Genomic DNA, 228,028 nt, shown 5'->3' with positions numbered 1-228,028 from the left:
TCCAATGTCCAGGCGCTCGGCACGGTGGCCCGGTACGACGCCGAGAGCCGGGAGTTCGTCATCACCACCGGCGCGGACCAGGCGCGCAAGGACTACATCGGCAACGCGGCCCGGCACGCCGAGCTGGCGGTCGTCTTCGCCCAGCTGGAGGTGGCCGGAGAGCACCAGGGCGTCCACGCGTTCGTCGTACCGATCCGCGTGAACGGCGAGGTGGCCCCCGGCGTCCGGATCGAGGACGACGGCCGCAAGATGGGCCTCAACGGCGTGGACAACGGCCGCATCTGGTTCGACGGCGTACGCGTGCCGCGCGAGGCGCTGCTCAACCAGTTCGCCGACGTCACACCCGAGGGCGTCTACCAGAGCCCGATCGACAACCCCGACCGCCGCTTCTTCACCATGCTCGGCACGCTGGTGCAGGGGCGGGTCAGCGTGGGCGGCGGCGCCATCAACGCCAGCAAGGTCGCCCTGGCGATCGCCACCAAGTACGCCGTGCGCCGACGCCAGTTCCAGGCGGCCTCGGACACCGAGGAGCAGGTGCTCCTCGACTACGGCATGCACCAGCGCAGGCTGCTCCCGCTCATCGCGCGCACCTACGCACTGCATTTCGCCCAGGACGTCGTGCGCACGCAGTTGCACGAGGTCTTCTCGGGGATCAATGACGACGAACTCGCACGACGTGAGCTGGAGGCGCGGGCCGCGGGCACCAAGGCGCTCGGTACCTGGCACGCCACCCGCACGATTCAGGAGTGCCGCGAGGCGTGCGGGGGCGCCGGTTATCTTGCCGTCAACCGGTTCGCCGCCCTGAAGGCCGACAGTGACGTCTTCGCCACGTTCGAGGGCGACAACCACGTGCTGCTTCAGCTGGTGGCGAAGGGCTTGCTGACTCACTACGCGAGCGAGTTCGAGAACCTGGACCAGCTCGGCATGGTCCGGTACGTCACCAACCTCGCCGTCGAGACGGTCATCGAGAAGACCTCGGCCCACAAACTCCTTGAGCGGGTACGTGACTTGCTGCCCGGCGGCGACGAGTGGGATCAGGAAGCGGGCCTGTTCGATTCGGAGTACCAGCTCGCCATGCTCCGCTTCCGCGAGGAGCACATGCTCGCCGGTGTGGCGCGGCGGCTCAAGCGCGGGATGGACCAGAAGACCCACCCCGGTGTCGTCTTCTCGCAGGTGCAGGACCATGTCATCGCGGTGGCCCACGCACACGTCGAGCGGCTGGTGCTCGAAGCGTTCGTCGACAAGACGCGCCGTCTGCCCGACGGCGACAACAAGGTCGCGCTGGGGCTGCTGTGCGACCTCTTCGCCCTTTCCACGATCGAGGCGGATCGCGCCTGGTTCATGGAACACGGCCGTCTGACGACGCAGCGTTCCAAGGCGATCCGCCGGGAGGTGAACGACCTGTGCCGCAGGATCCGGCCGCTCGCCACCGACCTAGTCGACGCCTGGGGCATCCCGCCGCAGATGCTGCGCTCGCCTGATCTGGTGGGGTGACCAGAGGGCGCCGGGGGGTCCAGTGGCGGCGTACTGAACGGCGTCCTCGCCTGTCAGCGGCACCACTCACCATCAGGGCATTCATGCGTGTCATCGCCGTCGGGGCGTCCCGCGCGGAGGGGTAGTCACTCAGCCCACGGCATGCGGGCGAAGGACCATGAGTGAGTCCTCCAGGGTCGCCACCATGGCGAAGGGGAAGCGGTCGAGCTCGAGACAGAGCGCGACGTCATCAGGGTGGACTCCTTGACGCACCCCCTCCCTCAACTCGGCGGCGGCACGGGACTCCCCGGCGCGGCGGAGGAAATCGGCTGCGTCCGCCCCGGTGTCGGTGGTCCTCCGAGCGATGTACTGGGCGCACGCCAGGTCTTCGTCGGCGTGCCCCTCTTCGCCGGTGACCACGAATGTGACGCTGTCGCACCCGCGCGTGCGCAAGGTCTGAGCCGTTGCCTCGGCGACCACGAAGCCGGCACACAGCACCAGCGAAGCCTCCTTGACCGCGAGGGCGCCGACCGTGCCCGCCGTGGTCTTCTGCACGACGGTCCGGCCGCCGAGGTCGGTGGACCGCAGCAGGCCCGGCGAGTTGACCGCGTCGAACCCGGGTGCGGGCGGACCGTCCTTGAGTGCCAGCCAACCCGGGTGACGGGCCTTGAGCGACAGGGCTTCGTCCAGCGACTCGGCAAGGACGATCTTTTCCGCCCCTCGGGCAAAACCCCAGGCAGCCACCGTGAAAGCACGCATGACGTCGACCACGACCGCCACGGACGGAGCTTCGACGAGATCACCGATGCCAAGGAAACGACTCTCCATCGGATCATGATCGCGCATGGGCGACCCGAAGCACCCGGCCCGTGGTGGGCGTCACATCAACAGTCCTGAGGTTCAGTGATCAGGCTGCCGCAGGTTCCCTTCCCTTGCTCACCTGTTCACCGTGACGCGCCGGAACCGACCGTCGGCAGGAAGCGCGGTGCGCGCCAGGCCTTCAGCCGGTGCTCCACCGCGGCTCCCAGCGAGAGGAGCTTGGTGTCCTGGCGGTCACCGGCCATCAGGAGCACACCGACGGGCAGTTCGTTCACGGACCCGGCAGGTACCGAGAGGGACGGATACCCGGCGACGGCCGCGGGGGTGGAGGACGGGATGACGTCGTTGTCGCCGCGGGCGCAGTCGGTCGTCCAGGCGGGCGGGTTGGTGGGCGCTGCAATGGCGTCCAGGTGATGGGAGGCCATGGTCTCGTCGATGGAACGCCGGGAGAGGTCCTTCAACTCGGCACGCATCGCCCGGTACTCGGGGTCGGTGGTGGGCGGGGCGGCGAGGGCCTGCTCGAACAGCTCCTGGCCGGCGAAGCAGCTCTGTTCCTCCGGGTGGGTGCGGTTGAACTCGATCAGCTCGGCGAGGTTGCGGGGGCCCTCGCGAGTGCCGAGGTAGGCGTCGATGTCCCGGTGGAACTCGCTGAGCAGCGCCGGGAATTCGAGTTCGGCGAGCCGTGCCTGGTACGGGGGTGTCACCTCGACGACCACGGCTCCGGCCGTGCGCAGCTTCTTCGCCGTGCGGGTCATCACCGCGTCCACGTCGGATCCGAGCGAAGGCAGGCGCCACAGGCCGATCCGCTTGCCGCGGAGGTCGGCGCTCCCGCCCTCACCGCGCGCGGCCTTGCGTTCGCTCAGCACCGAGAGGGTGAGCGCGGTGTCGGTCACGTTGCGTGCCATCGGCCCGGCCGTGTCCTGCTCGGCGGAGATCGGCACCACGCCCGACTGACTGACCAGGCCGAGGCTGGGCTTGTGGCCGACGACGCCGTTCATCCCTGCCGGGCACACGATGGACCCGTCCGTCTCGGTGCCGATCGCCACTTGCGACAACGACGCGGCGAGTGCCGCGCCGGAACCGGCCGACGAACCGCAAGGATTCCGGTCGAGGACGTAGGGGTTGTTGGTCTGCCCGCCCACTGCCGACCACCCCGATGTCGGCTTCGCACCACGGAAATTGGCCCATTCGGACAGGTTGGTCTTGCCGAGGATCACCGCCCCCGCCTTCCGCAGCCGGGTCACCAGCGCGGCATCGGTGTGGGGCGGGCTCCCGGCGAGCGCGAGCGACCCGGCGGTCGTCGGCATGTCACGGGTGTTCACGTTGTCCTTGAGCAGAACGGGGATGCCGTCCAGCGGCCCAAGGGTCTTACCGTGTCTGTGCCTTGCGTCGCTGGCGGCGGCCTGGCGCAGAGCCGTCGGGCTGGTGCGCAGCACCGCGTGAATCTTGGGATCGACGTTCTCGATGCGCCGCAGGTAGGCCCTCGTCAGCATCGTGGGAGTCAGCGAACGCTTCGCCATGCGTGCCTGTAATTCGGGGATCGTCACGGTGTCCAGGTCGACCCCGAGGCTGTGCGACGACCCGTTCGTCGGCGACGAGTTGCCGGTGCCGTGCCCGGCGGCTTGCGCACCGGCATTCGGTACGCCGGTCAGAAGGGACCCCGCGACAAGGGCGACGGTCATTGCGGCAATGCTCCTGTTCCTCATGCGGATCAGCCGACTACACGGACCGCGCCCGGCGCAAGGGTGGGCGCGGGGTTTCCGGGGCACTCCCGGTCGCCACGGCGGCATGCAGGGAGCCTTGGCTTTGTCAGGCAGCCGCAACGGCATGGCCGGGGCGCGGTGGGAGTGCGTAGGATCCGTCGGTCCGGCCGCTCCTGATCAATGAGCGAAGAGAGGCCAATTCTTTTGCGTGGCTTCAGCTCCCTGTCCCTTCGTGGGCGCCGGGCCGTCCTCGGCGGTGGCGTCGCCCTCGCGGCGATCGCCGGATTCACCGTCGGCAACTCGACCGCCGGTGGTGGGGATCAGCCGCTGAACGTCGACTTCGTGCTCGGTGGCGGGGGCGACATCTTCGGGGAGGGCGGCACGTTGGCGATCGATGGGCGCCGGTGGCTCGGGACGGCTCCGTCTACCTCGCGGCGGACGACCTCTGGAAGGTCAGCGCGGCGGAGAAGGCAACAAAGGTCATCAACGGCAGGTGCAAGAGCCCCGACCCGCGCGTCACGGCCGCGGACAGCTTCAACTCCGGTTGGCTCGCCGCCGGCAAGGACGGTCTCTACTGGAGGACCGGGCAAGGGATCGTCCGGATCAACGGCGACGGCACGCTGAGCCCGTTCGTCTCGGCCCCCGCACCCAAGAAGATCACCCCGGCGAACGGACCCTTCGAGAGTGTGGGCAAAGCGGTCGCCGCGATCGTCCCACGCCCCGCCTCCGGCGGCACACGCGGCGACCTTACGCTCGTGCCGGGGCGCGACGAGCTCTGCTTCTCCGATGCGGGAAGCAGCCTCAAGCCGAGCCTGGACGGCGCCTAGGGCTGGCGCGGCGCTTCATCCGCCCCGCAGAAGAAGCTCATCGAGGAGTCGTCGGGCGGGAAACTCGTCCACCGGGTGGCCGACGGGGAACTCTTCCCCGTGATCGCGGGGGCGCAGGCCATAGCGGGCTCGCCCGACGCGCTGTACGCCGCGGTGGAGGCCGAGCCCGCGCATGAGGACAGGAGCCCGGAGGAATGGACCACGGCGGTGGTCCGGGTGGAACTCCCCGACTGAGCAAGAGCGCGCGGGCCTGGTCGAACCGTCATGAGCGGCGCCGTGCGACTCAGACCTCCGGGAGTGAGGGATCGGGTGTCCAGGGGTCCGTCGCGGTGATGGACCAGCGTTCGTGGTCCCGCCAGTCCCCGTCGATGTAGAGGTAGGCGGGCGAGACGCCTTCGTAGCGGAAACCCAGCCGTTGGACCAGGGCCAGGGACGCTGTGTTCCCCGGCTGGATGCTGGCCTCCAGCCGGTGGAGCCGCAGGTCGGTGAAGGCGTGCCGCAGGGTGGCGGCGAGTCCTTCGGTCATGTACCCGTACCCCGCGGACGGGGCGAAGGCCGCATAGCCGAGGGACGCGCCCTGGTAGCGGCCCCGGATGATCGAGTTGATGTTGACCATTCCGGCGGCTGCGCCGGTCTCCCGGACGCGGACGAGAAAGCCCAGGTTGGTGCCGTCGTCGAAGCGGCACATCCAGGCCTGGAACTCCGCGGCGGTCGCGGGCAGTTGCATCCAGGGCCGGTGCAAATCGGAGCTGGCCTGCGCGAGCGTGCAGAACTCGTCCTGGTCGGAGAGGGTGAGCGGGCGAAGTTCGACCCGTGGCGGCAAGTTGGGCATGGACCAACGTTAGGTGACTATTCGGCGGCGACCGCGGCATCCACCTGGCGGGTGAAGTCCTTGGGGCTGACCGCCTTGCCGTTCTCGCCGATGACGGTGAGCTTCTTGCCGTCGGCCTTCACGGTCGGTGTGCCGGTGACGTCGCTGTCGTAGAAGACGTCGGCGACCTTGTCCGCCCATGGCGCGTACGTCTTCTCCTTGACCGCCTTGTTGAAGGAGGGTGTACGCAACCCCGGTACCCTGTCCGCGAGTTCGAGAAGGTTCGCGGTGCTGCCGAAGTCGTCGTCCGTCTCCTTCGCGGGCTGGTTGGCGAAGAGCACACTGTGGAAGGACCTGAATTTGTCCGGGCTCTCGTTCAGGGCCGCTCCGAGCGCGGCGAGCGAGGTCTTCGACCCCTGGCCGCCGAGGCTCTTGTCGAGGAAGGCGGCCAGGTGGAATTCGACCCTGACCTTGCCGGAGTCCACCATGTCCTTGAGGGTCGGGCCGAGCTTCCGCTCGAATTCGCCGCAGTACGGGCAGCGCAGGTCCTCGTACACCTTGATGGTGGTCCCTGCCTTGCTGTCGCCGTAGGCGATCAACGTGCCGTCAGCTCCTGAGGAGTTGGCGGGAACCTTCAGCGGGCGGTCCGCCTCCTCCGCCGAGCTGGTGCCGGTACCGGTTCCGGTGGCGATACCGACACCGGCCGCGAAAGCCACGGCGATGGCGGCGCAGCCGCCGATGAGGGCGCGCCTACGGAAGCTCGCCTGCTTCGTGTTGCTCGGTGCGTTGCTCGGCTCGTCGCTCTTCTTGTAGCTCTTCTTATTGCTCATCGGCGGGTTCCTGTCGTGTGAACGGCTCGGTCTCGGGTGCCACGCGACGCGCCGCGGCCAGCCCACTGCTGATGCAGGACGCGACCCCGACGCCCTGGTACGTCGCACCGCACACGTCGAGTCCCGGCAGAGAGGCGAGTTCGTCCCTGACCAGGTCCACGCGTGCGCCATGGCCGACGTGGTACTGCGGCAGGCCGCGCTCCCAGCGGGTGACGCGGCTCGCCAGTGGCTCGCCCAGGGGGCCCAGAGCCGCCGTCAGGTCCGACAGGGCGGCGTCCGCCAGCGTCCTGTCCGGGGCGCCGAGTGGTGAGTCGGCCCCGGCCCGCCCCAGTGATGCGCGGACGATGAAGACGTCGGGGGCGTCCTGCGCGTACCAAGACCATTTCGCGGACAGGAAGGTGGCGCCCTTGACGGCGCGTCCGTCGACGGGCGGCACGAGAAATCCGTTGCGGCCGGCGAAGGCCTCCCGGGCCCCGCCGCCCGCGGGGAACGCGAGGGTGACCACCGCGGAGCTCGCGTGCTCGACCTCCGCGAGGGCTTTGGCGGCGCGCGGCGCGTGCGGGCCCAGCAACCGTGCGGCGACATCGGAGGGTACGGCGAGGATCACGGCGTCCGCGTCCAGGGCGAGCGGCCCGTCGTCGGTGTCGGCATGGACGCGCCAAGCACCGTACGCTTCCGCTTCCGCCTTCGCCCCCGTCTCCGCCTCGTGGCACACGGCGCGGGCCGTCGTGCCGGTCAGCACAGTCGCTCCGGACGACTCCGCGACCGCCTCCGCGAGACGTCCCATGCCGCCGCGAACACCGCGTACCGGCGAGGTCCGCGGCGCACCCGCGCGGGCCGACTCGCGGCGCCGCAGGGCGGTCATGAGGGGTTCGCCGGACTCGGTGATGCCGGTCAGGAAGGGCAGGGCCGAGGCGAGTGAGAGGCGGTAGGCGTCGCCTCCATAGATACCGCCGAGCACCGGGGCCACGAGGCGGTCCACCGCCTCCCTGCCGATCAGGGGCTCCAGATAGCCGCCGACGGTCACGTCCGTGGTCGGCGGAAGCGGCTCGACGTCCTCGCCGACGTGCAGACGGTTCAGGCCTTCCCCCGACAACAGGCCTGATTGCGCGAGGAGTTCGGGGCGCGAGGGGATGCCCATCAGGTGCCCTGGCGGCATGGGACGCAGGGCGTCGCGCGTCCATATCGTGACCGGTGCGGCGGCGGGCTCACACAGCGCGTCGCCCAGACCGACGGCCTCCGCGAGCCGGACGGCGTCGGGCCCCATCGTCACCATGGACTCCGCACCCAGGTCCACCGGGACACCGGCGACACGACCGGTACGGATCTTGCCGCCCACCCGGGGCGCGCTGTCGAGCACGGTGACACGGGCCGTGTCGCGCAGGGCCCACGCGGCGGTGAGGCCACTGATGCCAGCGCCGATGACGATTACCGATCGCATGAGGATCCACTTCGGGAGGAGGCCGGTGCGAGGACTGCCCGCAGCTCGGCCTGGTGGGGGAAGGTACCCGGTCGATACGCGCAGTACGGGTCCTCGGCGAACATGTCGCCGGTGACCGCGTGGGCGCGGGACCGCGAGCCGCCGCACACCTGGCTGAACTCGCAGTCCGCGCACTTCCCGCGCAGTCGGGCCGGATCCCGCAGCGAGACGAACAGGTCGGAGGTGCGGTAGATGTCCGGCAGCGATCCGTGCTTGACGTTGCCCGCGGAGATGGGCAGGAAGCCGCTCGGGTGCACCTCGCCGGTGTGCGCGACGAAGACGAAGCCGCGCGCCGACGACACGTCCATGGGCGGGCGGCGTCGGGTGCGTAGGCTTCCATCGAACAGTCCCAACTCGGCTGCTCGTCGTGTGAGTTCACCGTGCAGCGGGCCGAACGCTGGGCGGGTGCCGCGTTCGGCGTGGATCGCGCGCTGCACCGCCACGCGCCGGAAGTGATGCCCCTCCGTGGTTTTGGTGGCGATCACCGCGCCGCAGTCGTAGAGGAAGTGCATCGCGTCCTCGACCTCCTGGGGCGTCAGGCCGTCCAGCTGCGTCCCCCGACCGGTGGGCACCAGGAGGAAACCCGACCAGAGCATGGCTCCCTCGCGGCGCACCAGCGCGGCGATGTCGGCGAGATCGGGCAGGCTGTGCCGGGTGAGGGTCGTGTTGATCTGCACCTTGAGGCCGAGGTCGCGTGCCGTGCGCCAGCCGTCGATGGTCCACTCGAAGACACCGTCGACCCCACGAAAGGCGTCGTGCCGCTCGGCCGTCGATCCGTCCAGTGAGAGGGACAGGGCGACGGCGCCGGCATCGCGTACCGCCGTCAGGTTGGTGCGGTTCAGCGTGGGTGTACCCGACGGTGATACGGCGATGCGCAGACCCAGTGACGTGCCGTACGCGACGAGGTCGTTGAGGTCTCGGCGCTGGAAAGGGTCACCGCCGGTGATCACGAACAGCGGCGACGGCCGCCCGAACTCCGCCGTCTGACGCATCAGGTCCCGCGCGTCGGATCCGCTCAGTTCACCGGGATCACGGTCGGGTTGTGCGGTGGCACGGCAGTGCAGGCAGGCGAGCGGGCAGGCTCTGGTGGATTCCCAGATCACGATGAACGGTCGCTCCGCGACGGCGTGGCGCGGACTGCGCACGCTCGGGTTCGCCTTCACTTCACGCGCTCCCAGCCGCGCCTGGGTGCGCGCTGCGCGGGCTGCTGCTGCGGATCGCGGCGCCGGTAGACGACGAACGGGCGGAAGAGGTAGCGCACCGGCGCGCTGAACATGTGGACCAGTCGCGAGTACGGGATGAGGGTGATGAGCGCGAAGCCGAAGAGGATGTGCAGCTTGAAGGCCAGGGGTGTGCCCGACATCAGCGCGTAGTCCGGCTTGAGCATGAACAGCGACCGGAACCAGACCGAGATGCCTTCGCGGTAGTTGTAATCCCCGCTCATTCCGGCGGAGTTGAGGAGCGTCGCGGCGAGACCCAGGAGCATCGCACCGATCAGCACGGTGTACATGAGGTGGTCGCTGCGCAGCGTCGCCCGGCGCACGCCGGGCACGGTGAAGCGGCGGTACACGAGGATGCCGATGCCGGTCACGGCGGCGATGCCCGCCAGGGCGCCGGTCGAGACAGCGATCAGGTGGTACAGGTGGTCGTCCACCCCGACGGCGTCCGTCCAGCCCTGCGGGATCAGCAGGCCCACCACATGGCCGATCATCACGAACGCCATGCCGAAATGGAACAGCGGGGAGCCGATGCGCAGCAGCCGTGACTCGTGGAGCTGCGAGGAGTGGGTCGTCAGGCCGAAGCGGTCGTGACGGGACCGCCACACCAGGCCCGAGACGAGCAGGACGAGGACGACGTAGGGCAGGACGCCCCACAGCAGCAGGTCCATCACGCCGGGGTCCTTTCGGGCAGGGTCGGCCAGGGCAGTTCGATGCCGGGGCCGAGCGGTTCGAGGCCGACGCTCTCGCGTGGCGGGCCCTGGCGGGCAAGCGCCTTGGCCTCCTCGCGGGTGGCGGGCGAGGGGCCGGGAAGAGTGGCGCAGACGGCCTGGAGGAGGTGCGCATAGGGGGTGCCGTGCTCGGTGAGCGCGAGGCGCAGGAGTTCGAGTCCGGCGCGGTGCCCCTGGAGCAGTTCGGTGCCCGCCGCGGGTTCGAGGGCAGCGAACTCCAGCATCACGGGCAGGTAGTCGGGCAGTTCCTCGCCGCCGAACTCCAGGCCGTGCTCGCGGTAGACCTGCTTCACACGGACGAGCGAGAGGCCGCGATTTCGGGTGTCGCCGTCGGTCCACCAGGTCAGGTACGGGCAGCGGCGGTTGCGCGTGTCGAACACGGCGGTGTGGTGCGCCGCCAGATCGAGAGGGCGCTCCCGGTCGACGTGGGCCAGGAAGGCCGCGAGGTGCCCGTCCGGCCTGCCGTCGAGCGCATCGCACAACTCCCTTACGAGCGGGAGCTGCTGATACATGCGCTCGTCGGGATGGACCAGCAGGCGTGCTGCCGCCAGGCGCAGGGTGGCGTCCGGTGTCATGCGGACCTCCGGAGAGTGGGGAGGTTGAGCAGCACGGGCTCGTTCGGCACCGAACCGACCGGGCACTCGGCGTCCAGTGGATCCAGCGGATGGGAATCGGCCAGTGCGTCCGCGTCGGCGCGGGCCGCGCTCGGGATCACGTACCGGTCCTCGTACTTGGCGATGGCGAGCAGCCGGAACATGTCCTCCAGCTCCTGCCCGGTCAGCCGTACGGACGCGGCGACCGCCGGGTCGGGCTCCTCACCGAGGTTGCGGCTGCGCATGTGGGCGCGCATCGCGGCCATCCGCCGCAGCACGGCGTCCACGGGATAGGTGTCGCCCGCGGTGAGCAGTTCGGCCAGGTACTCGACGGGGATGCGCATGCTGTCGATGGCGCCGAAGAGATTACCGGCGTCCTCGCCGTCGTGGCCGCTGGCGGCCACCGCTTCGACCACCGGGGAGAGCGGCGGAACGTACCAGACCATCGGCATGGTGCGGTATTCGGGGCGCAGCGGGAGGGCCACCTGGTAGGTGCGGATCAGGTCGTAGACCGGGGAGCGGCGTGCCGCGTCCATCCAGTCGTCGCTGATGCCGCTCGCCCGCGCCGCCTCGATGACCGCCGGGTCGCGCGGATCGAGGAAGCACTCCAACTGAGCCGGGTACAGATCATGTTCATCCTCGACGGCCGCCGCCTGGGTCACCTTGTCGGCGTCGTAGAGCATCACACCGAGGTAGCGCATGCGGCCCACGCACGTCTCGGAGCAGATGGTCGGCATGCCGATCTCGACGCGCGGGAAGCAGAACGTGCACTTCTCCGCCTTGCCGGTGGAGTGGTTGAAGTAGACCTTCTTGTACGGGCAGGAGCTGACGCACATCCGCCAGCCGCGGCAGTCGTCCTGGTCCACGAGCACGATGCCGTCCTCGGCACGCTTGTACATGGCACCCGAGGGGCAGGCCGACACGCAGGCCGGGTTGAGGCAGTGCTCGCAGACCCGCGGCAGATAGAACATGAAGCTCTGCTCGAACTCGAAGCGGATGCGCTCGCCGACCTCCTCCCTGATGCGCTCGACGATCGGGTCCTTGGAGCCGTGCTCGGGAGCGCCGCCGAGGTTGTCGTCCCAGTTCGGGCCCCACTGGATCGTGTCGATCGGCTCACCGGTGGTCTGCGAGTACGGACGCGCGACCGGCATGTCGTCGCCCGCGGGGGCCTCGGTGAGGTTCTTGTACTCGTAGGTCCACGGCTCGTAGTAGTCGTCGACCGTCGGCAGATCAGGGTTGGCGAAGATCGAGCCGAGCCGCTTCGCCCGGCCGCCGGCCCGCAGACGCAGCCGGCCTGAGCGGGTGCGCTGCCAGCCGCCCTTCCAGCGGTCCTGGTCCTGCCAGCGGCGCGGATAGCCCTGGCCGGGGAGGGTCTCGACGTTGTTGAACCACACGTACTCGGTGCCGCGCCGGTTCGTCCACGCCTGCTTGCAGGTGACGGAACAGGTGTGACAGCCGATGCACTTGTCGAGGTTCATCACCATCGCCACTTGTGCCATGACACGCATGTCAGTACTCCACCTTCTGCGACCTGCGGCGGATGACCGTGACCTCGTCACGTTGGTTGCCGGTGGGGCCCAGGTAGTTGAAGGCCCACGTCAACTGGGCGTATCCGCCGACGAGATGGGTGGGCTTGAGCATGATCCGGGTGAGCGAGTTGTGGATGCCGCCGCGCTTGCCGTTCCGCTGCGTCTTGGGGACGCCGACGGTGCGTTCCTGGGCGTGGTTCATGTAGACGGTGCCGGGCGGCATCTTGTGCGAGACGATCGCGCGGGCCGTGACGACGCCGTTGCGGTTGACGGCCTCCACCCACTCGTTGTCGCGTACGCCGATGGCGTCGGCGTCCTGCGGCGACATCCACACGGTCTGACCGCCGCGGCCGAGCGTCATCATGTAGAGGTTGTCCTGGTACTGGGAGTGGATGGCCCACTTGTTGTGCGGGGTGAGGAACCGCACGGACACCTCGCGTTCGTCGCTGACGGTGCCGAGCTCCGGTTCTCCGTAGAGCCGGTGCATGTTCAGGGGCGGCTTGTAGACGGGGAGCGCCTCGCCGACCTCGTGCATCCAGTCGTGGTCGATGAAGAAGTGCTGACGTCCCGTCAAGGTGTGCCAGGGCTTGAGGTGTTCGGTGTTGACGGTGAACGCGGTGTAGCGCCTGCCGCCGGACTCGCTGCCCGACCACTCCGGTGAGGTGATCACCGGTACGGGCGCCGCCTGGGTGTCCGCGAACGTGATGTGCTTGCCCTCGTGCTCGGCGGCGAGGTGCGCCATCTCCTGGCCCGTCCTTGCCTCCAGGGTGCGGAAGCCCTGCGTGGCGAGGCGGCCGTTCGATGTGCCGGACAGGCTGAGGATCGCCTCGCAGGCCCGCTGCGCGGTGTCCAGCCGGGGCCTTCCGTGGGCCACTCCCCCGCGCACCGTGCCGTTCTTCTCCGCCAGATACGCGACTTCCTCGCCCACCTCGAAGGTGACCGCCTTGGTCGTCACGCCGATGGTGTCGACGAGCGGGCCGAGCGCGGCGAACTTCTCGCCGATCGCACCGTAGTCGCGCTCCACGACGGTCAGGTTGTACATGGTGCGCCCGGGTATCGGCTCGCACTCCCCCTTCGACCAGTCCAGGGCGACGCCGCCCGGCTGCGCCATCTCGCCGCCCGCCGTGTCGTGCTGGAGGGCCGAGGCCACCAGGTCCTTGCGTACGCCGAGGTGTGGGTCCGCGAGGTCGCTGAAGCGGCGGGCCAGCGCGAGGAAGATGTCGTAGTCGGAGCGGGCCTGCCAGGGCGGGTCGATCGCGGGAGTGAAGGCGTGCAGGAAGGGGTGCATGTCCGTCGACGAGAGGTCGTGCTTCTCGTACCAGGTAGCCGCGGGCAGCACGACATCGGAGAGCAGCGTCGTCGAGGTCATGCGGAAGTCGAGCGAGAGCAGGAGATCGAGCTTGCCCTCGACGTCGTCCTCGCGCCATGTCACGTCCCGCGGGGTGCAGCGCGGTCCGTCGTCCGGCAGGTTGGAGTGCGTACCGAGGAGGTGCTTGAGGAAGTACTCGTTGCCCTTGGAGCTGGAGCCGAGGAGATTGGCCCGCCACACGGTCATCACGCGCGGCCAGTTCTCCGGCGCGTCGGGGTCCTCGGTCGCGAACTTCAGCTTCCCGGACTTGAGTTGGTCCACCGTCTCCGCGACGGGATCCTCGGCCTCCCCCAGGTCCAGGGAGTTGCGGTCGAACGTCGGGTACGAGGGCATCCAGCCCATGCGGGCCGAGGCCGCCAGGCAGTCCGCGCCCGTCATGCCGCTGAAGCGGCCGTCGCCGAGCGGTGACGCCAGTGCCTCGGCGGGCAGCGTGTCGTAGCGCCACTGGTCGGTGTGGAGGTAGAACCAGCCCGCGCCGATCATCTGGCGCGGCGGCCGCGACCAGTCCGACGCCGCCGCGAGGGTGGCCCAGCCGGTGACCGGGCGGCACTTCTCCTGGCCGACGTAGTGCCCCCAGCCGCCGCCGTTGCGGCCCTGGCAGCCGGTCAGGGTGAGCAGCGCAAGGAACGCGCGGTAGATCGTCTCGGAGTGGAACCAGTGGTTGGTCCCGGCGCCCATGAGAATCATGCAGCGGCCCTGTGACCGCTCGGCGGTGTCGGCGAACTCCCTTGCCACACGCACTGCTTGGGCGGCCGGGACCGAGGTCAGCGTCTCCTGCCAGCCCGGTGTACCGGGCGTGTCCGCGTCCTCGTACGACGTCGGCCACCGGCCGGGAAGACCCGGGCGGCCGACCGCGTACTGGGCGAGCATCAGGTCGAACACGGTCGTCACGAGCCTTCCGCCGACGCGCCGCACGGGAACACCGCGGCGCTCGGTGTCGGGAGCGCCCTCCTCGAAGCGGGGAAGGGTCACCTCGGCGCTCTCGCAGCCGCTCGCGTACAGGCTCAGGCGGGGGACGACGTCACCGAGATCGAGGTTCCACTCGGGCTTCTCGCCGCTGCCCCAGCGGTGGCCGAGGGTGCCGTTCGGCACGGTCGGTTCGCCGGTGGCGTCGTCGAGCAGGACCGGCTTCCACTCGGCGTTCTCGACGTCCTGGCCCAGGTCGGAGGCGTTGAGGAACTTGTGCGGGACGAGCCCGGCGTCCGTCTCCTTCAGGGTGATCAAGAACGGCAGATCGGTGAACTTGCCTATGTAGTCGGTGAAGAACGGCGTCTGCCGGTCGACGAAGAACTCCTTGAGGATCACGTGCCCCATGGCGAGGGCGAGCGCGCCGTCCGTGCCGGGGTGCGGATGCATCCACTCGTCGGCGAACTTCGTGTTGTCCGCGTAGTCCGGCGACACGGCGACGACCTTCTGGCCCCGGTAGCGGGCCTCGGTCATCCAGTGCGCGTCGGGGGTCCTGGTGACGGGGACGTTCGAGCCCCACATCATCAGATACGCGGCGTCCCACCAGTCCCCCGATTCGGGTACGTCGGTCTGGTCGCCGAACACCTGCGGCGAAGCGACCGGCAGGTCCGCGTACCAGTCGTAGAACGACAGCATGGGAGCGCCGATCAGCGAGTGGAAGCGTGCGCCCGCCGCGTGCGACGCCATCGACATCGCGGGGATCGGAGAGAATCCGGCGACGCGGTCGGGGCCGTGCGTCTTGATGGTGTGCACATGCGCGGCGGCCACGATCTCCAGGGCCTCTTCCCAAGTGGCCCGCACCAGCCCGCCCTTGCCGCGCGCCCGCTGATAACCGCGGCGCCGCTCGGGGTCGTTCTGGATGTCGGCCCAGGCGAGCACCGGATCCTTGAGCCGGGACTTCGCCTCCCGGTACATCTCGATCAGGGCGCCGCGGACGTACGGGTAGCGCACCCTCGTCGGCGAGTAGGTGTACCAGGAGAAGGAGGCACCGCGCGGGCAGCCGCGCGGCTCGTACTCCGGCCGGTCGGGGCCGACGCTGGGATAGTCCGTGGCCTGCGTCTCCCACGTGATGATGCCGTCCTTGACGTACACCTTCCACCGGCAGGAACCGGTGCAGTTCACGCCGTGCGTCGAATGCACGACCTTGTCGTGGCTCCACCGGTCCCGGTAGAACGACTCCGCGTCGCGGCCCCCGGTACGGGTCACCGTCCGCAGATCGTCGGAGACCGTATCCCGGCTGAAGAAACGGCCGGCCCTGATCAGGAGGTCGGCGGGGTCGCCGCCCTGCTTCTGCTGCACCCGGACTCCTCATGGACATCGACGGATCGGGCGCGCCACGGCGCCCGATATGGCGCGAGCACCGCTACGAACATCGGTACGCAATGACACTATGTGGGCGGTCTTCGGTCATTTCACGGCATAGGTCCCATGAGGGCGGGACCAAGGCCCGTACTTGTCCGTGCCGCCCACCCAGGCGGCCTCCGTCGGCGGCAAGTTGGCCGGGAGAGCCTGGTGCTGGGGACCTATGCCTGCCGGGGACGGGACCAACGACTGCAACCGCGGGGCGAGTCGGCTGCCAGGCTGGGCAGCAGTCCAGGAAGCAAAGATTCCGAGAAGCCTTGAGCCCGCCGAGCCGGGAATCCTCGGAGTCGGGAAGGGGGTGTCATGGCATCGCGTGCCGTCCGACGCTGGCTGCCCAATCAGCACGGGGCCTGGGCGATGCTCGTCGTACCGTTCCTCACCGGGATGTTCCTCGGTACGCCCACCCCCTGGCACGCCGTCCTGCTGCTCGCCTGGCTGCTGGGCTATCTCGCCTCCTTCCACACCCAGCAGTGGCTGCGGCTGCGGCGGCACTCCCGCAACCCCCGGGCCGCCCGGCGGCACGCGCTCCCTGCCCGGGTCTTCGGCCTCGCCCTCCTGCCGCTCGCCGCGGTACTGGTCGTCCACGCGCCGTGGCTGCTGTCGGCCGGAGCCTGCGCGGTGCCGTTCGTCGCCGTCAATTGCGCGTACGCGTGGCGCAACCGCGAGCGGGCTCTGCCGAATGGGATCGCCGCGGTGGTCCCCGCCTGCGGCATGCTCCCGGTCGCGCTTCTCCTGGGCGGCGGTCTGGGCGACGCGTGGCGCCCGGCGCTCGCCTGCCTGCTCTACTTCGCCGGCACGGTCCTCTATGTCAAGACGATGATCCGGGAGCGGGGCAGCTCCCGGTACCGCTGGGCATCCGCCCTCTGGCACGGCGGCGCGGTGGCAGCGGCGTACGGCCTGCACCTGCCCGTGCCGACAGTGGCCTTCTTCGGCGTCTGCTTCCTGCGGGCCGTGTGGATGCCGACGCGCGGCGCTGTACGGGCCCCGGTGATCGGAGCCGTGGAGGTGGTCCTGTCGCTCACCCTGCTCGGGACGCTCGTCGCGGCCTAGCGTGGGTGACCGCGAAGCAGGCCGGTGTGGCCCGCCTCACCCGGCAAGCGGAGAGAAGGCCGGAACAAAGCAGGAGGGCCCGCCGTTCTTCTCTATGTGGCTGCGGAGGGGACAGTGTCCCCGGGCCCACACATAGCCCATGGGGACGATCGTTCGGCTGAAGCCCCATGGAGCCACTCGCCGAGAGGCGACCGCCCTCCGCGTGCCACCACCGTCTGCCCCGGCTGGTCTCCCCCGTCCAGCCGGGGCTTTCGTCTGCCCGGACCGTACGGCTCAGCCCGATCCGGAAGCTCTTCCGAACCCGAAGGACAGCTTCAGGGGCACACCTGCGCCACGAGGGCGCTCAGCGCGTCCCCGAGCGGTAGCCCGACACGCTGGGTGGCCCAGCGGTCACCTCGGGTCGCGCCCTGGTTGACGATCAGGACCGGTGTGCCCGCCTGCGCCGCCTGGCGCACGAAACGCAGCCCGGACATGACGGTGAGGGAGGAGCCGAGCACGAGCAGGGCCTCGGCCTCCTCCACGAGGCGCCGGCACGCCGCGACCCGCTCGGGGGGCACGTTCTCGCCGAAGAAGACGACGTCCGGCTTGAGCATCCCGTTGCCGCAGGCCGAGCAGGACACCACCCGGAACTCGCGGACCGCCTCGTCGGGCAGTTCCACGTCACCGTCCGGATTGACCCGCGCCGCACGGTAGCGCTCGGCGGCGGCCTCAAACCCGGGGTTGATCTCCCGCAGCCTTCGGTCGAGCTCCGCGCGGGTGATGCCGTTCCCACAGTCCAGGCAGACCACCCGGCTCAGGGCCCCGTGGAGCTCGATGACGTCCGGGGCCCCGGCGGCCTGCTGCAGCCCGTCGACGTTCTGTGTGATCACGCCGGTGACGAGGCCTGCTTCGGCCAGCGCGGTCACGGCCCGATGGCCGGCGTTGGGGCGAGCCGTCGTCATGGCCCGCCACCCCAGCTGGCTGCGGGCCCAGTACCGCTGCCGTGCCTGCTCCGCGCCGACAAACTCCTGGTACGTCATGGGAGTGTGCCGCCGCAGGGAGCCGTGCTCCCCTCGGTAGTCCGGGATGCCTGACTCGGTGGACAGCCCGGCGCCGCTGAGCACCGCGACCCCGCCCGCCCGCACCGCCTCGACGACCGGTGTGAGGTCGGTCGAGGCCGGGAGCGAGCCGCCGGTGGGCTCCCAGGTCAAGGTGGGTCGCGTCCGCATGCCCGCAAGCTTACGTTTCCGGCGCGCGAGACCACCCTGGTGCTTCTGCTGAGCTGTGCCTCAGCGGAAAGCGGCGATGTTGCGGTCGACCCAGTCCTTGAAGGGGTGCGGGGCGCGGCCGAGTACTCGTTCCACGTCCGGGCTGATCCGCAGTTCGGCCGGGTTCGGGCCGGAGATGATGTCCAGGGTGTCGTCGGCGAGTTCCGCCGGCACGAAGCGGGTCATCGCGGCCTTGGCCTCGTCGCGGGTGAGTTCGTGGAACCGTACGGACGAGCCGAGCGCGGCGGCGATCGCCTCCGCCTGCTGACGCGGCGTGATCACCTCCGGCCCGGTCAGCTCGTACACCCCGCCGTTGTGCCGGTCGTCCAGCAGGCAGGCCGCCGCGACCTCTGCGATGTCCGCCGGGTCGATGACCGGCACGCCCAAGTCGCCGAAGGGCGCGGCGACCGCGCCTTGCGTGCGGACGGCCTCCGCCCAGCCCAAGGCGTTGGACGCGAAGCCGCCCGGTCGCAGGACGGCCCAGTCCAGGCCTGACTCGCGCAACGCGTCCTCGACCGCGCGCATCGCGACCCGCGATGGGCCGAGCGGCCTGGTCGTCACGCCCTGCGAGGACAGCAGGACGACTCGGCGGACCCCGCGGGCCGCGGCCAGGCCGATGAGGTCGGCAGGAGTGGCTCCGGGGGCGTGCAGGTCGCCGGACAGCAAGAGGAACAGTCCTTTCGCCCCGTCCAACGCGGTGGTAACGCTTCCCACTTCGGTCAGGTCGGCCGCCACATGCCGGACTCCGTCCGGCACAGCCGCCGCGTGCCGCGACACCGCCGTCACCTGCTCGCCCGCCTCGACCAAGGCCTGCGTCAGGGGACGGCCCACGTTTCCGGTAGCTCCGGTAACCACGATCATGTTCAGCTCCTAGTCCGTTGTGCACTGCGGAAGTTGACGCTAGGAGCCGGGCTTACTTTCCGTAAGGGCATACCTATGGGTAAGCTCCGGACATGGATGAAGGTGTGCAGCTGACGCAGGCCGAGGCGAGCACTCGGTATGAGGTGTTTCACACCGACTGCCCCGCGCGTGACGTGGTCGACCACGTGACCAGCAAGTGGGGCATCTGGGTGCTGATCTCCTTGCGGAGCAACGACCTTCGGTTCTACGAGCTGCGTGACGGCATCCGGGGCATCAGCGAGAAGATGCTCGCCCAGACCCTGCGCGCGCTGGTCCTGGACGGCATGGTCTGGCGCGAGGTGGAGCCGACGACACCACCCCAGGTCACCTATGGTCTGACCGAGTTCGGCCAGTACGTCAGCGAGCCACTGACGAACTTGTTCGACCGCATCACGGAACGGCTACCGACGCGGAACGCGGGGTAGTTCGAGGCCCGCGACAAGACGCCCATCAGGCATCGGCACCACTTCGCCGCCGTTCATGGCTGGCGGCGAAGCGGCTGGGTGCGTGGCCCTGGAATCAGGTGCCGCAGTTGCCTGATGTGGGTTCGCCCGCGAAGCGGCGGCCGAGCCATTCAAGTGCTGGGCCGTTGCCCTGAATTGCCGTCCCCACATGCGACTGCCCGGCGAAGGACCGCCACTCCACGGCGGTTCCCCTGGCGCACCAGTCGGCCCGCAGCTTCTGGCCGACCGCGTAGGGGATCGTCTCGTCCGCGTCGCCGTGGTACAGGAACGTCGGCGCCGACGGGCGCTTGGTGCCGATCAGTTGCTTGGCGATGGCCTTCTGCCAGTTCGGCCGGTCCAGCGGGTTGGACGTGGTGACGTCCTCGATCGCCTTGCCCCGCCCTGCCTCCAGGACCGTACCGACGCACTCGGTCCGCACCACCTCGGCGAGCTTGCGGCCCTCCTTGTTGAGGTACTTGTTGAGCGCCAGGTTCGGCTGGGCTGCGTTCTGACCGACGGCGGACATCAGCAGATAGCCGGCGCTGTCCCCGCCCTCCAATGATTCGGCGACCTTGTCGAGATCGGCCGGGACGCCGCCGCTCGCCGTTCCCTTGACCTTCAGCTCGGGAGCGTAGGTCGCGGCCATCTCGGCGGCCTTCGCGCTGGCTCCGCCGCCCTGCGAGTAGCCCATGATCCCGACGGGTGCCTTCGCGGAGACGCCGTACTTCGCCGCCTCCGGATGCCGCTGGGCCGCGCGCGCCGCGTCGAGGACAGCGCTTCCCTGCGCCTTGGCGACCATGTAGGTGTGGTCGCCCGGGGTGCCGAGGCCCTCGTAGTCGGTGACGACGACGGCGTATCCCCGTACCAACGCGGCATTGACGAGGGGCGCCTCCGCCGTCGTACCGCCCGGGAATCCGGCGGACGGCGCGCACTTGTCACCGAGGCCGACCGTGCCGACGGCGTAGGTGATCAGTGGACGTGGGGTGGTCCTGCCGTCGTCGGGAACGATCACAGTTCCGGAGACCGCGTTGCGCCGTCCGTCGGCGGAGGTCGACCGGTAGGTGATCTTCCAAGCCTTGGTGGGAGTCGGAACGCCCGGCGTGTACTGGAAGGAGGAGGGCTTCGAGGTGAGGATCGCGCCGGGGCCGGTCTTCTTCCCCGGCTTCTTCTTTCCCTGCTTCTTGTCCCTGCCGTGCTGCGCGGCGCTGGGGGCGTTTCCGGTGGACTGCGCCGCGGGCCGGGTCGTGGGGGTCGCGTCCCGGGCACTGTCCGGGACGCCGGTGCTCTGCGCGGCGGCGGACCCGGGAAGCCCGAGCACCGCCACCGCGAGAACGGCACCCGCGGCCACCGGCCGTCTGCGTAAAGATGACATCATGCAGCTCTCCCAACTCTCCTGTGGGCAAAGGGGGTTGGCCAGCACCGTACTGACGCGTCAGTAATACGGCCATAGATGCGCGGGAGTCCATCGTGACGTCACCGACCACAGGGCCGACGGCTAGGGACTGGGGACCCGCGCGTCGGGCCTAGGGTGGAGGCCATGGGTGATCAGGGGATGGGCATGGCACACGGGGTATGCACCGGCTGCGGGGGCAGCGAAGTGTATGAAGGGCAGGCCTACTTCGGACAGGCCAACCCGAACGTACGGCTGAAGTTCGGGGCGCTCCGCGGAAAGACCGTGCCGGTGTCGGCGCTGGTCTGCGCGGACTGCGGACGCCTGGAGTGGCGCCTCTCCCTCGACACGGACGCCAGGGACGGCGTACGGCGGCACTTCACCCACGTACCGCCGAGGTAGCCGGCGACCACTCAAGGGGGCCCTGCGGCCTCGTCACAACCGGGGGGGGCGGCAGCGTCAGCACTCTCCGCTCTCCCCCGTCACGCGCTGGCGCGGCGCCGCTCATCGACGTCCGGAGACGTGGCGCGGCCGACTTCGTCCCGCGCCAACAGGGAGAGGAGCGAGGCCACGGCCAGGCCGGACTCCGCCGGGTGGCGCAGCACCTCACCGGGCTCGATCCGGTAGGTGTTGCCGCGCCCTTCCCGGACGTGGGAGAGGTAACCGCCCTGCTCAAGGTCAGCAATGATCTTCTGAACGGCACGTTCGGTCAGCCGGCAGTGCGCGGCGATATCCCGGATCCGGGCGTTGCGGTTGTCGGCGATGGCCGCCAGGACCCGCGCGTGGTTGGTGAGGAACGTCCATCCGGTGTGGGGCTCGGGCACTTCATCCATGCGACAACTCTAGCGACCGAACGTACACGTTTTCAAAAACACGTACTCCTTTTCATGTATTAGTTGACGTGCTTGTGCTGGGAAGTGCAGCCTAGGGAGCGGCGCTAGGCAACACGAGAGGGAGAGGCCATGCCGGAGCCTGCACACTCAGAAGAGCCCCTCGCCGGGAAGGGCGCCGAGCACCCACGGGGCCCGCACCCGTCGCTGCCCCGGCTCCCGCTGCCGGCCACGGTCGACACCGTGCCGGACGGCACGCGGGTGAGCGTCATCGTGCGCGGAGAACTCGACCTCGAAACCGGCGAACGGCTCCGGCCCGACCTGCTCCACGCCCTGAGCGGATCGGCCGAGGGCATCGACCTGTATCTGAGTGAAGTGACGTTCTGCGATTGCTCGGGGACGAACCTGCTGCTCGACCTGCGCCGACTGGCGCTGCGGGACGGCAAGACCGTGGCAGTGCTCTCGACCAGTACCGCGGTTGAGCGGATGTTCGACCTGACTGCCACCCATGACCTGTTCGTGCCGCCCGAGTTGTCCGGGCCTCCCGCCTCCGACGGCGAGAAGGAGATCGGGCCTGCCGACAGCGAAACAGAGTCCGCCAAGGATTCCGAGGAGAGCCTGCGGACCGTCATCTCCCAGTTGCGACGGGCCATGCAGACCCGTCCGACCATCGACCTGGCCCGCGGCATCCTAATGTCCGTCTTCGGCCTGAGCCCCGAAGCGTCCTGGGAAGTACTCGTCACGGCCTCGCAGAACACCAACACAAAGCTCCACCACCTGGCCGAGAACTTGGTGGGAACCGTGCAGGGAACCGACCTGCCCGAGGCCGTGCAGAAGCAACTCGCGGCCGCCGTAGCCAAAGCGAACAAGGCGAACAAAGTTGATGGCGAGGACGAGGCGAGCAATGCTCCGCAGCCGGGTCCTCCTAACGCCACCTCGCTGCTGCCGAACTTCCCGCCAACGCCGGACCATGCCTCCGAGTTCACGCCAGAGTTCCCACCAGAAGGGCAGGTTCAGGCTCCTCCGGGTGCCACATGAACCGTCCATAGCGGCGTATCCATGTCCAACCGCGCCTATTCTTCAGCCCGGTTGAAGTGCTTCCGCAGGCAATGCCAAAATCCTGGCCGCACAGTCGAGTTGAAGTACACCCGCCGAGCGAGTGCGGACGAGAGCGGACGAGAGCGGAAATGCACGCACGGGAACTGACCGCCCCCTCCGGGCCCCGAAGGTGCACGCATCGCAGGCACGCGCTGCCCATCGAAGTCGATATGCCCCTTATCGGCAGCTCAGCGAACTTCGCACCATGTCCATCTTGCCCAGTAAAAACCCCTTCCCGCATTATTAATGACGCATCGAGCCCACTGTCCGCATTGCGCGATTCTTATGTGAAATAGCGCGATCCGATACGCCCCCGATCCGCACTGCGACCTGCGCCTCTGTCAGTGGAATGGGTCACATCGGCAGTTGTGGGGCCTCAAGAGACGTCGAGCGCACTTCCGCTCCACGCAAAGAAAGTTGGGGCTTTTCGATCAAAGAATGTGATGGGTTCCGGGCGTCGGATAATGGCCTCACCCATTCCCTCTGCAAATTCGGCTCTTGTTCCGTTCGGGCTTTCTCGCCTAACGTCACCGTCAATCCGGATGGAACGCCGAATCCTGCCGCTGTCCGGAAACCCTTCCCATCACTCACTTTCGCTCGGCAGGAGCGGGGGACCCAGGTAAGCCGCCGATCCGGATTCCGGAACGGCTCGGGGTGAAGTCGCATGCGCAGTGCGACCGGACATCTCCCGTCCGAACCCGACAGCTCACCTCGTAGGCGACGGAGAGGAATTCGTCATGCCTGCAAAGGGAAAGCACCGCCGCCCCAAGTCCAGCTCACTCAGCCGGGGGCTCGCCGTCGCGGGAACCGGCGGGGCCGTGCTCGTTCTCCCGGTGCTCGGCGCCACCGCCGCCACCGCGGCGCCGGCCGGGACGGCCGCCAAGCCCGCCGCGGCCCCGAAGACGTACGTCGTCGCCGCGGGCGACTCCCTCGCCAAGATCGCCCGGGAGCACTCCGTGAGCGGCGGCTGGAAGAAGCTGTACGAGGACAACCGCAGCGCCCTCGGCAACGACCCGAAGCTGATCCACCCCGGCGTCAAGCTCACCCTCGGCTCCCCGGCCGCGTCCGCCGAGCGAGCGGACCGCTCCGAGCGCGATGACACGCTCACCGCCAAGCCCGCCGTGGCCCCGGCGGCGAAGTCCTACACCGACGACCTCGACGGCTGGATCAAGGAATCGCTGGACATCATGGCCCAGCGCGGCATCCCCGGTACCTACGAGGGCATCCACCGCAACGTCATACGCGAGTCCTCCGGCAACCCGCTGGCCATAAACAACTGGGACTCCAACGCCGTCGCCGGAACCCCGTCGAAGGGGCTCCTGCAGGTCATCGCCCCCACGTTCGACGCGTACCACGTCCCCGGCACGTCGTCGGACAGCTTCGACCCGGTCGCCAACATCACTGCCGCCTGCAACTACGCGGCAGACCGGTACGGCTCGATCGACAACGTCAACGGCCCGTACTGAGCCGTACTGGACCGCATCCGGTCCCGTCCGCCCTGAGCCCCGGCACCCCAGGTGTCCGGGGCTCAGGCCCGTTCGAATCCACCACCGGTCCCTGCATCACCGGCTCTTGCACCGCCGGCTCTCGGAAACCCGGCTCCTGACCGGCCGTCATGCGCCCGCCGTCCACGTGCGCGCATCCGCGTCAGGTGCCGTCGTCGCCGAGCACCCGTCGCACCGCCTGCTGTGCCTCGTAGAAGTCGGCGTCGGACACTCCCGGGTCGTCCTCGACCTGGTCGAGCCACTCCGAGATCTCCTCGGCCGTCCACAGGTCGAAGCCCTTCGGAATGTCCAGGGTCGAGGTGTTCGCGCGCAGCTGCTCGGCGGCAGCCGCTTCCTTGACGCTACGTGTGCTCACTTCGATCATCGCGTCTCTCCCTTCCGCATGGGGCACCGGACGGGCGACCCTGCCAGACGCCTCCCGGGAATGTCCAACCCGTCGCTCGGGCGTTCGCCTCCCGGAGTCGTGGCCGCCTTCTCCGGCCCGGGTTCCCAGAGGGACACCGCCGTGTCACACGCCGGTGTCCCTCTGCCGCGGGGGCGCGGTGGGGCGGATCCGTCGCAGCGCCGGGCGCGGCGGGTCGCCGCCCTCTGCGAACTCCACGGCCGGGACGTTCAGCAGCTCGGACATGCCGGGGAAGAGGCCCGGGAGGGTGCTGTCGTCGGCGTGGACCGGGCCGCCGTCGCGGCTTCGGTGCGCGGTGGCGTGGGCGGCCCCCAGCTCCATCACGTACTTACCCGGCTCCCGGCCCGCCGCCGCCTGGCGGGCGCGGTCGCCCGTCACGACCTGCTCGGCGTACGTGTTCATGGCCGCCGCCCTGCGGTGGTGCTTGTCCTGCAACGGGCCGCGGAGCCGCGCCGGCCTGCCGTCGATGCCCCGGACGCGGACACGGCGGGTGCGGGCGGCCTCCAGAAAGGCCGACAGGCCGGGGTTCAGATCCCTGATGCTGTCGTATCTCTCGGTGAACTGGCCCAGCGCCGCGGACATCTCCCCCGTGCTCAGGTACTTGTCGACGTCCGCCTGGTGGGAGTCGTCCCGCAGCGTCTCCAGGTACACGGTCGTCACTCCCTTCGCCTTGAGCCCGGCCAGGTTGGTGATCAGGAAGCTCCAGACCGGGTTGCGGTTGTGCTCGCCGCCCACGATGACCCCGTCGTGCTCCGCGAGCAGACCCTCCACCCCCTCGATCATGCTCTCGACGGCAGCGAGCTTGGTGTCGACCCGGCCGGCGAAGCCCGGATCGCTGCCGTCCGCTTCGTGGGCCCGGCCCAACGCGGCCGCATCGGCGGACAGTTGGCGGTCCCGGTCCTCCTGCCCGCGCCACTAGCGAGCCGTCTGCCCGTCCCTGTGCCCCATGCTCTCCAGGATCTCGTTGTGCTGCACCTGACCGGGCTGCCCGTACTGTTCGTGCAGCCCGGCCGCGGACAGGGCGTTACGGAGTTCGGGGTTCTGCTCGTTGAGGGCTCTGCGGATCTTCGAGGATCGACAGGCGCTGCTTCTTTCGGTCGCGCTCGAAGACCGGGTGGCCCTCCGCCTCTTTCTCGATCAGGTCCCAGTCCTCCTTCTCGGTGACCTGGTTGGGTGTCCGTTCCTTCTTCTTCGAGTCGCGGGGCCCTCGGACGAGCAGTGCCGGTCCGGCGGGGTGGCGGTGCAGTTCCTCCTGAGTGATGCGCTGCACCGGCCACGCCCTGCTCGTCATCCGCTGCACCGCCGTGCGGCGGGCCTACGCGGGGCGCGGCGCGTCGTCCGCGTGCCCCGCGGGCTTCTCCTCGTTACTGCGCATGACGACTCCGTCGGTGGTCCGGTCACTCGGTCTCCACCGTGATTCGGCGCTTCGGTCCGCGAAAGAGCGGTACGGGCGGCGGCGGAGGCAGACCCCGGGGCGTAAAGGGCACATCGCCGGGCGGGATGCGTCCCCGCCACCCGGATCGCGACTCGTCCCGAGGGGCGCGGACGTTCCAGCCCCCCGTTCCAGGCGCCCTACGTTTCCGCAGGTCAGGGGTTGTTCCAGCGTTCCATCGTCCCGAAGTGTCCGCATTTCCTGGCCATGTGGACGTATCGCCCCACACGCTTCAATCGTGCTCGTCCGGGAGATCCACGCACGCCCCGCAGTGGCAGTTGTACGGCACTCGAACGCAGTGGTGCACGGCAGGGCGCCCGCTTGGCGAGCACGGCTCAGAAGCAACAACATGAGGAGTTCGCACATGCTTCACAAGCGCTCACGTCTGATCGCCGCGCCGATCGCGGCTGTCGCCCTGACCCTGACTGTCGCGGGCTACCAGGCCAGTGCGGCCGGGTCGTCCGCTTCCGGCGGCGCGGGACGGTCCGGCGAGTCCGCCAACGCGGCGGCCCCATGTCTGGCCGACGCCACGACCCTGGTCGGCGACCTCGACGGCGACGGCAACCGGGACAGGATCGCGAACCCCGGGCACACCGGCACCAAGATGACGGTCCAGTGGGGGAAGGCTGACGGCTCGTTCGGCCAGAAGCAGACCGTCGCCAAGCTCCTGGGCGCGAGGACCGGTGAGGTCGCCACCGCCGCGGTCGCCGACTTCCAGAACGACGGCACCCTGGACATCGTCGTCAACGTCGTCAAGCCGTCCGGCGTGGACGACCCCGCGACGGCCCGCATCGCGGAGTTCCGCCCCGGCCCGCTCAAGCGGGCGAACCTGGGCTCCGCCCAGGCCCGGCACTCCGACATCGGCGACGCCCGTGAGGGCAAGCAGCTGCGGATCGCCAACTACGGGGACGACGCGTACCCCGACCTCGCGATCCTCAGCAACGCCGGTGACGGGGTGTGGGAGCGCGGCGTACGCCTGTCCGTGCCGGGCAAGGGCTCGGGTGCGTACGACAGCGACCAGCAGCAGAAGTACGGCGAGACCGGGACCCCGGCCGAGCCGCCGGCCATGCCCAGCGACGGCTGGAAGCACTTTTACAAGAACTGCTCCTGACCCCCACCGGGCGCCGCCCGTCCTGGACGGCGCCCGGTTTCTCCGCGAGAGCGGCGCCCGGCACTGCGCGAGACACGCAACACCGGGTCCCAGAAGTCACCCGGTCCCAGAAGTAAGGAAACGCGCTTGTCCAGCCCGCCCCCGGCCTCCTCGGCCTTAGCGATCTCCGTACCGAAGCCGAACCGGGTACGAGTCGCCGTCACCGCCCCCGACCCGATCAGCCGCGAGGGAGTCCTCAGCCAGCTGCGCCGCCATCCGGAGGTCGACCTGAACCTGGAGTCGGGCCCCGCCACGGTCGCCCTGCTCGTCGAGGACACCCTCGACGAAGCGGCGCTCACCCGGCTGCGACGAGCCGTGCGCAGCGACAGCACGCGAGCGGTACTCGTCGCGGGGACGATCCGGGAACACGAGCTCCTGGATGTCATCGAGTGCGGTGTCGGAGCCATCGTCTGGCGCCGCGAGGCAACCGCGAGGCGTCTGGTGCAGGCGGTCCTGACGACCGCCGAGGGCGGGGGCGACCTGCCCGCGGACCTGTTGGGCCAGCTCATCGGCCAGGTGGGGCGCCTCAACCGGGGAAGCACCGATCTGCCGGGAGGCTTCCTCAGCTTCACCAAGCGCGAGGTGGACGTCGTACGGCTGGTGGCCGAGGGGTTCGACACCGCGGAGATCGCCCTGAAGCTGTCGTACTCCGAACGTACCGTCAAGAACGTGATGCACGGCCTGACCACACGACTGCACCTGCGCAACCGGGCGCACGTGGTGGCGCACGCCCTGCGCGAGGGCTACATCTGACCGGACGGGCTCCGCGGTCGGCCCCTTGAGGCACACAGCGCTGCCCCGTCGTCATCCCTGTCGTGCCTGCGTTCCGGTCGGCGCGGGGCGCACGATCGATGCCAGGGCCGCGACCGGGCGGCACGGAAGGGATCGGCACGTGGGAGCCTGCGAGTGATCCATGAGGTGGACGAGGTCCTCAAGAAGCTCATCAGCGGCGGGGCACTGGCCGGATCCGGTATCGACGTGTCCTTCGACGTGCCCACCCGGGACTGGGCGGCCCGACGCAACGCACCTGTGGTCAACGCTCACGCCATGACGCTGGGAGAGCCCGCGCGGTCCGTCAGGAGGCGGCAGGGCAGAGGCGGTTGCCCGGAGGGGCTGGCGGTGGTGTCCGCCGGAACGCTCTCACCGCTGTGACCGCTCCGGGCGACGCGTACGCCCGTGGCGCCCTCACGCGCCAAAGCCGTCCGGGCCCCGCAGTGCGTGTGGGATCCGGACGGCCGGGTTGGGGCAGTACCGTCGAAGGCGTCAGTTCCAGGGATCGGTGAACGACCGGCCGGGCACCGGCTTGGCGATGAGCGCCACGGCGATGAAGAAGTTGACCTGGCCGATCGCGAACATGAGCGTGGCAAGCGCCTGGGGCTCATAGACCTCGGCCGCCTGGGCGTACAGCTCGTCGGACACCCGCTCCCCGTCCGCGGACGGCGTGAGCACGGCCTCCACGAGCGCCAGCGCGGCCCGCTCGGCAACGGTGAAGTACGGCGAGTCCTGCCAGGACGCCACCGACGTGATGCGCTCCTCCGACTCCCCCGCCTTGCGCAGGAAGCCCGTGTGCAGAACGGTCAGATAGGTGCTGCCGACGATCTGCCCGGCGCGCAGCTGGATCAGGCTGATCGTGGAGCGCGGTATCGAGCCGTTTCCGGTGACCTTGAACAGCGCCGCCGAAACCGCCGCAAGCTCGGGGACGAGCTCGGCGGGGTCGTCGGCCATCCGCGGGGCCATCGGAACCTCGGCCGTGATCAAACGTGCTTCCATCACTGTCTCCTCAGCGCAAGTGTGTATCGCTTTCACTGCCCTGACGGATGGCGACGAAGGAATGTGACCGCTGGACGCCAAGAGGCGGCGCGATGTCCGCGCGCTTCTACAGCCCCATGTCGAGGGCCAGGCACGAGTAGTACTTCCATGAGCCCTCGGGGTTGTACGAACCGTTGTCCCCGCCGCTCCGCCCGGCCTTCACCTCTTCGGTCATGTCGTCGAAGACGATGCGCTCGGGAAGTCGGCCGTAGCGCTCGTGCCGCGCCGCCGTGGCGGCATCACCGGTGAGTTCCTTCTTCATGGCCGATCTCCACTTCGTCGATCGTGCGCGTGGACGGCGAACCTCATCGAACCCCGCCGCCACTCGTAGCGGCTCTCAGCCTGCACCCAGAGCCCGTCACCCGTCAAGGCGGTGACGACGCCTCTCACGGCCACCGATGGAGGTCTCCTGCGCCGGGACCAGCCCGACGGGTGGGCGAACGCTGCTCCCGCACCTCATGCACCTGGTGTCACGCCAGATGCCCGAACTGAGTCCCGGACAAGCGACCGATGTCGTCGTCCACATCCTGCTGCACGGTCTCGGTGGGTCCTGACACGATCCCGACAGGCGTCGATTCCTCCGCTGGGGGCACTGGGTGTTAATGATTAAAGGAACGGCAGCGGCACGTGGGCGCGGTCAGGCGAGACGCGCGGCGAACAGTACGGCGGTCGCGGCGGGAGCCCGTGCGGGCTTCGTCGCCCGCGGGATCATCTACATCCTGATCGGCGCTCTCTCGCTACGGATCGCCTTCTCGGACGGCGGCGGCAAGCAGGCGGACAGGGGCGGAGCCGTCGCCGAGATAGCCGGCAAGCCCTTCGGGGAGGCTCTGCTCTGGCTGCTCGGCGTAGCCCTGGTGGGCATGGCCCTGTGGCGGCTGTCCGAGGCGGCGTTCGGTCAGGCCGGGCCCGACGGCCGAAAGGCGAACAAGCGGGCGATGGCCGCGGGCCGTTCCGTCTTCTACGGCTTCGTCGCGTACTCCGTGCTGTCCTACGCCGCCGGAGACAAGGGCAGCGGCAGCGGCAGCTCGGACAAGAGTTCCCGGGACGTCACGGCGAAGGTCCTGGACTGGCCGACAGGCCAGTGGATCGTCGCCATCGCCGGTGCCGTGGTGGCCGGGGCCGGTGTGTATATCGCCGTCAGGGCCATCCGCCGCAAGTTCAAGAAGCACCTGAAGATGTCCCAGATGTCAGCGCGGACCCGTCAGGTGGTCACCTTCCTCGGGGTGTTCGGCGGTGTGGCCCGTGGCGTCGTCTTCGCCGTCGCGGGAGGCTTCGCCGTCACGGCGGCCGTCCAGCACAAGCCCGGCAAGGCCAAGGGCATGGACGACACGCTGCGCTCCTTCACCGAGACTCCTGTCGGCCCGTGGCTGCTGGTGCTCATCGCGGTCGGCCTCGTGGCCTTCGGGGTGTTCTCCTGGGCCAACGCCCGCTGGCGCAAGGTCTGACACCTCAGTACAGCTGTCTGACACCTCAGTGCAGCCACTGGTCCTGGTCCGCGGGACGGTACAGCGTGACCGCCTTCGGGAGCTTGTCGAGGACCAGGTGGCGGTGCGCGGCGTCGGTCACCTCTCCGTCGTAGGCGAAGTGCGGTTCGCCCTCCAGGATCTGCAGGTCGAGACGGCGTGCCTGAGCGGTCCTCAGGACGCGGGAGTTGTGCAGGGTCCCGGTCAGCACGGCGAGCAGGAGTCTCGTACGGGCCAGGGGGGTGCCGGCCTCCACGACGCGGATGTCGAGGAAGCCGTCGTCGAGCTGGGTGCGGTACGTCGGGGCGAAACCGGCCGGGTGGTAGATGCCGTTGCCCGCGAAGAGCAGCCAGATGCTGCGGGCCCGGCCGTTGATTATCACGGAGAGCGGGCTGCCGGTGGCCAGGATCTTGGCCAGGCCGACGGCCAGCGCGGGCCACTTGCCGATGCGCTTCTCCAGGCGCTCCCGGGCGTGGACGAGTTCGGAGTACACCCCGATGCTGAAGGTGTTGACGAAGAGCTGCTGGTCACCCCCGGTCGCGACACCGGCCGTCGCTCCGCCCGGCCAGCCGCCCGGGGTGCCCGCATCGGTCTGGGCGTCGCGCCTCGCGGGGGACGACGCCCGGCCCACGTCGGCGGTGACCGCGTCGCCGGACTGGATCGCGCGGGCGACATCCTCCATGGTCTGGTTGCCCAGATCCACGGCGAAGTGGTTGAACGTCCCGCCGGGGAAGACCGCGAGGGGCACCCGGTGGCGGGCGGCCGTCGCCGTCCCAGCGTTGACCGTGCCGTCGCCGCCGCACACGCCCAGTGCCCCGCCGTCCGCGACGGCTCGCAGGGCTGCCCCGTCGAGTAGCGCCAACAGGTCGTCGCCCGGCTCGAATGCGGTGATCGTGGCCTCGGGGAGCAATGTCCGCAGGGTTTCGACGGTGTCCTTGGTCCAGCCGATGCCGGACGACGGATTGACCACCAGGTGCAGGCCGTTGCCGTCCTTGAGGGCGGGTGCCGGTCGGCGCGGAGGAGCCGCGGCGGCAGCGGCCTCCGGCTTCACCGGCCACCAGCGGCAGGTGAGCAGCGCCGCGCCCATCCCCACCATCACCCCGGCCGCCACGCGACCCCGATGGTCCATCCCCTCACGGCCGCGCACGTAGGCCAGACCTGCGGCGAACGGCAGCACGGCAAGGCCGGAGCGGGGTGACTCCAGGACGACTCCGGTGACGAAGGCGGCAGCCGACGCCAGCGAACTCGACGGCAGGGACGCCGTGTTCGGGCGGGGAAAGACTCGGGGGAACGCGTCCCGCACAGGGCGCGCGCTGCGGGCGGCCGGCTTGGCGAGGGCGTGATTCACCGCCGCGACGATCGCGACGGAACCCGCTCCACGCAGCGCGGCTCTGCGGGCGCTCCTGTCACCCGACATCGCAAGGACCGCCGCGGTACCCAGCCACACCCCGTCGTGCCCGGCGGCCTTGCGCAGCAGGTGCGCGACGGAACTCCCCCGCACGGAAAGCGGCATGGCGAGGGACGCGGCAAGCCGGTTCCCCAGTCTCGGCATCGCCCACAGCCGTTCAGGTCGCCTCATACGCTCGCCACACCCCTGCACCTAGTGAGCCCCTGCGCGCGACCGAGCCGGACCACAGCGCTGCCTCACCTTACCGGCGCGAGCAGGTACCGATCCGGGCCCGGGGCGGCGAAAGACCGCCGCATGGACACCGCCTTCGTGGGCGCGCCGCGACGTTCAAGATCACTCGGGGCTCAGCGCCACGGTGGTGGTGATCCGCGTGAGGCTCGGTGTCTTCGGCGCCGAGCCGAACCCGAAGCGGACGGGTGGTGTGACGGGCGCGATCGGGCCGAGGTCCGCCCCGTCGAAGGAGGCGGAGACGGTGCGCAAAGGATGCAGGTCCAACGCTCCGTACCATTCCGTGCGGCCCCCACCCGCGCTGCCGCGGGTCTGCACTCCGCTCATCAGCACGCGGGCCGGCCAGTCCGTCAGAGCACTCCACGCCGGCCGGCGGGCGATCCCGTCGGGGACGGCCCGGAGGGCCAGGCCCAGCCACCCTCTCCGCCCGACGGTGAAGCGCAGGCTGAGCGGGTCAGCCGTGGCGGTCCAGGTGTCGTCGCGTACGTCCACTTCGACCGGGACGACTCGTACGGTGTCGAAGGTGTAGGTGCCGCTGATGAAGTCCGCTGTTTCCCGCGAGGGGGCAAGCAACAGCCGTTCCCCGTCCGCGTCTTCCACCATCACGTCGCTGAACGGTCCGAAGGGGGACCGCTGCCAGTGGCCGAGGACGATGCGTGTCCCGCCGGCGGTCCCCATGCCCGCGATCCAGCCGTCGAACCGCATCCGGGGCCGTCGCGGGGTGCGGCTGTGGGGCCGGTTCATCTGCCCGCTCCTGTTCGTCGGTCGTGCGGTCTCCTGCCAAGAGTGGACCAGGCGCCCCGCGGCGGAGGCCCTCGCGCCACGCCGGTCGCGCGGGAAGCACCTGTTACGCTGCAAGAGACCTGGACCGCAGTGATCGAGGAGTCGCAGACGTGGTGGGTGAAGACGACATCTCCGGATGAGATCCGGATGTGACCGGCCATCGGCCGGCGCCGCAAGGGCGCTGCTGCCGTGGCCCTCTTCGTCGTACCCCCTCTCCCCCGCTGCTCAGGGCAGAGCTCTGTCTGCCCTCACTTCTTCGAGGTCACCTCCATGTCCGACGCCGCCATTCTCTGCACGAACCTCTCCTTCGCCTGGCCGGACGACACCCCGGTCTTCCATGACCTGTCCTTCACAGTGGCCCCCGGCCGTACCGGTCTGGTCGCGCCCAACGGCTCCGGCAAGAGCACCCTTCTCAAGCTGATCGCCGGCGAACTCACGCCCGCCACCGGCTCGGTGTCGGTCAGCGGCACGCTCGGCTACCTCCCGCAGAGCCTTCCCCTGACCGGCGATCTCTCGGTCGCCGAGGTGCTCGGCGTCGCCGGGGTGATCCGCGCGCTCGACGCCGTCGAGTCCGGTGACGTGAGCGAGGAGCACTTCGCCACCATCGGCGACGACTGGGACATCGAGGAGCGAACCCGCGCCCAGCTCGACCGTCTCGGCCTGTCCGGCCTTGCCCTGGACCGCAGCCTGGACACGCTCAGCGGCGGCCAGGTCGTCTCCCTCGGGCTCGCCGCGCAGTTGCTCGGGCGCCCCGACGTGCTGCTGCTCGACGAGCCGACCAACAACCTCGACGTGGAGGCCCGGCACCAGCTCTACGACGTGCTCTCGGACTTCAACGGCTGTCTGCTGCTGGTCAGCCACGACCGCGCGCTGCTCGACCGCATGGACCGCATCGCCGAACTCGGCAGCGACGAACTGCGTTCCTACGGCGGCAACTTCAGCGAGTACGAGGAAGCCGTGCACGCCGAGCAGGAGGTCGCCGAGAAGAACGTCCGCAACGCCGAGCAGGAACTGAAGCGCGAGAAGCGCGAGTTGCAGCAGGCCCGCGAACGCGCCGAACGCCGGCAGAGCAATGCCGCCCGCAACCTCAAAAGCGCCGGTCTCCCCCGCATCTTCGCCGGCAACATGAAGCGCGGCGCCCAGGAATCAGCGGGCAGGTCGGGCCAGCTGCACGCGACCCGGGTCAGCGACGCCAAGGCCCGGCTCGACGAGGCGGGACGCGCGCTGCGCGAGGAACAGCGCATCACCCTTGAGCTGCCCGACACACAGGTGCCCGCCGGGCGCAACCTCTTCCTCGGCGAGGGGATGCAGGTCCGTCACACCGGCCGGCCCGTGTTCGCCGACGGCGGCGTCGACCTGACCGTCCGCGGACCCGAGCGCATCGCCCTGACCGGGCCCAACGGCGCGGGCAAGACCACCCTGCTGCGTCTGATCACCGGCGACCTCGCTCCGGACGAGGGGGAGATCAAGCGCAACGACGGCCGGATCGCCTATCTCTCGCAGCGCCTCGACCTGCTGGACCTGGAGCGCACCGTGGCGGAGAACTTCGCCGTGTTCGCCCCCGAGCGGCCCGAGGCGGAGCGGATGAACCTGCTCGCCCGCTTCCTCTTCCGAGGCCCGCGCGCACATCTGCCCGTGGGGGTGCTCTCCGGCGGCGAGAGGCTGCGCGCCACCCTGGCCTGCGTACTGTGCGCCGAACCGGCCCCCCACCTGCTCCTGCTCGACGAGCCGACCAACAACCTCGACCTGGTCAGCGCGGGCCAGCTGGAGAGCGCGCTCAACTCCTACCAGGGCGCCTTCGTGGTGATCAGTCACGACGAGCGCTTCCTCGCAGACATCGGAGTGAACCGCTGGCTGCGGCTGGCCGAGGGGACGCTCAAGGAGACCGGAGCGCCCGAGGTGTGAGCCGCCGGTGTGTGAAGTGGCCCGCGCCGAGGCCATGCGCCCGGCGGGCCGACCACCGACCGCATCGGACGGATTCCTGTGCCCCAGCTCCACCCCCAGCACCAACTTCGACCCCACAGCCATGCCCGACCGGCTCTGCTCGCCCATGACCTCGTACGCAACCTCGGCGGCCGACGTGTCCTGGACGGCGTCTCCCTGACCGCCTCCCCCGGCCACCGCATCGGTCTGATCGGGGAGAACGGCGTCGGCAAGTCCACCCTGCTGCGGGTCCTTGCCGGTGTGGACGAACCCGACGCGGGAAGCGTCTCGCGCCCGGGTGACCTCGGCTTTCTGCACCAGGAGATGCCCTACGACACCGGTTCGACCATCGCCGCTGTCCTCGACGAGGCGCTGCGCGAGGCCCGTGAAGACCTCGCGGAGCTCGAAAGGCTCAGCGAGGAACTCGCCCGCGTCCCCGAGGACGCCCCTGACCACCAGGACGCTCTCGACGCCTACGGCAGGCGCCTCGAACTGGCCCAGGACCGTGAGTCCTGGGACGCCGACCGCCGTGCGGCACTTGTCCTCGGCGGCCTCGGCCTGGGCGCGCTCGGGCACGACCGTACGCTCGGCTCGCTGTCCGGCGGGCAGCGCGGCCGGCTCGCCCTGGCCGCGCTGCTCGTCCGGCGGCCGTCGGCACTCCTCCTCGACGAGCCCACCAACCACCTCGACGACGACGCTGCCGCCTTCCTCGAACAGCAGCTCCGCGATCTGCCGGGAACCGTGGTGGCCGCGAGCCACGACCGGGCGTTCCTCGACGCCGTCTGCACCGACCTCGTCGACCTCGACCCGGCGGTGGAAGGACCGGTCCGGCACGGAGGCAACTACAGCGCCTACCTGAGCCAGAAGCGCGCCGAGCGGGAGCGCTGGGAGCGGCGGTACGCAGAGGAGCAGGAGGAGCTGGCGGAACTGCGCCGCTCGGCGGGCGTGACCGCGCACCGGGTCGCGCCGGACCGGGGACCGCGCGACAACGAGAAGATGGGCTACGGCCACCGGGCGGGCCGGGTGCAGAGCCAGATCTCCCGCCGGGTCCGCAACGCCACGCGACGCCTCGAAGAGCTGGAGCGCGGCCAGGTCGCACAGCCGCCGCGCCCCCTGCGGTTCGCGGCGGGAGCGCTGGCCGCCGAGGCGGAGGAAGGCCCGCAGCCCCTGGTCGCGCTGCGCGACGTACGGGTGCCGGGGCGGCTCGCGCTGGATCACCTGGAGGTGTCGACGACGGACCGGCTGCTGGTCACGGGCGGCAACGGAACGGGCAAGTCGACGATGCTCGCCGTGCTCACCGGCCGTCTCACCGCCGAGGGCGAGGTACGCAGACGGCGCGGCCTGACGGTGGGGCTGCTCGCCCAGGACACCGTGTTCGACCGGCCCGACCGCACGGCCCAGGACACCTACGAGATGACGCTGGGCCCGGAGGGAGCCGATGAGGTGCCGCTGAGCTCGCTCGGCCTGCTGCACGCGGGGGACCTGGAGAAGCCCGTCGGCAGACTTTCGGTCGGGCAGCGTCGGCGGCTCGCGCTGGCCCTGCTGCTGGCCCGGCCACCCCACCTGCTGCTGCTCGACGAGCCCACCAACCATCTCTCCCCGCGCCTGTGCGACGAACTGGAGGAGGCGCTGGGGGCCGGTCCCGGCGCGATCGTCGTCGCGAGCCACGACCGCTGGCTCCGCCGACGGTGGCAGGGCCGGGAGATCCGGCTCGAGTAACCCGGGCGCCTGCGCACGGGCGGGCGGGCGGGCGGTGACGATGATTGCGTTCCGTAATAGTCACCTGCCAGGATGGTGATGTGAATCTCGACCATGTATTCGTCTGCGGACACCCGGCCCTCGACTTCGCGGCCACGCTGCGTGCGCGTCGCTCGTCCCGCTTCGAGGTGCTGGTGACGCCGGAGCGGCTGACTGCCTGGTATCTGGAGTCCGGCCTCGTGGACGCGATCACCCCCGGTGACGAGGAGGACGTCCGGGAGGCCAGGACCGTGCGTGAGGCCGTCTACCGGCTCCTCACCAACCGCCGTCTCGGCGAAGAGCTCGACGGAGAGGCACTCGCCGTGCTCAACGGCGCGGCGCGCGGGACTCCCGTGACGCCACAGCTCACCGCGGCCGGGCGGCACAACGAGGCGACCCCGGGCCAGGCCCTGGCGACTGTCGCCCGCCAGGCCGTCGAGCTGCTCAGCGGCCCCGACGTGCCCCTGCTGAAGGAGTGCGGCAACCCGGAGTGCACGCGGGTCTACATCGACCGCTCCCGCGGCATGCGGCGCCAGTGGTGCGGCATGGAGTCCTGCGGCAACAAGCTCAAGGCCGCCGCCTACCGGGCGCGGAAGAAGACCGCCCCCGCCGTGACCGCGTAACCCCGTCCGAAGTCGGCCGCCGACGGCGGCTGAGTTTCCGCGAGGCCACACGGTCACACCATTGCCCCCCCGCTTTGCCCTCAGGGCCGTCCGGTTCACCGGACGGCCCTGACTCATGTCGCGCGCGTCGCGGCGCGAAGTGCCCTTGAAGGCAGTGACGTTGCCCGGTGACCGGCATCCGAGGACGTTTCGGCGACGAGATGCGCCAGCCAGGGTGAAGAGGTCCCGGCCACGGTCACCAAGAAGGACGGCACGACCGCCACCCGGGAGATCACCCTGGACCCGGCAACGGGCGCCCGGCGACGGTCCTTCCGGGTCGGCGAGGTCACCCGGGTCCGCTTCACCATCGAATCGGCCCACGCCGCGTCCGCGCGCAAACAGGTCGCCGTCGCCGAGATCGAGCTCTTCGGCCGCTCCGACAGCAGCCGCATCTGAACGAGCGGTGACCGACCGACGTGGAAGTGGCGCGGTCAGTCGTCGATGCCCGACCGCTCCACCCCCGCCACGATCCACCGCTGGAAGAACAGGAACACCACGAGCAGCGGCACGATCGACACGGCTGCCGCGATGAAGAGCTCGTGCAGCCTGATCACCTGTGACGTGGTGAACGACGACAGGGCCACCTGCACCGTCCACGCGTTCCGGTCCTGGCCGATGACCAGCGGCCACAGGAACGAGTTCCACGCGCCGATGAAGACGATCGTGCCCACTGCCGCGAAGACCGGCCGGGAGTTGGGCACGACCACCCGCCAGTACGTACGCCAGTAGCCGAGCCCGTCGACCCGCGCCGCGTCCTCCAACTCCCTTGGAAAGCCCAGGAAGTACTGCCGGAAGATGAAACACGCGAAGGCGGAGAACAAGGTCGGCACGATCAGACCCCGCAGCGTCGACACCCAGCCCAGCGACGAGACCAGGACGAAGCTGGGCACGAAGGTGACCGAGGCCGGGACCATCAGCGTGCCGAGGATCGCGTAGAACACCTTGTTCGCGTGGCGGTACGGGATGCGGGCCAGGCCGTAGCCGGCCAGCGAGGCAAGCAGCAGCGTGCCCAGTGTCGTCGCGACCGCGATGAGCGAGGAGTTGAGCAGGGAACGCGCGAACGGCACCGATGTGTCGTCGAAGAGTTCCTTGACGTTCCCCCAGCGCAGCGAGGAGGGGAAGAAGGTCCACTCGGGCGAGGTGATGTCGCTCTCGGCCGAGAGCCCGTTGCGTACGAGGAGGTAGAAGGGGATCAGGAACAGGAGCGCGAGGGCGATCAGGAGCGAGAGCCGCAGCGCGCGGCCCGCCCTGACCACGGCGTCGCCCCGCCCGGCCGTCGGACGCTCTCTCATTCCGCCTCCTTCCTGCCGAGCCCGAACCACTTCGCCTGCCCCACCGTCACCACCGCGATGATCAGGGCGAGCAGGACGGCGCCCGCGCTGCCCAGACCCAGGTTCTGCCCCTGGCCCAGCGCCGTGTGGTAGAGGTAGACGAGCGGGGGCCTGGCGTAGGGCGGATAGCCTCGGGAGTCCGAGAGCAGGTTGTAGAACTCGTCGAACGCCTGGAACGCGTTGATGACGAGCAGCAGCACCACCGCCACGGACGTGGCGCGCAACTGCGGGAACGTGATGTGCCGGAAGACCTGCCAGCCGGGCCGCGCCCCGTCGACCGCCGCCGCCTCGTAGAGGGTGGGGCTGATGCGCTGGAGTCCGGCGAGGAAGAGCACCATGTAGAAGCCCGCCTGGAGCCAGAGCCGCACGGTGACGATGACGGCCCAGTACCAGGGCGGGTCGGTGGTCGAGAGCCAGGCGATCTGGTCGCCGCCGAACCAGCCGAGGACGGTGTTGGCGAGCCCGAACCGCACTCCGTTGAAGATCGACATCTTCCAGATGAGCGCGGCCACGACGTAGGAGCAGGCCGCGGGCAGGAAGAAGACCGAGCGGAAGAACGCCTGGGCGCGACGCTGCCGGTGGACCATGAGGGCGAGCGCGAGGGAGAGCGCGTACGTCGCGGGGACGATGAAGAGCGAGAACACGAAGAAGGTCCACAGGCTGTCGGTGAACGCCTCGTTCCGCAGCATCGCCCTGTAGTTGCCGAAGCCGACGAAGTCGTCCGGGGTGACGGTGTTGTGGGCGTCGAAGAAGCTGAGGTAGACGCTCCAGCCGAGCGGGATGTACGTGAAGACGCCCAGGCCGAGCAGGAAGGGCCCGACGAACACCCAGAACCAGAGGGTGCGGTTCTGGTTCCCCCACACCTTCCCGCGCCGCGTGCCCTGTTGTTCGCGAGGGGCTGTCGTGGTCACGACTTCTACTTCACCCGGTCGAGCTCGGCTGACACCTTCCGCACGACTTTCTTGAGCTCCTCGTCGGGGCTCGCGCCGTCCTTGATGATGCGGCTCAGGGCGTCCTGGTAAGCACTCCTGCTGGCCGGGGTCCAGAGGAGGGGTTCGGCGCGGCCGTGGTCGGTGGTGTAGCGGACCGCGTCGGCCGCGGCGCCCTTCCTGAGCTTCTCCGCCTTCTTCGCCAGGGACATGCGGGCCGGGATGTGGAATCCGTACCCGAGGGCGAAGTCCTCCTGGCGGTCGGTGCTGTCGATCCACAGCCACTTGAGGAAGTCCTTGCCGGCCTTCTGGTGCTTGCTGCGGGTACTGACGGCGGCGGCGTACGCGCCGACCGGCACCGCGGGCTTGCCCTCGGCCCCGTCCTTCGGGAACGGCAGAACGCCGAAGTCGTCGCCGAGTTCCTTCTGCACCGTGGGCAGCGCCCACAGGCCCGACCACTGCATGGCGGTCAGCCCCTGGACGAATGCCGATGGATCGGACCAGTCGGCGGGCGCACCCAGGAGCAGCGACTTGTCGGCGTACAACTGGTGGATCTTGCCCAGGGCACGGGCGGCGGCGGGGTCGTCGAAGCCGACCTTGCCGTCGGCGGTGACGAGTTCGAGGCCGGCCGCGTACAAGGGCATGCCGCCCAGGACGCCGGCGCCTCCGTCGTTGCCCAGGAACAGGCCCTTCGTCCTCTTCGAGGTGAGCTTCTTCGCGGCGTCCACGAGCTCGTCCAGCGTCTGCGGCGGCCGCACACCGGCATCGGAGAGCAGGCTCTTGCGGTAGTAGAGCATCTGCATGTCGACGACCTGAGGGATGCCCCAGATCCTGCCGTCGTACGTCTTCGGGGCGAGGACGGCCGGATTGAAGTCATCCTTGACGCCGTCGAACAGCTCGGTGAGGTCGGCGACCTGCTTGCCCTGGATCTGGTCGAGGCTCGGCCCGTTGACCTCGAAGACATCGGGTCCTGAGGCGGTGAGGAGCGCGGCAGCGGTCTGCTCATCGTAATTGCCGGGTCGCCACTGGACGCTGACGTTCGCCTTCTTGTAGGCGGCGGCGTACTTCTTCACGGCCTGCTCGGTGCCCTGCTCGCCGTACTGGTGGTACCACTGCGACAACTTCGGCCCATCGCCTGAACCACCGTCGTCGCGGCCGGTGTTGGAGCCACATGCGCTCAGCAGCCCCACCGCCGCGCCCGCCCCGAGCAGCCCCCTGCGGCTGATGGTCATTGGTCATCCCCCTGTTCGGTCTACGCCTGCTTCCCACGGCCCAACGATCAACCATGCAGGCGGATTACGACAGGGGGACTACGGCCGTGTGTCGGCTGATCCGGGCGGCGGCAAGGCTCAGGGCGAAGGGAAGTCTGCGGGTACGCCTCCCTTCAGAGGTCCAGGATCAGGCGGGGGGATCGTGCGCGGGATACGCAGGCGTACATGCGGGCCTCGGGTGCGCCGATGCCGTCCCGATGGTCGGGTTCGCCGGACAGGACGGTGACTTCGCAGCTGCCGCAGACGCCTTCGCGGCATCCGGAGGGAAGGGCGTGCCCTGCTTGGGCCAGGGCGTCCAGAAGCGACTCGTCGGCCGGCACGGTGACGGTGCTCCCAGAGCGCGCACAGACCGCCTCGAACGGCGTGTCGGGCCCGAAGGTGCGAGCCACCGGCTGGAACCGCTCGGCGTGCAGCCGCTCGGCGGGGAACGCCGCCTCGGCACCCGCCAGCATGGCCGCGGGACCACAGCAGTAGACCAGGGTGCCCGCCTCCAGCACGGCCGCGAGAGCGTCGAGATCCGGCCTCCCCTGCCGCTCGGTCTCCACGATCCGCACCCGGTCCCCGTAGGAGCGGCGCAGTTCGTCGGCGAAGGGCATGCCGTCCAGTGACGGCCCCACGTACAGCAGGGTCGCGGGGAGTCCGGCGGCCACCGCCGAGCGCAGCATCGGCAGCAGCGGCGTGATCCCGATCCCGCCCGCGAGGAACAGATACCCCGGTGCGGGGACGAGCGGGAAGTGGTTGCGGGGCAGGGAGACATCGAGGGCGCGCCCCGGCCGCAGGAACCGGTGCACGTACTCCGAGCCGCCCCGGCTCAGCGGGTCGTACCGGACTGCTATGCGGTAGGCATCCAGGTCCGCGGGGTCCCCGCACAACGAGTACTGCCGGGTCAGCCAATTGGGCAGCGACAGGTCGATGTGCGCGCCCGGTTCCCAGGGGGCCAGCGCCCCGGCCGTGCTGCGCAGGGTGAGGGCGGCGACGTCCTCGGCGACCCGGTCGATGTGCTCGACAACGGTTTGTTGCATCAGTGGTTCCTCTGTCGGCCGGAGCGCGGCCTGGATGCTCCTATGCTTGTCAAGCTGCAGGAGCGAGGTCGGTTTGAGTGATTCGTTCCGTTGGTGTGGCGGTCAGAGCGCGGTAGACCTCGCGGGCGACGAACCGCTTGAGGCAGCGCATGATGTCCTTTTTGTTTAGCCCTTCCTTGGTGCGGCGTTCGACGTAGGCGCGGGTACGTTCGTCGAAGCGCATGCGGACCAGCACGATGGTGTGCAGGGCGTTGTTCGCCGCCCGGTCGCCGCCGCGGTTGAGCCGGTGGCGGTGGGTGCGGCCGGACGAGGCCGGGATCGGGGCGACTCCGGCGAGGTGCGCGAATGCCGCCTCGGAGCGCATGCGTTGGGGGTTGTCGCCGGCTGAGGCCAGCAGCTGCCCGGCGGTCTCGGGGCCGACGCCGAACAGTTCCAGCAGTGCTGGGGCGGCCTGCTTCACCAGCGGTCCGATCTCGCAGTCCAGCTCGGTGATCTCCTCGTCCAGCGCCAGGTGACGGCGGGCCAGTCGCCGCAGCGATGCCCGGGTCGCCGCGAGCGGGCGGGACAGGTCGTCGCCGGGCCGCAGGCGGGCGAGCGTGCGTATCAGCACGGCCCGGTCCAGCCCTGCGACCTGCTCGCGCAGCATCGCGGGCGCGGAGACAAGCAGGCCGCGGATCTGGTTCATCGCCTGGGTGCGGGCCTTGACCGCGCTGCGGCGGGCCATCCGCAGGACCCGCACCGCCTCGACCACGCCGTCCCGACTCTTGGGAACGCCGGTCGCCCGGCCGGACAGTACCGCCGTCGCGGCGGCGTAGGCGTCGATCGGGTCGGATTTTCCCTTCATCCGGCGGGTCTTGCGGTCGGGGCGGTCCACGTCGATGACGGTGACCCCGGCCGCGGTGAGAACCCGGGCAAGTTCGGCCCCGTAGGCGCCGGTGCCCTCCACTCCGACCGCTGCCAACTCGCCGCGGGAACGCATCCAGTCCAGCAGGTCGCGGTAGCCACGGATGCTGGCGGGGAACTCCCGGTCGGCCAGGTGCCGGCCGATCTGGTCGATTACCGCGGCATGGTGCGTCAGGCCGTGGGTGTCGACTCCGCCGGTGATCTCCCGGGCTTCGTGCGTCATGCTGGTCGTGTCCGTCCTTGCGAGTCCGTTCCGAGGGCGGCACGCGCCGGTCGGGCGGGTGGACAAGACAGTGACGGGGCTTCTGGACCAAGCTCCTATGAGGTCACAAGCGCCCGTCCGGCCGCGTGCATGGCGGACCCGCCGATGAACCGACAAATCCCAAACAGGACAGTCGCTGACGTCAGTCAGTAGGCGAGTCAGGCTCACCAGCGGAACCACCAATCACATCTTCACTGTCAGTAGAGCTTGCGGTAGCCGTCTTCCAGAGCCTGTTCGAGCACCTGTGGGTCCACGTCGACACCGAACTGCGCGACCGCGATCTCACCCAGCGACGGCATGTCCTCGGCCAGCGCCTGGCTCGCGGGGTCCCACAACCGGGAGCGGATCAGGGCCCGTCCGCAGTGGAAGTACGCCTCGGCCACCTCGACGACGATCGCCAGCTCCGGCTGCTTCGCCTCGGTGCGCATGCGGACCAGCACGTCGGGTTCGTCCGTGACATAGGCGCTGCCGTTGACGCGGAGCACCTCCCGCATGCCGGGCACCAGGAAGCACAGCCCGATGCCGTCGTTCTCGGCGAGGTTGCGGAACGAGTCGGCGATCTTGTTGCCGGGGCGGTCGGGAAGGGCGAGGGTCCGCTCGTCGAGGACCTTCACGAAGCCCGGGTAGTCACCGCGGGGCGAGCAGTCGGCGCGTCCCGCCGCGTCCGCCGTGGCCATCGTCAGGAACGGCGAATGCGCGATGAAGTGGCGGAAGTAGTAGTCGATACGGTCCTTCACCTTCGATTTGACCATCGCGTCGGGCTGCCCGAGCCGTGCCAGCACGTCCTCCGGGGAGACACGTCGGGGGCGCGTGGGTGCGTACGTCGTCATGGCACCTTCCTTACCTGGGCGCGGGCATCCGGCTGCGGGCGCTCGGCACCGCATCGCCGCAGTTCATGGCACTATTGTGAGCAATTACTCAGGTCGTGCGCTACTCGCTTTCACGGCCCCCCGCAGGAGGTGCCATGACGTCCGACCGCCGCGGACTTCAGCCACGTAAACAGCCCCGTCAGGTCCGGGCGGAACTCACCCGGACGCGCATCCTCGACGCCGCTGCTCACGTTTTCGCCGAGTACGGGTACGCGGCGGGGACCACGAATCGCATCGCGGAACAGGCCCGGGTCTCCATCGGCTCGCTGTACCAGTACTACCCGAACAAGGACGCGATCCTGGTCGAGCTGCTGACCCGGCACCTCGACGCCGGAATGGCAGCGGCCCCGCTCGACCGGGACGAACTGCTGTCGGAGCCGATCGAGGACGTCATGCGCTTCTACGTGCGCAGCGCGCTCGAGAACCACCGTGAGGACCCGCAGTTGCTCCGGGTGATGATGGAACAGGGGCCCCGCGCACCGGAGTTGCTGGAGCGGCTCGCACACCACGAGATGCGCCGTATCGCCACCACCCGCAAGCTGCTGCGTAATCATCCGGAGGTGCGGGTCGCGGACGTCGACGTCGCCGCCCGGCTCGTCGTCTCCACCGTGGAGATGGTGGTGCACAGGGTGATGGCCGGACCCGGCCGGATCGACGTCGCCGGCTTCGAGGACGAACTCGTCACGATGCTCACCCGCTATCTGGCGGGCGGTCCGGATCTGGCGGACGGTCCGGCCACGACGCCCGGGGGCTGACAGATCCGGTTGCGGGCGCCTCACGGCACCAGAGAGCGATGAGTTTCGTGCACGGGCGCGGTCCAAGGGTCTGTACGCGCACACCGCGAGCCGGAGGCACTCATGGAGCCCAAAGCACTACCGCCCGTTGTCGACGCCGAGACCTGGCAGCGTCAGCTCGACGACCTGCGCGTTCGGGAGAAGGCGACGACCCGGGAACTCGACGCGATCGCCGCCCAGCGCCGTCGTATGCCGATGGTCGAGATGCCCGACTACACCCTTGAGGGCGCGGAAGGCCCGGTGCGGCTGGCCGACGTCTTCGACGGCACGTCGCAACTGATCGTCTACAACCACATGTGGTTCCCCGGCGAGAAGTGGCAGTGCCCCGGCTGCACGGGGTTCACTTCGCAGTTCACGCGGCTGGAGTTCCTGGAGGGTTACGACGCCAGGTTCGTCATCGTCACGCAGGGCCCGATCGACGAGGCCCTCGCGTACAAGGAGCGGGTCGGGAACAAGATGACCTGGTACTCCACCGCGAACAGCACGTTCGGCAGCGACGTGGGCGCACCGCCCGGCGGTGGGTTCGCGGTCAACGTCTTCCTGCGTGACGGCGACACGGTCTACCGCACCTGGCACACGACCGGCCGGGGCACCGAGCAGCTCAGCCACAGCTTCGCGCTGATCGACCTGTTGCCGTACGGGCGGCAGGAGGAGTGGCAGGACTCCCCCGAGGGCTGGCCGCAGTCCCCCACCTACAGCCGGTGGGTGGGCTCGGAGGACATCGCCGCGCGCTACGGTCCGGGGGCGTCGTAGGCGTACGCCCTAGTCGTACGAGCACACCGACATGTACTCGTAGTCCTTCGTGCCCGGGGCTAGATCGAGGCTATTGCCCGCCGGCGGCAGGCCCGGCGGGCATGCGCCTCCGGTCGCGGAACGCCTTGCAGAACTCCAGGGACACCCAGATGCCCATGGCGCCGACGGTGGCGAGGACGGTGAGGCCGACGAGGAGCGGGATGATCATGCGGTCAGCGTAGCCTGCGGCCAGCTGCCCGTTCGCGACCGCCCAGGCTCCCGAGCGACGCCTCCGCCCGGATGCTCTCGTAGGCACCCAGCGCATCACACCTGTCGCGCGTGCCCGGCACCGGGAACAGCCATGCCCAGCGCTGCAGCATGGGAGCCATCGTGATCGCTACGCACAGGCCGATCACCAGCGCATACGCCCGGTCACGAAAGCCTGGCCCGGTCGGCGGCACCCCGCACGGCACACCCCACCAGCCGCTCAGGTGCTCGTGCGGGCCTTCTTCTCGCCGGCCCTGCGGGCCGTTCGGAAGTCCAGGTACGCGAGGCCGATCACCAGCACCGGGGCGAAGACCCAGAGCAGCACGACGCGAAGCGGCCCGTCCGTCAGACCGGCGATCACGGCGAGCACCGCCGCGCCGATCATGAACCCGATGAACTGCTGCCAGGTGTCGAAGCCTCCGGCCGCGACCCTCGCCGGGTACATGTCGGGGTGATCGTCGTCCCCCACCTCGTTCAGCGCGGCGCGCGCAGGACGTCTTCGTCCTTCCGACCGGGCCTGGCGCCAGGCGAAGAACCACCGCCCCAGCAGATAGAGGGCCAGGCCCCCGAGGAGGATCCACCACTCGGTGGGGCTGTCGGGAAGAGATCTTGCGAGAGTCATGGCCTCCGTGTGCCCCTGCCACACGGGAGTAGCCGATTCCGTATCGGGGGTGCGTCCTCCTGGGCGGGGGCGGCGGCGCGTGTCGGCACGGCTGTGGCGCTGACCTGAGGGAGTTGCCCGCGGGCCGCCGCGGCAGGCGTCATGATCCGGCGGTCGAGCGTCCGATTGCACCTTGCGAGCCGACAGCCGTGAGCACCGCGTCGGCCAGTTCCTCAGGAGACCGATCGCTGTCGGCTTCGATGCGGTCCAGGCCCCGCCTGTCGACGGCACCTTGCATGAGCGCTTGGTAGCGCACCGTGCGGGCCAGGAACTTCTCGATCAGGTGCTGTTCCTCGGCGGCGGCTTCCTTGTAGCGGCTGCCCTCATACATCCGGGCGCGGACGACAGAGTCCTCCGCGGTCAGCCACACGGCAGCTGTGTGAGGGGCCGTCAGTCCTGCGACGCGGTCGGGCCAGAGCGCCGCCCCCTCCAGGACCAGACCCGCTCCGGCACGTTGCCCGGCCGCGTACTCCGTGATCAGTTCCTGAATGCGGGGCCACAACCGCTCATGATGTTCCAGCACCGACGCGATCAGTTCGTCCACCGTGAGGGTTCTGTAGTGCTCCGCGACGTGCGCGGGAACTCCCCAGTCGGGCGTTCGCCAGGGGCGCCCCGGGTGCCGGGCGAGTCTGTCCGTCGACCGGTACTCGAATCCCGCTCTGTCCGCCACGACTTGGCCGACTGTCGACTTCCCGACGTGCGACGTTCCCCCGATCAGCACCACCCGCACACCAAGCATGGCTGCGACTCTACCGATGACCACTGCCCGCCACTGCCGACGCTGCCCGTCGCCCATGGGCGCCGGCGCATTCCCGCCGCGTCGGCGCCCATGGTCGGGCTGCACCGGCCGTGGAGGGGAGCTCGTCGCGGACGGTACGCCCTAACCTCCACCGTCCTCCTTTGACAGAGTCGAAAGCAGGCCGACCCTGCGCATTTCCTCTACGCCACAAGGCTCTTGCCGGCCTCGGGTGGTGCTCGCAGGTGGCCGTAACCGCGGTGGTCCCGGTGAACGCCCATCGGTTCGAGCACCCCGGGCCGGCCGACCACACCGTCACCGCGGCCACCGCGTCGCCCTGATCGTCGTACGCGACGAGACACCGGGCATCGGCGTACGGCAATCCGGCAGCCATCGCGCGGCCAGCGCTCGTCCGTGAATGCGGTCGAGTCGAACGACGCCCGATGTACGGCGGTCCGCACATGTGCCTGCTCGGGCCCGATCGCCTCGATCCGAACTCCTGGGTCCTGCACGGGATCCGTGAGGTCGCGGCGCAACGGCGTCCACGCTTCGTCGGTGTTCCAGCCCTCCTCGAACAGCAGGTCCTGGACGAGGGCGTCCATCGGCGCCTCGATGCTGGCCTTCCCCTCGGGCAGCACTCCGCGCTCCGGCTCGGTCACGTCCTGCACCAACTGCCGCGCCAGCCCCTCGTCCCGCCGCGCGTCCGGCGCGATCGTCAGCCGCAACAGACTGGGACCGTCCAGCAGCCCGACGGCGAGCGTCCGCCCGTCCCGGCTCCACATCCGGACCGCCGCGGCCGTCGCGTGGGCACCGGCGCTCCAGAACCAGCCCGGGCCCCCCGGATGCAGTTGCATCGGCGCTTCCTCGCACTGCCACTCCCAGCACGCCCACAGCCTTGCTCAGCCCGTCAACTCCCGGCTCGCTCAACACAATCACCATGCCCTGGTCAGACATCACCGCACGGCCTGTACGCACCCGGTTTACGACCGAAGGGGAGCAGGCCTCAGTCGGCGTGAAGGATCCGAAAGCGATCGGGGTCCGCCGGGTCTCGATCGACGACTTGAATCGGCGTCCGCGCCCACTGCCGGACGCTGATGCCCGGCATGCGGGAGAACCGGATACGGCCACGGGTGCCTTCGACTGCGACGCACGACCAGGATTCGGCGATGCGTGCCCGGTCCGCCCGGTCCGCGCCATGGGAACGCAGGGCTTCGGCGAGGACGGCGATCGTGTCGTACCCCTCGAAGGCGACGAAGGAAGGCACTGCGCCCAGCCGCTCACGCAGGGCCGTCCCGACTCGCGTACCGAGGGGACTGAGGCGCTCGGGCAGGTAGCGCAGGAACGGGATCGCGGCGCCGTCGCCGCCCAGCAGCGCGGCCCATTCGGCGAGCTCCGGTTGTCCGGCCGGAGCACCGATCAGGATCTCGCCGAGGCGCTGGTCGTGGCGTACGGACTTGACGATCGGCACGGCCGGGTCCGGGTGTCCGACCAGCAACAGGAGGGCTGTCGCGCCCTGCTCGACGAGTTCGTCGCACACCGTCGTGGGGGTGAGCACGCTCATGTCGAGTTCGAGGACGGTACCGCCGCGTGGAACGAGGTGGTCGCGCAGGATGCGGGTCCCGGACGCCCAGTAGACGCTCGGCTGCGTTGCCACCGCGATGCGGCTGTGGCCCGCGCCGAGAAGGAAGTCCGCGTAAACCTGCCAGCCTCGGGACTGTGGCGGGGAGAGGCGCGCGACCCATTCCGTCGGCTGTTCGGTGAGCGCGTCGAGAACCGCCGACGAGCAGAGGAACGGCAGACCGACGGCGTCTGCCCTGCCGGCAGCGGCGCGAGCGACGACGCTGTGATACTCCCCCACCGCGGCAGCCACCCCCAGAGCGGCCAATTCGTCCACGGCCGCCACTGCTCTCCGCGGATCAGCCGCGGTGTCCCGGACCACCAGCTCAAGTGGTCTTCCGGCGATCCCGCCGGCGTCATTGACTTCGCGAACTCCCAGCTCCAGTCCGGCGAGCAGGTGTTGGCCCGCTCCTACCCAGCCGGGCCGAGTGAGCGGAACGAGAGCGCCGATCCGGATGGACGCCCCGTCAGTCCTCTCCGCTCCAGCTCCTGTTCCTGGTCCCGTTCCTGGTCCCGTTCCTGCTCGCTCTCCGGGTGGCGATGGCGGCGTACTCATGAGGTGGCGTCTCCCGGGCTGCGATGGGTCATGCCGGATATTGCATCCACCGCCCTCGCCACCAGGCAACCGATTTCCTCGATCCCCTGAACGGTCAGAGAGGAAGGCGCGTCGTGCTCCGCGCTCGGCAGAAGCCGACAGTAAAGCTAAACCTGAGGGTTAAGGTCGCAACGAAACGCTCGTGGCGGATCACTCGATGTGACCGTCACTCCCGCCTCTGTGCCCAGACCGGACAGCCACGGAAGGCCCGGGCACAGCCCGGCAAGGACAGCGGCGGGCGCGGCACGGAGCACTCATCCCGCACGCTATAGTTGATCTTGAGCTCGCAGCCGGGAACTTCCGGCAGCGGGCCCCGCGTTGGTCGTCCAAGGAAAGACGCCCCGCTTCCTGCGGGGAAATGCAGGTGCAAGGCCTGCCCAGCGCTCAACGCGAAGCCCCGGACCAGATCGAATCCGTCCGGGGCTTTCTGCTGTCCCCTCCCCCGAGAAATTCGTTCGTCCTTTAACCGTGTAACCGTGCGGACCCGCGTCACACGAGCCACCATGGAGGCATGGAGCGGACAACCCTCGGCGACGTCAGCACACCGGGGCGCGTCGCCGCCGCCGGCGAGGGCATCAGCGAGGAAGAGCTGGCCCTCGCGGCACGCAATCACGGCCTGCCGCTGGAAGCCATGCATCACGACGTCACACCACCCGGCCTCCACTACGTGCTGGTCCACTACGACATCCCCATGGCCGAGGAGAGCGCGTGGCGGCTCTCCGTGAGCGGCCTGGTCCGCACGCCCCTGGAACTTGGCCTCCCGGAGCTGCGGGCGCTGCCCGCCGTCACCCACCGCGTCACGATGGAGTGCGCGGGCAACGGCCGGGCCCGGCTGCACCCGCGGCCGGTCAGCCAGCCCTGGCTGGTGGAGGCGGTGGGAACCGCCGACTGGACCGGGGTGCCACTGCGGACCGTGCTCGCGGCGGCGGGGGTGGAAAAGGGCGCGGTCGAGGCCGTGTTCACCGGCGCGGATCACGGCGTCGAGCGCGGTGTCGAACAGGACTACCGGCGCAGCCTGCCGCTTCCCGTGGACGCGGACACGGACGTACTGCTCGCGTACGAGATGAACGGCGGCCCGCTCCCGCCCCAGCACGGCTATCCGCTGCGGCTCGTGGTCCCCGGCTGGTACGGCATGGCCAGCGTCAAATGGCTGCGCGGGATCGAACTGATCGGCTCCCCGTTCACGGGCTTCCAGCAAGCCGTCGCGTATCGCTACCGGCAGACCCCCGAGGACGCCGGTGAACCCGTCACGCGCATCGCCCCGCGCGCCCTGCTGATACCCCCGGGTTTCCCGGACTTCATGTCGCGCGTCCGGGTCGTGCGCCCCGGTCCTGTGGAGCTGCAGGGGCGTGCCTGGTCCGGATACGGGCCGGTCACCCGGGTCGAGGTCAGCGCCGACGACGGCCGCACCTGGATCGACGCCAAGGTCGCTCCCCGCGGCCGGCACCGCTGGAGCTGGCAGCCCTGGCACACCACCTGGAACGCGGTCACCGGCCACCACACCCTGACCGTCCGCGCATCCGACGCCGACGGCCACACCCAGCCCCTGGAACAGCCCTGGAACCGGGGCGGCTTCGGGAACAACACCACGCAACGGGTCCCGGTGCTGTGCCACCGCCCCGACGCATGACCTGGCCGGTTGGGCCGGGTGGGGATACGTGGAAGGGGCTCGCGGAAGAGATCTCGCGGCGTGCATCCGCGGCGTTACGCCGCCGTCAGCACGTCCGCCAGCTCCTCCAGGCCCTCCACCTGCCAGTCGAAGGAGTCGCCGCTCCTCGGCGGATCCCCAACCGGGCGCTGAACATAGGCCGTTCGCATCCCCACCGCCTGCGCTCCCCGCAGATCCCACGCATGCGCGGCGACCATGAGCACCCGCTCGGCCGGGCAGCCCGCCGCCTCGATCGCGAGCCGGTAGACCCCCGGCGCGGGCTTGTAGGCCCGTACGTCCTCGCCGGACAACGCTTGGTGCCAGCGCAGACCCGCGTACGCGTTCAGCCGCAGGAGTGTCCCGCGGCTGGCATGGGACAGCCCCAGCACAGGGAACCGCCCGGCCATGCGCGCAAGCCCGGCAGCGGAATCGCCCCACGGCCTCAGCCGCTGCGACGCGCCGGCCAGCCGGCCGATGGCCAGCGGATCGCTCAGCCCGGCACGCTCGGCCACGCGCTCCGCCGCCTCCCGGTCGACGACCTCGCTGTTGGCGTACGCCCGGCGGCCCTCCTCGATACGCCGCTGCTCGCGTTCGACGTGCTCCCGCCAGACCGTGAGCAGCTGCCCCACAGACACCCCTCCCGGCGCCCCTCCGGACGGCCCGTCGACTGATGCCCCACCGGACGTGGACACCGCCTCGCTCAGGGCCGCCCGTAGTCCTCCGGTCTCATCCACCATCGTCCCCAGCACGTCGAAAACGACTGCCTGGATCTCGATGTCGACGTCGTCCGTCCCACGCATCCGGCTTCCTCTTCCTCTTCCACTTCTCGGCAACTGCAGAGCAGCTGAGCGCGACAAGGACCAGACCCGCAGCGTCACCGGTTCCACAGGTGACGAGTCTCGCTCGTTCACGCGTCACCGGTCAAGACGGTGATGCATACGGAGTCGGGCGTCGAGCCGGACGCCGAGGTGGGCAGAGTGGTCGTACTACCCTTCGAGCGTGATGAACCACATCGAGCCCCCGGGCCCGCAGTCGGCCGCCCAGGGCTCGGCCGCCGTGCGAGGCAGCGCGGCCGGCGCGGTCCGTCCGGCCAACCAGGGGCGGCGGGTCGCGGCCCGCAATCGCGCCGCCCTCATCGCCGCCGCGCGCGAAGTGTTCGCCGAGCAAGGCCTGGACGCACCACTGTCGGCAGTCGCGCGCCGCGCCGGGGTGGGGCAGGGCAGCCTCTACCGGCACTTCGCCGACCGGATCGCGCTGGCCTCCGCCGTCCTGGACGAGAACGTCCAGCAGATCGAACAGGCCGCGGACGAACCCGATGCGGACCTGTCGAGCGTCCTGGGCGTGGTCACCTGGCATCTGACCCGCTCGACGGCATTCGTCGACCTACTGCGCATACGCGGCGCTCGGGGTGACAGCGAGCAGGCCCTGGCGCTTGCCGGACGCGTCCACAGCGTCCTGTCCCGGTGCCTGCCCGCAGGCCATCGGCTGTCCGCCGACGACGCCATGCTCGCTGTCGCGATGGTCTCCGGGGCCGTCAACGGCCCCACACCGGACGAGCGGGAGGGCCGCGCGCTGGCGGCCTGGCGCCTGCTCGGCGTCGACGTGGGGCCGTTGCGGCCCGTCGAGACCGCCGCGGAAGGGTGACCGTCAGCCGCCGTTGGACTGACGGATGCCTTCGGCGAGCGCGGTGAAGCGGTAGACGTACCCGCCGTCGGGACCGCTCACGGTCATGTAGGCCTTCGTGCCGCCCTGTGTGATGGCGACGTTGGTCGCCGACTCCAGCCCCTTGGCCGCTCTGGCGGGAATTTCGACAGTGGCGAGCCGTTCGCCGTCGGGGCTGTAGACGGCCATGGCCGGTCGGCCGTGCAGTGCCTGGTAAAGGTTGCCGTCGGCGTCCACGGCTATGGAGTCGGTCTGGGCCACGCCGCCGCCGACGTGAATGGCCTCGTGCTGAGAGGTCACGGCGGTCTTGTCGGCGTCGAGCAGCAGGTACGAGATGGTGTTCTCGGCGAGTTCGCTGATCCACAAGCCGCGCAGGTCAGGGTCGAACATGACCCCGTTGGGGTGGGCGAGGCCGTCGGCCAGGACCGTGGTCTTCCCACCTTCGCGGTCGATGCGCACGATGCGCCCCTCGGCCTTGCCCGGCTTCATGCCGTGCAGGTCGCTGACGTACAGGTTGCCCTCGTCGTCGAAGGCGATGTCGTCGAGGTTCATCGTGGAGCCGTCGACCTCACCCGAGAAGAATGTGCGCGGGTCCGAGCCGTCCGGCTCGGTGCTGACGACGGATCCGGTGTAGTCGGTGAGATAGAGGCGGCCGTCGTACGGGCTGATCTGCGCGGAGGTGTAGGCGCCCGCCTTGTCGGTGTAGATGCCTTGGTGCTTTCCGGTGGCCAGGTCCACGGAAATGACTTTGGGTTCGCCAGGGGGCGCGGTGACGTCCACGACGTACAGGTCGCCGTTGTCGTCCAGGACCGGGCCCTCCAGCAGGGTCCTACCGGTGGCCTCGTGCGGGTCCGTCACGTGTGCGACCTGCGTGGCGCGGATGGTTCTTCCCTCGCCCGACTGTGCGGGGCGCGAGGCCGGGGCGGCCGAGGTCTGGGTGCCGCAGCCGGTCAGGGCCAGCAGGCCGCCGGCGGCCAGAACCGCCAGGGCGGCGCGGGGACGGCGGCGGGGCGTGCAACGAGCGTTCATGCGGTGGGGTGCTCCTTCCTGCACGTCCGAACGGCTCGGACGTGGTGATGTGCAGGAGACGTAGTGAGGTACGGGTGCGGTCGCGGCCGCCCATGAGGCCGGGGCAGCCGGACATGGGTCAGGGTCAGGCGGCCGACCAGCCGCCGTCGGAGGGCAGGATGGCTCCGTTGATGTTCACCGCGTCCTTGCTGAGCAGGAACGTGATCGAGGCGGCCAGTTCCTCCGCCATGGCAAGGCGCGGGATTGCCACGCGCATCTTCGCCGTGCGGGACGAGCCGTACGGGGCGGCCACAGGCATCGCGATGCCTGTGGCGACCGCGCCGGGCGCAACCGCGTTGATCTGTACGCCCGTTCCTGAATACTGATAGGCCGACGACATCGTCAGGCCGACCAGCGCGTGCTTCGAGGTCGTGTACGCGGCTCCGGCCGCCGAGCCGCGCAGGGCCGCCTCGGAGACGACATTGACGATCCGGCCGCATCCCGCGGCGAGCATGCCGGGCACGACGGCGCGCATCAGGCGCATCGGGCCGTCGACGTTGATGCGCAGGACACGTTCCCAGGTGATGTCGTCGACTTCGTGCACGGCGGCGTCGTCGTCCATCACCCCCGCGACGTTCGCCAGGGCGTCCACGCGGCCGGCCGCGGCGGCCAGGACCGCGTCGGCGGACGCCGGTTCGGTGATGTCCGCGGTGACGGGCACGAGCGCCTCACCCAGGTCGGCGGCCAGGGACGCGAGGCCGCCCGCGGAGATGTCGACGGCGACCACGATGCCGCCCTCGCGCACGATGCGGGAGGCGACGGCCCTGCCTATGCCGGAGGCGGCTCCGGTGACGACGACCTTCTGACCGCCGAAGCGGCCGGGCGTGACCTGCTCGGTCCACGGCTCGGGGGCGCCGATCTCGACGCCCGGGTCGGGCTCCACGGACGCGGCGGCACCGGTCGGCGCGACCGGCAGGTTGTCGGGGATCCGCCCGGTCTCGGCGGCGGTGACCAGTACGTCCACGAGTTCCGCGGGGAACTTCCCCCCGGACATCTGCACGAGCTGCTCCAGCGGCAGGCCAAGGGCAGGGGCAAGGGCTTCTTCGCTCTGCCCCTGGGAGACCAGCAGGCCACGCAGAACCTGTCCGGCGGTGGGTTCCGCCAGCCAGTCGCGCAGCGAGGAGGCAGGGGTGATGTTCGGCATCGCAGGCCTTTCATGTCGTGGCGTCATGTCGGTCGTGGCGTCATGTCTCGGCGTCATGTCGTGGCGTCTTCGCGTGGCAGGGCTTCATCGCGTGTCGTGGCGTTCGGGCGGTTCGCGGGGAGGCATCGAACCCAACCGGACAACACTGTCCGGTTCCTGGGTTACGGTACCTCTGACCGCTCGGGGCGCCCCGGCGAGGGCGCTGATCACGCCCGCGCGGCGCCCGACGCTCTTCCCCCCACCCCACGAGAGGACCTCGCCCCATGTCCCTGCCGCAGTGCGCCACTCAGCCCACCCCGCAGGAGATCGTCGCCCTGCGCGAGCGCTACCGCCTCGAGCGGGAACGCCGCGTACGCCCCGAGGGCACGGGCCAGTACCGGCCCGCGGAGGCGGAGTTCGGCTACTTCGCCACCGACCCGTACAGCGGCGACGCGACCGAGCGCGAGCCTCTGCACGACACGGTGGACGTCGCGGTCGTCGGTGGCGGGTTCGGCGGGATCCTGGCGGGCGCGCGGCTACGCCGACAGGGCGTGGCGAAGGTGCGCGTCGTCGAGAAAGGCGGCGACTTCGGCGGCACGTGGTACTGGAACCGCTACCCCGGCATCCACTGCGACATCGAGTCCCACGTCTACCTGCCGCTGCTGGACGAGACCGGCCACGTGCCCGAGTGGAAGTACGCCCCGGGTGAGGAGATCCGCCGTCACGCCGTCCGTATCGCCGAGCAGTTCGAGCTGTACGAGCACGCCCTGTTCTCCACCGCCGTCACGTCTCTGACCTGGGACGAGACGGCTGAGCAGTGGGTGGTCACCACCGATCGGGGCGATGAGTTCCGGGCCACCTACGTCATCACCGCGACCGGCACGCTGTCGGAGCCCAAGCTCCCCGGCATACCCGGGATCGAGGACTACCGGGGCCACACCTTCCACACCTCACGCTGGGATTACGCGTACACCGGCGGCAGTCCCGAGGGTGGCATGACGGGCCTCGCGGGCAAGAGAGTCGGCGTCGTCGGCACGGGTGCCACCGGTGTGCAGGTCATCCCGATGCTGGCCGCGGACGCCGGTCACCTCTACGTCTTCCAACGCACCCCCTCCGCCGTGGACGTGCGCGGCCAGCAGCCCATGACGCCGCGCCAGGTCGGCGCGGACCGCCCGGGCTGGGCCGGTGAGCGCCGGGAGAACTTCCTGCGCATCTGCTCGGGGGAAGAGGCCGAGCAGGACCTGGTGGCCGACCGCTGGACGGAGTCCGCGGGGCTGCTCGAAAAGCTCCTGCCCAGTTTCCGCCGCCATGGTGAGCCGGACTTCGAGGCCGCCTACGAGGTCGCCGACCACGCGACGATGAACCAGATACGCGCACGCGTGGCCGCCGAAGTCACCGATGCCGCGACCGCCGCGGCTCTCACGCCCTGGTACCGGTACGCGTGCAAGCGCCCCACGTTCTCCGACACGTACCTGCCCGCGTTCAACCGCGCCAACGTCACCCTGGTGGACACGGCCGGCACCCACGGCATCGAGCGCATGAGCGAACGCGGTGTCGTCGTGGGCGGAGTGGAGTACGAGGTCGACTGCCTGGTGTTCGCCACCGGGTTCTCCGTGGGTCTGTCCGGCGTCACCTCCGGGAAGCTGCCGGTGACCGGCCGCGACGGCATCCAGCTCCTGAGCGCGCTGAAGCAGCGGGGCCCGCGCACTCTGCACGGTTTCACCAGCAACGGGTTCCCGAACCTGATCCGGATGGGCTCACTGCAGAACGCCAGCAGCGTGAACTTCACGCACATCCTCGACGAGCAGGCCGTGCACGCCGCCGCCCTGGTCGCCGCCGCGGAGGAGAAGGGCGCCGTCGTGGAGCCCGCCCCCAAGGCCGAGGACGCCTGGATCGACGTCTGCGCGCAGGGTGCCCCCGACCACGCGTGGTTCCACGCCGAATGCACCCCCGGTTACTACAACGGCGAGGGCCGCGGCCGCCCGAACGGCCCCACGGCGTACCCGCACGGTGCCGTCGCTTTCCATGAACTTCTGCGCCGCTGGCGAGAGGAGAGCATGGGCGAGATTCTCCGGGCCAGGGCAGGCGGACAATTTGCCGGTCGCCCTTGATCAGCCTAATTTTGCGGCGACACAGCTTTTTCTCAGGCAAGAGGAGAAAAGCTTCATGGTGAAAGGTGTTCCGCACAGAAATCCCCGGCGGCCCCGGGGGCCTGAGACGGAATCGACGCGCACGTCACGGTCGGCGACCGACCGTATGGCGCGCACGCTGCTGCGCCGCCGCAAGAAGGCGCTCAGCGCCGAGGACGTGATGGTCTCGGACCGCCCGAAGGTGCGGCGCGCGGTGACGGCTGCCGCGCTCGGCAACACCATGGAGTGGTTCGACTTCGGCGTCTACGCCTATTTGGCGGGCACGATCGGAAAGGTCTTCTTTCCGTCCAGTTCGCCGGGGGCGCAGGTCGTCGCCACGTTTGCCACATTCGCCGCTGCCTTTCTCGTCCGCCCGCTGGGTGGCCTCGTATTCGGGCCTCTCGGCGACCGCATCGGTCGGCAGAAGGTACTCGCGGCCACCATGATCATGATGGCCGCGAGCACGTTCGCCGTCGGTCTGCTGCCCACGTACGCCTCGATCGGGTTCGCCGCCCCCCTCCTGCTGCTCGTGTGCCGACTGGTCCAAGGGTTCTCCACGGGCGGCGAGTACGCCGGTGCCACCACCTACATCGCCGAGTACGCCCCCGACCAGCGGCGCGGCTTCCTCGGCAGCTGGCTCGACTTCGGGACCTTCGTGGGCTACTCGTTGGGCTCGGGTCTGGTGACGGTGCTGACGCTGACCCTCGGGTCGGACGGTCTGGAGAGCTGGGGCTGGCGCATCCCCTTCTTCATCGCCGGACCGCTCGGGCTCATCGGGCTGTACATGCGGCTGAAGCTGGAGGAGACGCCCGCCTTCCAGCAGGAGGCGGCCTCCGCCGCGGCGGAGCGAGAGGCGGGTCCCGAGCGCGGCGAGGAGGATCCCGTCGAGCAGGCCCGACAGTCCGGCAAGGGACGGCTCAAGGAGATCTTCACCCGTCACTGGCAGGCCGTGCTGATCTGTATGGGTCTCGTGCTGCTCTACAACGTCACGAACTACATGGTGACGTCGTATCTCCCCACATTCATGACGGTGACGTTGGGCGAGAGCGACACGACGGCCCAGTTGCTGGTGCTCGGCACGATGCTGCTCGTCGCTCTCGCCATCACCACGGTGGGCCGCAGCTCCGACCGGTGGGGCAGACGCCCGATGTTCATGGGCGGCAGCATCGCCCTGATCGCGCTCGCCATTCCGGCGTTCCTGCTGATCCGGAAGGGCGGCATCCTGCTGCCCGCGTTCGGCTGTGCCATCCTCGGCCTGCTTCTGGTGTGCTTCGCCGGTACGGCCGCCGCGACACTGCCGGCCTTGTTCCCGACGCGTCTGCGGTACGGCGCGCTGTCCATCGCGTACAACATCTCCGTCTCCCTCTTCGGCGGCACCACCCCGCTGCTCGCCTCCTTTCTGGTGGAGAAGACCGGCAACACGCTGGTACCGGCCTTCTACTTGATGGTGGCGGGAGCGATCGGTCTGATCTCGACGTTCTTCCTGCACGAGACGGCAGGCAGGCCGCTGCGCGGCTCCGGCCCCATGGTCGAGACGCACGACGAGGCCCGCGAGATGGTGGCGCGCAGCCGCACGGAGGCGGGGCGTCACGCACGCGACGTGTGGCTGCGGTTGTGGCACCCCCGCGGGGGCCGGAGCGAATCGGCGAAGGCCCGTAAGCGCAAGGACTGATCGCAGAGACTGATCAGCAGGGGACTGACGCATGGCGCCGGAGTTCGTCCCGCCGTGGAGCTAGGACGTCTCGCCCTCGGTCGTCACCTCGAAGGAGTTGAGGAAGCCGCAGATGAGCTGGTAGTAGCCCACGGTCATGACGAGGTCCGCCAGCTGGTTCACCGTCAGGAACCGCAACAGCTCGTCTCGTGCGGCTCCATCGAGGGTGTGCCGGTCGAGCAGCCGATCCGTGGCGGTCAGGACCGCGGCCTCCGGGCCGGAGAGCGTCCCGGCCGAACCGGTCTCGGCGGCGGCGAGCGCGTCCTCCCCCAGGCCGACGAGACGGGCGATTCTCTCGTGATGGTGCACTTCGTAGGCCGCTCCATAGGCATGACCGACCCGCACGATGGCCAGTTCGCGCAAGGTGTCCGGAAGTGAGTTGCGCTGCAGGACCGCGTCGCCCAGCGTCAGTACGCCGGGCGCCAGGTTCGGCGAGTGCATCAGCATCCGGAAGACGTTGAGCGAGCCGTACGCGGTCACGACCTCCTGAAGTTCCACGGGCAGTGCGGAGAGATCCGGATACTCCATGTGTCGGCTCCGTTCGAGAGGGGCGACGGTCTGCGCCGGACGGCACCCCATCTTGGTCGATGAGGTCGCCGCTCGCCCGCTGTTCTCCGGTACGCCGGCGCTCGGCGGTCCGAGCCAGGAGTAGACCCGGGTCAATAACTTGCTTTTTAGATGCAACATTTATAGCGTGCGATCATGCGGCTGACACGGTTCACGGATCTGGCTCTGCGCGTACTGATGCGCCTCGCCGTCGAGGAGGGGGAACTCCCCACCACGCGCGAGGTCGCCGCCGCCATGGACGTGCCGTACACGCACACGGCGAAGGCCGTCGCCAAGCTGCAGCACATGGGACTGGTCGAGGCCCGGCGCGGCCGGGGCGGCGGGCTCGCCCTCACCGCTTCAGGGCGCGACGCCTCGGTCGGCGGGATCGTGCGGGAGCTCGAAGGGCCAGGGGACGTCGTGGACTGCGACGGAACGACCCCGTGCCCGCTGCGTTCGGCGTGCCGCCTGCGCGGAGCGCTGCGCCAGGCGCAGGAGGCCTTCTTCGCCTCGCTCGATCCGCTGTCGCTCACCGACCTCACCAAGTCACCCACCGGCCCGCTGCTCGTCTCACTCTCCCCCACCCCCCGAGCGGACTGACCGCACCATCACCGGCGACCCCATGTCACCGCACACCTATAAATACGAGTCTAAGATGCATATTAAGGAGTCCGTTGATGCTCACCGGGTATTCCGCCGCCGTCGTCCGCAGCACGCTCCCCGCGGTCGGCGCCGCCATCGAGGACATCACCGAGCTCTTCTACGGGAAGCTGTTCGCGGCCCGTCCGGAGTTGCTCCGCGACCTGTTCAACCGCGGCAACCAGGCCGCCGGCACCCAACGCCAGGCGCTCGCGGGGTCCATCGCGGCCTTCGCCACCTACCTGGTGGAGCACCCGGACGACCGGCCCGACGTGATGCTGCGCCGGATAGCGCACAAGCACGCCTCGCTCGGTGTGCGGGCCGACCAGTACCCGGTCGTGCACCAGCACCTGTTCGAAGCCATCGCCGAGGTTCTCGGTGACGCGGTGACGCCTGAGGTCGCCGCCGCGTGGGACGAGGTGTACTGGCTGATGGCGAACGCCCTGACAGCGATCGAGAGTCAGCTGTACGCGGAGCAGGGGGTGGTCGACGCGGACGTATGGCGACCGTGGGAGGTGGTGGACCGCACGGAGGAGACACCCGCCGTCGCGTCGTTCCTGCTGCGCCCGGCCGACGGCGGCCCGGCGCCCGCGTTCCGGGCCGGGCAGTACGTCTCCGTGCAGGTTCAACTGCCCGACGGCGCACGGCAGGTACGCCAGTACAGCCTCATCGGCGCACCGTCCGCCACGACCCGCGCGATCGCGGTCAAGAAGGTCACCGGCGCCAGTGGCGACCCCGACGGGGAGGTCTCGCACCACCTGCACGCGCACGTCCGGCAGGGCGACTTGCTGCACCTCTCGCCGCCCTACGGCGACCTCGTCCTGGCGCCGGGCGACGCACCCCTGCTGCTCGCCTCGGCGGGCATCGGCTGCACGCCCATGCTGGCCATGCTCGAAGAGCTCGCGTCCGCCGGACATCCGGGGCCCGTGACGGTCGTGCACGCCGACCGCTCCCCCGGAAGCCACGCGCTGCGCGCCCATCACGAGGCACTGGCGGCCAAACTCCCCGCCGGCACGGCGCACTTCTGGTACGAGGACCCCGACTCCGGACACCACACCGGCCACGTCGACCTCAGCGGCGTACCCCTGGCGCCCGGTACCCGCGCCTACCTCTGCGGGCCGCTGCCGTTCATGCGCGCGGTGCGGGGGCAGCTCCTCGGCAAGGGCGTGGCCGCCGCCGATGTCCACTACGAGGTGTTCGGCCCCGACCTGTGGCTCGCAAGGCGGTAGCGACGGGCGCCGGGTGACGAGGCATCAAGGGCCGTTGTCAGTGCCTCCTTATAGAGTGAAATCACTCGGGAAGCAGCTCGGGAGTGCCTCGAAGAAGGAGCAGAAGCATGTCCGCCAACAGGATTCAGCACAAGGTGAATCACGTCGCTCTGGTAGTGGACTGTTCGGGTTCCATGCGTCCGCACGAGAGCCAACTCATCCGCGTTGTGGACGAGTTCGTGGCGGGGTTGAAAGCCGAGTCCGACAGCCTCGGCCACGAGACCCGCATAAGCCTCTACTCCTTCGACCACAGGGTGGAGAATCTCGTCTGGGACATGGACGTGAAGCATCTGCCGTCCATGCGTGGGCTTTACCAGGTGAACAATGGAGCCACGGCCCTCATCGAGGCATCGCTGAAATCCCTGGACGACCTGGGACACATCTGGGAGGAATACGGCGAGCACAGCTTCCTGCAGATCGTCGTGACGGACGGTGAGGAGAATGCCTCCGGCGGCGACAGGCGACACGACGGCGACATGAAGATCCTCGGCCCCTGGCTCGGCAGGATCGCGGCGAAGATGGGCGGGCTTCCCGACCACTGGACGTCCGCCATCCTGGTGCCGAACTCCCTGGCCAAGCGGACGGCGCAGAACTACGGCTTCCCCGCCGGGAACATAGCCATCTGGGACGCGGACTCCCAGGAGGGCGTCGAGGAGGCCATCGGTACCGTGCGCGCCGCCGCCACCAGCTTCCTCCGGGCCCGCGAGAAGGGCGTGCGCGGCACGAAGAACCTGTTCACCGTCGGTCAGGACATATCGATCGACGAAGTACGGGCAAACCTCGAACCGATTCCGGCCGACAGGTACCGACTGCTCAAGGTCGACAAGGAAGTCGAGATCCGCCCCTTCGTCGATTCGCATCCGGGCGTGGCCTACGAACGCGGTTCCTGTTACTACCAGTTGGGCGCCCGGGCCCAGGTACAGCCCAACAAGGAAGTAATCGTGGTCGAGAAGAGCACCGATCGCGCTTATACGGGAGATGCGGCGCGGAGCCTTCTGTTCGGGAACGGAATCCAAGGAACCGTCTCGGTGAAGGCAGGGAACAATCCCGAACTGGAGGTCTACGTACAGAGTCGTTCGGTGAACAGGAAGCTCAAGCCGAAAACTCGTCTGCTCATCATGCTCTGAACGCCCCGAATGTTCTGAACGCTCCGCCATGAATACGCCGAAAGGGCGGCGCGCGCCGACGCGGTGTCGGAGTACGCCGCCCTTGAGCGAGGCGAGGTGCGGGAGTTGGCCCGCGTTGTCATGGCGGTTACTTCGGGTCGCGGTTGAAGACCTTCTTCGACCAGTGGTAGCCGAGGGCGGAGAGTCCGAGGCACCAGGCGAGGGTGATCCAGCCGTTGTTGCCGATGTCGGTGCCGAGGAGGAGGCCGCGGAGGGTTTCGATGGCGGGGGTGAAGGGCTGGTATTCGGCGATGGGCTGGAACCAGGTGGGCATGGAGTCGACGGGGACGAAGGCGCTGGAGAAGAGCGGCAGCAGGATCATGGGCAGGGCGTTGTTGCTGGCGGCCTCGGCGTTGGGGCTGACCAGGCCCATGCCGACGGCGATCCAGGTCAGGGCGGTGGCGAAGAGGACCAGGAGGGCGAAGGCGGCGAGCCATTCCAGGACGGTGGCGTCGGTGGAGCGGAAGCCGATGGCCACGCCGACGGCGCCGACGAGGACGACGCTGGCCACTGATTGCAGGACGCTGCCGATGACGTGTCCGATGATGACCGAGCCGCGGTGGATGTTCATGGTGCGGAAGCGGGCGATGATGCCTTCGGCCATGTCGGTGGAGACGGAGACGGCGGTGCCCACGACGGTGCCGCCGATGGTCATGAGCAGGATGCCGGGGACGATGTAGGCGATGTACTGGGCGCGGTCGGCGCCGCCGCCGCCGATGCCCGCGCTCATCACGTCGCCGAAGAGGTAGACGAAGAGCAGCAGCAGCATGATCGGTGTGAGCAGCAGGTTCAGGGTCAGCGAGGGGTAGCGGCGGGCGTGCAGGAGGTTGCGGCGCAGCATCGTGGACGAGTCGCGCACGGTGAGGGAGAGGGAGCTCATCGGACGTTCTCCTTGGGCTGGTTGGGGACGGCGGCCGGGCCGGTGAGGGCGAAGAAGACGTCGTCGAGGTCGGGGGTGTGCACGGTCAGTTCGTCGGCTTCGATGCCTGCGGAGTCCAGCCAGTCGAGGAGGGAGCGCAGTTCGCGCTGGGTGCCGTCGCTGGGGATCTGCAGGGCCAGTGCTTCGTCGTCGCGGGTGACTTCGCGCAGGGTGGTGGCGGCGGACTGGTAGGCGGTCGGGTCGTCGAAGCGCAGGCGTACGTGGCCGCCGGGGATGAGCCGTTTGAGTTCCTCGGCGGTGCCTTCGGCGGCGATCTTTCCGTCGTTGAGTACGGCGATGTGGTCGGCGAGTTCGTCGGCCTCTTCAAGGTACTGGGTGGTGAGGAAGACGGTGACGCCGTCCGTGACGAGCTCGCGGATGATGGTCCACATGTTGTGCCGGGAGCGCGGGTCCAGGCCGGTGGTGGGCTCGTCGAGGAAGATGATGCGCGGGCTGCCGACCAGCGTCATGGCGATGTCCAGGCGGCGCTTCATGCCGCCGGAGTAGGTCGAGGCGGGCTTCTTCGCCGCTTCCACCAGGTCGAAGCGCTCCAGGAGCTCGGCGGCGACCCGGCGGCCCTCCTGCTTGGGCAGGTGGTGCAGGTCGGCCATGAGGAGCATGTTCTCCTCGCCGGTGATCAGGCCGTCGACAGCGGAGAACTGCCCGGTGACACCGATCGCGGCGCGCACCTTCTGGGGGTCCGTGGTGAGGTCGTGGCCCGCCACCTGGGCCTGTCCGCCATCGGCGGTGATGAGCGTCGAGAGGATCTTGACGGCGGTGGTCTTGCCCGCACCGTTCGGGCCGAGCAGCGCGAACACCGTTCCTTCGGGGACGGCCAGGTCGATGCCGTCGAGCACGACCTTGTCGCCGTAGGACTTGCGCAGCCCGTTCGCCGCGATGGCCAGGTTCGTCATGATGAGTGCTCCTCAGAGGCTGCGGGTTCGAGACTGCGGGTCAGAGGCTGCGGGCGGTGATGTCGCCGTAGGCGGTGGTGGCATGGATGTTCAGACCGGCGGCGGCGCCTTCGGTGTTCTGGAGCGTGTTGTGGATCCGGCCGTAGGCGACGCCTGCATCCAGCGAGGCGGAGACTCCGCGGGCGGCGGCGACCGAGATCTCACCGTGCTCGGTGCGCAGCGTGACCGTGCCGTGCGCGGCCTCGGCGATCCGCAGGTCGCCCTTCTGGGTGCTGATCTCCGCCGAGCCATCCAAGCGGCCGACCGAGATGTCACCGGCCTGGAGGGTGAGGCGAGCACTCGCGGTCTCGTCGAGCTTCACCGAACCGTGCGCGGCCTCGAAAACGACGTCACCGAGCCGTCCGACTCCCCGGAACTCGGTGCTGGCGGCCTTCGCCTCGATGTGGGAGCCGGCGGGCAGTTGGACCGTCACCTCGATGAATCCGAAGCTCCCGAGGATCTGATTCTTCGCCTGTGCGGCCTCGATCCGCAGGACGCCGTCGGCGTACTCGACCGTGGTCTGCTCCGCCGCCTTGATGTCGCGACCCTTCGAGGCGTCGGCGGGCAGGATCTCGACCGTGGTGTCGGTCCGGTCGGCGGCGATGAACCGGATGTTTCCCGCGGGGATGTCGAGGACGGTGGAGATCGGGGCGGAGGTGTCGAACTTCTGCATGGTGTGCTCCCTGTTCTGTGTTGTTCTACGTTTCGGGCCCTGCGGCCCGTCGTTTCTGATGATGGAAAGCTATGTTGCGTTCACGCTTCTGACAACAGCCACGTTGCATAGATTCGGCATATACGCAGGTGAGAGCAACTAATTCGTTGCAGTGGTGTGCAATCTAACGCAACGACCTCTACGCGTTCGTTGCAATGAGATAGAAGCGAACGCTATACTGGGGGACACCACGCACCACGAAGGAGACCGCGATGCCGGGAGGCAGACTCACCCAGCAGGAACGTCAGGAGATCGCGGTGGGCCTCGCCGACGGGCTCGCCTACGCGGAGATCGCCAGGCGCCTCGAACGCCCGACGTCGACGATCACGCGCGAGGTGATGCGCAACGGCGGCCCCACCGCCTACCGTGCCGACCTCGCCCACCGGGCCACCGAGCACCGCGCCCACCGCCGTCGGCAGGCGGCGCCCCGAGACCCGAAGAGAGCCCCGGAGGCCCACGGACGCGACGCCGAGGCCGTCCGTGAGTACGAGGAGTTGTTCACCACGGTCCTCATAGGGTCGGGCATGCCCAAGATGATGTCCCGGGTGATGGCCTGTCTCACCCTCACCGACTCCGGCAGCCTCACCGCGTCCGAACTCGTCGAGCGCCTCCAGGTCAGCCCCCCGTCCATCTCCAAGGCGATCGCGTACCTCGAGAGCCAGGGCTTCGTCCGCCGGGAACGCGACGAACGCCGCCGCGACCGCTACATCGTCGACGACGACATCTGGTACCAGTCGATGATGGCCAGCGCCCGCTCGACCGCCCACGTCGTCGAGATCGCGCGGCAGGGCGTCGGCGTCCTCGGCCCCCACACCGCGGCCGCCGCCCGCCTCGAGAACGTCGCCCGCTTCCTCGACTTCGTGAACGAGAGCCTCGTACGCGCGGCGAACCAAGCCCGCGACGTGCTGTACACGAAGGCCGGAACGACTCCGGACAACAGCGGCCCGGTGAGCACTGGGTGAGCGCCGATTGACCGAACAGGGCCCGCGCACGCCGCAGGGCCGGGCGAGTCGGCCGCGTCAGATCACTGGGCGGAGACCTTGTGAACGGTGGTGTCGGCGGGCGCCAGCGGGCGCCCGTCCGCGGACAGCACCTCCAGTGGACGGAGGTCTTGCCCCTGCCGGCGGTCGACCAGCTGCGAGTGCGGTTCGCCGGGGGCGAAGAAGTTTTGTTCGCCCCACTGCCGCAGCGCCACGATGACGGGGAAGAGCGCCTCCCCCTTCGGCGTCAGCACATACTCGCGATAGGCACTTCCGTCCGAGGCCGGGACGGATTCCAGGACACCGCCCGCGACCAGCGCACGCAGACGTGCGGTGAGGATGTTCTTCGCCACGCCGAGGCTGCGCTGGAACTCCCCGAAGCGTCGGCTTCCGTCGAAGGCGTCCCGCACGATCAGCAGGGACCACCAGTCGCCGATCGCGTCCACCGACCGGGCGACAGGGCATTCGCTGTCGTCGAAGCGCGTCCTGGTCACCATCGTGTCCACGTCCCTCACTAGCCCTCATGGTGGTTGCAACATGCTACCAAAAGGCGCTACCTTCGCCGTCATCATTGGTAGCAAGTTGAAACCAGAATACGGAGGGGTGCCGATGCCCTGCGACAGCGAGGATCTGACACGACGGACCGAGGTTCGCGGCAGAGAAGACCCCTCCTTCGGCCTGACCCGCGGCGTCGTCATGCTGTTCGCCGTCGCCTGCGGCGCCTCGGTGGCCAACGTCTACTTCTCCCAGCCGCTCCTGGTGACCATCGGCCACGACCTGGCCATGAGCCCGGCCCTGGTCGGCAGTGTCGTCACCCTCACGCACGTCGGCTACGGACTCGGGCTCTTCTTCCTGGTGCCACTGGGCGACGTGGTCGACCGCAGACGCCTCGTCGTGTCCCAACTGCTGCTTCTGGTACTGGCGTTGGCCGTAGTGGCCGCCGCCCCCACGGCGGCTGTCCTGCTCACGGGCCTGGCCGCGACGGGGCTTCTCGCGGTCGTCACGCAGACGCTGGTGGCCTTCGCGGCATCACTGGCACCGGCCGCCCGGCGCGGACGCGTGGTGGGTATGGTCACCAGCGGCGTGGTCATCGGAATCCTGCTCGCCCGCACCGCGTCCGGACTCATGGCCGACCTCGCGGGCTGGCGCTCCGTCTACCTCGCCTCGGCATCGCTCACCGCACTGCTCGCCCTGACCTTGTACCGAGTGCTGCCACGCCACAGTGCCGCTCCACCGACGAACCTTCGCTACGGACAGCTCCTGCGCTCCACCGTCAACCTGTTCGCACGGGAAAGACTGTTGCGGATCCGCGCCCTGTTCGGTCTGCTGGTCTTCGCCGCCTTCAGCACTCTGTGGAGCAGCGTCGCGCTGCCGCTCAGCGAGGCCCCGTACTTCTTGTCCCACAGTGCGATCGGGGCGTTGGGTCTCGTCGGCGTCGTCGGCGCCCTGGCCGCGGCCGTGGCGGGCCGCCTGAACGACCGTGGCCTCTCCCGGCGGACCACCGGCATCGCCCTGGCGCTGCTCGCCGCCTCGTGGGTGCCCCTGGCCTTCACCCGCAGCTCACTGTGGGCCCTGATCGCCGGGGTGATCCTTCTCGACCTCGCCGTGCAGGCGGTCCATGTCACCAACCAGACCCTGATCTACGCGCTGCACCCGGAGGCGGGCAGCAGACTGATCGGCGGATACATGGTCTTCTACTCGATCGGGAGCGCCACCGGCGCCATCGCCGCGACCTCCCTCTACACGGTGGCCGGCTGGGGTGCCGTATGCGTACTGGGCGCCGCGTTCAGCTGCTTCGGGCTCGCGCTGTGGGCGTTCACCCGTCACGACACCCAGGGCCCCGTCACCGTATGAACCAACTGGCCATCTGTGTAGGCTCAGTTGAGCCTATTCCGCACCGCGTCCTTGACTCCGTAGACCGCACCGATCACTGAGCCCCGGGCCTGGTGCACGACGGTTCTGAGGGACCCGCTCGCGCCGTGCCGCCGTGTCAGTTGTGCGCAGGTATCGGCAAAACGGCCCGCGATGAGCGCCGGTTCGTATCGCGCCGATGCGGTCTGCGCCGCCTCGGCCATCCGCTGACGGAGGTCGTCACTGTTGATGAGCTCCAGGAGGTGTCGAGCGAGGGCCTTCTCATCCCCCATCGGTACGAGCCGCCCGTCGACTCCATCGGAGATGATCTCTCTCGGCCCCAAGGGGCAGTCGGTGGAGACCACGGGCACCCCGCACCGCATCGCCTCGACGATGGTCATCCCGAAGGACTCGTGGTCCGAAGCGCTCGCGGCCAGCCCCGCTTTGAGCCACTCGCTTTCCAGGGGCGATACCGCGCCCAGCAGAGACGCGTGTTTTTCCAGGCCCAATTCCTCGATGAGCCGCTGGAGTTTCACTCCGTGGCCGCTCGCGATCCCTGGGCCGAAGATGCGGAGAACCCAGTCAGGACGCTCGGCTCGGACTCTGTCGAAGGCCCGGATGAGGAGGTCGTACCGTTTCGTCGGAACGAGTCTCCCCGCAGCGACAACCGCCTTGTCCCTGCTGCCGGTCGGGACATTCGACGGCGCCGGAACAGGATTGGGGTATGCCTCGATGCGCACTCCCGGAAGTGTCATCTGCTTGCGATAGATTTCCGCGTCTGCCGAGGTCGTGGTCGTCAGCATGTCCAGCCGCGGATAGAGCCGCCGCAATGTGAGCCGCAGGGGCCGCGAGTGATTCCGGAACGTCAGGTGCTCCTGCCCGACACGCAGCGGTCCCCGCTTTGCCTGCAAACAGATATGTGCGTTCAGGCCCGGTCGCGTACCCACGATGACATCGCTCGTCAGGGAACTCAGGTGATCGGCGATCCGCTGATCGGTCAGTCGGCTGTAGTGCGGGTACTGCGTCTCGCTTCTGGGGAAGACGGCAGCGGGTCTCCGGGCCTCGGGCAGGTCGCCCTCATATCCCGGGGTCCCCTTCCGCAGGTCCACCAGGTGTCGAATCCGGATGCGCGGGTCCACGGGGAACACGGGTGCATCCCGGTGCCGGTAGACCGACACGATCTCCACATCATGCTGCTCGACCAACTCGTTGGCGAGGTTGATGGTGGTGCGGATCGTGCCGCCGAACCCGAAGGAATTGTGGATGAGAAATGAGATGTGCAAGGTGCCGTAGCTCCTGTAGCCACACTCCATACGGAGTTGCCAAGGCCCTGGCGCGACAGAAATCGCGAGAAAGGGGCCACTCGCCATCCCAACGACAGGACCGACCCAAGGTTGCGAGCCGCATAACGTCTGCGAACCCTCGGATGAGTGAAATTATCCGGCAATATGGAGGGGCTCGTGCGCATGTACCGCATTGGCTGCTCGCGCGGTGTTGTCGTCCTTCATCAGTTCTCTGTCGCGAGGTCGCCGGCTCTCTGTCGCGAGGTCGCCGTCGCGACGTCGGTGATGAGAGGTCGGCCCCACGCATGCGCAGCAGTAACCGGCAGTACCTCGTGTCCGTGGATCACCTGCGTGCCTACGCCGCCCTGCTGGTGCTCCTCTGCCACGGCACGTACATGATCTCTCCGTACCTCAGAGAGACCCCGAACAGTGACCCCCACGGCTGGCTCTATTCGGAGAACCCGCTTGCCACGCTGGTACTGGAAGGCCATTCCGGGGTGGCCCTCTTCATGGTGCTCTCCGGATTCATCTTCACCATCGGCACCCTGGGCAAAGACGTCCACTACGGCCGGTTCATGGGCAACCGCGTGCTGCGGATCTTCCCGCTCTACATCGCGTTGATCATCCTGGGCATCGGCGCGCACAAGCAGGGCGTGAACCTGCTGGCGGTGCTCCAGTCCTTGGTCGGTCTGGGCAACCTGCCCGGGTCCCTGAGCCTGGGCGCCGTGTCGAGCATGTGGTGGGCCATCGCGGTCGAGTTGCAGTTCTATCTGCTGTTCCCGCTGTTCAGCAGGCTCCTCACCAGGCGCGGACCCCTGGCTCTCCTCAAGCTCCTGGCCGGTGTCACCGTGATCCGGGCCCTGGTGTGGGCCTCGGCCACCGGCAGCATCAGCGTGAACTCGATGCTCTACTACAGCCTCGCCGGCCGCATCGACCAGTTCCTCCTCGGCATGGTGGCCGCCTGGTTCTTCGTGCACCACCGGGAACGCTTCCAGGGAGTCCTGAAGGTCGCCGTAGCGACAACACTGGCCACGGGAGCGATCTGGGCGTTCAACCAGACCCACGCCTTCCACGAGCGGCACGCCACACGGCTGCTCTGGGTCGACATGGAGGGAACGGTGTGGGCCCTGGTGGTGCTGACCTATGTGGCCACCATCTCCTCGACGGGGATCGTGTCGAGGGGCATCGCCAAGGTCGGCGAGATGAGCTTCTCCGTCTACCTGCTCCACTACATGGTCGTCACCGCGATCATCTCCCGCCGCTGGTGGTTCGAGCTGACGGAACGGCCCGTGGTGGATGCCTTCCTCACCGCGGTCGCGGCGGTTCTCCCGATCACCCTGGTCGCGGCCGCGGTCACGTTCAACGGCATCGAACGGCCCTTCCTGCGCTGGCGCCGCGCCTACCTCGTCACGGACCCGCCCGCGCCCACCGCACACCCGCCTGCTCCCACCGCACCCGGTGTTCCCACTGCTCCCCCGGCCGCAGTCGTGTCGCCCAGGTAGCCAGACGCCCCGTCAGAGAGTGGAGAACACCCGCCGGAACAGGTCCAAGGCCTCATCGGCCCAGCCCAAGGCGCCCAGGGCCGAGCCCAGATTCCCCGGCGGGCGGTTGACCAGTGTGTCGTGGCGGATCAGCCGGTCGAAGTCGACGAGCACCGGGTCCTGGCGGAGGGTGCTCGCGTCGGGACGGAAGAACCGGACTCCCGCCAGCCGCATCACGTTGATCACCTCTTGCGCGAGAATTCCGTACCCGACCGTCGTCGGGTGCACGCCATCCAGCGAGAACAGCCCGCCGTCCGTGCGCCGTTCGCCCTCACCGGCCAGGAAGTGGGAGTTCGGCGGCGGCGACAGCGCCTGCAGGGACGACGGCAACGGATACGGCTGCCACCAGCTCGGACGCGCCAGCGGGTCCTCGGCATACCGGCGCGACGCCAGGCGGTCCATCAGGCCGCAGGTCTCCAGCAGGTACCAGTCCTTCCCCTTGGTCCGGGCGGCCCGGACCGTCTCGGTGATCGCGTCGTTGTACTCGTCGATCGCGTCGTCGACCTGCTGCGCCTGCTCCGCGGTGATGCTGGGGTCCTTGCCCGCGTCGAAGTCCCGGTCCTTGATCCAGGGGCGGGTGTAGTACGGGAAGTAGCGCGAGCCGGGCTGGATCTTGGCAGCGACACCGCGTGCCATCGGCGCGATCGTGACGTGCGGAACCGTGCACCAGATGACGTGCCGCGCCTTGATGTCGAAGACTTCGGCGGCCACTTTGCGCAGTTCGGACCTGAAGTGTTTCGGCCGCCAGACCGTGAAACGCCGCTTGGCGTCCAGGTCGTCGAAGCCGGAGTCCTCGCTCCACACCACGCGGAGATCGGTCACCGCCCGCAGGGCGTTGTTCGCGCCCAGGAAGACGACCAGAGTCTCGATGCCGTGCTTGGCCCCTGTGCCGTCGATGTCCTTGCCCAGCTCGGCCGCCGCGCTCAACTGGGTCAGCGCCCCCGCCGCCTGAGGCTGGGTGGGCAGCACGCGCAGGGCGGCACGCTCACCGGCGTTCTGCACGACCTGATTCACCAGGTCGTCCTTCGGTGTGTCGATCCGCTTGCGGCACTCGTCCGCCGACTTGGACAGCGCATCACGCAGGTCCCACCCGAACACCGCGAGGTTGTGCATGATCGCCGTCGTCGACGGCACGGTCCGGCCGGCTCCGCGCTCCCAGTAGTCCTCCACCCGGTCCATCACGTTGCGGGCCCGGAACAGCGCCAGCGGCGCCTCCCACCAGTCCAGGTTCCGCCCGTATCGGGACTCCAGGTCGCGCAGGAAGAGCTCCAGGTTGAACGGCAGCCCGCCGAAGCCCCCGTACTGGGGAAAGCGGAACTGCGGGAAGCAGCCCAGCTCGTGCGCGACGATCGCCGGATACGACAGGGACGTGTTGAAGACCGCAGCGCTCTGGAAGCCCTGCGTCAGCGAATCCCCTATCGCGACCAGGCGGTGCCGGGGATCGCCCGTCCACCGCGTACTGACATCGACCCCCACCTTGGGATCGAACTCGGGCACCCGCGGACCCTGACGACGTACGGAGTCGGCCATGATTCCCCCCTTGGCACACCGCGGCGCACCGGCTGCGCCCTCGCGCGAGGCCTCTTCCTGCGTAGCAGAGCCCGGCCGGGGCGGCACCGTCCCCGACGAGAAATACGCGGGACTCGGTGCACAGCGGGAGCCGTTGCAAGGACCGAGGACCAGGGTCGCCCCCTTCACGTCACGGGTATGAACGCGGGCAGGGTGAGGGCCGAGTGGGCCGGTCGTCCCTCCGAGGAGGGCATGGCGCTGAGATGGCGCAGCATGTCGTTGCGCTGCTCCAGGGCCCGGGCGGTGGTCGGGAAGAGCGCGGCGTCGCCCTCGCCGACCTGGTCCTGGTTCACGGTCACGAACGCACGGGTGTCGTGTTCGTAGGCGGCGAAGCCGGCGGCGTGGTCCCGGTCGGCCAGGGAACCGGCGAGCATGTACGCGCCGACGAGGGCGAGGCTTGACCCCTGCCCGGTGAGGAACGACGGCGCGTACGCGGCGTCGCCCACCAGCGCGACCCTGCCGCTGGACCAGCGCGGCATGCGGATCTGGCTGACGGCGTCGAAGAACAGGTCGTCCGCGTCGCGCAGGGCGGCGAGCATGCCAGGGACCTCCCATCCCGCGTCGGCGAAGACCGTGGCGACCAGGTCCCGTTGGGCCTCCGGGTTGCGGAACGCGTCGAACGGCGGCTCCGGGCGGGCGAAGTTGAGGAAGGCGTGCACGTCGTCGTTGTCCCCCACGGCGTAGAGTGCCGCGGCCCTGCCCGGGGTGTTCCACATCATGAGCTCGTGGGAGAGCCCGAAGGTGTTGCGCATGGTGAACCCGGCGAAGCAGTAGCCGAGGTAGCGGTGGAACTGTTCCTCGGGGCCGAAGACGAACTCGCGGGTACGTGAATGCAGGCCGTCCGCCCCGATCACCATGTCGAACGTACGCCTGCCGCCCCCGCGAAAGGTGACGTCGACCCCGTGGCCGGTCTGGTCGAGGGTGGCGATGGAGTCGTCGAACAGGAACTCCACGTCGTCGCGGACCGCCGCGTAGAGAGCGCCGGTCAGGTCCCCGCGCCGCACCTCCAGGTCCTGTCCCGCGACACCGCCGGTGACGCTGTGCGGCTTGACCGAGGTCACCTCGCCGCCGTCCTCGTCGAGGAAGGTGAGGCGGCGCAGATCGATGTGCGCGTCCCGCAGCCGAGGCAGGATTCCCATCCTCCGGACGACCTCAAGTGCGGTGCCGCGCACGTCGATGGGGTATCCACCGCCTCGAAGCGCGCCTGCTTTCTCGACCACCGTGACCGCGAATCCGTGGCGGTTCAGCCAGAACGCGAGGGCGGGCCCCGCGATGCTGGCCCCGGATATCAGGACCTTGCGCCTCGGCGTGGTGCGGCTGTCCCTCGGCTGATCAGTGCGGGTCATTCCTTGACTCCTTTGCTCATGGTGCGGGCGACGAACAGGGACAGCGCCGTGACGGCGCCTGCTATGAGGAAGCCGGTGACGAAGGCCGATTCGGCCGGGACGTCGGACCCGGAAGGGGTCGCGGCGGTGAGGAGCGCACCGCTGACCTGCACACCCACGGCGAAGCCGATCACCCGGGTCACGAGGACCAGGCTGGTGGCGATGCCGGTGTCACCTTGGTCGACGGAGGTGGCGGTGCTGGTCACCATCGCCGTGACGCACAGGCCGTTGGCGAGCGCGATCATCATCTTGCCGATGACGAGGTGCCAGACCTCGGTGTGTATCGCCGCCAGGGCGATCAGGGCGGCGACCATGATGACGATCCCGGCGGTGACCACGGCACGCGAGCCCAGACGCCGCGCCCCGATCCCACCGATCGGCCCGGCGAGTGACGCTGCCACGGCGCCGGGCAGCAGGAAGAAGCCGATCTCGGTGGCGCTGGCGCCGAATCCGTACGCGTCCTCGGACACCGCGAAAAGCTGCGGGACGAGATAGACCGGCACCGAGGTGCCGACGCAGATCACGAATGTCAGCACGCACGACTTCCATACCGCAGGCCGTGCCAGCATGCGCAGATCGACCATCGGAGAGGGCACGCGGCGCTCGACGGCCACCCATCCGGTCACGAAGGCGGCCAGAACCGCGATGAGGGCGCCGAGCACGAGTGGCTGTGAGGCGATGTCCGGTGCGAGGGCGAGCACGAGCATGAGCGTGACCAGCGTCCCGCTCATCAGGCCCAGGCCGGGCCAGTCGATTCCGGCGTCGTCCGAACGGCCCGGCGGATCCTGCGGCATCAGCCTGTTCACGAGCAGGGTGGTCCCGATGACCGCGATCGTCGGCAGCGCGAACATCCAGTGCCGGGACAGCCCTTCCGCCACGGGCCCCGCCGACAGCGTTCCCGCCATCCCGCCCCCGACGAACAACCCGCTGACCGTCCCGATGGCCACCTTCGACTCACCCGCGGGGAGGTGTTTGCGCACCACGATGAACGACAGGGGCAGCGCTCCCACCATCGCCCCCTGCAGTATCTGGCCGAGCAGCAGCACGGGCAGGTTCGGCGCGAGGGCGGACACCAGGCCACCGGCACAGACCACCGCCATCAGCCGGATCAGGATCCGTTTTCCGCCGTAGCGGTCGCCTAACTTGCCTGCGACCGGCGTGATGAGCGCGCCGGTGATGAGGAGCACGATGCTGAGCAACGCCCCTTCGGCCGGACTCATGTCCAGCTCGCGTTGCAGGAGCGGGAGCGTCGGCGTCACCACCGACTCCAGGGCGCCGGTGGCGAGTGCAAGCAGGCCGAGGGCCCAGACAGCGGCCTTTCCGATGCGGATCGGCGGAGCCAGAGTTGCGGTCATGGACGTCCTTCCGTCATTGCCGGGCCAGTAGGGCGCGGACAGGTGCCCGTGGTCAGGTGGCGGTCGTCCGGCGGAGGCAACCCGCCTACCCCGTAACCGAGTTGACGCGCGCTCATCTCCGTCGGCCGGAGCGGTGTACGACAGCGCCACCCGGCGGGCGAGAACTACACTACACCGTGCAGTGTAGGACGATTAAGATGTGCCCATGCCGACCACGAAGACACTGCGCGAGGGATCCACTCAAAAGCGGGCCGCCATCCTCTCGGCGGCCCGGGAACTGTTCCTCGCCGACGGCTTCGACCGGTCCAGCGTCGACGCGATCGCCGCCCGGGCGGAGGTGTCCAAGCGCACGGTCTACGACTACTTCGGCGACAAGCAGACGCTGCTGCGCGCAGTCGTCGACACGGTCGGCCAGTCATTGATCACCACGATCCGGCGGACCCTCGATGAAACCCTCACCGATCTCACCGAGGCCGCCGACCTCGAGGACTCCCTGGTCACGTTCTCGATGCGCATCGCGACCGACATGCTCGGCTCGGCGGAGTACGCGACGCTGCAACGCCTGGTCCGGGCGGAATCCGGCCATCTGCCGCACCGGGGCTACAACTCCATGGCCGACACCCCCGACGAGGCGCTCGCCGAGCGGTTCGCCGCTCTCGCCGCGGCCGGGCTGCTGGACGTCCCCGACCCCCGGCTCGCGGCCGACCAGTTCATCGCGCTGACGTTCGGCGTCGCGCTGGACAGGCTCGGTTCCGCCAATGCCGTGGAGGACACCCGCGTCCGGCCCCTCGTCGTCGAGGGAGTACGGACCTTCCTCCGCGCGTACCGGACCAGGTAGGGCTGGGGCCCAAGTGAGCGGCGGGGGAGGGTGCGGGACGACCACCGGGATGCGGTACGAAGTCTTCTGTGAACGAACAGAACCAGCCCACGACCGTTCGTGCATTCATCGCGCTCGCCCCGCCCGACGACGCGAAGCATGAACTGGAACTGGCCCTCGACCCCGCCTACCAGGCACATCCGCGCATGCGGTGGAACCGCATCGAGGACTGGCACATCACCCTGGCGTTCCTCGGCGAGGTCCCCGTCTCGGTGCTTCCGCTCCTGCGTACGCCGCTCGCCCGCCTCGCCGCCGCCCGCAAGCCCCTGAAGCTGGCGCTGAGCGGTGGCGGGCACTTCGACGAGCGTGTGCTGTGGAGCGGGATCGACGGCGAACTCGAAGAGCTGCATCTGCTCGCCACCGAGGTGCGTGCCGTCGTCCAGGACTGCGGTGCCGCTCACGTGGGCCGTCCGTTCCGCCCCCACCTGACGCTGGCCCGCGCCCGCCGGGACACCCCGTCGTGTGCGGTGGAGGCCGCTGCCGGGCTCGCCGGGTTCACCGGACGCCCGTGGCAGGCCGAGCGGCTGCACCTGGTCGCCAGCAACATCGGCCGTGGACCGGGGTCCATCCACTACCGCGATGTGGGCGCCTGGAACTTCGACGGTTCGGCCTGACCGGCGGCCGGGTCTGCTGCCGCGAACTCGCCACGGCCCCTGAACGCCGAGTGCCCCGCCCCTGCATCACGGGGGCGGGGCGGCAGCGCTGCAGCCACAGCGCGGATGGAAGAACCCAGGCTATCGCCGGGCACTGACAACCGCGGGGCGCCTACGACTGCGGGGGCTGGTCCTGGTCCCTGCCGAGCTGGTCCTTGAGCTTGTCCTGGGCGGTGTCGACCTGCCCGGAGTACTTGCCCTGGGTCTTGTCGTCGACGAAGTCTCCCGCCTTGTCGACTCCCTTCCCGGCCTGGTCCTCGTGACCCTTGAGCATCTGCTTCAGCTTGTCCATGACTGACATGGGCAACCGCCTCTCTGTGTCGCCCCCACAACCAGGCTCACATCGCGAGGCGTGATCCGCATCCCGGTGGCTCCGATCACGGGCTCTGCCTGCGGCAACGCGCTCGGCGGCCCCTGCGCCACCCCTGCGGCCGGCACTGCCGCCGTCGCGCCCTAGGCCGACTCGCGCACCACGAGTTCCGGCTCGAAGATCACCGAGGTGGGGTCGGTCCGCACCCCCTCCATCTCTTCCTGGAGCAGCCGTGCCATCTCCGCCCCCATCTCTTCGATCGGCTGCCGCACCGTCGTCAAGGGGGGTACGCAGGTGACCGCCACGCTCGAGTCGTCGAATCCGACCACGGCCACGTCCCGGGGTGCCTGCTTGCCGTGTTCCCTCAGGACCTGGCACACGCCTTGTGCCATCAGGTCATTGGCCGCGAACACCCCGTCGACGTCCGGGTGCTCGGCCAGCAGCCGCCGCATCGCTCCCGCCCCGCTCTCGAGGGTGAATCCGCCCTCGGCCACCGGGATGTAGGGCTGCCCGCCCCGCTCCATGCCCTCCTGGAACCCGGCAAGCCGTTCACGGCCCGCCGGGATGTCCAACGGGCCGGAGATGGTCGCCACCCGTCGGCAGCCTCGGGCCAGCAGATGCTCGGCGGCCAGCCGCGCCCCGTCCCGGTGCGCGAAGTCGACGTACGTGACGCGGGCCCGCAGTGAGGGTCGCGCGAAGAACACCGCGGGCGACCCGGCTTCGGCGAGCATCGCCGGCAGCGGATCCTCGGCATGGGTCGAGACGACCAGGGCGCCGTCCGCGTTGCCCTGGCGCAGGTAGGTCAGGACCTGCTGCCGGGATTCCTCCGTCTCCGCGAACATCAGCACCGGATGCATGGCGCGCGGGCGCAGGAATCCCACCACCCCGCTGACGGCACGGCCGAAGAAGGGGTCGGCGAACACCCGTGCGGCGAAGGCGTTCTGTGCCGTGTCGGTGTGGTCCCCGGCTCCCGAGACGACCAGGGCGATGGTGCCCGCCCGCTGGGTCACCAGGGAACGGGCCGCCCGGTTGGGCGCATAACCCGTCCGTTCGATGGCCTCTCGCACCACGTCCTGGATGGCGGGGGCGACATTGCGTACGCCGTTGACCACCCGGGAGACGGTGGCGCGGGACACCCCCGCCTCGCGCGCCACGTCCTCCAGCGTCGGCATCTGTCTGTCCATCCGGGAACCCTAACGCCCCGACACTGGACGCCATAGAGCGCTCTCCCACGCTCCTGTCGCACCTCTCCCCTGCCCTCCCACCTCCTATGGGCGGTTGCTTGACCTGCGTACCGTCACAGTCGCCCGCAAGGGGAGATCTCCGGCGCTGCGCCCCGCAAGGACCTGCCAGTCACCCGCTTCCGTCCGCCACCGGCGCTCTTCCGTGTCCCAGTGACGCAGCATCCTGGCCGGTACCTCCACCGATGCCATCACCGTCTCCCCCGGCTCCGCCCGGACCGCCGTGAAGCCCCCGAGCCAGCGGACCGGGCGCTCCACCGCGGAGTCGGGCCGCGCGAGATAGACCTGCACCACCTCACGTCCCGGGCGCGCGCCCGTGTTGCGCAACCGCACCTCCACGGCCAGGGCCTCTCCCCCGTCGCGTGCGTCGTGCCCGTCGCGTGCGTCGTGCCTGCTCGCGACCCGAAGGCATTCGTAGCTCCATGTCGTGTAACCCAGGCCGTGACCGAACCAGTAGGCGGGTTCGCGGCCCGCACGCAGCCAGGCCCGGTAGCCGATGTGCAGCCCTTCCGCGTAGACGAGCGCGCCGTCCCTGGGCCGGGTCTCGGTGACCGGTGCGTCCGCGAGCGCGGCTCCCCAGCTGGTGGGCAGGCGGCCACCCGGCTCGGCCTGCCCGAAGAGGACGTCGGCGAGCCCGGCCCCCGCTTCCTGTCCGGGGAACCACGACAGCAGCACCGCCCCGGCCCGTTCCCGCCAGGGCAGCTCCACGGGTCCGCCCGAGTTGACGACGACCACGGTGCGCGGATTCGCGGCGGCGACCGCCGCGACCAGTTCGTCCTGACGGCCGGGAAGGGTGAGCGACGTCCGATCGTGCCCCTCGGATTCGCTGCCCTCGGTGGTGCCGACGACGACCACCGCCACGTCCGCCTTCCGCGCGGCCTCGACTGCTTCGGACAGCGCCTGCTCGGGGTCCGGTTCGGGCGCCGCGGCCGTCACGACGACGGCGCGGCCGGTGTCGGGGGCGAGTTCCCTGCGGGCCACGACGTGCGCGGGGTGACCCGCGGGAAGCCATACCGAGGCGTGCTGGCGCGGCGGGTCGAGATGGATGACCGCGGGATCCTCGGTGTCGCGGGCGAACTCCCCTTCCACCAGGGGCTGTCCGTCCACCGCGAGACTCATCCGGCCGTAGCCGCCCACTCCGAACGTCCACTTCCCTTCGCCGGCCGTCCGTACCAGCGCGCTGATCTCGACGGTGTGGGCTCCCGGTGCGAGAGGAGGCTCCAACTGCCTGCCGGAATGGCGGTGTTCCGAGGAGAGTTCGCGTCCGTCCGCCGTCAGCACCCGCAGCAGCACGCCGGGCTCCCCAGTGAGGGGGTTCGCGCACTGTGCGGGATCCAACGGCCTCGGCTGCCCGCCCAGGTCCGGGCCCGGTGCGTGCAGGACCTCGGCCTGCCCGCGCAGCCGGTTCCGGATCCCGTCCAGCGGTGTGACGACGTCCGCCGGGAAGACTCCGGCACTGCCTTCTCCCTGGAGCCGCGGGGTCGAGGCGTGCCGACCGATGACCGCCACCCTGCGCAGTGCGGAGACGTCCAGGGGCAGGACATCCTCGTTGCGCAGCAGTACGGTGCCGGCCGCCACGGCCCGTCGCAGCAGACGGCGCGCGGTGCCACTCGGCCATGCGCGCGGCGGGAGCCCGCGGCCGACGCCGAGTGCGCCAACACGGTCGGCCAGTGTGAGCAGGCGCACCACCTTGTCGTCGATGGCCCGCTCGGGAACACCGCCGCTCCGGACCGCCGCCACCAGAGCCGCACCCCACGGGCCGTCCGGGCCGGGCATCACCAGGTCCTGGGCCGCGGCCGCGCTCTGGGCCGTCAGGCGCACGGCACCCCAGTCGGAGACGACGGCCCCGTCGAATCCCCACTCTCCCTTCAGCGGTTCGGCCAACAACTCGTTGGCGGTCATGGTCGTGCCGTTGACGCCGTTGTACGCGCTCATGACGAGCCACACACCCGCTCGGACGGCAGCTTCGAAGGGCGCCAGATACACCTCGCGCAGCGTCCGCTCGTCCACCCGGACGTCCAGGGTGAGCCGCTCGGTCTCCGAGTCGTTCGCCACGTAATGCTTCGCGGTCGCGGCCACCCCGTGCGCCTGGATGCCCCGGATCAGGGCGGCCCCGATGCGCGCGGCCAGTTCCGGGTCCTCGGCAAGGCACTCGAAGTGGCGTCCTCCCAGCGGAGTGCGATGGAGGTTCAAGGTGGGGGCAAGGACCGCGTGCACCCCCTTGCGCAGAGCTTCGAGGGCCAGCACCTCACCCAGTTCAGACGCGAGTTGCTCGTCCCACAAGGAGCCGAGCGCGGAGACGGAGGGAAGGAGCAGCGAGGGAAGGCGCTCGTCCCACTCCTCCCCCCGCACCCCGGCCGGGCCGTCGGAGAAGACCATCTCCCGCAGCCCCACGGCCGGTTCGGCGCGGGTACGCCACACCGTGGCGCCGGTCAGCAGCCTCACCTTCCGCTCCAGGTCCAGCGTGCCGACCAGCTTCAGCAGTGCGTCGCGCGTCATGCTTTGCTCCTCCTGCCCCCACGAGGGAGCGGCGCCGAAGTCGGATCAACCGCGGATCAGCCGTGGACCGGCCGTGGACCGGCCGTGGACCGGCCAAAGCCCGGTCGTGGATCAGTCCCGCCTCAGTCCCACATCAGTCGTGGCTCACTTGTAGACGCCGAATTCGTAGAGCGAGTAGCCGTATCCGGTCCCTCGCTCCGTGCCGTTGACGCGCACGTAGCGGCCTGAACCGCTCACATCGAAGTCGTCGACGCCGCCGTTGCCGCCGCGCACCTCACGCACGGTCCTCCAGTTCCGTCCGTCGTCCGAGGTCTGGATCGTGTACGTCTTCGCGTACGAGGTCTCCCAGTTGAGCTGGACGTGCTTGAAGGAGGTGGTGGAGCCCAGGTCTACCTGGAGCCACTGCGGGTCGCTCCAGTCGCTGGCCCACCGCGTGCCCTGCTTGCCGTCGACCGCGTTGGCGGCGGTGCAGGGGCAGTCGCTGCTGCCGGGCTGGAAGGAGGAGGCGGTCGCGGGCTTGCCCTGGGCGATGTTCGTACCGTGGACGGGTGGCACGACCACGCGTACGGACCGGGTCTCGATACCGACGTTGCCCTTGCCGTCGGAGACCTTCACATAGATCTTCCAGACGCCGGGCTTGTCCGGGGCCGTTACCTTCAGACGGCCCGACCCCAGGTTCGTGGCGGCCAGCGGGGTGAGCTCCTTGCTCTTGTCGATGTACATGCTGTTGGCGAGCACCTCGTAGGAGAGCGTGTCGCCGTCGGGGTCGCTGACCTTGGTCGTGAGCGTCAGCGGGCTGCCCGCGGGAATCTTGCCCGCGTCACCGTCGACGGTCAGTCCGGAGATGACCGGCGGGGTGTTGTCCCCCGCGGTGCTGCCTTTGTAGGCCTTCTTCACCGCGTAGTACGAGAGTCGCTTCTGGCCCGCGGGAAGCAGGTTGAACCAGACGCCTCCGAAGTCGTACTCGGTGCCGTAGTGGAACATCGTGGCGCCGAGCGCAACGCCCCGATGACCGGTGACGCAGTCCCAGGCCTTGGTGTAACCGGCGGCCTTCGTCTGGTCGGTGGGCTCCTGTGGCGCCCCGTTGGCGTCGTCGGGCACCTCCCACTCACCGGCGGGTCCGGTCTCGGTGACTATGTAGGGCTTGGTGTAACCGCCCTTCTCCCAGTCGGACTTGATGTCGCACGCGGCGTTGTAGGAGTTGACGGCGTAGAGATCGAGGTCCGGGGCGTTCTTCTTGTAATAGGGCCAGGCCCCGGTCCAGGCGTCGGTGGACGTGACGGGGTGGTTGGGGTCCACCGCGTGGATCTTCTTGGCGACGTCGTTGACGAACGTGGTGTACGCGTTGCGCTGCTTCTCCAGTTCGTCACCGGTGTAGCAGTTCTGCAGGCCGAGCACCGACTCGTTGCCCACGTTCCACATCAGGACACCGGGATTGTCCTTGTAGGCGTTCGCCCACTTGGGGAACTCCTCAAGCATCTGGTTCCTGTACGCGGTGTCCGTCAGGTAGTTGACACAGCCGCCGCTCCCCGGACCGCCGCCGGGCTGGAGCCAGAAGCCCGCGACGACCTTGATGCCGTGGGCCGCCGCGGAGTCGAACAGCGGTTTGCTGGAGGCGTCAGTGCCCCAGGTCCGAATGGTGTTGACGCCCATGGACCGCAGATCGGGCAGGTACTTGTCGGCGTCCGCGACGGAGGGGCCCCAGGTCAAGCCCTTGACCTGGTAGGGCGAGCCGTCGACGGTGAGCTGCCAGTTTCCTTGTGAACCGGTCACCTTCACGACGCTGCCGGCCGCGTGCGCCTGCTGCGCCGGGAGCGCAAGCGCTCCGGTCACGAGCAGGCCCGCGGTCACCGGGGCCACGAAGCGGCCAAGGCGGCCGAGGGAGAGAGCGGTACCAGGTCTGCGCATGGGTTCTCCTGGGCGAGGGGGATGGGGGTGATGCGGGGCAGGGGGGCGCAGGGGTGCCTGCGAAGGGCGAAAGGGAGCCTCACCCTTCGCAGGCCGGGGGTCAGGGCAGCTCGTAGTTCTCGTCGAGCGCCGCGCCCGCTTCGGGATGGGTCTGGTCATAGCCGCGCGGATCGCACTGCAGACCGCCGACGACACAGTGATCCACCAGCGCCTTCAGCGTCGCGTCGTCCCACGCGTTGAAGAAGTCGTAGTGGAAGGAGTGGCCCGTCCCGCTCGCCAGGCGGACCTTCGACATGTCCCCGTTGACGGGGAACGCCATCTTGAACTCGATCATCGGCAGGGCGACGGGGTGACTCGTCGGGCACACGTTGTCGTTGGTGCCGCTCCTGACCACCGGGTAGGACATGTGGCTCTGGTGATTCGGCGAGTCAAGCGTCTTGCCGTCCCAGCAACTGGGCGCCTGGAAACGGATGTTGAGCTGGGTGTCGGCCGTCGTGGGACAGTTCTTGGGGAACTCGACGTTGAAGTAGCTGTTCCCGCACTCCCACCCCTCGACGAAGCCCGGGTGGTCGCGGAACTCCTGCGCGGTCTGCATCGGGCTGCCGACGACGAACCTGAGCCCCTTCGGGAAGGGCCGCACACTCGTGTAGTCGGTGACCCCGGCCTTGTAGTAGATCGTCTGGTCCCCGACGGGCCGTACCTCGTTGTCGCCGTTGTACAGCGTGGGCATCCAGTACGCCGACCTGTCGCCGGGGGCAAGGCACTTGGTGGATCCCGCGTCCAGGGACGCCGTGGTGCTGTGGGCGTTCGTCGTGGTGTTCCCCATGAACGTGTGGTCATGCGACTTGCCGGGCTGCCCGGGATAGACGATGGGGTCGTCGGGGGCGGTGTGTGTCACCGAACAGTGCGCCTGGAACTCGTGGAAGTAGCGGTGCGGCGGCTGATCCGCCGACGGTTCGACACCGGTGACGGGCTGCTTCGCGGGGATGTATCCGTCGTCGTCGGCGTCCTCGGCCGCCGCGCGGGTGGATGCGGCCATGGTGTGTCCCGCGTGCAATGCCGCGGTCTTCGGCGTCCGGGACTCGGACGCGTGGTCGGCGCTCACCGCGATGCCGCCGATGCCCAGCGAGCTGACGATCAGTGCGCCTGCGATGAGCGTTCCCGAGATGGTGCGCGATCTCCGTGCCATGGAGACCTCCTGCCACGTGGAGAGGGATGGGGGGCCGGCCTGCCGGGAGCCGTGGCCGTGCACTCCCGGACACCGGGTGGGGACATGCGTGGCCGGGGGCCGTCGAGGAAGTACGTCGTCCGCCCGGAACCATCTGCCGCAGAGCGCCCTGAGAGGAACAGGGTGGGAGAGCGCTCTCCCGGAGTGTTCCCATCGTGACGCGAGCGTGTCAAGAGCCGGTGAAGGACTGGGGGCCGACGGTTGCGGTCCGCCGGCGCGCATTTGACGTACGAGGTCGCCGCCTTCCCCGGTCACTTCAGTCGCTGGTATGCAACTTCCCCCTGCTCATTGGGCATTGGGGTGTCACGTACCGGCGAGTCCTGCCATCTCGACAGCTACGCAGCGCCGTTCGGCGGCAACGTGACGAGTGGGTTCGCGGGCGTTGACGTCTCGGCCGGACGGGCGGAGGATGCTTTCCGGGAGAGCGCTCTCCTCAGTCCTCTCCCGAACCGGTTCACAAACCCGGCAGGGGCCTGCGCCTCTCTCACCGGAACGTGTGGACCAGGTCGATCTCGCCGACGATGTGGGAGTTGAACGCGTCGAGCTCCTCGGCCGGGACCCACAGTTCGAGGATCGTCCGGCCACCCGCCTGCTGGACGGGGTACCGACGCAGAAACTCGGAGTCGACCTCGAACCGCGTCACGTGGCCCACGCCGTCGTACTTCACGTTCCAGTCCCTGGCGATCCTGATCGCGTAGTCCTCGTTGAGGACCGGATAGAAGATCCGCTGCTCGGGCAGGCGGGGCGGCCAGGCGCGCCAGCTCGACTCCCGGACCAGATCCAGCTCCTTGGGACCGGTCGGGCGCCACAGGGTCGTCGTGGCGGGTCGGCTGGTCATGCGAGATCCACCTCTGCTTCGGAGGCCGCCGAAGCGGCTGATCAAGAGGTGGACGATACCCGGACGGCAAGCGAGCGGGCCACAGAGTTCAGTTGGGGGCCGAGCGGCGGCGGGCCCGATGTGCCGGGCCCGCCGTGGCCGCTGGTGAGCGGTCGTCAGCCGCCGTCGCACCTGAGGTCGGCGGGCCGCATGTAACCGAGTTGCCGGCCGTTGTCGGTGCGCGAGACCTGCCACAGGGCGTCGGCGCTCTGGCGGGTGCCGTTCACCGGGGTGCCCGGATCGAGGTAGCCCACGATCTCGGTCCATGGGTTGTTCCCGGCGTAGATCGGGGCGTCGGCGTGAGTGGCGAAGCAGGTGCCGCCTGCCGTGGCGGTGCCGCCGAGCATCGGCAGGGCCAGGAGGCCCAGCGCCAGCACGGCTGCGAGGCGCGCCGCGTTCTCACGGACCGGTCGGGTACGGGACATGTGGGTTCTCCAGGTGTGGGCGAGTGCTCCACGTGTTTCTCCGGGGCGGGTGGGGCGGGTGAGGGGCGGCCGGGCCGGGACACTCACGACGTCCCGGCCCCCCTCCGTCGCCTCAGAGCCGCTGGGTGCTGGAGATGTCGGGGGCGACCACGCCGACACCGGCGCCGGGCGTCTGCGGGGCATCCCCGGTCCACTGACCGGCGTCGTCGATCACGTCCAGGGCGCCTGTGGCGTGGGCGGGCTCCCTCGTGTCCGCCGTGTCCGCTCCCGGGGGCGGGCTGATCGCGGCGATGACAGCCCCTGCGGCAAAAGTGACAACGGCCAGTACGCTTCGCTTCTTCATACCGGGGTCAACTCCCTGTCGCGCATAAGGGCACGGCCTGCACCACGAGATCACTGCAGCGGACGCCTCCCGTACCGGTCTCGGGGCCAGTCTCGGTTCCGGCCCGAGGCGGTGGCCGACCGCGCCTAGGCTGTGCGGATGTTGCTCTACGCCCCGGCAATACTCCTCTTCCTCGTCTTCTGCGTGCGCGTGGCGCGCGAGCGCAGGAAGTTCAGCAATGCCGTGATCCTGGGCCTCGCCGCGCTCTGTGCCCTCGCGGCCTGGCTGTTCCAACTGGTCAGGTCCGGCTCGGCATCGGGTCAGGCCGTGGCGTGGGCGCTGCTGGTGCTCGGCGCGCTGAGCATCCTCGTACTGACGTGCTTCCTCTTCTCCAACAGTCTGCAGATGGTGCGCAAGGAGGGCAGGAGCCCGACCAACCTGCTGTCGCTGGTCGCCGCGTTGGCCATCCTCGCGGTCGTGGCACTGGTGATCATGGCGGTGGCCGTACGGACGCCGGTGTGGGTCGGGGTGGGCACGGCCGCCGGCGGGCTAGCCGCCTATCTCGCGTTCCTGTTCCTCTGTTTCGTCTGTTACGCGTTCCTCTACGGGCGGCTGCGGGTGCACCGCAAGGCCGACTTCGTGGTCGTGCTCGGCTCCGGGCTCGTCGGCGGGTCCACCGTGCCTCCGCTCCTCGCCAGTCGTCTCCGGCGGGCGCACTCGGTACACGCACGCCTCGCCGAGCGGGGCGATGCGCCGGTGCTCATCACGTCGGGGGGCCAGGGGCCGGACGAAGACGTGCCGGAGTCCCACGCGATGGCCGACGATCTGATCGCCCACGGATTTCCCGCCGGCCTGATCGAGCGGGAGGACCGTTCGACGACGACCGACGAGAATCTGCGGTTCAGCAAGGCGATCATGGAGAAGACGAAGCCGGACTACCGGTGCGTCATCGTCACGAACAACTACCACGCCTTCCGTGCCGCCCTCACCGCCCGGCGGGCCGGGATCAGGGGCCAGGTCGTGGGCTCACCCACAGCCGCGTACTTCTGGCCCACCGCGACCATCCGTGAGTTCGCCGCGGTCCTCGTCGCCTACAAGCGGACCAACGTGGCCATCTGCCTGCTGTTCGTCCTCGGCGGGGTGCTCGCCTGGTGGGCGCAGCGGAACGGCACCGGGTGAGACGGCTGCCGGAGGGGCGGCCCATGGGCAGCGCTCCGCGGGCAGTGCAGCCGGGGCTACGGCCGGCGGCGGGGCTTGCCCCGCTTGGCGCCCTTCGGGGTGCCGCCGGAACCGCCGCGCGCGTTCTTGCCCGCCTTACCGGTCGGCTTTCCGGACTTCCCGGCGGGCTTGCCCGCCGTGCCCGCCGTGGGCTTGCGCCTGGCGCCGCCCTTGTCGGGGCTCTTCCGCTTCGACTGGTCCGAGCCCGCTGCCGACCCGGCCGCGGGCGTCTGGGAGCGGCCACGTGAGCTGTTGACGGTGCGCCCTCGCACGATCCCGATGAAGTCCTCCACCAGGTCCGTGGTGGCGTCCTCCGGCCAGGACAGCGCGACCCGTGATTCGGGGGCTTCCGTGAGCGGCCGGTAGGTGAGGTCCTTGCGGTGGTGCAGGCGGGCGAGCGACTGGGGGACGGCGAGGACGCCGATGCCCGCCGCCACCAGCTCGATGGCGTCGGCCGTCGTGGCGGGGCGCTCGTTCGCGGGCTGTCCGGGCAGGCTCTCCCACGGCAGTGTGTCGTCGAGGGGGTGCAGGAGGATCTCGTCGGCCAGGTCCTCGACTGTCACTTCGTCGACCGCCGCGATGACGTGGTCCTTGGGGATCACCACGACCGTCGTCTCGGTATAGAGGGGGATCGCGCTGAGGTCCGTACGGTCGACCGGCAGTCGTACGAAACCGGCGTCGGCGCCGCCGTCGCGCAGGAGCTCGAAAGCCTCGCCGGGGGACACCGCCACGAGGGTCAGCGGCACATCGGGCAGCCGCTCGTTCCAGATCCGCACCCATTTGGTGGGTGTCACCCCCGGGACGTACGCGAGCCTGAAAGAAGGGGTTGCCTGCGAGTCTGTCACCCCGCCAGGTTACCGGTCGTGGTCGGCGGTAGCTCACATGCTCGATACCCTGGGGACCATGACGTCGCACCAGACCACCCAGACCATGAAGCCCGCGACCGCGGCGAAGAAACTGGGTGTGTACCTCGAGGCCACCCCCGCCGAGTTCCAGGAGGGTGTCGTCTCGCGCACCGAGCTCAACGCCCTGCAGACCGAGCCGCCCGAGTGGCTCCAGGAGCTGCGGCGCAACGGCCCGCATCCCCGGCCGGTCGTCGCGTCGAAGCTCGGCGTGTCCATCGCCGGTCTCGCACGTGGCGGGGTCACGGAGGCCCTCACCACGGAGCAGATCGAAGCGCTGAAGACGGACAACCCGGAGTGGCTGCAGAAGGAGCGCGCCACCCAGGCCGAGGTCCGCAAGGAAACGGTACGCATCAAGGAGAAGAACGCGGAGCGCGCCGAGCAGGACCGCCAGTCCCGCTCCTGAGCTTCCCGAGATCTGAGCCCCCGGACACCGACACGGTCGGCCGGGGGCTCAGGCATGCGGGGCTCAGGCATGCGGGGCTCAGGCATGCGGGGCTCAGGCATGCGGGGCTCAGGCATGCGGGGCTCAGGCATGCCGCCGCGGCGCCCGGGGCCGGGCCGGCCGCCCGACCCCGTGCCGGGCGCGGGCGGGGCCCCTGCGATGCTGATGGCGTGGTCCTCTCCCCCGCCGTGCCGGAACCGATAACCGCCGATCCGCCCGCCTCCGCCGAGAATCCGCTGCTCACGCAGTCGTGGCTGGACCTTGCCTTCGTGCACTGGGCCGTGGATCCCGCGGATGTCGCGCCGCTCCTTCCGGCCGGGACGGTTCCCGATCTCCACGACGGGGCGACCTATGTGGGTCTGGTCGCGTTCCGCATGCACCGGGTCGGCTGGTTCCGGCTGCCGGGCATCCCCTATCTGGGTACGTTTCCCGAGACCAACGTCCGCCTCTACTCGGTGGACGCCCATGGCCGCCGCGGCGTCGTCTTCCGCTCCCTCGACGCCTCGCGCCTGATCCCGGTGGCGGTCGCGCGCGGTGCCTTCCGGCTGCCGTACCAGTGGTCGCGGATGAGCATCCGGCACAGCGGCGACACCGTCACGTACACGAGTGCCAGGCGCTGGCCGGGGCCGCGGGGCGCGCACAGCCGTATCGCCGTCCGGGTGGGCGAGCGGGTCGAGGAGCCCACCGACTTCGAGCACTTCCTGACGGCCCGGTGGGGCATGCACAACACGTTCTTCGGGCGGCAGATGTTCCTGCCGAACGCGCATCCGCGCTGGCCGTTGCACCGGGCCGATCTGATCGAGTGCGACGAGGACCTGGTCGCCGCGGCGGGGTTGCCGCGGCCGGTCGGGGACCCGGTGAGCGTGCTGTATTCGCCGGGTGTGCCGGTACGTTTCGGGCGGCCTGCCCGGCCCGGCGGTATCCCGACCCCCTGACGTGCGCCACGACGGCGTACGGCACCTCACTGTCGCGCCCGTCACAGTGAGCTGGGCACGACGAACAGGCCCCAGGTGACGAGGGGGCCGACCACGCTGATGCCGAGCCCCCAGGCCATCAGCCGGCGGAAGACGAAGTCCCGCTGTTCTGCTGGGGTGTTGGCGGTCACGAGTGCTCCGCTGGTGGAGAACGGCGAGGCGTCCACCACGGACGCGGAGATGGCCAGTGCCGTGATGAGCCCGACCGCCCCCACATCGCCCGCGAGCAGGAAGGGTACGGCCAGCGGAATCAGTGCGCCGAGCATTCCGGTGGTCGAGGCGAAGGCGGAGACCAGGGCGCCGATGAGGCAGATCAGGAGGGCGCCGACGAGGGGCGCCTGGATGGAGGCGACCTGTTTGCCGAGGTAGTCGATGGTGCCCATGCGTTCCATCTGGCTCACGTACGTGACGATGCCGCAGACCAGCAGGACGGTGGACCACGCGCACCGGTCCACGGCTCCGGTGACCGACTTCGGTGAGACCAGGGACAGGACGACGGTGATGGTGAGTGCCATCAGGCCGACGTCGAGGTCGAAGAAGAGCGCTCCGGCGACGAGGCTGAGCAGTCCGATGAGGGTGAGTGCGCGCGGACCGTCGAGCCTGAGGGGCTCGTCCGGTTTCGCGGGTGCGGCGGTCGCGGTGACGGCGAGGGCGCGGCGGGGTGCTGTGCCCATCGCGCCCGTCTTGCCCGCCTCGCCCGCCTCGCCCACCTCGCCCGCCTTCACCAGCTGGCCGCCGGGCGGCGCCGCGTCGTCGTAACGCTCGCCGCCGGCGTTTCCGTCGCCGCCGCCTTTGTACGCCTCGGCCCGTTGCCCGAGCAATTGCCGTCCGCCGAAGGCGAAGAAGACGATGACGCACAGCGCCACGTTGAACAGGAACGAGGCGGTGAACAGGAGGGCGGGATTGCCCGGCAGGTGGTTCCGCTCGACCACGTTGTTGGTGATGCTGCCGAACACGCCGATCGGCGAGAAGCCGCCCGCACTTGCTCCGTTGGCGATGAGCAGGCCCATGAGCACGGGGTTGATGCCATAGGCGGCGGCGAAGCCGAGGCCGATGGGGGCCACGATGCCGACCGCCGCCGGGGTGACCGCACCGACCGCGGTGAGGACGGCGGTGACCAGGAACATGACCCAGGGGATGAGGGCGATCCGGCCGCGCACCGCCTTCACGGCCGCGTTGACGAGCCAGTCGACGGTGCCGTTGTTCTTCGCTATGGCGAACAGAAGAGTGACGCCGACCAGCACGACGAAGAGGTCGCCGGGGAAGCCGGAGAAGAGGTCGTCGGTCGACTCGTCCGCCACGGTGGCGCCGACGATGAACGCGGCCACGAGGGCGAGAGCACCCAGGTGCACGGCGGAGAAGGTGGCGATGGCGAAGACGAGGACCAAGGCGATGATGGAGATGACTTGATCTGACACGAGGGCTCCCTTGCCGTCGGCCGATGGTCATGTCGCGGTACGCCGCAGCGCGTGACGAGGGGTGCGTGCGGCGCCGAGGAGTGCGCGGCGGATGACGGCGCGCACGGACGTCATCCCGTGGGCCGAAGGAGCCCAGGGAGGATGAATAATTCCGCCTGGCGGAATTGAGCTTTCGCAATGGGGAGTATTGGAGCGGGCTTCCCGGGGCGTCAAGGGGAACGCCCGAATACGTTGGGCGGGGCCGGGCCTGCTAGATCCCCGCTCCGGGACCGTCCGCTCCAATCTGCCGGGGATGCCCCAGCGCCGCGCTGACCTGCCGCGCCGTCTCGCTCACCAGGGCGCCGTACGCCGCACTGGCCTCCTGGGTCATCCGGCTCGTCGGCATGTTGACACTGATGCTGGCGACCGGCGCCCCCGACTCGTCCCACACGGCGGACGCGACCGCGGACACGTCATCGCGCCACTCCCCACCGTTGGTGGCATACCCGCGCTCCCTGATCCGGGCGAGCTCGGTGAGCAGCCGCTCCTTGTCCGTGATCGTCGAGCCGGTGAACTCTTCGAGTCCGGCGTCCAGTTGACGGTCGATCACTTCCCGGGAGCTCGCCGCGAGGACCGCCTTGCCGTTCGCGGAGGCGTGGATGGGCAGCTGGGTGCCGAGGGCCAGGATGATCCGCACCGGCTTGGAGGTCTCCAGGCGCTCGATCAGCACGACCCTGTCGCCGTCCGGCACGGTCAGATGCACCGTCTCGTCGATGCGCCGCCGCAGCTCCTCCATGAGCGGCAGGGCGACGTCACGCAGGCTCAACTCCCCCGTGGCGCGGCGTCCGACCTGCAACGCCTTGGTGGTCACGACCCAGCGGGTGACCTCGCCGGAGGCCGGGCGGATCCATCCCGCCTCGTGCAGCGTGCGCAGGGCGCGCTGGGCCGAGCTCTTGGGCAGCTCCAGGCCACGGGCCAGCTCGCCGACGCCGATCGGCTGCCGCGCGGCGACCTCTTCCAGCACCCGAAGTGCGTTGAGAACGCTCTGCATCCGTTGACTCCCTACCGGGTCGCCCCCTACGCTCCCCGTGCCACCTTACGACACATCGTGCCACAATGCGGCACGCATTTCAAGGGAGTTGGCCACAGTGACCTCTCAAGCCGGGCGGCACTTCCTGCAGATACCGGGCCCCACCAATGTCCCCGACCAGGTGCTCCGCGCCATCTCGGCGCCGACCATCGACCATCGCGGCCCCGAATTCGCCGCGCTCACCACGGAGTTGCTCGCCGCGCTGAAGCCGGTCTTCGGCACATCGGGACCGGTCGTCGTCTTCCCGGGCTCGGGCACCGGCGCCTGGGAAGCGGCCCTGGTCAACACGCTCAGCACCGGGGACCGGGTGCTGCACGTGGAGACCGGCCACTTCGCCACGCTCTGGCAGCAGATGGCGGCCGGTCTCGGTCTCTACGTCGACTTGCTGCCCGGCGACTGGCGCCACGGCGCGTCCCCCGAGGACATCGCCGAACGCCTCGCGGCCGACAGCGCTCGCACGATCAAGGCCGTCTGCGTCGTGCACAACGAGACGTCGACCGGCGTGACCAGCAGGGTGCCCGAGATCAGGCGGGCGATGGATGCGACGGGACACCCGGCGCTACTGCTCGTCGACACGATCTCCTCGCTGGGTTCGATCGACTACCGGCACGACGAGTGGGGCGTCGACGTCACCGTCGCCGGCTCCCAGAAAGGGCTGATGCTGCCGCCGGGGCTCGGCTTCAACGCCGTGAGCGAGAAGGCCCTGGCCGCCTCCCGCACCGCGCGGCTGCGCAGGTCCTACTGGGACTGGCAGCCGATCATCGAGGCGAACCGGCGCGGATTCTTCCCGTACACCCCGGCCACCAACCTCCTCTACGGTCTCGCCGAAGCGCTGCGGATGCTCCAGGCGGAGGGCCTGCCCGCGGTCTTCGCCCGGCACGACCGGCATGCGGCGGCCACCCGAACGGCCGTCCGCGGCTGGGGACTCGAGGTGCTCTGCGCCGACGACCGCGAGTACTCGTCGTCGCTGACCGCGGTGCTCATGCCCGAGGATCAGGACGCCGACAAGGTGCGCGAGATCATCCTTGAGCGGTTCGACATGTCCCTGGGTGCGGGCCTCGGCAAGCTCGCCGGGCGGATCTTCCGCATCGGCCACCTCGGCCACCTCAACGACCTGACCCTGGCGGGCACGCTCGCCGGGGTGCAGATGGGCCTCCAACTGGCGGGCGTGCGCATCGACCCCGGCGGGCTCACCGCCGCCCTGGACATCCTGCGCGCCGAGTGACGGCAGACGCCCGCCCGACTCCCCCACCCGCCGAGGAGGCCCCCGAGCATGACCGTCACCGAGGGCGAGAGCCCCACGCACGAAAGCGCCGAGACCCAGGACCGGGCCCATGGTCTCCAGAAGGACCTGGTCAGGGATCTCGACGGCGAGGTTCAGTTCGACGACTACACGCGGCACTTGTTCGCCCGGGACGCGAGCATGTACGCCATCATGCCGATGGGCGTGGTCTTCCCCCGCCACGCCGACGACGTCGCGGCGGCGGTCGCGGCCGCCGCCGCCCACGGGGTGCCCGTGGTGCCACGCGGGGCCGGGACCAGCCTGGCGGGCCAGACCGTCGGGCCCGGACTGGTCCTCGACCTGTCCCGCCATATGAACCGCATCGTGGAGCTCGACCCGAGCAGCGGGACCGCCCTGGTCGAGACCGGCGTCGTACAGGACCAGCTCAATCGCGCGGCGAGTCCATGGGGGCTGATGTTCGGCCCGGACACCTCGACCAGCAACCGCGCCACCATCGGCGGGATGATCGGCAACAACTCGGCCGGCAGCGGGTCGGTGCGCTACGGCATGACCATCGACCACGTCCGCGAACTCGACGTGGTGCTCTCGGACGCCAGCCGGGTGCCGCTCGGCCGGGTCGACGAGGGCGAACGGGCCTACCGCGCACAGCAGTTGACGCTGGAAGGCGCTCTCTATCGGGAGCTGCCCCAGATCGTGCGGGCCAACGCGACGGCCATCGCCGAGGGGTTCCCCGAGCACTGGCGACGCGCCTGCGGTTACCGCCTCGACCGCCTTGCCCGCGACGACACCCCCTTCGACCTCGCCAAGTTCGTCGTCGGCTCGGAAGGGACCCTGGCGGTCGCGACGAGCGCCCTGGTCGATCTGGTGCCCAAGCCGCGCCGCACGGTGATCGCCGTCGGCCACTTCGCCTCGGTGGCGGAAGCCATCGGGGGGACGGAGGACGCGCTGGCCTGCGATCCCGCCGCCGTGGAGCTGATGGACCGTACGATCCTCGATCTGTCCCGGCGCAAGATCGAGTACGCGGCGCTCGGCGACCTCCTGGAAGGGGAACCCGAAGCGCTGCTCTTCGTGTCCTTCACCGGTGACGAAGAGGGTGAACTCCTGGACCGGATGCGGCGGCTCACGGAGCTCTGGTCCCGGCACGGGCACGGCTATCACACCCTCCAGGCCGTCACACCGGCCCAGCAGTCGTCGCTCCTGAAGGTCCGCAAGGCGGGGCTCGGGCTGCTCATGGCGGCCAGTGAGGGCACCCGGCGCCCGCTCGCCTTCGTCGAGGACACCGCCGTGGACCCGGTGCACCTGGGCGACTACACCCGCAGGTTCAAGGACGTCCTCGACCGGCACGGCATGACGGCCGGTTTCTACGGCCACTGCTCGGTCGGCTGTCTGCACATCCGGCCCTACCTCGACCTCACCGACCCGGCGGACATCGGCCGGATGCGTGCCGTCGCGGAGGAGATCAAGGATCTGGTCGCCGAATACGGCGGGGTGAACTCCAGCGAGCACGGTGACGGTCTCGCGCGCAGCGAGTTCAACCGGGAGATCTTCGGCGAGCAGCTGTACGAGGCGATGCGCCGGGTCAAGCGGCTCTTCGACCCCGACAACATCCTCAACCCGGGCAAGATCGTGGACGCGGCGCCGATGACGGAGAACCTGCGCGACGCGGCCCTGCCGCCCGCCGAGCCGCTGCGCACCCGGCTGTCCTTCGAGGTCGTGGGCGAGGGTGGCATGCGGGCGGCGGCGGACCGGTGCATGAACATCGGCCTGTGCCGCAAGTCGGGCAGCGGCGCCATGTGCCCCTCGTACATGGCCACCCGCAAGGAGGAGGACTCCACCCGTGGCCGGGCGGGAGCCCTGGTCAAGGCCCTCTCCGAGCCCGACCCGAAGGCCGCGCTCGGGGACGAGCGGCTGCACGAGATCCTCGACCTGTGCCTGATGTGCAAGGCGTGCAAGAGCGAGTGCCCGCTCGGCGTCGACATGGCCACCCTCAAGAGCGAGACCCTCTCGCACTACCACGACACCCATGGAGTGCCGCTGCGCACCCGTCTGTTCGGTGCGATCCGGCTCCTGAACCGCCTGGGGTCGGCGACGGCCCCGCTGTCCAATCTGCCGGGGCGCATCGCGCCGGTGCGCCGGCTCATGGACCGCGTGGTCGGCATCGCTCCCCAGCGGCCGCTGCCGGTGTTCGTGCGCCGCAATCTGCTGCGCTGGTTCCACCGTCGTACGCCCACCGCGTACCCGGTCACCCAGGGCACCGTCACCTACCTCGCCGATTCCTTCACCACGTTCACCGAGCCGGGCATCGGCCGTGCGGCCATCGAGCTGCTCGAACGTGCGGGGTGGCAGGTACGGCTGGAGAGCGGCGGCTGCTGCGGCAGGTCCAGCCTCTCCAAGGGCCTGGTCGACGACGCCAAGAACAAGGCGCGGCAACTCGCCCACACACTCGGGGAGTCGACGGACCCAGGCTCACCGATCGTGGGCTGCGAGCCCTCCTGCCTGATGACACTGCGCGACGAACACCGGGCCCTGCTGCCGGACGACACCGCCGTCAAGGACATCTCCGGGAGGGTGCGTCAGGTCGAGGAGCTGCTGGTGGAGGCTCTCGACGAGGGACGGCTGCGGCTGCGCGACGACTCGTGGCTCGCCGGACGCAAGCTGCTCTACCACGGTCACTGCCACCAGAAGGCGGAGGTGGGCACGGCCGCGACCGTCGCGCTCCTGAACCGCATCCCGGGGGTGACGGTGTCCGAACTGGACGCCGGGTGCTGCGGGATGGCGGGGTCCTTCGGCTTCGAGTCCGAGCACTACGAGGTGTCGATGACGGTCGGTGACGACCGGCTGTTCCCCGCGATCGAGGCGGAGGCCGCCGACACGGTCGTGGTCGCCACCGGAGTCTCCTGCCGCCAGCAGATCTTCCACGGGACGGAGCGGAACGCCTGGCATCCGGTGCAGTTGCTGTGGGAGGCGGTGGAACCGGCGTGAGCGCCATGGCGGCCCGCGGTGCACGAACACCGCGGGCCGCCCTCGCACCCTGCCGGGTCAGGTCACGCGGCTGCGTGGGAGCCGCCCGCCCCCGCACCGCCCGCCTCATGGTGGATCGGCGACCCGGAACCGGTCAGCGGAGCCCCCGTACCGCCCCGGCGCGCCGCGACGATCTCGGCCGCTATCGACAGGGCGGTCTCCTCCGGGGTGCGGGCCCCGAGGTCGAGCCCTATCGGGGAGTGGAGGCGGGCCAACTCCTCTTCGGTGACGCCCACTTCCCGCAGGCGCTTGTTGCGGTCCTCGTGGGTGCGGCGTGAGCCCATCGCGCCGACGAACGCGACCGGGAGCCGCAGGGCCACCTCAAGGAGCGGGATGTCGAACTTGGCGTCGTGGGTGAGGACGCACAAGGCTGTGCGGCCGTCGGTCGCGGTGTCCCTGAGGTAGCGGTGCGGCCAGTCGATCACGATGTCGTCGGCCTCGGGGAAGCGGGCCCGCGTGGCGAAGACCGGACGGGCGTCGCACACGGTCACGTGGTAGCCGAGGAACTTGCCCGTGCGCACCAGGGCCGCGGCGAAGTCGATCGCACCGAAGACGATCATGCGGGGCGGGGGCACGCACGACTCGACGAACACGGTCAGGGGCTCGCCGCAGCGCGATCCGCTCTCCGAGACGTCGAACTCGCTGGTGCGGCCCGCGTCCAGCATCGCGCGGGTCTCCCCCACCACCGTCCGGTCGAGGTCCGGGTGCCCTTCCAGACCACCTTCGTACGAGCCGTCGGGGTGGACGAGCACGACCCTGCCGATGAGTTCGGCGGGGCCCCGGGCCACGCGGGCGAGCGCCGCGGCGTCCCCGCGGGCGGCGGCCGAGATCGCCGCCGCGAAGACCTGCCTGCCCGGCGCGTCCGCGCTGAGCGGCGTGACCAGGACCTCGATGACGCCGCCGCAGGTCAGGCCGACCGCGAAGGCGTCCTCGTCGCTGTAGCCGAACCGCTCGCGCACGGTCATGCCGTCCTGGAGGGCCTGGACGCACAGCTCGTACACCGCTCCCTCCACACAGCCGCCGGAGACCGAACCGATGACCGTGCCCTCGCTGTCGACGGCGAGAGCGGCGCCGGGCGGGCGCGGCGCGCTGCCGCCCACCGTCACGACGGTGGCGACCGCGAAGTCCCGGCCCTCCTCGACCCAGCGGTTCAGCGTGTCGGCGATGTCAAGCACCCGGGGCTCCTCCCGCGTTCAGGACACGGTCGGGACGGATGGGCAGATGGCGGTGGCGTACGCCGGTCGCGTGCCAGACCGCGTTGGCGATGGCCGCGGCGGCCCCCACGATGCCGATCTCGCCGATGCCCTTGATGCCGACCGGGTCGTCCTCGTCGGTGTCCTCCACCCAGTCCGCCTCGATGACCGGCACATCGGCGTTGGCGGCGAAGTGGTAGCCCGCGAAGTCGGCGCCGACGTGGCCGCCCGTCGCCTGGTCCCGGTGGGCCTCCTCGTGCAGGGCCATGGACAGGCCCCAGATCATCCCGCCGACGAGTTGACTGCGCGCGGTGAGCGGGTTGATGATGCGGCCCGCCGCGAAGATGCCGAGCATGCGCCGTACCCGCACCTCGCCGGTGGTGACGTCGACGGCGACCTCGGCGAACTGCGCGCCGTAGGAGTGCCGTTCCTTCTGCGCGAGGGCTCCGACGGCCGCGGCGGTGCTGGACCGCACGGTGATTCCCTGCGGCGGAATGTCACCGCCCAGGGCCAGTTGCTCCCGCAGGTCGGCCACCGCCATCCTTACGGCCCAGCCCCAGGAGCGGGTGCCCATCGAGCCGCCGGAGATCGCCGCCGGGCCGAAGTCGCTGTCCCCGATGCGCACCTGGACGCGGTCCTGGGGCACTTCAAGGGCTTCCGCGGCGATCAGGGTCAGCGCGGTCCGTGCTCCCGTACCGACGTCCGATGCGGTGATCCGCACCGTGAAGGTGCCGTCGGCCTCCGCCGTCACGGCCGCCGTGGACGGCGAGACGATCACCGGGAAGGTGGCCGCCGCGGTGCCGGTGCCGAGCAACCAGCGCCCCTCGCGCCGCAGGCCGGGACGCGGGTCGCGGTCCGCCCAGCCGAACCTGCGGGCCCCCTCCTGGAAGGCCGAGAGCAGATTGCGGCTGGCGAACGGCAGCCCGGAGACGGGGCCCACGTCCGGTTCGTTGCGGGCGCGCAGCGCGACGGGGTCCACACCGCACCGCGCGGCGAGTTCGTCGAGCGCGGACTCCAGCGCGAATGATCCCGGAGCCTCGCCGGGAGCGCGCATGAAGGTCGGCGTCGGCACGTCGAGGCGCACGACGCGGTTGACGCTGCGGTGGGCGTCGGATGCGTACATCGGACGCCCGAACCCGGCGCTCCCCTCCACGAATTCATGGACCGTCGACGTGAGGCTGTGCGCCTGGTGGTCGACGGCGCGCAGCCGCCCGTCCGCGTCCGCGCCGAGCCTGACGCGCTGGGCGGTAGGGCTGCGGTAGCCGGTGAGCGAGAACAGCTGGCGGCGGCTGAGGACGACCCGGACGGGCCGGTCGAGCAGCGTCGCCGCCATCACGGCGGCGATCTGGTGCACGCGTACGCCCTTGGAGCCGAAGGCGCCGCCGATGTGTTCGGAGCGCACCCGGACCGAGGCCCGGTCGAGCGAGAACAGCTTCGCCAGCTCGTCCGCGATCCACATGCTGCTCTGGTTGGAGTCGACGACTTCGAGTCGTCCGCTGTCCCAGCGCGCCATCGCCGCGTGCGGCTCCATCGAGCCGTGGTGCTCTTCGGGCGTGGTGTACTCCTCGTCCACGACATGCGCGGACGCGGCGAGTTCGGCCTCCAGGTCGCCCTTCTCCTTCAGCGTGCCGTCGCCGTCCGGCGTGTACGTGCCGGGGTGCCCGGCGGAGAACGCGACGTCGTGCGGCTCCTCCTCATACCGCACCACCAGCGCCTCGGCGGCCTCCCTGGCCTGCTCGGAGGTCTCGGCGACCACCAGCGCCACCGGCCAGCCGACGAAGGGCACCCGGTCGTGCTGGAAGACCTCGAAGATCGGATCGGGGGTGCCGACGATGCTGACGTAGTCCGTGTCCACGCGCGGCGCGTTCCCGTGGTGCAGGACGGCCAGGACACCGGGCATCTCGCGTACGGGGTCCGACTCGACGGAGAGGATCCGGCCCCGGGCGATGGTGGACAGCACCAGCCAGCCGTGGGCGAGTTCGGCGAAGGGGATCTCTCCCGCGTACCGGGCCGCGCCGGTGACCTTGTCCAGGCCCTCCACGCGGGTGTACGAAGCGCCGACGGTGCCCGACGCCGCGCCGGACGGGGTCGTCTTGGTCCGCGCCGTCATCGGGCGGCCTCCTCGGTGAGCTCGGTCAGCAGGGCGACGACGAGGTTGCGCATCAGCGTCACCTTGTAGCCGTTGTCGGGCAGGGGCTTCGCGGCGGCCAGCTCGGCGTCCGCGGCGGCCGCGAACGCTTCGGCGGTCGCGGGGCCGTAGGTCAGGGCACGCTCGGCCTCCCGTGCGCGCCACGGCCGGGACGCGACCGCGCCGAAGGCAAGGCGCACTTCGTGGACGACGCCGTCCCGGACGTCGAGCGCCGCGGCGATCGAGCCGATCGCGAAGGCGTACGAGGCGCGCTCGCGCACCTTGCGGTAGCGGGAGTGGGCGGCGATCGGGGCGGCCGGCAGCGTGACGCCGGTGATGAGCGCGCCGGACGGCAGCGCGGTCTCCAGGTGCGGGGTGCTGCCCACGGAGAGATAGAAGTCCGCGAGCGGCAGTTCGCCGGTGCCCTGCGCCGTCTCGTACGAGATGACCGCGTCGAAAGCGGTGAGCGCCACCCCCATGTCGGAGGGGTGGACGGCCACGCAGTGCTCGGTGGCGCCGAGGATGGCGTGGTTGTGGTGCTCGCCCTCGATCGCGGGACAGCCGCTGCCGGGGGATCGTTTGTTGCACGGTTTGGACAGGTCTGCGAAGTAGCCGCAGCGGGTGCGCTGGAGCAGGTTTCCGCCGACGGTGGCCATGTTGCGCAGCTGGCCCGACGCGCCGGCCAGGACGGCCTCCGCCAACGCCGGGTAGCGGCGCCGCACTTCGGGGTGGGCCGCGAGGTCGCTGTTGGTGACGGTCGCGCCGATCCGCAGCCCGCCGTCGTCCGTGGCCTCGATGCGGTCGAGGGGCAATTCGCGTACGTCGATGAGCAGTCCGGGCCGTTCCACGCCGGTCTTCATCAGGTCGACGAGGTTCGTGCCGCCGCCCAGGAAGCGCGCGTCGGGGTCGGTGCCGAGCAGCGCGACCGCGCCGGGCACGTCGACCGCCCGCTGATAGCCGAATTCCCTCATGCCACGGCCTCCGCAGCCTCGGTCTCGGCGGCTGCCGCCCGCGCGACCGCCTGGACGATCGACACGTACGCGCCGCAGCGGCACAGGTTGCCGCTCATGCGCTCGCGGATCTCGTCCGCGCTGAGCTCGGGGACGCCCGCTTCGGGCCGTACGTCGGTGGTCGCGGCGCTGGGCCAGCCGGCCGCGTGTTCCTCGATGACCGCGATGGCCGAACAGACCTGTCCCGGCGTGCAGTAGCCGCACTGGTATCCGTCGAGGTCGAGGAACGCCTGCTGCACCGGGTGCAGCCGGTCCCCGTCGGCCACGCCTTCGATGGTGGTGATCTCCCGCCCCTCGGAGGCGACGGCGAGTTGCAGGCAGGAGACGGCACGGCGGCCGTCGATCAGCACCGTGCAGGCGCCGCACTGCCCTTGGTCGCAGCCCTTCTTCGTGCCGGTCAGATCGAGGCGCTCGCGCAGGGCGTCGAGCAGGGTGGTGCGGTGGTCGACGGGCAGCGTGTGCTTTTCGCCGTTGATGTTCAGCGTGATGGCGCTGGACGTCGTTGGGGCCACGATCAGCCTTCTTTCACTTCTGTCAGCTTTTGCCAGCTTTTTTCACGTACGAGCGTGAACGTCATGCGGGGGCTCCCGGAGGGAGGAGTTCGAGAGGGGGTGGCACCGTGCGTCAAGGGGGTCGGCTCGGGGCATCTGTGGCGTGGGCGGCGAGGGAGAGGTCCACGGCCCTGTCGGCCGACCTCCCCACCGGCCGCGCCTGCCGGTATGGTGACCCTAAGCGGACAGCTGTCCGTTAGCTTCAGAATTTAACGGACAGTTGTCCGCTTAGCAAGAGTGGCCCGGGCCGCGATTCTCGGGAGGAGGACGAGTGCATCAGAAGAAGGACGTCTTGCGCTCGGACGCGCAACGGAATCGCGAGCGCATCCTGGAAGTGGCGCTGGCCGAGCTGACGCACTCGGCGGACGCCCCGCTCAGCACGATCGCCAAGAAGGCGGGCGTCGGCCAGGGGACGTTCTACCGCAACTTCCCCAACCGCGAGGCCCTCGTCCTTGAGGTCTACCGCTACGAGGTCCAGCAGGTCGCCGACACCGCCTGCCAGCTCCTCGACACGCGCGCCCCCGACCAGGCCCTGCGGGAGTGGATGGACCGCCTCGCGCAGTACGCCATGGCCAAGGCGGGCCTCGCCGACGCGATGCGCAAGGCCACCAGCACCCTCGGCACGCTGGCCGGGGTGGGCCATGGGCCGGTGACCTCCGCGGTCACCCTTCTCCTGAAGGCGAACGAGGAGGCGGGCACCATCCGCCCCGGCCTCACCCCCGACGACTTCCTGCTCGCCATCGCGGGCCTCTGGCAGATCGACCCGCACGGCGACTGGCAGTCGCGCGCCGGACGGCTCCTTGACCTGGTCATGGACGGACTGCGCGCAGGAGCACCCGGGCACTGAGCCTGCGTACGGTCATCGGGTCCGGGTCCGGGTCCGGGTCAGCGGGCTCGGACGCTCCTGGTCAGCGGCCCCGCGACGCACGCGGCGGCGACCAGGATGACGAAGGCGACCATCAGGGCCGTGGTGGAGCCGTGCACGGAGGCCGCCGTGGGAGTGGCGTCCGTGGTGGACGCCAGGTACGAGGCGGTGGCGCTGGCCGCGATCGTATTGAGCAGGGCGGTGCCGAGCGCGGCTCCCAGTTGCTGGGAGGCGTTGTAGGCCGCCGCGGCGGCTCCGATGTCGTGCGGCGGCACGTCGGCGGTGGCCAGGCTCGCGGTGGGCGGCAGGACGCAGCCGAGGCCGAGGCCGGTCAGGATCAACGCGGGCACCAGGTACAGCGGAAAGACGTCCGTGCTCTGCGACGTCAGGCGAGTCAGCAGGAACATCCCCGCCGCCGCGGCCAGCAGCCCCGGCACGATCAGCACGGCGGGCGCGACACGTCCGTGGAGCCTCCCGGCGACCAGTGTCGCGCCCACCAGAGCGGCCACGGCGTTGATGATCAGCGTCAGGCCCGACTCGACGGGTGAGTAACCGAGGACCGTCTGCGTGTAGTAGCTCATGAACAGGTAGAAGCCGAACATCGCGACGAACAGCAGGGTGATGGAGACGAACGCCCCGGCGCGGGCACGGTGCACGAGCACACGCATCGGAAGCAGCGGGCGCGGCGCCCGTACCTCGACGGCGGCGAACGCGGCGAGCAGCAGGAGGCCGCCCGCGAGCAGGCCGAGGACCTTCGGCGACCCCCAGCCGAGCGGCTCCGCCTCGTTGAAGGCGTACACGATCGCGGCGAAGCCCGTGGCGCTGAGCAGGGCGCCCGCCACGTCGAGCCGCCCCTCGCCCCTGACCGGCCGGTCCCGTGGCACGAACGTCGCGCCGAGCACGGCGAACAGGGCGACGGGGACGTTGACGTAGAGGCACCAGCGCCAGCTCGCGTACTCGGTGAGCAGGCCCCCGGCGACCAGGCCGACCGCCGATCCCGCCGCGCCCACCGCGGCGAACACGCCGAAGGCCCGGCCGCGTTCACCCGGCTCGGTGAAGGTGATCGTCAGCAAGGAGAGACCCGCGGGTGCGAGGAGCGCGGCGAACACCCCTTGCAGGGCTCGCGCCCCGAAGAGCATCTCGGGGTTCACTGCCGCCCCGCCGAGCGCGGACGCGGCGGCGAAGCCGATCAGGCCGACGAGGAACGCACGCCGGTGACCGAGCACGCCGCTGACCCGGCCGCCGATCAGCAGCAGTCCGCCGAAGGCCAGCGCGTAGGCGGTGATCGCCCACTGCCGGCTCGCGTCGGACATGTCCAGTGCGCTCTGCGCGGAGGGGAGAGCGATGTTCACGATGGTGCCGTCGAGGACCACGAGGAGCTGGGCCGCGCTCACCGCGAGGAGCGTCCACCAGCGTGGCCGGGCGGGGGCGCCGCGTCCCCTCGTCTCCTTGGCTTCTGGGGCGTCGGCGCACAGCTCTGCCCCGGTCAGTTCGTCATCTGCTGGATTCATGACTTCAAGTGTTTCGTTGAACTCGCCCCGGAGACTTTCGGCTACTTCGCGTCTGCCCCGCGGGCGTATCACGCTGTGAACCCTCAAGCCCCGGTTCCACCCCGCCGTGACAGAATCGCGGCCTGAACAGCGGCAATGAGGGTGTGAGCGCAGTGAGACGGCGGACCAGGACCGGCACATGGGACCGCTTCGTGGCGTCGGACCCCGGACTTCTGCGGCTGATGGCGGGGCTGCGGACGGTCGGCGCGATCGCGCTCACGCTCATCGTCCTCGCGCTGCTCGGCACCGACGTGACGCACATGGTCGCGGGAGCCATGACCGCGATGGTCTCCACCTTCGCCATCAAGGAGAAGGAGGTGCGCGGCCAGGCGATCACGCTCGCGCTCGGGCTGCCCGTCGCGATCGCGGCGATCTCCCTGGGCGCGCTGCTGCACGACCAGGTCATCGCGGGTGACATCTTCTTCGTCGCGCTGATCTTCGGTGCCGTCTACAGCCGCCGGTTCGGCGACCGGGGTACGGCCCTAGGCCTGATCGGTTTTCAGGTCTACTTCGTCTCGCTGTTCGTGGGTGCGAGCACGTCCGCCCTGCCCAGCCTGTATCTGGCGCTGGCCGTTGCCTTCGTGTGCAGTGCCGTCGTACGGTTCGCCGTCGTGCCGGAGACTCCCGGGCGTGATCTGGGGCGGCTGCGCGTCGCCTTCAGGGCGCGGCTCGCGCAGCTCGTGGCCACGCAGATCGAGCTCCTGGACGCCACCCCGGAGCAGTTGGAGAAGGTCCTCGCCGAGCTGCGGCGCGGCACCTCCCGGCTGCACGAGACCGCCCTGATGATCCAGGGCCGCCTGGAGGAGGGCACCCCCGACGCGGCCACGGCGACGCTGGTCCAACGCCGAGTGGCGGACGCGGAGATCGCCGCCGAACGCCTCGGCGTACTCCTCCTGAACGCGCGCAGCGCCGAACGCGCGGACACCCTCACCCTGCACCTGCCGTACGCGCCCGTGCCGGCGACCGGAACGCGCATCCGCGCCGAGGACGACGCCACCGTCACCCTGCGCAGGGACCTGAAGGCGCTGCACCTGCTGGTCGGCCGCCCGGTCGCCGACGACAAGGGCACGGCACTGGCCCACGTGCGCAACCGGCTGCTCGGCTACCGCGACGAGGACAACCTGCCGCGCGCGTCGATGGCCGTCCAGGACGTCTTCCGCGGCATCGGTGAGGCGGCCCGAGCCGTCCTCGGCCTGCGGATCGCGCTCGACGGGCCCCAGGACGAGTCCGACGACTCCCCCGCGACGACCCGCTCCCGCGAGGAGTTCGACGCCGAGGACATCGCGATCGCCGGTGCCGAGGACATCGCCGAACCCGAGGAGGACGACCGCACCGGGCTGCGGCGCCCCACCACGCGGGCCGCGTTCCAGGTCTCGGTGGGCTCGACCCTGGCCATCATCGGCGGCGAGTTCCTCTCCACCCAGCGCTGGTACTGGGCGGTGCTCACCTGCTGGGTGGTGTTCCTCAACACGGCGTCCACGGGCGAGATCCTGGTCAAGGGGTACCGACGGCTCCTGGGCACGGTGCTCGGGGTGGTCGCCGGGGTGGCGCTGGCGGGTCTGGTCGGCAATCACACGTGGATAGCGTTCGCGCTGGTCCTGCTCTTCATCTTCGCGATGTTCTTCACCGCTCCCCTGTCGTACGCGCTCATGTCCTTCTTCGTCACGGCGATGCTGGGCCTGCTCTACACGCTCCTGAACACCTACAGCCTCTCCGTGCTCTGGCTGCGCATCGAGGAGACGGCGCTCGGAGCCGCCTGCGGCATCATCGCGGCGGTCCTCGTGCTTCCGGTGCACACCGACCGCCGCACCGACGAGCTCCTGAACACGGTCCTGACCCGGCTCGCCGACGTCATCTCCGCGTCGGTGGAGCAGCTCAGTGGCGGTCCGGCGGCCGATCTCCTGGACAAGGCGCGGGACCTGGACACCGCGCTCGACGATCTGCGTGCCTCCATCCAGCCGTTGACCCACCCGATCACCCCGCTGCGGGGCCGCCGCAGGACCGCCCGCTATCTGGTGGCGCTCCTGGAGACCTGCGCCTACCACGCCCGCTCCCTGGCGGCGACGGCCGAGCTCGTGCCGTACAGCAAGAACGTCGCGGCGGATCCGCGTCTGGAGCGGGCCGGTCTGCGCATCGCCCACAACATCGAGGTCATCGCCGCCTACGTGGAGGACGACAAGGCCACGGGCGAGGTCGAGTCGGGTGCGAGCATCGCCTCGATGCTGGAGGCCGAGGGTTCCGGCGCCCCGCGCTCGGGCACCGTCACCTACCGCGTGCTGCGCCATCTGCAACGCCTGGACGAGGGTGTGGTGGGCCTCGCGCGACCTCTCGACGTGCCGGTCGCGGGACGGTCGGGGAAGGCCGCGCGGGTCTGACCACCGCATGCTCAGGAGGCCACCAGCTCGGCCGCGAGCTGAGCCTGCGTCAGTTCGCGGGTCAGTGGCGGCCGGACGATGTCGTCGACATCGCCGGGCGTACGTGCGCGGCGCTCCGGAGCTGAGCCGCCGCGCAGAGGTCCGTCGGCGGCGGTTCAGTCCAGCAGCCGCGAGCGCAGACGCTCGATCAGGGGGTCGTCGACCCCGAGCTGTTTGACCGCGTAGTCGTGCACCGAGCCGTAGGTGGCGGTCAGGTCGGCCAGGAAGAGGCGCATGATCTCTTCGGGCGCTCGTCCGTAGCCGGGCCAGTTCAGGGCCCGGCCCGGGTGGGCCGCTTTCCAGTCCGCGATCAGCCGTGCCGTGGCCAGCTCCGTGAGGGCGAAGTCCGCGGCGATGTCGTCCTCGTCCACGCCGAGCAGCGCGAGGACGAGCGCGGCGAGCAGCCCGGTGCGGGTCCTTGCCCGAGGCGCAGTGGAAGACCTGCGGGGTGCTGCCCGAGGCGATGACCTCCAGGGCCTGGTGGAGTTCCTCCGCGCCGTCGAGGGCGACTTCCGCGTAGCGGTCGGCGAGGTAGCGCCACGGGTCGAGGCCGGGGTCGATCTCCGCCTGGTCGTAAGGCCGGTGCTCCACGCTGAGGTTGACGTAGGCGAGTCCCTCCGCCTCGGGCACCCGCCCCTTGGCCTCGATCTCCCACGGGTAGCGCAGGTCGATCACGGTACGGACGCCCAGCGAGAGGAAGCGGTCCCAGTCGGCTCCCCGCAGCTTGGCGAGCGAGTCGGCGCGGTACAGACGGCCCCAGCGCAGCGTGCGCCCGTCAGCGGTCCGATAGCCGCCCAGATCCCGGAAGTTGTGCAGGTACTCGAAGTCTATGTGTCGTCTCACGTGCGAAACCCTACGGTGTGGAGCCCGTGAAGAACCTGCGCCCACCCCGGCACCGGCAGGGACTCCAGCAGGAACGCAGCCGCCTCCCGCAGGGGAGCGGGGATGCCGGGACTCCTGAACAGATGGGACGCCGTCCGCCCAAGCGTCTGAGTCGTCCGTACGGACCCGATGCGGGCGGCGCGGGGAGCGAGCCCGGCGATGAGACCCTCCGCGTCTCTCCAGGCTCCGGCTCGTGCCAGTGCGGAGAGGAGCTGCGCGGTGAAGAGGTTCCGGTAGGCGGGGCCCGGCGCGGTGGCCACCTCGTACAGAAGGGGAATGGCCTGGTCCCATCGGTGCAGCCGGGCCAGGACCCAGCCCCGGTGGCCGAGCAGCTCGGTCGAGTCGATCCACCAGGCCCAGGGCGGATCGTGGCGCGAGATGCCGTCGAGGAACCGGCTCCGGGCGCGGACCATCAGGTCCATGGGCTCGCGGTGGCCGCCGAGCAGGGCGATCGCGTGCGCCTGGCGGATCATGACGAGGCTGCTGACCCTGGCGGGGAGCGCTCGCGTCCCGTGTACGCGGGCCGCGGCCTCCAGGGCGGCACGCGGCGCTCCCGTATGGGTCTTGAGCATGCTGTCGTTCAACAGGACGAAGCGGGCGGTCCAGCGGTCACCGCAGATCTCTGCCAAGGCCAGCGCCCGTGCGTTCATCCGGTGGGACTCGCGGTAGAGACCCGCGTCGAAAAGGATCCACCCGATGACTTCGCACAGCTCGGCGAGGGCCGCGAGCCCCTCACTGCTCCGCGCACGGAGACTCCCGGGATCGGCGGACAGCTCCGGGACGCGCCGCAGGGCCGCGCGAACGGCAGGCATCGCGGAGACCGCGCCGGTCGTGGCGTCGAGGGCCACGAGACGCTCGGTGGTGCGCAGCGACAACTCTGGGGTGCGGAGGGCCGAGGAGCTCACCCCACCATGATCCGCCATCCGCCGACGCCACCGCCAAGGGGTTATGTCCCCGCTGCAGAGTCAGCGCCGCGGGGTCAGCGATACACCTCGGTGGAGTGCGAACGGCCCACATCGCGGACGACTTCCAGGGCCAGTACGCGGTCGAGGTGGGCGAACGTCTCGAACTTGGCGCCGCTCGGCACGTCGACGGCCGCCTCCAGATCGCCGAGCAGCCGCAGCACCGCCGGGGTGTCGAGGCCGTTCTCCAGGGCGGCGCCGGCTCGTTCCACGAACACGGCGGGCATCGCCTTGGACGGCTCGTCGGCCCAAGCGGCCACGGCCTTGCGCCAGTTGGCCAACTTCTCGCGGGCGGCGTCGACGGCCTGCGCGGAGACGTCGACGGGTTCGTGGTGCGGGTGGCTCAGCAGGAGCAGCCGCAGGGCGAGCGCGTCCCGGTCCCCTTCACCGGCTGCCCCGCCCGTGGTGGTGGCCTCGCCGATGTGGAGCGACAGACCGCCCGCGCCCTCGTATGTACGGCTGGTGAGGTGGACGGTGGGCGGCCCGCCGAGCGCTTCGGCGATCTCGTCGGCGGTGCCGTGGGCGTCGGCCGGACGGATACCGGCAGCGTCGGCCGAGGCTGCCGGTGGGCACGTCCACCCGATGAGGACGGTCCGGCCGCGCAGCTCCACGACGCGGGCCAGCACATCCGCGACGAGGAGCACGCGCAGACCGGTCAGGTCGTCCGGGTCGTCGGCCGACGGCGCATGGGCGCACATGCGCAGCGGTCCGATCCCGGCCAGGTCGTCAACGATGCTCAGCACACCTCAGAGACTAGGCGTACCGCTCTTCGATTGGCACCTGGCGGGAGCGGCCCGGCGCGCGTGTTCTGCCTCAGGCCGGTCCGACCCCGCCCGTGCAGGCCGCGCCGGGCTCAGGAGTCTGCTTCCCCTGGACGTACTTGCCCAGGAACTGCTCGACCCGCGGGTCGGACGCCTTGTCCACGGTGAGCTGGCGGCCCCATGCGGTGAGCGTGAGGGCGGCCTTCTGCTCCTTGACCGGGCTCATCAGCGTGTAGGGCGTCGCGCTGACCTTCTGGCTCAGCGTCTTGATGTCGCCGGTCGCCGCCTTTTCGTTGTACGTGATCCAGACGGCGCCGTGTTCCAGTGAGTGGACGGCGTTCTCCTGGCCCAGCGGCTTGTCGTACACATCTCCCTGGCAGTTGGCCCACGCCTGGCTGTGATCGCCGCCCGCCGCCGGGGTCATCGGGTAGTCGACCTTCTTCGTGACGTGATCGCGCCCGAGCTTCTTCGCGTCCCACGACTTCTCCCCCTGGACGGGGGCCTGCGCGACGGCGTTTTCCTCGTCCTTCTTCTCCGACGCGTCGAGCAGGACGTACGAGCCGAATCCGGCGACCCCGGCCAGTACGGCCACACCCGCGGTGATGGCGATGACACGGTTGCGGCGGTCGCGCGCCTGCTCGGCGCGGCGCAGTTCCTGTATGCGGGCCTTGCGTGCGGCGGAGGTCGCGGCCTTCTTACCTGTCTTGGAGGTGCCCATGTCCGGGAATGTCCTTGTCCCCACCGCGCCCATGGCACGGCGGTGCTGATGGTGCGTGAGGTGATCGGCGGGAGCGCGCGACCGCGACCGTGTCCGAGACCGGACGACGGATGCGGCGACGCGGAGGTCCGGCCTAGGTCCTCTGCACCTGAAGGACGTGGAGGTCCGGGGCGTGCCGGTGAACGGGCGCCCGCGGTACGGGATGTGCGGCGAGCGAGGGCGCGGAAAGGCCCGCCTCGCCCAGCGTCGTCGGCACGGACGGTTCGGGGGCCGGGAGCGCGATCGCCGCTGCGTGGGTGGCCGAAGCGCACTCGTCCCGGGGAGGACAGCTGTGGCCGGTCGAGGGGCCGGACGAACGGCCGGGCGAGGCTCCTTCGGCGGGTGCCGAGCCACCGCCGCCGGCCGTGGGCGTAGGCATGGGCGTGGCCGCGAGGGACATCACGTCGCGGGCGCCCCGCTCGTCATGATGCGTCGAGGAGCCGAAGCACACGCACAGGACGGCCAGCAGGGTGGCCAGGCCGACCCCGAACACGGCGCAGCGCGCGGCCGTCCGCCGCACCCCGTGCACCGTGTCCAGCAGACCTGACGCCATGGCCGCAGATAGTAGCCGCTGCCCGATCAGCGCCGGGGCTCAGGGCGGTGCCGCCCCCACGTGAACCCCGGAGCCCGGTCGCTCGCTCAGACCCCGTGGTGCGCGAGGACCTTGTGCGGATCGGGGGCTCCGGGCAGGACCGCCGGGTCGGCGTGCACCAGCGCCGCGGTCAGCTTCGGCACCGCGTGCAGCAGGGCGTGCTCCGCGCCGACCGCTACCTCGTGCGCCTCCCGCACGGTCAACTCCCCGTCCACCACGACCGCCACCTCGGCGCGCAGCCGGTGCCCGATCCAGCGAAGGCGCAGCTCGCCGACGCCCCGTACGCCGGGGACCGTCAGGAGCGCCTCCTCCGCCGCGTCGACCAGGGCCGGGTCGACGGCGTCCATCACCCGGCGGAAGACCTCGCGCGCCGCGTCCCGCAGGACCAGCAGGATCGCCGCGGTGATGAGCAGGCCCACGATCGGGTCGGCGAGCCGCCAGCCCAGGGCCGCGCCGCCCGCGCTCAACAGGACGGCGAGCGAGGTGAATCCGTCCGTCCGGGCATGCAGACCGTCGGCCACCAGGGCGGCCGAGCCGATCTCGCGGCCGACGCGGATGCGGTAGCGGGCGACCCATTCGTTGCCGATGAAACCGATGACAGCAGCGATGGCCACGACCCAAAGGTGTTCCAGGGCACGGGGGTTGAGCAGCCGGTCCACCGCCGCCCAGGCCGCGAAGGCGGCCGAGGCCGCGATCGTCAGGAGGATGACGATGCCCGCGAGATCCTCGGCGCGGCCGTAGCCGTAGGTGAAACGGCGGGTGGCGGCTCGTCGGCCCAGGACGAAGGCGATGCCGAGGGGGATCGCGGTCAGCGCGTCCGCCGCGTTGTGCACGGTGTCGCCCAGCAGCGCGACCGAGCCGGTGAGCACCACGATCCCCGCCTGGGCCACGGCCGTCACGCCCAGGACGGCCAGCGAGATCCACAGCGCGCGCATGCCGCGCGCGGATGTTTCCAGCGCCGTGTCGACCTTGTCCGCGGCCTCGTGCGAGTGCGGCTTCACCAGGTGCCCGACCTTGTGCCGCCATCGGGCCAGCCGCCCACCGCCACCGGACTCATGGCCGTGATCGTGGCCATGAGCATCGTGGCTGTGGCCGTGTGCCTGGTGGTGCTCGTGCGAAGGGTGCGGGTGTCCGTGCTGCTGACTCACGACTACGGCCTTCCGACGCGGGACGGAGAGTGGACACCACGAGGTGCCCGCACCCATTATGTGCGTATGAGCGCACGCATGCACCTATCACCTGCGCACGATGCGCACCCGCAAGATCCGGGCGCCGAGCACTTCACACACGCGGCCGAGGTCCTCGGCCTCCTCGCCGACCGCACGCGCCTCACCCTGCTGCACACCCTCGGCAAGGGCGAGGCCGATGTCATGACGCTGACCGCCGCGTGCGGCGCGGCCCGCCCGGCGGTCAGCCAGCACCTGGCCAAACTGCGCCTCGCAGGGCTCGTGTCCGTACGCAAGGAAGGGCGACGGATGATCTACGGCCCGCCCGACGGGCACCTGCGCCGGGTGGTCGACGAGGTCCTGAACCTCGCCGACCATCACCTCAGCGGCGCGGACACCCACGACTGAGCGGGCGTCAGGCGTAGGTGCGCCTGCCGCGCCGGTGGGCGATCTCCCCCAGCACGATGTCCACGGCGAGGAAGGCCGCCAGCGGGATGCCGAGCAGCGGCACGAAGTAGCCGAGCACGGCGACCGCGGCCATCAACGGGACCAGGACGTACGCCGGGACGTTCTGCCACGCCCCGCGCGGCAGCGGACGCCCGAAGGAACTGCCGCGCCCGCGCTGCCACCACATGCGGTATCCCCACACGATCATCAGGATCAGACAGAGGGTGAGAGCGACGAGGGCGATCTGATTGGCGAGCCCGAACAGTGTTCCGGTGTGTGCGTCGATGCCCCAGCGGGTCAGCTTGGCGAGCACGGGGAAGTCGGCGAACCTCAGCACCTCGGTGACTTCACCGCTTGCCGGATCGACGGCGACGGAGTCCTGCTTCTCGGGCCAGCTGCGCTGGATCTGCCGGACGACGTACGCGGACGACGCGTCGGCCGGCGGTACGACCTCCACCGGGTTGGAGAGCCCCTCGGCGCGGGCCGCCTTCAGGACGGCGTCGAGCCCCGCCCCGCCACCGCCGACTCCGCCACCCGGGCCTGATCCTCCGTGGCCCGCATGTTCTCCGCCGCCCGCGGCGGCCGCCGTCACCTCCGGCGTCGTCTGCCCGATGGCCTCGCGCAGGTCGCCGACACTCTGTCCCGCATACGTCGACCAGGTGAGCCCCGTCGCCGACAGGAAGATCAGACCTGCGGCGGCCCACACGCCCACCGAGCCGTGCAGCGAGAGCGTGCGGCGACGGCCGGTGGTCCCGCGCAGCTTGCGCTGGGAGCTCCGCCGCGCGAACCACAGCACCAGACCGCCGCCCGCGATCACCCACAGCCAGCTCGCGGCGAGTTCGCTGTAGAGCCGGCCGGTCTCGCCCAGGTGCAGATCGCGGTGCAGCTCGTCGATCCAGGTGCGCAGCGGCAGCGCGCCGGTGGAGCCGTACTGCTCCAGCGCGCCCCGCACTTCGCCGTTGTACGGGTTCACGAACACGGCGAGGGTGTGGTCGGCGTCCACGCCCGGGGCTCCGGACAGCAGCACGCGGGTCGTGGCGCCCTCCTCGGGGGAGGGCCGCACGGCGCTGACCGTGCCCTCGGGGTGCGCCTTGCGGGCGGCGGCCACCTGTTCCGAGATCGGCAGTTCGGTCTTGTTCTCGCCGACGGGCACGCTGAGTTCGTGGGAGTACACGATCTTCTCGGCCTGGTACGAGCAGGCGTACAGGAGTCCCGTGGTGGCGGCCACGAGCAGGAAGGGCGCGATGAGCACTCCGGCGTAGAAGTGCAGTCGCAGTACGAGCGGACGCAGCGACGCCCATCCGGCCCGTCCTGCGGAGGGCGGCGCCCCCTGGGTCTCCTGCCCGTCGTCCGGGGCGAGGAGTGTGGGTTCGGCGGACATGAGCTGCTCTCCTGGATGACTGGATGGCGGTGGTGCGGATCGGCCGGATCGGGCCGGTGCAGGAGTCGGCCGGCGGGACGGAAAAGTTCCCGGTGATCCGCATGAACCGTGTGGTGCGCACCACAGAGGCAGCGACCGGGGGGCGGGAGAGGCACCCGGGCAGTGGACGGAGGGCGGCTCGCCGTCGTGGTTCGCTCCGCGGTGCCCGATCCGGCAAACTGCCCGGATGGACTATGAGTTCTGGAACGACATCCACACCCGCGGCGGCATCTCCGCGGTCAAGAGCGCACTGGAGGAGCTGGCCGAGCGCGGCTCCGCCGAGGACGTGGACGCCGCGATGGATCTGGCCTGCCAGGTCATCGCCGACGACACCGCCCGCCTGCAGGCCCGGGCGGACCAGGCCGAGGCCAGACTGCGGATGCTGACCGACGAGGCGCGGGAGGTGGAGCGGCAGGTCGACGCGCACGCCGCCGCCGAGGGGTCCGCCGACGCATCGGGGCGCGCGGAACGCGACTGACCGCCACCGGGCGCCGGGCGACCGAGCCGCCCGGCGCATGGCGGTTTCCGGGCCCCACCACGAGCCCGGCCGGTGCTGGCGTCCCGAGGTCCGGCGCGGCGAGATCGAGGAACGGTTCGGCAAGAAGGCCCTGGCCCACACCGATCCGCTCATGGCCCCCTACCGCTCCTTCTGCCGCAACCACATGGACTATTACCTGCTTGTGGTGCGCGCCCCCGAGCCCTGACTCACCCCACAACGCGACGAGGCGCGGCCCGCTGACCCCGTGCGGGTCAGCGGGCCGCGCCTCGTCGGCGGAACGCGGCGTCAGCTCACGGTCACGTTGACGACCGGCGAGACGGTGGAGCCATTCGCCACGCGCAGTTCGTTCTTGCCCTTGAGTCCGAGCTTGACGCGCATGCCGTAGCTCCCGGACGAGTTGGTGACCGTACTGGCGGGCAGGGCCTTCCACACGCCGTGCTGCTTCTGCTGCAGCGTGACCTTGCTGCCGGCCTTCAGCCCGGTGGCCTTGCCGGTGACCCGGAACTCCTGCCACGCGCGAACGTGGCTCACGGACGCCTTCGCCGTGAGCGTGGCCGGGACGGCCGGAACGGCTGCGGCGGGCGCAGGCTGCGCCGGCTGGGGCTCCGGACCGGACCCGGCGGCGAGCGCGGCGGTGGCGGGAATCAACAGGACCGATCCGACGAGAGCGGAGACGGCGGTGGTGCGCAGAAGGCTGCGACGGTTGTTTCGCATGGCGGCAGTGATCCCCTTGTATGTCGGTCGGTACGCGAGCCTCGTCGTGCGACGAGCCGTACAACGAGGAACATAAACGTATGCACCCGACATTGCGATCACCCGGAGAGCGCGTAACGGAATCCGATAAAAACGGTCACAGCGTGGCAACTGCCCACACGCTCCCCCACGTTGCCTCCCGCCCTTGCGGCGGCCCGGTCACCGGCGGGTCAGATGGGCGTGGGTCGCCGCGGCGGAACTCACCAATTCGGTCACCCGATAGCCGTCGATCCCGTCGGCCACGTTGTCCAGCAGCCGCTCGCCCCTGCCGACGAGGAGCGGGACGACTACCAGGTGCAGTTCGTCGATCAGCCGCGCGCGCAGATACTGCTGCACGGTGGCCGCACCTCCCCCGATGCGTACGTCACGGCCCCCCGCCGCCTCGAAGGCGCGCGCAAGGACCGTCTCGACGGGTTCGTCGGTGAAGTGGAAGGTGGTCCCGCCGTCCATCGTGAGCGAGGGCCGCACGTCTCGCGCATCAGGCGGGCGGCCCACTCGGCCGTGTCGGTGGCCAACGACCTGAATCTGCCCGTCGTCGACAGTGAGAACCGGGTCGTCGGACTGCTCACCATCGACGATGGTCCCCGGCGGGCTGAGCACCAGCTCGCGCAGTTCCGCGATCCCGGCGAGGCGCTGCCCTTCGTCCACGACGGGCAGGATGTAGACCGTCTCGGCCTGGCCGCCCTTCTCCCGTACGACCTCCAACGCCTGCTGGACGGTCAGGTCCTGACCGAGTGCCACGGCTTCGGGGGCATGTACCGGCCGACGGAACCCTCGGGGTAGTCGAGCAGCGCGGAGGTCATCCGCCGTTCGTTCGTACTCAGTCCGGCGAGCACCCGCTCGGCCACCTCGGCGGGGGCTTCGCGCAGCATCCTCGCCCGGTCGTCGGGGTCCATGCCCTCGACGAGTTCCAGAAAGGTGCGGTCGCGCCGTCCTTCCAGGATCTGCTGCTGGTCGACCAGCTCCAGCTCCTCGAAGACGGTCAGCGCCCGGTCCTTGTCGAGGAGCCGGAAGGCCATGCCCGCGTCACTCGCGTCCATCCGCCCGAGCTCGTCGGCGATCACGTGGGGCGGGTTGGTCTCCAACCACTCCAGAGCGGAATGCAGTTGATGGGACCTGACTATGTCCTGCAACGATTCCTATGGCTCCGGGCGCAGTTCTTCGGGCAGGTTCGTCTGCGGCATGGGGCAGGTCCTCGGCGCAGCGGTGAGACACGACACGGGGCACCCAGGGGCAGAGCGCGCCGACGAAGGCTGCACGGGCCCGGTGAACGCGCCTTGACCGGTGCGGGTCCGGCCGCGGATGAGGCTGATGAGTGACGGGCCACCGCGCAGGCACCACAGTGCGATGACGGGATCGCAGATGGCGTACCCCAGCGACGAGTCGTGGGCGAAGGGGATGATCGGGTTGCCCTTGAAGTGGTGGACCAGGTCCCATCCGGTGTGGAGCAGCCAGCCGATGCCGATGAAGGTCCAGGACTCCAGGCCGCGGTAGGCGCAGTAGGTGACGGTGGCGGTGAAGAGGAACTCCCAGCCCCCGAGTCCGCCGCCGCTGAGGTAGGCCGCTCCCGCACCGGCCACCATGATCGCGTTGAGGCGGCGCCGGTGCGGTTCGCGGATCAGGGACATCACGAGGGCGTAGAGGACGCCGACCAGTATCGGTGAGACATACGGCATGACCTGCATGGAGTTCCTTCGGTGGTGGTGCGCGTCCGGTCGTCGCCGGGATCACCGCCGAAGCTATCCGGGCCTGCGGCCACCTCCCAGTGGCATTAATGACAGGCTCCAACGGAATAGCGCCATACGCCGTGATGCCTCCTCGCGGCGGCCCTCACTGCCCCCCGGTCGCGCTCTTTCGCGCCGCGCCTGCAGCCAGGACGGACTCGATCCCATGACGTCGTTCTCCCATCACCTGCTGGCAGTTGGCCGCCTCCGCAGCCGGTCCGAAGGGTTCCGGGACGCGCCGTGCCGCGACCGCCGCCGCGGTGTCGGCGGCCACGAGGTCGGCGTTGATCGCTACCGCTGACGTCATGCCACTGGCCGCGGACACCACAACTCCGGCCACGAGGTCGGTGACGTTGCCCGCGGCCCATACCCCCGCGACGCCCGTGAACCCGGTCGCGTCCGACTCCACGTAACTCCCCACGCCCATCGGGTGGTCGACGCTCGTCAGGCCGAGTCCCGCGAGCATCGCGCCGCGCGCCTCGAACCGCGGCGCCACGGCGAGCGCCCGCACCGGGACGCGCCTGCCGGAGGCCAGGCGTACGCCGGTGAGCCGGTCGCCCTCGACGTCGAGACCAGCCACCTCACCTTCGACCACCGCGATGCCACGGGCGGCAAGCTGCTCCCACTGCTCATCGGCCGACTCTCCCGCGGCGTGCAGGAACAGGGTCACGTCCGGCGACCACTGACGGAACAACAGCGCCTGGTGCATCGCCATCGGACCGGTCGCCAGGACGCCGATCGGCTCGTCGCGCACCTCCCAGCCATGGCAGTAGGGGCAGTGCAGGACGTCACGGCCCCAGCGCTCGCGTATGCCGGGGACGTCGGGCAGCTCGTCGATGAGCCCCGTCGTCACCAGCAGGCGCCGCGTGCGATGGCTCCGCCCGCCGGCGGTCTCCACGACGAATCGTTCGCCGGCCCGCCGGACACCCGTCACCAGGTCCGACACGATCCGTCCGCCGTACCCGGCGACCTCCTCCCGGCCGATCCGCAGCAGCTCGCCCGGCGCGAGGCCCTCACGAGACAGGAAGCCGTGCACCCCGTCGGCGGGAGCGTTGCGCGGCTCGCCGGAGTCGACGACCAGCACGGAACGCCTGGCCCTGGAGAGAGTCAGCGCCGCCGAGAGACCGGCCGCGCCGCCCCCGACCACCAGTACATCCACATCTGCGTCTATGTCTGCGGCTACTTCTACGTTGTATCGCTCGTTCGTCTCAGTCATGCCGCTACCGTGCACGCGGGACCATCAGAACGGCAAGCAACCTTGCCGTTTCAGCAACTATGGTGACGGTCCTCGTGCCGTGCCCTCGCAGCTTCTAGCGGTACGGCCACTGCGGCAACCATTCGGGGCGCGGCGACGACAACAGTGCGAGCCGCTCATCGGAGACTCCCCGAAGGAGACGTTCCCATGAACATTCCCCGCTCCCGGCGCCTCGCCTCGCTCCTCGGCGCCACCGGCATCGCCGCCGCGGCCGTACTGGCCGTTCCCGGCACGGCCGCCGCCCACGGCGTGGCCGTGGTCCCCGCATCCCGTACCTACCTGTGCTACAAGGACCTGCTCGCCAACTCCTCCACCCAGATGCCGGCCAACCCCGCCTGCGGAGCGGCGGTTCAGGAGGCGGGCACGACGCCGCTGTACAACTGGTTCGCGGTGCTCGACTCCAACGCGGGTGGCCGCGGCGAGGGTTATGTCGAGGACGGCACGCTGTGCAGCGCGGGCGACCGCAGCCCCTACGACTTCTCCCCGTACAACGCCGCCCGCACCGACTGGCCCGTCACCCACCTCACCGGCGGCGCGACCATCGAGATGAACTACAGCAACTGGGCCCACCATCCCGGCACGTTCAAGGTGTACGTCACCAAGGAGGGCTTCGATCCGGCACAGCCGCTGGGATGGTCGGACCTGGAGAACGTAAAGACAGTTCAGGACCCGCCCCAGGAGGGCGGGCCGGGCAGTGAGGGCGGCCATTACTACTGGGACCTGAAACTGCCCGAACGGACCGGCAAGCACATCCTGTTCGTCCAGTGGATCCGCTCCGACAGCCAGGAGAACTTCTTCTCCTGCTCGGACGTGGCCTTCGACGGTGGCAACGGTGAGGTCACCGGACTGTCCAGTGGCGCACAACTCGATGGCCAGGAAGGCAATGAGGGCGACGAGGGCAGTGGGAGCCACCGAGGCCACACCGCGCACGACAGCCACGCGTCGTCGACGGGGGCCCGCCCCTCGGCCGACGCTGTCACCCCGAACACGCAGAACGCCGCCTCCGCATCACCCGCGGACTCCCCCGACCTCGGCCTGGTCGGCGCTCTCGCAGGGGCCGGCGCGGTGATCCTCGCCGGCGGCACCGTCCTGCACCTGCGCCACCGCAGGCCGAACACCGAGCGCTGAGCGGACGTCATCCCGAATTCCCGAGCCCCGCGCCCGGCACGGGGGTCGGGAGTGACGCCTTCTCGCCCAGGTATTCCCGCCGAGGACCTTGGGCGAGAAGCCGCATCATCATGAATTTCAGCCCAACCACGCCTTAAGGAGAATTGTCGCGCCCTGAATGAGGGGTCAAACACCCCTGGCCAGCACGGACTTGAGTCGCTCACGTCAAACATCGGCGCATCCTCGCCTAACGGATCGCATTACAACCAACCTCAAACCCCGGCGGTCACACGTAATTGCAAGGACCACGTATACCTCACGGAGGTTATGTAATGCCCTCTCACCTCATCCGTCGCCGAGTTATCCGTTCCGCGTCAGCGGTGACGCTGGTTCTCGGTACGGGGCTCGCCGCTCCGTTCCTCCTGGCGGGCGCCGCCGGTGCCGCGGCGCCGGAGGCGACTGCCGCGTTCAGCGCGACCGATCACGCCATCGTCTACACGGCCGCCCCCGGCCAGACGAACAAGGTCACCGTCAAGGCGTCGATATCCGACGGCTCCGAGAAGATCACGTACGTGATCGATGACGCCGTTCCGATCGGCGCGGGCGACGGCTGCTCCTACCCCGACAGCGCGGACCGCACCAAGGTCTCCTGCACGGTCGACACCCTTGAGTCCCAGGACCCGTACCCCACCTTGCAGTTGGCCCTCGGTGACGGCGACGACACCCTTGCCTATGACAACGCCACCGACCAGGCGTACTACTTCGCCCGCGCGGACCTGGGGCCCGGCAAGGACACCTCGACCCACACCGGCAGCGTCGACGGCAACTCCGTCCTCGGAGGAGCGGGGGACGACAACCTGACCGTGGGTGAGTCCGGGGCGGCCTTCGGCGGCGACGGCAACGACACCATGCACGCCGCGGCCGGCAGCATCACACAGGGCGGCAACAACAACGACACGATCTACGCGGACGGCGCGGACAGCGCAGTCGACGGCGGCGCGGGCAACGACGTGATCCAGGGCGGCGCGGAGCGTCAGAACCTGTCCGGCGGCGACGGCAACGACACGATCCGCGGCGGGGCCGGCGACGACTTCATCTACGGCGGCAAGGGCGACGACACCCTGTACGGCAACAACGGCAACGACACGATCTACGGAAACAGCGGCGACGACAAGCTGTATGGCGGTGCGGGCCAGGACACCCTCTCCGGCGGTCCCGGCACGAACGTCGTCCACCAGGACTGACATCTCACACCATCCGGGGCACCGCGCGGTCGGCCGGCCGCGCGGTGCCCCGGGTGCGTAAGGCAGTTCAGCGGATTCGGTCATAGACGAGGGACAACGTGCCGTGCTCGCCCGCGGTCTGGGCGGCGAGCTCCCACTTCCCCGCGGGCAGACCGTCGTCGAAGAGGCGCGGCCCGCCGCCGAGGAACAGCGGAAACACCGTCAGCGCCAGCCGGTCGACCATGTCGGCCGCCAGCAGCGCCTTGATGACGCTCGCGCTGGAGAGCACGAGGATGTCGCCGCCTCCGGTCGACTTGAGGTCCGCGACCGCCTCGGCGGTCGGCTTGTCGACGATCGCCGTCCGCTCCCACGGGGCGTCTCCGAGGGTGGAGGAGAGGACCACCTTGTCGGTTTCGACGAGCCACTTCGCGAAGGCCTCGTCGCGCGGGTCAGCACCCTCCATACCGATGACGGTGGGCCAGAAACCGAGGAACCCCTCGGCGTTGACCCGCCCCAGCAGGGCCGTGGTCGCCGGCTCCCAGAGGCTGGTCAGATGGTCACGGGCGACGTCCGTGACGGCGTACGGCATCACCCAGCTCATGTCCACCGGGTTGTCCGGCGCGGCGTAGTGGCCGTCGAGGGAGAGGCTCATGTTCGTGACGACGCGGCGGTCTGCGGTCTGCTCGGTCACTTCGTGCTCCTTGAGTCGATGCCGTCGTTGCGTGTGTGGGTGCCTTCTGTGGTGCGGCTGTCGTGCAAGTCTTCGGCGAGTGCCGCCTCGAGCTTGTCGAGGCTCTGGCCGAAGCCGATCTCGATGCCTGCGACGAAGTCGGCGGAGTCGACCGTGCTGTCGGTGATCCGCCAGTGGACGTCGAGGTCCGTGCCGGTGCCGGTGGGCGTCAGGCCGAGGTCGACGTGGGCCGTGAAGGCGAGGCCACCGTCGGGAAGCAGGGGGGAGAGCCGGTAGGCGAGGTGTTCGCCGGGGCGTGCGTCGTCGACGACTCCCTCCGCGCGCCCGGCGACCGGGTCGGAGCCGTCGGCGTCCTCGGCATCGCGGTACTCGTGGACGATCCGTCCGCCCGGTCGCGCGTCGAAGACGAGCTCGGAGACGCGGAGGTCGTCGGGCGTCCACCAACGGGCCAGCAGGCCGGCCTCGGTCAGGTGCCTCCAGACAAGATCGGGGCTCCCCGCCAGTGACCGGCGGAACCTGAACCTGCGGCCATCGGCCCACCCCGGCTCCCGCGCGGCGAGGCGCTCCGCCCGGAGGCCTGCCCCGTAGCGCTCGTAGGTCGCGCGCGGTCCGCCCTCCTGGTCGGCGGTGTCGGCCAGGAGGTTGAGCGCGGCCGCCAGGTCACGCAGTCCGGCGGACCGGAGTGCGTAGATGCGGCGCTGGCCCGTGCGTTCGGAGGTGACGACGCCGGCGCGTTCGAGGACCTGCAGGTGTTTGGTCGTCTGCGGCTGGCGCGCCTCGGCGAGCTGGGCGAGGACGCCCACGGAACGGGGTCGCTCGGCCAGCAGGCTCACGAGCCGCCAGCGGGCCGGGTCGGCCAGTGCGGAGAGGAGTGCGTCCATGAAGGCGAGTATTCTCCATGACGAATATTCGCGTCAAGGAATACGTGCGGATCCGTGCGGATCCATGCCTCTGGGCGCGCGGCGTCAGGTCCGCGCGCCCAGAGGCTGCTCGATGCCCGTCGTCATGGGGTGGAGATGCTGGTGATGCGGTCGACCGCCTGCCGCGTCAGCTCGCGGCCGTGCGGTGCGCCGTCCAGGGCCCGGTGCAGGGTGAGCCCCTCGATGAGGGCGTCGAGCTGGCGGGCGGTGTCCGGGTCGAAGTGCCGTTCCAGCAGGTCCCGGCTGCGGCCCATCCATGCCTGGGTCAGCTCCCGGTACTCCGGACGCCGAGCGGCGAGGGTGTAGAGCTCCTGGGTGAGGATCAGGTCGCGCCGGGGGCCTTCGGAGAGCGTGTGGATGAGGTCGGTGACTGCCTCGCGCACCTGTTGCGGACCGTCGGCGTGGTCCAGCTGCCGCTCGAAGACGCCGACGATGTGGTCGGCGAACCGGGTGAACGCTTCGCGGAGCAGGTCGTCGATGCCGGAGAAGTGGTACGTCATCGAGCCGAGCGGCACGGCGGCGCGGGTGGCGATCTTGCGGTGGGAGACACCGGCGACGCCTTCGTCGGCGATGTGGTCGAGGGTGGCGGCGAGGATGCGCTCGCGCCGCTGGGGGTCCGTGTGTCCGGTGGCCATGGCGACGGACCTCTAGAGGCCGCGGACGGGCCGGGCGGGATTCCCGACGGCGACCACATCGGCGGGTACGTCCTTCGTGACCACCGCACCGGCACCGATGACGCTGTTGTCGCCGATCGTCACGCCGGGGCAGACGATGACACCGCCGCCGAGCCAGACGTTGTCACCGATGGTGATGGGGAGCGCCGCCTCCAGCTTGTCGCGCCGGGGCTGCGGCTCCACGGGGTGGGTGGGGGTGAGGAGTTGGACGTTGGGGCCGATCTGGCAGTCCTCGCCGATGGTGATCCGGGCGACGTCCAGCGCGGTGAGGTGGTAGTTCACGAAGGTGCGGGCCCCGATGGTGATGTTGCTGCCGAAGTCGACGTACAGCGGCGGTCGCACCTCGACGTCTTCGCCCACCGAGCCGAGCAGTTCGGCGAGGACCGACCGCGACTCACCGGAGTCCTTGAGGAAGACCTCCTGATAGCGCGCGGCGAGCCGCATGGCGAGCCGCTGCCTGCGGGCGATCTCCGGGTCGTCGGCGATGTAGAGGTCACCCGCGAGCATGCGTTCCAGGTTGGTGCGCGGGTCGTCAGCGAAGTAGTCCGTCGGCATGCGTACGATCGTACACCCCAGAGAGTACGATCGTACGCTCCTGCCGTCCGGGGCAGCCATAGTCCGTTCCCGGCGGGGTACTCGGAGGCGGTAGCGGTACCCGTCGATTCATTCCGAGGAGGTACGTTCCATGCGCGCCTTCAAGCGCTGGCTCGATCGCAGTCTGACCGCACAAGCGGTCCTGATCTTCGCGCTGGGCACGGGTGTCACCGCGCTGTTCCGCCCGGACGAGCACCCGGTGGTGTGGGTGATCCAGGGCGCTCTCTACGCCTCCATCGTCGTGATCGTCGTGGCCCTGCAGCGCCGCAAGGCCAGCCGGGCCGCCGGTACCGACACGCGTGGGGTGACGGAGCTCCATCGCAAGATCCGGCATCGCGAAGTGCCGAAGGAGCCGGAGGAGCGGGCGTCCATGAGGCGACTCGTCGCCGATCAGTTGGGGCAGATCGAACGGGGGCGGCGGGTGCTGCCCTACTGGTTGGGCACGATGTGCCTGGTCGCCGTCGCCGCGCTCGTCTTCGGGGTGGCCAACGGCTCGTGGACCGTTCCGCTGGTCTTCGCGGTCGGCGTGATCGCGTTCTGCTGCTGGATTCTCTGGATGCGCCGCCGCTCCATCGACCGCTTCCGCCATATGCGTTCCTCGTTGCAGAGCTAGGGAACGCGGAGCCGGCTCGAACGGGCGCCTGTGCGCAGTTTGTGTGCGGTCCGTGTGCGGGGCGATGGCAGTCCGGGGGCGGGGCACGGCGGCCAGGATCCCTGGGATAGCGTCCCTCTCCTTTGGGCAAGCGAGAGGAACGTCGTGCAGGTGCAGGTGCGTGGGTGGGGTGCCCGCCGGTGGGTCACATTCGGACTGATCGCGTTCGGGACGCTGTTCACGGTCATCGGGTTGATCCTGGCGGGGGTGTCGATCTCGTTCCTGACGGATGCGGAGCGCGCCAAGGGGACGGTGGTGTCGCTGGAGTGGCGCATCGACCACAGCGGTTCGTCCAGCAAGTCGCGGGGCAGCGACGGGCCGGTGGCATACCCGGTGGTCGAGTTCACGTCGGCGGACGGGAAGCCGAGGTCGTTCGAAGGATCGATGGGTTCCAATCCACCGGCGTACGACCAGGGTGAGCAGGTCGACGTGCTGTACCGCGCCGACTCCCCCGGGGACGCGCGGATCGACGGGTTCGTCTCGCTCTGGCTGCTGCCGCTGATCTTCGGCGGGATCGGCCTCGTGATCGTGGGGGTCGGGACGGCCATTGCCGTGGCGGGGCGAAGGCGCAGGCGTATCTAGGCGCGGCCGAGACGAAGCGGGTGGGCGGGAGAGGGTGGCCGGGAGAGGGACAATTCCCTGATGACCCACCCCGCCTCCGGCTCCCCCGGCGACAGCAGCTACCTCCTCGACAACGCGCGGTCCGAGGCAGGCATCCGTTTCGACGCGCTCAGCGAGCTCTTCGACCCCACCACCTTCCGCCACGTCGAGGCTCTTGGGATTGCATCGGGGTGGCAGTGCTGGGAGGTCGGGGCCGGCGGCCCTTCGGTGGTGACATGGCTGGCCGACCGGGTCGGGCCGACCGGCCGGGTCCTCGCGACCGACATCGACACCTCCTGGGCTTCCCGGGCGGCGGGAGGTGTCGTCGAGGTGCTGCGGCACGACGTGGGCCGGGACGAACCGCCGGTGAGCGGCTTCGACTTCGTCCACGCCCGGTTGGTGCTGGTGCATGTGGCCGACAGGGAGCGGGCGCTGCGCGCGATGGCCGGCGCGCTCCGGCCGGGCGGCTGGCTGCTCGTCGAGGACGCCGACCCGGCATCGCAGCCGCTGATCTGCCTGGACGAGTACGGGCCCGAGCAGGCGCTGGCCAACAGGCTGCGGGCAGGCTTCCGTTCGCTCCTGTCGGCTCGCGGCGCCGACCTGGCGTACGGACGCAAACTGCCCCGGCTGCTGCGGGAGGCGGGACTGACGGATGTCACGGCGGACGCCTATTTCCCGGTCACGTCCGCGGCCTGCGACGTCCTGGAGGCGGCGACGGTCCGTCAGGTGCGCGACAGGCTGGTCGCGGCGGGGCTCGCGACCGACGAGGAGATCGACCGGCATCTCGCGAACGTCACTTCGGGCCGCCTCGATCTCACCACCTCACCGATGATCTCCGCCTGGGGGCGGCGTCCCTGAGGGGAACCTCGTCCGTCAGGGTTCCACGCCCCAGCGCCGTGCGATCACCTTGAGGCGTTCGAGTTCGCGTCGCGCGGCGGCGGGCTGGGCGAGGTCGAGGGCCATCGCGGCGCGGGCGGTGATGTAGAGGATGTCCTGGCGCGTGGCCGCGTCGAGACCGGGGGCGGCCTGAAGGCGCCTTCCCGTGACGCTCAGGGGGATCTCGACGGAGTCAAGATGGTCCTGCAGGCTCAGGGGGAGCACCTGCTTCAGCGTGTCCTTGGCGTAGTCGCGCGTCTGCCGGTCCGCCTCGCAGGGGCGAGGCGGCGAAGGAGCCCAGGGAAGGTGGGCTTTCCTGGCGTCGTCGTACATGTCCGCGACCAAGGTGCGTGCGATGGCGGCATCACCGTCGGCTGCTGCCTCGCGGGCCGACTCCAACAGGGCACGAAGGTGGTCCCGGGCCCGGGGGTCCTCCCCTGTCCGCGCGTCCAGATAGCCGGACCACACGTCGAACGCCTTGCTCAGCTCGGCATCCAGCATGACCTCGTACGCGTCCGGCACTGGGCCGCCTCTCTGTTCGGGCCGTCCCGGCGTGGACGGCAGCGGTACACGATAGGACGGACGGCGGAGGCGTGGCCTGCGATTTATCCGAGGTCGGCCGGCAGCCTCCCCGAGGCCAGGAAGAAGGTCACCGCGTACGGCGGTCCTGCCTCGTCCACTTCGCGCCCTGCCCGGAGCTGGGGTGCCGTGCGATGGAAGGAGATCTGGAGTCGGCGCGAGGAATCTCCCCGCCGCCCGGGCCGGGACAAATTCGTGTGCGCCCAAGATCTGCGCCCGTTATCGTCGGACGCATGAACGTCACCGGCCCACACACCACCGCGACCGCGCGAGCGCCCAGCTCGCCGGTTGCCGCCGTCTGACGTACTTCTCTCTCTCCCACCGGCGACCGGACACGGTCCGCCGGTGGTTCTTCTGTGGCTCTCCCGCCCGGCTCCGGTGTGCGGACCCGTCGTCCGGCGCCTCCCCGCCGCGCATGCGAAGGAGCCACCCGTGAACACCGTGAAGATGACCACCGAGGACGTCGTCCACACCTTCGTCGAGTACTTCGAGGAACGCGGCCACCGCCGCGTCACCGGCTCGACGCTGCTGCCCCCGCCCGGCGACCCCGTGCTGTTCACCAGCTCGGGCATGCACCCGCTCACCCCTTATCTGGAGGGGCAGCCGCATCCGCTGGGCCGGCGGCTCGTCAACGTACAGCGGTGTCTGCGCACCACCGACCTGGAGGAGGTAGGCGATCCCACCCACCTCACCGTCTTCGAGATGCTCGGCACGTGGTCGCTCGGCGACTACGAGGGGCAGCAGAGCCTCGACTGGGGATACGACCTGCTCACCGAGGGGTTCGGCATCGACCCGGGGATGCTGCACGCCACCGTCTTCGGCGGTGACGGCCAGGTCGGGCCCGACACCGCTTCCCTGGAGTCGTGGCAGGAGCGCGGGGTACCGGTGGAGTTCACCGCCGAGGACAACTGGTGGTCCAACGGTCCCACCGGGCCGTGCGGCCCCGACTCGGAGATCTTTCTTTGGACCGGCGACACCCCGCCCGAGTCCACGCCGACGGGCGACGACCGCTGGGTGGAGATCTGGAACCACGTGATGATGCGCCACCGCAGGCTCGACGACGGGTCGCTCGTGACGCTCCCCCAGCGCAACATCGACACCGGGCTCGGTCTGGAGCGGCTTGCCGCCCTGCTCCAGGGGCAGAAATCGGTGTACGGGTGCGACCTCTTCGAACCCTGGCGTCGCCTCGTGCCGGACCTGTGGCAGGTGGACGAGCCGTCACTGCGGCTGGTGAGCGACCACCTCCGCTCGGCCATGGTGGTGATCGGCGACGGGGTACGCCCCTCCAACACCGGCCGCGGTTATGTACTGCGCCGACTCGTGCGACGGGTGCTCACCGTGCTGTGGCGGGACGACCCTTCGCGCCACCTCGGCGACATCCCGGGGGAGTTGGTTCAGCACACTCTGGATCACTTCCGTCAGGACGTGGACCCGCAGGACGTGCGCCGCGTTCTGCTCGACGAGGAGCGGCGGTTCCGGGGGCTCCTGGAGCGGGGGCGGCAGGTGCTCGCCCGGCCCCGGTTCCATGGCCCGCTCGACGAGGAGGATTTCCACTACCTCCATGACACGCACGGTCTACCGCGCGATCTGGTCCTGGCCTTGCGGCAAGGGTGACGCGTAGGGCAACCCGTGTGCGGCTGCCCTACGCGTGCGCGTCGCGGCGCTGGTCGGCGACCGTCCGCAGTACGTCGACCAACGCCGCCACCGCCGGGCGGCGTTCGGCGGCGGCGCGGCACACCACGACGACGTGCCGCTCGATCCGCTCGCGCAACCGCACCACGTCGAAGCGCGAGGCGCGCAGGCCCAGCATCAGCTCGGTCACCGTGCTCACGCCGATGCCCGCCTCGACCAGCGCCAGCGTGGCCGCGGTGTCGGTGACTTCGTGCCGCACGTCCGGTTCGAGTCCCGCGCGGCGGCACGCGGTGCGTACGGCGCGGCCGTAGTAGCTGTCGGCCGAGGGAAGGATCCACGCCAGGTCCCGGGTGTCGGCCAGGGCGGCGCGGTCGCGGCCCTCCAGCCAGCCGGTGGGCACCGCGAGGGCGAAGCGTTCGCGGTAGAGCCGGGTCACGCGCAGGGCGGCGTCGCGCGGGATGGGCACGTCCGGGTAGTCGAGGCCGAGCGCCAGGTCGACGCCTCCCGAGGCGACGGCGTCGTACACCTCGTCCACGTCCATGTCGCGGCTATGTACGGCAAGCTCGGGGTGGGCCTCGTGCATCTGCCGCAGGGCCGGCGGCAGGATCTCGGCGGCAGCCGTGGCGAACAGGCCGACCAGCAGGGTGCCGGAGACCGTGCCGCGCCCACGCTCCAGCTCCTCGACGGCTTCGGCCTCCGCCGCCAGGATCCGCTCGGCGTGCCGGGCCAGCGTGGCCCCGGCTTCGGTCAGCTCCACCCGGCGGCCCGCCCGGCGCAGCAGCGGGGTGCCCGCTGCCTTCTCCAGTGCGGCGATCTGCTGGGAGACGCCACCGGGGGTGTAGCCGAGGGCCTGCGCGACGGCGGTGATGGTGCCGCGCCGGGTCAGCTCGACCAGGGAGCGCAGTTGGGAACTCGTCCAGTCCATGAAGTGACCGTATAGAGAGCGTCAAAGATCAGGAGCAGAAACTGTTCATGGACGTCAACGGTCGGGGTGCGTCACGATGGCGGGCAGCCAGCTGATCAGCGCCCGCAAGTTACTGAGCTTCCCGAGCAAGTCACTGACGGCCATGCCCTGCCCGTGAACTGACGCCTCTTCAGGCCTGTCGGTCCGGATTGCGGCCTCTGGAAAGGATCGGCCCCTTGTGTCCTCCTCACCGCAACCGGTCTCCTCACCGCACCCGTCCGGTGCCTCCGTCGGCACTCTCCCTTCGGCCGCCGATGTCGTGATCGTCGGCGGGGGCGTGATGGGCGCCTCGATCGCCTTCCACCTCGCCGAGGCGGGGGTGCGTGACATCGTCGTCGTCGAACGCGGCGAGCTCGCCTGCGGCAGCTCCGGCAAACCGATCGGCGGCGTGCGCGCCCACTTCTCCGATCCGCTCAACATCGAGCTCGGCCGCCGGAGCCTGCGCGCCTTCCAGGACTTCCCGCGACGGCCCGGCGCCGACATCCGCCTGGACACGGTGGGCTATCTCTTCCTGCTCACCGACGAGCGGCAGGCCGCGGAGTTCACCGAGAGCGTGCGGCTCCAGAACAGTCTGGGCGTGCCGAGCCGCATGATCGACGCCGAAGAGGCGCGGCGGCTATGCCCGTATCTGAGCACCGACGGCCTCGTGGCCGCCGTCCACTCCCCCACCGACGGACACGCCCGCCCCGGCCTCGTCGTGCACGGCTACGCCGACGCGGCGGCCGGGGCCGGTGTCCGCTTCGCCACGCACACCCGCGTCACCGGGATGGACACCACCGGTGAACGCGTCAGCGCCGTGCACACCGACCGCGGCACCGTCGCCTGCTCCACCGTGATCTGCGCGGCGGGCGCCTGGTCCGGGCAGATCGGCGCCATGGTCGGCGTCGATCTGCCCGTCCGACCCGTTCGCCGCCAACTCGCCTTCACCGAACCGCTTTCGCCAACGGCTCCGCGCATCCCCTTCACCATCGACTTCACGTCGTCGGCGTACTTCCACAACAGCGACGACGGGCTGCTCCTCGGCCTCGCGGACCCCCGGCAGACCGACGGCTTCGACACCACCTGGACCCCGGAATGGCTCGACCTGTTCCAGGACGTCGTACGCCATCGCGCCCCCGCCGTCGCCGCCATGCCGATCACCGGCGGATGGGCGGGCCTGTACGAGGTCACGCCCGACCACAACGCCCTCATCGGACGCGACGGCACACTGTCCAACTTCCTTTACGCCACCGGGTTTTCGGGCCACGGCTTCCTCCAGGCCCCGGCGGTCGGCGAGATCGTGCGCGATCTCCTCCTGGAACGTGAGCCGTCCGTCGACATCACACCGATGGGCGCCGACCGTTTCCGGGCCGGGGCCACGACCCGGCCCGAGGCCCACGTCGTATGACTCCGAAAGGCAGACCTCTCGTGATCAGCCAGTGGCGGCTGAGGGCCGCCTTCGCCGCGCGGCTCTCGGAGATGTACGGGCGGGAAGTCCCGGCCTACAACACCCTCGTGGACGTGTCTCGGGAGGTGAACGAGGACACCTTGCGCGCACAGGGCGCCGACGCCGAACGGCTCGGCTCCATCGGCCGGGTCACCGCCGAGCGGCACGGCGCCATCCGTGTGGGCACTCCCACCGAACTGCGCCACGTCGCCCGGATCTTCGGTGCACTCGGCATGCGTCCGGTCGGCTTCTACGACCTGCGGGAGGCAGCCGCGAGCGCGGTGCCCGTCGTGTCGACGGCTTTCCGCCCGGTGGACGCCGACGAGTTGGCGCGCAACCCCTTCCGCGTCTTCACCTCACTGCTCACGCCCGCGGACCCACGCTTCTTCGACGCCGATCTGCGCTCCCGTCTTGAGACGTTCCTGGCCGGGCGCGAGCTGTTCCTGCCGGAGCTGCTCGCGCTGGCCGAGAGGGCCGAGGCAGAGCGCGGGTTGTCTGATGACCAAGCCGAGCGTTTCCTGCATCTCGCCGTCCAGGCCTTCGAGTTGTCCCCCGAGCCGATCGACCGGGCCTGGTACCAGGAACTGGAGACGGTCTCGGCGGTCGCCGCGGACATCGGGGGCGTCCGCTCCACCCACATCAACCACCTCACGCCGCGCGTCCTGGACATCGACGAGCTGTACCGGCGGATGACCGACCGCGGCATCGAGATGATCGACACCATCCAGGGCCCGCCCGGCTGGAGGGGCCCCGACCTGCTCCTTCGCCAGACGTCCTTCCGTGCCCTCGCCGAACCGCGCGCCCTGCGCCTGGCAGACGGCAGCGTGACGCGCGGTGCTCTGCGGGTCCGGTTCGGCGAGGTCGAGGCCCGCGGGATCGCCCTCACCCCGGCGGGCCGCGCGCTCTACGACCGCCTGCTCACCCTGGTCGACGACGAGGCCGCCCGGCGCCCCGCGGCCGACCGCACCGAAGTGGCCCGCGGCCTGTGGGACGCGCATGTCCCCGCCACCGAGCGTGAGCTAGCCGCACAGGAGCTGGCCTACTTCACCTACCGTGCCGCACCCGACCGCCCACGCAACGGCACCCAACCTCCTTCCACCATCGGCGGGTTGGAGGCCCGGGGGTGGGTGGTGGCCGAACCCGTCGTCTACGAGGACTTCCTGCCGCGTTCCGCCGCAGGCATCTTCCAGTCCAACCTCAGCGGCGAGGGCTCCCGGGACACCGGGCAGGAGGGCGCCGCGTACGACAGCGACTGGCTCTCCGGTGCCATCGACCGCGAGGTCCTCGACCCGTTCGCCCTGTACGCACACCAGCAGAACCTCTCGATCACCCGGGTCGGCCGCGAGCTGGGCCTCGACATCGCCGCCCCGCAGCACTGACCCTCCCCGCCCGCACACCTCACCCAGGGAGCGCCATGAACGGCACCACCGCTCTGCCCACCACCGACGACCTGCGCACCCGTGCCCGCGCGAGTTTGCGGCGCATCGGCGTGCCCCTCCCGGAGGGCGCCGACTTCCAGGCGCGTACGCCCATCACGGGCGAGGACCTCTTCGGTCTGACCGCGTCGACCGCAGCCGACGCCGAATACGCCGTCGCCGCTGCCCGCGAGGCGTTCCTGGCCTGGCGCACCACACCGGCCCCGCGCCGGGGTGAACTCGTCCGCCGTCTGGGCGAGTTGCTGCGCGACCACAAGAGCGACCTGGCCGACCTGATCACCATCGAGGCCGGCAAGATCCGCTCCGAGGCGCTGGGCGAGGTCCAGGAGATGATCGACATCTGTGACTTCGCGGTCGGCCTCTCGCGTCAGCTCTACGGCCGCACCATCGCCTCCGAACGCCCCGGGCACCGTCTCGCCGAGACCTGGCATCCACTGGGCGTGGTCGGAGTGATCTCCGCGTTCAACTTCCCGGCCGCGGTCTGGTCGTGGAACACCGCGGTGGCGCTGGCCTGCGGGGACACCGTGGTCTGGAAGCCGTCCGAGCTCACCCCGCTGATCTCGCTGGCCTGCGACCGGCTGCTGGCCCGGGCCGCGGAGGAGGCCGGAGCCCCCCGCGACGTTCACCGTCTGCTGCTCGGCGACCGCACGGTGGGCGAGCGGCTTGTCGACGACCCGGGCGTCGCGCTCGTCAGCGCCACCGGATCCACCCGCATGGGCCGCGAGGTCGGCCCCCGGGTGGCGGCCCGGTTCGGGCGCAGCCTGCTCGAACTCGGCGGCAACAACGCCGCGGTCGTGGCACCGTCGGCCGACCTCGACCTCGCGGTGCAGGGCATCGTCTTCGCCGCGGCGGGCACGGCGGGCCAGCGGTGCACCACGCTGCGCCGCCTCATCGTCCACCGCGACATCGCCGACACTCTGGTCGCGCGCCTGACTGCCGCGTACACCAAGCTCCCCATCGGCGACCCGTTCGACGAGAACACGCTCGTCGGCCCGCTCATCACCCCTGCCGCCCTCGACGGCATGCAGGACGCGCTCAGCCGCGTGCAGGCGCAGGGCGGCAAGATCCTCGCCGGGGGCAACAGGCGCCTTGCGGACGCGGCGCCGCGGGCCGCTTACGCGGAGCCGGTCGTGGTCCGTGTCGACGAACAGACCGACGTCGTACGCCAGGAGACCTTCGCCCCCATCCTGTACGTGCTCACGTACGACACCCTGGAGGAGGCCATCGCGCTGCACAACGGCGTCCCGCAGGGACTGTCCTCCAGCATCTTCACCCGCGACCAGCAGGAGGCCGAGCTCTTCCTGTCCTCCGAGGGCTCCGACTGCGGCATCGCCAACGTGAACATCGGGACGTCCGGCGCCGAGATCGGGGGCGCGTTCGGCGGCGAGAAGGAGACGGGCGGCGGTCGCGAGTCCGGCTCGGACGCGTGGCGCGCATACATGCGCCCGGCCACCAACACCATCAACTACTCGGGCCGCCTCGCCCTCGCCCAGAACGTCAGCTTCCTCTAGCCGAAAGACGAACGGGAAGCGGCGCGTGGCCGGGCAGTGCGGCGCCCCTTGGCATGGGGACCGCCAAGGGGCGCTGAACGCTGCCCAGGGCCATGCAGACCCTCAGAGGTCGCGCCGGAACAGTTCCACGATCACCGCCCAAAGGGCACGGCCCACCAGGGCCGCCGTGATGCGTGTCGCCAGATCCCGCCCCACCTCTGTCCCTTTGGACGACGTGCGCTCTGTCATGTCTCCTCCTCTCGGTTACGGGCGCCCGTGCGACCGCCGAATGACGGCCCGCCCGGGCGTCCTCCCCCAACGCGAGAAAGAGACGGCTTCAACATACCGATGTGCAGAGGGAGTTCGAAAGGATGCGGTGAGCCGTGGCGACGAACCGGCCTCGCGCGCGACGGGCTTCAGCCGCTCAAGCGACCCAATCCTCGACGCTGCGATGCCGGTCAAGGCCCACGGCCGTGAACTCGTCCTGCCCGGCGCCCGCCACCGCGCCCAGTCGCCGCAAGGCCTGGGAGATCGGGCTGCCCTCGGGCAGGGTGGGCCGGCCCTCCGGCTCGTGGAGCGGGCCCAGCGCGATGACGTCGCCGGCCCAGACGACGGCCGTCTGCTCGCCGGCGCCGCCGAAGTACTCGGCCTCTACGTAGGCCAACGGACCGGCAGTCGACCAGTCGGCGAGGGATTTCGCGAACCCTGCCGGCAGTCGCCAGAAGTCCAGGGCGCGATCGTCGCCGCCGTCCGCGACGGAGTCGAAGAGTTCGTCCGTCATCGGCATCAGTGACAGCCCCTGCCCGATCGGGACGAGCCGGGCGGCGGGCAGCTTCCGTGCCCCGGCCCGCAGCACCTCCTCGCCACCGAGCACTGCCCGCAGGTCGTACCCCATCCCAACATCCCCTCCACCGACGGTCGAAGCCCTCATGGTGACGCATGGGGCAGCGACAGCGAGTTTCGTCAGAGACGAGCGCCAAGGATCAGGGGTCGAGCGTGATGCGGGCGGCGACGGGCAGGTGGTCGCTGCCGGTGGCGGGCAGCGTGCGGACGTGGGTGACGGTCCCCGAGCGGGTCATCACGTGGTCGATCCTGGAGACGGGGAAGGCGGCCGGCCAGCTGAAGGCGAAGTGGTCCCGTCCCACCGAGTCCACCCGTGTGGTCACCGGGTCGAGGCCGCGGTCGTCCACCGTGCCGTTGAAGTCGCCGAGGAGAATCACCTTCTCCAGCTTCTCGGCGGCCAGGACAGCGCCCAGCAGGCCCGCGCTCTCGTCCCGGCGTCCGGAACTGAAGCCGTGCGATCGGACGCGCACCGAGGGCAGATGGGCCACGTACACCGCGACATCGCCCCATGGCGTACGGGCCGTCGCCCGCACCCCGCGGTTCCAGCCGTCCCCGACCCCCTCCGGCCTGATGTCCACCGCCCCGACCTCCGTCAGCGGATGCTTCGACCAGAGCCCGACCGTGCCTCGCACGACCCGGTGGGGATACTCCGGCGCCAGTTCCCTCTCGTACACCGGCAGCGCGGTCGGCGTCAGCTCCTCCAGGGCGATGAGGTCGGGCCCGGAGTCCCTCAGGGTGCGGGCGGTGCCCGCAGGGTCGGCGTTCACGTCGCTGACGTTGTGCTGGACGGCCGTGACGTCGTGAGCGCCGCCGTCCCCGGCGGCCACCCGCCCGCCGAAGAGGCTCCCCCAGACGGCGACGGGCAGCAGCAGGGCCACCAGTGCGGTGGCCGACCGGCGCAGCAGGGCCAGGACGAGCAGCAGGGGAACGGCCAGGCCGAGCCAGGGCAGAAACGTCTCAAGGAGGCTGCCGAAGCGGCCGACGGTGTTGGGCACGGCGGAGTGGAACGCCAGCAGGCAGGCGGTCAGGACGGCGAGCGCCGCGAGGATCCGACCGCGTGCCCAGGGCGACCGGCCTGTCGTCTCCCGTCCCCACCGCAGCCAGGCACGGCGCCCGAGCCACCGCCGCAGGCGTGCCATCCGCGTCCCCGGCACCGTGCCGCTGTCCGCCCGCTCCACTTCGCGCCCCCGTCTTCCGCGTCTCGCCCGCCCTCCCCCGGACGTGAGCGCGGCATGGCTGGTAGTGGCGGGTAGGACGCCGCCATCGGGTGATCAGGTTCCGGCGGCCGGATGCGGCTCACGCGGGCAGCGGGAAGGCTGGGGGCGCGTGCCCGCATCCGTGCGTCCGCTCTTCGCCGAAGGGACCTGCCGTGGCCGACCTCTACGCCCTCGTCACAGAGCACCTCGACAAGGCCCGCACCGCCGCGCACGGGCGCAGCGCCGAGCTGCTCCTGCACGACGGTCCGCTGCGGCAGAGCCTCATCGTGCTCACCACCGGAACCGAGCTGAGTGAGCACGACACTCCTACGGCCGCGACCCTGTTCGTCCTGCGCGGCCGGGTCGGACTCACCATGGGGAGCGACACGCTCGAACTGGGTGAGGGCGAGTTCGCGCCCGTCCCGCACGAGCGCCACGGACTGACCGCGCTGGACGACTCGGCCGTCGTGCTGACGGCCGTCACCGAGGTCTGAACCGTCGGGGTGTGCGCAGGCGGCGCTGCCGCGTCGGCGTCTGTGTCACGCCTACGTCTACGTCTACGTCTGCGTCTGCGTCGCGATGGCTTTGAGCCAGTCCTCGACGGTGACGACTTCCGCCCACTGCGGGAGCAGCTTCCCGATCAGGAACTCGTGCACCTCGGGGTCCAGGTCCAGGCAGGCGTCCGACAGGACGGTGAGACCGAGGTCCGTGTCGTTCGCGTGGCACGCGGTGTGCAGCACCACGCCGCTGGTGGCGATGCCGGTGAGAACGAGATTGTTGATGTCGCGCGCCCTGAGCACCAGGTCCAGGTCACTGCCCGAGAACGCGCTCCCGCGCCGCTTGGTGATGACGGTGTCGCCCGGCCGGGGCGCGATGTCCGGGTGGATGTCGGTGCCGGGCTCGCCCTCGACGTGCAGGCCCGCCCGCACGACGGCGGTGAGCGCCTTGTTGCGGGTGCTGACGTCCGGATAGCCCGGCCGTAACGCGATGGCCGCGTAGATCACGGGGATACCGGCCGCGCGGGCACCGTCGATCGCCCGGCGCAGGCGGGGCAGGTACCCCGAGCCGTCGTCGGCGAGATCCACGATCTCGCGCTGGACATCCATCACGAGGAGGGCACTGTCACTGTTCGCCATGCGTGTGGTCCCTTCTTCACTCGGCATCTCCTGGCATCCCTTCCCCCGGGGAACCGCTACGGCCGCACCGCCACCGCGTCCACCTCGAACAGCATCCCCGGCAGCGCGAGAGAGACCACACCGCTCAGCGTCTGCGCGGGGAGCCGGTCTCCGAAGCGGGCGTGCAGGGCCTTGCCCAGGGTCTCCAGCTTGTCCAGGTCGTGGTCGACGCCGAAGGTGCCCAGGCGCACCACGTGCTCGTATCCGAGGCCGGCCCCCTCCAGGGCCGACAGGAGCCTGTCGAAGGCCAGGTCCACCTGGGCGGCGAAGTCGCCCGGCACAGGGGTACCGGTGGGGTCCGAGGCGTACTGGCCGCCGATGAAGACGGGTTGACCGGGTGCGGAGGCGGCGTGGCTGTAGCCGAACGGTGTCGGGTCGTGGAGGGTGGCCGGGTTGGTGATCGTGCGCTGATCGTTCGTCATGTCTGGTCGAACCCCCGCGGAGGCCCGCCCATTCCGTCGGGACGGAGGCGGTCCTCGCGAGGCGGTCCACGTCCGGTGCGATCATGGCGCGTGATGAATGTCGATGAAGCGTGCGCCGAGCCCGAACCGTCGGAGGGCGGGTGGCCTGACGTGCCGGGGGACACCGCGCTCACGATCAAGGTGCCCGAGGCCGACCCGCTGGTCCGGGCGGGGTTCCCGGCCCATGTGACGGTGCTCTACCCCTTCGTGCACGAGAGCCGCCTCGACGCCGCGGCCCACCGCGAACTGGGCGCGCTCTTCGCCGGGCACGACGCCTTCACCCTGACCTTCGCCGAGTTCGCCCGCTATCCCGGCGTCCTCTATCTCGACCCGTGGCCGCACGCCCCGGTCACGGCGCTGGCCAAGGACCTCACCGGGCGCTGGCCGGAGGCCGTGCCCTACCGGGGGATATTCGATCCGCCGCTCGCCCCGCATCTGACCGTCGCGAACAGTGAGGGCCCCGCGACCCAGGACGACGCGTACGACGCGTTGCAGGCCGAGCTGGAGCCCCTGTTGCCGCTGAGCTGCCGTGTGAACGCGGTACACCTCATCGCCTGGGACGGCACACGCTGGCAGGACCGCGCGGAGTACCGTCTCGGCCCCTAGCCACGAATGGCTCGCGGCCCGACTGGCGGGACGCCCCCTTCAGGGATATGCCTGACCTACCGGATTTGATTCCGCGACCGCGCGGACTCCGTGAAAGGGGCAATCGCCGTGGACGACTATCCGCTGCTGAACCTGTTCCTGACGATGCTGTACCTCTTCCTGTGGATCATGTGGTTCTTCCTGCTGTTCAAGGTGATCACCGACCTGTTCCGTGATCACACCCTCAACGGCTGGTGGAAGGCGGGCTGGCTCATCTTCGTGCTGGTCCTCCCCTTCCTCGGGGTCTTCGTCTACCTGATCGCCCGCGGCCGCAGCATGAGCGAGCGCGATGTGGCGCAGGTCAAGGAACAGGAGCAGGCGTTCCGCGCCTACGTACAGAAGGCGGCCGGTCCGGGACCGGGCGGCAACCACGTCGATGAACTGGCGAAACTGGCCGAGCTGAAGAAGAGCGGTGACATCACCACGGAGGAGTACGAGAAGGCCAAGGAGAAGGTGCTGGCCTGAGCGGCCCGCCACCACCCAGGGCCGCCTCCGCGGCTCAACGCCTGCCCGTGCGCAGTGCGCCCATGCTCGCCGCGACCACCAGTGCGATCGCGGCGCACTGCGGCAGTGACAGGCCCTGGTCGAGGATCAGGTAGCCCGCCATCGCCGCCACGGCCGGTGCCAGGCTCGTCAGGACCGCGAACGTCGCCGCGGGCAGTCGGCGCAGTGCGAGGAGTTCGAGGGTGTAGGGCACTCCGGAGCTCAGGACCGCGATCACCAGGCCCAGCGCGAGTACCCCTGGTTCCAGGAGCGCCGCGCCCGAGGCGCCGATGCCCAGCGGCAGGCTGACCAGTGCGGCCACGGCCATCGCGATGGCCAGGCCGTCCAGGCGCGGAAAGCGGGCGCCCGCACGGGCGTTGAGCACGATGTACGCCGCCCACATCGCCCCGGCGCCCAGGGCGAAGGCCACGCCCGCGGCGTTGAGCTGGTCGAAGCCACCCCTGCCGAGGAGGTAGACCCCGGCCAGCGCGAGTGAGGCCCACAGGAGGCTGGCGGCGCGGCGTGACGTGGCGACCGAGAGCAGCAGGGGGCCGAGCACCTCCAGAGTGACCGCCGCGCCCAGCGGGATACGGTCGATCGCCTGGTAGAAGAGGATGTTCATGCCGCCGAGCGCCAGGCCGAACCCGCCGACCACCGCCCAGTCGGCGCGCGCGTACCCGCGCAGCCGGGGCCTGGTGACGGCGAGGAGCAGGACCGCGGCGCACGTCACCCGCAGCGCGACCGTCCCGAGCGCCCCGGCCCGGGGGAACAACAGCGCGGCGAAGGCGGAACCGAACTGGACGGACACCGTCCCGGCCAGCACCAGGCCGACGCCCGTGAGAGTGCCTCGCCCCGCGCCGTGGCGCAGGAGGACGGGCGGGCCCGTCACCCCGGCCGAGGGGTCCTTGGCAGAATCCTGCGTCGAGGAAGCGTGCCCTGCGGAGGGGTGCGCGGGAGATGTCATGCGCACCACGCTAGGAAGCACACCGTGCCGCGTGAAATGCCGAGTCCGGCGCGGTTATGCTCCGGAAGCATGACCATCGAGCTGCGGCATCTGCGCGCCTTCCTCGCCATCGCCGAGGAGGGCAACGTCACGCGTGCCGCCGCCCGCCTCCATCTGAGCCAGCCCGCACTCTCGCGCACCCTGCGCCAGCTCGAGGATCATCTGGGCGCCCGCCTCGTGGACCGCTCCACCCACCACCTGGAGCTGACCGCCCAGGGGCACACGTTCCGCGACAAGGCAGCCGCCGCGCTGGCCGCCGTGGAGACCGCCCTCGACCCACGGGGGCTGCGGCGCTGGCCGCTGCGTCTGGGCCACACCTGGGCGGCGCTCGGTGACCACACCGTCCCGCTGCTGCGCCGCTGGGACGAGACGTACCCCGGGACTCCGCTGGAGCTGCTGCGCATCGACGACCGCACGGCGGGCCTCACCCAGGGCAAGGTCGACGTGGCCCTGCTGCGCGGCCCGGTCGCCGCGGCCGGGCTCCGTACGGAGCTGCTGCTGTCGGAGGAGCGGGTGGTGGTCATGCCGGCCGACAGCCCGCTGGCCGCACTCCCCCGGGTCACCCTGGCGGATCTCGCCGCCCATCCGATCGCCCTCAACACCGTCTCCGGCACCACGACGATGGACCTGTGGCCCGCGGCGGCCCGCCCGGTCGCGACCATCGAGGTGACCAACACCGACGAGTGGCTCATCGCCATCGCGGCGGGACGTGCCGTCGGGGTCTCGACGACGGCCACGCCGAGCCAGCACACGCACCCCTCGCTGGTCTTCCGTCCGCTCCCGGACGCGCCGCCCGTTCCCGTCACCCTTGCCTGGCGCGCGGGGCCGGGGCACCCGGCCGTCCCGGACCTGGTGGCACTCGCCCACCAGGTCCTCGCGACCACCCCCCGCTGACCGCTTACGGCCGCGGGCCGCCCACGCGCACGGGAAGCTTCTGCACGCTGTTCCCCACGAAGGAGGCGTGGCGGGGCAGTTCGGGCTCCGGAACGGCGAGGTCGAGGCCGGGGAAGCGGCTGAAAAGCTGCTCCAGGGCGATGGTGGCCTCCATGCGGGCCAGGGGGGCGCCCATGCAGAAGTGCGCGCCGTGGCCCAGGGACAGGTGCCGGGTGGTGCTGTGGTCGCGGGTGACGTCGAAGCGGTCGGCGTCGGGGCCGTGGGCCTGCTTGTCGCGGCCTGCCGCGGAGTATCCGGCAAGGACGGGGGTGCCCTGGGGGATGACGGTGCCGTCGAGCGTGAGATCGCGGGTCGGGTAGCGGAAGGGGAAGTAGCTGACCGGGCTGTCCCAGCGCAGGGTCTCCTCCACCACGTCCGCCCAGCTCACCTTGCCGGACTGCGCCAGGGCGAGCTGGTCGCGGTGCGTGCACAGGGCGCGTACGGCGTTGGTGATGAGGTTCAGTGTGGTCTCGTGCCCGGCGATGATCGTGAGCATCAGGGTGCCGAGGAGCTCGTGCGGGCTGAGCCGGTCGCCGTTCTCCTCGCGGGCCGCGATCAGTGCGGTGGTCAGGTCGTCCCCCGGGTTCGCCGCGCGGGCGGCGGCGACCGCACCGAGGACCTCCACCATCTCCTTGTTGGCCGCCATCGCCTCTTCGGGGCCGATGTCGGTGGCGACGATCTGGTTCGACAGGTGGTGCAGCCGGTCGTGGTACTCGGCGTCCACGCCCAGGAGTTCGCAGATGACCCCCATCGGCAGCGGCAGCGCGAAGTGCTTCCGCAGGTCGGCGACGCCGTCGCCCTCGGCGGCGGCACGGTCGAGGTCGTCGAGCAGCTCGGTCGTCAGGGCCAGGATCCGCGGCTGGAGTTCCGCCACCCGGCGCGCGGTGAACGCCTTGCCCATCAGGGAACGCAGCCTGCGGTGGTCGGTGCCGTCGGCGGTGGTCATGCCCTGCACCGTCGCGAACGTCTTCAGCGGCCAGCCGTCGGCTATCTCGCCCGCCTGCAGCGCGGCGAAGTGCTGGGCGTTCTTGGCGACATCGGGGTGCGCGAGGAACTCCTTGAGCGCGTCATGGCCGAGGACCGCCATGCCCTGTACGTCACCGGGCAGGACCACCGGTGCGACGGCGCCGCTCGCGAGGAGCCGGGCGTTCTCCGCGTGCGGGCAGCCGCCGGCCGGGTCCATACGGTGCGGCTGGCTGGCTGCGGTGTTCACCGGTGACGTGTTCAACGGGGCTCTCCTGGTCGAGGGGGCGGGTCGGCCCGCGGCCTCGGCGGCCGCGGTGTCATGCGGTGGGTCCGGTCAGAGCACGGCCCAGGACTCCGGCGAGGGGGCCGGATGCTGGGAGAGGACCGGGGCGGTGAAGTGGACCGGGAGCGCGGCGAGCCCCTTGCTCCAGGGCGACTTGATCCACTCCAGATCGCGCTGCGGGATGGCCAGTTCGAGGTCCGGCAGCCGGTGGCGGATCGTGTCCACGGCGGTGCGGGTGATGAGCCGGGCCGGGTCCTGGGCGGGGCAGATGTGCGGGCCCGCGCCGAAGGCCAGGTGCGAGCGGTTGCCCACGACCGGTGAACCGTCGTCCGGGAGGATCTGCGGGTCCGCGTTGGCACCGGCCAGGCCGAGGATCAGCATGTCGCCGGTGCGGATGGACTGACCTCCGAAGGTCATGTCGCGGGTGGCGTAGCGGGCGGGGAAGTTCTGCGTGGGCGGGAAGCGCCACAGGACGAGGTCGAGTGCGTCGTCCACGCTGAGGTGGCCGCCGGTCAGCGACGAGCGGAACTCCGGGTCGCAGAGCAGGATGCGCAGGGTGGTGGCGATCCAGTTGACGGTGGTCTGGTTGCCCGCGACGAACATGACGACGAGGTTGTGCAGGACCTCTTCGTCGGTGAGCTGGGCCGGGTGGTGCAGCAGGGCCGACGTGATGTCGTTGCCGCGCCGGCGCCGCTTCTCCTCGATGAGCTGGAGCAGGATCCCGCCCATGCGCTTGCTGGCGTCCGCGGAGGCGCTGGTGGCGGCGACCGTGCCGGCCACGGCCTCCACCAGGTGACGGCCCGTCTCCTCGTCGAGGCCGAGCAGTGCGGTGATGACGCGCATCGGCAGCTTGCGCGCGTAGTCGGCCACCAGGTCGGCCTCGCTGCGCTCCGCGAACGACACGATCACCTGCTCGGCGGCGGCCCGCACCGTGCGCCGCAGTTCGTGGCCGTTGATCCCGGCCAGCGCCGCGGAGACGGCGGCGCGCATCCTGCGATGCTGCTGTCCGTCGGCGAACAGCAGGGCGGGGCGCCAGCCGACCATGGGCAGGATCGGCGAGTCGGCGGGCACCCGGCCCTCCCGCAGCAGGCTCCAGCGGCGCGGGTCGTGCGAGAAGTCCTGCTCGTCGCGGGTCAGTTGGAGCAGTTCGCGGTGGCCGATGACGAGCCAGGCATCGACGCCGGGTGCGATGGAGACGGGCGCCACCGGGCCGTGGGCGCCGCGCAGTTGCTCGTACAGGGCGGGCATGGTGTCGCCGTCGAGATCGGGTCCGTACAGCGCGGCCGACGGTGCCGGGGCTCCGGTGACCGGGCAGCGGTCGGGCGGCCCGGCCGCGGCGTGGGGCGAGGTCATGGGGTCTCCGTGGCGACGTGGATGAGGTGCTGGACGAGGGCGATCAGCGCCCGGACCGAGGACGCGGGGTCGCGTGCGTCGCAGTTCACCACGGGGGTGCCGGGGAGCAGGTCGAGGGCGGCGCGCAGGTCGTCCACGGCGTGCTGGGGGCTGCCCGGGAAGACGTTGACGGCCACCGCGAAGGGCAGTCCGAGCTCCTCCAGGTTGCCCAGGGCGTCGAAGGACGCCTCCAGATCCCGGGTGTCCACCAGGGCGAGGGCACCGAGCGCGCCCTTGGCCAGGTCCCGCCACGCGGGCAGGAACCGCTGCTGGCCGGGGGTGCCGAAGAGGTAGAGCACCAGCTCGCCGTCGATGGTCATCCGGCCGAAGTCGAGGGCCACGGTCGTGGTCGTCTTGCCGCCGGCCACGACGGTGTCGACCCGGGCGCCCGCCTGGGTCATGACGGCCTCGGTGGACAGGGGTTTGATCTCCGAGACGGTGCCGATCAGGGTGGTCTTGCCGACCCCGAGCGGTCCGACGACCAGGATCTTTGCGGCGCCCGCGACGCTGGAGGTGAGGTACTTGCCCGACCCGGCTCCCGCGTCGGTCCCGGCTCCGGAGCCGGCGGCGGACTGGTGCGGGTCCCTGACCGGCGGGGACGGCGCGTCAGAGGCGGCTTTCGAGACCATGGAGGACCTTTCTGAGCATGGTCACATCGGTGTATTCGGCCGGGGGTACGGGCGGGCGGGTCACGATGAGCCCCCATTCCAGGAGATCGCAGAGCAACACCTGGACGACCGAGGGCGGCTGGCCGATGTGGGCGGCCACCTCGGCCACCGAGAGAAGCCCCTGGCAGTGCGCCAGGATGGTCTGGTGCTCGGGCTGGAGCGACGCGGGAAACGCCGCGTCCGTCGCCATCACCAGGGACTCCCAGGCCAGCGCCTCGGTGTCGGATGCCGCCCGGCCGCGAGTGATCACGTACGGGCGGACCGCCGAGGCCTTCGGCTCCTCCGGCCGCGGGCCCGTCATGACGCCGCGGCGGCCGGATCCCGCGGCTGGCTGCTCAGGTGCGAGCCGATCTTCACCACGAGCAGCTGCATCTGCTGGGCCACCAGGCCGACATCCGCCTGCAGGTCGGTGGCGACCCCCAGGTGCGCGCCCACCCCGGCGTGCGTGAACAGCACGAACCCGTGGTCGGACTCCAGCATCAACTGCCGTACGTCGGCGCCGGATCCGAAGAGCAGCGCGGTCGTGGACCGGCCGGTCATGGTCATCGCCGCGCAGGCCGCGGAGAGGGACTCGGCTTCGGCGACGCTCAGGTCCGACACCGGCCCCGAGAGGTTCTCCGCGGAGGCGTGTCCGAGCCGCAGCCCGTCCTCGGAGACCACCACGCTGTGCCGGACCCCGGGGATCTCGATCAGCGGGCGCAGCATCCAGCCCAGGTCGGGAAGGGGGGTGATGATTCCGGTCACTGCCGGCCTCCGTCTTGCTCGTCGGGGGTGGGGAGTTGGGACGGTGTCACGGTCGGCGGGGGCTCTGCCGACGGGTTCGGTTCCCGCGCCGCGGGCTGGTCCGCGTCGAGGGCCGCTCGGCCGCGCAGCGAACCGGACACCACGCTGGCGATCGACGCACGCGCCGCCTCCGGCGTCCACGGGGTCGTGGACGCGGTCGGGGGCGCCTGCCGCTGCTCCGGGACCGGCCGACGGTGGACGCCGGGGGCCGCCTGGCGCCGGTTTTGCCGCCGGGGCAGCCCGGCGGGGGTCTCGCGTGCGGGAGGCCCGCCCGGTGCGGGCCGGGCGGACAACTCCACGTGCTCGGCGGGGTCGTGCTGCTGGTACTGCTCGTGCTGCTGGTGCTGTTCATACGGCTCGCGGTGTTCGGGCAACCGCGCGTCGGCGTGGACCGGCGCCCCTCCGGGGTCCATCGGCTGCCGCGCGGGAACGGCGGCGGACCGCGGCTCGGGCTCGGCGGCCCGCGGCGGCGCCGTCTGGGAACCCGCCCGATGGGATCCCGTGAGCTGCGAGGGCGGTTCGGTCAGCAGGCGGAACGGCACGAACGTCACCGCACGCGTGCCGCCGTAGGCCGAGGCCCCGCTGAGCTCGACGTTGAAGCCCAGCTCGCGGCTCCAGCGGCCCACGCAGGCAAGGCCAAGGCGCGGCACCGCGCCGAGCCGGGCCAGGTCCTGGTCGTCGCGGAGCTGGCCCATCGCCCGGTGCAGCACGTCCGGCGGCATCCCGAGTCCGGCGTCGTCGATCTCCAGGACCGCTCCGGCCCCCACCTCGCGGATGGTGACGACGACTTGGGAGCGCGACGGCGAGAACACCGTGGCGTTCTCCAGGAGTTCGGCGATGGCGTGCATCAGGCCTTCGACCGCGGGCGGCACGGCGTACAGCGTCTGTCCGCCGTGCACCTCGATCCGGCTGTACTCCACGATCCGCGACTGTGCGCCGCGTACGCAGTCGTACAGCGAGACCGGCCGCGTCTCACGCCGTGCGGGCCAGATCCCGCACATCACAAGGAGCGTCTGGGCCTTGCGGGTCATCTGTGCGGCGGCGTGATCGGCCTTCATCACCTCGCCCATGAGGTGCGGGTCGTCGATGGAGCGCTCGACCCGGTCGAGGACCTGCTGCTGCACCGTGGCCATCGCGTGCATGGTGCGTGCGACGGACTCGAAGGCTGCCTGGACCGAGTCGCGCAGACCGCGTTCGCGCCGCACCGCCTCGTCCGATCCCAGGGCGACGGCCACGGCGGACAGGGCCCGGGCGAACTCCTCGCCGGTCTCCGTCGGCGCCGCCAGCGGCCCCGGCACACCCTCGAGGCGCTGCCCGGCGCGCACGCGCTCCGCGATCGCCGGGAGCCGCACACCGGCGAGGTGCGCGACCTCGGCCTCCCGGGCCGCGGCCAGCCGCTCCTGCCGGGCGCGCTCGGCCCGCTCGGCGGACAACTGGTGGACCAGGACCAGCACCCAGGCGAGCAGCAGCACCGCGACCGCGGCGCAGCCGCCGGCCAGGACCTGCCGCCACTCCGCGGCGGCATCCAGCGCGGCGAGCACCGCGCCCACGGTCGCGAGGACCACGGCCATCAGCCAGACCACGGCCTCGCGGCCCACGGACCCGCGCCTCAGACGGCTCACCACGGCCTGCTTGCCCCGGCGATCCTGCACACCTTCACCACGACGAACGAACCCTCCCCGAACGCACCGAACTCCCTTACGAATGGGGAGCGTGGCGATCTTAGGTCAACTCGGCTCTTTTTGGCTCGTCGTTGAGGAAGCCTGCCTTCCGCTGCACGGATCCCTGACGGGACTTGGCCGAAACTACTCCTGGGTAAGCGGGCATCGGGCGAGCAGGGCCGCCGGGTCGGCGGCGTCCGGAAGCGGCACGGTTCGGCTCGGCGGCGGCTGCTTTCCCCGGCCGAGCCAGGACTCCATCGCCGTGAACGCCGAGCGGTGGCAGGGCACCAGGGGCCGCAGTGCGTCGGGGAACGTGTCGACGAGCGAGTCGACGTGCGTGCCGCCTTCGACCCGGTAGTAGCGGAACATGCCGCCGCGGCCCGCTTCGCGCACCATCTTCGCGTAGACGTCCGAGTCCTTGCTGATGGGCAGCTGAACGTCGAGGGTGCCGTGCACGGTGATCAGGGGTTTACCGATGCGTCCGGTCAGGGCGATCTTCCGCACCGCTTCGTGGACCTCCCGTGGCCGGGCCGCGTACGCGTAGTCGGCGTCGCACGCCGGAGTCCCCGGTGCGCAGAAGGGAGTTCCGGCCTCGGTCGCGCCGTCGTAGCCCGGGTCGAGTTCCTCGCGGTAGATGCGCTGGGTCAAGTCCCAGTAGACCCGGTGGTGATAGGGCCACAGGAACTCAGAACCGGCCGGGAAACCTGTGGCGACCATCTCCTGATGGGCCTGGCCGGCTCCTTCGCCACCCGCCGCGTACGTCGGGTAGGCGCGCAGCGCGGGCGGCAGGAAGTCGAGCAGGTTCGGCCCCTTGGTCCGCCACAGGGTGCCTTCCCAGTCCACTCCCCCGTCGTAGAGCTCGGGGTGGTTCTCCAGCTGCCAGCGCACCAGATACCCGCCGTTGGACATGCCGGTGGCCAGGGTGCGCGCGGCGGGCCTGTGGTATCGCTGCGCGACCACGGTCCTCGCGGCGCGGGTGAGTTGGACCATCAAGCCGCGTTCACAGACTTCATCCATGTCGTTGGTGGCGCGACGTGGAAGGCTTGTCAGGGTGGTGGGGTGGCTTCCTGGGCGCACTAGTTGGACGCTTGGAGGACACCGGTTGGCGGCGAGCCAGCCCGGCATCGCCCCTGTGTCGTACGGCAGGCATGTTGTGTGCGGTCAGTCGAAGGCCACGCCCAAGCAGACGGAGTCGCCTCCGAAGCGTCCTGCCAAAGCCTGCATCACAGCAAAGACGTGCCTCGGACCGATCCATTGAGCTGGTCTGCGCACATGAAATCGGACACTCGGCTCGCACTCCAAACGGTGCCCGCCAGCGAACCGGATAAGGATGTGGACCCTCTTCACGATGATTCGCTTGATCGCCACTGGCCGTCGACCCAGATCTCCTCTTTGGAGAGTGCTTCCTACTGCGGTGGATCGTCAACGGAACGGCCATCGATTTCTCTCAAGAGACGCTCGATCTCCTCCACCTCTTCCGGAGTTCGTGCCGTGTCGGCACGCTCCATTAGTACGTGAACGCGGTTCTCGAAGTCTCGCAGTAATTGCCTTCTGAGCTCGCGAATTTCCATAGTGTCGGCACGCATTCCCCTAGTGGCCTGACGGTCCGTCCAGAGCGCCATCACGAGCGGGACTGATCCAACTGCTAGGAAACCCGTCATGGTCGCCCACCAGCAGTACGTAGCCCACAGCTCTTGGGGCCCCCTTGAGGGATCAGCGAGCCAGGTCAGCGCCGCCGCCTCCGCTGGGAGGAGCACGCCGATTGCGATCGCCCAAGCAGCACTGGCAAAGTTCTTGATCTTTGCGTCGCGATCGGGTGGGGCCAACTTCAGACTTTCCATGGCCGCTTGAAGTTGGGCGACGGTAGCCCCCTCGCCTACGGCAGCCATCGTCCGGCGGTGATCAGCAACCATATCTTGGAGCTCTCGGGACCTCTGAGCGAAGGCCTTTGCGAGCTGGTGTTGCTCGACGGCACCCACTAGCCAAAGCACGGGTACGACGGCCGCCACTGTGGCCGCGTACGACTCGGTCATCTGCATTGCGACAGTCTGCTCTAGGAAGTGAGCGTTGTCCTGACCGTCCGCCTTCCGTGCGTCACTTGAGGGTCTCCGATTGCGCTCGGGGGCGAAGACTCACACTCAGTCTGGACGCCGGTCCAAGGATCCGTCGGGGGTCAAGTTCCACTCACGTGTCGGGCCTGCTCGCCGCGGATCTGTTCGGCCTCGCGCTGCTCCTCCTGCTCGATCCACGTGCGCGTGCGCGCGCGTCCTACTGTCCCGGGACGAGGGCTGCCTCACTCCGGTCCGCATGGCGAATCTTCCACGGTAACTACTCCGAGTGCCGAGCCGCCGGCTTTCTCCCTCTGGTCAGCCATTGCCGTTGCCACGAGTAGCAGTCTGTCTCCATGGAACACAGGCCGGTGTGAATCCGGCCTGCCCCACAAATGGTTTGTGAGCACGGCTTGACGTGGGTCATCAAGCCGCGTTCGTGACCTCTCGCGTGGGCTGAAGAGGGTGGGATTGCTCCGTTGATCGCTTCTCAGGGGCGCTCGAATCGACTGAGCAAGCGGGAGCCCAGTTCGAGAACCATGATGCCGCGTGACCCGGCCACGACTGCTCGGTTGCCGGGAAGGAACCTGGTGCTCTGCAACGGTGATCCGACCCGCAGATGGTGCTCTCGTCGACTTTCCGCGGACCACAGGGCAGCGGAGCAGGTGTGTCCGCCGGAGAGCATGAGCGACTGCCTGTCGATCTGGGTGGTGTCCACGTCGAGCAATGCCATGTGATGAGCCTGCTCGAGTTGGGCATCGATCATCAGGGAACCGTCTTCGGTGTTCCAGATGTGCAGACGAGAGTAGCCGCCGACTCCAACGGCGACCGGGATGTCACCTATGTGACCGAAGGAGACAGCCGAGATGGAAAACGGGTCGCCGTTGTCCACTCTGAGGACTGGTAGGTCGAGATGCCGCGTCTCGTCGCTCCTCACGTTCCATAGCCGTGCCTGGAAGCACTCCCAGTCCCACGTGATGAACCGGTGTGCTTCGTCCGGTTGCTCTGGGAGCGGAGCCACCATGAACCTGCCGGTGTGGCAGGCCAGCGGTGGCCGAACGGCATCACAAGTGGCCAGGTCGAAGAAGCCCAGGCGCCCGCTTGTCGCAGTGACGAGGAGCAATGGCCGCTGCCTGTTCATGACAGCGATAGACCTCCACTCCTCGTCCGCGGCCAACTGGAAGTCGTGTGACGGTCGGCCGTCCGGGAAGCCCCGCAGCGTAATGCGCCGCTGCCTGTCCAGCGTGACGAAGGACCGCGGGTCGCCCGGCATCACGGCTGCGCAGCGGAAGCCCTCCTCGGCCGATCGCCTCAGTTCGGCGAGGACACCACCGGCGTCCGCCTCGAAGATCACAAGAGAGCCGTCGGCCCTGATGGACGCGATGCAGCTCTGTCGGGTGGAGTCGGCTCCCGCTACGACGCTGTGGTGGTCGCCGAAAGAAGCCACCGGGCGGGCTGCTTGGACGTTCCAGGCGCGTACGGCGCCGTCGCGTCCCCCCGAGATGAGCAAGCGCGCACCGTTCAGTTCGCACTGTGCCAGCGCTTGCACCCCGCCGTCATGAACGGCCAGTTGCCGTACCTCCTCTTGGGCAGCGCCATGCATGAACAGGTTGCCGTTCCAATCACCCCAACACCACAGGTCGTTGTCGTGCCCCGTAACCAGAGTGGTGAACACTCCCGCGTCACCATGTTGCGGGTCCCCGACAACCTCTCCGCGGATCGGATCCCAAGCGATCACCTGGCCTGCCGTAGTTCCCAGAAGGAACACGGGCCCGTCCTGGCGCTCGGCGAGCGATGCAGCCCAGAAGCGCGTGTCACTCCGCCAGCCCGGCACGTGAACTCCGGGGCGCAGCGGTTCACTGAGCTGACGACCGGCGGTGAGGTCCCACATTTTGATGTCAGCACTGTCGCCGCTCACCACGGCAAAGCACTGCCCACCTACGTTGTCCACCATGAGTACTCGGTCATCTCGACCGATCACGACGGGCGGCAGATCCAGCACATGACCGTCCCTGGCGGACAAGACCTCGACTACGTGATCTCGGCTGACCGTAGCCACTGCGGATTGACCTGCGACGTCTAACGACCAGACACCGTTTGGCGCACGACCTTCCGCGAGAATCCTCTGCGGATCGCCCGCGTCCGGCGACGTGCGCAGTAGATGCCCATCTTCGTGAAGGGTCACGATGGCGATGCCGTCACCCTGCCGGAAGGCAGCCATGTCGAGGATGGGTGAATCCGGCTCCCGTACACCGGTCACCATGGGTTCTCCATCGGCGAGGCGCCAGGCCTGGATGCCCCATGCACTCGCCGAGAGCACCACGATCCCCCTCGCTGTCTCAACGGTGTCGACAGCCAGGACGTAGTCGTCATGGTGACCGAGCATGCGGCTCTCGATGAGAGCGTCCCAGCGAGCCCAGAGCACCGACCAGGGACGATCGGGAGCTGTAGCTGCCAATTCGCCCGCCAAGCGCACGTCGCCGGACATGTGGGCCGCCATCTCGAGGTAGCAGATGCGCTCGTCTTCCGGTGCCACAAGCAGTTGCTGGCCGACTCGCTGAATGATGCGAGCCACTCGCCGACCCGACCCGGTGCGAGCCTCGGGGAGTGCCGTCAGCAGGCGAGCCGGATCCACGGCAGCCAAAAAGCCCGCGTCATCGAGGAGCTGGTCCAGCACCTGGCCCTCGCCCGCATGAAAAGGCAGGTAGGTACGCGTGTAGCTGTCGGCGTGCGCCCAGTCCCGCTCGCCGAGGGAAGACGACGACAGCTTCTCGACGAGGATGTCCGCAAGACGGCGGTGGACCTCGGCTGCCGGACGCTGACGGGTGCTCAGCTGCCGCAAATGCTCGCCCAGCGCTTCGTGGAAGAGTCGGAAGGCGACACGGTCTCCGTGGGTGCTGCGGTGGAGCAGGTCCACCGCAGCGCTGTCCAGGAGCAGCCGGGTGACATCGCGTTCGGAGTACGCGGCTGTTCCCAGCAGGGTGGCCGCGGCCGCCCAGGTTCCCGGGTCACTGAAGCCGTCGCCCTGGGACCAGGCCAGAGCCATCAGCAGATCGCGTAACCACGGCCCACCTGGCTGAACGTCACGAAGGTATCGGTCCATGGCGGTACCCACTGTGGTGGGAAACGTCTCCGCCCACCCCGAGCTCCCTGTATCCACGGGTTCGTCAGATCCCATCAGAGACAGCGCCGTGAGCTGTGCCACGAGAAAACTGGAGCCGGCACGAGCTGCTACGGCCACAGCTACCTTCTCCGCGAGTGCAGGGCGGGCACGGTAGGGAGTGCGGACCTGCGGGTCCGGATCGGCCAGCAATGTGCTGCAGACGTACTCGGCAACATCGCGTCGATCCAGATACTGCTCATCGTCCAGATCGAGTATGAGCGCTGAAGCTCCGAACAGCCGCAGCAGGTGGTCCTCGCCACCTCGGCGCGTGCCGACGAGCAGACGGATGCCCGTCCGCTCCGACGCAGCCGCCAGAGGCTCGAGTAGGTCAACGATGAGCCGATGGGCGTCAGCAGCCTCATCCACCCCATCGACGACGACTACAGTTGGTCGATGCTCGACATCCTCGCGGAGATGTGCGAGGAGACCGCTGCACGTCCCCTCGTCGATCGTCAGGGCCTGTGAGATCTCGGCGGCCACTTCGTCTGCCGTGCGGCCACGTACGTGCACCGCCATGCTGATGGAGCCGACCGGCGGTCGCGTCCCGGCCGGTGCTGTGGCAAGCACCTCATTGGGTTGTCCGGCGTCGGCCAGACTCACCAGCCTTCCGAGAACCGCTGACTTACCGGATCCCGGTGCACCAGTCACGACGCGAGACCACGCAACGTCCAGACCGGCGCCGTTGATCCAGTCCACCAGCTCACGCAGCACTCGCAGCCGACCCATGAAGTACGAGCCCTCGCGCACGAGCGAAGGCAGAATTCCACGCCCTCTAGGGTGGAAGTGACTGCGCAACTGCTCCGCCCGCTGCGCAGCCGCGGTATCTGACCTTTGAGCCAGCAGTTGCTGGTGCTGCGCCCGCCTGGAAACTCGATCGCTGAGCGCATCAACCGCCGGTGGTACCGCGAATCCGCACACCGTGACCAGGGCTGTGAGGACCACCAGGACAGGGGAGATGTGGTCAGACGTGAGGAGCCCCAGCAGGGCCCCGATCGCGACGGCCAAGCCCGGCAGCATGTAGAGCAACAGGCGCTCGGCCAGTGACCTTCGGTTGTCACGCTGGCGCAGTGAGTACACGGTTTCATTCGTATAGCCACCCGCGCCTCCTCGTCCATGGTGTACGCGGACGATCATCAAGCCGGCTCGACATGGTCATCAAGCCGCTTGCACAGACCTCATCCACGCCCAGCCTGTTCTACTCCACATCGATGCCATAGTCCTGAACGAGTTCCTCCAGACCGCCCCTGTAGCCCTTGCCGCCAAGGACGAACTCCCAGTCTCCACTGGACCTTCGGCGGAAGGACCCGAGCACCAAGGCAGTTTCGAGCGGTCGGCCGTCAGAGACCTCCAGCCGTCCCAGCTCCGACATCGCCGGATCGAGCAGCCGGATGCAGGCATCTGTGAATCCCGAGAGATCCGCGTCCGGGTTGGCCTCCGGATCGATGGCCGCCACCAGCACGAACCGATCAGCCTCCACCGGCAGCCCGTCGAAGGCGACACAGATCGCAGCCTTGTCAGGCGCCACCGCGGGAAGGGCGCGCACGGACCCGTCGGGGGTCTGTGGATTGTTGAAGAAGACGAAATGATCGTCACTCAGGACGCGGTTGGCATGGCAGACGAGTGCACACACGTCCAAGGCAACGCTTCCGGTCCACGACATTCCCAGGACGTTGTAGTCGTCAGGGAGCCGAGTGTTCGGGTCCGGCGGGGTCGGCTGCGGTGAGCCTTGACGACCGCCCTCTCCTAATCGTCCGCGCAGTCCGTGACGATGCAGCAGGTCGACGAGTTCCGTGCCCGAGATGAGTTCCAGCGGCTTGCCGTTGGCGAAGGTATGAGAGCCGGGTCCGAACCCAGACGTCGTCACCAAGACGCCCTTGTTGGCGCCTGCGCCCTGCGCGGTCCCGTACAGGTCACGCACAGCAGTGGGCGGCACCGTGTTGCGATAGCGCTTCACCTGAACGACGATCTTGCCACCTCGGATTGGTGTCGGATCCAGCGCGTCGACGTCCACACCTCCATCGCTTGAGCGCTGGGTCGTCACTGCCTGCATCCCCATGGCGCGGAAGAGATCTGCCACGAGATTCTCGAATTCCACCGGATCCATGTCGTACAGGTCCGGTTCTTCATCGCTGCCGTGGGCGACAACGCGATTTCCCACGTCTTGTGGCCGACGGCTCGGCCGTACCGGTGTGAGCTGGTCCGGCCTGTTCGAGAGCTGCCCTCTCAGGGCCCCGGCCAGGCAACTGCCTGCATCCACCTGTGCCAAGTGCAGGTCACGGAACGAGGAGCGTGAGGCCATGACCGTCGCGAGGAAGATGTGGCCCGGTCGGCCCGTCGTGGGGTCATGTCCGTCGACGAACCCGTTCAGGGCCACGGACTCCAGCGCCCCCTGTTCGTCCGCCGCGAAGAGCTCGTGCAGGACAAGCAACATGCACTGGGCGAGGACTTCCTTGTACAGGGCCCGACGCTGGCTTTCCGGGCGGGGAGTCTCCTTGTCCTGGTCAGTCCCGTACATGTACCGAACGGACTTGATCGCAGGGACGATGTCGTAGGCAGGTAACTCCCAATCGAGCACCAGCTGTCGGGCAGTGGAGTCGTACGCTGCCGCTATCTGTCGCGGGAAGCCATCAGGCCACGCCGTTGAGGAGTAGAGCGCAGCTGAGAAGTACTCGACCGCGGAGTCGGGGTCCCGGCGCCTCACGCCTTCGGATATCGCGACCACGCCGGCGTTGTGCTCACGTACCGCGGCCAGTTGGGAGTCGACCCACTGTTGGTACTCGCGCTGATACGAGGCCAGTTGCTGTTGGCGGTGGGCCTCCGCTGCCTGTGCAACCTGCAGATCCCGCTCGAACCGCGCCCGCGCCTCGGCCTGCGCATGAGCCCGGCGACTCGCAGTCCAACCACCCTGGGCTTGGTACTGACTGGCATCCGGCATAGGCACCGACTGCGCCAACTGACCTGGAGCGAAGGGCTGAACGTCCTCGGCTCGCATGAGTGAGGACACCCTGAAAGCCGGAGCGTCGCAACCTGAAGCGAGAAGGCTTTGCAGTGCTGCTACCTCCGCGTCCAGATCCTCCGTGCGACGCAGCGCGTCTGCCTGCCTGTACTCGCGGTGGCTTTGGGCAGCTCGGCGCTGGTACGCCCGTGCTTGCTGAGCTTCTTGTCTCCGCTGTCTGACCTCGGCTTCCGACTGGCGCTGCTGCTGTCGCTGCACCTCAGCCCACGTGCCGACAAGACCGGTAGAACGACGACTCATTGTTGCAGGCCCTCCCCAGGACGTTGGCAGCCGAAAGACACTTCGGTTGTCCCCACAACCAACTGTGACGAGGCGACTCTATCCAGCAACTGCCGCCACGCATATGCATTCGTCAAAGGCTGGGTGGAGATCCAACACTGCAGGTCAACTCGCTGGAGGCAACCGAGGGGGCGTCACACGGCCCCGGCCGAGCAGTCGCCCTCGGTCCGTCAAATCTGCTCATGGCGTGCCAGCCGCAGAAAGGGCTATGAACAAGGCTTGACGTGGGTGACGCGGTCGTTCCATTCGGCGATCGCGTCGCCCGGCGCGGCCCCGTCCCGGTGGAAGGCGGCGCCGGTGTTGCCCTTGTCGGTCGACGCGAACGCGTAGCCCCGGGAGAGCACCCAGTCGCTGATCGCGCGGTCGTTGGCGTACTGCTCGCGGACTCCGGGTGTGCCCGCGACGACCAGGCCGCCGTTCCACCGGTCGGGCAGGCGGATGACGAACTGCGCGTCGTGCTGCCAGCCGTGGTTCGTGTTGGTCGCCGAGCTGTCGGGGAAGTAGCCGTCGATCTGGATGCCGGGCACGCCGCGCGGTGTCGCGAGTCCGGCCGGGGTCAGGCCCGCCCAGTCGGCCGGGTCGGTGTGGCCCGAAGCGACCGTCCCCGCGGTGGTCAACTCGGCCAGGCAGGACACCTCCTGGCGTTCCGCGCCCGGTACCTTCAGCCGTCCCGACGACGCGCAGTGCCCTGCGCCGCCGCCTCGGGTTCCGTCGGACTGCCCGGCGGTCGCCGGGACCGCGGCGAGCGTGACGAGCAGCGCCGTCAGGGCGACGGCGCCGCGGACCGACCCGGCGGGGAGTCTCCCGCAGGGCCTGCTTCTGGGTGGGTCGATGGCGGGCACGGGCTCCTCCGGTGGGCGTGATGACGTACGGCGACTGCGTGTTATCGCTCTGGGCCCTCAGGAACAGGTGCCGTCGGCGATGACGTAGTAGCCGGCCGGTGATTCCTTGAGGGTGTGCGTGACGGCGATGTTGTAGAGGCCCATGTTCTGGTGGGAGCCCTTGGCGTACGCGTAACCGCCACTCGTGGTGGCTCGTCCCGCCTGGACCTGCTGGTAGTTGCTCGCGGTCCAGCACTTGGCGGTGGATCCCGTGGTGGAGGCGGTGACCTGGGACGACCGCGCCCCTTCTACCCCGGCCTGATCACGGGCGGCCACGCTGTACGTGTGGCTGCCGCCGGGGCTGAGGCCGGTGTCCGTGAACGTGGGGCCGGTCGGTGTGGCGACACGGGTGCCGTCCCTGTACACGACGTAGGACGCGGCGCCGGTGACGCTGTTCCATTTCAGGCCGACGGATGTGTCGGTCGCGCCGGTGGCGGCCAGACCACCGGGAGCGGGCAAGCCGCCGGGATCCGGATCGGAACCGTCCAGCCCGAAGAAGCCGGTGATCCAGTGGCTCGAGCAGATGGAGTCGATGAAGTTCGCCGTCCCGGTCGCACCGCACTGCGTGGCGCCGGTTCCCGGGTCGACCGGGGTGCCGTGGCCGATGGAGGGGACCCGGTCGACTTCCACGGCGACGGTGCCGTCCGTCCCGAGGTACTGCTCCCTGCGGGTCGAGTCGGGGCCGATGGTGTCGGTGCGGTCCGGGCTCTGGTCAAGGCCGTGGACAGCGGTCCACTGGTCGCGCAGTTCGTCGGCGTTCTTCTTGGCGACGGTGGGGTCGTTGTCGCCGTGCCAGACCGCCACCCGCGGCCAGGGCCCCGTATAGCCGGGGTTGGCGTCGCGGAGTCCTTGCGCCCAGGCCGCGGGGGTGCGGTCGACGCCGGGGCTCATGCAGCTGTACGCGGACAGCACGTCATCGGCACAGCCGTACGGCAGACCCGCGACGACGGCGCCCGCCTTGAACACGTCCGGGTACGCGGCGAGCATCACCGACGTCATGCCGCCACCGGCCGACAGACCGGTGACGTACGCCCGGCCCGGGTCGGCGCCGTACGCGGAGCCGGCGTGCGTGACCATCTGGCGGATCGAGGCGGCCTCGCCCTGCCCGCGTCGTGTGTCTCCCGGCTGGAACCAGTTGAAGCACTTGCTGCTGTTGTTGGCGGACGTCTGCTCGGGAAAGACGAGCAGGAATCCGTGCCGGTCGGCGAACTTCACCAGGCCCGCGTTGTCGGCGTAGACCTGCGCGCTCTGACTGCAGCCGTGCAGGGCCACCACCACGGCGGGTTTCGCCGCCAGGGTCGTCGGCCGGTACACGTACATGTTCAGACTGCCGGGATTGGCGCCGAAGTCGGCGACCCTCTCCAGGGCCACGGCCGTCGGTGCCGCCTGCGCCGAGGGCGACGGCGCGAGCACCGCTCCGGCCACGAGCAGGCCCACGACGGCGGCCACCCGTCCCAGGGCTCGCGACCACGGCTGCCTCCGCCGCTCGTGGGCGGGCGGCCCTCCCGGCTGCGACCGAACACTTCTCTCGTACGACGGCATGGCGGCTCCCGACGGAGGGCGGCGCGGTGTCCGGGGCGGATCACGCGACCCCGGGGCCGTCCACTCCTGCTGCGGGCCGGGACACCGGGGTGCCGGCAACCGTAGGAGCCACCGCGAGCGGGGCAGAATGGCGACGGACGCCACAAGACCGTCAACTGGCGCTGGTATCAGACCTGTTGCCGCTTGCTCGCGGTCCGTGCTATCGGCATCGCCCTGCCCCGATGGCTGTGCGGGCCGTCGTCGAGTTCCCGCAGTACGGCCTCCAGCAGGCCGCGCGTGCCGCCCACGGCGGCGGCCGCCCGCTCGTCACGCGCCGCAGGGGTCGGCGCGCCCGTGCCACGTCGACGGCACGTGGCAGGCCGGGTCACAGGGCCGAGTCGGTGGTGTCGGCCGTGACGAGCCGGCGGTGGATGCGCTCGACCCAGTCGTCGACGGCCTTCCAGTCCCGGTGATCGCCGTAGCGTCCGCCGCACGCCCGGAAGGCCAGGTGCCGCCACCCCGGGACGTGGTCGCGGTAGATCGCCCCCGCCAGCAGCTGGTGTCCCCACGGGCGGATGAGGGAGCGGATCCCGGCCAGTTGCCGGGGTTCGGGCCGACGCCGGGCGGGCCAGCGTCCCGCGTGGGGCGGCACGCCGACGCTGTACAGCCACGTCGGGTGCGTGGCCAGGGTGCTGGGGTGGCTGCGGATGAAGTCGGTGGCCTGCCCGAGCCAGGCGCCGTGGTGCACCGCGCTGCCCAGCACGAAGGCGTCGTAGCCTCCCGTCTTCTGCTCCGCCACCAGCGGGACGACGACCGTGACGTGCCCGCACTCCGCGAGCCGGGTCGCGAGGCGTTCCGCGATGCCGTGGGTGGAGCCGTGCACTCCCGAGTAGCCGACCAGGATGTTCATGGCCCGAGGCGTCGCAGGGCCGGACGGTCTGCCGGCGTCCGCTGCTGTCCGATCCCCTGAAAGCGACATCGCGGCTCCCTCACTGTCGGTTGAAACGACACAAAAGGTTGAAAGCCGAGGTCTGGGGCTGTTGTCACCATAGATCGGGTCGCGAACATCGAACAGGTGTCTGCCAGCCACACGGGCCTAATCATGGCCTGCTCGACTCTTGGTCGGGGCCCACTCGACGCATGTGGGGGTACCTGGTTGAATCGACGACATGAATGCAGTGCGATCCCACCTCACGCGGCGACGGTACGTCGACCTCGCGCGAGTGTGCAGCGCCTGCTGTCGCCGCTGCCACTGAGCAAGCCGCCGGGCACTCCGCCGCGCCTCGTGCGCGTGAACTCCTGGGCCCGCCGGGCTCGTTGACGGGCCGCGCTCGGCCCTGCCGGGTCACCCCGCACCTCGGGCAGCGCCGCGCCCGTCGCGACCGCGCGCATCCGCGGGCCTGCCGCCTGCCCCTCCTTCCCTTCTTCCCTCATGCCCCGCCTCGCCTCGCCCCGCCCCGCCCCCGGGGCCGCGTACCCGAAGGACTTCCGCCATGGCCACCGTTCTCACGCTCACCGGCAGCGCCTCCGCCCCCGGCTCCTCCCGTACCGCGCGTCTCGTGCAGCACCTGGGCCGTGAACTCGCCGCTCAGGGCCACCGGGTGCGGACGCTCGACGTCCGCACGCTGCCCGCCGACGCGCTCCTCTCCGCCGACGCCTCGCATCCCGCCGTCGCCGAGGCCGTCGCCCTCGTCGAGAGCGCGGACGCACTCGTGGTCGGCACGCCCGTCTACAAGGCCGCGTACTCCGGGGTCCTCAAGACGTTCCTCGACCTCCTGCCGCAGTACGCGATGCGGGGCAAGCCCGTTCTGCCGCTGGCGACGGGCGGCTCCCCCGCCCATGTCCTCGCCGTCGACTACGCGTTGCGGCCGGTGCTCACGTCGCTGGGCGCGGAGGTCACCCAGGGCTGGTTCGTCCTGGACCGCCACATCACTCCCGCCGACGACGGGACGGTCAGCCTCACGCCCGACGCGTCCGCCGGGCTCGCCCCCGTCGTCGACCGGTTCCGCGAGGCGCTCGCGGGGCAGTCTCAGGTCGCCGGGACGTCCGGTGTCATCGGCCCGTACGTCGCTGTGGGGGCCTCGGTCGCGAGGGCCCAGTAGCGGTCGCCGTAGGACCAGTGCCACCACTCCGTGGGGTAGTTGACCAGGCCTGCCGTGGAGAGGGCGGCGGTGAGGGTGCGGCGGTTGCGGCGGGCCGTCGGGGAGATCAGGGCGCTGTCCATGTAGCAGGCGCCGTCGCTCTCCTCCGGGCTTGCGTTCACCGGGGTGCCGAGATCGAGTTCGGCGCCTGAGGTGGTGCGCAGGGTCAGGTCGACCGCGGCGCCCGCGACGTGCGGGCCCACCTCGGGCGGCGAGAGGGAGCGGCTCGTCTGCTGGTGGAGGTAGGCGTCCGACCAGTCGGGGTTGGCCCTCCTCAGTTCGGCGGCGTACTCGTCGAAGTACTGGATCTGCAGGGCCAGCGGCCGGTATCCCTCGGTGACCAGGAAGCGCAGGCCCTCGGGCAGCAGCCGGGCGGCGCGGGCCAGGCGCCAGGCGACGCCCTCGCGCAGTTGGGCGTAGGCCCCGTCCTGGTCGGCGAGGCGGTCGTCGACGTCAAGAAACGGCAGTTGGCGCAGGTCCACGAGGGCTTCGCCACAGTCGTGGACCGGGATGCCGACCACTCTGGGATCGTTCATGAGGATGATCGACGACATGTCTGCCCCTTCGTGGAGACCGTGGCGAGCACAGCTTCGGGGACGGGCTGCCGCCCGCCCCCGAAGTCCCCTCCGTGCCCTGGCAGGGGCTCTACGCGACGAGCGGCCCACACGACCGACGGTGTCGGTGGTGTGGGCCGTACGAGGCATCAGTGGCCTTCCCCCGTGCTTCCCCCGATGAATTCCGCTGAGTCCCCCGTTGTTTCCTGCAATCCCCCGTTGGCGTCGGCGTGTTCACTCGCCGACAACCTCAGAGTGACGCAGTCCGCTGCAAATTCTCTGCAAGTCCGCGCCAAGCGGATTGCAGGCCACCGCTGCAGTGACCCCAGAGCCCCGGTTCTGAAGCGACGTCAGATCCCCGGTTCGTCGCGTTCGCGCGCCTCGTACGCCGTGAAGACCTCGCGCGCCTCGGCGCGCAGCGCACCTGCCGCCGCCCGGTCGCCCGCGGCTTCGCGCGCCGCCGCGAGATCGCGCAGGGTGCGGGCCCGCGGCAGCGGAAGCCCCAGGTCGTTCCAGAGGGCGGCGGCCGCGGTCAGATGCTGCTCCGCGGTGTCGAGGCGGCCCGCGGCGAGCTCGCACTCGCCGAGGGTGCGCAGGCCAAGCGCCTCGCCGAAGCGGTCGCGCTGGCCGCGGCAGATGTCGAGGACCTCACGGATCTCGCCCCTCGCTTCGGCCGAACGCCCCAGTCTGATGCGGGACTTGGCCCGTGCCTGCATCGCGTACGCCAGCATGAGCGGGTCCCCGAGGGTGCTCAGGAGGTCCACCGCACGGCCGGAGAGCTCCTCCGCCGCCGTGTACTCGCCGAGCGCGCGGTGGACCAGGCCGATCGAGCGCAACGTGAGGGATTCGCCGCGGCGACTGCCGAGCCTGCGGTAGGCCCGCAGCGATTCGTCGAGGAAGGCGCGGGAGGCCGCGAAGTCGCCGAGTTCGAGCTGGACGGACCCCGCGTACCGGCAGGACAGGCCGAGGCCCGGGTCGTCGTGGAGTTCGCGGAACCCGTCGACGGCGCGGACCAGCGTCTCCTGGGCCGCGCGCAGCCGTCCCGCTTCGCGCAGGGCGCTGCCGAGCCCGGCGAAGGCGGCGGCGCGTCCGCGTACGTCGCCGAGTTCGGCGCAGAGCCCGGCCGCCTGCTTGAAGTAGCCCTGGGATTCGGGGAACCGGTCCTGTTCGTAGCGGAGCTGGCCCAGGCCGATGAGCAGCAGGGCCTCCCCCGCCCGGTCCTCGGCGCGGCGGGCCGCGGCCAGTGCCGCGTCATGGGTGCGCCACCACGCCTCGAAGCGGTTGCCGACGGTGTACGCGGAGGAGCAGAGGGCCGCCGCGGCCTCGCAGGAGAGGGTGTGCAGGTCGAGGGCTGCCGCGCGCTCGACGGCGGCGGCGATCGCGTCGGCCTCGGCCTCGAACCAGGCGGCCGGGTCGGCGAGTGCCCGCTGGGTGGCCTCCGGTCCGACGGGCCGGACGAGTTGTCGCAGGGAGCGGGCGGATCCGTTCGGGCTCGAGGAGTCCAGGAGCCCGCGGTGCAGTTCGACGGCGCCGGAGGGCGTGGCGGATGCGGCGAGGCCGGTGAGCCAGAGCCAGGCGCCCAACGCGCGGCCGACGGCGGCGGCACGTTCGGCGGGCGGATCCTCGGCGTCGGCGCGCTCCGCGGCGTACACGCGGACCAGGTCGTGGGGCCGGTAGCGGGGCTGGCCCGCCCGGTCGACGCCGGTGCAGTGCAGCAGTTGGGCGTCGATGAGCTGTTCCACGACGCGGTCCGCCTCGGCCTCCGGCACGTCGAGGAGGGCGGTCACCACCCATGCGGCGACATCGGGTGCGGCGAGCAGTCCGAGGCGGCGCAGGGCGGTGCGGGCCGGGGCGTCCAGGGCCCGGTAGCTCAGGCCGAGTCCGGCGCGCACCTCCAGGTCGCCGACGGCGAGTTCGTCAAGGCGGTGGTGTTCGTCGGCGAGCCGGTCGGCCAGCATGCGCGCGGTCCAGTGGCGGCGGGTGGCGAGTCGGGCCCCGGCGATCCGGATGGCGAGCGGGAGCCCGCCGCACAGCTCGACGATGCGCCGGGCGGCGTCCGGCTCTTCCCTGACTCGCCGCTCCCCCGCCACCCGGCCCAGGAGCTCGGTCCCCGGCTCAGTGTCGAGCACGTCGAGATCGGTGCGGTGGGTGCAGGGCAGGGCGCCGAGGCGGGCCCGTGCGGTGATGAGCACTCCGCAGGTGGCGCTCCCGGGCAGCAGGGGGCGCACCTGGGACTCGCTGGCCGCGTCGTCGAGCACCAGCAGGACGCGGCGCCCCGAGACCAGGCTGCGGAAGAGGTCGCGCCGCTCGGCGTCCCCGTCGGGCGGATCGGCCCCCAGGGCGTAGAGGAGCCGGCCGAGGACTTCGCCGGGTGCCACGGGATCGGTGGCGCCCCGCAGCTCGGCGTACAGCTGCCCGTCCGGGTAGGCGTCGGCGACCTGGTGCGCCGCCCGGACGCCCAGGGTGGACTTGCCGACGCCGCCGGGTCCGGAGAGGACGACGACCGGCATGGCCTCGCGGGGCCCCGACAGGGCGGCCCGCATGGCGGCGAGCTGGGCCTCCCGGCCGGTGAAGTCGCCGATGGTGGGCGGCAGGAGGGCCGCCACCGGGACGGCGGTGGTCTCCCGGGGGCCGGGGTCGGGGGTGCCCGCCGCGGCGGGCAGCAGCTCTTCGTCGGCCCGCAGGATCGCCTCGTGCATCCGTCTGAGGTCGGGTCCGGGGTCGATGCCCAGCTCCTCGGCGAGTACGTCGCGGCCCTCCGCATAAACCGCGAGCGCGTCCGCCTGGCGCCCCAACCGGTAGAGGGCGAGCATCAGTTGACCGCGCGGACGCTCCCGGGTGGGATGTCTGGCGACCAGCGCGGTGAGTTCGGCCACCAGCTCCGTCTCGCGGCCCGTCTGGGCGAGCTCCGCGGCGATCCGCTCCTCCAGGGCCGCCTGCCGCGCCTCGTCCAGCTGGTCGGCCATGGCCCGCAGCGTCTCGCCGATCCCGCCGAGTGCGGGGCCGCGCCACAGGGCGAGGGCGTCCCCCAGCAGCCGGGCGGCCGCGCCGTGATCTCCTTCGGCGGCGGCCTGCCTGCCCCGTACGGCGAGGCGCTCGAACTCGACGCGGTCGACCAGGGTGGCGTCCGCGCGGATCAGATAGCCGGGCGGACGGGTCTCGATGGCATCGGCGGACAGCGCGCGGCGCAACGCCGAGACGTACGACTGGATCAGGGAACGTGCCGTGTCCGGCGGCCTCTCGCCCCAGATGGCGTCGATCAGCACGTCGACGGAGACCACGCGCCCCGGTTCCAGGAGCAGCGCCGCGAGCAGGGCACGGGGCTTGGGTCCGCCCAGGCTGAGGCGGCGGCCCGCGCGCCACGCCTCGACCGGGCCCAGCAAGCGGTAGTCGGTGTCCGTGTCCAAGCCCGTCTCCATGGGTCCTTGCCCCGCGCCGCCCCCACCGACCCCGCCCCCGATCGGCTGGTCATACTACGTCTGCCCGCCATCAACTCGGTTGCACACCACGGCAATCAGGCCATCAGTGGAGGGGCTCCGGGCAGAGCGTCTTCAGCCGGGCGAGGGAGGGCCGCCGCGGGAAGGACCGCCCGCGGGAGGACCGTCGCCCGTGTCCTGGTACCGCGCGTCCGCCGCGCCCTGGTCCTGCGCATCCGCACCCGGTGCGAGCGGGACGCCGCCACCGCCCTGGAGACGCTCCAGGTCGGCGGGCCGCACCTGGATGACCACCAGGGCGATCAACGCGGCGACGACGGCGAAGATGGCAGCGGCGACGAAGGAGCTGGAGATGCCGGACGCGAGGACCTCATCGCCCCATCGGCCCGGGAGCTGCCCCGTCCTGCGGAACTCCACCAGCTGGGCCGGGCTCGCCTCCTTCATGAAGCGGGGCACCTGATCGGTCGCCTCGTTGCGGCTGGCCGTGCCGAAGACCGTGACGAGGACGGACAGGCCGAGCGAACCGCCCACCTGCTGGGTGGCGTTGAGGATGCCGGAGGCCGCTCCGGCCTCCTGCGACTGCACCCCCGACACCGCCATCAGGGTCAGTGAGACGAACTGCATGCCCATGCCGAAGCCGAAGACCAGCACGGGGCCGAGCAGGCTTCCCACGTACGTGCTGTCGACATCGGTCAGCGTCAGCCAGCCGAGGCCCACGGCGGCCAGCGTCGCGCCCACCACCATGAAGGGCTTGGGCCCCCACTTGGGCAGCAGCTGGGAGGCGAGTCCCGCGCCCACCGCGATGATCGCGCTCACCGGCAGAAAGGCGAGACCGGCCCGCAACGGGCTGAAGTTCAGAATGTTCTGCACGAACAGCGTCAGGAAGAAGAACATGCCGAACATCGCCGCGGCCAGGCACAGCATCATCCCGTAGACACCGGCGCGATTGCGGTCGCGGAACATCCACAGCGGGGTGATGGGCTGCTTCGAGCGGCGCTCGACCGTGAGGAACAGGACGAGGAGCACCACGGCCGCGGCGAAGGACGCGAGGGTCAGGCCGTCACTCCAGCCGTCCTTGGAGGCGCGGATGAAGCCGTAGACGAGCAGCACCATGCCCAGGGTGGAGGTGAGCGCGCCGAGGATGTCGAAGTGCCCCGGGTGGCGCTCGGACTCGCGGATGTAGCGGGGTGTCGCGAACGCGATGAGCAGGCCGATGGGGATGTTCACGAAGAGCACCCAGCGCCAGTCGAGCCACTCGACGAGCAACCCGCCCGCGAGCAGTCCGATCGCGCTGCCACCGGCCGATACGGCGGCGAAGACACCGAACGCCCTGTTCCTGTCCGGCCCTTCGCGGAACGTCGTGGTGATCAGCGAGAGCGCGGTGGGCGAGGCGATGGCGCCTCCGACGCCCTGCAGCGAGCGTGCCGCGAGCAACTGCCAGGACTCCTGCGAAAGTCCGCCGAGCAGCGAGGCGGCGGCGAAGAGCAGGACGCCGAACATGAAGACCCTGCGGCGTCCGAGGATGTCACCGAGGCGACCGCCGAGCAGCAGCAGGCCGCCGAAGGTCAGCGTGTAGGCGTTGACCACCCAGGACAGGGTCTCGGTCGAGAAGCCGAGCGAGGTCTGGATGTGCGGCAGTGCGATGTTCACGATGGTGATGTCGAGGACCACCATCAGCTGGCACGAGGCGATGACGAGGAGTGCGATACCGCTGCCGCTGCCCCGCTTCGGGGAGGCGGCAGGCTCTGAGGGTGTCGTCCGGGAGCCGGTCATGGGATTGCTCGTGCGTCAGGCAGACGGTGAACGACGAGGTGCGGCGTTCACACATTTAGGCTAATCCCGGCGATCCGGCCCCGCCAGGCGAACATGTGACCTAGGACACCACGGCCGCCCGATGACTTGATCCGGCCCCACCCGTCCTACTCACGACAACGCCGCGACGGACGGCATCGTGAGAGACAGGACGGCGTCACCATGACCGAAGCCACCAAGGGCCCCGCCAGCTACTTCCCTTCGATCGAGAAGAAGTACGGACGCCCGATCACGGAGTGGAAGGACCTCATCCGGTCCTCGTCCCTGACCAAGCACATGGAGATCGTCGCCTGGCTCAAGACCGAGCACGGCCTGGGGCACGGACACGCCAACGCCCTCGTCGCCCACACCCTGGCCGAGAATCGCGACGCCTGAGGGGGCGGCTCAGCCCAGGACCGCCTTCCGGTTCCGGCGCCGGGCCAGCCGGTGGAAGGCCTTCGGGGCACGCCCAGGAGCGGGCAGTGCGCCGGCGACAGCGTCGGCCAGGAGTGTGGTGACCGTCTCGGCGGCGCAGGTGCGGTTGGCGCCGATGCCGCCGCTGGGGCCTCGCTTGATCCAGCCCACGACGTACGTGCCGGGCCGCCCGGTGACCCGGCCGCCTTCGTTCGGGACGGTGCCGGTGGTCTCGTCGAACGGCAGTCCGGCGACCGGCACTCCTCGGTAGCCGATCGCGCGCAGCACCATGCCCGTCCGTATCGTCCGCTCCCCCGCCGCCTCCGCGACGCGCACGCCCTGGACGGCTTCCTCGCCGAGCATTTCCAGCGGGGCCGTGTGGAAGCGGAGCACGATGCGCCGCCCGGGAGCGGGCGCTTGTGTCCAGTCGAAGCGCTCGCGCGCGACGCCTCGCAGGAGGGCCGCCTTGCCCTTCGGGTCGGTCGCCGGATCGGTCTCGTCGACGGCTGCCGCGATCCGGGGGTGGTGGTCGTCGACGACCAGGTCCAGGCCGGGAACGTGCTTGAGGGCGAGCAGTTCGGACTTCGTGTAGGCGGCGCCCTCGGGACCCCGGCGCCCGAGCAGGACCACCTCGCGCACCTTGGCGGCACGCAGCGCCGCCAGTGCGTGCTCGGCGATCTCGGTGCGGGCGAGGCTGTCCGGGTCGGCGAGCAGGATCCGGGCGACGTCGAGAGCCACGTTGCCGTTGCCGACGACGACCACGCGCTCGGCGGACAGGTCGAACGCGTCGGGCGCCGCGTCCGGGTGGCCGTTGTACCAGGCGACGAAGTCCCGCGCGGACATGCTGCCGGGCAGCTCCTCGCCCGGTACGGCCAGCGGGCGGTCGGCCGACGCGCCCACGGCGTAGATGACCGCGTCGTGGTGTGCGGCCAGTTCCTGCGCGGTGACGTCGGCGCCCACGTCGAGCCCGAGATGCATCCGCACCCTCGGATGCGTGTGGAACCGCGCGAAGGTGTCGCCGACCTTCTTGGTGGCGGGGTGGTCCGGCGCCACGCCGAACCGCACGAGCCCTCCGGTCACCGGCAGCCGGTCGATCAGGGTCACTTCGGCGCTGGTGTGCAGGAGCAGGTCCTGGACCGCGTACATCCCGGCAGGACCGGTGCCGACGACGGCGACCTTGAGCGGCGCGAAGTCGGACGGCAGGACGCGGGGGAACGACGGCTCGTCCCAGGCGTGGAAGTTCGGTCCGTCCGGGGCGGGTTCGGGTGTCTGGTCCGCGTAGTACGCCGCGTTGATCGTCGCGTACTCCTGCTGCGCGGGCGCGAGGCTGTCCACCGGGAAGATCGCCTCGACCGGGCAGGCGTCGGCGCAGGCGCCGCAGCCTATGCAGGTGGCCGGGTCGATGTGCAGCATCTCCGTGCTGCCGAACGCCCTTTCCTGCGGCGTCGGATGGATGCAGTTGACCGGGCATACGGCGACGCAGGTGGCGTCGTTGCAGCAGGTCTGGGTGATGGCGTAGGAGGTCATGTCGTCGGCTCGACTCGCTCGGGTCAGATGGAGCTGGCGCGGATGAGGGGGGGCTCGGATGAGGGGGGCTCGGATGAGGAGGACCCAAGTGAGGAGGGCTCAGATGAGGTTGGCGCGCTTGTAGAAGGCGAGCGCGGGCTTCGTGAGCAGCCGGGACGAGGCCAGGAACTCCATCAGGCCCGAACAGCTCGACCGCATCATGGACTTGTGGTGCTCGTTGGCCTTCGCCTCGGCGAGCGCGCGCTTCTCGTCGAGCCCCGCGTGGGCGTAGACCTTGCGGTTCACCATGCTGGTGACGATGACGTACGAGGCGATCGCGATGACGAGCGCGTTGATCTGGCGGCGCACCCGGCCCGTGCCCGCCATCCGCTTGGTCGTCTGGTCGCGGGCGAACTTCATGTGCCGCGATTCCTCGACGACATGGATGTTGTTGATCGTGCGGACGAAGGGCACGACCCGCTCGTCCCGCATCCAGTCGCGCTGCATGACGTCGAGCACCTCTTCGGCCACCAGGATCGCGGCATAGGCCGCCTCGCCGAAGGCCACCGTCTTGAACACGCGGCCCAGCTCCACGGCGAACCGGTGCGGCCGGTAGGCGGGCGCGCCCAGCTTCTCGGCGCCGCGCGCGAACATGATCGAGTGCCGGCACTCCTCGGCGATCTCGGTGAGCGCCCACTGGACCTCGTCGCTGGTCGGATCCTTCGCGTACACGTCGCGCAGCACCATCTGCTGCAGGATCATCTCGAACCAGATGCCCGTGCTGGCCACCGACGCGGCTTCCTGCCGTGTGAGCTCCTTGCGCTGGGCGTCGGTGAGCTCCTGCCAGTACGAAGTGCCGTACAGGGAGCACCACTCCGGACTCGCGCCGTGGAAGTCCCGGTCGAGGGGGGTGTCCCAGTCCACCTCGGTGGCCGGGTCGTAGGCCAACATGGCGGCCGAGTCGAGCAACCGCCGGGCCACGTCGTCCTCTTCGGGCTTCTCGGGGCGGTCCTGCGAGGTCGGCCGAACAGTGCTGCTTGCCATGCTGCGGCTCCTTGACTCTGCTGCGTACGTTCTCTTGTTCGCTCAGGCAGCGGCTCGGGGCGCCGTCCCGCAACGCGCCGCGGCCCGCTTGTTAGACAGACCGTATAACAAGGAAAGCGGCGAGCCTACCCCTGAGTAAGAAGTGAATCCGCGCAAGTTCTTGCAGCAAGCAACGCTCGCAGGTCACGCCGACCGGCACCCTCCCCCGACCACAAAAAGCCCACCGTTCACCCACCACGCCAGCCACCAAAGCCACTTCAAGGACTGATAGTTGAAATATCTTGCAGAAAGCATTGACGCGTACATGCGCGGGCGGCAGGCTCCCACTCGGAATCCCCCCACGGCAGCCTCCCCCACGAGTAGTTGCCTTCTTTGGGCACAGCTGTGCCCGGTCTCGAAGGAGCCGCACCATGCAGCACCGTTACCGCCTGCTCGGCGCGACGTCGGCCGGGGTCCTGGCCGCGGCCGGCCTCGCGACGTTCGCGCCCACGCAGTCGCAGGCGACACCGCCGGGCGAGAAGACCGTCACCGCCACCATGTTCGAGCGACAGTTCGCGGATGTGGGCAAGGCCTGCACGGACCAGCTCGGCCCGTCGGGCTACGGCTACGTCCAGGTGTCGCCCGCCTCGGAGCACATCCAGGGCGGCCAGTGGTGGACCTCGTACCAGCCCGTCAGTTACAAGATCGCGGGCCGTCTGGGCGACCGCGCCGCCTTCAAGAGCATGGTCGACGCCTGCCATCAGGCGGGCGTCAAGGTCATCGCGGACGCCGTCATCAACCACATGGCGGCCGGCTCGGGGACGGGCACCGGCGGCACGGCGTACGGCAAGTACGAGTATCCCGGCCTCTTCCAGGATGCGGACTTCCACACCTGCCGCACGAGCATCAACGACTACACCAGCCGTGACAACGTCCAGAACTGCGAACTGGTGGGCCTCGCCGACCTCGACACGGGCAGCGACGCGGTGCGCACCACCATCGCGGCGTACCTCGACGACCTGCGGTCCCTGGGCGTGGACGGTTTCCGCATCGATGCAGCCAAGCACATGGCGGCCGACGACGTCGCCGCCATCAAGGGCAAGATGAGCGACCCCGGGTTCTGGGTGTCGGAGGTCATCCACGGGGGCGGCGAGGCCGTCCAGCCCGACGAGTACACCGGCGTCGGCGACGTCGACGAGTTCCGCTACGGCGGGCACCTCAAGAGCGCCTTCCAGGGGGGCGACATCGCCCAGCTGAAGTCGGTCGCCGACGGCAAACTGGGCAGCGGCTCGGCCCGTACGTTCGTCGACAACTGGGACACCGAGCGCAACGGCTCGACGCTCACCTACAAGGACGGCGCGGCCTACACCCTGGCGAACGTCTTCATGCTCGCCTCCCCCTACGGCTCACCGAACGTGTACTCCGGCTACGAGTGGACCGACAAGGACGCGGGTCCGCCCAGCGGCGCGGACGGCTGGACGAACACGCACACCCAGCAGGCGGTCACCGGCCTGGTCGGGTTCCGCAACGAGGTGGGCTCCGCCGAGCTGACCGACTGGTGGGACAACGGCGGCAGCGCCCTCGCCTTCGGCCGTGGGGACAAGGGGTTCGTCGCCCTCAACAACGGCGACGGAGAGCTGACGGAGACGTTCGCGACGTCCCTGCCCGGCGGCACGTACTGCAATGTCGCCAAGGCGTCCCCCGACAGCTGCGAGGGGAACACGGTCACCGTCGGGGACGACGGAAAGGTCGGGACCACCCTGCCCGCCCACGGCGCCCTGGCCCTGCACACCGGGGCGAAAGCGGGCTGACCGGCACCGCCCTCACCCCCGGACCCGCCCCTAGACCAGACGGAACACCGGATGACGTACCGACTCGGCGGCGAACTCCTCGTCCGTCGAGTCGCCCGTCACGTCGAAGTAGGGGCGGGTGACGGGCACTTCGCGCCAGTACTGACGCAGCACGGGGACGCTTTCCTCGGGGCCGAGCTCGACCACGCGCACGGTCTCCGACGTGCCGCCCCTGCTGAGTTCGATCTCACCGGCCGCACGGGCGTTGAGCACCCAGTTGCTCACCCCGTAGGCGCCGACGACCCAGCGCTCGCCCCCGGCCGACATCACGTCGACCGGCGTGGAGAACAGGCGGCCCGACTTCCTGCCGCGCACGGTCAGTATGTACCGGTAGCCCTTGCCCATCCCTCGCCGGGTCATGGCCCGGAACACGCCGTTGATCAGACGCGTGCCGAAACCGACGCGGTACGTCTTCGCCATCAGCCTTCTTCCTGTCCAGCGGCCGGCGGTTACCGCGCGGCCAGCAACTGAGCCGCGCCCTGCCGGGCTTGGCGCGCCGGCTCGGGTGAGCCCGATATGGCGGCCGCGGTCATGGCCCCCTCCGCGAGCAGGACCAACGGGCCGACAGTCTGCCCCGATTCACCCGCGGCTGCCACAAGTCCCGCCATGTACGCATGGAAGGCGCTCTTGTGGGCGCGGACAGTGTCGGCCACCGCCGGTTCCACGGCCCCGAGTTCACCGAAGGAGTTGATGAAGGCGCAGCCCCGGAAGTCCGGCTCGGAGAACCACTCGTAGAGCCAGTCGTAGACCGCGAGGACCCGCTCCGGCCCGCCCGGCTCACCCTCCACATGCTCGGCGAGCCGGGTCCGCCAGCGCAGGTCGCGGCGTTCGAGACAGGCGACGACCAGCTCCGACTTCGAGGGGTAGAGCTGGTACAGCCGCTTGAGCGAGACGCCCGAGGCCGCTCGCACCTGGTCCATGCCCACGGCCTGGATGCCGCGCGCGTAGAAGAGCTCCTCGGCGGCGTCGAGGAGTCTGACTTCCGCTTCAGCGCGGTCCATGCGGGCTCCAGGGGGGTGCGGATCAGAGAACGTGGACCAGAGGCACGAGAACGGTCGTTCTCCAAGATTACTACGGGCCCGGATCCGGTCGCATCATTGCGCGAGAACGACCGTTCTCCTATGGTGGGCACCCTCACCGGAGAACGATCGTTCTCGCGGCTTCCACGTTCATTCGACGTTCAGGAGAGAGCCATGGCCGCACGACCCCCAGTACCGCCGTTCACCCTGCGGACAGCGGCCGAGAAGGTCCGCCTCGCCGAGGACGGCTGGAACTCCCGCGATCCCGAGAAGGTGTCCCTCGCCTACGGCAAGGACTCCCGCTGGCGTAACCGCGCGGAGTTCGTCACGGGGCGCGACGCCATCGTCGCCTTCCTCTCCCGCAAGTGGCGCCGGGAGCTCGACTACCGCCTCATCAAGGAGCTGTGGGCACACGACGGCAACCGCATCGCGGTGCGCTTCGCCTACGAATGGCGGGACGACTCCGGCCAGTGGTACCGCTCGTACGGCAACGAGAACTGGGAGTTCGACGACGACGGCCTGATGCGTGTCCGGCACGCGTCCATCAACGACCTGCGCATCGAGGAGTCCGACCGCAAGTACCACTGGCCGCTCGGCCGCCGCCCCGACGACCACCCCGGCCTCAGCGACCTGGGCCTCTGACCGCGGACCAGCGCCCCAGGAGCAACGGCAGCAGGGCGCCCTGCGCGGCGACCACCACCCAGAACAGGCCGGTGCTGCCCATGTGTTCGGCGAGCTGATAGCCCTCGCCCCCGGCCACTCCGCTGGCGAAGGCGCCGATTCCGGCCGCGAGCCGCTGGTGACCGAAGACCACCGCCGGGGCTCGGGTCGACCGGGCAAGGGCCTCGAGGTCGTTCTTGAAGAAGAGGACGATCTCACCGAGGCAGACGAGCAGGGCTCCGGCCATGATCGCGGCATGGTTGCCGACGGCGAGCGTGGCCATCCCCGCGGCCATCGCGCCGAAGCCGCACCGCAGGGCGCGGGTGTAGGGCAGGGCTGCGATCCAGTCCGCGAGGAGGGGCTGCGCGACGACGAGCAGCAGCGCGTAGACCGCGAGGACCAGGCCGTAGTACGTCGTCGAGGTGCGGGGCACCGCGTACAGCGCGAGGTAGTGCTGGAAGAACATGAAGACGTACAGGCTCAGCACGGTGGTCGCGAAGGGCAGCACGGCGACGCCGGAGAACGCCCTCTCGCCGGGTGCCGGCTCCGGCCCCCGGTCGGGGCTCTCCCCGGGCAGCAGGGCGTGGCCCACGGTGATCGCGGCGAAGAGCACGGCGACCGCGGTGAACAGCCCGGCCGACGCACTGAGGACGAAGGGCGCCGCCGCCAGCGGTCCCAGGGCGATGCCCGCGTTCAGCGCGGAGCTGCTCGCGGACAGCAGCAGAGGGCGTTGCTCCTCGTCCGCCTCGTGGATCAAGTAGGCCTTGTTCGCGGGCAGATAGAGGGCCGCGCCCACGGACACCAGGAAGAGGGCGAGGACGGCGGCGGCCGGATCGCGGAGGCCGGGCAGGAAGCAGGCGAAGCCCGCCGTGCGGATCACCAGGGCGAGCAGCATCGTGCGCCGCAGTCCGATGCGCCCGGCGATCATGCCGCCCACCACCCCACCGGAGAACTGCACCAGTGAGGCGACGGCGAGCACGACGCCGACCGCGCCGAGCCCCATGCCGAGCCGCTGGTGGAGGAGCACCGACATGAAGGGCAGGACGGCGAAGCTGCCCAGCGGGATCAGGAACGATCCGGCCAGCAGGAAGCGTTGCGGCCCGGTGAGCCGCGCGAGGCCGGACCGAAGGCGCCCGCGCGGCTTTCCGAGGAGCGTCACGCCGGGGCGTCGGCGGCGACGAGCGGCCGTATGCTCCCCGCCGCGCTGAGCGCACGGTGCAGGGCGAGTTCCGCGGTCGCACCCTCGGTCAGGACGATCCCGGTGCACCCGCGCTGATCGCTCACGTGCTCCAGGCGGTCACCGGGGGCTGCGGTGGGGTACCACTCGGGCGAGCCGGGGAAGGCGGCGAGACCGTCCACGCCGGTCCATCCGGTGAGGGTGCCGGGCCGGTCGGGGTAGACGAGGACGAATCCCGTGGCGGGGCCCGTGGCCGCCGGAGCGTCGAGCAGGGCGGGGCGCAGGCCCAGTGCCACGGCGATCATCGCGTCGTACACGTTGGTGCGCAGGGCGCGGCACAGTGCCTCGCCGACCAGCGCGCCGCCGATGCGGCGGTTGATCTCGACGAGCTCCGGTCCCTCGGCGGTGAGGACGAACTCGACGTGCGCGAAGCCCGCGTCATGGCCCGCCGTCTCCAGGACGCGCGCCACCCAGTCCTGGATCAGGGCGAACTGCGGTTCCGGCAGGGCCACGGGGAAGGCGGCGGCCTCCTCGCGGACGGACGGCTCGGGAGACATCTGGCGGCTGAGCACACCCAGGAGCTTCGTCTCCCCCGGCCAGCTGAGCGTCTCCGCGCTGTAGACGGGCCCGGCGAAGAGGGGTTCCGCGAACAGCCGCCCGGAGAAGGGGCGTTGGGCGGCTTCACGGAGAGCGGTGTGCAGCTGCCGCTCGTCGCGTACCAGCCATACGTTGCGGGAGGAGGTGCCCGCCGAGTCCTTGAGGACCACCGGCAGGCCGATCTGCCGGAGCACCTCGTCGGCCGCCGCGGGCTCGGCCGGGATCGTGAGGGCGGAGCCGCTGCTCAGGTTCTGTTCGTGGAGGAGGTTGCGCACCCGGGACTTGTCCCGCAGGACACGGACCGCGGCCGGATCGGGGCCCGGCAAACCGAGTTCGGCGGCGAGATCCGCGCCCGGCACGCTCCAGGTGTCGGTCGAGTTGATGAGCCCCTTCAGGCCGGGCACGGCGGCGAGCGCCGCGGCGGACGCGGCCGCGTCACGGGTGTCGACGTCGACGATGTCGAGTGCTCCCGGTTCCAGCCGGTCCAGTTCGTGCCGGTAGACGGCGCGGTCGCCCGTGAGCAGGCAGAGCCGGTGCCCGGCGGCCTCGGCCGCTTCCAACAGCCGTCCGAGGCCGAAGGTGAGTGCTTCCAGGGCGGCGATCGTCACGATGTCTTCCCCTCCTTCTCGTGCTTGTCGTGCTTCTGGTGCTCGTCGTGCTTCTTCGTGCGTACGTCGTAGCTGCGCCGGTTCCACTCCATCACCGACCACGGCAGCGCGAGGTCGGCCAGGTCCGTGATCTGGTGCGGCTTGAGGGTGCGCGGGTCGAGCGCCTCCTGGTGACGGGAGAAGACCCGCTCGGTGTAGCGGTGTCCCGTGTCGGCGCCGATCACGAGGTGCATCCGGTCCGGGTCGCGGGCCGCCTCCCATGCTGTGACGAGGTGGGCGGCCCCCGTGGAGAGACCGGCGAACACCGCGTGAGCGCGCAGCAGATCGACGGCTCCCGCCATGGCGTGCCGGAAGTCGACCCAGTGGAGGGTGTCGTACAGGTCGTGCCGGACGTTGTCGAAGGGGATCGAGCTGCCGATCCCGGCGATGATCGCCTCGGGATCGCTGAAGTCCTCGCTGCCGAACGTGACGCTGCCGAAGGGCTGCAGTCCCAGCAGCCTTACCGCACGGCCGCGTAGCCGCAACGGCTGGACGAGACCTCCGGTGGATGCGCCGGTGCCGACGGCGCCCACCACGGTCAGCGGGGCATCGGGCAGCGCGGCGTCGACCAGATCCGCGAACTCCTCGTAACCGGCGTAGTGGACTCCGTCGTGGTACTGGCGCATCCAGTGCAAGTCGGTTCGCCCGGCCAGTAGTTGACGCACGCGGTGCACCCGCCGCTCCTGGTCGAGCCGCAGGCTGTCGGAGGGCGGCATCTGGTCCACCGTGGCCCCGAGGATCTCCAGCTGGGCCCGCATCGCCGCGTCGACGGTGGTGGAGGCGACGATGTGGCAGCCGAGTCCGTAGCGGTGGCAGGCCATGGCGAGGGCAAGGGCGTAGATGCCGCTGGAGCTGTCTACGAGGGTCTGGCCGGGCCTGACGGTGCCGCGCTCCAGGAGGGTGCGGACGGCGCCGAGCGCCGCGTACACCTTCATCGTCTCGAAGCGTGCGAGGACGACGTTTTCGGAGAGCCGCAGCAGGTCGGGGGCCTTCATCGCGTCGGTGATGTGTCCGTGGACGGTGGCCGCGGGGGCTGCCGCCGTGCGCGCGGGGGTCACCGTCCGACCGACCGGAGGTAGCCGCCCAGGTCTTCGGCGCCCTTGACGTTGCGCGGGCCGCTGACGGCGTCGCCGTAGGACATGACGAAGAAGCGGCTCTCCTTCACGGCCGGTACCGACTTGAGGCTGGAGAGTGACTTCAGGTAGGCGATCTTCTCCTTGGCGGGTTGGTCGGCGTAGTCGATGATGACGATGACCTCGGGCTTCGCCTTGATCACGGGCTCCCAGCCCACCGTCGTCCAGCCCTTGTCCAGGTCGTCGAAGACGTTGGTGGCGCCGGCGGCCTTGATGATGTCGTTCGGTGCGGCATGGCGTCCGGCGGTGAACGGCTGATCGGTGCCCGAGTCGTAGACGAAGACCTTGGCCGGGTCGCCCTTCTCGGGCCAGGTCTTCTTCAGTGCGGCGACGCGCTGCTTGAGGCCGGTGACGGCCTTCTCGGCGCGCTTCTCGACGCCGAAGATCCGGCCCAGGTTGTCCAGGTCCGTGTAGAGCGCCTCCAGGGGTGTGACGTCGACGTTCTTGTCGCCGTAGTCCCAGCACGTCTCGGTGTGGAGGTAGCTTGCGGCACCGATCTTCTTCAGGAGGGCGGGCGTGATGCCGCGCTCCTCGCTGAAGCCGGAGTTCCAGCCGGCGAGGACGAAGTCGGCCTTGGCGTCGGCCACGATCTCGCGGGTGATGCGCTCGGTGCCGAGGCGTTCCACGTCGGCGTAGTCCGCGCGCCAGGGCGAGCCCTTGATGGAGGGGTCGCCGAGCTTGTTCATGACGTAGCCGCGCATCCGGTCGGCGAGGCCGAGGGAGAACATCTTCTCGGCGCCGCTGACGTCGTAGGCCACCGGACGCTTCGGACGGGTGTACGTGACGTCCTTGCCGCAGTTGGAGACGGTGACCGTCTCCGCCCTGTTCTTCGCCGTCGGCTCGACCTCGGCGCCGCAGGCGGTGGTCAGGAGCCCGGTCGTCAGCAGCACGGCGGCTGCCAGCGCGCGGGGCAGCGGTGGTCGGATCATGAGTGCGGTCCTTCTGGTAGGGCGTCGGCGGATGCCGGGGAGCCGGCGGGGGCGAGGTCGTAGACGAGGTGGGGCGTTCCGGTGCGCGGGTGGTGGACGACGGTGGCGTCGACGCCGAACACCTTGCGGATCAGCTCGGGGTTCAGGACTTCCGCCGGGATGCCCGTGGCGACCAGGGAGCCGGAGCTCAGGACGGCGATGCTGTCGCAGGCGGCGGCCGCCAGATTGAGGTCGTGGAGGGCCGTGAGCACGGTGAGGCCCGATCCGCGCAGGAAGGAGAGCAGCTCCACCTGGTGGCGGATGTCCAGGTGGTTGGTGGGCTCGTCGAGGACCAGGACGCGGGGTTCCTGGACGAGGGCGCGCGCGACGAGCACGCGCTGCCGCTCGCCGCCGGAGAGGGTGAGCACGCTGCGGTCCGCGAGATGGGTGACGTCGAGGCGGTCCATCGCCTGTCGGCACAGGGCCTGTTCGGGCGCGGTGAGGGGCTGGTTGCCGCGGGCGTGCGGGGCACGGCCGAGGGCCACGACCTCCCCGACCGTGAAGTCGAGTTCGGTGTGGCTCTCCTGGGTGAGCGCGGCGATCGACCGGGCGCTGTCGCGCAGCTTCAGGGTCGCCAGGTCGGCACCGTCCAGGAGCACGGCGCCCGACGTCGGTCTCAGCGCGCGGTAGACGCACCGCAACGCCGTGGACTTGCCGCTGCCGTTCGGGCCGACGAGCCCGACGATCCGCCCCGTCTCCACCTCGATGTCCAGCCGGTCGACCAGGGCGCGCCCTGCCGCCTCGACCGAGAGTCCCCGCAGTTCGAGGGTCATCTACCGCCCTCCGAACAGATAGCCGCGGCGGCGCATCAGCACGATGAACACGGGGACGCCGATCAGCGCGGTGATGACCCCGAGCGGCAGTTCCTCCGGGGCGAACGCGGTGCGGGCCACGAGGTCGACCCAGACCAGGAAGACGGCCCCGGCGAGCGGGGCGACGGCCAGGACCCGGCGGTGCGTCGAACCGACGAGGATGCGTACGACGTGCGGCAGGACGAGCCCGACGAAGCCGATCGCTCCGCTGACCGCGACGATGAGGCCGGTGACCGCCGCCGTGAGGAGGAAGAGGCGGCGGCGCAGCGCCTCCGCGTCCACGCCCAGGCTGGCCGCGGTCTCGTCGCCCAGCGAAAGCACGTCGAGCGACCGGCTCTGGCGCAGCAGCACCACGACCGTCACCAGGACGGCACCGGCCGCCAGCGGCAGCGACTCCCAGGACGCCGAGCCGAGGCTGCCGAGCAGCCAGAACAGCACCGTGCGCGCGGCCTGGCCGTTCGGGGAGAGGAAGACGAGCACGCTCATCAGCGCCTGGAACCCGTAGGCCAGCGCGACGCCGGTGAGAACCAGGCGCAGGGGTGTCAGGCCGAGCGGGCCGCGCGCGGCGAGATACACCAGCACGGTGGCGCCGAGCGCACCGAGGAACGCGGCGGCGGACAGCGCGTAGACGCCGAGTCCGGCGAAGACCCCGAACACCACGACCGCCGTGGCCCCGACGGAGGCGCCCGAGGAGATGCCGAGCACGAACGGGTCCGCGAGGGCGTTGCGCACCAGTGCCTGGATGGCGACGCCGACGACCGAGAGCCCCGCACCGACCACGGCGGCGAGCAGCACGCGTGGGGTGCGCACGTGCCAGACGATGGAGTAGCCGGTCACGTCGTCGGCCCCGATGCTGCCGCCGGTGAGAGCGGCGGTCAGGAAACGCACGACGTCCCCGAGCGGTACGACGGTCGGGCCCAGCGCGATCCCGGCGAGGACGGAGACGACCAGCGTCACGGAGAGCACGGTCAGCGTGGTCACGAGCCGGCCGCGGCCCGCTCTGCCCGCGACCGGCTGGTGGGAAACTGCCTCCGGGGCAGCGGTCCCGGTGGTGGCCTCGGTCATGAAGTCCCTTCGCCCGTCGCACGGTTCGGATCAGCGCCGCCGCCCCTGCGCGGTGCGGCACGTTCCAGTAGTCGGCGGACGTCGCCGCCCGGTTCCCGGAGATTCACGAACTGCCCCGGTCAGCGGCCGGGCTTGGTCCCTCGCACGATCAATCGCCGCGCGTGCTGGTCGTACGGCTCTTCGTCGAAGCCGCCGAAGCACTCCACGCCGGTGAACCCGGCGTCCTCGAAGAGCGTGCGCAGCTCGGCCGCGCTGTAGAGGAAGGAGGTGATCGAGGCCTCGCGCGCGCCCCCGTCCCGTACGAGGGTCCAGTCGGTCCGCAGCCGCGTCCAGTCGTCCAGGACGGTGTCGCGCTGTACCACGTACGCGCCGTCGAGTTCGACGACTTGGGGGCGGCCGATCCAGCCGGCGAGCACTTCTTTGCCCATCACGTCGATCAGCAGCTGCCCGCCGGGCGCCAGCGAGTCATGCGCGTTGCGCAGCACTTGGGCGTTGTCCCGCGCGTCGTCGAAGTAGCCGAAGGAGGTGAAGACGTTGAGCACCACGTCGTACGACTCCGGCTCGACGTGGGTGAGCATGTCCGCCCGGATCAGGCGGACGTCGACCGCGGCGTCCTCGCACACGGCGCGGGCCCGCTTCAGGAGTTCCGCGCTGAGGTCGACACCGGTGACCGTGTAGCCGCGGCGCACCAGCGGCACCAGGTACAGGCCCGGCCCACAGCACAGGTCGAGGACGCGGCTGCCCGCCGGGAACGCGAGCAGTGGCGAGCGGGCGACGACGTCCGCCGTTTCCGCCCGCCGCCGCTCGGAGAACATCGTCTCGGAGAAGTCGGACCAGAATCCGTCGTCCTCGTACCAGTGCATGCTGCCGCGACCTCGATCCAGTGGGCTGTTCCGGCCCGTGCGCCGCGGCTGTGCGGGCGGCGGCGCACGGGACTTGCGCACCAGTGGTCGGCTGTGGGGCACGTCTGGTTCCCGGCCGCTTCCCGGCCGCTCGGACCCGTGGTCAGGCGGCGGTGGCAGTGCTCAGGTGGACGCCGATCTGCTGGAAGGCGTGGACGAGCGGCGCCGGTGGGACCGCGGGCGACATGACCTGGGAGGCGAAGTGCGCGACGACGAGGTCGAGCCGGGGTGAGACGAACAGACGCTGACCGTGGATCCCGCTGGCCATGAAGGAGTCGTAGGGGTCGTTCAGGATCCACCACAGGTCGTGGTACGAGAGGGTGGCGGGCGAGTCGGGCGGCGCGGCCGGGAAGCGGACACGTCGGGGGTAGCCGTCGGGGACGCCGCTGACGATGGTGGAGGCGACGGCCTCCGGCACGACCTGGCGCTCCCCCACCGCCCCTCCGCGGCGGAGCATCTCGCCGAGCCGGGCCACGTCGCGGGCCGAGGCGCTGAATCCGCCGCACGCGGCTTCGACGCCTTCGGGGTCGAGGATGTAGTACGCGTCCTCCTCCGCGCCCAGGTGGGACCAGATCAGATCGCCGAGCAGGGCGGAGGTGCTCTTCCCGGTGATCCGGCGCAGGACCTCGGCGAGGGCCTCGACGTTGCCGTTCTCGTAGCGGAACTCGGTTCCCGGTATGCCGGTCGTCCGTGCGGTGGCGAGGTGTTCGCGGATGCACGCGGGCCCGCTGTAGCCGTAGGGCCTCAGTTGGGGCCCCACGACGGCGAAGTAGCGCTGGGCCTCGATGGACTTGTCGAAGCGACGGCCCGCGTAGCTCATCTGTGTGCCCATGTGGAGCAGGTGGTCGACCCGGGCCTCACCGAACGCCGTGCCCGCCAGCTCGGGGACGTAGTGCGTCACCAGGGCCGTGCGGTCCAGGAGGCCCTCGTGCGCGAGCGTCGCCGCGGCGAGGCCCAGGTAGGACTTGGCCGCGGAGGCGTTGAAGTGGGGTGTGTGCGGCTCGGTGCCGTGGAAGTAGCGCTCGTGGACGACGGCTCCGCGGTGCAGCACCACGACGGCGTCGGTCTGGGCGGCGGCGAACAGTTCCGGCAGCCTGAGCGAGGACCCGTTCGGCGCGGAGATCTCCAGGGCGTCCAGGTCCTGCGGACCGGCGGGCAGTGCGGGGGCGGGGGCCGCGCCGCGCCACACCCGTCGGCTGGGTGAGATCTCGCGGCCCGCGGCCGTGTAGCGCCGCACCCAGGCGGGGTCCGTGTAGCCCCGGCTCCACATGAGGTCACCCAGCGGCGGTGTCTCGGTCATCGATCGCTCCCGTCAGCGGCGTCAGGTCGGCATCATCAAGTCATAGATTCACTTCAATCTAATCGTTAACATACAGACTGTTCAGTACTCTGACATCGCCGCGACCCCGAGATCCGGGCCTCCGCAGCCCTCTCCTCCGCATGCCCTCTTCGCCGCACCCGCCCCTGCTCCCCCGACCGCAGGAGTCCCCATGGCCACTCCGCACACCTCGTCGCGCACGGCACCAAAGGCGCTCGAAAAGCACCCGGAGTCACCGGAGTTCGACCGGCGCCGCGCCTGGCTCATCACCGCGATGGTCGTCGCGTTCATGCTGATCAACTACGCCGACAAGTCCGTCCTGGGGCTCGCGGCCGTCCCGATCATGGACGAGCTGGACATCAGCAACAGCACGTACGGCGTGATCTCCAGCTCGTTCTCGATCCTCTTCAGCCTCTCCGGGCTCGTCGTCGGATTCGTCTCGTCGCGCATCTCCAGCCGGGCCCTGCTGTTCACCATGGCCCTGCTGTGGGCGGTGGCCCAACTGCCCGTGCTGGTCGTGGCGGCGGTCCCGACACTGATCGCGGGGCGGGTGCTGCTCGGCGCGGCCGAGGGGCCTGCCGCCTCGATGTCCATGCACGCCCTCTACAAGTGGTTCCCCCTCGACCGGCGCGGGCTGCCGTCGGCACTGCAGATCAGCGGTGCGGCACTCGGCACGCTCATCGCGGCGCCCGTCGTCACCTGGCTCATCACGGCCTTCGGCTGGCGCTCGGCCTTCGCTGCGCTCGCCGTGACCAGCCTGACGTGGAGTCTGATCTGGTGGCGCGTCGGGCACGACGGCCCTTACGGCCAGGCGCGCCCGCGGGGTTCAGGCGGCTCGGGCAGCTCCGGAACGAGCGCGCCGCAGCCGAGCGAACCCCGGCTCCCCTACCGCAAACTCCTGCTCAACGGCACGGTCGTGGGAAGCATCGCGGGCGCTTTCGGCGCCTCGTGGGCGCTGGCCGTCAGCCACGCCTGGCTGCCCGCGTACTTCAGGACCCAGCTCGACATGACGCCGGGCGGCGCGGCGGCGGCCATCAGTGGCATCTCCGCCTTCAGCTTCGTCCTGCTCCTCGCGGTCTCACCGTTCGCCGACGCGCTGAACCGCCGGGGCGTCTCCAGCCGCTGGGCGAACGGCGCGCCGCAGGGGATCGCCGTCGTCGTCGCCGGGCTCGCCATGGCGAGCTTCTCCTTCGTGGGCGACGGCCGGCTCCAAGTCCCGCTCATCGCCGTGGCGTTCGGGGCGAACGCCATCGTCTTCCCCTTGCACTACATGACGACGGCCGCCGTCGTCCCCACCCACCAGCGCGGAGCCCTCTTCGGCATCGTCGCCGCGACGGGGACCCTGCCCGGCCTCGTCGCCCCCTTCCTCACCGGCCACCTGCTCGACACCGCGGGCTCCCAGAGCGCGGGCTACACCGCCTCGTTCCTGCTCTCCGCCGCGGTGATGCTGCTGTCCGGCCTGACGGCACTGGTGTACATACGACCGGAGCGGGACGCCCGGCGGCTGGGCCTGGCGCCCGTCGGGTCCGCTCAGGCCGACGCGCCCGCTCAGGCCGGCGCATCGAAGCCACTCGCCCAGTAGCGGCCCCGCAGAGCCAGGTCGAGCAGCTGGCGCACGACCTCCTCGGGAGGCATCGGCGGCGTCTCCTGATCGACCCACCACCGCAGGACGGCGACCTGCTCGCCCACCCAGACGCGGGCGAGGAGGTCGGCGTCGATGCGCGGTTCGACGCCGTTACGGTCGGCGCGGGCGCGGAACTCCTCGGCGGTGACCCGCGCGCAGGCGTCCACGAACATCTGCAGCGGCTTGCCGTCCCCCTCGCCGCGCAACACGATCCGGTACTGATCGCGCTCCTCGCGTGCGTGCCGGAGCATTTCGAGGACCGGTTTGCCGGTGAAGCCCACGGCGCTGTCGGCGATGGTCGGCCGCAACCGCTCCCCCAGCTCTTCGAGCAGGTCGGACGTCACGCGCGCGAACAGGCCTTCCTTGTCCTTGAAGTGCGCGTAGAAGGTCGCGCGGGCCACGTCGGCGCGCTCGGTGATGTCCTCCACGGTCAGCGCGGTGAAGCCGCGCTCGAGGACCAGGTCCACCAGCGCCGAGCCGAGAGCCCGTCGTGACCGTCGTGTCCGCCTGTCCTCGGCCATGAAGGCCCTCCTCACCCGTGCGGTCGTGATTGCCGACCCAGTCTAGAAGACTCTTGACAGTCCAGAGGTTACTGAACAAGCTGTCTGCAATTGATCAGATTGTTTATTCGCAAAATTCGGACCACCCTCCCCCGCACCGCCCCGCCCCCCTCCGGAGAACGTGATGAACCTCGGCACCTATCTGACCCGCAGCGCCCGCTACTGGCCGCAGGCGACAGCCCTCGTCTGCGGAGACCGGTCGTGGACCTTCGACCGCCTGGACACGGCCGCCAACCGGCTGGCCTCCGCGCTGATCGCCCGCGGCCTGCGCCCCGGCGACGCCGTGGCCTCGCTCGCCTGGAACCGGGGCGAGCTGGTGGAGGTCGAGTTCGCCCTCTACAAGGCGGGACTGCTGCGCGCCCCGGTCAACGCCCGCCTGGGGCGCGGGGAAGTGGCGCACATCCTGCGCTACGCCCCCGTGCGCGCCCTCGTCTTCGACGCGGCCCACCGCGAGGACGCCCTCGCCGCGATCGCCGAGGCCGGCACCGGCTGCCTGCCGGTCCCCCTGGACGGCACGCTCGACGGCGATGCGCCGGGCATCACCTACGAGGCGCTCCTCGCCGCAGGCAGCGCGGAACCGGTCGCCGTCGAAGTCGACGAGCACGCCCCCTGCGTCCTGAACTTCACCTCCGGCTCCACCGGCGCCCTGAAGGCCGCCGTGCAGACCGTGGGCAACCGGCTCGCCAACATGCGCAAGCAGTTGATGAGCGACGAGTCCCGCCCGCGGCCCGGCACCCGCTACCTCGCCTGCGGTCCCATCACGCACGCCACCGGCATGGGCCTGCTCGCCGGGGTGTTCGGCGGCTCGACGACGTATGTCCTGCCCACCTGGAGCCCCGAGGCGTTCGTGACGGCGGTGGAGAAGGAGCGCATCACCGCGACGTTCCTCGTACCGGCCATGCTGAACATGGTGCTCGCCCATCCCGGCGCCGCCGCACGCGACCTGTCGTCACTGACCAGTGTGCGAATCGGCGGCGCACCCATCTCGCCCCAACGACTGCGCGACGCGGTGGAGTTCTTCGGGCCGGTGGTCGCCCAGGGGTACGGCCTGGGCGAGACCACGAGCGTCGTCGCCGGACTGAGCAGCGAGGAGATCGCCCTCGCGGTCAAGGAGGACCCGGAACTGCTGCAGTCCTGCGGAAGGGCCTCGTACGACACCGAGATCCGCGTCGTCGACGAGAGCGGGCGCGAGCGCGCGCCGCGCGAGATCGGCGAGGTCATCGTGCGGGGGCCCGACTGCGTACAGGAGTACTGGCAGGAGCCGGAGCTGTCGGCCGAGACCTTCCGCGAGGGCTGGGTGCACACCGGCGACCTGGCCTGGATGCGCGAGGACGGCTACCTCTTCCTCGTCGACCGCAAGAAGGACATGATCATTTCCGGTGGGTTCAACATCTACTGCACCGAGGTCGAGTCGGCCCTCTATGAGCACCCCGCCGTCCTGGAGGCCTGCGTGGTCGGTGTGCCGGACGAGACGTGGGGCGAGGCCGTCAAGGCCGTCGTCGTCACGGAGCCCGGCGCCGGCGTCGGCGCGGAGGAGCTCATCACCTTCTGTGCCGAGCGCCTCGACCGCCTAAAGAAGCCGCGCTCCGTCGACTTCGTCGCCGAACTCCCCCACAACCGCAACGGAAAGCTCGACCGCAAGGCCGTGCGTGAACCGTTCTGGGCCGATGCCGTCCGCCGCGTGAACTGATCCGCCCAGCAGCGCCTTCTGCCCCTCCAGTGCTCTCTCCCGAATTCGCCGTCCCGGCCCGAACAAGGAACGACCCGACATGAACTTCTCCCTGCGCCCCACCTACGACGACCCGCACCTGGCCGAGCTCGTCGGCCGGCTGCGCGACTACCTAGACGGTGAACTCGCCGAGCATGAACGCGAGCGCGGACTCACGCACGAGAGCCGCCTCACCCGCGCCGACCTCGAACCCATCTGGCGCCGCAGCCGCGAACTCGGCTTCTACGGCATTCATCTGCCCGAGGAGTACGGCGGCCGCAACCTCACGTACAGCCAACTCGCCGCCCTCAAGGAGGAGATCGGGGCCAGCGGCCGCGTCCTCGCCCACAGCGTCCTGGGAGACATGGGCGGACCGCTGCGCGCCGGAGACATCCTCAAGCACGCCACCGACCTTCAACTCGCCACGTATTTCCTGCCGTTGATCCGCGGCGAGCGGGCCTGCTGCTTCTCCCTCACGGAGACCGACGCGGGCTCCGACGTGCGCTCCATGCGCACCACCGCCGTCCGCGACGGCGACGGTTACCGTCTGACCGGCCACAAGGTGTTCTCGTCGGCCGGGCCCTTCGCCGACTTCGCCATCGTGGTGGCCCGGATGGCGGGGACCGGTGAACAGGAGGGCGACAAGCCGCGGTTCTCCGCCTTCCTCGTCGACCTGGACAGCCCCGGGTGCCGCGTCGACGACGGCGCGACCCCGATGTCCGGCGAGCACATCGAGAGCGACATCATCCTGGACGACTGCCATGTCCCGGCCGCCAACCTCCTGGGCGAGGAGGGCATGGGCATGCGCATCGCGCTCGGCCGCGTCACCACCAACCGGCTGCTGCACTGCCCCACCGTCATCGGGGCCGCCCGCCGCGCCATCAGCCTGACCCTGGACCGCACCCGGCACCGCAAGGTCGCGGGCGGCAAGCCCCTGCTCGCGCTGCAGGCCATCCAGCACAAGGTCGCCGACATGGCCACGGAGTTCTACGCGGCCCGCTCCATGACGTACGCGGCGCTGGCAGCGCTGGACAAGGGCGAGGACGCGCACGCCGAAGCCTTCATGTGCAAGCTCTTCGTCGCCGAGTCGGCCTTCCGGATCCTCGACGAGGCCGTGCAGATCCACGGCAAGGAGGGCCTCACGCAGGGCAACGAGATCGAGTTCCTGTTCCGCAAGATCCGCATGTTCCGGGTCCTCACCGGGACCTCCGAGATCCAGCGCAACGGCATCGCCAAGCTCCTGGCGTTCCAGGCCTGACCGCGCCCACCAAGGCCTCCACCCCGCGCCCGCCTCCGGTCATGTCTTGGCGAGGGAGGGGGCCGCGTCCGTGGGGCGCGGCTGCTCCGTGGCCGCTGTGGGATCGGTCTCGGGCTCGGGGGTTCCGGTGTGCAGGACGCGGTTGACGCGTTCGGTGTCCAGGACGCGTTCCCAGCGGGCGACTACGAGGGTGGCGACGCTGTTGCCCGCGAGGTTGGTCAGGGCCCGGCACTCGGACATGAACTTGTCGATGCCGAAGATGAGCATGATGCCCGCTGCCGGGACGGTGCCGACGGTGGAGAGCGTGGCGGCCAGGGCGATGAACCCCGCGCCGGTGATGCCTCCGGAGCCCTTGGAGGTAAGGATCATCACGGCGAGCAGGCCGAGTTGCTGGCCGATGGTGAGGGGCGTGTCGGTGGCCTGGGCTATGTAGACGGCGGCCAGGGACAGGTAGATGGAGCTGCCGTCGAGGTTGAAGGAGTACCCGGTCGGCACGGTCAGGCCGACGATGTCGCGCCGTACGCCCAGTCCTTCGAGTTTGGCCATGACGCGCGGCAGGACGCTCTCGGAGGATGAGGTGCCGAGGACGATGAGGAACTCTTCGCGCAGGTGGTTCAGAAGCCGGAAGATGTTGATCCGCAGCAGGGCGAGGACACCGCCGAGGACGACCACGACGAAGAAGAGCGAGGTTCCGTAGAAGAGCCCGATGAGCCGGCCGAGGCTGGTGAGGGTCGAGATGCCGTACTTGCCGATGGTGTAGGCCATGGCGCCGAAGGCGCCGACGGGGGCGGCCAGCATGATGTAGTGCAGGATCTTGAAGACGACGGTGCTCAGCCGGTTGATGCCGTCCACGAGCGGGGCGCCCACGGGACCCACGGCCTTCAGCGCGATGCCGAACAGGACGGCGAAGAAGATGACTTGGAGGATGTTGCCCTCGGCGAACGCTCCGACCGCGCTGGAGGGCACGATGTCGGTGAGGAAGTGCCACCAGCTCTGGTTCTCGCCGTCCTTGACGTACTGAGCCGCGTCGCCGGACAACTGCAGGTCGCCCGGGTGGGCGTGCACCCCGGCGCCGGGCTGGAACAGGTTGACCGCGATCAGTCCGAGGGCGAGCGCGGCCAGGGTCCCCGCCTGGAAGTAGACGAGCGACTTCAGGCCGACCCTGCCGACGCGGCGCAGGCTGTCGACCCCGCCGATGCCGGCGACGATCGTCAGGAAGACGATCGGCGTGATCAGCATCTTGATGGCGGAGACGAACGTGGTGCCCACCGGTTCGAGGGCGACGCCCACGGAGGGCCACAGCCAGCCGGTCAGGACGCCGGCCACGATCGCGGTCAGGACCCAGAAGTAGAGCTGTTTGTGCCAGGGCCGGGGTGCGGGCGGGGAGGTGGTGGGGGTGGTAGACGCGGTTGCTGCCATGGCGTTTCTCCTCGTCGAGGAACGTGGATGCAGCCGGGGCGGGATCGTCCATACGACCTCGGCCGTACGGCTCCGGCCGTGCGCGGGTCAGAGGGTGCGTGGATCAGGGAGTTCGGGCCGGCGGGGTTCGGGCCGCGGAGTGCGGGTCAGAGAAGTTCGAGGAGCTTCTCGGTGAACTCGGCCGTGGTGGCGCTGCCGCCGAGGTCGGGGGTGCGCAGGTCGGTCTTGGCGAGCACCGCGGCGATGGCGCCGGTGATGTCCGAGGCCGCCTCGCCGTGGCCGAGGTGCTCCAGCATCATGGCGGCCGACCAGATCGCCCCCAGGGGGTTGGCGATGCCCTGGCCCGCGATGTCCGGGGCCGAGCCGTGCACGGGCTCGAACATCGAGGGGTGCTCGCGCTCCGGGTTGAGGTTGGCGGCCGGGGCGATCCCGATGGAACCGGCCACGGCGGCGGCCAGGTCGCTCAGGATGTCGCCGAAGAGGTTGGAGGCCACCACCACGTCGAAGCGGGCCGGGTCAAGGACGAACTTGGCGGCCAGCGCGTCGATGTGCTCCTGGTCCCAGGTCACCCCCGGGTGCGCGGCGCCCCGCTCGGCGACCAGCTCGTCCCAGAACGGCAGGGTGTGCACGATGCCGTTGGACTTGGTGGCCGAGGTGAGCCTTCCGCCGCGCCGCGCGGCCAGCTCGAAGGCGTGGTCGAGGACGCGGGTCACTCCTGCGCGGGTGAACACGGACTCCTGCACGGCCATTTCCTCCGGGAAGCCCCGGTTGAGCCGGCCGCCGATCTCGCTGTACTCGCCCTCGACGTTCTCGCGGACGACGACGAAGTCCACCTCGCCGGGTGCGGCGCCGCGCAGCGGGCTCTCGACGCCCTCGAAGACGCGGATCGGGCGGACGTTGACGTACTGGCGAAAGCCCCGCCGGATCGGGATGAGCAGGCCCCACAGGGAGGCGTGGTCGGGCACGCCCGGGTAGCCGACCGCGCCGAGCAGGATGGCGTCCTTGTCGCGCAACTGGTCGAGGCCGTCCTCGGGCATCATCGCGCCCTCGTTGACGTACCGCTCGCACGACCAGTCGTAGGAGGTGTACGAGAAGCCGAAGCCGTGGCGGGCGCCGACGGCGTCGATGACCTGCTGGGCGGGCGGCAGGACCTCGGCCCCGATGCCGTCGCCGGGGATGAGTGCGATGTGGTGATGGGTCATGTGCTGATTGCAGCAATCAGGCCATGAGGCCGTCCAAGACGCTCTGCCGATCTGCCTTATAGGGCACGCCTATGTGCGCTCGATGGCGGCAAGCGCACAGGTCAGGAAGGCGTGAGCGGCCGGTGCCTGCTCGGCGCGGCGGCTGACCAGTGCGATCTGGAGCGTCGTACGCGGCTCGATGTCGAGCACCAGCGCACCGGCGCGCTCGGCCATCGTGCGCCAGGACTCGGTGACCACGGCGAGTCCGGCTCCCGCGAGCACCAGCGGCAGGATCGCCACCCGGTGCTCGGTCTCCGCCGCGATCGCGAAGTCGATGCCCCGCTCGCGCAGCCCGTCGACGTAGGCGCGCATGCCGGTGCCCCGCTGCCCGACGATCAGTTGCTGACCGGCCAGTTCCTCGCATGCGACCGGCCGGCCTGCCGAGAACGGCCCGTCGGGAGGGGTCACCAGGACGAAGCGCTGCTCCCCGACGGCGTGCGTGACCACTTCCTTGCCAGTCAGCGGGCCCGACGTCGCGAGGAGCCCCAGCTCCGCGGCGCCGGTACGCACCATGTCGACGACATCGCCCGAGGTGAAGGCGGCCCGGATGTTCACCGACACCCCGGGATACCGGCCCCGGAACGCGCGGATCATCGTGGTCAGCGGCTCCACCGCCTGGGACGGCATGGCGGCGATGTCCAGGCACCCCTCACGGAGCTCGTGGACCGCGGTGACGCTGGCGCGGGCCGTCTGCAGGCTGCGCACGGCCGCCCGGGCGGGTTCGATCAATGCCGAACCCGCCTCGGTCAGCACGGCCCTGCGGCCGATCCGGTGGAAGAGACTGCTCCCCAGGTCACGCTCAAGCGCCTGCACCGCCTGGGACAGCGACGGCTGGGAGAGGTAGAGGGCCGAGGCCGCCCGGTTGAAACCCCCGTGATCCACGATGGCGAGGAAGTACTCCAGCTGACGAACGTCCATGCGCACATCCTCGTGCTCGCGGGAGCCCGGGGGTGACCGGATGCCGACGGGCGAGGGCCGCTTAGGCGCCGCTCGCCCTGAGCATGTCCTCGCGCTCGACGATCTTCACGCGCTCGCGCTCCTCCGGTTCGCCCAGGGCCTTCTCCGCGGCGTCGAGGCGGTACCAGCCCTCCCACGTCGTGAAGCGGATGTTCCGCTCGCCGAGGAAGGCCTCCACGGCCGCCGGCTCGGGGGCGGTGGGCGTGTGCAGACGGTCGTTCGCGTGGTCGTCCAGGAGGCTGGCGACCGTCTCGTTCGCGTCACCCTTGGTGTGACCGATCAGGCCGACGGGTCCGCGGCGGATCCAGCCGGTGACGTACGTCGACCGCAGGTGCTCGCCGGTCTCCTCGATGACCCGGCCGCCCTTGTCCGGCACCGTGCCGGAGGCCACGTCCCAGGGCAGCTTGGGCAGCTCGTCGGAGAGGTAGCCCACGGCGCGGTAGACGGCGCCGAGGTCCCAGTCCTTGAACTCGCCGGTTCCCTTGACGTTGCCGGTGCCGTCGAGGGCGGTGCGCTCGGTGCGCAGGCCGACGACCTTGCCGTCCTCGCCGAGGATCTCGGTGGGCGACTCGAAGAAGTGCAGGAACAGCTTGTGCCGCCGGTCGCCGACGTCGCGGATGGCCCAGTTCTCGAGGGTCTTGGCGACCATGTCTGCCTGCTTGTTGCCGCGCCGGGTCGCGATCGAGCCGTCGTCGTAGTCGATGTCCTCGGGGTCGACGATGACCTCGATGTTCGGGGAGTGGTCGAGCTCCCGCAGCTCCAGCGGGCTGAACTTGGCCTGCGCGGGGCCGCGACGGCCGAAGACGTGGACCTCCCGCGCCTTGTTGGCCTTGAGCCCCTCGTGGACGTTCGGCGGGATCTCGGTCGGCAGGAGCTCGTCCGCGGTCTTGGCCAGGATGCGGGCCACGTCGAGGGCCACGTTGCCGACGCCGAGCACGGCGACCTTCTCCGCGTCGAGCGGCCAGGTGCGCGGCACGTCCGGGTGTCCGTCGTACCAGGAGACGAAGTCCGCGGCGCCGTGCGATCCGTCGAGGTCGATGCCGGGGATGTCGAGCGCCCGGTCGGCCGTCGCACCGGTGGAGAAGATCACCGCGTCGTAGAAGGCGCGCAGGTCGTCCAGGTCGATGTCGTTCGGGTAGTCGACATTGCCGAAGAAGCGGATCTGAGGCTTGTCCAGGACCTGATGCAGGGCCGTGACGATGCCCTTGATCCGGGGGTGGTCGGGGGCGACGCCGTAGCGGATGAGGCCGAAGGGCGCGGGCATCCGCTCGAAGAGGTCGATCGACACACCAGGCTCGACCGCCGCTGCGGATTTCAGCAGCGCGTCGGCGGCGTAGATGCCGGCCGGACCGGCTCCGACAACGGCTACCCGCAGAGGGCGAGACATGATCAGGTTTCCCTTCGAGCGAAGACATGGGGCTCGTCGGGAAGCCTAAACTAAGGCAATCCTAAGTTAGTACCCGGCCTTGACCTATGACCTCATAAGGGCAGCTTATGGGGTCGCGAAGACAGGGTTTGACTTGTGTGCCGCGCGGACGAGCGGTCCGCCACGTCATCCACCGGCGCCCGAGGCGGGCAGAGGCGCGCGGGGCGCCAGGGAACTCCGACGCGACCCCCTCCGTTGTCAACTCACCTATTTCACAACAGAGTTGACCCCACCCCCGCTGTTCACGGAGGCCCGGAACCATGACCCGCGATCACCGGAACCACCCCCGTCCGTCCCGGCGCACCGTCCTCGGCGGCGCCACCCTGGCAGCCCTCGCGGCGGCGACCGGAACCACCGGCGCAGCCACCGCGGCGCCGGGTGCCACCTGGCCGACCGAGTTCCCGCTCCCCGACGGCTTCCTCCCCGAGGGAATCGCGATCGGCAGACAGCCGTACGCCTACATGGGTTCGCGCGCGAACGGCGCCGTGTACCGCACCGACCTGCGCACCGGCCGGGGCGAGGTTTTCTACGAAGGGGCCACCGGCACGGTCGCCGTCGGCCTGAAGCTGGACGACGACGGCCTGCTCTACATCGCCGGGAACACCGGGGTCGCCCGGGTCCTCGACACCCGCAGCGGCAGGCTGGTGGCCACACACCAACTGACGCGGGCCGCCGGTCACTTCATCAACGACGTCACCCTGCTCGGCGACCGCGCCTGGTTCACCGACTCGTGGGACGGCGTGCTCCACGGGGTGCCGCGCGGCCGCAAGGGGAAGGTGCGCACGCTGCCGCTCGGCGGCGACTGGGTGCAGACACCGGACGTGATCAACGCCAACGGCATCGTCGGCACCCCCGACGGCCGGGGGCTGATCGTCGTCAGCAGCACGCCCGGCAAGCTCTACCGCGTGCACCTGAAGACCGGGTACGCCACGGAGATCACGCTGGCCGGCGCGGACGGCGTGGCCAACGGCGACGGCCTCCTCCGCACCGGCCGCACCCTGTACGTCGTACAGAACCGGCTGAACCTCGTCACCGTGTTCCACCTCGACGCCGAGGCGCGCACCGCCACCCTGCGGCGCACGATCACCGACCCCCGGTTCGACATCCCCACTACCGCGGCCCGCTGGGGCGATCGCCTCTATCTCGTCAACGCCCGCTTCAGCAGCCCCCAGGAGCCCGGAACGACGTTCAACGCCGTGGCCGTTCCCCTCTGAATCCCCCTGGAGCGCGGTCAGGCAGCACCCATTGCAAGATCAAAAATGGCACCGGGTTAGCATATGAGCGCCGCCTAGCTCGAAAGATAAACCTGTGACTGTCAATGACGACTCGTTCACCAACTGGAAGAACCGCGAGGAGATCGCGGAGTCGATGATCCCGATCATCGGGAAGCTGCACCGGGAGCGGGACGTCACCGTCCTGCTCCACAGCCGCTCCTTGGTGAACAAGTCGGTGGTCAGCCTCCTGAAGACCCACCGATTCGCCCGGCAGATAGCCGGCGCGGAGCTCTCCGTCACCGAGACGCTGCCGTTCCTCCAGGCCCTCACCACGCTCGACCTCGGTCCCTCTCAGATCGACATCGGCCTGCTCGCCGAGTCCTTCAGGGCCGACGACCGCGGCCTGTCGGTGGCGGAGTTCACCGCCGGGGCCGTCGCCGGCGCCACGGGCGAGAACAAGATCGAGAGCCGCGAGGGACGCGACGTCGTCCTCTACGGCTTCGGCCGCATCGGCCGCCTCGTCGCCCGCCTGCTCATCGAGAAGGCCGGTTCCGGCAACGGACTGCGCCTGCGTGCCGTCGTCGTCCGCAAGAGCGGCGGGCAGGCCGTCGAGGACTTGGTCAAGCGCGCCTCGCTGCTGCGCCGCGACTCCATCCACGGCCAGTTCCAGGGCACGATCACCGTCGACGAGGCGACCAGCACGATCGTCGCCAACGGCAACGTGATCAAGGTGATCTACGCCAACGACCCCTCCGAGGTCGACTACACGGCGTACGGCATCAAGGACGCCATCCTCATCGACAACACCGGCAAGTGGCGCGACCGCGAGGGGCTCTCCCAGCACCTGCGCCCCGGTATCGACAAGGTCGTCCTGACCGCGCCGGGCAAGGGCGACGTCCCGAACATCGTGCACGGTGTCAACCACGACACGATCAAGCCGGACGAGCAGATCCTGTCCTGCGCCTCCTGCACCACCAACGCGATCGTCCCGCCGCTCAAGGCGATGGCCGACGAGTACGGCGTGCTGCGCGGCCACGTGGAGACCGTCCACTCGTTCACCAACGACCAGAACCTCCTGGACAACTTCCACAAGGCCGACCGCCGCGGCCGCTCCGCGCCGCTGAACATGGTCATCACCGAGACCGGCGCCGCCTCCGCCGTCGCCAAGGCGCTGCCCGACCTCAAGGCGCCCATCACCGGCAGCTCGATCCGCGTCCCCGTCCCGGACGTCTCGATCGCCATCCTGAGCCTGCGCCTGGGCCGCGAGACCACCCGCGAGGAGGTCCTCGACCACCTCCGCGACGTCTCGCTGCACTCGCCGCTGAAGCGCCAGATCGACTTCACGACCGCTCCCGACGCCGTCTCGATGGACTTCGTCGGCTCGCGGCACGCCTCGATCGTCGACGCGGGCGCCACCAAGGTCGACGGCGACAACGCGATCCTCTACCTCTGGTACGACAACGAGTTCGGCTACTCGTGCCAGGTCATCCGCGTCGTCCAGCACGTCTCCGGCGTGGAGTACCCGACGTACCCGGTGCCGACGGTCTGACCTCGGTCTAGGATCCGCGTGATCGTTAGCAGTGAAGGCAGTTCGGTAGCAGTGGATTAGCAAATCCGCGATTCAGTTGACACTTGCTACGTTCAGTAGTGGTCTGTATCGGGCCGCTTCCGGACTTCTCTGCATGCGTGCCGCCCGCGCTCCGTACTGTCTCAGCATGGCAGTACGGAGTGCGGGCGGCACCCGTCGTACAGGCAAGGTTCCTACGGCGTCGATCCGGTACGAAGACGCCCAGGTGCGTGAAGTGCCGCTCCAGAAGCTGCGGTTGGCGGACTTCGCAGAGTCGGTGCCGTGGCGGGATGTTCGGTCGGTGCGGGGAATGACCCACTACTCAGGGAAGTATTCGTCCGCGACGACGGGCGGACAAGTAGTCTACGAGAGCCGCCTAGAGCTCGCCCGGCTGTTGCTGGCGGACTTTGACCCCGTGGTGCAGGGAATCTTCGCTCAGCCGTGCCGACTGACGGCTCGCGTCGGTGACGGAGTACGGCACCATGTTCCGGACTTTCTGCTGGTCATGCAGTCGGGGGCAGCCCAGGTGGTGAACGTCAAACCATCAGCTCGACTGCAGGATCCGAAGATCGCGGAAGCCCTGGCATGGCCGGGCGAGCTTATCCGACAGCACGGCTGGGAGTACGAAATCTGGTCCGAGGCGGATCGGGTGCTGCTGGAGAACGTGCGGTTCCTGGCTGGCTATCGCCGCCGCGGTGTGGTGCCGGATGCCGAGGTGGAGCGAGCGTGGGAACAGCTCGTGGACGGCGAGGAACTGGGCCTGGCGGAGCGTCGGTTGGCAGGTGGCCGGCCACCTGAGGAAGCACGGCCGCCGCTGTTGGCGCTGCTGTGGTCCGGTCGACTCACGACAGACCTCTCGCGTCCGTTGTCTGGCGAGTCCGTGCTGCGGAGGTGCTCGTGAGCGCCTGAACAGCGTCCCTGCGGCCAGGGCTACCGATCAGTTTCGACGGGGAACAGTTCACGGTTGCTGAAATCGAGGGACGGCGGATTCTCCTTCAGCCGACAGCCTCGGTTGTCGGTATGGCGAAATGGCGGCAGGTCGACGTCTCCGTGCTGCTGGCGCATCCCACCACCGAGATCCTGGTCCCGGCGCCGCCGGATGAGGAGTCGCCAGCTGCTGTGTTGAGCGGCCTCGACGATGATCGGGATGATGAACTGACGAGACGATTCCGTCATGTTCAGGAGGTCCTGACCGGCTACCAGCTCGGCGACGAGGTACTGGCCCTTCCAGGCGAGCCGCGGCCCGACTACGGGCCCGGAGCTGGATGGATGCACCGATATGCGGCCAAGGCCGCGGAGCTCGGGGTTGCCGAGAGCACGATCCGAAACTGGGCCAGACAGGTGAGGAACTCGGGGCCTGCCGGACTGGTCCATGAGCGCCCGAAGCCGAGTGTGTTGAACCGGGCAGATCATCGCTGGTTAGACATGGCTCGCGCGGTGTTGGCGGAGCATAAGCGGGCTTCCCGGCCGGTGCGGAATCTGATCTTGATAGAGATCGAGGAGCGTCTGACCAAGGAGCACGGGAAGGGCACGGTGCCAGTGCCGGCCCGCACCACGGGTTACGAACTGCTTGGGGCGCTGGCCAAGGGAACGAACGCCTTCGAAGGCAGCACGAAGGGCAAACGGTCGATCGCTGATGCTACGAAGGGAACCTACGGTCGGCTGCGGGCAACACGGCCGGGTGAGTATGTGGTGTTGGACACCAACTGCTTGGACGTCTTCGCCATGGAACCAGTGACCTGCCGGTGGGTGAGATGCGAGCTCACTGTCGCGATGGATCTTTACAGCCGGTGCATCACCGGGCTCCGTCTGACGCCGGTGTCGACCCAGTCGGTGGACGTGGCCGGAGTGCTGTTCGAGACGGTCCGGCCACGAGACGTCCCGGAGGACGGGAGCGAGCCGCTGCCGTTCCTTCCCCCTGGTTCCCCGGTGAAGAAGGCCCAGGAGGAGTTCAACGCAGAGGTTCTACGGATCGAAGCCCCCCGCGAGGTGGCCGCGCAGCGCGGCCGTGAACTGGCGATGCTTGCCCACGCTGCCCTCCTCAGTCTGCGCAGCACGCTGAGCTCGGCTCCAGATGTGGTGCACACCGTGCTCGAAGAATGCGGAGGCGGCTTGCCGGACGCGCAGTACCACCACGGCGGCAGCGACGCTCACAACGCAGCCATCGGCACCGCCATCGCCAACATCGCGCTGCACCGAGAACGAGATGACAGCGATGCTGTCCTTTCCTGGCTGATGAGCACTGACCGCCTGCGGCGCCGCAGTGCACATCCCACCCCCTGGCTCGCCAACTGGGCTCCCGCGGGACCTGGGGTGACCTCGCGCGCCCTAGCTGTGGTGGCCAGGGAACTGACCTGGATCGCACGTCTACGATACGGCGCCGCCACAGCGACACCAGCCTGGCCAACACTTACCGACCAAGACGTACAGCGTCGAGCAGCCAGGCTGCCGGCGATGCTCTGGCCAGCCTGGACTATGCGGCTGCTACCCCGACTTCCCAAACCCGTTGTCCGGCTCGCGGGGCTCCGACGGGCATGCGCAACCCTGCTCTTGATCCCCGGAACATTCTGCGAATATCACCAAGCCGCTCAACTGTTGGGCAACCCACGCGCATACGATAACAGGGAAGCACTTGACACCTCACTCGACAAGCAACGCCCCAATGAACTCGCCGCCTTCCTTGTTTTGTAGGCTCGAGCCCTGGACACCGCTCCGACTCCCATCAACTACCACCGGCGGCGGATCACCTTCTCCGAAGCCACTCTAAGATTTGACCTCGATGCTCATCAGAAATACTGTCGAAGCCGCGGTCTGCGCAGCGGGCCAGTGCACACAAAGCGACTTCGGTGGCGCCTATTGAAACTTCTTCTCGGAGCCGACCCGGGCACACTATCTCGCATTCCGGCCTGGAATTCTGACCTCGCACAGCAGTTCTCCAGCGAGTTCCGTGAGTTTCTTTTTCATCAGGCAGCGTCGAATCTTCGAGCCCACGACATCGACGAACCCGTGCTCTGGCAGCCGCCGTTGACGTGGCTGGACAATGTCGACTCGCCTGGAGTGAGTCCAGACGCAATCAACACTGCAAAGCTCATCAAATTGCTAGTCCCAGGCCGTTCATTGTCACAGGTCGGGGAGACGCTGAACATCAGCGAGGATCATATTAGGCTGCACATCGAATCGATAGAAGCCAGTACTCCGATGTACTCTTTGTCGCGTTCCCCTGCCCCGGGACGTAACATCCCTCGCCAAGGTTTTCTCTCCTTTGATGAACTGCAACGGCACTACCTGGAGCAGGGCCTCCCCTCCGACAAGGTCGCACGGCTGGCAGGGTGCAGCGGAACCACTGTGCGTCGGGCTCTCGCCGAGTTCAACATTGCATTCCGAATGCACGGCCTGAGCAAAACACGAAACTGTCTAAAACGGTTACGCAATGTTCTGCATATCTCTGGGCACGTCAGCGTATCTGCTGCGGCAAATTCACTCGGCATCGCCCCGACCACTCTCCGCAGGCAACTCCGTGGTATCGAAGCCGCCCTTGGCGCCCCCCTGATCGCACAAACCAACCCGATGTCCATCGCTCCGACGGGAGCCGCCTTCCACAGTGAAGCCCGGCATCTCATTGCTCTTCTCGACAACGAATCGACACCAGCACCGGTTAGCGCGACCGAAGATCGGCAACCCTGTTAGCATCATGCTTTCACGTGGCGGCGTGTCCGATGGGTGATCAGAAACGAAAGGAGTGCTCCTGACCTGCAACGATGGGACTTGTCTAGGGTCCAGGTCATCGCGTGGCAAGAAGCACTCCTCAGGTGAACAAGCGTTTCGGGTCCTACCTGCGTGCCCGCGTCGAAGGTGGCGGTCGCGGAGTGGTGCCCGAAGGCTGGTGGCGTGCTGCTGGTCGAAGCCGTCCGCAAGACCGGGCTGGATCAGGCGATATGGGCTGTGCTGGCGCGTGTGTAGGCCGCGGACGGTGCACGATCCGGGCAAGGTCCTGATGGGCGTGGCCCTCGCGGTCGTGCTCGGCGGGGACTGCCTGGCCGACGTAGGCATGCTGCGGGCCGAGTCGGCCATGTTCGGGCCGGTGGCCTCAGGCCCGACGGGCTCCAGCCTCATCGACACCCTCGCCTCGGCCCGAGCCGAAGTGCGCGAGCACGTATGGAAGTCGGCCGGCCTATCGGCGCCGGACGCGGCCGGGCAGGTGAATGTTATTGAGAGCGCACAAGATCAGGAGCAGGGATCCTTAAAAGGAATTTCCGAGATATATTGCTTCCATATATCAGCATTGAGTGATTCTTCCGTATTTTGACAAATGTGCTCTACGGCATTTTCAGCGTCCAGTCCCCACAGGCGCACTGTCTTATCGAACCCGGCACTGGCAAGGGTATGCCCGTCCGGACTAAAAGCCACTGAGAATACGCTATCTGTGTGTCCGAGTAGAGCGCGGCCGACTTGTACTGGGCTATTGCGACCCATCAAATCCCAAAGCCGTACGGTTCTATCGATCCCTGCGCTGGCGAGGGTGTGCCCGTCAGGGCTGAAGGCTACTGAATGCACACTATGGAAAGAATGCGTTTGTTTCAACACTTTCAAGTGCGCCGGGTCGCGCACGTCCCACAGTCGCAGCTTGCCGGTAGCTTCGACGCTAGCAAGAGTGCGCCCATCCGGGCTGAATTCCACCGTTTCCACACCGTTGGAATGGTTTATTGGTTTACCCAGCTGCTTAGGGTGGGCTGGATCGGCCGTATTCCAAAGCCGCATAGCCCGGTCGGGACCGATGCCCACTAGCATCCGCCCGTCGGGGCTGAACCTCAGGCCCCAAACTACCTTGCGCAAGACAACGGAGGCGCGACCCGGCGGTGGCGCAGCGGCGGCTCCGGATTGACCGAGCATCTGAGGATGGGCTGGGTCGGCAAGGCTCCACAGATGAACCGATCCATCCTTTGTGGCACCTGCCAGTACCCGCAGGTCCCTACTTAGCGCGATTGCCTTAAGCCCTTTGGCATGTCGTGTCAGGAGCGGGCCAGCCTTGGTCGGACGATCTGGGTCAGTGATGTTCCATAATTGGACTGAGGCGTCGTTGCCGATGCTCGCGAGTGTGCGGCCGTCGGGGCTGTATTTCACCCTTCCGATACCTTGCGGGTGGGCGGCGTATATTTGTCTTGCTGATTCTGGGTGGTCGGCAAGACTTTGAAGGCGCACTACCTGGTCCATCCCTGCACTGGCAAGAGTGCGCCCGTCGGGGCTAAACGCGACGGACAAGACGTCGCCGGCATGGTCGGCCAGAACAGTGCTGGGCAAGGTCCACAGGAGTACGTCTCGGTTGAGGCCGGCGCCGCTGGCGAGAGTGCGCCCGTCTGGGCTGAACGCCAGGGCCCCGACCTTAGCTGTGTGACCAATGACCGGCTGCCCCAAGGCCTCTGGATGCTTGGGATTGACCATGTTCCACAGTCGCATTGTCTGGTCTGCCCCGGAGCTGGCGAGGACACTTCCGTCCCGGCTGAACGCCACCGTGTCTACCGGATTGGTGTGTCCGGTTAAGGCCGGAGCGAGTTGTTTGGGATGGGAGAGGTCACTCAAGTCCCAGAGTCTCACCAACTTGTCGTCTCCGGCGCTGGCGAGGAAGCTGCCGACTGGGCTGAACGCCACAGAATTGACAGATTCCGTGTTGGTCAAGGGCGAAGCGAGCTGTTTGGGGCTGGTCGGTTCGGTCAAGTCCCACAGCCTCACTGTCTTGTCGATGCTTGCGCTGGCGAGGGTGCGCCCGCCCGGGCTGAACGCCACAGAATTGATCGCGTCGGTGTGCCCGGTCAAGGGTGAGGAGAGCTTTTTGGGACGGGAAGGATTGTCCAGGCTCCATAGCCTGACTGTTTCATCGGCACCGCCGGTGGCTAAGGTGTGCCCGTCAGGACTGAATGCCACCGTATTCGGATAACCGGTCTGTTCGCCTACAATTTGAGCCAGTGCTTTAGGGTGAATTGGATCAGCCAGGTTCCACAATCGTATCTGGTTGCTCCCGACAGAGGCGAGGGTCTGGCCGTCAGCGCTGAAAGATACTGACTTAATAATGTCTGTGTGGCCGGTCAAGGGAGAGCTAAGTGGCTTAGCATGGTGCGGGTCGGCGGTGCTCCACAATCGCACTGTTTTGTCGAATGAGGAGCTGGCAAGGATGGGTTCCTTTGGGCTGAAGGCAACCGACAGGACACCTTCAGTATGACCTTTCAGTGGTGCTGACAGGGGGGCGTTCGCGTCAGTGATGAGTTGCGTACGGAGGTTCTCATCGCGATGCTTCCGGTATGCGCCTATATCAAGTAGTGATGCAAGAGAAGTATGGAATGGGCGGAGCCTGTTGGCTTCCACCGTGATTTGCTGAGACATTGCAGTGTCGCGTTGCCTCTGCGCTGTGGTGCGCTGCTGTACGGCAACGACGGCAGTAACTGAAGCGATCAGGGCCAGAGCAGAGAGAGCTGCTATTGCGGTGCGCCGCAGCCGCACACCACGTTTCTGATGCTGAAGTGAGGCGGTTAGAAATATGGACGCATCGGTACTGAGACGGTCCCTCTGGGGAGAAACGGTCCAGGGACGAACTTCCTCCAGCCTGCTACCTCGGTATAGCGTGCTCGATTCACCATTGTTCAGGACCCATTCGGCGGCGACCTCCTCAAGCCTCTGCCGGATGATATTTCCAGCACGATCATTGTCGATCCACTGACATAGGCGGGGCCAGGTGCGCAGGAGGGCTTCGTGGGTGATCTCAACGGAATGCTGCCCCTGAACTAATAGCCGACCTTCGGTAAACGTTTTGATAACGGCCGCAGCCGTAGCCGGATCCTCATTCGCTTTTAACAGGTCGGGATGGGAGACTCGCCGCCTCGTATCGGCGACACCGTCACCGATCTTGACTAGACGCAAGAAGATTTCTTGTGCTGCGCGCTTCCCAGAAGAGTCCAGTTTGTTGAAGCATCTCTCGGCAGAGGCAGTAATGGCATGATCGATGCCACCCGTTGCCTTGTAGCCCTCCACGGTGAGGACGTTGCCGTGCTTCTGCTGCCAAGTGGCCCGAAGCGCGTGTGCTAGGAGCGGGAGTCGTCCGGCTTCGTACCTTCCTGAGCCTGCAGAGTCTTCGGACCAGCTGCGCTGCGCAGGAGCGCCTAGGTCGCGCAGCAGGAGCTCTATAAGCCCTGGTTCGACTTCCAGACCCACGTCCTGGGCTGGGAGCTCGACTGCCTCCCGTAGTCCGCCTTCCGACAGGGGCCCGATGAGGAACTGGTCACTCTGTAGGGACGCCCGCAGCTCGGGATACTTGACGCACTGGGTATAGAAGTCTGACCTCAGCCCGTACACAACCAGCGCGACTGGCGCTTCACCGTCTGCAGTTGGTGCAGCCAGTGCTGAGAGTGAGCGTATAAATCTGCACCTATCTTGCTCGTTCGCGCAGTGGGTGAACAGCTCCTCGAACTGATCGACAATCACAAGGAGGCGTTGCTCCGTTGCGTCGATGTCGCTCGCTCGCTCACGTAAAGCCTCGCGCGCTAGTGCGCCCCATGCACTCGGCTCAGCTGAGAGCGCCTCAGCTGCACGTTCGGCTCCGACACCGATAGCCTGCGCAAGCTGTGTGGCCAACGCCTTCAGTGGGTTGGTCGTCGGGGTAAGCAGTAGGCATGGCCACTGGGACGATCCTGAAGGGCCCAGGGCGCCTCGTCTAACCGCGGGCAGCAAGCCCGCCCTGAGGAGAGAAGACTTACCTGTACCTGACGGGGCTACCAGCGCCAGTGGACCACCGTCCCGCAACCGGGCGCTCAAGCCGACCATCAGGTCAGCAACTAGCTCATCACGCCCGAAGAACCACCGGGACTGTTCGGTACTAAATTCGGCCAAACCGGGATACGGGCACTCCTGGGATTCGGCCTCAGCCTCTGCACGGCGCACCTTGCGGACACCGGAGACGTAGTGAAGGTGCAGGTCACGCTCCGCGACGAACAGGTCGTTGCGGGCCTGAAAAATCCGAGCTTGATCAAAGGCCTGTCCCTGAAGGTGAACGTGCTCCTGGTCTTCAGGCTCTTCGCTGAGGTTCACTGTTCGGTGTTGCGCAGGTCGCGTCCAGCTTGGTACACCCGCCCGCTACCGGATGCTTTCGCCTTCAGCATCAGTGATCCGATACGGGACGCTTCATCGATGGGCAAGGCAGGAGTGAGGTGCTGTTCCAAGAGTCGTTCCAACTCACCTGCTTGGGAGGGATTTGTATGCAGGCACTGCTGTAGCCGAAGTTGCCAGACCGCTGCCAGAGCCCGCTCAGTGTCAGCGTCCTCCGCTTCCCTCGCTGCCAGAACCTGGGAGCGAGTTTCTGCGAGTTCCACGCTCACCCCATCTGCTTGTTCGCCGGGGGCTCCCCGGCACCATGCCAGGACGGCCGTGCGGACGTGCTCCCACGCGTCCGTAGCCATAGCACCAACCAGAGCCGCCCCGGCAGCCGCGGCGATTGGATCCATAGCAGTCCCCTATCACTCTCGGTCTTCGAGGAACTACAGTAGGTCTGCGAGGTGGGCCCACTGACTCAAAGCGTTCTCCCTGTAGCGAAGTCTTTGCCAACGGCAGAACGGGCCATCCTCGAACCGCACTTCTGTACGCCTAGCCGGTCGCTTTCGCGACTGCGGGTGTCCGGTGCTTGATCAAATAAACGAAGAGTGCTCCTGACCTGCAAAGATGGGACTTGTCTAGGGTCCAGGTCGTCGCATGAAAGAAGCACTCCTCAGGCGAAGAAGCTATCGGTTCCTGTCCGCGCGTGCGCATCGAGGGCGGTGGTCTCCCAGGCCGGAGGGGTGCTGCTGGTCGAGACGGTCCGCAAGAGCGGCCTGGACAGTGCGATATCGGCGGCGCTCGCGCCGTGGCGACGGCCTCGGGCGGTGCATGATCCGGGGAAGACCCTGCTGGACGTGGCCCTGGCGGTCGCGCTGGGCGGGGACTGTCTGGCGGATGTCGCGATGCTGCGGGCCGAGCCGGCCGTGTTCGGGCCGGTGGCCTCCGACCCGACCGTCTCCCGGCTCATCGACAAGCTCGCCACAGGCGGGCTGAAGACTCTGACCGCGATCCGCTCAGCGCGGGCCGAAGTACGCACGCGGGTCTGGAAGTTGGCCGGCACCTCGTCGCCGGACGCGGGCGGTCAGGTGACCGTGGACCTGGACGGGGTGCTGGTCCGCCCACTCCGACAAACAGGACGCGGCCGCGACCTGGAAGAAGTCCTACGGACATCATCCGCTGATGGGCTTCGTCGACCACGGATGCGGCGGCACCGGGGAGCCGGTGGCCGCGCTGCTACGGCCCGGGAACGCGGACAGCAACACCGTTACCGACCACATCACCGCCACCCAACTCGCCCTAGCCCAACTCCCGAAACGTCTCCGGCGCGGCCGGTCCACACTGATCCGTACGGACTCCGCGGGCGGCACCCACGAGTTCCACGCCTGGCTCTCGAAGCGGGGCCGGTGGCTGTCGCACTCGGTCGGGATGACCATCACCGACGCCATGCACCAGGCCGTCCTGAAGATTCCTGCCTCCGCCTGGACGCCCGCCGTCGAGCCCGGCGGCGAGATCCGCGACGGCGCCTGGACCGCCGAGCTCGACGGCGACGTCCTCAAGGGCTGGCCGGGAGGGATGCGGCTGATCGCCCGCGAGGAACGGCCGCACCCCGGGGCCCAGTTGCGTTTCACCGACGCCGACGGACTGCGGCTCACCGCGTTCGCCACCAACACCACCGACGTCCCGATCACCGCCCTGGAACTGCGGCACCGCCAGCGCGCGCGGGCCGAGGACCGTATACGCAACGCGCGCGCCACCGGCCTGCGCAACCTGCCCCTGCACGACACCGCGCAGAACCAGATCTGGCTGGAGTTCATCCAGCTCGCCCTCGACCTGCTGGCCTGGCTGCCCATGCTCGCCCTGACCGGCAAACCGAGGCTCTGGGAACCCCGCCGCCTGCGGCAGCGGCTGTTCTCCGCCGCCGCCCAGCTCGTCACCACCGCCCGCCGCAGGCACCTGAGATTCACCCACCACTGGCCCTGGACCGACGTGATCACAGGCGCGATCCAGCGACTCGACGCACTCCCGCACCCTGGATGACCAGCAGCAACGGCCCGTCCCGACAAACTCGAACCGCCCACCGGAACCGTGAAACCCGGCGCACACCCGACGCGACAGCCGGGCCATCGGCCCACCCGTCACCGACCCGACAAACAGAAACGGACCGCCGGAGAGCCCGACAACCCGTCACGAAAAATCGAGGTGCGCACGTCACCGTCTGTTATCGAACCGCCTGAAGGGAGCTGCCGAATGCTCGCTATCGGCCGACACCCCCACTGCTCAGCGCATCCGGATTCACGCGTTTCCGCAGGGTTCCGTGCTAACGATCATGCGGAACCTAGACTCGGTACATCAGGCGGCGAGGGAACCCCCGCGGGGGTCTCCTCGCCGCCTTTTCGCGCTCACCCTCCCAGCAGCCTGCGCGCCCCGAGGGCGAGTGAGATCTCCACCAGGTCGCCGACCCGGGTGAGGCTGCGGCCGGTCAACTGCTCGACGCGGCGGAGCCGGTTGAGGACGGTGTTGCGGTGGCAGTAGAGGCGGGCGCCCGCGCGCTGCGCGGAGCCGTCGGTCTCCAGCCAGACGACGAGGGTGTCGAGGAGCAGGTCCCGGTCGGCGGGGTCGAGGGAGTGCAGCGGGCCGAGGACGCGCTCGGCGAGCGCCTGCGCCAGCTCGGGCGACGAGACGACGAGGGCGTCGGGCAGGCGTTCGTCCAGGAGGACGGTGCCGCCGCTGCGGGGGCAGGCCCGCAGTGCCGTGTCGGCGAGGCGGCGGGCGTAGGGGACGGCGGCCAGCCCCTCCACGGGGGAGCCGATCCCGGCGCGGGCCCCGGGCGGCAGGGTCAGGCCGGCGCCGAGCGCGGACAGTTCGTCCGCCGGGCTGCCCTCGGCGTCGCCGAGCAGCACCAGGGCGTAATGGACCCCGGGACCGACGTGGCGCAGCGTCCGCGTCCCCGGCGGCAGGGTGAGGCCGTCGTCATCTCCCGCCAGGGCGATCACGGCGTACCACCCGTCCTCGGGCAGCCCCAGGACGTCGGCGGCGGTGGGCAGGTCGGTGAGGCGGGCGCTTCCGTCCAGGAGGCCGGCGGTCAGCAGCCGCAGGCGGTTCTCGTGCCGCCAGGCCATGCGGCGCTCGGTGCGGCGATAGGCGTCGGCGACCACTCCGCAGTGCTCGTCGACGAAGTTCCACACGTCCGTGGCGACATGGATGAGCAGCCGCATGTCGTCGGGGTTGCCGCGCGAGACCTCCTCGACCAGGCCCTGCCACACCATCGCCCCGCCGAGCCGGAAGGCGTGCAGCAACGCGTCGAGCGGCAGGCCCCGTTCGGCGCGCACCCCGGCGATCTGGACGGAGGTGCGGTGGGCGGCCTCCCTGGTCTCCCCCGGCTGGAGGAGCGAGGTGACGCTGTACCGCAGCGAGCGGTGCACCTCCTGCCACACCTCGGTGGGGCGGGTCTCGATGTCCGCGCGGTAGGCGGGTTCCTGCTCCCGTAGCTCCGCGACGAGCCGGTCGGTCATCCCGGCCAGATCCCTCAGCAGGGCGCGGGCCGCGCGGTGCAGCACGGCGACGGCCTCGGCGTCGAGGAGCGAGCGGGCGCCCGGTGCCGGCGGGGCGATGGCGGGCACTTCGTGCAGGGGCGCGACCCGTGACCGCAGGACGTGTGGCATGGGGCCTCCACGGGGAGTGTGCGCACTGGCGGATCTTCCTGACGCCCGAAGAATGGCATACCGCCCAGTCGGTACCTAGAGGTGTGCGGCAATCTCCTCATCACGGTCCGGCAACCCTCCGTCGCCGGCGAGGAGCCGGGACAGCTCGACGCGGGACCGTACGCCCAGCGCGGCGAACACATTGCGCAGGTGGTGGTCGACGGTGCGGTGGCTCACCGAAAGGCGCACCGCCACCTCCCGGTTGGTGGCGCCCTCCGCTACATGGCGGGCGATGCGCTGCTGCTGCGGGGTCAGTGCCGCGAGCGGCCCCTGGCCCGGCTCCCCCGCCACCGCCTCGCCCGCGGCGCGGAGTTCACCGCGGCTGCGGTCCGCCCACGCACGCGCCCCGCACCGCTCGAAGCCGACCAGTGCGTCCCGCAGCGGGCCGCGCGCCTCGCGGGTGCGGCGCCCGCGGCGCAGCCACTGGCCGAACAGGAGCTGCGTACGGGCGCGTTCGAACTCGCCGGGCGAGCGGTCGTGGTGCACGAGCGCACTCTCGTACGCGGCTGCCGTCTGCTGCGGCGGGGCGAGCAGGGCGCGGCAGCGGGCCAGTTGGGCGGGGGCGAGCCGGTCCGCGGTGGCCGCGGTCCAGCGGGTGAACTCCGCGGTGGCGCTGTGGGCCTCTGCCCTGCGCCCGGCCTGGACTGCCGCCTCCACGAAGCAGGGGACGGCCAGCATCCTGACGGCGAAGTGCCCGCGCCGGGGCCCCGGGGCGACCAGCGGGGCGAGGCGGGCCGCCGCGTCCCCGGGGCGCCCCGCCGCGAGATCCGCTCGGGCGACGGCCCAGACGGCGAGCGTGGCGGCCTGCTGGAGACCGTGCGGTCCCGCGCCCGCGGCGGCGGCCGCCGCATGCCCGGCGCAGGCCTCCGCGTCACCCTCCACGGACGCGGCGAGCGCGAGGACGGCGTGCAGGCAGGCCGCGACGTTGGGCTGCCCGGTGCGGTGCGCGGCCCTGAGGCCTTCGAGGGCATGCGCACGGGCCGTGGTGTGGCGGCCCGCGCGCAGTTCTCCGTAGGCCAGGTGCTCCAGGGCGCGCGGCAGCAGGACCTCGGGGCCGTAGGCGCGCACGGCGGCGAGCGCGCGGGCGCCCGCCCCGCAGGCGGCCTCGACCTCGCCGACGACCAGGGCTGCGGCCCCGGCGCGCAGCAGCCCGGCGGGTTCGGCCGTCCTCTGCATCGCGGTCAGGCAGCGGCGCAGCAGGGCATGGCCCTCGGCGGTGCGGCCCGAGAGGACCGCGCACATCCCCGCGCGGTATGCCTCCAGGGAGTCGTCGTCGGCGCAGGCGGGGACACGGGTCATCGCCTCCCGGTAGGCCGCGGCGTCGCCCATCGCCCAGGCCGCCTCGGCCGCGCCGATCAGCGCGTGGCGGGCGGGTTCGGGCGGGAGCAGCACGGCGGCGGTGAGCAGGGCCTCCCTGGCGTCGGCTGCCGGTCCGTCGGCGAGGGACAGGAGTCCGCGCACCTGGTGGACGCCGCCGTGGGCGGGGGCTCCGGCGGTGCGGGCGAGCAGGGCGCGGGCCCGGACGGGGTCCCCTGCCTGCCGGGCCGCCTCCGCGGCGTCCGCGAGCCGGTCGGTGCGCAGTGCCGTGTCGGCGGTGAGCGCCGCGGCGCGGGCCAGGGCGGCGGAACGCTCGGCGTGCGGGCGGGGCGTGGCCGCCGCCGCGGCGAGGGCCGAGGCGAGCCGCGCGTCGTGGTCCCCGGCGGCACAGGCGAGTTGGACCAGGCGGGCGAGGCGGTCCCGGCCGACCTCGGCGAGGCGGGCGTGGGCGGCCCTGCGACGGGCGAGGGGGGCGCGGTGCAGCACGGCCCGGCGTAGGAGGGGGTGGGTGAAGTGGACGCGTCCGCCCGCCCCGACGACCACGCCGAGGGCTTCGGCGGGCGCGAGTTCCCCGGGGTCGCCGCCGGCCCGCAGCAGCAGGGCGAGGTCCGCGCCCGCACCCTCGGGTTCGTGCTCCCCGGCCGCCGCGGCGAGCAGCAGCAGGGCGCGGGTGGCACGGGGCAGCGTGTCGAGGGGGGCGGCGTAGTCGTGCAGGACGGCTTCCCCGCCGGGCAGGGTGTCGGGCAGCGGGGTGCGGCCGGCCAGCTGATCAGGGGTGAGGGCCGTGACGAGCGCGGTGAGCAGGCGTGGGTTGCCCGCGGCCTCGCGGGTCAGCCAGGCGCCGACGTCCGGGTCGGCGGCGCCACGGGTCAGCCGGTCGAGCAGGGCGCCGGCCGCGCTGTCGTCGAGCGGCCCGAGGCGCAGGATGGCGAGACCGCCCAACTCGCCTACTCTTACGTGGTGTTCGGCGAGGGTGAGCAGGACGGCCACGGGCCGTTCGGCGGGGAGGCGGCGGAGGTCGGCCAGGAGGGCGGTCCGGTCCGCGGGGCGCCAGGTGTGCGCGTCGTCGACACACACCAGCAGTGGGCCTTCCTGCGGTAGCGCGGCGGGGGCGGTCTGCTGAACCGTCGGGACCGGGCCGCAGATCGCCCTCGCGTACTCCACGAGCGCGGTGCGGCCGAGGCCGGGCTGCGCGGTCAGGGCGAGCACCCCGCCCCGGCCGGTCCGCAAGCGCCCCACCAGGGATTCCACGGCGGCGATTTCCGCACGGCGGCCGTACAGCTCGGGGGCCATGAGCGCGCCGGGTTCGGTCGTGGAACCGGGTTCGGTCGTCGAAAGGGTCACGCCCGCACGTTACTTTCGCGTAACACAGCCCGGAAGCCCCGCGTCCGCCGCACTGGGCACGCCACCAGCGGCACCCGCCTCCGGGTGTGCACGGGCACAGTCCGGGCCCGGCGCACGACACACGTCGTCCGCCGCCGGCTGACCGGCGACGGACGACGGGCCCCCATGACGGGTCATCAGGATCAGCTGGTGTGCGGGCAGTTGCCCCGGTACTCCTCGATCGTGAGGCTCGGCCTCGGCAGCGGGCAGAGGAACTGCTCGTAGCGGGTGTCGTCGTCGATGAACCGCTTCAGCCAGGAGATGCTGTACTTCGCGATCGTCGTGTTGGACGAGTTCGGCGTGAAGTGGGTGGCGCCGTTGAGCTCCAGGTACGCCTTGTCCAGGCTGCTCGGCAGCGACTGGTAGAACGGCTCGGAGTGGGTGGCCACGGGGGCGACGGTGTCACCGTCCGCGCCCACGACGAGGGTGGGCGTGCGCACCTCGGGCCAGGTGGTGTCGAGGTTCCAGCCGGTCAGCGGGATCGCCGCCTTGAGCGACGTACGGCTCTTGGCGGCCTCCAAGGTGCCGCCACCGCCCATCGAGTGTCCCATCACGCCGAGCCGCGAGGCGTCGATGCGCCCCCGCACCGAGCTCGACTTCGTCAAGTAGTCGAGTGCGGAGAGGAGTTGGCGTCCGCGACTGTCGGGCTGGTCGAGGGTGGTGAGCGTGTCGATGGTGAAGACCACGAAGCCCTGGGAGGCGAGCCGCGGCCCGAGCCAGGCGATGCTCGACTGGTACGCGGTGAAGCCCGGCGAGATGACGACCGCGCCGAAGGTGCCGTCGGCGGTGGACGTCGGGTAGTAGACGGTGCCGCCGCCGAAGCCGGACACGCTCAGGGACGAGACATTGGTCTGCGAGACGGCGTACGAGCCGCGCGTGGCCTCGATGCTGGAGACGGTGGGGGCGGGGCCACGCTCGTACGGGTTGTCCGCGGCGGCCTGGGCGCCGGGCGCGAGGCCCGTGCCGAGGAGGCCGGCGGTGGCGACCGCGGCGGCCAGAGCGGCCCGCACCACAGGGCGGGAGAAGACGTGCAGGCGCACGGAGGGGTCCTCTCGTTCGTGGCGGGAGCCACCCGGGAGAGGGAGGTGCGCCCCGGTGGAGACCGCCGTGTTCGTTGGCGGTCCCCACCGTGGCGGTGCCGACGGGGTGTGGACATCGGTGAAATCACCGGTGTCGTGGGCCCGTCTCGCGCGGACGTCAGCCGCGCAGGGGTCCTTCGCAGGAGAAGTCGGACGTTCCGGCGCGGCTGTTGGTCCAGATCTCCACCTCGCCGAACGCGCAGTTCATGTCGGTGAGGTTGTTGTCGCCGCCGGCGGCACTGTCGAGGATGAAGGCGTCGACGGTCTCGGACATGTCCTTGAAGACGAGGTCGGGGCTCGCCGCGTCGCTGAGGTTCGCGGTGATCCGGCCGGTGCACACGAACCGCGGGCGGCCGGGCGCGCCGGTGGAGCGGCAGTCGGGCGTGATGCCGGTCGTCGCGACGAACGAGGAGCGGACCTGTCCCGCCGTGCTGTCACGCAGCTTGCCGACGGGCACGTACGTCGTGTTGGGGACGAACAGGTCGTCCACGTGCGCGATCTGCTTGTCGAGGAAGGCGTCATAGGCGCTCTGCAGCCCTGCGTCCCGGCCGAGGCGGTCGCGCCAGGCATCGAACGCACCCGGGTTGTCGGAGCGCAGGTGATGGTACATCTCCTTGATCAGCGCCGGGCGTTCGCTCCACAGGAACTCGAAGAACGTGCCCGCGTAGTCGTAGAAACGGAAGCCGTCCCCGTCATAGGTGGCGTGCAGGAGCTTGTCCACGGTCATGCGCGGCTTGCCACCCGCGGTGTCATCGATGATGCCCTGGACCAGGGACTTGCGGACCTTGATGCCGTTGTCGCGCGTGGCACCGTCGAAGAACTCCGCCGTACCCTCGTCCATCGCGGTGGTCCGGTCGCCCTCGTACCAGGGTCCCTCACCGAAGAAGCCCGGCACGGCCCAGCGGCCGTTGAGGTAGTGCGTGTACTCGTGACGGAACAGCTCTTCGAGCGTCAGCGAGGAGTCCTGGGGCACGCGCCGCTGATAGGTGTAGAAGGTCGCGCCCCGCTCGATGTAGACACCGCCGTTGTCGGTGCCCATGCCGGTCAGGAGCGGGTGGAAGTTCTCGTAGTCGGCGCGCGAGGCGTACAGGATCGTCGTGAGGGTGGTGTTGGGGTCGCCGCCCAGCGGCTCCTGGGTGCCGACGACGCGGTGGAACTGGGCCTTGACCTGCTTGCTCGCGTAGTAGAGCTGGTCGACGGTGTCGCGGTCGAGAGCGGTGCGGACCTTCATGCCGCCCTCGTCGTACGCGTAGGTCCGCGGGAAGAGACGGCGCTCGATGTCGTCCCTGCACACCTTGTACGGCCTGCAGGCGTCGAACTCGATCAGCCAGGTGACGACCTTCGCCCAGGGGGCGCTGCCGTCACCGAAGTTGCGGGCCGTGGTGTCCAGGAGCGGGCCGAGTCCGGTGACGATCTCGGTGTGCAGGGCGTCGATCTGCCCCATGCGGCCGTACTCGCTCACCGCGTCGCGCACCACCCAGGCGTTGGGCTTGCCCTTGAGGTGGGTGTACCCGGCGAAGGCCTTGAAGGCGGCACGGTAGGCGGGGTCGGCGGCCACCGCGGCACGGAAGGCGGTGTCCTGGTTGCCGGGGTAGACGCCGAGGTAGTTCACGGTGAGCGCGGAGAGGGCCGCACCTGCCCAGCCGGTGTCCGGGGCGGTGTCGGGGTGGGCGGCGTCCATCGTGGCCAGGACCCGCTTGACGAGCGGGAGTTGGTGCTGGCGCAGGCCTGCCGCGCTGGCCGCGGTCAGCGCCTCGCGGAGCGTCTCGGCGTTGGAGCGCGTGACGTCGAAGGCGTGGGCGGCCGTGCCGAAGGCGTCCACGGCCCGGCGCATGGCGGCCAGGGTCGCCGGGTCGGTGATGTCGACCTCGGCGTGCGAGAAGCCCTGGTAGGAGACGGCGTGCAGATAGGTGAACATCTCCAGCAGGTGGCTGCCGTTGGTGCCGTCGTGGGATGCGGCGAGCTGGGTGACGCGCTGGGATACGGCCTGGATGTGCGCGGCCGACATGACGGGGGCGAGGCGCCGGTCCCAGGTCCAGATGAGACCGCGCAGACAGCCGTCGGCGGTGACGGCGGGGTCGGCGAGGAATTCGACGAACTGAGCGGGTGACAGGCCCGTGACGCCGTCGAGGGTGCACGGCACCACTGCCTTGCCGACGGTCGCGCGGGGCACATCGGCCGTGGCCTTCGCCTTGTCCGTACGGGGGCCGGGGACGCGGCCGTCGGTGAGCCCGCCGGGCGCGGGGACCTTCCGGGCGGCGGGCTTCGGGGCCTTGGCGCGGCGGTCGACCTGGTCGGTCGGGCTCGGCGCCGCGGGTCCCGGCGCGGCGGGAGAAGCGGCGGGAGAGGCGGCGGCCTGGCGCCGGTCGGGCGCGGGGGCTTGTGCGTCGGCGGCCGGTGCGGCCGTGGCGCACAGCACCACGGATATCGCCGCGGCGACCACGGATCTGCGCAGGGTTCGGGGTTGGTGCACGACAGGCTCCTGAGGTGTGGGAGGTGGGGCAAGCAGTGCGTGCGCACGACGCGGGAACCCCCCTTCCAGCCTGAACTACCCGACGGGCAGCGGGACTTGAGAAAAGCGGGCTCTCGCGCCATGTGATGCGTAACGTAGTAATGTGAAATGGTACTGACAACCCCTCAGACACTGGATGACTCTCAACTCCCTTGCGATGGGCAGCCGTTAGATCTCCTCGCACACCAATTGAAGGAGCAACGGACCCCGGAGCGAGAACAATGTGACCTTGTACTCTGGTGAATCACTCGGGGCGGGCGCGCGGGCCACGACCTGCGGGGCCACGAAGGGATCACCACCATGGGCCACCTCACACAGCGCACCCTCGTCACTCCCCGGGAGCGGCTGCGCGATCAGGTCGCCCACCATCTGCGTGCCGCGCTGATATCCGGCGAACTGCGGCCCGGCGAGGTCTATTCGGCTCCCGTCCTCGCCGAGGACTTCGGGATCTCCGCGACGCCAGTACGCGAGGCGATGCTGGATCTGGCCCGCGAGGGCCTGGTGGAACCGGTCCGCAACAAGGGCTTCCGTGTCACCGAGGTCAATGAACGCGACCTCGACCAGTACACCGAGATCCGCACCCTCATCGAGGTCCCGATGATCGGCCGCATCACCCGGTCCGCGTCGCGCGCGGAGCTGGAGCGGCTGCGCCCCGTGGCCGACGAGATCGTGCGCGCCGCCCGTGACCACGACCTCATCGGCTATCTCGAGGCCGACCGGCAGTTCCACCTCTCCCTGCTCGCGCTCGGCGGCAACGACCGGCTCGTCGAGACGGTCGGCGACCTGCGCAAGCGCTCCCGCCTCTATGGACTGACGGCGCTCGACGAGCGCGGCCGGCTGATCCCCTCGGCGCAGGAGCACATCGAGCTCCTGGACCTGATGGTGGCGGGCGACGCCGAGGGCGCGGAACAGTGCATGGCCCGACATCTCGGGCACGTGCGCTCGCTGTGGGCGCGGGACGCCGAGGCATAGACACAGCTGCGGGCACACGTGGGGGTGCAGGAGTGCGGTCTACTCGCCGGTTCGTTTGATTCTTCAACACATCGCGCGATTCATTGACGCGGACCGTTCACATCTTTATGGTCGCCTGACCTTCCCCGGCGACCCGCAACGGAGCACAATGAGGTCCCTCCCCCGCACGGCCCGGTTCATCGCACCCCTCCTGGTGGGCGTGCTGGCGGCGGCCGTTCCCCCCACAGCGGCGGCCGACATCGCGTCCCCGAGAACAGAGCGGCCGACGACACCCGCGTCCTCCCACGATGCCGACTGGACGCTGACGTCGACCCGTATCGACGCGAAGGACACGTACCACGCCTTCGTCGGCAACGGCTATCTCGGCCAGCGCGTCGCGCCCAACGGAGCCGGGTACGCCGCCTCCGAGGCCAAGACCGGATGGCCGCTGTTCAGCCGCCGTTACGACGGTTCCTTCGTCTCCGGTCTCTACGCGCACAACAAGGACACGACCGAGAACCGCCAGGTCGCCGCCGCCATCCCGACCTGGAGCCCGCTCACGGTGTCCACCGGCGGGTCCGGGTCCGAGACGTTCGACTCCGCGACGCCGGCCGCCCGGATCTCGCACTACCGGCAGAGCCTGGACCTGCGCCGCGGCCTCGTGCGGACCGAGCTGACCTGGACGGCGGCCGACGGCCGGGCCACCGACCTCGCCTACGACGTCCTCGCGGACCGCACCGACCCCCACGTCGGCGCCGTACGGCTGCGCATGACCCCGCACTGGGACGGCCACGCCAAGGTCACCGACCGCATCGACGGACGCGGCGCACGGCGCGTCTCCCCCACCGGCGCCGGCGTCCGCTCCGGGGGAGGGACCATGGCCGTGGGGTTCCGCACGGACGGCACGATGACCGAAGGGACGGTCGCGTCGACGCTCCGCCCCGGGCACGGTGTGCGTACAGGAAATGAACAAACCTCAGCTCCTGCCCGCAAGTTGAGCGCGCATCAGTCCGTCGGTGTGCCGGTCCGGTCCGGCCGGACCTACGAGCTCACCAAGTACGTCGGCGTCGACACCGCGCTGACCTCCCGCTCCCCCGGCCGCGACGCCGTCGCGGCCTCGCAGCGGGCGGCCGGACGCGGCTGGGACGCGCTGTTCGCGGGCCACACCGCCGCCTGGCGCAAGCTGTGGCGCAGTGACATCGAGGTGCCGGGCCGGGGCGAACTGCAGTCGTGGGTGCGCTCCTCCCAGTACGGCCTGCTGTCCAGCACCCGCACCGGCTCGGCCAACAGCATCTCCCCCACCGGCCTGAGCAGCGACAACTACGCGGGCCTCGTCTTCTGGGACGCGGAGACCTGGATGTATCCGGCGCTGCTCGCTGCCCACCCCGACCTCGCCAAGTCGGTGGTGGAGTACCGCTACCGCACCCGGGCGGGCGCCCGCGCCAACGCGAAGAAGCTCGGCCACCCCGGCCTCTTCTACGCCTGGACCAGTGCGAGCAAGGGTGACCTCACGTCCGAGTGCCACAGCGTGGACCCGCCGCACTGCCGCACCCAGAACCACCTCCAGAGCGACGTCGCGCTGGCCGCCTGGCAGTACTACCTCGCGACCAAGGACACCCACTGGCTGCGCACCCGCGGCTGGCCGGTGATCAAGGGCATCGCCGAGTTCTGGGCCGACCGTGCCACGCGCAACGCCGACGGCAGCTACTCCATCAAGGATGTCGCCGGTCCCGACGAGTACAGCAACGGCGTCGACGACGGCGTCTTCACCAACGCGGGCGCCGCCACCAGCCTGCGCACCGCCACCCACGCCGCGAAGCTCCTCGGCGAGGACGCCCCGGCGGGCTGGAACACCGTCGCGGACAAGCTGCGCATCCCCTACGACAAGAAGAAGCAGGTCTTCCAGCAGTACGACGGCTACAAGGGCTCGGTGATCAAGCAGGCGGACACCGTGCTCCTGATGTACCCGCTGGAGTGGCCGATGTCGAAGAAGGCCGCCACGAACACCCTCGACTACTACGCTGCCCGCACCGACCCCGACGGGCCCGCGATGACCGACTCGGTGCACGCCATCGACGCCGCCGCCATCGGCGAGCCCGGCTGCTCCGCGTACACCTATCTGACGCGCTCCATCCGCCCCTTCGTGCGTGGCCCGTTCGACCTGTTCTCGGAGGCGCGCGGCGACAAGGCGGGGGCCACCGACCCGCTGTCGGGCTCTCCCGCGCAGAACTTCACGACGGGCCAGGGCGGCTTCCTGCAGGTCTTCACCAACGGCCTGACCGGGCAGCGGATGCGCGAGAACAGCGTGCACCTCGACCCGATGCTGCCGCCGCAGCTTTCCCGGGGCGTGAAGCTCAACGGGCAGCGCTGGCAGGGCCGTACGTACGACATCGCCATCGGCGCCCATGACACGACCGTGCGCCTCACCCACGGCAAGCCCTTCGAGATCGACACGCCGCAGGGCAAGCAGATCGTCAGCGAGGGCGCGCCCGCGCATATCAAGACCCGCCGCCCGGACCTGGAGCCCACCGGCAACCTCGCCAGGTGCCAAGCTGCCAAGGCGAGTTCGGAGCAGCCCGGCCAGTACGCGGACGCCGCTCTCGACGGCAGCACCGCCACCGCCTGGGTGCCCGACACCGACCGAGCCACCCTCACCGCGGACCTCGGGAAGGCAGCCCGGTTCTCGCGGATCACGCCTCACTGGACCGACGTGAAGCCGACGAAGAACTCGGTGAAGACCTCGCTCGACGGTCGGCACTGGAAGACCGTGGAGCCGGGCGGCGGCACGGCCCGCTACGTCCGCGTGACGTTCACCTCCAAGGACGCGAAGAAGCCCGCGGGCATCCAGGAGTTGACCGTCAACCGGTAGACCGGACGGCGAAAGCGGCGGTGGAGGCGCGGAAATCAAGTGCCACCACCGCCGCTCCCGTTGGTAGCGTGCCGGGCGTGGCAGACGAGGCGTACGAGAATCCCAGGCTGGCGGCGCTCTACGACCCGCTCGACGCGGACCGTGGTGACTTGGACGTGTACGCCGCCGTGGCTGCGGAACTGAAGGCACGTCAGGTGCTGGACGTGGGCTGCGGCACGGGCACGTTCGCACTGCTCCTCGCCGACCGCGGGCTGCGCGTGACCGGCGTCGACCCGGCCGCGGCCTCCCTCGACGTCGCACGATCCAAGCCCGGCAGCGAGCGCGTGCGGTGGATCCACGCCGACGCGACGGCGCTCCCCGACATGCGGGTGGACGTCGCCTTCATGACCGCCAACGTGGCCCAGGCGATCGTGGACCCGGAGGTGTGGGAGGGCACCCTGCGCGGCACCCATGCGGCGCTGAGGCCGGGCGGCCACCTCGTCTTCGAGACGCGAGACCCGGCCCGGCGGGCGTGGCAGGAGTGGAACCGCGCCGCGACCCACAAGACGGTCACCGTCGAGGGCATCGGCGACGTCGAGACCTGGGTGGAGGTGACCGGCGTCAGCCTGCCGCTGGTGACGTTCCGCGGCACCGTCGTCCTCACCACGACGGGCGAGACACTCACCTCCGACTCGACCCTGCGCTTTCGCGAGCGCGACGAAGTGGTCGCCTCGCTCACCGCGCACGGTTACGTGGTGGACGAGATCCGCGACGCCCCGGACCGCCCCGGCAGGGAACTCGTCTTCCTCGCCCGCCGCCCGGAGTAGTGCCGCCGCACTGCTGATCTGCCCGGCGGTGGCACCCAGAGCCGTTGATCGTTCTCAGCTCATGAAGAAGATCACCGCGCTCGCCGGACTCGCTCTCGGCAGCATTGCCCTCGCCACCCCCGCCCCCGCCCACGCCCACGCCCACGCCCACGCCCACGCCCACGCCCACGCCCACGCCGACAACGACAACGACAACGACAGCAGCTTCGGCGGCGGAACCAACGCGGCGAAGGCGCTGCCTCCCCTCCACTGACGACCACCCGCCCACCCCACGCCTGCCCAGGTGCGGGGTTTCGTCATGTCCGCAGCCCCGCCGGCCCGCCCTGGGGCATGCGTACGGTGCGCAGATCGATGGCGGTGAGGGCCAGGGCCAGCGGCCCCGGTACGAGGAACGCGAGCGGCAGCATCATCCAGGCGCACAGCACGGACGCGGCCAAGGCGAGGAGGACCAGTGCGCTGCCGCCCGCGTCCCGCGCCGAGTCCCCGGCAGCTTCGCGTACCGCGGCGCGCCAGTCGGTGAGCGATGCGGGGCGGGCACAGGCGCGCAGGCCCACGATCACGGCGCACGCTCCGATGGCCGCCGCCGTCACCGCGAACACGCGGTCCCCCGGCAGCCCCACCCCGGCCAGCACCAGGTCCGCCGCGAACAGCAGCACCCCGGCGAGTGCGACCGCGCCCGCGGCAAGGTCACCGGGGCGGAACCGTTCACGCAGGAGTGCCACGTAACGCCCGGCCGTGGCGGGCCGGTCGTCCCCGGTGCCGCGCACGACGGCGCAGGCCGTGGAGAGCGCCGCCGGGGCGGTGACCAGCGGCAGGCAGGCGATCGCCGTGACCACACCGAGGGCAAGGACGTCCGCGAACAGGGTCATCCGCGGCCCGAACATCTCGCCCGTCTCGCGGGCCCGCGCGCTCATCCCTTGACCCCCGAGTTGGCCATGCCCTCGACCAGGAACCGCTGGAAGGCGAGGAAGAACAGCACGATCGGCAGGAGGGCGATCACCGACATGGCGAACATCGGGCCGAACGCCGACTGGCTGGAGGCATCCACGAACGACCGCAGCGCCAGCGTCAGGGTGAACTTCTCCGGTGAGAAGAGATAGATCAGCTGGGTGAAGAAATCGTTCCAGGTCCAGATGAAGGTGAAGATCGCGGTGGTGATCAGCGCGGGCCTGGTGAGCGGCAGGACGACCAGGAAGAAGCTCCGGAACGGGCCGCAGCCGTCGATCCTGGCGGCTTCCTCCAGTTCGCGGGGCAGTCCGCGCATGAACTGAACGATGAGGAAGACGAAGAACGCCTCGGTGGCGAGGAACTTCGGCAGGATCAGCGGCCAGTAGGTGTTCACCATGCCGAGCTGGTTGAAGATGATGTATTGCGGGATCAGGACGGCGTGGTGCGGCAGCATGATCGTCGCGATCATGAAGGCGAAGAGCGGCCCGCGGAAGCGGAACCGCAGCCGTGCGAACGCGTAGGCGGCAAGGGAGCAGCTCAGTACGTTGCCGAGGACCGCGCCGCCCGCGATCAGCAGGGAGTTGGTGAGCAGCCGCCCCACGGACACGTCGTCCACGCCGTCGAGGGCGGTCGAGTAGTTGGACCACTCCAGCTTGCCCGGCAGCAGGTTCAGGCTCGCGATCACCTCGTCGGCGGGCTTGAGCGACGTGGCGACGAGCCAGGCCAGCGGGTAGAGCATCACCAGGAGCGCGGCCAGACATCCGGCGTGCAGGGCGGCGCGGCGCCAGGGAAAGGGCCGCCGGCCCGCGGTCGTGGCAGTGGTGGTGGTCATCGCTCCCCCTCGTTCGCGTAGAAGACCCAGGAGCGCGAGGTGCGGAAGAGCACCGCGGTCACGGCTCCGATGGCGATCAGCAGGACCCAGGCCATGGCGGAGGCGTAGCCCATGTGGGAGGCGACGAAGCCTCGGTCGTAGAGGTAGAGCGTGTAGAAGAGGGCGGAGTCGGCGGGGCCGCCCTTGCCGCCGCTGACCGCGAAGGCGGGCGTGAAGACCTGGAAGGCCTGGATGGTCTGGAGCACCAGATTGAAGAAGAGCACCGGTGACAGCATCGGCAGGGTGATGGAGAGGAACTGCCGCCTGCGGCTTGCCCCGTCCACCGCGGCGGCCTCGTAGAGCTCGGTGGGGATCTGCTGGAGACCCGCAAGGAAGATCACCATGGGGGCGCCGAACTGCCAGACGGTCAGCAGGGCCACGGCGAGGAGCGCCCAGCCCGGCTTGTTGACCCAGCCGCCGGCGTGGACGCCGATGTCCGACAGGAGGTTGTCGACGGTGCCGCCGTCGTTGAAGACCGCCCGCCACACCAGGGCGATCGACATCGAGGCGCCGAGCAGCGAAGGGGCGTAGAAGGCGGAACGGTAGAAGGCCTTGCCGCGCCTCATGGACTTCAGGGCGAGGGCGACGGCGAGGGCGAGGGCGAGCGCCAGTTGCAGCGGCACGGCGATCACGACGTACATCAGGGTCGATCCGACCGAGCGCCAGTAGCGCGGGTCCTCGGTGAACATCTGGACGTAGTTGCGCGGCCCTACCCAGCGCGGGGCGTTGAACAGGTCGTAGTCGGTGAAGGACAGATACAGCGAGACGGCCATCGGAAGCAGCGTCAGGACGACGGCGCCCAGCACCCAGGGCGAGAGGAACACCCAGGCGGCGCCCTCGCGTTGACACCTGCCGCGGGACTTGCCCGGAGGTGCGGGGCTCTTCGCGCGGGCGGTCTTCGCGGGTATGTCGGTGGTGGTCATGACCTCAGCTCCGCCTTCGCCTCGGTGATGAAGTCCTCCGCGGCCTCGCGGGGTGTCATCCGCTCGAACGACACCTGGTCGTAGTCACGGCCGAAGGTGCTCTGCAGGGCGTTGTCGCCCGACGGCGGGGCCTGTGGTGGCGCTTCGAGTTTCCCGTCGACGGAGTCCTGGTAGTCGGCGACTGTCTTGTCGAAGTCCTTCAGGCCGGGGCCGATGTCCTCGCGGATCGGCTCATTGACGGGGATACCGCGGGAGGCGCCGAGGATCTTCGCCGCCTTCTTGTCATTGATCATGAAGTCAATGAACTCGGCGGATTCCTTTGGGTGTTCGGTGCCGTCGGCCGCGCCCATGAACATCGAGGGCTTGAAGTACTGGCCGGGTGTGCCGTCCGCGCCCGAGGGCATCGGGGCCAGCGTCAGGCCTTCGCCCAGGATGGGCGTGTAGCCGCTGGACGGTGCGTCCCAGTTGAAGTCGGAGATCGCCTTGCCGCGGGCCAGCGGCTGGTTCTCCACCGTCCCGTCGAGCTGCGTGGTCTGCTGGGCGGACGACACCGCGCCCTCGCGCCGGAGCTTGTCGGTGAACGTCCACCAGCGGGTCAGGTCGTCGGCCGTGAAGCCGAGCGTGCGGTCCTTCGTGTAGAGGGCCTTGCCCTGGCCGCGCAGCCACACCTCGAAGCAGTCCTCGCTCTGGCCGGGGTCGACGGAGCCCGGCTTCCCGCTCTCCTCCGCCAACTCCCGCATGGTGTCGGCCCATTCGTCCCAGGTCCAGCCCTTGCGCGGGAGCTTCACCCCGGCCGCCTTCCACTGCTCGGCGTCGTACACGACCGTCTCGGTGCCGCGGCCCTGGGGGATCGCGTACTGGGTGCCGTCCACGACGCCGGTGGCGAGCAGGCCGGGGTCGATCTCGGCGGTGCGCAGGGCCTTCTTCTGCTTGCCGAGGTCGAGGAGGATGCCGCCGGACGCGTACTGGTCGATCTGCCGGTAGTCGAGCTGCATCACGTCCGGGGCGTCGCCGCCCGCCGCCTGGGTGGCGAGCTTCTGCTTGTACGACTCGTAGCCGGCGAACGAGGTCTGCACCGTGATCCCCGGGTGCTCCTTCTCGAACAGCGCGACGGCTTCTTTCGTACGGGCCGCCCGGTCGGGGTTGCCCCACCAGGTGTAGCGCAGAACGGTCTTGCCGCCGCCGCTCGCTTCGTCCGAGCCGCCGCAGCCGCTGAGCAGCACGCTGAGCGTGAGCACCGCGACCGTCGCGCAGGACCACGTTGTCCTGTTTCCGGGCATGCCGATGACACCTCTCCTCTCTGGCTTCTTGATGGTGTTGGCGGTGACGCGGGTGGCTACTCGCCGTGGTACGGGAGCGTGGTGCCCGGCAGTTCGTACTCGTCGCGGCGCCCGCACATCCCGTAGCCACCGAGGCGGGAAGGCGTGCTGTCGTACGAGCCCGAGCCCGCGAGGTAGTCGGGGCTGCCGGACGCGAGCGCGTCGAGCTGGGCGCCGGTGCGCTCGGCGGTGGCCATCGCCCCGGCCCGCCACAGCTCGCGCCAGGCGGGGACCTTGTCCCGCACCAGGCGGGCCGCGGCCTGCTGGAATTCGAGGTAGGGGCCGTTGTCCCCGGCCCTGAGCGCGTCGCGCAGCGGGAGGTATCCCTCGACGGCCAGGTCACGGCGCTTGCGGGCGGCGGCCTCGGCCTCCGGGCCGGTCTTGGCGGGGAGCTTCGCCGCGGCGGCGTAGCGCTCGGGGTCGGCGAGGACGCCGGGCGGGAAGGTGAGCACGGCGTCCCCGGCCTCGGGCAGTCCGCTGTTCTGCATCAGGACGGTGATCCGCAGATCGCCGCCCTGCACCATCCGGTGCACGGTGCCGGGCGTGAACCACGCGACCGAACCGGCCTCCAGGGGGACCTCGCGGTAACCGTCGGGGCTGAGGGTCTGGACGGCGCCGCGCCCGCCGGTGACGACGTACGCCTCCGTGCAGACCAGGTGCAGATGCGGGCTGCCGCCGCACACGCCGTCGGCGGCCTCCCACTCGTAGGCACTCAGGTGGGAGAGGCCGACGGCTCCGGGCAGCGGGTGCGGGAGGCTCACCATGTCAGTCCCTTCAGGTGCGTGGCGACGCGGTCGCGGTCCCAGGCCCCGTCGGCGACGACGATGCGGTAGCGGTAGGCGAAGGAGGCGCCGGGCGGCAGCTCGAACTCGTCGAAGAACGCCCAGGAGAAGGCGACGGTCGGGATGGGTTCGGAGCGCACGAACCAGTGCGAGTCGTTGATCGCGCTCGTCCCGTCGAGGTTCTCGGGGGCGTGCGCGAAGACGAGCGTGGAGTGCGCGTCGATGTCGTCGTGCTCGGCGGTGAAGGCGAGCCAGGGTCCCTGGGTGCCCATGAGACCGGCGGCGTCCTTCTCGTCGTCGGGGCCGAAGGCGGCGCCGCCGGTGAAGTCGCGCGGGCCGCGCCACTGCAGGCCCGTGTATCCGGCCATGTCGCGGCCCGCCGTGGTCGGTGAGCCGAAGCGCAGGGGTTCTTCGCGGATGTTGGTCAGACGGATCGACCAGTCGAGGGCCCAGGACCCGGCGACCTCGTCGACCGAGTGGACGGTGATGTCGCGCTCCTCCCTGGCCCATTCCTGGCCGCTGTGCGCGATCCAGGTGAGCTCTTCGGTGAGGTGGAGGCGGTGGTCGTCGACGGCCAGGGCGGGGAAGCCGTCGTGGCGCATGGACCCGACCCGCTCCGGCAGGCGCAGATAACCCTCGCCGTGGACATAGGAGTTGCCGCCCCAGAAGTTCTGGCCCGACAGATGGCTCGCGGTCATCTGGAGGCCCTTGTGCCAGCGGTGGTCGTTCGGGCGGTATCCCGAGACCTGGTGTCCGGCCAGGGTGCGCAGGGGGTGGATGTACGGCTTGCGGGCCTCGAAGGGGTCCGGGTCCGGGGCGTAGACGTAGCTGAGCAGCTCGACGCCGCCCGACCTGACCGTGATCCGCTCGCCGTGGGTGTGGGTGACCTGAATCGTCATCGCTGGGGGCTCCAGTCGGGGTGGCTGCCGTGCATGGCCTGGTAGTACGGGTCGCCCGCGGCGATCTCGCCCGCGAGGACCGGCTGTCCGGTGAACGCCGACTTGTAGAGCGCGGCGGCGAATTCGAGGGTGCGGCGGGCGTCGGAGCCGCTGCCCGGCGGCCGTACGCCCCGCTCGTACGCGTCGAGGAGGACGCCGAGCTGGGCGGCGTGCGAGCTGGGTACGTCGGCGGCGTGGGTGCGCCAGGCGTCCGCGCGTGCGCTGTCGACGTGCGGGGCGGGGGTGTAGGCCCAGTCGCCGTTGGAGTAGCCGTAGAGATGGGTGAGTTCGACCGTCGCGTCGGCGCAGTCGATGCGGATGCGGCTGACCTCGTCCGGGGACAGGACGCTGTTGACGACGGTGGCGAGCGCGCCGTTCCCGAAGCGCACCAGGGCGGTCGAGACGTCCTCGCTCTCGGTCGCGTGGACCAGGCGGGCCGCCATGGCACGCACTTCGGTCCAGTCGCCGAGCAGGTGCAGGAGCAGGTCGAACTGGTGGATGCCGTGGCCCATCGTGGGGCCGCCGCCCTCGCTCTCCCACCGGCCCCGCCACGGCACCGCGTAGTAGGCGCTGTCGCGGTGCCAGGTGGTCTGGCAGTGCGCGACCCGGGGCGCGCCGAGCTCGCCGCCCGCGATCAGCTCGCGGGCGTGGACGGCGCCCGAGCCGTAGCGGTGCTGGAAGACCACCGAGGCGTATGTTCCCGATGCCTCCTCGGCGGCGGCGATCTCGTCGTACTCGGCGAGCGAAAGACAGAGCGGCTTCTCGCACAGCACCCATGCGCCCGCCTTCAGCGCGGCCACGGTCTGCGACCGGTGCAGCGACGGCGGTGTGCCGATCAGGACCAGGTCCGGGCGGACCTCGTCGAGCATGGCGTCGAAGTCCGTGTAGCCCTCGACGTCCATGTCCCTCGCATCGGCCTCCGCGCGGAAGGCGGCGAGCCTGTCCGGGTCGACGTCGACGGCGGCTCTCAGCTCGATCCGGTCGGAGTGGGCCCGCAGGGCGGGCAGATGACTGCCGGTCACGATGGCGCCGGTACCGACGACGGCGGCCCGTGGACGCGTGGGGGTGGAGGACATACGGTCTCCTCGAACGAGCCTAGAAAGCGCTTGCACAAGTGCCGACCCTAGGCACCCCACGAATGTCAGGACAAGACCTCGGAGGCGAAAACTGAAACGACTCAATATGTGGACGCCCAGACCCGGTCCGGTACCGCCCACAACCGTTGCCGCACGTTCACCGCCTCCCCACGACGCCCCCATCCGGAGAGACCGCACCCTCCCACTCCCCGAACGGAGTCACGCATGCCCATCGATGCCGCGCGCCGTCGCCGCTGTGCCGTGGTGGGACTCGGCGCCCGCGCCCAGCTCTTCACCGAGGCACTCGCCGGCCCCTACGCGGACCGGATCGACCTGGCCGGCTTCTGCGACGTCAACGCGCACCGCATGGCCGTCCACAACGACTGGATCGCGACGGCCCACCCCGGCCGACCGCCCGTACCGGCGTACTCCGCGGACGACTTCGAGGAGATGTTGCGCCGTGAGCGCGTCGGCCTCGTCGTGGTCTGCACCGTCGACCACCTCCACGACCACTACATCGTGCGGGCCCTCGAAGCGGGCTGCGACGTGGTCACCGAGAAGCCGATGACGACGACCGCCGAGCGCGCCCGCCGCATCCTCGACGCCCGGCGCCGGACGGGCCGCGACGTCCGGGTCGCCTTCAAGGCCCGGCGTGAGCATCGAGGACGACATGGCGGTCCTCGTGCGCTACTCCTCCGGCGCGACCCTCACGTACCACCTCACCGCGTACGCACCCTGGGAGGGCTATCGGATCGCCTTCAACGGCAGCGAGGGACGCGTCGAACTCCTCGTGGAGGAATCCACCTGGACGCGCCCCGGCGTACGGACCGAGGGTGCGGGCCCCGTCCTGCACGGCGCGGCGGCCGGGGACGAGGCCGGCCGCACCCAGCTCCTGCTGCGCCGTTTCTGGGAGGAGCCCCGCGAAGTGAAGGTGCCCACGGGCGAGGGCGGGCACGGCGGCGGGGACGTGCGCATGCTGGCCGACCTCTTCGGCGAGCGGGCCCCCGGCGACGCGGACTCCCTGGGCCGCGCGGCGGACGCCGCCGACGGAGCCCTCTCGCTGGTCACGGGCCTCGCCGCGAACCGCTCCTTCGCCACGGGGCTGCCGGTCAGTGCCCAGGGCCTGTTGGAGATCTGAGAAACGTCAGGGCCGACCCGAGCGGGCCGGCCCTGACGTCACGATCAGAGAACTCAGACCAGGTCGAACCGGTCGAGGTTCATGACCTTGGTCCACGCCGCGGCGAAGTCCTTGACGAACTTCTCCTTGGCGTCATCGCTCGCGTAGACCTCGGCCACCGCACGCAGCTCGGAGTTCGAGCCGAAGACGAGGTCGGCGCGGGTACCGCTCCACTTGACCTCGCCCGTGGCGGCGTCGCGCCCCTCGAACGTGTCCTGCGCCTCGGACGTCGACTTCCACTGCGTGCCCAGGTCGAGCAGGTTGACGAAGAAGTCGTTGGTCAGCGTCCCGGGCGCGGTGGTGAACACACCGTGCTTGGAACCCCGGTGGTTGGCGCCCAGGACGCGCAGGCCGCCGACGAGGACCGTCAGCTCCGGGGCGCTCAGGGTCAGCAGGTTCGCCTTGTCGAGCAGCAGGTTCTCCGCCGGCAGGCGGTTGCCCTTGCCGACGTAGTTGCGGAACCCGTCGGCGGCGGGCTCGATCGCGGCGAACGACTCCACGTCGGTCTGCTCCTGCGAGGCGTCCACGCGGCCCGGCGCGAACGCGACCTCGACGGGGAAGCCCGCGTCCTTGGCGGCCTGCTCGACGGCCGCGGTGCCCGCGAGCACGATCAGGTCGGCCAGCGAGACCTGCTTGCCGCCCGCGGAGTTGAAGGACTCCTGGATGCCCTCCAGCGTGCGCAGCACCTGCGCGAGCTGGTCCGGGTTGTTGACCTCCCAGCTGCGCTGCGGCTCCAGGCGGATGCGGGCGCCGTTGGCACCGCCGCGCTTGTCGCTGCCGCGGAAGGAGGAGGCCGAGGCCCAGGCGGCGGAGACGAGCTGCGAAACGGTCAGGTCGGAGCCGAGGATCCGCTCCTTGAGGCCTGCGATGTCCGCGGCGTCGATGACCTCACCCGTGCGCTGCGGCAGCGGGTCCTGCCACAGCAGCTCCTCGGAGGGGACCTCCGGGCCGAGGTAGCGGACGACCGGGCCCATGTCACGGTGCGTCAGCTTGTACCAGGCGCGGGCGAAGGCGTCCGCGAACTCCTCCGGGTTCTCGTAGAAGCGCCGGGAGATCGGCTCGTAGATCGGGTCGAAGCGCAGCGACAGGTCCGTGGTCAGCATCGTCGGGCGGTGCTTCTTCGACGAGTCGAAGGCGTCGGGGATGATCTCCGGAGCGTCCTTCGCCACCCACTGGTGGGCGCCTGCCGGGCTCTTGCCGAGCTCGTACTCGTACTCGAAGAGGTTCTTGAAGAAGTTGTTGCTCCACTGGGTCGGCGTCTCGGTCCAGGTGACCTCGAGGCCGGACGTGATGGCGTCCTTGCCGACACCCGTGTTGTACGTGCTCTTCCAGCCCAGGCCGAGCTGCTCCATCGGGGCGGCCTCGGGGTCGTCGCCGACGTTGTCCGCCGGGCCCGCGCCGTGGGTCTTGCCGAAGGTGTGGCCGCCCGCGATCAGGGCGACGGTCTCCTCGTCGTTCATCGCCATGCGGCGGAACGTCTCGCGGATGTCGCGGGCCGCGGCGATCGGGTCCGGGGTGCCGTTGGGGCCCTCGGGGTTGACGTAGATGAGGCCCATCTGGACCGCGCCGAGGGGGTTCTCCAGCTCCCGGTCACCGGTGTAGCGCTCGTCGCCGAGCCAGTCGGTCTCGGGGCCCCAGTAGACGTCCTCGTCGGGCTCCCAGACGTCCGCGCGGCCGCCGCCGAAGCCGAAGGTCTTGAGGCCCATCGACTCCAGGGCCACGTTGCCGGTGAGCACGAGCAGGTCGGCCCACGAGAGGTTCTGGCCGTACTTCTTCTTGACCGGCCACAGCAGACGGCGGGCCTTGTCGAGGCTCGCGTTGTCGGGCCAGCTGTTGAGGGGCGCGAAGCGCTGCTGGCCGGCACCGGCACCGCCGCGGCCGTCGCTGATCCGGTAGGTGCCCGCGCTGTGCCAGGCCATGCGGATCATCAGCGGGCCGTAGTTGCCGAAGTCGGCCGGCCACCAGTCCTGCGACGTGGTGAGGACCTCGGCGATGTCCCGTTTCACGGTGGGCAGGTCGAGGGAGTTGAACGCCTCGGCGTAGTCGAACTCCTCGCCCAGCGGGTTGGCCACGGCGGGGTTCTTGGCGAGGATCTTCAGGTTGAGCCGCTCCGGCCACCACTGGCGGTTTCCGCCGCCCTGGGTCGGGTGCGGCGCGCGACCGTGTACGACCGGGCAGCCGCCGGTCTCTTCCGGCTTGGGGTCGGTGACGATCGCGTCATGGTTCTCAGTCATGGGAATCCTTCCGGACGGGGCGGATCACGGTGCTCAAGGGCCGGTGCGCCCGCGAACGGTGCGCTCGCGGTCGAGGTGGGCAGGTTTCTTGCGGGCTTCTTCGGCAAGGCGGGGCCCTGGATCGGTTCCGGGCAGCGGACGTCCGAGCGGAGGACGTCCGGGCAGAGGACGCCCGCCTGCTCGCCGGACTGGTTCTCCGCGAACGGGGTACCGGATGCCGGGGCGAACGGACCCGTCTCCTGAAGTCACGTGCTGTTCCCTGCTGTTGCCCTGTCCCTTGGCCGTCGGCCGGAACTGATCCTACGATGGACCAAGTCCAAGTCAATACGACAGACGGGTCCGTACGAATTCAGTCGTCAGACGATGCACAGTTAGGCTGGTACGCATGAGCGATCTGCTGGGGCGGCTCCGCGGACGTGGGTGGCGAATGACCGCTCAGCGCCGGGTGGTCGCCGAGGTACTCGACGGTGAACACGTCCACCTGACCGCGGACGAGGTGCTCGCGCGGGCCACCGACCGGCTGCCGGAGATCTCCCGTGCCACGGTCTACAACACCCTCGGTGAGCTGGTCTCCCTGGGTGAGGTGATCGAGGTGTCCACCGGCCGCGCGAAGCGGTACGACCCTAACGCCCACCAGCCCCACCAGCATTTGGTGTGCTCGGGCTGCGGCGCCATACGTGACGTGCGTCCCGGCGGCGACCCGCTGGACGCGCTGCCGGTCTCCGAGCGTTTCGGATTCACCGTGTCCGAGGCCGAGGTGACGTACCGAGGGGTGTGCCCGGACTGCGCTCGCGCGTGAGGCAGCGCTCCGCTCCGCACCCCACGGGAGACCCCGATTCCTGAGGTCCGCTCGGGCCACGCCACAGGAGGCAGTGCCATGACCGCTCCCGATTCGCCCCTCCCCCGGTTCCACCTGGCCGTGCCCGTCGACGACCTCGCCGCGGCCCGTCTCTTCTACGGCAAGGTGCTCGGTCTGGACGAGGGCCGCAGCGCGGACACCTGGGTGGACTGGAACCTGCACGGCCACCAGTTCGTCACCCACCTCTCCCCGAAGCGGGCCCCGCACATTCACAACCCCGTCGACGGCCACGAGGTACCGGTCCCGCACTTCGGCCTGATCCTGCCGGTCCCGGAGTTCCAGAAGCTCGCCGACCGGCTCCGTACGGCAGGCATCGACTTCGTCATCGAGCCGTACGTCCGTTTCGAGGGCGAGAAGGGCGAGCAGTGGACGATGTTCCTCCTCGACCCGGCGGGCAACGCCCTGGAGTTCAAGGCGTTCGCCGACGACTCCCAGGTCTTCGCCGCCTGACCCGGCAGCTCCGTCACCCCCGAGGTGACGGAGCTGCCGGCCCGGTGGTTACGGCGCCATCTCGTACTCCCCGGCCAGCGCCTCCACGCGCTCCCACACCCGTGCCGAGCGCGCGTCGTCGACGACCGGGCGGCGTACCGCGCCAAGGGCCCAGCTCTGCTGCTCCTCGGTGGCGGAGTCCTTGCCGTGCAGTTCGACGGCGTGCGCGGAGAAGTCGCGTACGAGGACGGCGAACAGCTCGTCGAGCACGTCCGCGTCGAGGCCGGTCAGGCGTGCCTGTTCCAGGATGAGCTGGCCGTGCACGACCAGCGCGAAGAGCTGGCCGACGGCGAGGAGGAGGTCGAGGTCGCGGCTCTGCTCCTCATCAGGGGCGGCGGTGGTGACGAACGTGCAGAGGGCGTCGGCCTGCTCACGGAAGCGGGCGACGTTGGGCACGTCGGCGTACGCGTCGTAGGCGGTGCGCCAGTCGTGGAAGCGGATGGCACCCAGGCCACGGGCCGGTCCCTGCCGGAAGAGGAAGTCGTCGTCGGCCGCGTCCAGGCGGGTCGGCACGGGCTCGTACTCGGCCGGGTTCAGGAGGTGGTTGCCCATGAACTTGAGGATCAGCGCGAGGTTGACGTGGACCGTGCCCTCCAGCTTGGGCAGGCCTCGGATCTCGACGGCCGCCTGCGCGAAGTAGTTGTCCTTCTCGAAGCCCTTGGCCGCGATGACGTCCCACATCAGGTCGATGACCTTCTCGCCCTCCGTGGTCACCTTCATCTTCGTCATGGGGTTGAAGAGGAGGTAACGGCGGTCGTCGGGGCCCGCGGAGCGGAAGTAGTCGACGGCACGGTCGCTGAACAGCTTCATCCCGACGAGGCGGACGTACGCGTCGGTCAGTTCGCGGCGCACGTGCGGGAAGGCGGTGACGGGGCGGCCGTAGAGGATGCGTCCCGTGGCGTGGGTGACAGCCTCGTACATCGCGTGCTCGCAGATGCCGATCGAGGCGGTGCAGAGGTTGAACTTGCCGACGTTGACGGTGTTGAGGGCGGCGTCGAAGGCGGCACGGCCGGTGTGCAGGATGTCGTCGGGGCCGACCGGGTAGTTCTCGAGGCGGAACTCGCTGACGTACTTGGAGGAGTCGACGACGTTCTTGACCAGGTGGTACGCCTCGTGGCGGCTGTCGGCGGCGAAGAAGACGTAGCCTTCGGGGCCCTCGACGTCGGTGCGGCGGCCGAAGACGGAGACGAGTCCGGCCGCGTTGCCGTTGCCGATGTAGTACTTGGAGCCGCTGGCACGGAAGCCGCCCGAGCCGTCACTGTCCGGTTCGAGGAGCATGTCGGTGCTGTAGATGTCGGCGCCGTGGGTCTTCTCGGACAGGCCGAAGGCGAACACCTCGCCCTGGGCGAGGAGTTCGGCCGCGCGCTGACGGGCGACGGGGTTCTCGCTCTGCCAGACCGGGCCGAGGCCGAGGATGGTGACCTGCCACGCGTACCAGTAGTCGAGTCCGTAGAAGCCGAAGATCTCGTTCAGGGCGGCGATCCGGGCGGTGTCCCAGCGTGCGTCCTGCTTGCCGTCGGCGGCGGACTCCGGGGTGAGGAAGGTCGCGAACAGCCCCTCCTTGGCGGAGAACTCCAGGAAGTCCGCCAGCCAGGCGCGGTCGCGGTAGTCCTCGATCAGCCGGCGCTTGCCGCGGGCCTCGAACCAGTCGACGGTCGCGCGCAGCAGCCTGCGGGTCTCGGGGTCGAAGTGCTTGGGGTCGTAGGTGCGCGGGTTGAACAGCAGCGGGTCGGCCATGGGTGTTCGCCTTTCCGGTTCGGGAGGTGAGGGGTGGTGGGGCGGGATGGTGGTGCGGGATCCGGCGCCGGTCCGGGTCAGTCCTTGCGGGCGAGCCGGTGGAGGGTGGCGAGTACGTCGTCGAGCCAGGCGAGCGTCATCCGTTCGTACGCGATGCCGCCGCGCAGCACGACGTGCTGGAGCTCCTGTCCGGCGTCGGGCGTGGGCGCGTCGGGTCCGGTGAAGTCACGCGACTCCCCCGCGAGATAGCGGGCGAGCCGGTCGGTGTGCGCCTGGCGGTGCCGCTCGACCTCGCGGATCAGTGCGGCCGGATCGTCGAAGGCGGCGCCGCGGATCTTCACGGCGAGCTCGTGTCGCACGCTCTCGGGTTCGATCGGTTCGTGCAGCCACCGGGAGAGCGCGGACCGCCCGAGGGCGGCGACGGAGTACTCCCTCTTGTCCGGCCGCGCCTGCTGCGGCACCTCGCGGACGTCGATCAGGCCGTCGCTCTCCATGCGCTTGAGGACGCGGTAGATCTGCTGGTGGGTGGCGGTCCAGAAGTAGCCGATGGACCGCTCGAACCGCCGGGCGAGCTCGTAGCCCGAGCCCGGCTTCTCAAGGAGCGAGACGAGGATCGCGTGCTCTAGCGCCATGCCCCGATCCTGCTATGCAACTCGTTGCATAAACAAGTCGCGCCGCCCTGGTGAGACACGGCTCACCACCGCTTTCACCGTCCGGCATCCGCTCAGTCCGGCATCGACTCCAGGAACGCGGCCGCCGCCGGTGAGTTCCGCGTCCGGCTCCACACCAGCCGCTCCTCGCGGACCGGCCCGCCCTTGACCGGCACCACCGTCAGGCGGGGAAGCCGCGGCACGAGGCGTGAGGGAAGCAGCGCGATGCCGAGACCACCGCGCACCAGGTCGGCGAAGAAGTCGAGCCCCTTGGCCTCGAACGCCACGTCGCGCCGCAGCCCCGCGGCCTGGAACGCCTCGTCGGTCTGCGCCCGCGCCGCGATGCCCGCGGGGAAGTCCACGAACACCTCGTCCGCGAACCGCTCAAGTGGCAGCGGGTCGCCGGTCGCCTCGGCCGACAGCGGATGGTCGGGGGCGACCACCGCCACATGGCGGTCGACCACGAGCGTGCGGCTGTCCAGAGCGGGGTCGTCCGTACGGAAGGAGGGCGGCACCCCCAGGAACGCCAGATCGAGGGACCCCTCGCGCACCCCGCGCACCAGGGCCTCGCTCATGCCGTCGATGAGTCGCATCGTGACCTGCGGATACGTGGCGTGGTAGGCCCGCATCAGGCCCGGCACGTCGACCGCCGTCACCGTCGAGATCGCCCCGATGGCCAGGCGCCCCCGGATCTCCCCGGTGGCCGCCGCCACCTCGGCCCGCGCCCGTTCCGACGCCTCCAACGCCTGCCGCGCCGCGGGCAGAAACGCCTCACCCGCCGCCGTGAGCGCCACCCGTCGGCTCGTCCGCTCGAACAGCCGCGCCCCGAGCTCCTTCTCCAGCTTCCCGATCTGA

Annotated in this window: 200 protein-coding genes, 9 pseudogenes and 1 riboswitch (2 of these 210 only partly in view); of the genes and pseudogenes, 74 read left to right on the top strand and 135 right to left on the bottom strand. The window is 69.9% G+C overall.

Annotated elements, in window-relative coordinates:
* Positions 1 to 1,494: the 3' portion of an acyl-CoA dehydrogenase family protein gene (locus OG302_RS40310; RefSeq protein ID WP_371749708.1), read on the top strand. Its footprint begins 465 nt before the window's first position; 1,494 of the gene's 1,959 nt are visible here — the last part of the coding sequence; its start codon lies beyond the left edge, outside the window; its stop codon occupies positions 1,492 to 1,494.
* A 129-nt stretch (positions 1,495 to 1,623) separates the two neighbouring features.
* On the opposite strand, the gene OG302_RS40305 is transcribed toward OG302_RS40310, so the two are convergent.
* Positions 1,624 to 2,301 carry a 2-phosphosulfolactate phosphatase gene (locus OG302_RS40305; RefSeq protein ID WP_371749707.1) on the bottom strand — a complete coding sequence of 226 codons (678 nt, stop codon included), beginning with the start codon at positions 2,299 to 2,301 and terminating at the stop codon, positions 1,624 to 1,626.
* Between the two features lie 116 nt (positions 2,302 to 2,417).
* Positions 2,418 to 3,998 (bottom strand): amidase family protein, encoded by a 1,581-nt coding sequence (locus OG302_RS40300; protein ID WP_371749706.1) that lies wholly within the window; start codon positions 3,996 to 3,998, stop codon positions 2,418 to 2,420.
* 401 nt (positions 3,999 to 4,399) lie between these two features.
* Between OG302_RS40300 and OG302_RS40295 the strand changes: the two genes are divergently transcribed.
* Positions 4,400 to 4,822 (top strand): hypothetical protein, encoded by a 423-nt coding sequence (locus OG302_RS40295; RefSeq protein WP_371749705.1) that lies wholly within the window; start codon positions 4,400 to 4,402, stop codon positions 4,820 to 4,822.
* A 75-nt stretch (positions 4,823 to 4,897) separates the two neighbouring features.
* A complete protein-coding gene (locus OG302_RS40290) occupies positions 4,898 to 5,056 on the top strand; it encodes a hypothetical protein (RefSeq protein WP_371749704.1) in 159 nt (52 codons plus the stop codon).
* A gap of 49 nt (positions 5,057 to 5,105) precedes the next feature.
* On the opposite strand, the gene OG302_RS40285 is transcribed toward OG302_RS40290, so the two are convergent.
* Genes OG302_RS40285 through OG302_RS40250 form a run of 8 tightly spaced genes read right to left on the bottom strand, consistent with a single transcriptional unit; the run spans position 5,106 to position 15,647 of the window.
* Positions 5,106 to 5,654, bottom strand: coding sequence for a GNAT family N-acetyltransferase (locus OG302_RS40285; protein ID WP_371749703.1), 549 nt, complete (start codon positions 5,652 to 5,654; stop codon positions 5,106 to 5,108).
* A 17-nt stretch (positions 5,655 to 5,671) separates the two neighbouring features.
* Complete coding sequence (locus OG302_RS40280; protein WP_371749702.1) at positions 5,672 to 6,463, bottom strand: thioredoxin domain-containing protein; 792 nt, start codon at positions 6,461 to 6,463, stop codon at positions 5,672 to 5,674.
* Positions 6,453 to 7,904 carry a protoporphyrinogen oxidase gene (hemG, locus tag OG302_RS40275; protein ID WP_371749701.1) on the bottom strand — a complete coding sequence of 484 codons (1,452 nt, stop codon included), beginning with the start codon at positions 7,902 to 7,904 and terminating at the stop codon, positions 6,453 to 6,455. The genes OG302_RS40280 and hemG overlap by 11 nt, the downstream gene beginning before the upstream one ends.
* Positions 7,892 to 9,088, bottom strand: coding sequence for a TIGR04053 family radical SAM/SPASM domain-containing protein (locus tag OG302_RS40270; RefSeq protein ID WP_371749700.1), 1,197 nt, complete (start codon positions 9,086 to 9,088; stop codon positions 7,892 to 7,894). Before OG302_RS40270 ends, hemG begins: the two co-directional genes overlap by 13 nt.
* Positions 9,089 to 9,102: 14 nt before the next feature.
* The gene (gene narI / locus OG302_RS40265) at positions 9,103 to 9,831 is read right to left on the bottom strand and encodes a respiratory nitrate reductase subunit gamma (protein WP_371750378.1); all 729 of its coding nucleotides are present in this window, start codon (positions 9,829 to 9,831) and stop codon (positions 9,103 to 9,105) included.
* Positions 9,831 to 10,466 (bottom strand): nitrate reductase molybdenum cofactor assembly chaperone, encoded by a 636-nt coding sequence (gene narJ / locus OG302_RS40260; RefSeq protein WP_371749699.1) that lies wholly within the window; start codon positions 10,464 to 10,466, stop codon positions 9,831 to 9,833. The genes narI and narJ overlap by 1 nt, the downstream gene beginning before the upstream one ends.
* On the bottom strand, positions 10,463 to 11,992 hold the full coding sequence (narH, locus tag OG302_RS40255) for a nitrate reductase subunit beta (protein WP_371749698.1): 1,530 nt from the start codon (positions 11,990 to 11,992) through the stop codon (positions 10,463 to 10,465). The genes narJ and narH overlap by 4 nt, the downstream gene beginning before the upstream one ends.
* A gap of 1 nt (position 11,993) precedes the next feature.
* Positions 11,994 to 15,647, bottom strand: coding sequence for a nitrate reductase subunit alpha (locus OG302_RS40250; RefSeq protein WP_371749697.1), 3,654 nt, complete (start codon positions 15,645 to 15,647; stop codon positions 11,994 to 11,996).
* A 366-nt stretch (positions 15,648 to 16,013) separates the two neighbouring features.
* On the opposite strand from OG302_RS40250, the gene OG302_RS40245 reads away from it, so the two are divergent.
* Positions 16,014 to 16,760 carry a YwiC-like family protein gene (locus OG302_RS40245; protein ID WP_371749696.1) on the top strand — a complete coding sequence of 249 codons (747 nt, stop codon included), beginning with the start codon at positions 16,014 to 16,016 and terminating at the stop codon, positions 16,758 to 16,760.
* A gap of 314 nt (positions 16,761 to 17,074) precedes the next feature.
* Here the strand turns inward: OG302_RS40245 and OG302_RS40240 are convergent, their stop codons facing one another.
* Both OG302_RS40240 and OG302_RS40235 read right to left on the bottom strand, forming a co-directional pair.
* Positions 17,075 to 17,968 (bottom strand): NAD-dependent protein deacetylase, encoded by an 894-nt coding sequence (locus OG302_RS40240; RefSeq protein WP_371749695.1) that lies wholly within the window; start codon positions 17,966 to 17,968, stop codon positions 17,075 to 17,077.
* A 60-nt stretch (positions 17,969 to 18,028) separates the two neighbouring features.
* A complete protein-coding gene (locus OG302_RS40235; RefSeq protein ID WP_371749694.1) occupies positions 18,029 to 18,868 on the bottom strand; it encodes an SDR family oxidoreductase in 840 nt (279 codons plus the stop codon).
* A gap of 92 nt (positions 18,869 to 18,960) precedes the next feature.
* Here OG302_RS40235 and OG302_RS40230 point away from each other — a divergent pair, with 92 nt between their 5' ends.
* Complete coding sequence (locus OG302_RS40230; RefSeq protein ID WP_371749693.1) at positions 18,961 to 19,332, top strand: winged helix-turn-helix transcriptional regulator; 372 nt, start codon at positions 18,961 to 18,963, stop codon at positions 19,330 to 19,332.
* 94 nt (positions 19,333 to 19,426) lie between these two features.
* On the opposite strand, the gene OG302_RS40225 is transcribed toward OG302_RS40230, so the two are convergent.
* Entirely contained in the window at positions 19,427 to 20,725 is a 1,299-nt protein-coding gene (locus OG302_RS40225) for a lipase family protein (RefSeq protein WP_371749692.1), read from the bottom strand.
* Positions 20,726 to 20,947: 222 nt separating this feature from the next.
* On the opposite strand from OG302_RS40225, the gene OG302_RS40220 reads away from it, so the two are divergent.
* Positions 20,948 to 21,142: a hypothetical protein gene (locus OG302_RS40220; RefSeq protein ID WP_371749691.1), complete on the top strand. Its 195-nt coding sequence runs from the start codon at positions 20,948 to 20,950 to the stop codon at positions 21,140 to 21,142.
* 80 nt (positions 21,143 to 21,222) lie between these two features.
* On the opposite strand, the gene OG302_RS40215 is transcribed toward OG302_RS40220, so the two are convergent.
* Positions 21,223 to 21,573 carry a helix-turn-helix transcriptional regulator gene (locus OG302_RS40215; RefSeq protein ID WP_371749690.1) on the bottom strand — a complete coding sequence of 117 codons (351 nt, stop codon included), beginning with the start codon at positions 21,571 to 21,573 and terminating at the stop codon, positions 21,223 to 21,225.
* 240 nt (positions 21,574 to 21,813) lie between these two features.
* On the opposite strand from OG302_RS40215, the gene OG302_RS40210 reads away from it, so the two are divergent.
* Both OG302_RS40210 and OG302_RS40205 read left to right on the top strand, forming a co-directional pair.
* The gene (locus OG302_RS40210; protein WP_371749689.1) at positions 21,814 to 22,608 is read left to right on the top strand and encodes an ANTAR domain-containing protein; all 795 of its coding nucleotides are present in this window, start codon (positions 21,814 to 21,816) and stop codon (positions 22,606 to 22,608) included.
* 598 nt (positions 22,609 to 23,206) lie between these two features.
* A riboswitch (cyclic di-AMP (ydaO/yuaA leader) is annotated at positions 23,207 to 23,401 on the top strand.
* Positions 23,402 to 23,405: 4 nt separating this feature from the next.
* Positions 23,406 to 24,134: a transglycosylase SLT domain-containing protein gene (locus tag OG302_RS40205; RefSeq protein WP_371749688.1), complete on the top strand. Its 729-nt coding sequence runs from the start codon at positions 23,406 to 23,408 to the stop codon at positions 24,132 to 24,134.
* Between the two features lie 181 nt (positions 24,135 to 24,315).
* On the opposite strand, the gene OG302_RS40200 is transcribed toward OG302_RS40205, so the two are convergent.
* From OG302_RS40200 to OG302_RS40190, 3 genes are all read right to left on the bottom strand, one after another.
* Entirely contained in the window at positions 24,316 to 24,537 is a 222-nt protein-coding gene (locus OG302_RS40200; protein ID WP_371749687.1) for a hypothetical protein, read from the bottom strand.
* Between the two features lie 144 nt (positions 24,538 to 24,681).
* Positions 24,682 to 25,440 (bottom strand): hypothetical protein, encoded by a 759-nt coding sequence (locus OG302_RS40195; RefSeq protein ID WP_371749686.1) that lies wholly within the window; start codon positions 25,438 to 25,440, stop codon positions 24,682 to 24,684.
* A 160-nt stretch (positions 25,441 to 25,600) separates the two neighbouring features.
* Positions 25,601 to 25,867 (bottom strand): hypothetical protein, encoded by a 267-nt coding sequence (locus OG302_RS40190; protein WP_371749685.1) that lies wholly within the window; start codon positions 25,865 to 25,867, stop codon positions 25,601 to 25,603.
* Positions 25,868 to 26,372: 505 nt separating this feature from the next.
* Here OG302_RS40190 and OG302_RS40185 point away from each other — a divergent pair.
* The 3 genes and pseudogenes from OG302_RS40185 to OG302_RS40175 all read left to right on the top strand — a co-directional run.
* A complete protein-coding gene (locus OG302_RS40185) occupies positions 26,373 to 27,119 on the top strand; it encodes an FG-GAP repeat domain-containing protein (RefSeq protein ID WP_371749684.1) in 747 nt (248 codons plus the stop codon).
* A 126-nt stretch (positions 27,120 to 27,245) separates the two neighbouring features.
* Positions 27,246 to 27,911, top strand: a complete 666-nt coding sequence (locus OG302_RS40180) for a LuxR C-terminal-related transcriptional regulator (RefSeq protein ID WP_371749683.1) — start codon at positions 27,246 to 27,248, stop codon at positions 27,909 to 27,911.
* 153 nt (positions 27,912 to 28,064) lie between these two features.
* Positions 28,065 to 28,265: pseudogene (locus tag OG302_RS40175) on the top strand (DUF4255 domain-containing protein); the annotation flags it as partial.
* A gap of 156 nt (positions 28,266 to 28,421) precedes the next feature.
* Here the strand turns inward: OG302_RS40175 and OG302_RS40170 are convergent.
* Positions 28,422 to 28,928: a carboxymuconolactone decarboxylase family protein gene (locus tag OG302_RS40170; protein WP_371749682.1), complete on the bottom strand. Its 507-nt coding sequence runs from the start codon at positions 28,926 to 28,928 to the stop codon at positions 28,422 to 28,424.
* A 106-nt stretch (positions 28,929 to 29,034) separates the two neighbouring features.
* The gene (locus OG302_RS40165) at positions 29,035 to 29,229 is read right to left on the bottom strand and encodes a hypothetical protein (protein WP_371749681.1); all 195 of its coding nucleotides are present in this window, start codon (positions 29,227 to 29,229) and stop codon (positions 29,035 to 29,037) included.
* Between the two features lie 340 nt (positions 29,230 to 29,569).
* On the opposite strand from OG302_RS40165, the gene OG302_RS40160 reads away from it, so the two are divergent.
* Positions 29,570 to 30,412: a DUF1206 domain-containing protein gene (locus tag OG302_RS40160; protein WP_371749680.1), complete on the top strand. Its 843-nt coding sequence runs from the start codon at positions 29,570 to 29,572 to the stop codon at positions 30,410 to 30,412.
* 25 nt (positions 30,413 to 30,437) lie between these two features.
* Here the strand turns inward: OG302_RS40160 and OG302_RS40155 are convergent, their stop codons facing one another.
* Complete coding sequence (locus OG302_RS40155) at positions 30,438 to 32,009, bottom strand: diacylglycerol kinase family protein (RefSeq protein WP_371749679.1); 1,572 nt, start codon at positions 32,007 to 32,009, stop codon at positions 30,438 to 30,440.
* A 162-nt stretch (positions 32,010 to 32,171) separates the two neighbouring features.
* A complete protein-coding gene (locus tag OG302_RS40150) occupies positions 32,172 to 32,810 on the bottom strand; it encodes a hypothetical protein (RefSeq protein ID WP_371749678.1) in 639 nt (212 codons plus the stop codon).
* 309 nt (positions 32,811 to 33,119) lie between these two features.
* Here OG302_RS40150 and abc-f point away from each other — a divergent pair, with 309 nt between their 5' ends.
* The 3 genes from abc-f to OG302_RS40135 all read left to right on the top strand — a co-directional run bounded on the left by abc-f (position 33,120) and on the right by OG302_RS40135 (position 37,132).
* Positions 33,120 to 34,754 (top strand): ribosomal protection-like ABC-F family protein, encoded by a 1,635-nt coding sequence (gene abc-f, locus OG302_RS40145; protein WP_371749677.1) that lies wholly within the window; start codon positions 33,120 to 33,122, stop codon positions 34,752 to 34,754.
* A 78-nt stretch (positions 34,755 to 34,832) separates the two neighbouring features.
* A complete protein-coding gene (locus OG302_RS40140; RefSeq protein ID WP_371749676.1) occupies positions 34,833 to 36,491 on the top strand; it encodes an ABC-F family ATP-binding cassette domain-containing protein in 1,659 nt (552 codons plus the stop codon).
* An 80-nt stretch (positions 36,492 to 36,571) separates the two neighbouring features.
* Positions 36,572 to 37,132 (top strand): ABATE domain-containing protein, encoded by a 561-nt coding sequence (locus OG302_RS40135; protein WP_371749675.1) that lies wholly within the window; start codon positions 36,572 to 36,574, stop codon positions 37,130 to 37,132.
* 470 nt (positions 37,133 to 37,602) lie between these two features.
* Here the strand turns inward: OG302_RS40135 and OG302_RS40130 are convergent, their stop codons facing one another.
* From OG302_RS40130 to OG302_RS40105, 6 genes are all read right to left on the bottom strand, one after another.
* Complete coding sequence (locus OG302_RS40130; RefSeq protein WP_371749674.1) at positions 37,603 to 38,463, bottom strand: carbohydrate ABC transporter permease; 861 nt, start codon at positions 38,461 to 38,463, stop codon at positions 37,603 to 37,605.
* On the bottom strand, positions 38,460 to 39,365 hold the full coding sequence (locus OG302_RS40125; protein WP_371750377.1) for a carbohydrate ABC transporter permease: 906 nt from the start codon (positions 39,363 to 39,365) through the stop codon (positions 38,460 to 38,462). The genes OG302_RS40130 and OG302_RS40125 overlap by 4 nt, the downstream gene beginning before the upstream one ends.
* A gap of 53 nt (positions 39,366 to 39,418) precedes the next feature.
* Positions 39,419 to 40,663, bottom strand: coding sequence for an ABC transporter substrate-binding protein (locus OG302_RS40120; protein WP_371749673.1), 1,245 nt, complete (start codon positions 40,661 to 40,663; stop codon positions 39,419 to 39,421).
* Between the two features lie 152 nt (positions 40,664 to 40,815).
* Positions 40,816 to 41,724: a 2Fe-2S iron-sulfur cluster-binding protein gene (locus OG302_RS40115; RefSeq protein WP_371749672.1), complete on the bottom strand. Its 909-nt coding sequence runs from the start codon at positions 41,722 to 41,724 to the stop codon at positions 40,816 to 40,818.
* A 49-nt stretch (positions 41,725 to 41,773) separates the two neighbouring features.
* Positions 41,774 to 42,850, bottom strand: a complete 1,077-nt coding sequence (locus OG302_RS40110; protein WP_371525446.1) for an IS110 family transposase — start codon at positions 42,848 to 42,850, stop codon at positions 41,774 to 41,776.
* 236 nt (positions 42,851 to 43,086) lie between these two features.
* Positions 43,087 to 43,719 carry an MSMEG_1061 family FMN-dependent PPOX-type flavoprotein gene (locus OG302_RS40105; protein WP_371749671.1) on the bottom strand — a complete coding sequence of 211 codons (633 nt, stop codon included), beginning with the start codon at positions 43,717 to 43,719 and terminating at the stop codon, positions 43,087 to 43,089.
* 134 nt (positions 43,720 to 43,853) lie between these two features.
* Here OG302_RS40105 and OG302_RS40100 point away from each other — a divergent pair, with 134 nt between their 5' ends.
* Entirely contained in the window at positions 43,854 to 44,513 is a 660-nt protein-coding gene (locus tag OG302_RS40100) for a TetR/AcrR family transcriptional regulator (protein ID WP_371749670.1), read from the top strand.
* A gap of 102 nt (positions 44,514 to 44,615) precedes the next feature.
* Positions 44,616 to 45,305: a DUF899 domain-containing protein gene (locus tag OG302_RS40095; protein ID WP_371749669.1), complete on the top strand. Its 690-nt coding sequence runs from the start codon at positions 44,616 to 44,618 to the stop codon at positions 45,303 to 45,305.
* A gap of 70 nt (positions 45,306 to 45,375) precedes the next feature.
* Here OG302_RS40095 and OG302_RS40090 read toward each other — a convergent pair whose 3' ends face one another.
* The 5 genes and pseudogenes from OG302_RS40090 to OG302_RS40070 all read right to left on the bottom strand — a co-directional run bounded on the left by OG302_RS40090 (position 45,376) and on the right by OG302_RS40070 (position 49,121).
* A complete protein-coding gene (locus tag OG302_RS40090) occupies positions 45,376 to 45,513 on the bottom strand; it encodes a hypothetical protein (RefSeq protein WP_371749668.1) in 138 nt (45 codons plus the stop codon).
* Between the two features lie 258 nt (positions 45,514 to 45,771).
* Positions 45,772 to 46,173 carry a hypothetical protein gene (locus tag OG302_RS40085; protein WP_371749667.1) on the bottom strand — a complete coding sequence of 134 codons (402 nt, stop codon included), beginning with the start codon at positions 46,171 to 46,173 and terminating at the stop codon, positions 45,772 to 45,774.
* 139 nt (positions 46,174 to 46,312) lie between these two features.
* Entirely contained in the window at positions 46,313 to 46,756 is a 444-nt protein-coding gene (locus OG302_RS40080; protein WP_371749666.1) for a hypothetical protein, read from the bottom strand.
* Positions 46,757 to 47,184: 428 nt separating this feature from the next.
* A pseudogene (locus tag OG302_RS40075) lies at positions 47,185 to 47,887 on the bottom strand (GNAT family N-acetyltransferase); the annotation flags it as partial.
* A gap of 64 nt (positions 47,888 to 47,951) precedes the next feature.
* Positions 47,952 to 49,121 (bottom strand): ABC transporter substrate-binding protein, encoded by a 1,170-nt coding sequence (locus tag OG302_RS40070; RefSeq protein WP_371749665.1) that lies wholly within the window; start codon positions 49,119 to 49,121, stop codon positions 47,952 to 47,954.
* A gap of 550 nt (positions 49,122 to 49,671) precedes the next feature.
* Here OG302_RS40070 and OG302_RS40065 point away from each other — a divergent pair.
* On the top strand, positions 49,672 to 50,790 hold the full coding sequence (locus tag OG302_RS40065; RefSeq protein WP_371749664.1) for a sulfite oxidase: 1,119 nt from the start codon (positions 49,672 to 49,674) through the stop codon (positions 50,788 to 50,790).
* Between the two features lie 74 nt (positions 50,791 to 50,864).
* On the opposite strand, the gene OG302_RS40060 is transcribed toward OG302_RS40065, so the two are convergent.
* Positions 50,865 to 51,608, bottom strand: coding sequence for a haloacid dehalogenase type II (locus OG302_RS40060; RefSeq protein WP_371749663.1), 744 nt, complete (start codon positions 51,606 to 51,608; stop codon positions 50,865 to 50,867).
* Positions 51,609 to 51,810: 202 nt separating this feature from the next.
* Between OG302_RS40060 and OG302_RS40055 the strand changes: the two genes are divergently transcribed.
* Positions 51,811 to 52,452 carry a TetR/AcrR family transcriptional regulator gene (locus OG302_RS40055; RefSeq protein WP_371750376.1) on the top strand — a complete coding sequence of 214 codons (642 nt, stop codon included), beginning with the start codon at positions 51,811 to 51,813 and terminating at the stop codon, positions 52,450 to 52,452.
* Between the two features lie 3 nt (positions 52,453 to 52,455).
* Here the strand turns inward: OG302_RS40055 and OG302_RS40050 are convergent, their stop codons facing one another.
* Together OG302_RS40050 and OG302_RS40045 are read right to left on the bottom strand one after the other, a co-directional pair.
* Entirely contained in the window at positions 52,456 to 53,499 is a 1,044-nt protein-coding gene (locus OG302_RS40050) for an SMP-30/gluconolactonase/LRE family protein (protein WP_371749662.1), read from the bottom strand.
* A 124-nt stretch (positions 53,500 to 53,623) separates the two neighbouring features.
* Entirely contained in the window at positions 53,624 to 54,682 is a 1,059-nt protein-coding gene (locus OG302_RS40045; protein WP_371749661.1) for an SDR family NAD(P)-dependent oxidoreductase, read from the bottom strand.
* A gap of 263 nt (positions 54,683 to 54,945) precedes the next feature.
* Here OG302_RS40045 and OG302_RS40040 point away from each other — a divergent pair, with 263 nt between their 5' ends.
* Positions 54,946 to 56,772 carry a flavin-containing monooxygenase gene (locus OG302_RS40040; protein WP_371749660.1) on the top strand — a complete coding sequence of 609 codons (1,827 nt, stop codon included), beginning with the start codon at positions 54,946 to 54,948 and terminating at the stop codon, positions 56,770 to 56,772.
* A 145-nt stretch (positions 56,773 to 56,917) separates the two neighbouring features.
* On the top strand, positions 56,918 to 58,462 hold the full coding sequence (gene proP / locus OG302_RS40035; RefSeq protein ID WP_371749659.1) for a glycine betaine/L-proline transporter ProP: 1,545 nt from the start codon (positions 56,918 to 56,920) through the stop codon (positions 58,460 to 58,462).
* 60 nt (positions 58,463 to 58,522) lie between these two features.
* Here proP and OG302_RS40030 read toward each other — a convergent pair whose 3' ends face one another.
* On the bottom strand, positions 58,523 to 59,029 hold the full coding sequence (locus tag OG302_RS40030) for a carboxymuconolactone decarboxylase family protein (protein ID WP_371749658.1): 507 nt from the start codon (positions 59,027 to 59,029) through the stop codon (positions 58,523 to 58,525).
* A gap of 174 nt (positions 59,030 to 59,203) precedes the next feature.
* Between OG302_RS40030 and OG302_RS40025 the strand changes: the two genes are divergently transcribed.
* From OG302_RS40025 to OG302_RS40015, 3 genes are all read left to right on the top strand, one after another.
* Positions 59,204 to 59,647: an Rrf2 family transcriptional regulator gene (locus OG302_RS40025; protein WP_371749657.1), complete on the top strand. Its 444-nt coding sequence runs from the start codon at positions 59,204 to 59,206 to the stop codon at positions 59,645 to 59,647.
* A 77-nt stretch (positions 59,648 to 59,724) separates the two neighbouring features.
* Positions 59,725 to 60,915: a globin domain-containing protein gene (locus OG302_RS40020; protein WP_371749656.1), complete on the top strand. Its 1,191-nt coding sequence runs from the start codon at positions 59,725 to 59,727 to the stop codon at positions 60,913 to 60,915.
* A gap of 107 nt (positions 60,916 to 61,022) precedes the next feature.
* Positions 61,023 to 62,081: a VWA domain-containing protein gene (locus OG302_RS40015; RefSeq protein ID WP_371749655.1), complete on the top strand. Its 1,059-nt coding sequence runs from the start codon at positions 61,023 to 61,025 to the stop codon at positions 62,079 to 62,081.
* A 127-nt stretch (positions 62,082 to 62,208) separates the two neighbouring features.
* On the opposite strand, the gene OG302_RS40010 is transcribed toward OG302_RS40015, so the two are convergent.
* The 3 genes from OG302_RS40010 to OG302_RS40000 are packed head-to-tail and all read right to left on the bottom strand — an operon-like array spanning position 62,209 to position 64,665.
* On the bottom strand, positions 62,209 to 63,000 hold the full coding sequence (locus OG302_RS40010; protein WP_371527864.1) for an ABC transporter permease: 792 nt from the start codon (positions 62,998 to 63,000) through the stop codon (positions 62,209 to 62,211).
* Positions 62,997 to 63,953 (bottom strand): ATP-binding cassette domain-containing protein, encoded by a 957-nt coding sequence (locus OG302_RS40005; protein WP_371749654.1) that lies wholly within the window; start codon positions 63,951 to 63,953, stop codon positions 62,997 to 62,999. Before OG302_RS40005 ends, OG302_RS40010 begins: the two co-directional genes overlap by 4 nt.
* A 40-nt stretch (positions 63,954 to 63,993) precedes the next feature.
* Entirely contained in the window at positions 63,994 to 64,665 is a 672-nt protein-coding gene (locus tag OG302_RS40000; RefSeq protein ID WP_371749653.1) for a DUF4097 family beta strand repeat-containing protein, read from the bottom strand.
* 251 nt (positions 64,666 to 64,916) lie between these two features.
* Here OG302_RS40000 and OG302_RS39995 point away from each other — a divergent pair, with 251 nt between their 5' ends.
* Entirely contained in the window at positions 64,917 to 65,666 is a 750-nt protein-coding gene (locus OG302_RS39995) for a helix-turn-helix domain-containing protein (RefSeq protein ID WP_371749652.1), read from the top strand.
* Positions 65,667 to 65,728: 62 nt separating this feature from the next.
* Here OG302_RS39995 and OG302_RS39990 read toward each other — a convergent pair whose 3' ends face one another.
* Positions 65,729 to 66,181, bottom strand: coding sequence for a winged helix-turn-helix transcriptional regulator (locus OG302_RS39990; RefSeq protein WP_371750375.1), 453 nt, complete (start codon positions 66,179 to 66,181; stop codon positions 65,729 to 65,731).
* Between the two features lie 112 nt (positions 66,182 to 66,293).
* On the opposite strand from OG302_RS39990, the gene OG302_RS39985 reads away from it, so the two are divergent.
* Complete coding sequence (locus tag OG302_RS39985; RefSeq protein WP_371749651.1) at positions 66,294 to 67,538, top strand: MFS transporter; 1,245 nt, start codon at positions 66,294 to 66,296, stop codon at positions 67,536 to 67,538.
* A gap of 23 nt (positions 67,539 to 67,561) precedes the next feature.
* Here OG302_RS39985 and OG302_RS39980 read toward each other — a convergent pair whose 3' ends face one another.
* Positions 67,562 to 68,818 carry a glycosyltransferase gene (locus OG302_RS39980; RefSeq protein ID WP_371749650.1) on the bottom strand — a complete coding sequence of 419 codons (1,257 nt, stop codon included), beginning with the start codon at positions 68,816 to 68,818 and terminating at the stop codon, positions 67,562 to 67,564.
* A gap of 305 nt (positions 68,819 to 69,123) precedes the next feature.
* Here OG302_RS39980 and OG302_RS39975 point away from each other — a divergent pair, with 305 nt between their 5' ends.
* Entirely contained in the window at positions 69,124 to 70,320 is a 1,197-nt protein-coding gene (locus tag OG302_RS39975) for an acyltransferase family protein (protein ID WP_371749649.1), read from the top strand.
* A gap of 12 nt (positions 70,321 to 70,332) precedes the next feature.
* On the opposite strand, the gene OG302_RS39970 is transcribed toward OG302_RS39975, so the two are convergent.
* The 3 genes from OG302_RS39970 to OG302_RS39960 all read right to left on the bottom strand — a co-directional run bounded on the left by OG302_RS39970 (position 70,333) and on the right by OG302_RS39960 (position 74,668).
* Positions 70,333 to 71,889 carry a hypothetical protein gene (locus tag OG302_RS39970; RefSeq protein WP_371749648.1) on the bottom strand — a complete coding sequence of 519 codons (1,557 nt, stop codon included), beginning with the start codon at positions 71,887 to 71,889 and terminating at the stop codon, positions 70,333 to 70,335.
* 164 nt (positions 71,890 to 72,053) lie between these two features.
* Positions 72,054 to 73,274: an FAD-dependent monooxygenase gene (locus OG302_RS39965; protein WP_371749647.1), complete on the bottom strand. Its 1,221-nt coding sequence runs from the start codon at positions 73,272 to 73,274 to the stop codon at positions 72,054 to 72,056.
* The gene (locus OG302_RS39960; RefSeq protein WP_371749646.1) at positions 73,271 to 74,668 is read right to left on the bottom strand and encodes an MFS transporter; all 1,398 of its coding nucleotides are present in this window, start codon (positions 74,666 to 74,668) and stop codon (positions 73,271 to 73,273) included. Before OG302_RS39960 ends, OG302_RS39965 begins: the two co-directional genes overlap by 4 nt.
* A gap of 205 nt (positions 74,669 to 74,873) precedes the next feature.
* Between OG302_RS39960 and OG302_RS39955 the strand changes: the two genes are divergently transcribed.
* Positions 74,874 to 75,506, top strand: a complete 633-nt coding sequence (locus tag OG302_RS39955) for a TetR/AcrR family transcriptional regulator (protein WP_371749645.1) — start codon at positions 74,874 to 74,876, stop codon at positions 75,504 to 75,506.
* Between the two features lie 68 nt (positions 75,507 to 75,574).
* Complete coding sequence (gene thpR / locus OG302_RS39950) at positions 75,575 to 76,159, top strand: RNA 2',3'-cyclic phosphodiesterase (RefSeq protein WP_371749644.1); 585 nt, start codon at positions 75,575 to 75,577, stop codon at positions 76,157 to 76,159.
* A gap of 151 nt (positions 76,160 to 76,310) precedes the next feature.
* Here thpR and OG302_RS39945 read toward each other — a convergent pair whose 3' ends face one another.
* From OG302_RS39945 to OG302_RS39910, 8 genes are all read right to left on the bottom strand, one after another.
* A complete protein-coding gene (locus OG302_RS39945; RefSeq protein ID WP_371749643.1) occupies positions 76,311 to 76,499 on the bottom strand; it encodes an antitoxin in 189 nt (62 codons plus the stop codon).
* Between the two features lie 152 nt (positions 76,500 to 76,651).
* Positions 76,652 to 77,692: a LacI family DNA-binding transcriptional regulator gene (locus OG302_RS39940; protein WP_371749642.1), complete on the bottom strand. Its 1,041-nt coding sequence runs from the start codon at positions 77,690 to 77,692 to the stop codon at positions 76,652 to 76,654.
* 84 nt (positions 77,693 to 77,776) lie between these two features.
* On the bottom strand, positions 77,777 to 80,248 hold the full coding sequence (locus tag OG302_RS39935) for a glycoside hydrolase family 3 C-terminal domain-containing protein (RefSeq protein WP_371749641.1): 2,472 nt from the start codon (positions 80,246 to 80,248) through the stop codon (positions 77,777 to 77,779).
* Positions 80,249 to 80,392: 144 nt separating this feature from the next.
* Positions 80,393 to 82,156 (bottom strand): discoidin domain-containing protein, encoded by a 1,764-nt coding sequence (locus tag OG302_RS39930; protein WP_371749640.1) that lies wholly within the window; start codon positions 82,154 to 82,156, stop codon positions 80,393 to 80,395.
* A 100-nt stretch (positions 82,157 to 82,256) separates the two neighbouring features.
* Positions 82,257 to 83,345 (bottom strand): DUF1996 domain-containing protein, encoded by a 1,089-nt coding sequence (locus OG302_RS39925; protein WP_371749639.1) that lies wholly within the window; start codon positions 83,343 to 83,345, stop codon positions 82,257 to 82,259.
* A gap of 523 nt (positions 83,346 to 83,868) precedes the next feature.
* Complete coding sequence (locus tag OG302_RS39920; protein ID WP_371749638.1) at positions 83,869 to 84,222, bottom strand: hypothetical protein; 354 nt, start codon at positions 84,220 to 84,222, stop codon at positions 83,869 to 83,871.
* Between the two features lie 155 nt (positions 84,223 to 84,377).
* A complete protein-coding gene (locus OG302_RS39915) occupies positions 84,378 to 84,686 on the bottom strand; it encodes a hypothetical protein (RefSeq protein WP_371749637.1) in 309 nt (102 codons plus the stop codon).
* 112 nt (positions 84,687 to 84,798) lie between these two features.
* On the bottom strand, positions 84,799 to 85,029 hold the full coding sequence (locus OG302_RS39910; RefSeq protein ID WP_371749636.1) for a hypothetical protein: 231 nt from the start codon (positions 85,027 to 85,029) through the stop codon (positions 84,799 to 84,801).
* Between the two features lie 138 nt (positions 85,030 to 85,167).
* Between OG302_RS39910 and OG302_RS39905 the strand changes: the two genes are divergently transcribed.
* Entirely contained in the window at positions 85,168 to 86,187 is a 1,020-nt protein-coding gene (locus OG302_RS39905) for a YdcF family protein (protein ID WP_371749635.1), read from the top strand.
* 56 nt (positions 86,188 to 86,243) lie between these two features.
* Here the strand turns inward: OG302_RS39905 and OG302_RS39900 are convergent, their stop codons facing one another.
* On the bottom strand, positions 86,244 to 87,071 hold the full coding sequence (locus tag OG302_RS39900; protein WP_371749634.1) for a LysR family substrate-binding domain-containing protein: 828 nt from the start codon (positions 87,069 to 87,071) through the stop codon (positions 86,244 to 86,246).
* A gap of 58 nt (positions 87,072 to 87,129) precedes the next feature.
* Here OG302_RS39900 and OG302_RS39895 point away from each other — a divergent pair, with 58 nt between their 5' ends.
* Together OG302_RS39895 and OG302_RS39890 are read left to right on the top strand one after the other, a co-directional pair.
* Entirely contained in the window at positions 87,130 to 87,534 is a 405-nt protein-coding gene (locus OG302_RS39895) for a DUF5997 family protein (protein WP_371749633.1), read from the top strand.
* A 209-nt stretch (positions 87,535 to 87,743) separates the two neighbouring features.
* Entirely contained in the window at positions 87,744 to 88,508 is a 765-nt protein-coding gene (locus OG302_RS39890; protein WP_371749632.1) for a YqjF family protein, read from the top strand.
* 41 nt (positions 88,509 to 88,549) lie between these two features.
* Here the strand turns inward: OG302_RS39890 and OG302_RS39885 are convergent, their stop codons facing one another.
* Together OG302_RS39885 and OG302_RS39880 are read right to left on the bottom strand one after the other, a co-directional pair.
* Positions 88,550 to 89,965: an SLC13 family permease gene (locus tag OG302_RS39885; protein ID WP_371749631.1), complete on the bottom strand. Its 1,416-nt coding sequence runs from the start codon at positions 89,963 to 89,965 to the stop codon at positions 88,550 to 88,552.
* Between the two features lie 250 nt (positions 89,966 to 90,215).
* Positions 90,216 to 90,995 (bottom strand): IclR family transcriptional regulator, encoded by a 780-nt coding sequence (locus tag OG302_RS39880; protein WP_371749630.1) that lies wholly within the window; start codon positions 90,993 to 90,995, stop codon positions 90,216 to 90,218.
* Positions 90,996 to 91,092: 97 nt separating this feature from the next.
* Between OG302_RS39880 and OG302_RS39875 the strand changes: the two genes are divergently transcribed.
* Both OG302_RS39875 and OG302_RS39870 read left to right on the top strand, forming a co-directional pair.
* The gene (locus OG302_RS39875; RefSeq protein ID WP_371749629.1) at positions 91,093 to 92,259 is read left to right on the top strand and encodes an alanine--glyoxylate aminotransferase family protein; all 1,167 of its coding nucleotides are present in this window, start codon (positions 91,093 to 91,095) and stop codon (positions 92,257 to 92,259) included.
* A 48-nt stretch (positions 92,260 to 92,307) separates the two neighbouring features.
* Positions 92,308 to 95,259, top strand: a complete 2,952-nt coding sequence (locus OG302_RS39870; RefSeq protein ID WP_371749628.1) for an FAD-binding and (Fe-S)-binding domain-containing protein — start codon at positions 92,308 to 92,310, stop codon at positions 95,257 to 95,259.
* Between the two features lie 62 nt (positions 95,260 to 95,321).
* Here OG302_RS39870 and OG302_RS39865 read toward each other — a convergent pair whose 3' ends face one another.
* From OG302_RS39865 to OG302_RS39850, 4 genes are read right to left on the bottom strand one after another with little or no spacing between them, the layout of a single operon-like run.
* Positions 95,322 to 96,473 (bottom strand): XdhC family protein, encoded by a 1,152-nt coding sequence (locus OG302_RS39865; RefSeq protein WP_371749627.1) that lies wholly within the window; start codon positions 96,471 to 96,473, stop codon positions 95,322 to 95,324.
* Positions 96,466 to 98,601, bottom strand: coding sequence for a xanthine dehydrogenase family protein molybdopterin-binding subunit (locus OG302_RS39860; RefSeq protein ID WP_371749626.1), 2,136 nt, complete (start codon positions 98,599 to 98,601; stop codon positions 96,466 to 96,468). Before OG302_RS39860 ends, OG302_RS39865 begins: the two co-directional genes overlap by 8 nt.
* On the bottom strand, positions 98,598 to 99,590 hold the full coding sequence (locus OG302_RS39855) for a xanthine dehydrogenase family protein subunit M (protein ID WP_371749625.1): 993 nt from the start codon (positions 99,588 to 99,590) through the stop codon (positions 98,598 to 98,600). The genes OG302_RS39860 and OG302_RS39855 overlap by 4 nt, the downstream gene beginning before the upstream one ends.
* Positions 99,587 to 100,141, bottom strand: coding sequence for a 2Fe-2S iron-sulfur cluster-binding protein (locus tag OG302_RS39850; RefSeq protein WP_361841723.1), 555 nt, complete (start codon positions 100,139 to 100,141; stop codon positions 99,587 to 99,589). The genes OG302_RS39855 and OG302_RS39850 overlap by 4 nt, the downstream gene beginning before the upstream one ends.
* A gap of 310 nt (positions 100,142 to 100,451) precedes the next feature.
* Between OG302_RS39850 and OG302_RS39845 the strand changes: the two genes are divergently transcribed.
* Positions 100,452 to 101,027, top strand: coding sequence for a TetR/AcrR family transcriptional regulator (locus tag OG302_RS39845; RefSeq protein WP_371749624.1), 576 nt, complete (start codon positions 100,452 to 100,454; stop codon positions 101,025 to 101,027).
* Positions 101,028 to 101,065: 38 nt separating this feature from the next.
* On the opposite strand, the gene OG302_RS39840 is transcribed toward OG302_RS39845, so the two are convergent.
* On the bottom strand, positions 101,066 to 102,556 hold the full coding sequence (locus OG302_RS39840) for an MFS transporter (protein ID WP_371749623.1): 1,491 nt from the start codon (positions 102,554 to 102,556) through the stop codon (positions 101,066 to 101,068).
* Positions 102,557 to 102,777: 221 nt separating this feature from the next.
* On the opposite strand from OG302_RS39840, the gene OG302_RS39835 reads away from it, so the two are divergent.
* Positions 102,778 to 104,970: an FUSC family protein gene (locus OG302_RS39835; RefSeq protein WP_371750374.1), complete on the top strand. Its 2,193-nt coding sequence runs from the start codon at positions 102,778 to 102,780 to the stop codon at positions 104,968 to 104,970.
* 155 nt (positions 104,971 to 105,125) lie between these two features.
* On the opposite strand, the pseudogene OG302_RS39830 reads toward OG302_RS39835, so the two are convergent.
* The 6 genes and pseudogenes from OG302_RS39830 to OG302_RS39805 all read right to left on the bottom strand — a co-directional run bounded on the left by OG302_RS39830 (position 105,126) and on the right by OG302_RS39805 (position 110,111).
* A pseudogene (locus tag OG302_RS39830) lies at positions 105,126 to 105,852 on the bottom strand (tyrosine-protein phosphatase).
* Positions 105,849 to 106,796: a DNA-binding protein gene (locus OG302_RS39825; RefSeq protein ID WP_371749622.1), complete on the bottom strand. Its 948-nt coding sequence runs from the start codon at positions 106,794 to 106,796 to the stop codon at positions 105,849 to 105,851. Before OG302_RS39825 ends, OG302_RS39830 begins: the two are co-directional and overlap by 4 nt.
* A 74-nt stretch (positions 106,797 to 106,870) precedes the next feature.
* Positions 106,871 to 107,596 carry a hypothetical protein gene (locus tag OG302_RS39820; RefSeq protein WP_371749621.1) on the bottom strand — a complete coding sequence of 242 codons (726 nt, stop codon included), beginning with the start codon at positions 107,594 to 107,596 and terminating at the stop codon, positions 106,871 to 106,873.
* Between the two features lie 70 nt (positions 107,597 to 107,666).
* Entirely contained in the window at positions 107,667 to 108,332 is a 666-nt protein-coding gene (locus tag OG302_RS39815; protein ID WP_371749620.1) for a DUF3105 domain-containing protein, read from the bottom strand.
* Between the two features lie 133 nt (positions 108,333 to 108,465).
* Positions 108,466 to 108,924, bottom strand: coding sequence for a hypothetical protein (locus tag OG302_RS39810; protein ID WP_371749619.1), 459 nt, complete (start codon positions 108,922 to 108,924; stop codon positions 108,466 to 108,468).
* A gap of 86 nt (positions 108,925 to 109,010) precedes the next feature.
* Entirely contained in the window at positions 109,011 to 110,111 is a 1,101-nt protein-coding gene (locus OG302_RS39805) for a cation diffusion facilitator family transporter (RefSeq protein ID WP_371749618.1), read from the bottom strand.
* A gap of 66 nt (positions 110,112 to 110,177) precedes the next feature.
* Between OG302_RS39805 and OG302_RS39800 the strand changes: the two genes are divergently transcribed.
* On the top strand, positions 110,178 to 110,537 hold the full coding sequence (locus tag OG302_RS39800) for an ArsR/SmtB family transcription factor (RefSeq protein ID WP_371749617.1): 360 nt from the start codon (positions 110,178 to 110,180) through the stop codon (positions 110,535 to 110,537).
* Between the two features lie 7 nt (positions 110,538 to 110,544).
* Here OG302_RS39800 and OG302_RS39795 read toward each other — a convergent pair whose 3' ends face one another.
* On the bottom strand, positions 110,545 to 111,957 hold the full coding sequence (locus tag OG302_RS39795) for a PepSY-associated TM helix domain-containing protein (RefSeq protein WP_371749616.1): 1,413 nt from the start codon (positions 111,955 to 111,957) through the stop codon (positions 110,545 to 110,547).
* 226 nt (positions 111,958 to 112,183) lie between these two features.
* Between OG302_RS39795 and OG302_RS39790 the strand changes: the two genes are divergently transcribed.
* Entirely contained in the window at positions 112,184 to 112,474 is a 291-nt protein-coding gene (locus OG302_RS39790; RefSeq protein ID WP_371749615.1) for a hypothetical protein, read from the top strand.
* A gap of 37 nt (positions 112,475 to 112,511) precedes the next feature.
* Positions 112,512 to 112,700, top strand: a complete 189-nt coding sequence (locus tag OG302_RS39785; RefSeq protein ID WP_371749614.1) for a hypothetical protein — start codon at positions 112,512 to 112,514, stop codon at positions 112,698 to 112,700.
* Between the two features lie 80 nt (positions 112,701 to 112,780).
* Here OG302_RS39785 and OG302_RS39780 read toward each other — a convergent pair whose 3' ends face one another.
* The 5 genes and pseudogenes from OG302_RS39780 to OG302_RS39760 form a co-directional block, all read right to left on the bottom strand.
* On the bottom strand, positions 112,781 to 113,209 hold the full coding sequence (locus OG302_RS39780) for a hypothetical protein (RefSeq protein WP_371749613.1): 429 nt from the start codon (positions 113,207 to 113,209) through the stop codon (positions 112,781 to 112,783).
* A gap of 198 nt (positions 113,210 to 113,407) precedes the next feature.
* Complete coding sequence (locus OG302_RS39775; protein ID WP_371749612.1) at positions 113,408 to 113,989, bottom strand: dihydrofolate reductase family protein; 582 nt, start codon at positions 113,987 to 113,989, stop codon at positions 113,408 to 113,410.
* Complete coding sequence (locus OG302_RS39770) at positions 113,968 to 114,333, bottom strand: magnesium transporter MgtE N-terminal domain-containing protein (protein ID WP_371749611.1); 366 nt, start codon at positions 114,331 to 114,333, stop codon at positions 113,968 to 113,970. The genes OG302_RS39775 and OG302_RS39770 overlap by 22 nt, the downstream gene beginning before the upstream one ends.
* A gap of 189 nt (positions 114,334 to 114,522) precedes the next feature.
* A pseudogene (locus OG302_RS39765) lies at positions 114,523 to 114,924 on the bottom strand (DUF6010 family protein); the annotation flags it as partial.
* A gap of 154 nt (positions 114,925 to 115,078) precedes the next feature.
* Positions 115,079 to 116,188, bottom strand: coding sequence for an NAD(P)/FAD-dependent oxidoreductase (locus tag OG302_RS39760; protein WP_371749610.1), 1,110 nt, complete (start codon positions 116,186 to 116,188; stop codon positions 115,079 to 115,081).
* 186 nt (positions 116,189 to 116,374) lie between these two features.
* Here OG302_RS39760 and OG302_RS39755 point away from each other — a divergent pair, with 186 nt between their 5' ends.
* On the top strand, positions 116,375 to 117,355 hold the full coding sequence (locus tag OG302_RS39755; protein ID WP_371749609.1) for a lytic polysaccharide monooxygenase: 981 nt from the start codon (positions 116,375 to 116,377) through the stop codon (positions 117,353 to 117,355).
* Between the two features lie 359 nt (positions 117,356 to 117,714).
* Positions 117,715 to 118,578: a calcium-binding protein gene (locus OG302_RS39750; protein ID WP_371749608.1), complete on the top strand. Its 864-nt coding sequence runs from the start codon at positions 117,715 to 117,717 to the stop codon at positions 118,576 to 118,578.
* Between the two features lie 67 nt (positions 118,579 to 118,645).
* Here the strand turns inward: OG302_RS39750 and OG302_RS39745 are convergent, their stop codons facing one another.
* From OG302_RS39745 to OG302_RS39730, 4 genes are all read right to left on the bottom strand, one after another.
* Positions 118,646 to 119,248 carry a dihydrofolate reductase family protein gene (locus tag OG302_RS39745; protein WP_371749607.1) on the bottom strand — a complete coding sequence of 201 codons (603 nt, stop codon included), beginning with the start codon at positions 119,246 to 119,248 and terminating at the stop codon, positions 118,646 to 118,648.
* The gene (locus tag OG302_RS39740) at positions 119,245 to 120,129 is read right to left on the bottom strand and encodes a metalloregulator ArsR/SmtB family transcription factor (RefSeq protein WP_371749606.1); all 885 of its coding nucleotides are present in this window, start codon (positions 120,127 to 120,129) and stop codon (positions 119,245 to 119,247) included. The genes OG302_RS39745 and OG302_RS39740 overlap by 4 nt, the downstream gene beginning before the upstream one ends.
* Positions 120,130 to 120,251: 122 nt before the next feature.
* The gene (locus tag OG302_RS39735) at positions 120,252 to 120,803 is read right to left on the bottom strand and encodes a TetR/AcrR family transcriptional regulator (protein WP_371749605.1); all 552 of its coding nucleotides are present in this window, start codon (positions 120,801 to 120,803) and stop codon (positions 120,252 to 120,254) included.
* Between the two features lie 12 nt (positions 120,804 to 120,815).
* Positions 120,816 to 121,397, bottom strand: coding sequence for a sugar O-acetyltransferase (locus OG302_RS39730; RefSeq protein WP_371749604.1), 582 nt, complete (start codon positions 121,395 to 121,397; stop codon positions 120,816 to 120,818).
* Between the two features lie 130 nt (positions 121,398 to 121,527).
* On the opposite strand from OG302_RS39730, the gene OG302_RS39725 reads away from it, so the two are divergent.
* The 3 genes from OG302_RS39725 (at position 121,528) to OG302_RS39715 (ending at position 123,546) form a co-directional block, all read left to right on the top strand.
* A complete protein-coding gene (locus OG302_RS39725) occupies positions 121,528 to 122,049 on the top strand; it encodes a hypothetical protein (RefSeq protein WP_371749603.1) in 522 nt (173 codons plus the stop codon).
* Between the two features lie 144 nt (positions 122,050 to 122,193).
* The gene (locus OG302_RS39720) at positions 122,194 to 122,670 is read left to right on the top strand and encodes a DUF3592 domain-containing protein (RefSeq protein WP_371749602.1); all 477 of its coding nucleotides are present in this window, start codon (positions 122,194 to 122,196) and stop codon (positions 122,668 to 122,670) included.
* A 60-nt stretch (positions 122,671 to 122,730) separates the two neighbouring features.
* Positions 122,731 to 123,546 (top strand): methyltransferase domain-containing protein, encoded by an 816-nt coding sequence (locus tag OG302_RS39715; protein ID WP_371749601.1) that lies wholly within the window; start codon positions 122,731 to 122,733, stop codon positions 123,544 to 123,546.
* 15 nt (positions 123,547 to 123,561) lie between these two features.
* On the opposite strand, the gene OG302_RS39710 is transcribed toward OG302_RS39715, so the two are convergent.
* On the bottom strand, positions 123,562 to 124,086 hold the full coding sequence (locus OG302_RS39710) for a hypothetical protein (RefSeq protein ID WP_371749600.1): 525 nt from the start codon (positions 124,084 to 124,086) through the stop codon (positions 123,562 to 123,564).
* 504 nt (positions 124,087 to 124,590) lie between these two features.
* Here OG302_RS39710 and OG302_RS39705 point away from each other — a divergent pair.
* Positions 124,591 to 125,757: an alanine--tRNA ligase-related protein gene (locus OG302_RS39705; protein ID WP_371750373.1), complete on the top strand. Its 1,167-nt coding sequence runs from the start codon at positions 124,591 to 124,593 to the stop codon at positions 125,755 to 125,757.
* A gap of 28 nt (positions 125,758 to 125,785) precedes the next feature.
* Here the strand turns inward: OG302_RS39705 and OG302_RS39700 are convergent, their stop codons facing one another.
* Positions 125,786 to 126,700, bottom strand: a complete 915-nt coding sequence (locus OG302_RS39700; RefSeq protein WP_371749599.1) for a LysR family transcriptional regulator — start codon at positions 126,698 to 126,700, stop codon at positions 125,786 to 125,788.
* Positions 126,701 to 126,917: 217 nt separating this feature from the next.
* Between OG302_RS39700 and OG302_RS39695 the strand changes: the two genes are divergently transcribed.
* Genes OG302_RS39695 through OG302_RS39685 form a run of 3 tightly spaced genes read left to right on the top strand, consistent with a single transcriptional unit; the run spans position 126,918 to position 131,112 of the window.
* Positions 126,918 to 128,126, top strand: a complete 1,209-nt coding sequence (locus OG302_RS39695; protein ID WP_371749598.1) for an NAD(P)/FAD-dependent oxidoreductase — start codon at positions 126,918 to 126,920, stop codon at positions 128,124 to 128,126.
* 20 nt (positions 128,127 to 128,146) lie between these two features.
* A complete protein-coding gene (locus tag OG302_RS39690; protein WP_371749597.1) occupies positions 128,147 to 129,544 on the top strand; it encodes a 2-oxoadipate dioxygenase/decarboxylase family protein in 1,398 nt (465 codons plus the stop codon).
* 35 nt (positions 129,545 to 129,579) lie between these two features.
* Positions 129,580 to 131,112: an aldehyde dehydrogenase family protein gene (locus OG302_RS39685; protein WP_371749596.1), complete on the top strand. Its 1,533-nt coding sequence runs from the start codon at positions 129,580 to 129,582 to the stop codon at positions 131,110 to 131,112.
* Positions 131,113 to 131,214: 102 nt separating this feature from the next.
* Here the strand turns inward: OG302_RS39685 and OG302_RS39680 are convergent, their stop codons facing one another.
* The 3 genes from OG302_RS39680 to OG302_RS39670 all read right to left on the bottom strand — a co-directional run bounded on the left by OG302_RS39680 (position 131,215) and on the right by OG302_RS39670 (position 133,073).
* Positions 131,215 to 131,340, bottom strand: a complete 126-nt coding sequence (locus tag OG302_RS39680; RefSeq protein ID WP_371749595.1) for a hypothetical protein — start codon at positions 131,338 to 131,340, stop codon at positions 131,215 to 131,217.
* Between the two features lie 175 nt (positions 131,341 to 131,515).
* A complete protein-coding gene (locus tag OG302_RS39675) occupies positions 131,516 to 131,986 on the bottom strand; it encodes a hypothetical protein (RefSeq protein WP_371749594.1) in 471 nt (156 codons plus the stop codon).
* 88 nt (positions 131,987 to 132,074) lie between these two features.
* Complete coding sequence (locus tag OG302_RS39670) at positions 132,075 to 133,073, bottom strand: endonuclease/exonuclease/phosphatase family protein (protein ID WP_371750372.1); 999 nt, start codon at positions 133,071 to 133,073, stop codon at positions 132,075 to 132,077.
* 230 nt (positions 133,074 to 133,303) lie between these two features.
* Between OG302_RS39670 and OG302_RS39665 the strand changes: the two genes are divergently transcribed.
* Positions 133,304 to 133,624, top strand: a complete 321-nt coding sequence (locus OG302_RS39665; protein ID WP_371749593.1) for a cupin — start codon at positions 133,304 to 133,306, stop codon at positions 133,622 to 133,624.
* Between the two features lie 63 nt (positions 133,625 to 133,687).
* Here the strand turns inward: OG302_RS39665 and OG302_RS39660 are convergent, their stop codons facing one another.
* Positions 133,688 to 134,266 (bottom strand): cysteine hydrolase family protein, encoded by a 579-nt coding sequence (locus OG302_RS39660; protein ID WP_371749592.1) that lies wholly within the window; start codon positions 134,264 to 134,266, stop codon positions 133,688 to 133,690.
* 56 nt (positions 134,267 to 134,322) lie between these two features.
* Positions 134,323 to 134,727 carry a RidA family protein gene (locus OG302_RS39655; protein ID WP_371749591.1) on the bottom strand — a complete coding sequence of 135 codons (405 nt, stop codon included), beginning with the start codon at positions 134,725 to 134,727 and terminating at the stop codon, positions 134,323 to 134,325.
* 93 nt (positions 134,728 to 134,820) lie between these two features.
* Between OG302_RS39655 and OG302_RS39650 the strand changes: the two genes are divergently transcribed.
* Together OG302_RS39650 and OG302_RS39645 are read left to right on the top strand one after the other, a co-directional pair.
* Positions 134,821 to 135,372, top strand: a complete 552-nt coding sequence (locus tag OG302_RS39650) for a 2'-5' RNA ligase family protein (protein WP_371749590.1) — start codon at positions 134,821 to 134,823, stop codon at positions 135,370 to 135,372.
* Between the two features lie 108 nt (positions 135,373 to 135,480).
* Positions 135,481 to 135,876: an SHOCT domain-containing protein gene (locus OG302_RS39645; RefSeq protein ID WP_371749589.1), complete on the top strand. Its 396-nt coding sequence runs from the start codon at positions 135,481 to 135,483 to the stop codon at positions 135,874 to 135,876.
* 34 nt (positions 135,877 to 135,910) lie between these two features.
* On the opposite strand, the gene OG302_RS39640 is transcribed toward OG302_RS39645, so the two are convergent.
* A complete protein-coding gene (locus tag OG302_RS39640) occupies positions 135,911 to 136,858 on the bottom strand; it encodes a DMT family transporter (protein ID WP_371749588.1) in 948 nt (315 codons plus the stop codon).
* A 69-nt stretch (positions 136,859 to 136,927) separates the two neighbouring features.
* Here OG302_RS39640 and OG302_RS39635 point away from each other — a divergent pair, with 69 nt between their 5' ends.
* On the top strand, positions 136,928 to 137,791 hold the full coding sequence (locus OG302_RS39635) for a LysR family transcriptional regulator (protein ID WP_371749587.1): 864 nt from the start codon (positions 136,928 to 136,930) through the stop codon (positions 137,789 to 137,791).
* 4 nt (positions 137,792 to 137,795) lie between these two features.
* Here the strand turns inward: OG302_RS39635 and OG302_RS39630 are convergent, their stop codons facing one another.
* The 15 genes and pseudogenes from OG302_RS39630 to OG302_RS39560 all read right to left on the bottom strand — a co-directional run bounded on the left by OG302_RS39630 (position 137,796) and on the right by OG302_RS39560 (position 155,925).
* Positions 137,796 to 139,013, bottom strand: a complete 1,218-nt coding sequence (locus OG302_RS39630) for a cytochrome P450 (protein WP_371750371.1) — start codon at positions 139,011 to 139,013, stop codon at positions 137,796 to 137,798.
* A 117-nt stretch (positions 139,014 to 139,130) separates the two neighbouring features.
* Positions 139,131 to 140,432, bottom strand: a complete 1,302-nt coding sequence (locus OG302_RS39625; RefSeq protein WP_371749586.1) for a cytochrome P450 — start codon at positions 140,430 to 140,432, stop codon at positions 139,131 to 139,133.
* A complete protein-coding gene (locus OG302_RS39620; protein ID WP_371749585.1) occupies positions 140,429 to 141,100 on the bottom strand; it encodes an ATP/GTP-binding protein in 672 nt (223 codons plus the stop codon). The genes OG302_RS39625 and OG302_RS39620 overlap by 4 nt, the downstream gene beginning before the upstream one ends.
* Positions 141,078 to 141,440: a DUF742 domain-containing protein gene (locus OG302_RS39615; RefSeq protein WP_361841607.1), complete on the bottom strand. Its 363-nt coding sequence runs from the start codon at positions 141,438 to 141,440 to the stop codon at positions 141,078 to 141,080. The genes OG302_RS39620 and OG302_RS39615 overlap by 23 nt, the downstream gene beginning before the upstream one ends.
* Positions 141,437 to 141,883: a roadblock/LC7 domain-containing protein gene (locus OG302_RS39610; RefSeq protein ID WP_371749584.1), complete on the bottom strand. Its 447-nt coding sequence runs from the start codon at positions 141,881 to 141,883 to the stop codon at positions 141,437 to 141,439. The genes OG302_RS39615 and OG302_RS39610 overlap by 4 nt, the downstream gene beginning before the upstream one ends.
* Positions 141,880 to 143,493, bottom strand: coding sequence for an ATP-binding protein (locus OG302_RS39605; protein WP_371750370.1), 1,614 nt, complete (start codon positions 143,491 to 143,493; stop codon positions 141,880 to 141,882). The genes OG302_RS39610 and OG302_RS39605 overlap by 4 nt, the downstream gene beginning before the upstream one ends.
* 234 nt (positions 143,494 to 143,727) lie before the next feature.
* Positions 143,728 to 144,573: pseudogene (locus OG302_RS39600) on the bottom strand (3-hydroxybutyrate oligomer hydrolase family protein); the annotation flags it as partial.
* Between the two features lie 416 nt (positions 144,574 to 144,989).
* The gene (locus tag OG302_RS39595; RefSeq protein ID WP_371749583.1) at positions 144,990 to 145,622 is read right to left on the bottom strand and encodes a hypothetical protein; all 633 of its coding nucleotides are present in this window, start codon (positions 145,620 to 145,622) and stop codon (positions 144,990 to 144,992) included.
* Between the two features lie 499 nt (positions 145,623 to 146,121).
* Complete coding sequence (locus OG302_RS39590; protein ID WP_371749582.1) at positions 146,122 to 149,871, bottom strand: AAA family ATPase; 3,750 nt, start codon at positions 149,869 to 149,871, stop codon at positions 146,122 to 146,124.
* A gap of 118 nt (positions 149,872 to 149,989) precedes the next feature.
* Positions 149,990 to 152,050: a restriction endonuclease gene (locus OG302_RS39585; RefSeq protein ID WP_371749581.1), complete on the bottom strand. Its 2,061-nt coding sequence runs from the start codon at positions 152,048 to 152,050 to the stop codon at positions 149,990 to 149,992.
* A gap of 260 nt (positions 152,051 to 152,310) precedes the next feature.
* Positions 152,311 to 152,931, bottom strand: a pseudogene (locus tag OG302_RS39580) (tannase/feruloyl esterase family alpha/beta hydrolase); the annotation flags it as partial.
* Positions 152,932 to 152,988: 57 nt separating this feature from the next.
* A complete protein-coding gene (locus OG302_RS39575) occupies positions 152,989 to 154,512 on the bottom strand; it encodes a PHB depolymerase family esterase (RefSeq protein ID WP_371749580.1) in 1,524 nt (507 codons plus the stop codon).
* Positions 154,513 to 154,679: 167 nt separating this feature from the next.
* Positions 154,680 to 154,880, bottom strand: a complete 201-nt coding sequence (locus OG302_RS39570) for a hypothetical protein (RefSeq protein WP_371749579.1) — start codon at positions 154,878 to 154,880, stop codon at positions 154,680 to 154,682.
* On the bottom strand, positions 154,877 to 155,401 hold the full coding sequence (locus OG302_RS39565) for a flavodoxin domain-containing protein (protein ID WP_371749578.1): 525 nt from the start codon (positions 155,399 to 155,401) through the stop codon (positions 154,877 to 154,879). The genes OG302_RS39570 and OG302_RS39565 overlap by 4 nt, the downstream gene beginning before the upstream one ends.
* A gap of 281 nt (positions 155,402 to 155,682) precedes the next feature.
* Complete coding sequence (locus tag OG302_RS39560) at positions 155,683 to 155,925, bottom strand: hypothetical protein (protein WP_371749577.1); 243 nt, start codon at positions 155,923 to 155,925, stop codon at positions 155,683 to 155,685.
* A gap of 59 nt (positions 155,926 to 155,984) precedes the next feature.
* Between OG302_RS39560 and ssuE the strand changes: the two genes are divergently transcribed.
* Positions 155,985 to 156,593, top strand: a complete 609-nt coding sequence (gene ssuE / locus OG302_RS39555; RefSeq protein ID WP_371749576.1) for an NADPH-dependent FMN reductase — start codon at positions 155,985 to 155,987, stop codon at positions 156,591 to 156,593.
* Here the strand turns inward: ssuE and OG302_RS39550 are convergent.
* From OG302_RS39550 to OG302_RS39540, 3 genes are all read right to left on the bottom strand, one after another.
* Complete coding sequence (locus OG302_RS39550) at positions 156,521 to 157,186, bottom strand: M15 family metallopeptidase (protein ID WP_371749575.1); 666 nt, start codon at positions 157,184 to 157,186, stop codon at positions 156,521 to 156,523. The two genes, ssuE and OG302_RS39550, sit on opposite strands and share 73 nt — an antisense overlap.
* A 350-nt stretch (positions 157,187 to 157,536) precedes the next feature.
* The gene (locus OG302_RS39545) at positions 157,537 to 160,593 is read right to left on the bottom strand and encodes a BTAD domain-containing putative transcriptional regulator (protein ID WP_371749574.1); all 3,057 of its coding nucleotides are present in this window, start codon (positions 160,591 to 160,593) and stop codon (positions 157,537 to 157,539) included.
* A 144-nt stretch (positions 160,594 to 160,737) separates the two neighbouring features.
* Positions 160,738 to 162,393, bottom strand: a complete 1,656-nt coding sequence (locus tag OG302_RS39540) for an MFS transporter (protein WP_371749573.1) — start codon at positions 162,391 to 162,393, stop codon at positions 160,738 to 160,740.
* Positions 162,394 to 162,594: 201 nt separating this feature from the next.
* Here OG302_RS39540 and OG302_RS39535 point away from each other — a divergent pair, with 201 nt between their 5' ends.
* Positions 162,595 to 162,807: a DUF4287 domain-containing protein gene (locus OG302_RS39535; protein WP_371749572.1), complete on the top strand. Its 213-nt coding sequence runs from the start codon at positions 162,595 to 162,597 to the stop codon at positions 162,805 to 162,807.
* Between the two features lie 9 nt (positions 162,808 to 162,816).
* Here OG302_RS39535 and OG302_RS39530 read toward each other — a convergent pair whose 3' ends face one another.
* Positions 162,817 to 164,352 (bottom strand): FAD-dependent oxidoreductase, encoded by a 1,536-nt coding sequence (locus OG302_RS39530; RefSeq protein WP_371749571.1) that lies wholly within the window; start codon positions 164,350 to 164,352, stop codon positions 162,817 to 162,819.
* Between the two features lie 99 nt (positions 164,353 to 164,451).
* Positions 164,452 to 165,375: a diiron oxygenase gene (locus OG302_RS39525; protein WP_371749570.1), complete on the bottom strand. Its 924-nt coding sequence runs from the start codon at positions 165,373 to 165,375 to the stop codon at positions 164,452 to 164,454.
* A 410-nt stretch (positions 165,376 to 165,785) separates the two neighbouring features.
* Between OG302_RS39525 and OG302_RS39520 the strand changes: the two genes are divergently transcribed.
* On the top strand, positions 165,786 to 167,165 hold the full coding sequence (locus OG302_RS39520; RefSeq protein ID WP_371749569.1) for an alpha-amylase family protein: 1,380 nt from the start codon (positions 165,786 to 165,788) through the stop codon (positions 167,163 to 167,165).
* A 30-nt stretch (positions 167,166 to 167,195) separates the two neighbouring features.
* On the opposite strand, the gene OG302_RS39515 is transcribed toward OG302_RS39520, so the two are convergent.
* Both OG302_RS39515 and OG302_RS39510 read right to left on the bottom strand, forming a co-directional pair.
* Positions 167,196 to 167,624 (bottom strand): nitroreductase/quinone reductase family protein, encoded by a 429-nt coding sequence (locus OG302_RS39515; RefSeq protein ID WP_371749568.1) that lies wholly within the window; start codon positions 167,622 to 167,624, stop codon positions 167,196 to 167,198.
* Positions 167,625 to 167,653: 29 nt separating this feature from the next.
* The gene (locus OG302_RS39510) at positions 167,654 to 168,205 is read right to left on the bottom strand and encodes a TetR/AcrR family transcriptional regulator (protein ID WP_371749567.1); all 552 of its coding nucleotides are present in this window, start codon (positions 168,203 to 168,205) and stop codon (positions 167,654 to 167,656) included.
* Between the two features lie 192 nt (positions 168,206 to 168,397).
* Here OG302_RS39510 and OG302_RS39505 point away from each other — a divergent pair, with 192 nt between their 5' ends.
* Positions 168,398 to 168,865 (top strand): DUF1348 family protein, encoded by a 468-nt coding sequence (locus OG302_RS39505; RefSeq protein WP_371749566.1) that lies wholly within the window; start codon positions 168,398 to 168,400, stop codon positions 168,863 to 168,865.
* On the opposite strand, the gene OG302_RS39500 is transcribed toward OG302_RS39505, so the two are convergent.
* The 8 genes from OG302_RS39500 to OG302_RS39465 form a co-directional block, all read right to left on the bottom strand.
* Positions 168,846 to 170,042, bottom strand: coding sequence for an MFS transporter (locus OG302_RS39500; protein ID WP_371749565.1), 1,197 nt, complete (start codon positions 170,040 to 170,042; stop codon positions 168,846 to 168,848). The genes OG302_RS39505 and OG302_RS39500 overlap by 20 nt on opposite strands.
* On the bottom strand, positions 170,039 to 171,265 hold the full coding sequence (locus tag OG302_RS39495) for an ATP-grasp domain-containing protein (RefSeq protein WP_371749564.1): 1,227 nt from the start codon (positions 171,263 to 171,265) through the stop codon (positions 170,039 to 170,041). Before OG302_RS39495 ends, OG302_RS39500 begins: the two co-directional genes overlap by 4 nt.
* Complete coding sequence (locus OG302_RS39490; RefSeq protein WP_371750369.1) at positions 171,262 to 172,299, bottom strand: pyridoxal-phosphate dependent enzyme; 1,038 nt, start codon at positions 172,297 to 172,299, stop codon at positions 171,262 to 171,264. The genes OG302_RS39495 and OG302_RS39490 overlap by 4 nt, the downstream gene beginning before the upstream one ends.
* Positions 172,300 to 172,358: 59 nt before the next feature.
* A complete protein-coding gene (locus OG302_RS39485; RefSeq protein ID WP_371749563.1) occupies positions 172,359 to 173,366 on the bottom strand; it encodes an ABC transporter substrate-binding protein in 1,008 nt (335 codons plus the stop codon).
* Complete coding sequence (locus OG302_RS39480) at positions 173,363 to 174,178, bottom strand: ABC transporter ATP-binding protein (RefSeq protein ID WP_371749562.1); 816 nt, start codon at positions 174,176 to 174,178, stop codon at positions 173,363 to 173,365. The genes OG302_RS39485 and OG302_RS39480 overlap by 4 nt, the downstream gene beginning before the upstream one ends.
* Positions 174,179 to 175,282 carry a FecCD family ABC transporter permease gene (locus OG302_RS39475; RefSeq protein ID WP_371749561.1) on the bottom strand — a complete coding sequence of 368 codons (1,104 nt, stop codon included), beginning with the start codon at positions 175,280 to 175,282 and terminating at the stop codon, positions 174,179 to 174,181.
* Between the two features lie 119 nt (positions 175,283 to 175,401).
* Entirely contained in the window at positions 175,402 to 176,145 is a 744-nt protein-coding gene (locus OG302_RS39470; protein WP_371749560.1) for a class I SAM-dependent methyltransferase, read from the bottom strand.
* 142 nt (positions 176,146 to 176,287) lie between these two features.
* Positions 176,288 to 177,484, bottom strand: coding sequence for a serine hydrolase domain-containing protein (locus tag OG302_RS39465; RefSeq protein ID WP_371749559.1), 1,197 nt, complete (start codon positions 177,482 to 177,484; stop codon positions 176,288 to 176,290).
* A gap of 190 nt (positions 177,485 to 177,674) precedes the next feature.
* On the opposite strand from OG302_RS39465, the gene OG302_RS39460 reads away from it, so the two are divergent.
* Positions 177,675 to 179,084: an MFS transporter gene (locus OG302_RS39460; protein ID WP_371749558.1), complete on the top strand. Its 1,410-nt coding sequence runs from the start codon at positions 177,675 to 177,677 to the stop codon at positions 179,082 to 179,084.
* Here OG302_RS39460 and OG302_RS39455 read toward each other — a convergent pair.
* The gene (locus OG302_RS39455) at positions 179,051 to 179,647 is read right to left on the bottom strand and encodes a TetR/AcrR family transcriptional regulator (protein ID WP_371749557.1); all 597 of its coding nucleotides are present in this window, start codon (positions 179,645 to 179,647) and stop codon (positions 179,051 to 179,053) included. The genes OG302_RS39460 and OG302_RS39455 overlap by 34 nt on opposite strands.
* A 163-nt stretch (positions 179,648 to 179,810) precedes the next feature.
* Between OG302_RS39455 and OG302_RS39450 the strand changes: the two genes are divergently transcribed.
* Together OG302_RS39450 and OG302_RS39445 are read left to right on the top strand one after the other, a co-directional pair.
* Positions 179,811 to 181,376, top strand: a complete 1,566-nt coding sequence (locus OG302_RS39450) for a class I adenylate-forming enzyme family protein (protein WP_371749556.1) — start codon at positions 179,811 to 179,813, stop codon at positions 181,374 to 181,376.
* 79 nt (positions 181,377 to 181,455) lie between these two features.
* Positions 181,456 to 182,652: an acyl-CoA dehydrogenase family protein gene (locus tag OG302_RS39445; protein ID WP_371749555.1), complete on the top strand. Its 1,197-nt coding sequence runs from the start codon at positions 181,456 to 181,458 to the stop codon at positions 182,650 to 182,652.
* A 39-nt stretch (positions 182,653 to 182,691) separates the two neighbouring features.
* On the opposite strand, the gene dctA is transcribed toward OG302_RS39445, so the two are convergent.
* The 4 genes from dctA to OG302_RS39425 all read right to left on the bottom strand — a co-directional run bounded on the left by dctA (position 182,692) and on the right by OG302_RS39425 (position 187,656).
* The gene (dctA, locus tag OG302_RS39440) at positions 182,692 to 184,071 is read right to left on the bottom strand and encodes a C4-dicarboxylate transporter DctA (protein ID WP_371749554.1); all 1,380 of its coding nucleotides are present in this window, start codon (positions 184,069 to 184,071) and stop codon (positions 182,692 to 182,694) included.
* 146 nt (positions 184,072 to 184,217) lie between these two features.
* Positions 184,218 to 185,273 (bottom strand): tartrate dehydrogenase, encoded by a 1,056-nt coding sequence (locus OG302_RS39435; protein WP_371749553.1) that lies wholly within the window; start codon positions 185,271 to 185,273, stop codon positions 184,218 to 184,220.
* Between the two features lie 69 nt (positions 185,274 to 185,342).
* Entirely contained in the window at positions 185,343 to 186,230 is an 888-nt protein-coding gene (locus OG302_RS39430) for a LysR family transcriptional regulator (RefSeq protein WP_371749552.1), read from the bottom strand.
* Between the two features lie 61 nt (positions 186,231 to 186,291).
* On the bottom strand, positions 186,292 to 187,656 hold the full coding sequence (locus OG302_RS39425; RefSeq protein WP_371749551.1) for an FAD-dependent oxidoreductase: 1,365 nt from the start codon (positions 187,654 to 187,656) through the stop codon (positions 186,292 to 186,294).
* A 299-nt stretch (positions 187,657 to 187,955) separates the two neighbouring features.
* On the opposite strand from OG302_RS39425, the gene OG302_RS39420 reads away from it, so the two are divergent.
* From OG302_RS39420 to OG302_RS39395, 6 genes and pseudogenes are all read left to right on the top strand, one after another.
* Positions 187,956 to 188,909: an SMP-30/gluconolactonase/LRE family protein gene (locus OG302_RS39420; protein WP_371749550.1), complete on the top strand. Its 954-nt coding sequence runs from the start codon at positions 187,956 to 187,958 to the stop codon at positions 188,907 to 188,909.
* 94 nt (positions 188,910 to 189,003) lie between these two features.
* Entirely contained in the window at positions 189,004 to 190,458 is a 1,455-nt protein-coding gene (locus tag OG302_RS39415) for a glyceraldehyde-3-phosphate dehydrogenase (protein ID WP_371749549.1), read from the top strand.
* 166 nt (positions 190,459 to 190,624) lie between these two features.
* The gene (locus tag OG302_RS39410; RefSeq protein WP_371749548.1) at positions 190,625 to 191,377 is read left to right on the top strand and encodes a TnsA-like heteromeric transposase endonuclease subunit; all 753 of its coding nucleotides are present in this window, start codon (positions 190,625 to 190,627) and stop codon (positions 191,375 to 191,377) included.
* A gap of 119 nt (positions 191,378 to 191,496) precedes the next feature.
* Entirely contained in the window at positions 191,497 to 193,167 is a 1,671-nt protein-coding gene (locus OG302_RS39405; RefSeq protein ID WP_371749547.1) for a helix-turn-helix domain-containing protein, read from the top strand.
* Between the two features lie 165 nt (positions 193,168 to 193,332).
* Positions 193,333 to 194,163, top strand: coding sequence for a LysR family transcriptional regulator (locus tag OG302_RS39400; RefSeq protein WP_371749546.1), 831 nt, complete (start codon positions 193,333 to 193,335; stop codon positions 194,161 to 194,163).
* 122 nt (positions 194,164 to 194,285) lie between these two features.
* A pseudogene (locus tag OG302_RS39395) lies at positions 194,286 to 194,683 on the top strand (transposase); the annotation flags it as partial.
* 17 nt (positions 194,684 to 194,700) lie between these two features.
* On the opposite strand, the gene OG302_RS39390 reads toward OG302_RS39395, so the two are convergent.
* On the bottom strand, positions 194,701 to 198,549 hold the full coding sequence (locus OG302_RS39390; RefSeq protein WP_371749545.1) for a hypothetical protein: 3,849 nt from the start codon (positions 198,547 to 198,549) through the stop codon (positions 194,701 to 194,703).
* Positions 198,550 to 199,237: 688 nt separating this feature from the next.
* On the opposite strand from OG302_RS39390, the pseudogene OG302_RS39385 reads away from it, so the two are divergent.
* Positions 199,238 to 200,589, top strand: a pseudogene (locus tag OG302_RS39385) (IS1380 family transposase).
* 362 nt (positions 200,590 to 200,951) lie between these two features.
* Here the strand turns inward: OG302_RS39385 and OG302_RS39380 are convergent.
* The 4 genes from OG302_RS39380 to OG302_RS39365 form a co-directional block, all read right to left on the bottom strand.
* Positions 200,952 to 202,214 (bottom strand): PucR family transcriptional regulator, encoded by a 1,263-nt coding sequence (locus OG302_RS39380; RefSeq protein WP_371749544.1) that lies wholly within the window; start codon positions 202,212 to 202,214, stop codon positions 200,952 to 200,954.
* A gap of 75 nt (positions 202,215 to 202,289) precedes the next feature.
* The gene (locus OG302_RS39375; RefSeq protein WP_371750368.1) at positions 202,290 to 204,863 is read right to left on the bottom strand and encodes a LuxR C-terminal-related transcriptional regulator; all 2,574 of its coding nucleotides are present in this window, start codon (positions 204,861 to 204,863) and stop codon (positions 202,290 to 202,292) included.
* A gap of 233 nt (positions 204,864 to 205,096) precedes the next feature.
* A complete protein-coding gene (locus OG302_RS39370) occupies positions 205,097 to 205,993 on the bottom strand; it encodes an alpha/beta hydrolase family protein (RefSeq protein ID WP_371749543.1) in 897 nt (298 codons plus the stop codon).
* Positions 205,994 to 206,150: 157 nt separating this feature from the next.
* Entirely contained in the window at positions 206,151 to 208,505 is a 2,355-nt protein-coding gene (locus OG302_RS39365; RefSeq protein WP_371749542.1) for a collagenase, read from the bottom strand.
* Between the two features lie 339 nt (positions 208,506 to 208,844).
* Between OG302_RS39365 and OG302_RS39360 the strand changes: the two genes are divergently transcribed.
* From OG302_RS39360 to OG302_RS39345, 4 genes are all read left to right on the top strand, one after another.
* Positions 208,845 to 209,516 carry a GntR family transcriptional regulator gene (locus OG302_RS39360; RefSeq protein WP_371749541.1) on the top strand — a complete coding sequence of 224 codons (672 nt, stop codon included), beginning with the start codon at positions 208,845 to 208,847 and terminating at the stop codon, positions 209,514 to 209,516.
* Positions 209,517 to 209,664: 148 nt separating this feature from the next.
* Positions 209,665 to 212,364, top strand: a complete 2,700-nt coding sequence (locus OG302_RS39355) for a discoidin domain-containing protein (RefSeq protein ID WP_371749540.1) — start codon at positions 209,665 to 209,667, stop codon at positions 212,362 to 212,364.
* Between the two features lie 77 nt (positions 212,365 to 212,441).
* Complete coding sequence (locus OG302_RS39350) at positions 212,442 to 213,170, top strand: class I SAM-dependent methyltransferase (protein ID WP_371749539.1); 729 nt, start codon at positions 212,442 to 212,444, stop codon at positions 213,168 to 213,170.
* A gap of 61 nt (positions 213,171 to 213,231) precedes the next feature.
* Positions 213,232 to 213,423: a hypothetical protein gene (locus OG302_RS39345; RefSeq protein ID WP_371749538.1), complete on the top strand. Its 192-nt coding sequence runs from the start codon at positions 213,232 to 213,234 to the stop codon at positions 213,421 to 213,423.
* Positions 213,424 to 213,466: 43 nt separating this feature from the next.
* Here OG302_RS39345 and OG302_RS39340 read toward each other — a convergent pair whose 3' ends face one another.
* Genes OG302_RS39340 through OG302_RS39310 form a run of 7 tightly spaced genes read right to left on the bottom strand, consistent with a single transcriptional unit; the run spans position 213,467 to position 220,027 of the window.
* Positions 213,467 to 214,084, bottom strand: a complete 618-nt coding sequence (locus tag OG302_RS39340) for a hypothetical protein (protein ID WP_371749537.1) — start codon at positions 214,082 to 214,084, stop codon at positions 213,467 to 213,469.
* Entirely contained in the window at positions 214,081 to 214,950 is an 870-nt protein-coding gene (locus OG302_RS39335) for a carbohydrate ABC transporter permease (protein ID WP_371749536.1), read from the bottom strand. The genes OG302_RS39340 and OG302_RS39335 overlap by 4 nt, the downstream gene beginning before the upstream one ends.
* Positions 214,947 to 215,912: a carbohydrate ABC transporter permease gene (locus OG302_RS39330; protein ID WP_371749535.1), complete on the bottom strand. Its 966-nt coding sequence runs from the start codon at positions 215,910 to 215,912 to the stop codon at positions 214,947 to 214,949. The genes OG302_RS39335 and OG302_RS39330 overlap by 4 nt, the downstream gene beginning before the upstream one ends.
* The gene (locus tag OG302_RS39325) at positions 215,909 to 217,192 is read right to left on the bottom strand and encodes an ABC transporter substrate-binding protein (RefSeq protein WP_371749534.1); all 1,284 of its coding nucleotides are present in this window, start codon (positions 217,190 to 217,192) and stop codon (positions 215,909 to 215,911) included. Before OG302_RS39325 ends, OG302_RS39330 begins: the two co-directional genes overlap by 4 nt.
* Before the next feature lie 56 nt (positions 217,193 to 217,248).
* Positions 217,249 to 217,995 (bottom strand): cupin, encoded by a 747-nt coding sequence (locus tag OG302_RS39320; RefSeq protein ID WP_371749533.1) that lies wholly within the window; start codon positions 217,993 to 217,995, stop codon positions 217,249 to 217,251.
* Positions 217,989 to 218,912 carry a PmoA family protein gene (locus OG302_RS39315; protein WP_371749532.1) on the bottom strand — a complete coding sequence of 308 codons (924 nt, stop codon included), beginning with the start codon at positions 218,910 to 218,912 and terminating at the stop codon, positions 217,989 to 217,991. The genes OG302_RS39320 and OG302_RS39315 overlap by 7 nt, the downstream gene beginning before the upstream one ends.
* Complete coding sequence (locus tag OG302_RS39310; protein WP_371749531.1) at positions 218,909 to 220,027, bottom strand: Gfo/Idh/MocA family protein; 1,119 nt, start codon at positions 220,025 to 220,027, stop codon at positions 218,909 to 218,911. The genes OG302_RS39315 and OG302_RS39310 overlap by 4 nt, the downstream gene beginning before the upstream one ends.
* Positions 220,028 to 220,252: 225 nt before the next feature.
* On the opposite strand from OG302_RS39310, the pseudogene OG302_RS39305 reads away from it, so the two are divergent.
* Positions 220,253 to 220,609 (top strand): annotated as a pseudogene (locus tag OG302_RS39305) (Gfo/Idh/MocA family protein); the annotation flags it as partial.
* 70 nt (positions 220,610 to 220,679) lie between these two features.
* Positions 220,680 to 221,165, top strand: coding sequence for a hypothetical protein (locus OG302_RS39300; protein ID WP_371749530.1), 486 nt, complete (start codon positions 220,680 to 220,682; stop codon positions 221,163 to 221,165).
* Positions 221,166 to 221,218: 53 nt separating this feature from the next.
* On the opposite strand, the gene katG is transcribed toward OG302_RS39300, so the two are convergent.
* Positions 221,219 to 223,438, bottom strand: coding sequence for a catalase/peroxidase HPI (gene katG / locus OG302_RS39295; protein ID WP_371749529.1), 2,220 nt, complete (start codon positions 223,436 to 223,438; stop codon positions 221,219 to 221,221).
* Between the two features lie 385 nt (positions 223,439 to 223,823).
* Here katG and OG302_RS39290 point away from each other — a divergent pair, with 385 nt between their 5' ends.
* Entirely contained in the window at positions 223,824 to 224,237 is a 414-nt protein-coding gene (locus tag OG302_RS39290) for a Fur family transcriptional regulator (RefSeq protein ID WP_371749528.1), read from the top strand.
* Between the two features lie 78 nt (positions 224,238 to 224,315).
* Positions 224,316 to 224,747, top strand: coding sequence for a VOC family protein (locus tag OG302_RS39285; RefSeq protein WP_371749527.1), 432 nt, complete (start codon positions 224,316 to 224,318; stop codon positions 224,745 to 224,747).
* Between the two features lie 48 nt (positions 224,748 to 224,795).
* Here the strand turns inward: OG302_RS39285 and OG302_RS39280 are convergent, their stop codons facing one another.
* The 3 genes from OG302_RS39280 to OG302_RS39270 all read right to left on the bottom strand — a co-directional run.
* Complete coding sequence (locus OG302_RS39280) at positions 224,796 to 226,523, bottom strand: acyl-CoA dehydrogenase family protein (protein WP_371749526.1); 1,728 nt, start codon at positions 226,521 to 226,523, stop codon at positions 224,796 to 224,798.
* Positions 226,524 to 226,600: 77 nt separating this feature from the next.
* A complete protein-coding gene (locus OG302_RS39275) occupies positions 226,601 to 227,155 on the bottom strand; it encodes a PadR family transcriptional regulator (protein WP_371749525.1) in 555 nt (184 codons plus the stop codon).
* A gap of 92 nt (positions 227,156 to 227,247) precedes the next feature.
* Positions 227,248 to 228,028, bottom strand: the 3' portion of a protein-coding gene (locus tag OG302_RS39270; protein WP_371749524.1) for a LysR family transcriptional regulator. Its footprint extends 101 nt past the window's final position; only the last 781 of its 882 coding nucleotides appear in the window; its start codon lies beyond the right edge, outside the window — the gene reads right to left on this strand; its stop codon occupies positions 227,248 to 227,250.

It is taken from the genome of Streptomyces sp. NBC_01283 (assembly GCF_041435335.1).
GTDB lineage: Bacteria > Actinomycetota > Actinomycetes > Streptomycetales > Streptomycetaceae > Streptomyces.
The sequence above is the reverse complement of the archived record's forward strand: the minus strand, read 5'-3'. Positions and strand labels throughout refer to the sequence as shown.

Coding starts and splice junctions, on each gene's coding strand:
- OG302_RS40305 (WP_371749707.1), bottom strand. CDS start 2,301: ATGGAGAGTCGTTTCCTTGGCATCGGTGATCTCGTCGAAGCTCCGTCC.
- OG302_RS40300 (WP_371749706.1), bottom strand. CDS start 3,998: ATGAGGAACAGGAGCATTGCCGCAATGACCGTCGCCCTTGTCGCGGGG.
- OG302_RS40285 (WP_371749703.1), bottom strand. CDS start 5,654: ATGCCCAACTTGCCGCCACGGGTCGAACTTCGCCCGCTCACCCTCTCC.
- OG302_RS40280 (WP_371749702.1), bottom strand. CDS start 6,463: ATGAGCAATAAGAAGAGCTACAAGAAGAGCGACGAGCCGAGCAACGCA.
- hemG (WP_371749701.1), bottom strand. CDS start 7,904: ATGCGATCGGTAATCGTCATCGGCGCTGGCATCAGTGGCCTCACCGCC.
- narI (WP_371750378.1), bottom strand. CDS start 9,831: ATGGACCTGCTGCTGTGGGGCGTCCTGCCCTACGTCGTCCTCGTCCTG.
- narJ (WP_371749699.1), bottom strand. CDS start 10,466: ATGACACCGGACGCCACCCTGCGCCTGGCGGCAGCACGCCTGCTGGTC.
- narH (WP_371749698.1), bottom strand. CDS start 11,992: ATGCGTGTCATGGCACAAGTGGCGATGGTGATGAACCTCGACAAGTGC.
- OG302_RS40245 (WP_371749696.1), top strand. CDS start 16,014: ATGGCATCGCGTGCCGTCCGACGCTGGCTGCCCAATCAGCACGGGGCC.
- OG302_RS40240 (WP_371749695.1), bottom strand. CDS start 17,968: ATGCGGACGCGACCCACCTTGACCTGGGAGCCCACCGGCGGCTCGCTC.
- OG302_RS40235 (WP_371749694.1), bottom strand. CDS start 18,868: ATGATCGTGGTTACCGGAGCTACCGGAAACGTGGGCCGTCCCCTGACG.
- OG302_RS40230 (WP_371749693.1), top strand. CDS start 18,961: ATGGATGAAGGTGTGCAGCTGACGCAGGCCGAGGCGAGCACTCGGTAT.
- OG302_RS40225 (WP_371749692.1), bottom strand. CDS start 20,725: ATGATGTCATCTTTACGCAGACGGCCGGTGGCCGCGGGTGCCGTTCTC.
- OG302_RS40215 (WP_371749690.1), bottom strand. CDS start 21,573: ATGGATGAAGTGCCCGAGCCCCACACCGGATGGACGTTCCTCACCAAC.
- OG302_RS40205 (WP_371749688.1), top strand. CDS start 23,406: ATGCCTGCAAAGGGAAAGCACCGCCGCCCCAAGTCCAGCTCACTCAGC.
- OG302_RS40200 (WP_371749687.1), bottom strand. CDS start 24,537: ATGATCGAAGTGAGCACACGTAGCGTCAAGGAAGCGGCTGCCGCCGAG.
- OG302_RS40190 (WP_371749685.1), bottom strand. CDS start 25,867: ATGACGAGCAGGGCGTGGCCGGTGCAGCGCATCACTCAGGAGGAACTG.
- OG302_RS40185 (WP_371749684.1), top strand. CDS start 26,373: ATGCTTCACAAGCGCTCACGTCTGATCGCCGCGCCGATCGCGGCTGTC.
- OG302_RS40170 (WP_371749682.1), bottom strand. CDS start 28,928: ATGGAAGCACGTTTGATCACGGCCGAGGTTCCGATGGCCCCGCGGATG.
- OG302_RS40165 (WP_371749681.1), bottom strand. CDS start 29,229: ATGAAGAAGGAACTCACCGGTGATGCCGCCACGGCGGCGCGGCACGAG.
- OG302_RS40160 (WP_371749680.1), top strand. CDS start 29,570: ATGATTAAAGGAACGGCAGCGGCACGTGGGCGCGGTCAGGCGAGACGC.
- OG302_RS40155 (WP_371749679.1), bottom strand. CDS start 32,009: ATGAGGCGACCTGAACGGCTGTGGGCGATGCCGAGACTGGGGAACCGG.
- OG302_RS40150 (WP_371749678.1), bottom strand. CDS start 32,810: ATGAACCGGCCCCACAGCCGCACCCCGCGACGGCCCCGGATGCGGTTC.
- abc-f (WP_371749677.1), top strand. CDS start 33,120: ATGTCCGACGCCGCCATTCTCTGCACGAACCTCTCCTTCGCCTGGCCG.
- OG302_RS40130 (WP_371749674.1), bottom strand. CDS start 38,463: ATGAGAGAGCGTCCGACGGCCGGGCGGGGCGACGCCGTGGTCAGGGCG.
- OG302_RS40120 (WP_371749673.1), bottom strand. CDS start 40,663: ATGACCATCAGCCGCAGGGGGCTGCTCGGGGCGGGCGCGGCGGTGGGG.
- OG302_RS40115 (WP_371749672.1), bottom strand. CDS start 41,724: ATGCAACAAACCGTTGTCGAGCACATCGACCGGGTCGCCGAGGACGTC.
- OG302_RS40110 (WP_371525446.1), bottom strand. CDS start 42,850: ATGACGCACGAAGCCCGGGAGATCACCGGCGGAGTCGACACCCACGGC.
- OG302_RS40105 (WP_371749671.1), bottom strand. CDS start 43,719: ATGACGACGTACGCACCCACGCGCCCCCGACGTGTCTCCCCGGAGGAC.
- OG302_RS40100 (WP_371749670.1), top strand. CDS start 43,854: ATGACGTCCGACCGCCGCGGACTTCAGCCACGTAAACAGCCCCGTCAG.
- OG302_RS40095 (WP_371749669.1), top strand. CDS start 44,616: ATGGAGCCCAAAGCACTACCGCCCGTTGTCGACGCCGAGACCTGGCAG.
- OG302_RS40090 (WP_371749668.1), bottom strand. CDS start 45,513: ATGATCATCCCGCTCCTCGTCGGCCTCACCGTCCTCGCCACCGTCGGC.
- OG302_RS40085 (WP_371749667.1), bottom strand. CDS start 46,173: ATGACTCTCGCAAGATCTCTTCCCGACAGCCCCACCGAGTGGTGGATC.
- OG302_RS40070 (WP_371749665.1), bottom strand. CDS start 49,121: ATGAGTACGCCGCCATCGCCACCCGGAGAGCGAGCAGGAACGGGACCA.
- OG302_RS40065 (WP_371749664.1), top strand. CDS start 49,672: ATGGAGCGGACAACCCTCGGCGACGTCAGCACACCGGGGCGCGTCGCC.
- OG302_RS40060 (WP_371749663.1), bottom strand. CDS start 51,608: ATGCGTGGGACGGACGACGTCGACATCGAGATCCAGGCAGTCGTTTTC.
- OG302_RS40055 (WP_371750376.1), top strand. CDS start 51,811: ATGAACCACATCGAGCCCCCGGGCCCGCAGTCGGCCGCCCAGGGCTCG.
- OG302_RS40050 (WP_371749662.1), bottom strand. CDS start 53,499: ATGAACGCTCGTTGCACGCCCCGCCGCCGTCCCCGCGCCGCCCTGGCG.
- OG302_RS40045 (WP_371749661.1), bottom strand. CDS start 54,682: ATGCCGAACATCACCCCTGCCTCCTCGCTGCGCGACTGGCTGGCGGAA.
- OG302_RS40040 (WP_371749660.1), top strand. CDS start 54,946: ATGTCCCTGCCGCAGTGCGCCACTCAGCCCACCCCGCAGGAGATCGTC.
- proP (WP_371749659.1), top strand. CDS start 56,918: ATGGCGCGCACGCTGCTGCGCCGCCGCAAGAAGGCGCTCAGCGCCGAG.
- OG302_RS40030 (WP_371749658.1), bottom strand. CDS start 59,029: ATGGAGTATCCGGATCTCTCCGCACTGCCCGTGGAACTTCAGGAGGTC.
- OG302_RS40025 (WP_371749657.1), top strand. CDS start 59,204: ATGCGGCTGACACGGTTCACGGATCTGGCTCTGCGCGTACTGATGCGC.
- OG302_RS40020 (WP_371749656.1), top strand. CDS start 59,725: ATGCTCACCGGGTATTCCGCCGCCGTCGTCCGCAGCACGCTCCCCGCG.
- OG302_RS40015 (WP_371749655.1), top strand. CDS start 61,023: ATGTCCGCCAACAGGATTCAGCACAAGGTGAATCACGTCGCTCTGGTA.
- OG302_RS40010 (WP_371527864.1), bottom strand. CDS start 63,000: ATGAGCTCCCTCTCCCTCACCGTGCGCGACTCGTCCACGATGCTGCGC.
- OG302_RS40005 (WP_371749654.1), bottom strand. CDS start 63,953: ATGACGAACCTGGCCATCGCGGCGAACGGGCTGCGCAAGTCCTACGGC.
- OG302_RS40000 (WP_371749653.1), bottom strand. CDS start 64,665: ATGCAGAAGTTCGACACCTCCGCCCCGATCTCCACCGTCCTCGACATC.
- OG302_RS39995 (WP_371749652.1), top strand. CDS start 64,917: ATGCCGGGAGGCAGACTCACCCAGCAGGAACGTCAGGAGATCGCGGTG.
- OG302_RS39990 (WP_371750375.1), bottom strand. CDS start 66,181: ATGGTGACCAGGACGCGCTTCGACGACAGCGAATGCCCTGTCGCCCGG.
- OG302_RS39985 (WP_371749651.1), top strand. CDS start 66,294: ATGCCCTGCGACAGCGAGGATCTGACACGACGGACCGAGGTTCGCGGC.
- OG302_RS39975 (WP_371749649.1), top strand. CDS start 69,124: ATGCGCAGCAGTAACCGGCAGTACCTCGTGTCCGTGGATCACCTGCGT.
- OG302_RS39970 (WP_371749648.1), bottom strand. CDS start 71,889: ATGGCCGACTCCGTACGTCGTCAGGGTCCGCGGGTGCCCGAGTTCGAT.
- OG302_RS39965 (WP_371749647.1), bottom strand. CDS start 73,274: ATGACCCGCACTGATCAGCCGAGGGACAGCCGCACCACGCCGAGGCGC.
- OG302_RS39960 (WP_371749646.1), bottom strand. CDS start 74,668: ATGACCGCAACTCTGGCTCCGCCGATCCGCATCGGAAAGGCCGCTGTC.
- OG302_RS39955 (WP_371749645.1), top strand. CDS start 74,874: ATGCCGACCACGAAGACACTGCGCGAGGGATCCACTCAAAAGCGGGCC.
- OG302_RS39945 (WP_371749643.1), bottom strand. CDS start 76,499: ATGTCAGTCATGGACAAGCTGAAGCAGATGCTCAAGGGTCACGAGGAC.
- OG302_RS39940 (WP_371749642.1), bottom strand. CDS start 77,692: ATGGACAGACAGATGCCGACGCTGGAGGACGTGGCGCGCGAGGCGGGG.
- OG302_RS39935 (WP_371749641.1), bottom strand. CDS start 80,248: ATGACGCGCGACGCACTGCTGAAGCTGGTCGGCACGCTGGACCTGGAG.
- OG302_RS39930 (WP_371749640.1), bottom strand. CDS start 82,156: ATGCGCAGACCTGGTACCGCTCTCTCCCTCGGCCGCCTTGGCCGCTTC.
- OG302_RS39925 (WP_371749639.1), bottom strand. CDS start 83,345: ATGGCACGGAGATCGCGCACCATCTCGGGAACGCTCATCGCAGGCGCA.
- OG302_RS39920 (WP_371749638.1), bottom strand. CDS start 84,222: ATGACCAGCCGACCCGCCACGACGACCCTGTGGCGCCCGACCGGTCCC.
- OG302_RS39915 (WP_371749637.1), bottom strand. CDS start 84,686: ATGTCCCGTACCCGACCGGTCCGTGAGAACGCGGCGCGCCTCGCAGCC.
- OG302_RS39910 (WP_371749636.1), bottom strand. CDS start 85,029: ATGAAGAAGCGAAGCGTACTGGCCGTTGTCACTTTTGCCGCAGGGGCT.
- OG302_RS39905 (WP_371749635.1), top strand. CDS start 85,168: ATGTTGCTCTACGCCCCGGCAATACTCCTCTTCCTCGTCTTCTGCGTG.
- OG302_RS39895 (WP_371749633.1), top strand. CDS start 87,130: ATGACGTCGCACCAGACCACCCAGACCATGAAGCCCGCGACCGCGGCG.
- OG302_RS39880 (WP_371749630.1), bottom strand. CDS start 90,995: ATGCAGAGCGTTCTCAACGCACTTCGGGTGCTGGAAGAGGTCGCCGCG.
- OG302_RS39870 (WP_371749628.1), top strand. CDS start 92,308: ATGACCGTCACCGAGGGCGAGAGCCCCACGCACGAAAGCGCCGAGACC.
- OG302_RS39860 (WP_371749626.1), bottom strand. CDS start 98,601: ATGACGGCGCGGACCAAGACGACCCCGTCCGGCGCGGCGTCGGGCACC.
- OG302_RS39855 (WP_371749625.1), bottom strand. CDS start 99,590: ATGAGGGAATTCGGCTATCAGCGGGCGGTCGACGTGCCCGGCGCGGTC.
- OG302_RS39840 (WP_371749623.1), bottom strand. CDS start 102,556: ATGAATCCAGCAGATGACGAACTGACCGGGGCAGAGCTGTGCGCCGAC.
- OG302_RS39835 (WP_371750374.1), top strand. CDS start 102,778: ATGGCGGGGCTGCGGACGGTCGGCGCGATCGCGCTCACGCTCATCGTC.
- OG302_RS39815 (WP_371749620.1), bottom strand. CDS start 108,332: ATGGGCACCTCCAAGACAGGTAAGAAGGCCGCGACCTCCGCCGCACGC.
- OG302_RS39810 (WP_371749619.1), bottom strand. CDS start 108,924: ATGGCGTCAGGTCTGCTGGACACGGTGCACGGGGTGCGGCGGACGGCC.
- OG302_RS39800 (WP_371749617.1), top strand. CDS start 110,178: ATGAGCGCACGCATGCACCTATCACCTGCGCACGATGCGCACCCGCAA.
- OG302_RS39795 (WP_371749616.1), bottom strand. CDS start 111,957: ATGTCCGCCGAACCCACACTCCTCGCCCCGGACGACGGGCAGGAGACC.
- OG302_RS39790 (WP_371749615.1), top strand. CDS start 112,184: ATGGACTATGAGTTCTGGAACGACATCCACACCCGCGGCGGCATCTCC.
- OG302_RS39785 (WP_371749614.1), top strand. CDS start 112,512: ATGGCGGTTTCCGGGCCCCACCACGAGCCCGGCCGGTGCTGGCGTCCC.
- OG302_RS39780 (WP_371749613.1), bottom strand. CDS start 113,209: ATGCGAAACAACCGTCGCAGCCTTCTGCGCACCACCGCCGTCTCCGCT.
- OG302_RS39760 (WP_371749610.1), bottom strand. CDS start 116,188: ATGACTGAGACGAACGAGCGATACAACGTAGAAGTAGCCGCAGACATA.
- OG302_RS39755 (WP_371749609.1), top strand. CDS start 116,375: ATGAACATTCCCCGCTCCCGGCGCCTCGCCTCGCTCCTCGGCGCCACC.
- OG302_RS39740 (WP_371749606.1), bottom strand. CDS start 120,129: ATGGACGCACTCCTCTCCGCACTGGCCGACCCGGCCCGCTGGCGGCTC.
- OG302_RS39735 (WP_371749605.1), bottom strand. CDS start 120,803: ATGGCCACCGGACACACGGACCCCCAGCGGCGCGAGCGCATCCTCGCC.
- OG302_RS39730 (WP_371749604.1), bottom strand. CDS start 121,397: ATGCCGACGGACTACTTCGCTGACGACCCGCGCACCAACCTGGAACGC.
- OG302_RS39725 (WP_371749603.1), top strand. CDS start 121,528: ATGCGCGCCTTCAAGCGCTGGCTCGATCGCAGTCTGACCGCACAAGCG.
- OG302_RS39715 (WP_371749601.1), top strand. CDS start 122,731: ATGACCCACCCCGCCTCCGGCTCCCCCGGCGACAGCAGCTACCTCCTC.
- OG302_RS39705 (WP_371750373.1), top strand. CDS start 124,591: ATGACCACCGAGGACGTCGTCCACACCTTCGTCGAGTACTTCGAGGAA.
- OG302_RS39700 (WP_371749599.1), bottom strand. CDS start 126,700: ATGGACTGGACGAGTTCCCAACTGCGCTCCCTGGTCGAGCTGACCCGG.
- OG302_RS39685 (WP_371749596.1), top strand. CDS start 129,580: ATGAACGGCACCACCGCTCTGCCCACCACCGACGACCTGCGCACCCGT.
- OG302_RS39680 (WP_371749595.1), bottom strand. CDS start 131,340: ATGACAGAGCGCACGTCGTCCAAAGGGACAGAGGTGGGGCGGGATCTG.
- OG302_RS39675 (WP_371749594.1), bottom strand. CDS start 131,986: ATGGGGTACGACCTGCGGGCAGTGCTCGGTGGCGAGGAGGTGCTGCGG.
- OG302_RS39670 (WP_371750372.1), bottom strand. CDS start 133,073: ATGGCACGCCTGCGGCGGTGGCTCGGGCGCCGTGCCTGGCTGCGGTGG.
- OG302_RS39660 (WP_371749592.1), bottom strand. CDS start 134,266: ATGGCGAACAGTGACAGTGCCCTCCTCGTGATGGATGTCCAGCGCGAG.
- OG302_RS39655 (WP_371749591.1), bottom strand. CDS start 134,727: ATGACGAACGATCAGCGCACGATCACCAACCCGGCCACCCTCCACGAC.
- OG302_RS39650 (WP_371749590.1), top strand. CDS start 134,821: ATGAATGTCGATGAAGCGTGCGCCGAGCCCGAACCGTCGGAGGGCGGG.
- OG302_RS39640 (WP_371749588.1), bottom strand. CDS start 136,858: ATGACATCTCCCGCGCACCCCTCCGCAGGGCACGCTTCCTCGACGCAG.
- OG302_RS39635 (WP_371749587.1), top strand. CDS start 136,928: ATGACCATCGAGCTGCGGCATCTGCGCGCCTTCCTCGCCATCGCCGAG.
- OG302_RS39630 (WP_371750371.1), bottom strand. CDS start 139,013: ATGGACCCGGCCGGCGGCTGCCCGCACGCGGAGAACGCCCGGCTCCTC.
- OG302_RS39625 (WP_371749586.1), bottom strand. CDS start 140,432: ATGACCTCGCCCCACGCCGCGGCCGGGCCGCCCGACCGCTGCCCGGTC.
- OG302_RS39620 (WP_371749585.1), bottom strand. CDS start 141,100: ATGGTCTCGAAAGCCGCCTCTGACGCGCCGTCCCCGCCGGTCAGGGAC.
- OG302_RS39615 (WP_361841607.1), bottom strand. CDS start 141,440: ATGACGGGCCCGCGGCCGGAGGAGCCGAAGGCCTCGGCGGTCCGCCCG.
- OG302_RS39605 (WP_371750370.1), bottom strand. CDS start 143,493: ATGGCCGTGGTCCTCGCGACCGTGGGCGCGGTGCTCGCCGCGCTGGAT.
- OG302_RS39595 (WP_371749583.1), bottom strand. CDS start 145,622: ATGCAGATGACCGAGTCGTACGCGGCCACAGTGGCGGCCGTCGTACCC.
- OG302_RS39585 (WP_371749581.1), bottom strand. CDS start 152,050: ATGAGTCGTCGTTCTACCGGTCTTGTCGGCACGTGGGCTGAGGTGCAG.
- OG302_RS39575 (WP_371749580.1), bottom strand. CDS start 154,512: ATGCCGTCGTACGAGAGAAGTGTTCGGTCGCAGCCGGGAGGGCCGCCC.
- OG302_RS39565 (WP_371749578.1), bottom strand. CDS start 155,401: ATGAACATCCTGGTCGGCTACTCGGGAGTGCACGGCTCCACCCACGGC.
- OG302_RS39560 (WP_371749577.1), bottom strand. CDS start 155,925: ATGAGGGAAGAAGGGAAGGAGGGGCAGGCGGCAGGCCCGCGGATGCGC.
- ssuE (WP_371749576.1), top strand. CDS start 155,985: ATGGCCACCGTTCTCACGCTCACCGGCAGCGCCTCCGCCCCCGGCTCC.
- OG302_RS39550 (WP_371749575.1), bottom strand. CDS start 157,186: ATGTCGTCGATCATCCTCATGAACGATCCCAGAGTGGTCGGCATCCCG.
- OG302_RS39540 (WP_371749573.1), bottom strand. CDS start 162,393: ATGACCGGCTCCCGGACGACACCCTCAGAGCCTGCCGCCTCCCCGAAG.
- OG302_RS39535 (WP_371749572.1), top strand. CDS start 162,595: ATGACCGAAGCCACCAAGGGCCCCGCCAGCTACTTCCCTTCGATCGAG.
- OG302_RS39530 (WP_371749571.1), bottom strand. CDS start 164,352: ATGACCTCCTACGCCATCACCCAGACCTGCTGCAACGACGCCACCTGC.
- OG302_RS39525 (WP_371749570.1), bottom strand. CDS start 165,375: ATGGCAAGCAGCACTGTTCGGCCGACCTCGCAGGACCGCCCCGAGAAG.
- OG302_RS39520 (WP_371749569.1), top strand. CDS start 165,786: ATGCAGCACCGTTACCGCCTGCTCGGCGCGACGTCGGCCGGGGTCCTG.
- OG302_RS39515 (WP_371749568.1), bottom strand. CDS start 167,624: ATGGCGAAGACGTACCGCGTCGGTTTCGGCACGCGTCTGATCAACGGC.
- OG302_RS39510 (WP_371749567.1), bottom strand. CDS start 168,205: ATGGACCGCGCTGAAGCGGAAGTCAGACTCCTCGACGCCGCCGAGGAG.
- OG302_RS39505 (WP_371749566.1), top strand. CDS start 168,398: ATGGCCGCACGACCCCCAGTACCGCCGTTCACCCTGCGGACAGCGGCC.
- OG302_RS39490 (WP_371750369.1), bottom strand. CDS start 172,299: ATGAAGGCCCCCGACCTGCTGCGGCTCTCCGAAAACGTCGTCCTCGCA.
- OG302_RS39485 (WP_371749563.1), bottom strand. CDS start 173,366: ATGATCCGACCACCGCTGCCCCGCGCGCTGGCAGCCGCCGTGCTGCTG.
- OG302_RS39480 (WP_371749562.1), bottom strand. CDS start 174,178: ATGACCCTCGAACTGCGGGGACTCTCGGTCGAGGCGGCAGGGCGCGCC.
- OG302_RS39475 (WP_371749561.1), bottom strand. CDS start 175,282: ATGACCGAGGCCACCACCGGGACCGCTGCCCCGGAGGCAGTTTCCCAC.
- OG302_RS39470 (WP_371749560.1), bottom strand. CDS start 176,145: ATGCACTGGTACGAGGACGACGGATTCTGGTCCGACTTCTCCGAGACG.
- OG302_RS39465 (WP_371749559.1), bottom strand. CDS start 177,484: ATGACCGAGACACCGCCGCTGGGTGACCTCATGTGGAGCCGGGGCTAC.
- OG302_RS39460 (WP_371749558.1), top strand. CDS start 177,675: ATGGCCACTCCGCACACCTCGTCGCGCACGGCACCAAAGGCGCTCGAA.
- OG302_RS39455 (WP_371749557.1), bottom strand. CDS start 179,647: ATGGCCGAGGACAGGCGGACACGACGGTCACGACGGGCTCTCGGCTCG.
- OG302_RS39450 (WP_371749556.1), top strand. CDS start 179,811: ATGAACCTCGGCACCTATCTGACCCGCAGCGCCCGCTACTGGCCGCAG.
- OG302_RS39445 (WP_371749555.1), top strand. CDS start 181,456: ATGAACTTCTCCCTGCGCCCCACCTACGACGACCCGCACCTGGCCGAG.
- dctA (WP_371749554.1), bottom strand. CDS start 184,071: ATGGCAGCAACCGCGTCTACCACCCCCACCACCTCCCCGCCCGCACCC.
- OG302_RS39435 (WP_371749553.1), bottom strand. CDS start 185,273: ATGACCCATCACCACATCGCACTCATCCCCGGCGACGGCATCGGGGCC.
- OG302_RS39430 (WP_371749552.1), bottom strand. CDS start 186,230: ATGGACGTTCGTCAGCTGGAGTACTTCCTCGCCATCGTGGATCACGGG.
- OG302_RS39425 (WP_371749551.1), bottom strand. CDS start 187,656: ATGTCTCGCCCTCTGCGGGTAGCCGTTGTCGGAGCCGGTCCGGCCGGC.
- OG302_RS39420 (WP_371749550.1), top strand. CDS start 187,956: ATGACCCGCGATCACCGGAACCACCCCCGTCCGTCCCGGCGCACCGTC.
- OG302_RS39410 (WP_371749548.1), top strand. CDS start 190,625: ATGGCAGTACGGAGTGCGGGCGGCACCCGTCGTACAGGCAAGGTTCCT.
- OG302_RS39405 (WP_371749547.1), top strand. CDS start 191,497: ATGGCGAAATGGCGGCAGGTCGACGTCTCCGTGCTGCTGGCGCATCCC.
- OG302_RS39380 (WP_371749544.1), bottom strand. CDS start 202,214: ATGCCACACGTCCTGCGGTCACGGGTCGCGCCCCTGCACGAAGTGCCC.
- OG302_RS39375 (WP_371750368.1), bottom strand. CDS start 204,863: ATGGCCCCCGAGCTGTACGGCCGCCGTGCGGAAATCGCCGCCGTGGAA.
- OG302_RS39360 (WP_371749541.1), top strand. CDS start 208,845: ATGGGCCACCTCACACAGCGCACCCTCGTCACTCCCCGGGAGCGGCTG.
- OG302_RS39355 (WP_371749540.1), top strand. CDS start 209,665: ATGAGGTCCCTCCCCCGCACGGCCCGGTTCATCGCACCCCTCCTGGTG.
- OG302_RS39345 (WP_371749538.1), top strand. CDS start 213,232: ATGAAGAAGATCACCGCGCTCGCCGGACTCGCTCTCGGCAGCATTGCC.
- OG302_RS39340 (WP_371749537.1), bottom strand. CDS start 214,084: ATGAGCGCGCGGGCCCGCGAGACGGGCGAGATGTTCGGGCCGCGGATG.
- OG302_RS39335 (WP_371749536.1), bottom strand. CDS start 214,950: ATGACCACCACCACTGCCACGACCGCGGGCCGGCGGCCCTTTCCCTGG.
- OG302_RS39330 (WP_371749535.1), bottom strand. CDS start 215,912: ATGACCACCACCGACATACCCGCGAAGACCGCCCGCGCGAAGAGCCCC.
- OG302_RS39325 (WP_371749534.1), bottom strand. CDS start 217,192: ATGCCCGGAAACAGGACAACGTGGTCCTGCGCGACGGTCGCGGTGCTC.
- OG302_RS39320 (WP_371749533.1), bottom strand. CDS start 217,995: ATGGTGAGCCTCCCGCACCCGCTGCCCGGAGCCGTCGGCCTCTCCCAC.
- OG302_RS39315 (WP_371749532.1), bottom strand. CDS start 218,912: ATGACGATTCAGGTCACCCACACCCACGGCGAGCGGATCACGGTCAGG.
- OG302_RS39310 (WP_371749531.1), bottom strand. CDS start 220,027: ATGTCCTCCACCCCCACGCGTCCACGGGCCGCCGTCGTCGGTACCGGC.
- katG (WP_371749529.1), bottom strand. CDS start 223,438: ATGACTGAGAACCATGACGCGATCGTCACCGACCCCAAGCCGGAAGAG.
- OG302_RS39290 (WP_371749528.1), top strand. CDS start 223,824: ATGAGCGATCTGCTGGGGCGGCTCCGCGGACGTGGGTGGCGAATGACC.
- OG302_RS39285 (WP_371749527.1), top strand. CDS start 224,316: ATGACCGCTCCCGATTCGCCCCTCCCCCGGTTCCACCTGGCCGTGCCC.
- OG302_RS39280 (WP_371749526.1), bottom strand. CDS start 226,523: ATGGCCGACCCGCTGCTGTTCAACCCGCGCACCTACGACCCCAAGCAC.
- OG302_RS39275 (WP_371749525.1), bottom strand. CDS start 227,155: ATGGCGCTAGAGCACGCGATCCTCGTCTCGCTCCTTGAGAAGCCGGGC.